The 229,359-nt window shown below is 60.6% G+C and carries 221 protein-coding genes, 4 tRNA genes and 5 pseudogenes (1 of these 230 running past the window's edge); 154 read left to right on the top strand and 76 right to left on the bottom strand.

Annotated elements, in window-relative coordinates; all coding sequences use genetic code 11:
- The 4 genes from ACTJJW_RS01750 to ACTJJW_RS01735 form a co-directional block, all read left to right on the top strand.
- Positions 1-557: the 3' portion of a DUF305 domain-containing protein gene (locus ACTJJW_RS01750; RefSeq protein WP_462642277.1), read on the top strand. Its footprint begins 28 nt before the window's first position; the window shows 557 of its 585 coding nt (coding positions 29-585); the start codon falls outside the window, past its left edge; the stop codon is at positions 555-557.
- Between the two features lie 81 nt (positions 558-638).
- Complete coding sequence (locus ACTJJW_RS01745) at positions 639-1,511, top strand: M23 family metallopeptidase (RefSeq protein ID WP_462642276.1); 873 nt, start codon at positions 639-641, stop codon at positions 1,509-1,511.
- A 60-nt stretch (positions 1,512-1,571) separates the two neighbouring features.
- Positions 1,572-2,414: a prolipoprotein diacylglyceryl transferase gene (gene lgt / locus ACTJJW_RS01740; RefSeq protein ID WP_462642275.1), complete on the top strand. Its 843-nt coding sequence runs from the start codon at positions 1,572-1,574 to the stop codon at positions 2,412-2,414.
- A gap of 83 nt (positions 2,415-2,497) precedes the next feature.
- On the top strand, positions 2,498-2,770 hold the full coding sequence (locus ACTJJW_RS01735) for a hypothetical protein (protein ID WP_462642274.1): 273 nt from the start codon (positions 2,498-2,500) through the stop codon (positions 2,768-2,770).
- A 101-nt stretch (positions 2,771-2,871) separates the two neighbouring features.
- Here the strand turns inward: ACTJJW_RS01735 and ACTJJW_RS01730 are convergent.
- The 3 genes from ACTJJW_RS01730 to ACTJJW_RS01720 all read right to left on the bottom strand — a co-directional run bounded on the left by ACTJJW_RS01730 (position 2,872) and on the right by ACTJJW_RS01720 (position 3,200).
- Positions 2,872-2,947: transfer RNA gene (locus tag ACTJJW_RS01730), tRNA-Phe, on the bottom strand.
- A 78-nt stretch (positions 2,948-3,025) separates the two neighbouring features.
- A tRNA-Asp gene (locus ACTJJW_RS01725) sits at positions 3,026-3,099 on the bottom strand.
- A 25-nt stretch (positions 3,100-3,124) separates the two neighbouring features.
- Positions 3,125-3,200: transfer RNA gene (locus tag ACTJJW_RS01720), tRNA-Glu, on the bottom strand.
- A 258-nt stretch (positions 3,201-3,458) separates the two neighbouring features.
- On the opposite strand from ACTJJW_RS01720, the gene ACTJJW_RS01715 reads away from it, so the two are divergent.
- Positions 3,459-4,796 carry a peptidoglycan DD-metalloendopeptidase family protein gene (locus ACTJJW_RS01715; RefSeq protein WP_462642273.1) on the top strand — a complete coding sequence of 446 codons (1,338 nt, stop codon included), beginning with the start codon at positions 3,459-3,461 and terminating at the stop codon, positions 4,794-4,796.
- A gap of 91 nt (positions 4,797-4,887) precedes the next feature.
- On the opposite strand, the gene ACTJJW_RS01710 is transcribed toward ACTJJW_RS01715, so the two are convergent.
- Positions 4,888-5,379, bottom strand: coding sequence for an inorganic diphosphatase (locus ACTJJW_RS01710; RefSeq protein ID WP_462642272.1), 492 nt, complete (start codon positions 5,377-5,379; stop codon positions 4,888-4,890).
- Between the two features lie 48 nt (positions 5,380-5,427).
- Between ACTJJW_RS01710 and tilS the strand changes: the two genes are divergently transcribed.
- From tilS to ACTJJW_RS01630, 16 genes are all read left to right on the top strand, one after another.
- The gene (gene tilS / locus ACTJJW_RS01705) at positions 5,428-6,483 is read left to right on the top strand and encodes a tRNA lysidine(34) synthetase TilS (protein WP_462642271.1); all 1,056 of its coding nucleotides are present in this window, start codon (positions 5,428-5,430) and stop codon (positions 6,481-6,483) included.
- Entirely contained in the window at positions 6,473-7,024 is a 552-nt protein-coding gene (gene hpt, locus ACTJJW_RS01700) for a hypoxanthine phosphoribosyltransferase (protein WP_462642269.1), read from the top strand. Before tilS ends, hpt begins: the two co-directional genes overlap by 11 nt.
- 10 nt (positions 7,025-7,034) lie before the next feature.
- Positions 7,035-8,468, top strand: a complete 1,434-nt coding sequence (locus tag ACTJJW_RS01695) for a serine hydrolase domain-containing protein (protein ID WP_462642267.1) — start codon at positions 7,035-7,037, stop codon at positions 8,466-8,468.
- A gap of 164 nt (positions 8,469-8,632) precedes the next feature.
- Positions 8,633-10,633: an ATP-dependent zinc metalloprotease FtsH gene (gene ftsH / locus ACTJJW_RS01690; RefSeq protein WP_462642266.1), complete on the top strand. Its 2,001-nt coding sequence runs from the start codon at positions 8,633-8,635 to the stop codon at positions 10,631-10,633.
- A gap of 7 nt (positions 10,634-10,640) precedes the next feature.
- On the top strand, positions 10,641-11,225 hold the full coding sequence (folE, locus tag ACTJJW_RS01685) for a GTP cyclohydrolase I FolE (protein ID WP_462642265.1): 585 nt from the start codon (positions 10,641-10,643) through the stop codon (positions 11,223-11,225).
- A 10-nt stretch (positions 11,226-11,235) separates the two neighbouring features.
- Complete coding sequence (gene folP / locus ACTJJW_RS01680) at positions 11,236-12,045, top strand: dihydropteroate synthase (protein ID WP_462642263.1); 810 nt, start codon at positions 11,236-11,238, stop codon at positions 12,043-12,045.
- Positions 12,042-12,461, top strand: a complete 420-nt coding sequence (folB, locus tag ACTJJW_RS01675; protein WP_462642262.1) for a dihydroneopterin aldolase — start codon at positions 12,042-12,044, stop codon at positions 12,459-12,461. Before folP ends, folB begins: the two co-directional genes overlap by 4 nt.
- On the top strand, positions 12,458-12,988 hold the full coding sequence (folK, locus tag ACTJJW_RS01670; RefSeq protein ID WP_462642260.1) for a 2-amino-4-hydroxy-6-hydroxymethyldihydropteridine diphosphokinase: 531 nt from the start codon (positions 12,458-12,460) through the stop codon (positions 12,986-12,988). The genes folB and folK overlap by 4 nt, the downstream gene beginning before the upstream one ends.
- Entirely contained in the window at positions 12,985-13,470 is a 486-nt protein-coding gene (locus ACTJJW_RS01665) for a DUF3180 domain-containing protein (protein WP_462642258.1), read from the top strand. Before folK ends, ACTJJW_RS01665 begins: the two co-directional genes overlap by 4 nt.
- Complete coding sequence (locus ACTJJW_RS01660) at positions 13,467-13,952, top strand: PH domain-containing protein (protein WP_462642257.1); 486 nt, start codon at positions 13,467-13,469, stop codon at positions 13,950-13,952. The genes ACTJJW_RS01665 and ACTJJW_RS01660 overlap by 4 nt, the downstream gene beginning before the upstream one ends.
- Positions 13,949-15,673, top strand: a complete 1,725-nt coding sequence (locus ACTJJW_RS01655; RefSeq protein ID WP_462642256.1) for a PH domain-containing protein — start codon at positions 13,949-13,951, stop codon at positions 15,671-15,673. Before ACTJJW_RS01660 ends, ACTJJW_RS01655 begins: the two co-directional genes overlap by 4 nt.
- The gene (locus tag ACTJJW_RS01650; protein ID WP_462642254.1) at positions 15,673-16,437 is read left to right on the top strand and encodes a DUF2520 domain-containing protein; all 765 of its coding nucleotides are present in this window, start codon (positions 15,673-15,675) and stop codon (positions 16,435-16,437) included. Before ACTJJW_RS01655 ends, ACTJJW_RS01650 begins: the two co-directional genes overlap by 1 nt.
- Positions 16,434-17,297 carry a pantoate--beta-alanine ligase gene (gene panC / locus ACTJJW_RS01645; RefSeq protein ID WP_462642253.1) on the top strand — a complete coding sequence of 288 codons (864 nt, stop codon included), beginning with the start codon at positions 16,434-16,436 and terminating at the stop codon, positions 17,295-17,297. Before ACTJJW_RS01650 ends, panC begins: the two co-directional genes overlap by 4 nt.
- Before the next feature lie 58 nt (positions 17,298-17,355).
- On the top strand, positions 17,356-18,855 hold the full coding sequence (gene lysS, locus ACTJJW_RS01640) for a lysine--tRNA ligase (RefSeq protein WP_462642252.1): 1,500 nt from the start codon (positions 17,356-17,358) through the stop codon (positions 18,853-18,855).
- A 5-nt stretch (positions 18,856-18,860) separates the two neighbouring features.
- Positions 18,861-19,001 (top strand): hypothetical protein, encoded by a 141-nt coding sequence (locus ACTJJW_RS01635; RefSeq protein ID WP_462642251.1) that lies wholly within the window; start codon positions 18,861-18,863, stop codon positions 18,999-19,001.
- Positions 19,002-19,099: 98 nt separating this feature from the next.
- Positions 19,100-19,288 (top strand): hypothetical protein, encoded by a 189-nt coding sequence (locus tag ACTJJW_RS01630; protein ID WP_462642250.1) that lies wholly within the window; start codon positions 19,100-19,102, stop codon positions 19,286-19,288.
- Here the strand turns inward: ACTJJW_RS01630 and ACTJJW_RS01625 are convergent.
- Complete coding sequence (locus ACTJJW_RS01625) at positions 19,285-20,307, bottom strand: LacI family DNA-binding transcriptional regulator (RefSeq protein ID WP_462642248.1); 1,023 nt, start codon at positions 20,305-20,307, stop codon at positions 19,285-19,287. The genes ACTJJW_RS01630 and ACTJJW_RS01625 overlap by 4 nt on opposite strands.
- Positions 20,308-20,542: 235 nt before the next feature.
- Between ACTJJW_RS01625 and ACTJJW_RS01620 the strand changes: the two genes are divergently transcribed.
- The 5 genes from ACTJJW_RS01620 to ACTJJW_RS01600 all read left to right on the top strand — a co-directional run bounded on the left by ACTJJW_RS01620 (position 20,543) and on the right by ACTJJW_RS01600 (position 28,042).
- On the top strand, positions 20,543-22,582 hold the full coding sequence (locus ACTJJW_RS01620) for a beta-galactosidase (protein ID WP_462642247.1): 2,040 nt from the start codon (positions 20,543-20,545) through the stop codon (positions 22,580-22,582).
- Positions 22,579-23,496 carry a carbohydrate ABC transporter permease gene (locus ACTJJW_RS01615; RefSeq protein ID WP_462642246.1) on the top strand — a complete coding sequence of 306 codons (918 nt, stop codon included), beginning with the start codon at positions 22,579-22,581 and terminating at the stop codon, positions 23,494-23,496. The genes ACTJJW_RS01620 and ACTJJW_RS01615 overlap by 4 nt, the downstream gene beginning before the upstream one ends.
- Positions 23,496-24,377: a carbohydrate ABC transporter permease gene (locus ACTJJW_RS01610; RefSeq protein WP_462642244.1), complete on the top strand. Its 882-nt coding sequence runs from the start codon at positions 23,496-23,498 to the stop codon at positions 24,375-24,377. The genes ACTJJW_RS01615 and ACTJJW_RS01610 overlap by 1 nt, the downstream gene beginning before the upstream one ends.
- A 73-nt stretch (positions 24,378-24,450) precedes the next feature.
- Positions 24,451-25,782, top strand: a complete 1,332-nt coding sequence (locus ACTJJW_RS01605; RefSeq protein ID WP_462642242.1) for an ABC transporter substrate-binding protein — start codon at positions 24,451-24,453, stop codon at positions 25,780-25,782.
- Entirely contained in the window at positions 25,766-28,042 is a 2,277-nt protein-coding gene (locus ACTJJW_RS01600) for an alpha-galactosidase (RefSeq protein WP_462642241.1), read from the top strand. The genes ACTJJW_RS01605 and ACTJJW_RS01600 overlap by 17 nt, the downstream gene beginning before the upstream one ends.
- A 334-nt stretch (positions 28,043-28,376) precedes the next feature.
- On the opposite strand, the gene ACTJJW_RS01595 is transcribed toward ACTJJW_RS01600, so the two are convergent.
- From ACTJJW_RS01595 to ACTJJW_RS01575, 5 genes and pseudogenes are all read right to left on the bottom strand, one after another.
- The gene (locus tag ACTJJW_RS01595) at positions 28,377-28,559 is read right to left on the bottom strand and encodes a hypothetical protein (protein ID WP_462642240.1); all 183 of its coding nucleotides are present in this window, start codon (positions 28,557-28,559) and stop codon (positions 28,377-28,379) included.
- A 28-nt stretch (positions 28,560-28,587) separates the two neighbouring features.
- Positions 28,588-29,253 (bottom strand): hypothetical protein, encoded by a 666-nt coding sequence (locus ACTJJW_RS01590; RefSeq protein ID WP_462642239.1) that lies wholly within the window; start codon positions 29,251-29,253, stop codon positions 28,588-28,590.
- 231 nt (positions 29,254-29,484) lie between these two features.
- Positions 29,485-30,452 (bottom strand): annotated as a pseudogene (locus tag ACTJJW_RS01585) (pirin family protein).
- Between the two features lie 46 nt (positions 30,453-30,498).
- Positions 30,499-30,783 carry a helix-turn-helix domain-containing protein gene (locus tag ACTJJW_RS01580; protein ID WP_462642238.1) on the bottom strand — a complete coding sequence of 95 codons (285 nt, stop codon included), beginning with the start codon at positions 30,781-30,783 and terminating at the stop codon, positions 30,499-30,501.
- Positions 30,783-31,118 (bottom strand): hypothetical protein, encoded by a 336-nt coding sequence (locus ACTJJW_RS01575; RefSeq protein WP_462642236.1) that lies wholly within the window; start codon positions 31,116-31,118, stop codon positions 30,783-30,785. The genes ACTJJW_RS01580 and ACTJJW_RS01575 overlap by 1 nt, the downstream gene beginning before the upstream one ends.
- Before the next feature lie 146 nt (positions 31,119-31,264).
- On the opposite strand from ACTJJW_RS01575, the gene ACTJJW_RS01570 reads away from it, so the two are divergent.
- The 6 genes from ACTJJW_RS01570 (at position 31,265) to ACTJJW_RS01545 (ending at position 37,939) form a co-directional block, all read left to right on the top strand.
- Complete coding sequence (locus tag ACTJJW_RS01570) at positions 31,265-32,344, top strand: hypothetical protein (RefSeq protein ID WP_462642235.1); 1,080 nt, start codon at positions 31,265-31,267, stop codon at positions 32,342-32,344.
- Positions 32,345-32,450: 106 nt separating this feature from the next.
- Positions 32,451-34,928, top strand: coding sequence for an ATP-dependent Clp protease ATP-binding subunit (locus ACTJJW_RS01565; RefSeq protein ID WP_462642234.1), 2,478 nt, complete (start codon positions 32,451-32,453; stop codon positions 34,926-34,928).
- Positions 34,929-35,085: 157 nt separating this feature from the next.
- Positions 35,086-35,589 carry an amino-acid N-acetyltransferase gene (locus ACTJJW_RS01560; RefSeq protein ID WP_462642232.1) on the top strand — a complete coding sequence of 168 codons (504 nt, stop codon included), beginning with the start codon at positions 35,086-35,088 and terminating at the stop codon, positions 35,587-35,589.
- 26 nt (positions 35,590-35,615) lie between these two features.
- Positions 35,616-36,230 carry a hypothetical protein gene (locus ACTJJW_RS01555; RefSeq protein WP_462642231.1) on the top strand — a complete coding sequence of 205 codons (615 nt, stop codon included), beginning with the start codon at positions 35,616-35,618 and terminating at the stop codon, positions 36,228-36,230.
- 12 nt (positions 36,231-36,242) lie between these two features.
- The gene (locus ACTJJW_RS01550) at positions 36,243-36,647 is read left to right on the top strand and encodes an SseB family protein (protein WP_462642230.1); all 405 of its coding nucleotides are present in this window, start codon (positions 36,243-36,245) and stop codon (positions 36,645-36,647) included.
- Positions 36,648-36,823: 176 nt separating this feature from the next.
- On the top strand, positions 36,824-37,939 hold the full coding sequence (locus tag ACTJJW_RS01545) for a DUF2510 domain-containing protein (RefSeq protein WP_462642228.1): 1,116 nt from the start codon (positions 36,824-36,826) through the stop codon (positions 37,937-37,939).
- 151 nt (positions 37,940-38,090) lie between these two features.
- Here the strand turns inward: ACTJJW_RS01545 and radA are convergent, their stop codons facing one another.
- The 4 genes from radA to ACTJJW_RS01525 all read right to left on the bottom strand — a co-directional run bounded on the left by radA (position 38,091) and on the right by ACTJJW_RS01525 (position 41,856).
- Entirely contained in the window at positions 38,091-39,446 is a 1,356-nt protein-coding gene (gene radA / locus ACTJJW_RS01540) for a DNA repair protein RadA (RefSeq protein WP_462642226.1), read from the bottom strand.
- A 79-nt stretch (positions 39,447-39,525) separates the two neighbouring features.
- Entirely contained in the window at positions 39,526-39,840 is a 315-nt protein-coding gene (locus tag ACTJJW_RS01535; RefSeq protein WP_462642225.1) for a metal-sensitive transcriptional regulator, read from the bottom strand.
- 2 nt (positions 39,841-39,842) lie between these two features.
- Positions 39,843-40,145 (bottom strand): rhodanese-like domain-containing protein, encoded by a 303-nt coding sequence (locus tag ACTJJW_RS01530; RefSeq protein WP_462642224.1) that lies wholly within the window; start codon positions 40,143-40,145, stop codon positions 39,843-39,845.
- Positions 40,146-40,200: 55 nt separating this feature from the next.
- Positions 40,201-41,856, bottom strand: coding sequence for an FAD-dependent oxidoreductase (locus ACTJJW_RS01525; protein WP_462642223.1), 1,656 nt, complete (start codon positions 41,854-41,856; stop codon positions 40,201-40,203).
- Between the two features lie 170 nt (positions 41,857-42,026).
- Between ACTJJW_RS01525 and ACTJJW_RS01520 the strand changes: the two genes are divergently transcribed.
- Together ACTJJW_RS01520 and ACTJJW_RS01515 are read left to right on the top strand one after the other, a co-directional pair.
- A complete protein-coding gene (locus ACTJJW_RS01520; protein WP_462642222.1) occupies positions 42,027-42,575 on the top strand; it encodes a hypothetical protein in 549 nt (182 codons plus the stop codon).
- Between the two features lie 36 nt (positions 42,576-42,611).
- Positions 42,612-42,701, top strand: a tRNA-Ser gene (locus ACTJJW_RS01515).
- A gap of 36 nt (positions 42,702-42,737) precedes the next feature.
- Here ACTJJW_RS01515 and ACTJJW_RS01510 read toward each other — a convergent pair.
- Positions 42,738-43,295 (bottom strand): DUF2127 domain-containing protein, encoded by a 558-nt coding sequence (locus ACTJJW_RS01510; protein WP_462642221.1) that lies wholly within the window; start codon positions 43,293-43,295, stop codon positions 42,738-42,740.
- A gap of 1 nt (position 43,296) precedes the next feature.
- Positions 43,297-43,971: a TetR/AcrR family transcriptional regulator gene (locus ACTJJW_RS01505; RefSeq protein WP_462642220.1), complete on the bottom strand. Its 675-nt coding sequence runs from the start codon at positions 43,969-43,971 to the stop codon at positions 43,297-43,299.
- 95 nt (positions 43,972-44,066) lie between these two features.
- Here ACTJJW_RS01505 and ACTJJW_RS01500 point away from each other — a divergent pair, with 95 nt between their 5' ends.
- From ACTJJW_RS01500 to ACTJJW_RS01490, 3 genes are read left to right on the top strand one after another with little or no spacing between them, the layout of a single operon-like run.
- On the top strand, positions 44,067-45,428 hold the full coding sequence (locus ACTJJW_RS01500) for a flavin monoamine oxidase family protein (RefSeq protein WP_462642218.1): 1,362 nt from the start codon (positions 44,067-44,069) through the stop codon (positions 45,426-45,428).
- A 2-nt stretch (positions 45,429-45,430) separates the two neighbouring features.
- Positions 45,431-46,504 carry an agmatine deiminase family protein gene (locus ACTJJW_RS01495; RefSeq protein ID WP_462642217.1) on the top strand — a complete coding sequence of 358 codons (1,074 nt, stop codon included), beginning with the start codon at positions 45,431-45,433 and terminating at the stop codon, positions 46,502-46,504.
- Positions 46,501-48,234: an amidase gene (locus ACTJJW_RS01490; RefSeq protein WP_462642216.1), complete on the top strand. Its 1,734-nt coding sequence runs from the start codon at positions 46,501-46,503 to the stop codon at positions 48,232-48,234. Before ACTJJW_RS01495 ends, ACTJJW_RS01490 begins: the two co-directional genes overlap by 4 nt.
- 130 nt (positions 48,235-48,364) lie before the next feature.
- Here ACTJJW_RS01490 and ACTJJW_RS01485 read toward each other — a convergent pair whose 3' ends face one another.
- On the bottom strand, positions 48,365-49,387 hold the full coding sequence (locus ACTJJW_RS01485) for a TerC family protein (RefSeq protein WP_462642215.1): 1,023 nt from the start codon (positions 49,385-49,387) through the stop codon (positions 48,365-48,367).
- A gap of 284 nt (positions 49,388-49,671) precedes the next feature.
- Here ACTJJW_RS01485 and ACTJJW_RS01480 point away from each other — a divergent pair, with 284 nt between their 5' ends.
- On the top strand, positions 49,672-50,172 hold the full coding sequence (locus ACTJJW_RS01480; RefSeq protein ID WP_462642214.1) for a MogA/MoaB family molybdenum cofactor biosynthesis protein: 501 nt from the start codon (positions 49,672-49,674) through the stop codon (positions 50,170-50,172).
- Positions 50,173-50,210: 38 nt separating this feature from the next.
- Here ACTJJW_RS01480 and moaC read toward each other — a convergent pair whose 3' ends face one another.
- Together moaC and ACTJJW_RS01470 are read right to left on the bottom strand one after the other, a co-directional pair.
- The gene (gene moaC / locus ACTJJW_RS01475; protein ID WP_462642213.1) at positions 50,211-50,690 is read right to left on the bottom strand and encodes a cyclic pyranopterin monophosphate synthase MoaC; all 480 of its coding nucleotides are present in this window, start codon (positions 50,688-50,690) and stop codon (positions 50,211-50,213) included.
- Complete coding sequence (locus ACTJJW_RS01470; protein WP_462642212.1) at positions 50,687-51,943, bottom strand: molybdopterin molybdotransferase MoeA; 1,257 nt, start codon at positions 51,941-51,943, stop codon at positions 50,687-50,689. Before ACTJJW_RS01470 ends, moaC begins: the two co-directional genes overlap by 4 nt.
- Before the next feature lie 95 nt (positions 51,944-52,038).
- On the opposite strand from ACTJJW_RS01470, the gene ACTJJW_RS01465 reads away from it, so the two are divergent.
- Genes ACTJJW_RS01465 through ACTJJW_RS01450 form a run of 4 tightly spaced genes read left to right on the top strand, consistent with a single transcriptional unit; the run spans position 52,039 to position 55,273 of the window.
- On the top strand, positions 52,039-52,452 hold the full coding sequence (locus tag ACTJJW_RS01465) for a TOBE domain-containing protein (protein WP_462642210.1): 414 nt from the start codon (positions 52,039-52,041) through the stop codon (positions 52,450-52,452).
- Positions 52,452-53,267 carry a molybdate ABC transporter substrate-binding protein gene (gene modA / locus ACTJJW_RS01460; RefSeq protein ID WP_462642209.1) on the top strand — a complete coding sequence of 272 codons (816 nt, stop codon included), beginning with the start codon at positions 52,452-52,454 and terminating at the stop codon, positions 53,265-53,267. Before ACTJJW_RS01465 ends, modA begins: the two co-directional genes overlap by 1 nt.
- Positions 53,264-54,106: an ABC transporter permease gene (locus ACTJJW_RS01455; RefSeq protein ID WP_462642208.1), complete on the top strand. Its 843-nt coding sequence runs from the start codon at positions 53,264-53,266 to the stop codon at positions 54,104-54,106. The genes modA and ACTJJW_RS01455 overlap by 4 nt, the downstream gene beginning before the upstream one ends.
- Before the next feature lie 3 nt (positions 54,107-54,109).
- The gene (locus ACTJJW_RS01450) at positions 54,110-55,273 is read left to right on the top strand and encodes an ABC transporter ATP-binding protein (protein WP_462642207.1); all 1,164 of its coding nucleotides are present in this window, start codon (positions 54,110-54,112) and stop codon (positions 55,271-55,273) included.
- 26 nt (positions 55,274-55,299) lie between these two features.
- Here ACTJJW_RS01450 and ACTJJW_RS01445 read toward each other — a convergent pair whose 3' ends face one another.
- The 6 genes from ACTJJW_RS01445 to ACTJJW_RS01420 form a co-directional block, all read right to left on the bottom strand.
- Positions 55,300-56,613 (bottom strand): MFS transporter, encoded by a 1,314-nt coding sequence (locus tag ACTJJW_RS01445; protein ID WP_462642206.1) that lies wholly within the window; start codon positions 56,611-56,613, stop codon positions 55,300-55,302.
- 30 nt (positions 56,614-56,643) lie between these two features.
- Complete coding sequence (gene narI / locus ACTJJW_RS01440) at positions 56,644-57,423, bottom strand: respiratory nitrate reductase subunit gamma (protein WP_462642205.1); 780 nt, start codon at positions 57,421-57,423, stop codon at positions 56,644-56,646.
- Positions 57,420-58,148: a nitrate reductase molybdenum cofactor assembly chaperone gene (narJ, locus tag ACTJJW_RS01435; RefSeq protein WP_462642203.1), complete on the bottom strand. Its 729-nt coding sequence runs from the start codon at positions 58,146-58,148 to the stop codon at positions 57,420-57,422. Before narJ ends, narI begins: the two co-directional genes overlap by 4 nt.
- Positions 58,145-59,812, bottom strand: a complete 1,668-nt coding sequence (narH, locus tag ACTJJW_RS01430; RefSeq protein WP_462642202.1) for a nitrate reductase subunit beta — start codon at positions 59,810-59,812, stop codon at positions 58,145-58,147. Before narH ends, narJ begins: the two co-directional genes overlap by 4 nt.
- Positions 59,812-63,564, bottom strand: coding sequence for a nitrate reductase subunit alpha (locus ACTJJW_RS01425; protein ID WP_462642200.1), 3,753 nt, complete (start codon positions 63,562-63,564; stop codon positions 59,812-59,814). Before ACTJJW_RS01425 ends, narH begins: the two co-directional genes overlap by 1 nt.
- A gap of 133 nt (positions 63,565-63,697) precedes the next feature.
- The gene (locus ACTJJW_RS01420; protein WP_462642198.1) at positions 63,698-64,318 is read right to left on the bottom strand and encodes a helix-turn-helix transcriptional regulator; all 621 of its coding nucleotides are present in this window, start codon (positions 64,316-64,318) and stop codon (positions 63,698-63,700) included.
- A gap of 128 nt (positions 64,319-64,446) precedes the next feature.
- On the opposite strand from ACTJJW_RS01420, the gene ACTJJW_RS01415 reads away from it, so the two are divergent.
- From ACTJJW_RS01415 to ACTJJW_RS01405, 3 genes are all read left to right on the top strand, one after another.
- Positions 64,447-64,575, top strand: a complete 129-nt coding sequence (locus ACTJJW_RS01415) for a hypothetical protein (protein WP_462642197.1) — start codon at positions 64,447-64,449, stop codon at positions 64,573-64,575.
- 157 nt (positions 64,576-64,732) lie between these two features.
- The gene (gene moaA / locus ACTJJW_RS01410; RefSeq protein WP_462642195.1) at positions 64,733-65,785 is read left to right on the top strand and encodes a GTP 3',8-cyclase MoaA; all 1,053 of its coding nucleotides are present in this window, start codon (positions 64,733-64,735) and stop codon (positions 65,783-65,785) included.
- Between the two features lies 1 nt (position 65,786).
- Positions 65,787-66,032: a MoaD/ThiS family protein gene (locus ACTJJW_RS01405; protein ID WP_462642194.1), complete on the top strand. Its 246-nt coding sequence runs from the start codon at positions 65,787-65,789 to the stop codon at positions 66,030-66,032.
- Positions 66,033-66,072: 40 nt separating this feature from the next.
- Here the strand turns inward: ACTJJW_RS01405 and ACTJJW_RS01400 are convergent, their stop codons facing one another.
- From ACTJJW_RS01400 to mobA, 4 genes are read right to left on the bottom strand one after another with little or no spacing between them, the layout of a single operon-like run.
- Positions 66,073-66,498 (bottom strand): molybdenum cofactor biosynthesis protein MoaE, encoded by a 426-nt coding sequence (locus ACTJJW_RS01400; RefSeq protein WP_462642193.1) that lies wholly within the window; start codon positions 66,496-66,498, stop codon positions 66,073-66,075.
- Positions 66,499-66,500: 2 nt separating this feature from the next.
- A complete protein-coding gene (locus tag ACTJJW_RS01395) occupies positions 66,501-67,649 on the bottom strand; it encodes a ThiF family adenylyltransferase (RefSeq protein WP_462642192.1) in 1,149 nt (382 codons plus the stop codon).
- Positions 67,646-67,969, bottom strand: a complete 324-nt coding sequence (locus tag ACTJJW_RS01390) for a DUF6457 domain-containing protein (protein WP_462642190.1) — start codon at positions 67,967-67,969, stop codon at positions 67,646-67,648. Before ACTJJW_RS01390 ends, ACTJJW_RS01395 begins: the two co-directional genes overlap by 4 nt.
- Positions 67,966-68,595: a molybdenum cofactor guanylyltransferase gene (mobA, locus tag ACTJJW_RS01385; protein ID WP_462642189.1), complete on the bottom strand. Its 630-nt coding sequence runs from the start codon at positions 68,593-68,595 to the stop codon at positions 67,966-67,968. Before mobA ends, ACTJJW_RS01390 begins: the two co-directional genes overlap by 4 nt.
- 325 nt (positions 68,596-68,920) lie before the next feature.
- Between mobA and fdhD the strand changes: the two genes are divergently transcribed.
- The gene (gene fdhD / locus ACTJJW_RS01380) at positions 68,921-69,772 is read left to right on the top strand and encodes a formate dehydrogenase accessory sulfurtransferase FdhD (protein ID WP_462642188.1); all 852 of its coding nucleotides are present in this window, start codon (positions 68,921-68,923) and stop codon (positions 69,770-69,772) included.
- 19 nt (positions 69,773-69,791) lie between these two features.
- On the opposite strand, the gene ACTJJW_RS01375 is transcribed toward fdhD, so the two are convergent.
- Complete coding sequence (locus tag ACTJJW_RS01375; protein ID WP_462642186.1) at positions 69,792-72,104, bottom strand: FdhF/YdeP family oxidoreductase; 2,313 nt, start codon at positions 72,102-72,104, stop codon at positions 69,792-69,794.
- A 155-nt stretch (positions 72,105-72,259) separates the two neighbouring features.
- On the opposite strand from ACTJJW_RS01375, the gene ACTJJW_RS01370 reads away from it, so the two are divergent.
- The 3 genes from ACTJJW_RS01370 (at position 72,260) to fdhA (ending at position 75,153) form a co-directional block, all read left to right on the top strand.
- Entirely contained in the window at positions 72,260-73,654 is a 1,395-nt protein-coding gene (locus ACTJJW_RS01370; RefSeq protein ID WP_462642184.1) for an OFA family MFS transporter, read from the top strand.
- 1 nt (position 73,655) lies between these two features.
- The gene (locus tag ACTJJW_RS01365) at positions 73,656-73,757 is read left to right on the top strand and encodes an MFS transporter small subunit (protein WP_462642183.1); all 102 of its coding nucleotides are present in this window, start codon (positions 73,656-73,658) and stop codon (positions 73,755-73,757) included.
- Positions 73,758-73,935: 178 nt separating this feature from the next.
- A complete protein-coding gene (gene fdhA / locus ACTJJW_RS01360) occupies positions 73,936-75,153 on the top strand; it encodes a formaldehyde dehydrogenase, glutathione-independent (protein WP_462642181.1) in 1,218 nt (405 codons plus the stop codon).
- Between the two features lie 19 nt (positions 75,154-75,172).
- Here fdhA and ACTJJW_RS01355 read toward each other — a convergent pair whose 3' ends face one another.
- Entirely contained in the window at positions 75,173-76,168 is a 996-nt protein-coding gene (locus ACTJJW_RS01355; RefSeq protein ID WP_462642179.1) for an aldo/keto reductase family protein, read from the bottom strand.
- Entirely contained in the window at positions 76,168-77,292 is a 1,125-nt protein-coding gene (locus tag ACTJJW_RS01350) for a LacI family DNA-binding transcriptional regulator (protein ID WP_462642177.1), read from the bottom strand. The genes ACTJJW_RS01355 and ACTJJW_RS01350 overlap by 1 nt, the downstream gene beginning before the upstream one ends.
- Positions 77,293-77,785: 493 nt before the next feature.
- Between ACTJJW_RS01350 and ACTJJW_RS01345 the strand changes: the two genes are divergently transcribed.
- Entirely contained in the window at positions 77,786-78,286 is a 501-nt protein-coding gene (locus tag ACTJJW_RS01345; RefSeq protein WP_462642176.1) for a DUF6328 family protein, read from the top strand.
- 40 nt (positions 78,287-78,326) lie between these two features.
- Here ACTJJW_RS01345 and ACTJJW_RS01340 read toward each other — a convergent pair whose 3' ends face one another.
- Complete coding sequence (locus tag ACTJJW_RS01340; protein WP_462642174.1) at positions 78,327-79,217, bottom strand: VOC family protein; 891 nt, start codon at positions 79,215-79,217, stop codon at positions 78,327-78,329.
- A gap of 142 nt (positions 79,218-79,359) precedes the next feature.
- Between ACTJJW_RS01340 and ACTJJW_RS01335 the strand changes: the two genes are divergently transcribed.
- Positions 79,360-80,358, top strand: coding sequence for a YihY/virulence factor BrkB family protein (locus ACTJJW_RS01335; protein WP_462642173.1), 999 nt, complete (start codon positions 79,360-79,362; stop codon positions 80,356-80,358).
- Here the strand turns inward: ACTJJW_RS01335 and ACTJJW_RS01330 are convergent.
- The 15 genes from ACTJJW_RS01330 to ACTJJW_RS01260 all read right to left on the bottom strand — a co-directional run bounded on the left by ACTJJW_RS01330 (position 80,355) and on the right by ACTJJW_RS01260 (position 99,371).
- Positions 80,355-82,631 carry a heavy metal translocating P-type ATPase gene (locus ACTJJW_RS01330; RefSeq protein WP_462642171.1) on the bottom strand — a complete coding sequence of 759 codons (2,277 nt, stop codon included), beginning with the start codon at positions 82,629-82,631 and terminating at the stop codon, positions 80,355-80,357. The genes ACTJJW_RS01335 and ACTJJW_RS01330 overlap by 4 nt on opposite strands.
- The gene (locus ACTJJW_RS01325; protein ID WP_462642170.1) at positions 82,631-82,855 is read right to left on the bottom strand and encodes a heavy-metal-associated domain-containing protein; all 225 of its coding nucleotides are present in this window, start codon (positions 82,853-82,855) and stop codon (positions 82,631-82,633) included. The genes ACTJJW_RS01330 and ACTJJW_RS01325 overlap by 1 nt, the downstream gene beginning before the upstream one ends.
- Positions 82,856-82,969: 114 nt before the next feature.
- Positions 82,970-83,251, bottom strand: coding sequence for a metal-sensitive transcriptional regulator (locus ACTJJW_RS01320; RefSeq protein WP_462642168.1), 282 nt, complete (start codon positions 83,249-83,251; stop codon positions 82,970-82,972).
- A gap of 102 nt (positions 83,252-83,353) precedes the next feature.
- On the bottom strand, positions 83,354-84,085 hold the full coding sequence (locus ACTJJW_RS01315; protein ID WP_462642167.1) for a hypothetical protein: 732 nt from the start codon (positions 84,083-84,085) through the stop codon (positions 83,354-83,356).
- A 272-nt stretch (positions 84,086-84,357) separates the two neighbouring features.
- Entirely contained in the window at positions 84,358-84,726 is a 369-nt protein-coding gene (locus ACTJJW_RS01310) for a nucleotidyl transferase AbiEii/AbiGii toxin family protein (protein ID WP_462642166.1), read from the bottom strand.
- On the bottom strand, positions 84,686-84,871 hold the full coding sequence (locus ACTJJW_RS01305; protein ID WP_462642484.1) for a hypothetical protein: 186 nt from the start codon (positions 84,869-84,871) through the stop codon (positions 84,686-84,688). Before ACTJJW_RS01305 ends, ACTJJW_RS01310 begins: the two co-directional genes overlap by 41 nt.
- A gap of 13 nt (positions 84,872-84,884) precedes the next feature.
- Complete coding sequence (locus tag ACTJJW_RS01300) at positions 84,885-85,106, bottom strand: hypothetical protein (protein WP_462642165.1); 222 nt, start codon at positions 85,104-85,106, stop codon at positions 84,885-84,887.
- Positions 85,096-85,962 carry a type IV toxin-antitoxin system AbiEi family antitoxin domain-containing protein gene (locus ACTJJW_RS01295; RefSeq protein ID WP_462642164.1) on the bottom strand — a complete coding sequence of 289 codons (867 nt, stop codon included), beginning with the start codon at positions 85,960-85,962 and terminating at the stop codon, positions 85,096-85,098. The genes ACTJJW_RS01300 and ACTJJW_RS01295 overlap by 11 nt, the downstream gene beginning before the upstream one ends.
- A gap of 178 nt (positions 85,963-86,140) precedes the next feature.
- Positions 86,141-88,294 (bottom strand): DEAD/DEAH box helicase, encoded by a 2,154-nt coding sequence (locus tag ACTJJW_RS01290; RefSeq protein ID WP_462642163.1) that lies wholly within the window; start codon positions 88,292-88,294, stop codon positions 86,141-86,143.
- 515 nt (positions 88,295-88,809) lie between these two features.
- Positions 88,810-89,577, bottom strand: a complete 768-nt coding sequence (locus ACTJJW_RS01285; RefSeq protein WP_462642162.1) for a hypothetical protein — start codon at positions 89,575-89,577, stop codon at positions 88,810-88,812.
- A gap of 183 nt (positions 89,578-89,760) precedes the next feature.
- Positions 89,761-92,673 carry a DUF3427 domain-containing protein gene (locus tag ACTJJW_RS01280; protein WP_462642161.1) on the bottom strand — a complete coding sequence of 971 codons (2,913 nt, stop codon included), beginning with the start codon at positions 92,671-92,673 and terminating at the stop codon, positions 89,761-89,763.
- The gene (locus ACTJJW_RS01275) at positions 92,673-93,071 is read right to left on the bottom strand and encodes a (deoxy)nucleoside triphosphate pyrophosphohydrolase (RefSeq protein ID WP_462642160.1); all 399 of its coding nucleotides are present in this window, start codon (positions 93,069-93,071) and stop codon (positions 92,673-92,675) included. Before ACTJJW_RS01275 ends, ACTJJW_RS01280 begins: the two co-directional genes overlap by 1 nt.
- Before the next feature lie 130 nt (positions 93,072-93,201).
- A complete protein-coding gene (locus ACTJJW_RS01270; protein WP_462642159.1) occupies positions 93,202-93,999 on the bottom strand; it encodes a DNA-formamidopyrimidine glycosylase family protein in 798 nt (265 codons plus the stop codon).
- On the bottom strand, positions 93,992-98,659 hold the full coding sequence (locus tag ACTJJW_RS01265; RefSeq protein ID WP_462642158.1) for an ATP-dependent helicase: 4,668 nt from the start codon (positions 98,657-98,659) through the stop codon (positions 93,992-93,994). Before ACTJJW_RS01265 ends, ACTJJW_RS01270 begins: the two co-directional genes overlap by 8 nt.
- Positions 98,660-98,747: 88 nt before the next feature.
- A complete protein-coding gene (locus tag ACTJJW_RS01260) occupies positions 98,748-99,371 on the bottom strand; it encodes an alpha/beta hydrolase (protein WP_462642157.1) in 624 nt (207 codons plus the stop codon).
- A gap of 110 nt (positions 99,372-99,481) precedes the next feature.
- Here ACTJJW_RS01260 and ACTJJW_RS01255 point away from each other — a divergent pair, with 110 nt between their 5' ends.
- The 3 genes from ACTJJW_RS01255 to ACTJJW_RS01245 all read left to right on the top strand — a co-directional run bounded on the left by ACTJJW_RS01255 (position 99,482) and on the right by ACTJJW_RS01245 (position 101,517).
- The gene (locus tag ACTJJW_RS01255; protein ID WP_462642156.1) at positions 99,482-100,153 is read left to right on the top strand and encodes a hypothetical protein; all 672 of its coding nucleotides are present in this window, start codon (positions 99,482-99,484) and stop codon (positions 100,151-100,153) included.
- A complete protein-coding gene (locus ACTJJW_RS01250; RefSeq protein ID WP_462642155.1) occupies positions 100,129-100,884 on the top strand; it encodes a hypothetical protein in 756 nt (251 codons plus the stop codon). Before ACTJJW_RS01255 ends, ACTJJW_RS01250 begins: the two co-directional genes overlap by 25 nt.
- Before the next feature lie 93 nt (positions 100,885-100,977).
- Entirely contained in the window at positions 100,978-101,517 is a 540-nt protein-coding gene (locus ACTJJW_RS01245) for an NUDIX hydrolase family protein (RefSeq protein ID WP_462642154.1), read from the top strand.
- A 442-nt stretch (positions 101,518-101,959) separates the two neighbouring features.
- On the opposite strand, the gene ACTJJW_RS01240 is transcribed toward ACTJJW_RS01245, so the two are convergent.
- From ACTJJW_RS01240 to ACTJJW_RS01220, 5 genes and pseudogenes are all read right to left on the bottom strand, one after another.
- A complete protein-coding gene (locus ACTJJW_RS01240; RefSeq protein ID WP_462642153.1) occupies positions 101,960-103,606 on the bottom strand; it encodes a DEAD/DEAH box helicase in 1,647 nt (548 codons plus the stop codon).
- Between the two features lie 270 nt (positions 103,607-103,876).
- Complete coding sequence (locus tag ACTJJW_RS01235; RefSeq protein WP_462642152.1) at positions 103,877-104,506, bottom strand: DUF1684 domain-containing protein; 630 nt, start codon at positions 104,504-104,506, stop codon at positions 103,877-103,879.
- 58 nt (positions 104,507-104,564) lie between these two features.
- A pseudogene (gene ligD, locus ACTJJW_RS01230) lies at positions 104,565-105,464 on the bottom strand (non-homologous end-joining DNA ligase); the annotation flags it as partial.
- A 139-nt stretch (positions 105,465-105,603) separates the two neighbouring features.
- Entirely contained in the window at positions 105,604-106,578 is a 975-nt protein-coding gene (locus ACTJJW_RS01225; protein ID WP_462642151.1) for a DNA topoisomerase IB, read from the bottom strand.
- Between the two features lie 62 nt (positions 106,579-106,640).
- Complete coding sequence (locus ACTJJW_RS01220) at positions 106,641-107,141, bottom strand: hypothetical protein (protein WP_462642150.1); 501 nt, start codon at positions 107,139-107,141, stop codon at positions 106,641-106,643.
- Positions 107,142-107,213: 72 nt separating this feature from the next.
- Here ACTJJW_RS01220 and ACTJJW_RS01215 point away from each other — a divergent pair, with 72 nt between their 5' ends.
- The gene (locus tag ACTJJW_RS01215; RefSeq protein ID WP_462642149.1) at positions 107,214-107,735 is read left to right on the top strand and encodes a hypothetical protein; all 522 of its coding nucleotides are present in this window, start codon (positions 107,214-107,216) and stop codon (positions 107,733-107,735) included.
- Positions 107,736-107,787: 52 nt separating this feature from the next.
- Positions 107,788-108,090: a DUF427 domain-containing protein gene (locus ACTJJW_RS01210; protein ID WP_462642148.1), complete on the top strand. Its 303-nt coding sequence runs from the start codon at positions 107,788-107,790 to the stop codon at positions 108,088-108,090.
- A 110-nt stretch (positions 108,091-108,200) separates the two neighbouring features.
- Here the strand turns inward: ACTJJW_RS01210 and ACTJJW_RS01205 are convergent, their stop codons facing one another.
- Genes ACTJJW_RS01205 through ACTJJW_RS01195 form a run of 3 tightly spaced genes read right to left on the bottom strand, consistent with a single transcriptional unit; the run spans position 108,201 to position 110,214 of the window.
- Complete coding sequence (locus tag ACTJJW_RS01205; protein ID WP_462642147.1) at positions 108,201-108,821, bottom strand: CGNR zinc finger domain-containing protein; 621 nt, start codon at positions 108,819-108,821, stop codon at positions 108,201-108,203.
- Positions 108,822-108,861: 40 nt separating this feature from the next.
- The gene (locus ACTJJW_RS01200) at positions 108,862-109,323 is read right to left on the bottom strand and encodes a SprT-like domain-containing protein (RefSeq protein ID WP_462642146.1); all 462 of its coding nucleotides are present in this window, start codon (positions 109,321-109,323) and stop codon (positions 108,862-108,864) included.
- A 24-nt stretch (positions 109,324-109,347) separates the two neighbouring features.
- A complete protein-coding gene (locus tag ACTJJW_RS01195) occupies positions 109,348-110,214 on the bottom strand; it encodes a spermidine synthase (RefSeq protein ID WP_462642145.1) in 867 nt (288 codons plus the stop codon).
- A gap of 91 nt (positions 110,215-110,305) precedes the next feature.
- Here ACTJJW_RS01195 and speB point away from each other — a divergent pair, with 91 nt between their 5' ends.
- From speB to ACTJJW_RS01175, 4 genes and pseudogenes are all read left to right on the top strand, one after another.
- A complete protein-coding gene (speB, locus tag ACTJJW_RS01190) occupies positions 110,306-111,319 on the top strand; it encodes an agmatinase (protein ID WP_462642144.1) in 1,014 nt (337 codons plus the stop codon).
- Between the two features lie 211 nt (positions 111,320-111,530).
- Positions 111,531-115,055 (top strand): DNA-directed RNA polymerase subunit beta, encoded by a 3,525-nt coding sequence (rpoB, locus tag ACTJJW_RS01185; RefSeq protein WP_462642143.1) that lies wholly within the window; start codon positions 111,531-111,533, stop codon positions 115,053-115,055.
- 44 nt (positions 115,056-115,099) lie between these two features.
- Positions 115,100-118,981, top strand: coding sequence for a DNA-directed RNA polymerase subunit beta' (locus tag ACTJJW_RS01180; RefSeq protein WP_462642142.1), 3,882 nt, complete (start codon positions 115,100-115,102; stop codon positions 118,979-118,981).
- 149 nt (positions 118,982-119,130) lie between these two features.
- Positions 119,131-119,331, top strand: a pseudogene (locus tag ACTJJW_RS01175) (IS30 family transposase); the annotation flags it as partial.
- Between the two features lie 554 nt (positions 119,332-119,885).
- Here ACTJJW_RS01175 and ACTJJW_RS01170 read toward each other — a convergent pair.
- The gene (locus ACTJJW_RS01170; RefSeq protein WP_462642141.1) at positions 119,886-120,929 is read right to left on the bottom strand and encodes a WxL protein peptidoglycan domain-containing protein; all 1,044 of its coding nucleotides are present in this window, start codon (positions 120,927-120,929) and stop codon (positions 119,886-119,888) included.
- Between the two features lie 195 nt (positions 120,930-121,124).
- On the bottom strand, positions 121,125-121,703 hold the full coding sequence (locus tag ACTJJW_RS01165; RefSeq protein ID WP_462642140.1) for a WxL domain-containing protein: 579 nt from the start codon (positions 121,701-121,703) through the stop codon (positions 121,125-121,127).
- A 338-nt stretch (positions 121,704-122,041) separates the two neighbouring features.
- Between ACTJJW_RS01165 and ACTJJW_RS01160 the strand changes: the two are divergent.
- From ACTJJW_RS01160 to ACTJJW_RS01145, 4 genes and pseudogenes are all read left to right on the top strand, one after another.
- Positions 122,042-122,611, top strand: a pseudogene (locus ACTJJW_RS01160) (hypothetical protein); the annotation flags it as partial.
- A 194-nt stretch (positions 122,612-122,805) separates the two neighbouring features.
- The gene (locus tag ACTJJW_RS01155; protein ID WP_462642139.1) at positions 122,806-124,473 is read left to right on the top strand and encodes a GspE/PulE family protein; all 1,668 of its coding nucleotides are present in this window, start codon (positions 122,806-122,808) and stop codon (positions 124,471-124,473) included.
- Positions 124,474-124,476: 3 nt separating this feature from the next.
- The gene (locus ACTJJW_RS01150) at positions 124,477-125,922 is read left to right on the top strand and encodes a type IV pilus twitching motility protein PilT (protein WP_462642138.1); all 1,446 of its coding nucleotides are present in this window, start codon (positions 124,477-124,479) and stop codon (positions 125,920-125,922) included.
- Positions 125,923-127,152 carry a type II secretion system F family protein gene (locus ACTJJW_RS01145; protein WP_462642137.1) on the top strand — a complete coding sequence of 410 codons (1,230 nt, stop codon included), beginning with the start codon at positions 125,923-125,925 and terminating at the stop codon, positions 127,150-127,152.
- Between the two features lie 41 nt (positions 127,153-127,193).
- On the opposite strand, the gene ACTJJW_RS01140 is transcribed toward ACTJJW_RS01145, so the two are convergent.
- A complete protein-coding gene (locus ACTJJW_RS01140; protein ID WP_462642136.1) occupies positions 127,194-128,393 on the bottom strand; it encodes an IS110 family RNA-guided transposase in 1,200 nt (399 codons plus the stop codon).
- A 373-nt stretch (positions 128,394-128,766) separates the two neighbouring features.
- On the opposite strand from ACTJJW_RS01140, the gene ACTJJW_RS01135 reads away from it, so the two are divergent.
- From ACTJJW_RS01135 to tuf, 13 genes are all read left to right on the top strand, one after another.
- A complete protein-coding gene (locus tag ACTJJW_RS01135) occupies positions 128,767-129,186 on the top strand; it encodes a type IV pilin protein (protein ID WP_462642135.1) in 420 nt (139 codons plus the stop codon).
- A 98-nt stretch (positions 129,187-129,284) separates the two neighbouring features.
- Positions 129,285-129,722: a type IV pilus modification PilV family protein gene (locus ACTJJW_RS01130; protein ID WP_462642134.1), complete on the top strand. Its 438-nt coding sequence runs from the start codon at positions 129,285-129,287 to the stop codon at positions 129,720-129,722.
- A complete protein-coding gene (locus tag ACTJJW_RS01125) occupies positions 129,719-130,285 on the top strand; it encodes a prepilin-type N-terminal cleavage/methylation domain-containing protein (protein ID WP_462642133.1) in 567 nt (188 codons plus the stop codon). Before ACTJJW_RS01130 ends, ACTJJW_RS01125 begins: the two co-directional genes overlap by 4 nt.
- Entirely contained in the window at positions 130,276-131,775 is a 1,500-nt protein-coding gene (locus ACTJJW_RS01120) for a hypothetical protein (RefSeq protein ID WP_462642132.1), read from the top strand. The genes ACTJJW_RS01125 and ACTJJW_RS01120 overlap by 10 nt, the downstream gene beginning before the upstream one ends.
- 2 nt (positions 131,776-131,777) lie before the next feature.
- Entirely contained in the window at positions 131,778-132,596 is an 819-nt protein-coding gene (locus ACTJJW_RS01115; protein ID WP_462642131.1) for a prepilin peptidase, read from the top strand.
- Between the two features lie 34 nt (positions 132,597-132,630).
- Entirely contained in the window at positions 132,631-133,680 is a 1,050-nt protein-coding gene (gene pilM, locus ACTJJW_RS01110; RefSeq protein WP_462642130.1) for a type IV pilus assembly protein PilM, read from the top strand.
- On the top strand, positions 133,677-134,342 hold the full coding sequence (locus ACTJJW_RS01105; RefSeq protein ID WP_462642129.1) for a hypothetical protein: 666 nt from the start codon (positions 133,677-133,679) through the stop codon (positions 134,340-134,342). Before pilM ends, ACTJJW_RS01105 begins: the two co-directional genes overlap by 4 nt.
- Positions 134,339-134,998, top strand: coding sequence for a hypothetical protein (locus ACTJJW_RS01100; RefSeq protein WP_462642128.1), 660 nt, complete (start codon positions 134,339-134,341; stop codon positions 134,996-134,998). Before ACTJJW_RS01105 ends, ACTJJW_RS01100 begins: the two co-directional genes overlap by 4 nt.
- A 204-nt stretch (positions 134,999-135,202) precedes the next feature.
- Positions 135,203-136,072, top strand: a complete 870-nt coding sequence (locus ACTJJW_RS01095; RefSeq protein ID WP_462642127.1) for a hypothetical protein — start codon at positions 135,203-135,205, stop codon at positions 136,070-136,072.
- A gap of 308 nt (positions 136,073-136,380) precedes the next feature.
- Complete coding sequence (gene rpsL / locus ACTJJW_RS01090; RefSeq protein WP_009773141.1) at positions 136,381-136,755, top strand: 30S ribosomal protein S12; 375 nt, start codon at positions 136,381-136,383, stop codon at positions 136,753-136,755.
- The gene (gene rpsG / locus ACTJJW_RS01085) at positions 136,755-137,225 is read left to right on the top strand and encodes a 30S ribosomal protein S7 (protein WP_010203848.1); all 471 of its coding nucleotides are present in this window, start codon (positions 136,755-136,757) and stop codon (positions 137,223-137,225) included. The genes rpsL and rpsG overlap by 1 nt, the downstream gene beginning before the upstream one ends.
- 88 nt (positions 137,226-137,313) lie before the next feature.
- Complete coding sequence (gene fusA, locus ACTJJW_RS01080; protein ID WP_462642126.1) at positions 137,314-139,428, top strand: elongation factor G; 2,115 nt, start codon at positions 137,314-137,316, stop codon at positions 139,426-139,428.
- A 109-nt stretch (positions 139,429-139,537) separates the two neighbouring features.
- Entirely contained in the window at positions 139,538-140,731 is a 1,194-nt protein-coding gene (gene tuf, locus ACTJJW_RS01075; protein ID WP_343922584.1) for an elongation factor Tu, read from the top strand.
- A 118-nt stretch (positions 140,732-140,849) separates the two neighbouring features.
- Here the strand turns inward: tuf and ACTJJW_RS01070 are convergent, their stop codons facing one another.
- Complete coding sequence (locus tag ACTJJW_RS01070; protein WP_462642125.1) at positions 140,850-141,647, bottom strand: IclR family transcriptional regulator; 798 nt, start codon at positions 141,645-141,647, stop codon at positions 140,850-140,852.
- A 49-nt stretch (positions 141,648-141,696) separates the two neighbouring features.
- Here ACTJJW_RS01070 and hutH point away from each other — a divergent pair, with 49 nt between their 5' ends.
- From hutH to ACTJJW_RS00940, 26 genes and pseudogenes are all read left to right on the top strand, one after another.
- Positions 141,697-143,241 carry a histidine ammonia-lyase gene (gene hutH, locus ACTJJW_RS01065; RefSeq protein WP_462642124.1) on the top strand — a complete coding sequence of 515 codons (1,545 nt, stop codon included), beginning with the start codon at positions 141,697-141,699 and terminating at the stop codon, positions 143,239-143,241.
- Between the two features lie 42 nt (positions 143,242-143,283).
- Positions 143,284-144,927, top strand: coding sequence for a urocanate hydratase (hutU, locus tag ACTJJW_RS01060; RefSeq protein WP_462642123.1), 1,644 nt, complete (start codon positions 143,284-143,286; stop codon positions 144,925-144,927).
- Entirely contained in the window at positions 144,920-145,777 is an 858-nt protein-coding gene (locus tag ACTJJW_RS01055; protein WP_462642122.1) for an arginase family protein, read from the top strand. The genes hutU and ACTJJW_RS01055 overlap by 8 nt, the downstream gene beginning before the upstream one ends.
- Positions 145,778-145,803: 26 nt before the next feature.
- Positions 145,804-147,018, top strand: coding sequence for an imidazolonepropionase (gene hutI, locus ACTJJW_RS01050; protein WP_462642474.1), 1,215 nt, complete (start codon positions 145,804-145,806; stop codon positions 147,016-147,018).
- A 464-nt stretch (positions 147,019-147,482) separates the two neighbouring features.
- Complete coding sequence (rpsJ, locus tag ACTJJW_RS01045; protein ID WP_009773132.1) at positions 147,483-147,791, top strand: 30S ribosomal protein S10; 309 nt, start codon at positions 147,483-147,485, stop codon at positions 147,789-147,791.
- Between the two features lie 40 nt (positions 147,792-147,831).
- Entirely contained in the window at positions 147,832-148,482 is a 651-nt protein-coding gene (rplC, locus tag ACTJJW_RS01040; protein ID WP_343922599.1) for a 50S ribosomal protein L3, read from the top strand.
- Between the two features lie 5 nt (positions 148,483-148,487).
- Entirely contained in the window at positions 148,488-149,147 is a 660-nt protein-coding gene (gene rplD, locus ACTJJW_RS01035; protein ID WP_462642121.1) for a 50S ribosomal protein L4, read from the top strand.
- Positions 149,144-149,443: a 50S ribosomal protein L23 gene (gene rplW / locus ACTJJW_RS01030; RefSeq protein WP_462642120.1), complete on the top strand. Its 300-nt coding sequence runs from the start codon at positions 149,144-149,146 to the stop codon at positions 149,441-149,443. The genes rplD and rplW overlap by 4 nt, the downstream gene beginning before the upstream one ends.
- A 17-nt stretch (positions 149,444-149,460) precedes the next feature.
- Positions 149,461-150,300: a 50S ribosomal protein L2 gene (gene rplB, locus ACTJJW_RS01025; RefSeq protein WP_462642119.1), complete on the top strand. Its 840-nt coding sequence runs from the start codon at positions 149,461-149,463 to the stop codon at positions 150,298-150,300.
- A gap of 15 nt (positions 150,301-150,315) precedes the next feature.
- Complete coding sequence (gene rpsS, locus ACTJJW_RS01020) at positions 150,316-150,597, top strand: 30S ribosomal protein S19 (protein WP_009773127.1); 282 nt, start codon at positions 150,316-150,318, stop codon at positions 150,595-150,597.
- Between the two features lie 24 nt (positions 150,598-150,621).
- A complete protein-coding gene (gene rplV / locus ACTJJW_RS01015) occupies positions 150,622-151,014 on the top strand; it encodes a 50S ribosomal protein L22 (RefSeq protein WP_343922606.1) in 393 nt (130 codons plus the stop codon).
- Entirely contained in the window at positions 151,014-151,838 is an 825-nt protein-coding gene (rpsC, locus tag ACTJJW_RS01010) for a 30S ribosomal protein S3 (protein ID WP_462642118.1), read from the top strand. Before rplV ends, rpsC begins: the two co-directional genes overlap by 1 nt.
- Positions 151,839-151,840: 2 nt before the next feature.
- The gene (gene rplP / locus ACTJJW_RS01005) at positions 151,841-152,260 is read left to right on the top strand and encodes a 50S ribosomal protein L16 (RefSeq protein WP_009773124.1); all 420 of its coding nucleotides are present in this window, start codon (positions 151,841-151,843) and stop codon (positions 152,258-152,260) included.
- Positions 152,260-152,592 (top strand): 50S ribosomal protein L29, encoded by a 333-nt coding sequence (gene rpmC / locus ACTJJW_RS01000; protein WP_462642117.1) that lies wholly within the window; start codon positions 152,260-152,262, stop codon positions 152,590-152,592. Before rplP ends, rpmC begins: the two co-directional genes overlap by 1 nt.
- Positions 152,593-152,594: 2 nt before the next feature.
- Complete coding sequence (rpsQ, locus tag ACTJJW_RS00995; protein WP_009773122.1) at positions 152,595-152,891, top strand: 30S ribosomal protein S17; 297 nt, start codon at positions 152,595-152,597, stop codon at positions 152,889-152,891.
- Complete coding sequence (gene rplN, locus ACTJJW_RS00990) at positions 152,891-153,262, top strand: 50S ribosomal protein L14 (protein ID WP_010203824.1); 372 nt, start codon at positions 152,891-152,893, stop codon at positions 153,260-153,262. Before rpsQ ends, rplN begins: the two co-directional genes overlap by 1 nt.
- A gap of 2 nt (positions 153,263-153,264) precedes the next feature.
- Positions 153,265-153,600, top strand: a pseudogene (gene rplX, locus ACTJJW_RS00985) (50S ribosomal protein L24); the annotation flags it as partial.
- Between the two features lie 95 nt (positions 153,601-153,695).
- Positions 153,696-154,286, top strand: a complete 591-nt coding sequence (gene rplE / locus ACTJJW_RS00980) for a 50S ribosomal protein L5 (protein ID WP_462642116.1) — start codon at positions 153,696-153,698, stop codon at positions 154,284-154,286.
- A 73-nt stretch (positions 154,287-154,359) separates the two neighbouring features.
- The gene (gene rpsH, locus ACTJJW_RS00975) at positions 154,360-154,758 is read left to right on the top strand and encodes a 30S ribosomal protein S8 (protein ID WP_462642115.1); all 399 of its coding nucleotides are present in this window, start codon (positions 154,360-154,362) and stop codon (positions 154,756-154,758) included.
- A 6-nt stretch (positions 154,759-154,764) separates the two neighbouring features.
- On the top strand, positions 154,765-155,301 hold the full coding sequence (gene rplF / locus ACTJJW_RS00970) for a 50S ribosomal protein L6 (protein ID WP_009773117.1): 537 nt from the start codon (positions 154,765-154,767) through the stop codon (positions 155,299-155,301).
- A 2-nt stretch (positions 155,302-155,303) separates the two neighbouring features.
- Positions 155,304-155,675: a 50S ribosomal protein L18 gene (gene rplR, locus ACTJJW_RS00965; protein ID WP_341952855.1), complete on the top strand. Its 372-nt coding sequence runs from the start codon at positions 155,304-155,306 to the stop codon at positions 155,673-155,675.
- A complete protein-coding gene (gene rpsE, locus ACTJJW_RS00960; protein ID WP_462642114.1) occupies positions 155,672-156,397 on the top strand; it encodes a 30S ribosomal protein S5 in 726 nt (241 codons plus the stop codon). The genes rplR and rpsE overlap by 4 nt, the downstream gene beginning before the upstream one ends.
- Entirely contained in the window at positions 156,397-156,582 is a 186-nt protein-coding gene (gene rpmD / locus ACTJJW_RS00955) for a 50S ribosomal protein L30 (RefSeq protein WP_009773114.1), read from the top strand. The genes rpsE and rpmD overlap by 1 nt, the downstream gene beginning before the upstream one ends.
- A complete protein-coding gene (rplO, locus tag ACTJJW_RS00950) occupies positions 156,582-157,265 on the top strand; it encodes a 50S ribosomal protein L15 (RefSeq protein WP_462642113.1) in 684 nt (227 codons plus the stop codon). The genes rpmD and rplO overlap by 1 nt, the downstream gene beginning before the upstream one ends.
- A gap of 125 nt (positions 157,266-157,390) precedes the next feature.
- Positions 157,391-158,713, top strand: a complete 1,323-nt coding sequence (gene secY / locus ACTJJW_RS00945; protein WP_462642112.1) for a preprotein translocase subunit SecY — start codon at positions 157,391-157,393, stop codon at positions 158,711-158,713.
- Positions 158,710-159,309: an adenylate kinase gene (locus tag ACTJJW_RS00940; protein WP_462642111.1), complete on the top strand. Its 600-nt coding sequence runs from the start codon at positions 158,710-158,712 to the stop codon at positions 159,307-159,309. Before secY ends, ACTJJW_RS00940 begins: the two co-directional genes overlap by 4 nt.
- Here ACTJJW_RS00940 and ACTJJW_RS00935 read toward each other — a convergent pair.
- The gene (locus ACTJJW_RS00935; RefSeq protein WP_462642110.1) at positions 159,306-161,192 is read right to left on the bottom strand and encodes a BglG family transcription antiterminator; all 1,887 of its coding nucleotides are present in this window, start codon (positions 161,190-161,192) and stop codon (positions 159,306-159,308) included. The two genes, ACTJJW_RS00940 and ACTJJW_RS00935, sit on opposite strands and share 4 nt — an antisense overlap.
- Positions 161,193-161,320: 128 nt before the next feature.
- On the opposite strand from ACTJJW_RS00935, the gene ACTJJW_RS00930 reads away from it, so the two are divergent.
- The 15 genes from ACTJJW_RS00930 (at position 161,321) to glmM (ending at position 171,942) form a co-directional block, all read left to right on the top strand.
- Positions 161,321-161,653: a PTS sugar transporter subunit IIB gene (locus ACTJJW_RS00930; protein WP_462642109.1), complete on the top strand. Its 333-nt coding sequence runs from the start codon at positions 161,321-161,323 to the stop codon at positions 161,651-161,653.
- The gene (locus ACTJJW_RS00925; protein ID WP_462642108.1) at positions 161,646-161,912 is read left to right on the top strand and encodes an HPr family phosphocarrier protein; all 267 of its coding nucleotides are present in this window, start codon (positions 161,646-161,648) and stop codon (positions 161,910-161,912) included. The genes ACTJJW_RS00930 and ACTJJW_RS00925 overlap by 8 nt, the downstream gene beginning before the upstream one ends.
- Positions 161,913-161,969: 57 nt before the next feature.
- Positions 161,970-163,484 carry a PTS mannitol transporter subunit IICB gene (locus tag ACTJJW_RS00920; RefSeq protein ID WP_462642107.1) on the top strand — a complete coding sequence of 505 codons (1,515 nt, stop codon included), beginning with the start codon at positions 161,970-161,972 and terminating at the stop codon, positions 163,482-163,484.
- A gap of 11 nt (positions 163,485-163,495) precedes the next feature.
- Entirely contained in the window at positions 163,496-163,933 is a 438-nt protein-coding gene (locus tag ACTJJW_RS00915; protein WP_462642106.1) for a PTS sugar transporter subunit IIA, read from the top strand.
- Complete coding sequence (locus ACTJJW_RS00910) at positions 163,930-165,063, top strand: mannitol-1-phosphate 5-dehydrogenase (protein ID WP_462642105.1); 1,134 nt, start codon at positions 163,930-163,932, stop codon at positions 165,061-165,063. The genes ACTJJW_RS00915 and ACTJJW_RS00910 overlap by 4 nt, the downstream gene beginning before the upstream one ends.
- A 144-nt stretch (positions 165,064-165,207) precedes the next feature.
- Positions 165,208-165,429: a translation initiation factor IF-1 gene (infA, locus tag ACTJJW_RS00905; protein ID WP_009773103.1), complete on the top strand. Its 222-nt coding sequence runs from the start codon at positions 165,208-165,210 to the stop codon at positions 165,427-165,429.
- Positions 165,430-165,505: 76 nt separating this feature from the next.
- A complete protein-coding gene (gene rpmJ, locus ACTJJW_RS00900) occupies positions 165,506-165,622 on the top strand; it encodes a 50S ribosomal protein L36 (RefSeq protein ID WP_009773102.1) in 117 nt (38 codons plus the stop codon).
- 196 nt (positions 165,623-165,818) lie between these two features.
- On the top strand, positions 165,819-166,193 hold the full coding sequence (rpsM, locus tag ACTJJW_RS00895) for a 30S ribosomal protein S13 (protein WP_141990764.1): 375 nt from the start codon (positions 165,819-165,821) through the stop codon (positions 166,191-166,193).
- A gap of 51 nt (positions 166,194-166,244) precedes the next feature.
- A complete protein-coding gene (gene rpsK / locus ACTJJW_RS00890) occupies positions 166,245-166,643 on the top strand; it encodes a 30S ribosomal protein S11 (RefSeq protein ID WP_009773100.1) in 399 nt (132 codons plus the stop codon).
- Between the two features lie 162 nt (positions 166,644-166,805).
- Positions 166,806-167,801 (top strand): DNA-directed RNA polymerase subunit alpha, encoded by a 996-nt coding sequence (locus tag ACTJJW_RS00885; RefSeq protein ID WP_219950252.1) that lies wholly within the window; start codon positions 166,806-166,808, stop codon positions 167,799-167,801.
- A gap of 38 nt (positions 167,802-167,839) precedes the next feature.
- Positions 167,840-168,382, top strand: a complete 543-nt coding sequence (gene rplQ / locus ACTJJW_RS00880; protein WP_462642104.1) for a 50S ribosomal protein L17 — start codon at positions 167,840-167,842, stop codon at positions 168,380-168,382.
- Between the two features lie 73 nt (positions 168,383-168,455).
- Positions 168,456-169,403, top strand: coding sequence for a tRNA pseudouridine synthase A (locus tag ACTJJW_RS00875; RefSeq protein WP_462642103.1), 948 nt, complete (start codon positions 168,456-168,458; stop codon positions 169,401-169,403).
- A gap of 174 nt (positions 169,404-169,577) precedes the next feature.
- Positions 169,578-170,024, top strand: a complete 447-nt coding sequence (rplM, locus tag ACTJJW_RS00870) for a 50S ribosomal protein L13 (protein WP_462642102.1) — start codon at positions 169,578-169,580, stop codon at positions 170,022-170,024.
- 41 nt (positions 170,025-170,065) lie between these two features.
- A complete protein-coding gene (gene rpsI / locus ACTJJW_RS00865) occupies positions 170,066-170,554 on the top strand; it encodes a 30S ribosomal protein S9 (RefSeq protein WP_462642101.1) in 489 nt (162 codons plus the stop codon).
- Between the two features lie 26 nt (positions 170,555-170,580).
- The gene (gene glmM / locus ACTJJW_RS00860) at positions 170,581-171,942 is read left to right on the top strand and encodes a phosphoglucosamine mutase (RefSeq protein ID WP_462642100.1); all 1,362 of its coding nucleotides are present in this window, start codon (positions 170,581-170,583) and stop codon (positions 171,940-171,942) included.
- 63 nt (positions 171,943-172,005) lie between these two features.
- On the opposite strand, the gene coaA is transcribed toward glmM, so the two are convergent.
- Positions 172,006-172,953, bottom strand: coding sequence for a type I pantothenate kinase (coaA, locus tag ACTJJW_RS00855; RefSeq protein WP_462642099.1), 948 nt, complete (start codon positions 172,951-172,953; stop codon positions 172,006-172,008).
- 55 nt (positions 172,954-173,008) lie between these two features.
- Here coaA and glmS point away from each other — a divergent pair, with 55 nt between their 5' ends.
- The 9 genes from glmS (at position 173,009) to ACTJJW_RS00810 (ending at position 180,531) form a co-directional block, all read left to right on the top strand.
- A complete protein-coding gene (gene glmS / locus ACTJJW_RS00850) occupies positions 173,009-174,859 on the top strand; it encodes a glutamine--fructose-6-phosphate transaminase (isomerizing) (protein ID WP_462642098.1) in 1,851 nt (616 codons plus the stop codon).
- 8 nt (positions 174,860-174,867) lie between these two features.
- The gene (locus ACTJJW_RS00845) at positions 174,868-175,242 is read left to right on the top strand and encodes a holo-ACP synthase (RefSeq protein ID WP_462642097.1); all 375 of its coding nucleotides are present in this window, start codon (positions 174,868-174,870) and stop codon (positions 175,240-175,242) included.
- Positions 175,235-176,362 (top strand): alanine racemase, encoded by a 1,128-nt coding sequence (alr, locus tag ACTJJW_RS00840; protein WP_462642096.1) that lies wholly within the window; start codon positions 175,235-175,237, stop codon positions 176,360-176,362. Before ACTJJW_RS00845 ends, alr begins: the two co-directional genes overlap by 8 nt.
- Complete coding sequence (gene tsaE, locus ACTJJW_RS00835) at positions 176,359-176,928, top strand: tRNA (adenosine(37)-N6)-threonylcarbamoyltransferase complex ATPase subunit type 1 TsaE (RefSeq protein ID WP_462642095.1); 570 nt, start codon at positions 176,359-176,361, stop codon at positions 176,926-176,928. The genes alr and tsaE overlap by 4 nt, the downstream gene beginning before the upstream one ends.
- Positions 176,912-177,532, top strand: coding sequence for a tRNA (adenosine(37)-N6)-threonylcarbamoyltransferase complex dimerization subunit type 1 TsaB (gene tsaB / locus ACTJJW_RS00830; protein ID WP_462642094.1), 621 nt, complete (start codon positions 176,912-176,914; stop codon positions 177,530-177,532). The genes tsaE and tsaB overlap by 17 nt, the downstream gene beginning before the upstream one ends.
- On the top strand, positions 177,529-178,020 hold the full coding sequence (rimI, locus tag ACTJJW_RS00825) for a ribosomal protein S18-alanine N-acetyltransferase (RefSeq protein WP_462642093.1): 492 nt from the start codon (positions 177,529-177,531) through the stop codon (positions 178,018-178,020). Before tsaB ends, rimI begins: the two co-directional genes overlap by 4 nt.
- Positions 178,021-178,148: 128 nt before the next feature.
- Positions 178,149-179,180, top strand: coding sequence for a tRNA (adenosine(37)-N6)-threonylcarbamoyltransferase complex transferase subunit TsaD (gene tsaD, locus ACTJJW_RS00820; RefSeq protein ID WP_462642473.1), 1,032 nt, complete (start codon positions 178,149-178,151; stop codon positions 179,178-179,180).
- A 100-nt stretch (positions 179,181-179,280) separates the two neighbouring features.
- Positions 179,281-179,565 carry a DUF4190 domain-containing protein gene (locus ACTJJW_RS00815; RefSeq protein ID WP_462642092.1) on the top strand — a complete coding sequence of 95 codons (285 nt, stop codon included), beginning with the start codon at positions 179,281-179,283 and terminating at the stop codon, positions 179,563-179,565.
- 90 nt (positions 179,566-179,655) lie between these two features.
- Positions 179,656-180,531 carry a DUF4190 domain-containing protein gene (locus ACTJJW_RS00810; protein WP_462642091.1) on the top strand — a complete coding sequence of 292 codons (876 nt, stop codon included), beginning with the start codon at positions 179,656-179,658 and terminating at the stop codon, positions 180,529-180,531.
- A gap of 14 nt (positions 180,532-180,545) precedes the next feature.
- Here the strand turns inward: ACTJJW_RS00810 and ACTJJW_RS00805 are convergent, their stop codons facing one another.
- Positions 180,546-181,733, bottom strand: a complete 1,188-nt coding sequence (locus tag ACTJJW_RS00805; protein WP_462642090.1) for a class I SAM-dependent methyltransferase — start codon at positions 181,731-181,733, stop codon at positions 180,546-180,548.
- Positions 181,734-181,856: 123 nt separating this feature from the next.
- Here ACTJJW_RS00805 and groES point away from each other — a divergent pair, with 123 nt between their 5' ends.
- The 5 genes from groES (at position 181,857) to ACTJJW_RS00780 (ending at position 187,402) form a co-directional block, all read left to right on the top strand.
- On the top strand, positions 181,857-182,153 hold the full coding sequence (groES, locus tag ACTJJW_RS00800; RefSeq protein WP_021809375.1) for a co-chaperone GroES: 297 nt from the start codon (positions 181,857-181,859) through the stop codon (positions 182,151-182,153).
- Positions 182,154-182,277: 124 nt separating this feature from the next.
- A complete protein-coding gene (gene rarD / locus ACTJJW_RS00795) occupies positions 182,278-183,222 on the top strand; it encodes an EamA family transporter RarD (protein ID WP_462642089.1) in 945 nt (314 codons plus the stop codon).
- Between the two features lie 57 nt (positions 183,223-183,279).
- Positions 183,280-184,566, top strand: coding sequence for an ABC transporter substrate-binding protein (locus ACTJJW_RS00790; RefSeq protein ID WP_462642088.1), 1,287 nt, complete (start codon positions 183,280-183,282; stop codon positions 184,564-184,566).
- Positions 184,567-184,696: 130 nt separating this feature from the next.
- Entirely contained in the window at positions 184,697-185,953 is a 1,257-nt protein-coding gene (locus tag ACTJJW_RS00785; RefSeq protein WP_462642087.1) for an ABC transporter substrate-binding protein, read from the top strand.
- Between the two features lie 171 nt (positions 185,954-186,124).
- A complete protein-coding gene (locus tag ACTJJW_RS00780) occupies positions 186,125-187,402 on the top strand; it encodes an ABC transporter substrate-binding protein (protein WP_462642086.1) in 1,278 nt (425 codons plus the stop codon).
- A gap of 338 nt (positions 187,403-187,740) precedes the next feature.
- Here ACTJJW_RS00780 and ACTJJW_RS00775 read toward each other — a convergent pair whose 3' ends face one another.
- From ACTJJW_RS00775 to ACTJJW_RS00760, 4 genes are read right to left on the bottom strand one after another with little or no spacing between them, the layout of a single operon-like run.
- Positions 187,741-188,478, bottom strand: a complete 738-nt coding sequence (locus ACTJJW_RS00775) for an ABC transporter ATP-binding protein (RefSeq protein ID WP_462642085.1) — start codon at positions 188,476-188,478, stop codon at positions 187,741-187,743.
- Entirely contained in the window at positions 188,475-189,449 is a 975-nt protein-coding gene (locus tag ACTJJW_RS00770; protein WP_462642084.1) for an ABC transporter ATP-binding protein, read from the bottom strand. The genes ACTJJW_RS00775 and ACTJJW_RS00770 overlap by 4 nt, the downstream gene beginning before the upstream one ends.
- Positions 189,439-190,419, bottom strand: coding sequence for a branched-chain amino acid ABC transporter permease (locus tag ACTJJW_RS00765; protein WP_462642083.1), 981 nt, complete (start codon positions 190,417-190,419; stop codon positions 189,439-189,441). The genes ACTJJW_RS00770 and ACTJJW_RS00765 overlap by 11 nt, the downstream gene beginning before the upstream one ends.
- A 9-nt stretch (positions 190,420-190,428) precedes the next feature.
- Positions 190,429-191,709: a branched-chain amino acid ABC transporter permease gene (locus tag ACTJJW_RS00760; RefSeq protein WP_462642082.1), complete on the bottom strand. Its 1,281-nt coding sequence runs from the start codon at positions 191,707-191,709 to the stop codon at positions 190,429-190,431.
- A gap of 279 nt (positions 191,710-191,988) precedes the next feature.
- Between ACTJJW_RS00760 and guaB the strand changes: the two genes are divergently transcribed.
- Entirely contained in the window at positions 191,989-193,491 is a 1,503-nt protein-coding gene (guaB, locus tag ACTJJW_RS00755; protein ID WP_462642081.1) for an IMP dehydrogenase, read from the top strand.
- Here guaB and ACTJJW_RS00750 read toward each other — a convergent pair.
- Genes ACTJJW_RS00750 through ACTJJW_RS00740 form a run of 3 tightly spaced genes read right to left on the bottom strand, consistent with a single transcriptional unit; the run spans position 193,488 to position 195,875 of the window.
- Entirely contained in the window at positions 193,488-194,294 is an 807-nt protein-coding gene (locus tag ACTJJW_RS00750) for an ABC transporter permease subunit (RefSeq protein ID WP_462642080.1), read from the bottom strand. The genes guaB and ACTJJW_RS00750 overlap by 4 nt on opposite strands.
- Positions 194,284-195,204, bottom strand: a complete 921-nt coding sequence (locus ACTJJW_RS00745) for an ABC transporter ATP-binding protein (protein ID WP_462642079.1) — start codon at positions 195,202-195,204, stop codon at positions 194,284-194,286. The genes ACTJJW_RS00750 and ACTJJW_RS00745 overlap by 11 nt, the downstream gene beginning before the upstream one ends.
- Positions 195,201-195,875: a TetR family transcriptional regulator gene (locus ACTJJW_RS00740; protein ID WP_462642078.1), complete on the bottom strand. Its 675-nt coding sequence runs from the start codon at positions 195,873-195,875 to the stop codon at positions 195,201-195,203. The genes ACTJJW_RS00745 and ACTJJW_RS00740 overlap by 4 nt, the downstream gene beginning before the upstream one ends.
- Before the next feature lie 124 nt (positions 195,876-195,999).
- Here ACTJJW_RS00740 and ACTJJW_RS00735 point away from each other — a divergent pair, with 124 nt between their 5' ends.
- The 5 genes from ACTJJW_RS00735 to guaA all read left to right on the top strand — a co-directional run bounded on the left by ACTJJW_RS00735 (position 196,000) and on the right by guaA (position 201,790).
- On the top strand, positions 196,000-197,121 hold the full coding sequence (locus ACTJJW_RS00735; protein ID WP_462642077.1) for a GuaB3 family IMP dehydrogenase-related protein: 1,122 nt from the start codon (positions 196,000-196,002) through the stop codon (positions 197,119-197,121).
- 72 nt (positions 197,122-197,193) lie between these two features.
- Complete coding sequence (locus ACTJJW_RS00730) at positions 197,194-198,921, top strand: glycerol-3-phosphate dehydrogenase/oxidase (RefSeq protein WP_462642076.1); 1,728 nt, start codon at positions 197,194-197,196, stop codon at positions 198,919-198,921.
- Complete coding sequence (locus tag ACTJJW_RS00725; RefSeq protein WP_462642075.1) at positions 198,918-199,712, top strand: SURF1 family protein; 795 nt, start codon at positions 198,918-198,920, stop codon at positions 199,710-199,712. Before ACTJJW_RS00730 ends, ACTJJW_RS00725 begins: the two co-directional genes overlap by 4 nt.
- A 9-nt stretch (positions 199,713-199,721) precedes the next feature.
- Positions 199,722-200,180, top strand: a complete 459-nt coding sequence (locus ACTJJW_RS00720; protein WP_462642074.1) for a DUF3817 domain-containing protein — start codon at positions 199,722-199,724, stop codon at positions 200,178-200,180.
- Positions 200,177-201,790, top strand: coding sequence for a glutamine-hydrolyzing GMP synthase (gene guaA / locus ACTJJW_RS00715; protein ID WP_462642073.1), 1,614 nt, complete (start codon positions 200,177-200,179; stop codon positions 201,788-201,790). The genes ACTJJW_RS00720 and guaA overlap by 4 nt, the downstream gene beginning before the upstream one ends.
- 78 nt (positions 201,791-201,868) lie before the next feature.
- On the opposite strand, the gene ACTJJW_RS00710 is transcribed toward guaA, so the two are convergent.
- The 3 genes from ACTJJW_RS00710 to ACTJJW_RS00700 form a co-directional block, all read right to left on the bottom strand.
- On the bottom strand, positions 201,869-202,678 hold the full coding sequence (locus ACTJJW_RS00710) for a Bax inhibitor-1/YccA family protein (RefSeq protein WP_462642072.1): 810 nt from the start codon (positions 202,676-202,678) through the stop codon (positions 201,869-201,871).
- A 78-nt stretch (positions 202,679-202,756) separates the two neighbouring features.
- Positions 202,757-203,266, bottom strand: coding sequence for a hypothetical protein (locus ACTJJW_RS00705; RefSeq protein ID WP_462642071.1), 510 nt, complete (start codon positions 203,264-203,266; stop codon positions 202,757-202,759).
- Positions 203,256-203,576, bottom strand: coding sequence for a DUF4190 domain-containing protein (locus ACTJJW_RS00700; RefSeq protein WP_462642070.1), 321 nt, complete (start codon positions 203,574-203,576; stop codon positions 203,256-203,258). Before ACTJJW_RS00700 ends, ACTJJW_RS00705 begins: the two co-directional genes overlap by 11 nt.
- A 45-nt stretch (positions 203,577-203,621) precedes the next feature.
- Here ACTJJW_RS00700 and ACTJJW_RS00695 point away from each other — a divergent pair, with 45 nt between their 5' ends.
- The 3 genes from ACTJJW_RS00695 to ACTJJW_RS00685 are packed head-to-tail and all read left to right on the top strand — an operon-like array spanning position 203,622 to position 208,503.
- The gene (locus ACTJJW_RS00695) at positions 203,622-204,623 is read left to right on the top strand and encodes a glycerophosphodiester phosphodiesterase family protein (RefSeq protein ID WP_462642069.1); all 1,002 of its coding nucleotides are present in this window, start codon (positions 203,622-203,624) and stop codon (positions 204,621-204,623) included.
- A 12-nt stretch (positions 204,624-204,635) separates the two neighbouring features.
- Positions 204,636-207,038: an ATP-dependent helicase gene (locus tag ACTJJW_RS00690; protein WP_462642068.1), complete on the top strand. Its 2,403-nt coding sequence runs from the start codon at positions 204,636-204,638 to the stop codon at positions 207,036-207,038.
- A gap of 28 nt (positions 207,039-207,066) precedes the next feature.
- Positions 207,067-208,503 (top strand): RNB domain-containing ribonuclease, encoded by a 1,437-nt coding sequence (locus ACTJJW_RS00685; protein WP_462642472.1) that lies wholly within the window; start codon positions 207,067-207,069, stop codon positions 208,501-208,503.
- Here the strand turns inward: ACTJJW_RS00685 and ACTJJW_RS00680 are convergent.
- The gene (locus ACTJJW_RS00680; protein ID WP_462642067.1) at positions 208,500-209,267 is read right to left on the bottom strand and encodes an oxygenase MpaB family protein; all 768 of its coding nucleotides are present in this window, start codon (positions 209,265-209,267) and stop codon (positions 208,500-208,502) included. The two genes, ACTJJW_RS00685 and ACTJJW_RS00680, sit on opposite strands and share 4 nt — an antisense overlap.
- A 189-nt stretch (positions 209,268-209,456) precedes the next feature.
- Here ACTJJW_RS00680 and sucC point away from each other — a divergent pair, with 189 nt between their 5' ends.
- From sucC to ACTJJW_RS00615, 13 genes are all read left to right on the top strand, one after another.
- Complete coding sequence (sucC, locus tag ACTJJW_RS00675) at positions 209,457-210,626, top strand: ADP-forming succinate--CoA ligase subunit beta (RefSeq protein ID WP_462642471.1); 1,170 nt, start codon at positions 209,457-209,459, stop codon at positions 210,624-210,626.
- Positions 210,627-210,636: 10 nt separating this feature from the next.
- Positions 210,637-211,539: a succinate--CoA ligase subunit alpha gene (gene sucD / locus ACTJJW_RS00670; RefSeq protein WP_462642066.1), complete on the top strand. Its 903-nt coding sequence runs from the start codon at positions 210,637-210,639 to the stop codon at positions 211,537-211,539.
- Positions 211,540-211,803: 264 nt separating this feature from the next.
- The gene (locus ACTJJW_RS00665; RefSeq protein ID WP_462642065.1) at positions 211,804-215,400 is read left to right on the top strand and encodes a S8 family serine peptidase; all 3,597 of its coding nucleotides are present in this window, start codon (positions 211,804-211,806) and stop codon (positions 215,398-215,400) included.
- A 121-nt stretch (positions 215,401-215,521) separates the two neighbouring features.
- Positions 215,522-215,698, top strand: coding sequence for a hypothetical protein (locus tag ACTJJW_RS00660; protein WP_462642064.1), 177 nt, complete (start codon positions 215,522-215,524; stop codon positions 215,696-215,698).
- Positions 215,698-216,696 carry a dihydroxyacetone kinase subunit DhaK gene (gene dhaK / locus ACTJJW_RS00655; protein ID WP_462642063.1) on the top strand — a complete coding sequence of 333 codons (999 nt, stop codon included), beginning with the start codon at positions 215,698-215,700 and terminating at the stop codon, positions 216,694-216,696. The genes ACTJJW_RS00660 and dhaK overlap by 1 nt, the downstream gene beginning before the upstream one ends.
- A gap of 5 nt (positions 216,697-216,701) precedes the next feature.
- The gene (dhaL, locus tag ACTJJW_RS00650) at positions 216,702-217,343 is read left to right on the top strand and encodes a dihydroxyacetone kinase subunit DhaL (RefSeq protein WP_462642062.1); all 642 of its coding nucleotides are present in this window, start codon (positions 216,702-216,704) and stop codon (positions 217,341-217,343) included.
- A 2-nt stretch (positions 217,344-217,345) separates the two neighbouring features.
- On the top strand, positions 217,346-218,128 hold the full coding sequence (gene dhaM / locus ACTJJW_RS00645; RefSeq protein ID WP_462642061.1) for a dihydroxyacetone kinase phosphoryl donor subunit DhaM: 783 nt from the start codon (positions 217,346-217,348) through the stop codon (positions 218,126-218,128).
- Positions 218,129-218,224: 96 nt separating this feature from the next.
- Positions 218,225-219,439 (top strand): cell division protein PerM, encoded by a 1,215-nt coding sequence (locus ACTJJW_RS00640; RefSeq protein ID WP_462642060.1) that lies wholly within the window; start codon positions 218,225-218,227, stop codon positions 219,437-219,439.
- Positions 219,440-219,448: 9 nt separating this feature from the next.
- Complete coding sequence (gene purN, locus ACTJJW_RS00635; RefSeq protein ID WP_462642059.1) at positions 219,449-220,033, top strand: phosphoribosylglycinamide formyltransferase; 585 nt, start codon at positions 219,449-219,451, stop codon at positions 220,031-220,033.
- A 5-nt stretch (positions 220,034-220,038) separates the two neighbouring features.
- Entirely contained in the window at positions 220,039-221,640 is a 1,602-nt protein-coding gene (gene purH, locus ACTJJW_RS00630) for a bifunctional phosphoribosylaminoimidazolecarboxamide formyltransferase/IMP cyclohydrolase (protein ID WP_462642058.1), read from the top strand.
- A 52-nt stretch (positions 221,641-221,692) separates the two neighbouring features.
- Positions 221,693-222,892, top strand: a complete 1,200-nt coding sequence (ddaH, locus tag ACTJJW_RS00625; protein WP_462642057.1) for a dimethylargininase — start codon at positions 221,693-221,695, stop codon at positions 222,890-222,892.
- A gap of 271 nt (positions 222,893-223,163) precedes the next feature.
- Positions 223,164-224,870: an ABC transporter ATP-binding protein gene (locus ACTJJW_RS00620; protein ID WP_462642469.1), complete on the top strand. Its 1,707-nt coding sequence runs from the start codon at positions 223,164-223,166 to the stop codon at positions 224,868-224,870.
- Positions 224,867-226,672 carry an ABC transporter ATP-binding protein gene (locus ACTJJW_RS00615; protein WP_462642056.1) on the top strand — a complete coding sequence of 602 codons (1,806 nt, stop codon included), beginning with the start codon at positions 224,867-224,869 and terminating at the stop codon, positions 226,670-226,672. Before ACTJJW_RS00620 ends, ACTJJW_RS00615 begins: the two co-directional genes overlap by 4 nt.
- A gap of 124 nt (positions 226,673-226,796) precedes the next feature.
- Here the strand turns inward: ACTJJW_RS00615 and glpK are convergent, their stop codons facing one another.
- Together glpK and ACTJJW_RS00605 are read right to left on the bottom strand one after the other, a co-directional pair.
- A complete protein-coding gene (glpK, locus tag ACTJJW_RS00610; RefSeq protein WP_462642055.1) occupies positions 226,797-228,311 on the bottom strand; it encodes a glycerol kinase GlpK in 1,515 nt (504 codons plus the stop codon).
- A gap of 68 nt (positions 228,312-228,379) precedes the next feature.
- Positions 228,380-229,138 carry an MIP/aquaporin family protein gene (locus ACTJJW_RS00605; RefSeq protein ID WP_462642054.1) on the bottom strand — a complete coding sequence of 253 codons (759 nt, stop codon included), beginning with the start codon at positions 229,136-229,138 and terminating at the stop codon, positions 228,380-228,382.
- Positions 229,139-229,359 lie beyond the last annotated feature (221 nt).

The following is a 229,359-nucleotide window of genomic DNA, read 5'->3' as shown; positions in this document are numbered from 1 at the left end:
TTGGTGCGCTCGCAACGACCTTGGCCCTTGCTGGATGCTCGGCGCCGGACGCGAATGTCGGAGACGGTTCTTCCCCGTCAGCGTCAAGCTCCTCCGAATCATCCAGCGCGAATAACGCCGACGTCACTTTTGCTATGGAGATGGTTGTCCATCACGAGCAGGCGGTCGAAATGGCCCAGATGGTGCTGGACAAGAATGACATCGACCCCCGCGTCACGGAGCTTGCACAGAATATTAAGGCAGCCCAAGGCCCCGAGATTGATACCTTGAACGGCTGGCTGGATAGCTGGGGAGTTGGCGGTTCGATGGGCGAAATGGACATGGGCGGCACAACGATGTCCGACCGGGATATGGCCGCTTTAGAAACTGCCTCTGGTGTAGAAGCCAGCACGCTATTCCTTGAGCAGATGACTGTGCACCACGAGGGGGCCATCGATATGGCCACAATCGAACTGCAGAACGGCCAGAATGCTGATGCCGTTGCCCTCGCACAGAAGATTATTGACGATCAGACTGCAGAGATCGCCCTCATGAAAGAGATCTTAGACACGCTGTAATACGGCCGCGGCGTCGTTGTGGCCGCGGCGGCCTGCATATCGCCGCCGCAGCCTCCCCGTCGCTGTTAATATGGCCGCCCTATGGCGCCCAGTTGGGAAAATATGAACCACCGCTACCCGGACGCCCCGGCAGCTCTCACCCGTCGCGAAACCCTCGCGCTTGAAAAGAAAGCACGACGCTCGCGGCGCCAGCAGCCTGAGGGCGGGTCAGTCTCTAAGAAATTGGCGCGACGCAACTCTGGACGACCCAATGTGACTAGCATTATTCGAAGTAGCGCCAAAGGGGGCACCGCGGTCGCGTTGGTGGCGCTGCTGATTGGCACCTACCTTTTGCCGGCGTATGCGACGCCAGAGAGCACAGTAGCCGAGGAAGTCCCCACCCAGTCCGCGCCGCTTCAATCCATGCGCGTCTCCGATATAGTCCCGGCGAGTACGGAGTCCTTTCCGAAACGTGATGGCGTCAGCGTGATTAAGACGGTCCCCGCGGGCGCACCATATTCACTCGCAGCTGACACCTTCACCAATGACCCGGACTCGCCGATCCAGTGGCCGTTCTTAGTTGGGGCCCCAATCAGCAGCTGGTATGGGTCCCGATCCTGCGACGGGTGTCCGGTCTTCCACAAGGGCATCGACATCACCCCGGGGCTGGGAACTCCGATTCAGTCCATTGCTGACGGCGTGGTCACCGAATTGGGCCCCAACGATGCGGACTACGGAACCAACGTCGTCATCACGCACCAGATCGATGGCCAGACGATCAGTAGCCGGTACGCGCACATGATCGAAGGCTCATCGCCCTTAGCCATCGGCGATGTCGTTGCCGTGGGTGATCTCGTTGGCCAAGTGGGGAATACGGGCGTCAGCACCGGCCCCCACGTGCATTTCGAAATCCTCCTTGACGGAGTTACTCCGACTGATCCGTACGTCTGGTTGAAAGCGAAAATCGGCTCGTGAACGGGGCACACCCAAGGGCAATACCCACACAACCCATCCACAGGAAGAGAAAACCAACTTATGTTGCCTCTAGCCATTCCCAGTCCTGATATCAGCTTCATTGACCTGGGACCGATACGGATCTACTTCTACGCGCTACTCATGCTTGCAGCTATTGCCGCAGCGACAGTTATCGCCGGGCGGCGAATGCGCTGGCTGGACATACCCAGTGGTGTTGCCTTAGACATCGCTACGTGGGCCGTACCGATCGGAATACTTGGCGGACGGCTCTACCACGTGTTCACCCACCCGGGCGACTACTTCTATGCGGGTGCTGATCTGTTCAGGGTGTTTTACGTGTGGGAAGGTGGATTGGCTATTTTTGGGTCGATCACGTTCGGCGCTCTCGGTGCATGGATCGGGGCACGGCGCTCCGGAGTATCGTTCGTTGCGTTTGCCGACGCGCTCGCTCCTGGTCTTCTTCTGGCTCAGGTAATCGGGCGCATCGGCAACTATTTCAACCAAGAGTTGTTTGGGACCCCGACTACTCTGCCGTGGGGACTTCAGATTGACGCGAACAATCCGGCCATCCCAGACGGTCTCCCTGTGGACACCCTTTTCCATCCGCTATTCCTCTATGAGATGTTGTGGAACCTTGTCGGGATAGCTGTGCTCCTCGGGGTAGAACGGGCCACCCGCCGTAGCGCCGGAGTCGCGATTGGAACCTATTTCATCTGGTATGGAATTGGCCGAGCTTGGTTCGAATCCTTCCGTCTAGACCCGACAGAATTCGAGCTGCTTGGAGTGAAGATCAACATCATCACGGCGATAGTGGCCGCAATAGTCGGGGCCTGCATTATTGCGTTCTCCCTGAGCCGTAAAAACAAAGTGCCCAGTACGATCCAGGACGAGATTCTTGAATAACCATCACACTCGCCAAGGACGATGCGGATGAGAGCGACCAACAACCAATCCGATCACTTTGCAGAGAAAGGTAAGGCAGCAGTATGAGTTCAAATAACAAGAAGGATCCCGCGGCGTACGACGCAGAGAAGAGCTGGTCTCAACATCGACGTTTGGTGCGAATCGGTCAAGCCGTCATGCTTGCCGGTGTTCTCGTAGCAGTGTCGCACTGGCTCGCTCACCTTGAGGCGTTCGGTCCGGGGCAGCCTCCAGGCTGGCTGGATCTGGCGGCGGGTTACCCGATGGGAGCCATTCTGCTCATCGTTGGTGCGATGCTCGCCGGTCGTGAGCGTCCCAAGTCAAAGCCCAAAACCTGAGAAACCGGAGCGTCCAGCGACGCTAGAGAAGTGGAGTTCTGGACGGTCGCCTTCATCGAACGGCGACCTTCCGGCGTTCCTCCGCACCCTGGGCAATTCTGTGGTGGCTCCGACGGGCGTCGATCCCGTGACCTCACGATTTTCAGTCGTGCGCTCTACCAACTGAGCTACAGAGCCGTAAGAGTTGTCTCTTACTCGCAAGGGTTTCCCCCTACTACAGAAAAAGCCCCTCCTTTCGAAGAGGCGTTCTGTTTGCGACCCTGACCGGACTTGAACCGGCGACCTCCGCCGTGACAGGGCGGCGCGCTAACCAACTGCGCTACAGGGCCTAGCTATTTAATTCTGTGTTTTGTCTGGTGACCCCAACGGGATTCGAACCCGTGCTGCCGCCGTGAAAGGGCGGTGTCCTAGGCCACTAAACGATGGGGCCGAGAAGTCACAGAACTTCTTAGCTACCGAGGGAAAAGCATACGGTGATTTTCGTGATTTACCAAACTGAGAAGCAGCCAACTTGGCATCGCGCAAAAACCATGTTTTCCAACAGCCCTAAATGTACTCGACTCTGGGGTGATCAGATACTACGTTCAGGGAAAGGTTGAGACTTTTGGGTCACCTGTTGCTAGTGTGGTCAATGTTATTGCTGTGACTAATGGCCATTAGTCAGCGCTCAACATGGTTTAGGGGAACAATGAACGTCACGCATGCGAGTCGGGGGACCGGAGCAAAGCTCACGCTGCGCTCACTAATTTTTCGAGTTGTCGGCTTCACTGCCGTGCTCAGCCTAGTTCTGGGGGGCACGCTCTATAGCGACACCAGCCAGGCTACAGCCGCCACGGACTACCCAACGTGGAGTGACGTCACTGAGGCCCGCAACGACGAGACCGCAACCAAAGCGGTAGTCGCCCGCATCAAGGCCGCTATCGTTCAGCTTGAGTCCCAAGCCGCCGCAACCCAGAAAGATGCCGAAGAAAAAGGCAATATCTGGCAAGAGGCCGACACCAAGTACCAGGCCAAGGCAGCCCAAACCGAAACTTTGCAAGAGCAGGCGGATGCCGCCAGCATCGAAGCCGACGAATCTGAGAAGCGAATCGGCGAGCTCGCAGCGCGGCTCGTGCGTGCCGGCGGTGGCGACGTAACCACCAACCTCCTCACCAACTCGCAAGACGCAGACGCCCTCCTCTACAACCTGGGTATGTCGTCGAAGATCTCACAGCAGACATCCGCACTCTTTGATCGTGCAGTTCAAGCCCGCAACACCGCCCAGTCGCTGAGCGATGCTGCCGAGGTTGCTCGCGCAGAACTTGAAGAGCTCAAGATCGCCGCAGAGAAGGCGTTTGCTGAGGCTCAGGCGGCCGCACAGGCAGCCGAAGTGGCAGTTGCCGAACAGCAAGAGCGCAAGATCGAATTCGATGCGCAGCTCGTCGCTCTCACCGCCGCACGCCAGACCACCGAAGCTGACTACTTGGCCGGTGTGAAGAAGCGCGAAGAAGCGCGCGCTGCTGCTGCCGCGAAGGCCGCAGCCGAAGCCAGGGCTGCTCAAATCGCCGCCGATAGGGCCGCAGCAGCGGCCGCCGCACAGAACCCGGGTAGCAGCACGCCCGCAGCGTCCAGCTCGTCTGGCTGGACTCGCCCCGCAGGCGGCTACATCTCCTCTGTTTACGGTTACAGCTCGCAATACGGCTCCCGCTTCCACAAGGGAGTCGACCTGGCTGCGAACTGTGGCACCAACATGTATGCCGCGACAAGCGGAACCGTTGTTTATGCTGCATACGGCTGGAACGGTGGCTACGGCAACTACATCATCCTCGAACACGCCAGCGGCCTGCGCACTGCTTACGGTCACATCGCCCCCGGCGGCATCCGAGTTTCTTACGGACAGAGTGTTGCCGTCGGCACCAACATTGCCAAGGTGGGCAACACCGGAAACTCCTCCGGATGCCACCTCCACTTCGAGGTGCGCCCCGGCGGGTGGAACACCACCGACCCGGTCCCGTTCATGGCGAACCGGGGCGTCCGCCTCGGTTAAGGCGTACTCGGGCGGCCGAACACGTCGCACTAACTCTTAAACGCCAATGGCGGATGCTCTAGAGCATCCGCCATTGTTCGTTGAGTCAGTTCTAGTGGCCTTCGACCTTGAGCTTCTCGAAGCCGGCGACAACGATCGCTTCAGCTTCTGCCGCGTCGCCCCAACCGTCGATCGTGACCCACTTGCCGGGCTCGAGATCCTTGTAGTGCTCGAAGAAGTGCTCGATCTCGCGGCGCGTGAACTCGGGAACATCATTCAGGTCCTGAATGTGTGACCAGCGAGGATCCTTCGCCTGAACGCAGATGACCTTCGAGTCGATGCCGCCGTCGTCGCTCATGTTGAGCACCGCAACCGGACGCACCGAAATGCCAACACCGGGGAAGGTGGGGGCGTCGAGCAAGATCAAAGCGTCTACGGGGTCACCGTCGAGGCCGAGAGTGTTCTCAAAGAAGCCGTAATCGGTGGGGTAGGCGAAGGTCGTAAAGAGGTAGCGGTCAAGAAAAACACGACCGGTTATGTGGTCAACTTCGTACTTGTTCCGGCTTCCGCGCGGAATCTCAACGACAACGTCGTATGCGGCCATCTAGCTGCTCCTAAGAAATTTGGGGGGTTGCTGCAATAACGTTACTGGATGCACTCCGAACGGCGCCCCCGTCTTACCCCAGCGATCGCTGATGTGCGTCGCGCCGTCCGCACTGCGCTTGGCGCACTTCCACCCGCCAGCGCTGTCGGGGCCACGACTGTCGGTGCCGCCAGTGACACAGAACCTCTCGTGCTTGTCGCCCTCAGCGGCGGCCCCGATTCTCTCGCGCTTGCGGCAGCGACAGCCTTCGAGGCATCCAAGGCTGGCGTGCGAGCCGGTGCCGTGATCGTCAATCACAACCTTCAAGGTGGGTCAGCGGATGTTGCTGCCGCCGCCGCCCAGCAGGCTCGCGAGCTAGGGCTCGACCCCGTCGACATCCGCTCGGTCCACGTTGGCGACGCTGGTGGCCCCGAGTCTGCCGCCCGTGACGCACGCTACGCGGCGCTCGCCGAAGCCGCTGCCGAGCATGGCGCCACGCGGGTGCTGCTTGGACACACGCTTGACGATCAGGCCGAATCGGTGCTGCTCGGCCTCGCCCGCGGCAGTGGTGCCGGCAGCCTCAAGGGCATGGCGGCCGACACCGGCGACTACCTGCGGCCGCTCTTGGCAGTGCCGCGAACCATGACCGTTCAGTTTTGCCAAGACTCCGAGATCGCGGCGTGGAATGACCCGCACAACCTAGACACCTCGTACACGCGAGTGCGGGTTCGGCAGACAATTTTGCCGTTGCTGGAAAGTGAACTCGGCCCCGGCATCCGCGAAGCATTGGCGCGAACCGCCGACCAGGCCCGCGAAGATGCCGAAGCGCTCGACCACTTTGCTGAAGAAATGGCTGAAGATTTGGCCGATATTTCGGAGGCTGGAATCTCGCTGCCGGTTGGGGCGCTCGCCGCAAACCCTGCCGCCTTACGCCAGCGTTTGATTCGTTTGGCGGTCTTGAGCGAGTTCCATGTGTCGCTCAGCCGCACCCACACGCTGGAGATCGCACGCCTCGTCACCGACTGGCGGGGACAGGGACCGATCCACGTTCCCGGCGTTAGGGTTGAACGTCGAGAGAATCTTCTCCACTTTTCGGCCCACAGTGAGGAACGCGATGCAGTTTAGTGACGTCGAAGATGACCTGAGCGAGGTCCTTCTGACCCAGGAAGAGATCCACGAGAAGATCGCCGTGATGGCGCGTCAGATCGAGATCGACTATGCGGGCGAGAAGGTGCTGCTCGTTGGTGTGCTGCGCGGTGCTGTCATGGTGATGGCCGACCTAGCACGCGAACTTGCTTTGCCGATCGAGATGGACTGGATGGCCGTCTCCTCGTACGGCGCCGGCACGCAGTCCTCGGGTGTCGTTCGTATCCTCAAAGACCTCGACAGCGACCTTCAGGGCCGCAAGGTGCTGATCGTTGAAGACATCATCGACTCGGGCCTCACGCTTTCGTGGTTGCTCGGCAACCTGCGCAGCCGTGGTGCTGAATCCGTGGAGATCTGCACCCTGCTGCGCAAGCCGGATGCCGCCAAAGTCGAGGTAGATGTTCGCTACGTCGGCTTTGACATCCCCAACGCGTTCGTGGTGGGCTACGGACTCGACTATGCCGAGAAGTACCGCAACCTGCGCGGCGTCGCAGTGCTCGCACCCCACGTCTACGCGTAGGGCCAGCTGAATGAGGGCGCAGGCAGCAATCGATCAGGCGACCGATGACATTATTGGTCTGTTTGAGAATCGGGTAACCGAGCAGAAGACCCCGGGGTCGTTCTTTGCGGTGTTCGGTGCGGATGGCATCGTGCTTGAGCGCGGTTTCGGCGAGACCGTGTTGGGCAACGCAACCGCTCCCGACCGCGACACAATCTTCCGCATCGCCTCGTGCACCAAGAGTTTCACCTGCACGATGCTGCTGATCCTGCGCGATCGTGGCCAGCTCAATCTCGATGCCCCCATCACCGACTTTGTGCCCGCGTTCCGGGCTCTCGCGCCCGAAGCTGCTCCGGTCACGCCGAGTGTGCGGATGCTCATGACGATGTCGGCCGGGTTCCCCACCGATAACCCGTGGGGTGACCGCATGGAAGAGATGACCCGCGCTGAGCTCGACGAGTTCGTCTCGACGGGCATCCGCTATTCGAGCACGCCAGGCACCCGCTTCGAGTACTCGAACCTCGGCTACGCCCTTCTCGGCGAAGTGATCGCAGAGAGCACCGGCCGCAGCTACGTCGACGCCATCGCGGCCGAGATTCTCGAACCGCTCGGGCTTACCTCCACCCGTTTCGATGAAGACCCGGATGCCGCAGTCGCCATCGGTTACCGGCTCGCGAATGGCGCGTGGCAGGCTCAGCCATTCACTGCGCCCGGAGTCTTCTCTGCAATGGGTGGCTTGTTTTCCACCGCGACTGACCTCGTGCGCTGGTCGCTGTGGCTCGCTGGTGCCCTCGACCCCGAGGACACCTCAGACGGACCGCTGTCTGCGGCCAGCCGTCGCGAGCTGCAGCAGATTCAGCGTGTTGTGCCGGAGGGCACGTCGAAGGTTGCCGAGTTCTCGGAGCCGACCGCGCACGGGTATGGTTACGGCCTGTTCGTCGATGAGGGCACCACTAGGATCGTGTCGCACTCGGGTGGCTACCCTGGCTTCAGCGCCCACATGCGCTGGCATGCCCCCACCGGTCTCGGCGTTGTGGCGTTCGAGAATGGTACTTTTGCGGCATCCTCGATCCCGGCGACTCAGGCATTGCAGGCAGCGCTGAACAGCTATGGCGAACTGACCACGCCCGCACCGGCTTGGCCGGAAACACTCGAAGCGCGCGACGTCTTCGACGGCCTCATCCGCAACTGGGATACTCCCAGAGCTGAAGCTGTCGCTGCAGTGAATCTGGCGCTCGATGTTCCCTATGAGGAACGCATCGTGGGCATCGCGAAAGCGATTGCCGAAGTGGGCCCGCTCACTGCTGCGCCACTCACCGAACTGCCTCGCGAACTCCGCGACACCCCCGCGGTCACCAACTGGACAATCGAGGGCGAACGCGGCCGAATCAAGTGCCACATCTTGATGAGCCCCGAGCTGCCACCGCGCGTGCAAACGTTCACAGTGACCACCGAAAATCGCTAAGGCTGGCAGGGCAGGCGCTCGCAGCATCTGCTGGTTTCGGCCACGCTCGATCGCGCAGCGCATTACGCCGAGGGAAAACACGCAGTCGTCTTGCAGCGCAGTAAAGGTAACCTTGCAGCACGTTTCTTCAGAGAGAGGTACTGGGTCACACGGCCCGGAACATCATGGATTTTAAGCGCATCTTTCGCGGCCCGGTTCCGTACATCATCATCGGCATCGCCGCAGTCTCTATTGCAGCGAGCTTGCTTCTGGGTGAGGGCTACAAAGAGGTCACTACGCAACAGGGCCTCAGCCTGCTCCAGGGCTCGACGGTGACGTCAGCCACGATCATCGACGGCGAGCAGCGCGTCGACCTCGAACTCTCGAAGGCGGCAGGCGACAGCGGTACCAAGGTGCAGTTCTACTACGTGGAGCCGCGTGGCACGGAGATTGTTTCGGCGGTCAATGGCGCAGACGTCAAGAAGTTCAATGATCAGGTTCCGCAAGAGAACTTCTTTATGTCGTTCTTGTCGATCATGTTGCCGTTCCTCATCATCGGCATCATCTTCTTCTTCATCTTCAGCCGCATGCAGGGTGGCGGCGGCAAGGTCATGCAGTTTGGCAAGTCGAAGGCCAAGCTGGTCAGCAAAGACACCCCGCAGACCACATTTGCGGATGTCGCCGGTGCCGACGAAGCCATCGAAGAGCTTGAAGAGATCAAAGACTTCCTGAAAGAGCCGGCCAAGTTCTTGGCTGTTGGCGCACGCATCCCCAAGGGCGTACTGCTGTACGGCCCTCCCGGAACCGGTAAAACACTGTTGGCGAAAGCCACCGCCGGTGAAGCTGGTGTGCCGTTCTACACAATCTCGGGTTCCGACTTCGTTGAAATGTTCGTCGGTGTCGGTGCGAGCCGTGTTCGCGACCTCTTCGAACAGGCCAAGCAAAATTCACCCGCCATTATCTTCATCGACGAGATCGATGCTGTCGGTCGTCACCGTGGTGCCGGTATCGGTGGCGGAAACGATGAGCGCGAGCAGACCCTCAACCAGCTCTTGGTTGAGATGGATGGCTTTGACGTGAAGACGAACGTCATACTGATTGCCGCAACTAACCGACCTGACGTTCTCGACCCCGCGCTTCTTCGCCCGGGTCGTTTTGACCGCCAGATTGGTGTGGATGCTCCCGACATGCAGGGTCGCAAGCAGATTCTTGAGGTGCACGGCAAGGGCAAGCCCATGGCCGACAGTGTTGACCTTGAGGTTCTTGCTCGCAAGACTCCTGGCTTCACCGGTGCAGATCTCGCGAACGTACTGAACGAAGCAGCACTCCTGACGGCGCGCTCCAATGCGCAACTCATCGACAACCGTGCTCTCGACGAGGCCGTTGACCGTGTGATGGCCGGCCCGCAGCGTCGTTCGCGACTCATGAACGACAAAGAGAAGCTCATCACCGCCTACCACGAGGGTGGTCACGCGGTAGCTGCAGCATCGATGCGCAACACCGACCCCGTCACCAAGATCACGATCCTTCCTCGCGGTCGCGCACTCGGCTACACGATGGTGATGCCGCTGGAAGACAAGTACTCCGTCACGCGCAACGAGTTGCTTGATCAACTCGCCTACGCGATGGGCGGTCGCGTTGCCGAAGAAATTGTGTTCCACGACCCGACCACCGGGGCATCCAACGACATCGAGAAGGCAACATCGATTGCTCGCCGCATGGTCACCGAATATGGCATGAGCGCCAGAATCGGTTCCGTGAAGCTGGGCACCGGATCGGCCGAACCGTTCATGGGCCGCGACATGGGTGCAACCCGCGAATACTCCGACGAGCTGGCCAAGATCATCGACGAAGAAGTTCGCGTACTGATCGACCAGGCGCACGACGAGGCCTGGCACGTGCTCAACGAGAACCGCACGGTGCTCGATAAGCTCGCTCGTGAACTGCTCGAAAAAGAGACTCTCGATCACAATGAGCTCGAGAAAATCTTCACGGGCATCGCCAAGCTGCCTGAGCGCCCACAGTGGCTCTCGAGCGACGCGCGCCCCGTCTCTCAGCTGCCTCCCGTGAAGGTGCCCAAGAAGCGCACCGAAGCGAGTGAAGCAGCAGAGAGCGACGACAGCACACCGTCACAGCCGGCACGTAAACCACGGCCACGCAAGTCGCCGGGCGTCGCGACGGCCTAGGCGCACAATGTCGATCGACGTCGCACGCATCGAAGCTGCGGTAGCCGAAATTCTGGATGCCGTAGGCGAAGACCCAACGCGGGCCGGTCTCACCGCCACCCCGCGGCGGGTCGCTGAGGCGTACTCCGAGTTCTTCGCAGGCAACCAGGTAGACGCCCTCGACCATCTGGCCGACAGCATCGAGTTCACCGCCAATTCCGACCAAACGGGCGAACTTGTGGTTCTGCGTGACATCGAGTTTCGGTCGATGTGCGAGCACCACCTGCTGCCGTTTCTCGGTGTAGCGCATGTGGCCTATGTGCCGGATGAGCGGATCATCGGCCTCGGCAATCTCGCCAGAGTAGTGGAGACGATTTCGGCGCGTGCTCAACTGCAGGAACGCCTCACCGAGGAGATCGCTGACGCGATCGACGAAGGTCTCTCGCCGCGCGGGGTGCTTGTCGTCATCGATGCTGTGCACGGCTGTGTCTCGGCTCGCGGATCACGCCAGACCTCGAGCTCAACAGTCACGCTCGCCTCTCGGGGTGTGCTGAACCAACCGGTCGAGCGCGCCGAAGTGATCGCGCTCATCGGTCGAGGCGGCAATGCGTAGAAGGCCACAGGTGCCTGTTCCTCGGGTGATGGGTATTCTCAATGTAACCCCCGATTCTTTTAGCGATGGTGGCCAGTTCGAGCACGTCGATCGGGCGATTGCGCACGGCCTCGAGCTTCGCAATCAGGGCGCAGATATTGTGGATGTTGGGGGAGAGTCGACCCGTCCCGGTGCCGAACGGGTGCCGCCAGCTCAGGAGCAGCACCGAGTCATCCCAGTGATCGAAGCGCTCACGGCTGAGGGTGTGACGGTGAGCATCGACACGATGAATGCCGAGACCGCACTGGCCGCGGCGAAGGCCGGTGCATCCATCATCAACGACGTCTCTGGCGGTCTTGCCGACCCGGAGATGTATCGTACTGTTGCCGCAACCGACCTGATGTACATTGCCATGCACTGGCGTGGGCACAGTACCGAGATGGCTGATCTGGCGCACTACGACGACGTCGTCACTGATGTGCGCACCGAGCTCAAAGATCGCCTCGCCGAGATGATGGTGTGGGGCGTCAACCCTGACCGTATCGTGCTCGATCCTGGCCTCGGCTTTGCCAAGACGGCCCGCCACAACTGGGCACTGCTTGCCAGGCTCGATGAGCTGTCATCGCTCGGCTACCCCCTCCTCATCGGTGCATCGCGCAAACGCTTTCTGGGCAAACTTCTCCCGGCGGATGCCCCAACCACCGACCGCGACCTTGCTACCGCAGTGATCAGCAATGTCGCAGCGCAGGCAAACTCTTGGGGTGTGCGGGTGCACGATGTACCGTCAACACAGGTCGCACTTTCCGTGTACACAGCGATGCAGAAGGGCAAGAAACGATGAACCCAGCACTGGACGAAATCACTCTCACCGGGTTGCGGGCCACCGCCTTCCATGGCGTCTTCGATCACGAGCGTCGCACCGGTCAGCTCTTTATCGTGGATGCGACGGTCTACCTCGACCTGTCTACCGCAGCACGAACCGATGAGTTGGGCAAGACCATCCACTATGGTGAGTTAGCTGAACAGATCGTCTCCGCCGTCGAAACCAATCCGGTTGATCTCATCGAAACCGTAGCCGAGCGCGTCGCGACAATTGTGCTCTCCCACGATGCAGCAGTGAGCACCAAGATCACCATCCACAAGCCGTCGGCGCCGATCACGGTGCCCTTCGATGATGTGTCGGTCACCATCACGCGTCACCGCGCAGCCTCCGCTCACACCGCTGGCTTTAGCGCAGATCCGCAACGCCTCTCGTGATCCGGCAGCAACGACTTCGAGTCGAGTTGCCGCTCGTGCTTGCCCTCGGCAGCAACCTGGGCGATCGCGAGTTGACCCTGCGCGATGCCGTGCATGCCATCTCCCGCCTCGAAGGCGTGACAGTGGATGCCGCATCCAGTCTCGTTCAAACACCAGCGCTAAAACTTTCCGGCGTTGACCACTCGGCACCCGCGTACCTCAATGCGGTCGTGTTAGCTCGCAGCGCGCTGGAGCCCCACGCCCTGCTTGAGCACCTACAGCGCATCGAGAAAGACCACGGTCGTGTGCGCGAAGAGCGTTGGGGTGACCGCACGCTCGACATCGACATTGTGACCTTTGCGCACTTGCTGGTGGATGACGAAATGCTGTCGATTCCGCACCCGCGGGCCGCAGAGCGTGCGTTTGTGCTTGTGCCGTGGCTGCAACTCGACCCTGGTGCCACCCTGCCCGGTCTCGGTCGCGCGGCTGACCTGCTCGCCGGCATCCAGAACGATGCAACCGAGTTTGAGGCGGAGCCACTGTGGTGAGCCGCACCTCTCCACTGCACCTAGTCATGCTGGCGGCTGTCGGCGCTGGCGTGGGATGGCTACTCGAAGTGCTGTTGACGGCATCGGGGCGCCCGATTGTGATTCCGTCGATTTCGCTCGCGATTTCACTGTTTGTCATCGCATTCGTTGTCGTCGTTCTTGCCGTGCCGATCTACCGTTCCTCACGAGGTTTGCGTCGCCAACGGGTCAACCCGTTTTATGCGCTGCGGGTGGTGGTTCTGGCTAAGGCCTCAAGCTTCTCGGGGGCGCTGCTCGGTGGCGGCGCTCTGGCGATCGCCGTTTACCTGCTGAGCCGTACTGTTTCGCAGGACACGGGGTCCATCACGGCAAGTTTTGTCGTTTCTGGCGGCGCGGTAGGGTTGCTGGTCGCGGGACTCGTTGCCGAACATTTGTGCACAATTCCGCCCGATGATGAAGACTCGTCGTCGCAGAATCCGATGGATCCCCAAGGAGCAGCGTGACCGAGCGACTGGACCTACCTGACACCGAGTGGCGCGGAGTTTCGCGCAAGTACATTGTGGTTGAGGTCGTTGGCCTCATCATCTTCGGTCTGGTTGTGGCCGCAGCAACCTCAATTCCTGCGTTCCTGACGGACGTTCAATGGTTCGCCGCGATCCCCATCTCACTGGGAATTATCTTCCTCATCAACATTCTGCTCACCCCACGACGGGTGCGCGCAATCGGCTACATGCTGCGTGCCGATGACCTCGTGTTTCGACGCGGGCTGATGTTCCGACGCGTGGTTGCTGTGCCCTATGGCCGTATGCAACTCGTTGACATCAACCGGGGACCCCTCGATCGTGCTGTGGGGCTCAGCGAGCTCAAATTTGTGACTGCTGCGGCATCCACTGGTGTAGTCATTCCTGGATTGCCCGAGCAGGACGCCGAGGAGTTGAGAGACACACTCGTTGCGCTGGCAGAGAGCCGTAGGGCAGGGCTGTGAGCGAGCTAAACGGCGACGAGTCGGTAGCGCCCGCCGCAGATATTGCCGGATTGCCGACCGAAGCGCGACGCCTAGCCGATGGCGAATGGCATCGGCTGCACCCGGCGACACCGCTGTTGCGCGGAGGAATTGCCCTTCTTGCGATTGCCGGGGTGATCATCGTGAACGCACGCGATTTCTTTATTGAGACGCTATTCGGAGGTGGTCAGGAGTACGAACCCTTAGCTCGTCTTGCTCGTTCTGGACTTTTGATTCCTGTGATTTTGATTGTGCTCGCAGTGTTGCTCTTGAGCATTGCCGGGTTCTATTTTTCTTGGCGGATGCACACCTTCCGCATCACCGATGAGCTTGTTGAGGTGCGCAGCGGCATTCTGTTCCGCACCAACCGTCGCGGTCGGCTCGACCGCATCCAGGGCATCAACATTTCGCGCCCGCTCTTCGCTCGACTGTTTGGTGCGGCCAGGCTCGAAGTGAATGTCGCAGGCCAAGATGCCAACGTTGAGCTGGCGTATCTCGGCTCACGTGGTGCCGACGATCTGCGTCGCGCGATCTTACAATTGGCGTCAGGAACGCGGGCAGCCGAAAACGCACAGGTGCGGACATCCGGGGAGCAGGGCGGACTCGTCGAGAGGCGAGTAGGCGAACTGTTCGCTCCCGAGCTGGACCCGAACGCGGCTCCACCGGAGTCGATTGTGCGCATCCGGATTCCGCGCCTGATCGGCTCGCTCGTTTTCAGCGGAGCGACTGTCATGGCGATTCTGGTTGCGACTGGCATCGCGGTGACCATCGCGGTGACCGGCCGATATTTTTGGCTGTTTGTGTTCCTGCCCGGTGTTCTCGGTTTTGCCGGCTATCTCGTCGCGAGGCTGACCCGCTCGCTGCGGTACTCGATTGCATCGACAGAGCACGGCATTCGGATCGGCTATGGCCTCCTGTCGACAACGAACGAGACGTTGCCCCCCGGACGCATCCACGCGGTTGAGGTCTCGCAGCCGTTGCTGTGGCGACCTGCTGGATGGTGGGAGATCAAGATTAACACGGCGTCACAAGCGTCAAGCTCCACCGAGTCAGCGGCAAAGACGACTTTGCTGCCAGTCGGTGACATCGACGATGTGCACCGAGTTCTGCAGCTCATTTTACCGAGCCTGGCCGATCAACAGTCACGCGAACTGCTTGAAGCTGGGCTCAGCGCGAACGCCGACGACGGCGCCTTCATCACCTCGCCCAAGCGGGCGAGTGTACTGCGCTGGTTCTCGTGGCGTCGCAACGGCTACGCCCTGATTTCGGATGCCGTAGCGCTGCGAAGGGGAGCAATCTGGCGTTCGCTCGTGCTGGTTCCTCAAGCGCGCATGCAGAGCGTCAGCATGAGTGAGGGTCCGCTGCTGCGTCGCATGGGGCTCGCGGAATTGCGTGTGCACACCGTCGCCGGCCCCATCTCCGCGACGATCGGTGCACTCGATCGCGACGATGTCATCGAGTTTTTCAACGAAGTTTCGCGCACCGCCGTACAGTCAGCCAGTGTCGACACAAGCCATCGCTGGCGCAGCGGGAGTGCGGAGCGCACTCCCGTCCCGGCCCCCGAGGCCGCTGAAGATGCGATCGCAGGGCCATCGACGCCCCCAACCTCCACCACGCTCCACGGAGAGTTCGCCGACGATAGCTCTGCCATCAGCGTGACGCGCGCAGCCCCCACCACGCCCACTTCCGAGGAACAGATCTAGTGGCACAGGCAGCAGGTCGACTCGGTATCGGCATCATTGGCGCGGGCAAAGTTGGCCCGATTCTGGGTGCTGCCCTCGCGGGCGCAGGGCATGCAGTCGTTGGGATCGCGGCTACGTCCGAGCGCAACCTGGAACGTGCCAGCGCAATCTTGCCTGACGTTCCCGTGCTCGATATTCCCACTCTGGTTGAGCGCAGTGAGCTAGTAATTCTGGCGATCCCGGAATCGGAAATCGAGTCATTCGCCAGTGGTCTTGCCACTGCCGGAGTGTGGCAGCCGGGGCAACTCGTGCTGCATACAGCACCGGGGCTGGGCTATGGCGCGCTTGCACCGGCCATGGCAGCCGGCGCGATTCCGCTGGCCGTACATCCGGCAATGGTGTTCACGGGAACGAGCCTTGATCTCACGCGTCTGCACGAAACATACTGCGCGGTGAGTGCACCAACGCCGGTGCTGCCGATCGCTCAAGCCCTCGTCGTTGAGATGGGTGCCGAGCCGATTGTGATTGCCGAAAGCGAGCGCGCAGCGTGGGCCGAAGCGGTCAGCACGGCAACCAGTTTTTCGGCGGCAATCGTTGGGCAGTCCCTCGGTTTACTCGAGAACGTTGGTGTAGAAAACCCCGCCCGAGTGCTCGGTCCGCTGCTGCGGTCGTCGGTCGAGAGTGCGCTCGCGGGCGCAACTGCGACTACGCTCGATCTGTCCTCGACGGACCTATCCTCGTTCGACCCCGATTCGAGGCCCCATTCACAGGAGGATCCCTCGTGAGCTCACACCCCCGCCCACAAGTCATCGAGACCGTCGCCGGTATGCGCGATGTTGTCGCCCATGAGCGTGGCGCCGGTCGCACGATCGCACTGACTCCAACGCTGGGCGCCTTGCACGCCGGACACGCGGCTCATGTGGAGCGGGCGGCAGAACTCGCCGATGTACGCATTGTGTCGATCTTTGTGAACCCGACCCAGTTCGGTGTGAGTGAAGATCTCGACAAGTATCCCCGCACTATGGACGAAGACCTCGCCATGCTCGGCGAGCTCGGTGTTCCCTACGTGTTTGCGCCGAGTGTTGAGGAGATGTACCCGAAGGGGGCGACCTCCACCACGATTTCCGCTGGACAGATCGGCAGCATGTTCGAGGGCAAGACGCGCGCCGGTCACTTCGACGGTGTGCTCACTGTTGTAGCGAAACTGCTCGCGATCATCACACCGCAGTTCGTGACTTTCGGCCAGAAGGATGCCCAGCAACTGTTCCTGGTTCGCCGCATGATCACCGACCTCAACATCCCGGTGCGTATGGAGATCATCGAAACAGTTCGCGACGACGACGGCCTCGCGCTCTCAAGCCGCAACCAGTTCTTGGATGCCAGCCAGCGAGAAGCAGCAACCATCCTGTCGACCGCGCTGAAGGCTGCATCCTCGGCCGCCGACAGTGGGCTCGATGCAGTGATTGCGGCAGCGCAGGGTGCACTCATGGGGGAGTCTCGGGCCGAGCTCGACTACTTCTCCGTTGTCGACACCGACTCGTTCATGCCGGTGCCCGATGGCTTCCGCGGACCGGCTACGGCGATCGTCGCTGCACGCGTGGGAGACACTCGCCTGATCGACAACTCTTCGCTCTACGTCGGCTAGTTTTTGGGCTGACTTCGCGGCGCGGCGCGGTAGCCGCAACCCGGCTACGATTGAGGGCGTGAATGACGCCGCAAACGCTCCAGACCCTACCGAAGCCGAAGTTTCTGAACAGAAAGCTGTTCGGCTAGAGAAGCGTCAGCGACTCATCGATTTGGGCGCCGAGGCATACCCGGTGGGCGTCGCAATCACCACAAGCATTCCTGCTGTGCGCGCCAAGTACCCGGCGCTTGAAGCGGATGCGACTACCGGAGACGTTGTTGGCCTTGCTGGCCGCATTGTGCACCTTCGCAACACCGGCAAGCTGTGCTTCGCATCGCTGCAAGCGGGCGATGGTGAGCGCATCCAGGTCATGGTCTCGCTCGGTGAGGTTGGCGAAGACGCCCTCGCACTGTGGAAAGAACTCGTTGACCTCGGTGACCACCTCTTTGTGAATGGCGAGATCATCTCGAGCCGTCGCGGTGAGCTGTCGGTCATGGTCAAGGAATGGAAGATTGCGGCCAAGGCTGTGCTTCCCCTGCCCAACCTTCACAAAGATTTGAGTGACGAACAGCGCGTTCGTAGCCGCTACCTCGACCTCATTGTTCGCGAACAGGCCCGCTTCACGGTGCGCGCCCGCGCCAAGGTCAACGCGAGCCTGCGCGCTACATTCGCCGGACACGACTACCTCGAAGTCGAAACACCGATGCTGCAGACCATGCACGGTGGGGCATCCGCTCGACCGTTTGTGACTCATTCGAACGCGTTCGACACTGAGCTTTACCTGCGCATCGCGCCTGAACTGTTCTTGAAGCGTGCCGTAGTCGGTGGCATTGAGCGGGTCTTTGAGATCAACCGCAACTTTCGCAACGAGGGTGCAGACTCCACTCACTCGCCCGAGTTCGCCATGGTCGAGGCATACCAGGCCTACGGTGACTACAACCAGATGGCTGATCTCACTCAAGAGCTCGTGCAGAACGCGGCGCTCGCGGTGGCCGATTCGACACTCGTTACCCTCACCGACGGCACCGAATACGACCTCGGCGGCGACTGGGCACGCATCTCAATGTATGACTCGCTGAACGAAGCAGCTGGGCTCAGCATCACCCCGCATACCCCGGCCGCCGAGTTGAAGAAGCTTGCGGATGCCGTTGACATCGAGATCACGCAGCCCACGCATGGAAAGTATGTCGAGGAACTATGGGAGCACTACGTCAAGCCCGGCCTTGACCGCCCCACCTTCGTCATGGACTTTCCCGTCGACACAAGCCCGCTCGTGCGCAACCACCGTTGCATCGACGGTGTTGTCGAGAAGTGGGATCTCTACATCCGTGGTTTCGAGTTGGCCACCGGCTATTCCGAACTCGTCGACCCGGTCATCCAGCGTGAACGCTTCGTTGAGCAAGCACTCTTGGCTAGCGAAGGCGACGTTGAAGCAATGCGCCTCGACGAAGACTTCATTCGCGCCCTTGAGCACGGCATGCCGCCAAGCGGTGGAATCGGTGTCGGAGTCGACCGCCTGCTGATGGCCATCACCGGGCTCGGCATCCGCGAAACGATCCTCTTCCCGCTGGTGAAGTAGCAGCCATGACCGAACCAGACACACCAGAGACGCCCACAAAGTCCACGATCACTCCCATGCGCATTGCGCTGTGGGTAATTGTTGCCGGAGTAGGAATCTTCATGGTGGTTACCGGCATTGTCGGTGTACTCGTGAAGGTGCAGTAGTGGACCGCAAATCGTCGCGTCTCATCATGACTGTGACTCTCGTGGGACTTGTCGTGCTCATCGCCATTGTCACCCTGCTTAACGGTTAGGCTGAACACGTGCCCCAAGATTATTGGTCGAACGCGATCTTCTCCGTCGTGCCCACGATTGCCGTCGGGCTCATTTTTTGGCTCGTGATGTGGTCCATTATGCGTTCAGACCGCACCGAACGAAACAGCTACGCCAAGATCGAAGCAGAAGAGCGCGCCAAAGCTGCCGCTCGCGTCGACACTACGACCCAGTCTTAGGCTGAACCGCGCAGCTTAATCTCGGTGGGCAAGATTCGCCCCGGAGTCTCTGGCGTCACGCCATTCACCAGCTCGAGCACCATCGATGCTGCCTCGCGACCCAACAGGTCGGCAGGCTGGCGCACTGTCGATAGTTGCGGCTGGCACCGAAGTGCCCAATCGCTGTCGTCAAAGCCGACAATTCCGACGTCACCCGGCACCGAGCGGCCACTCTCGCGCAACACATCCATGGCACCGGCAGCGACAGCATCGGATGCCGCAAACACTCCATCAATGTCGCCTGCGCGTTCGAGGAGGGTCTTCATTCCCTCAACACCACTAGTGCGGGAGTAAAGCGGAAAATCGACAACGAGACTTTCGTCGAAATCGTCACCCATGGCATCCCGAAAGCCGGCAAGTCGTTCGCTGCCGGAGTCTCGGTCGAGGGCTGCGGCGATCATGCCGACGCGCTTGCGGCCCGTTGCGAGGAGTTCGCGGGTAATGTCGCGGGCGGCGCCTCGGTTGTCGATGCCGACGTAGGGCATGTCTGGGGCGCTCTCCGGGTGGCCAACGAAAACGGCGGGGAGGCCGATGTGGGCGATGGCATCGGCGATGGGGTCGTGTTCGCGTGCGGAGACGATGACGGCGCCGTCGACGAAACCGCCGCGAAGATATTCGGCGATGCGAGTGCTGTCGCGGTCAGAGCCGATGATAAGGCACACGAGTTGGTAGTCAGCTTCGGAGAGGCGCTCGTTAGTGCCGAGCAGAATCGCACCGATATTGGGGTCTTCGAGAAACACGGAATGTGGCTCGTGCACGATGAGCGCGACGGCCTTGGAGCGCTGGGTCGCTAGGTTGCGAGCGGCCATGTTGCGCACATAGCCGACCTTGGCGATGGCCTTCTCGATCGCTTCGCGAGCGGAGTCGGAGACGTAGGGTTCGCCGTTGAGCATGCGCGATACGGTACCGCGGGAGACGTTCGCCTCCGCTGCGACATCAAAGATTGTTGCGCGGCGCGGTCGGGCCCGTGGTGTTGCCATGATCCAATGCTATCGCCCACAGCAGTGTGCGGCTTCCCCGCGTTCGCGGGGCTGTTCACGTTCACAGATACGCCTAAAGCTTGACACTTCAATTGATTCTCGCTTAGTCTGTGCACGCTCCCAGAAAATCATGCAGACTCTTTTGGGTCACGTTCTGTGCACGTTCACAGAGAAGCGTCAGCAGAATGAAGACTCGTTGCACTAGCAGTCGAGTTAGAGGCCAAAGGAGGCACGCGTGACCACACCCCGCGCAGAGCGCGTCGCGAGCTGGTCACCGGAGTCCCTTGTGCTCGGGTGTGACTACAACCCCGAGCAGTGGTCCGAAGACGTGTGGCGCCAGGACGTCGCCCTCATGAACGAGGCCGGGGTCTCCCTCGTCGCGATCAACATTTTCGGCTGGGCCGAGATTGAGCCGCGACAGGGACAGTATTCTTTCGACCGCCTCGACGAGATCATGGATCTGCTGCATTCTGCCGGCATCCGCGTCAATTTGGGCACCGGAACCTCATCACCGCCCGCATGGCTCACCACCGCGCACCCCGAGATTCTGCCGACCGCAGCTGATGGCACCCGCCGCTCGCAGGGCGGTCGTCAAGGCTGGTGCCCAAGCTCGCCCGAGTTCCGTGCCGCAGCCCTCGGCCTCGTCGCACAGGTCGCCGAGCGCTACAGCTCGCACCCAGCGCTCGCCATGTGGCACGTCTCCAACGAACTCGGATGCCACAATGCGCACTGCTACTGCGACACCTCGGCAGCCGCGTTCCGCGAATGGCTTCGCGCCCGCTACTCAACAATTGATGCGCTCAACGAAGCCTGGGGCACCGCGTTCTGGAGCCAGCGCTACAGCGACTGGAATGAGCTTCTGCCTCCGCGCGCAGTGCTCTCGTCGGCGAACCCCGCCCAGCGCATCGACTTCTCCCGGTTCAGCTCAGACGAGCTGCTCGACTACTACCGCGGCGAGGCAGCACTCCTCCGTTCGGTGAGCAGCATCCCGGTCACCACGAACTTCATGGTCACCGCTCATATCCGCAGCCAGAACTACTGGCAATGGGTGAGCGACATGGATGTCATCGCCAACGATCACTACCTTGATCACCGGGTGCCGCATCCGGTCAGCGAACTCTCCTTCGCCGCCGACCTGACGCGCGGTCTCGCTCGGGGTGAGCCTTGGGTTCTCATGGAACAGGCCAGCAGCGCAGTGAGCTGGCAGCCCCACAACCTCGCCAAACAGCCCGGCGAGATGTTGCGCAATACGTTGACCCACGTTGCCCGGGGTGCAGACACTGTCTGCTTCTTTCAGTGGCGTGCGTCACGACACGGTGCCGAAAAGTTTCACTCGGCGCTTCTTCCTCACGCCGGCACTGACACCTCCATTTGGCGTGAGACCCTCGACCTGGGTGCAAAACTCCACGCGCTCGAGTCTCTCGCGGGCACTCGGGTCGAGTCTTCAGTTGCTCTAGTATTCAGCTGGGAATCTTGGTGGGCAGCCGAGGGAGACTCGCAGCCATCAGAAGATGTGAAGTACCTCGAGCAAGTGCACGCCGCCTACGACGCGTTGCGCGCCAACGGAGTCACCGTTGATGTTGTTGCTCCCGGTGCCCCGCTTGACGACTACAAGCTCGTTGTGGTCCCGAGCCTCTACCTCGTCGATGACCACAGCGTCGAAGTCATCACTGATTTTGTCGAGGCCGGTGGCGTCGCTGTAGTCACGTTCTTCTCTGGCATCGTCGATGAGACGGACGGCATCCGGCTCGACCCCACCGGCGAAACGCCTCCCGGGGCATTCCACACCCTCTTGGGCGCTTGGACCGAACAGTTTTTCCCCGTCACGCCCCAGACCGAGCTCGTGCTCAACGACGGCGGACTCGCCACGACCTGGGCCGAACACGTGCGACCAACCACGGCGGATGTCGTAGCCGAGTTCGCGAGCGGCCCGGTGCCCGGTGGGCCGGCCATCACCCGCAACCGTTTCGGTTCGGGAGCTGCCTGGTATGTGGCTACCGCGCTCGACGAGCCAAGTTTTGCCGATCTGATGGGTCGCGCACTCGATGAGGCCGGCGTCGAACAGCGTGATCTTCCTGCGGGCGTTGAGGTGGTGACCCGGTCGAACGAAACCGACCGGTTCCGCTTCGTGATCAACCACAGCACTCGCGACCTTTCTTTCCCCGCCGACGGCACAGAATTGTTGACGGGTACTGCGGTCGCGGGTTCGCTGACTGTTCCTGCCGGGGGCGTTCGCGTCATCCACCTGACTGTCGAAAAAGGAGCTACGCGATGACGACCAGCATTGCTAAACCCACCTCACCCAGCACCCAGGTGAAGAAGCGACCGGTGACGAAGAACCGCGGTGCCGTGATCTTCTTTATTACCCCATTCGCCGTGCTGTTCAGCCTGTTCTACATCATCCCCATCATTGTGGCGATCTACCAGTCTCTGCTCACGGTCGAGCGTGAGGGCACCTTCGGTAAGTCGACGGAGGTGTTCGGCGGCTTTGTGCAGTACGCACGGGTGTTCCAGGACGATGCTTTCTGGGCATCGATTCTTCGTGTGGCCAGCTTTGGTGTCGTGCAGGTGCCGATCATGCTTGGTGTTGCACTGCTGTTAGCCCTGCTCTTGGATTCGCCGCTCGTCAAGGGCAAGCGTTTCTTCAGACTTGCATTCTTTGCGCCGTATGCGGTGCCCGGCGTTATCGCCGCGGTCATGTGGGGCTTCTTGTATTCGCCCAACCTGTCACCATTCACGGCGGTGACAAGCAAAATCGACTTCTTGGGTGCCGACCTGGTGCTGTGGTCGATCGCCAACGTCGTCACCTGGGTGTTCATCGGCTACAACATGATCATCATTTACTCGGCGCTGTTGGCCATTCCCAGCGAGCTTTATGAAGCGGCCCGCCTCGATGGCGCCTCTCAGGCGCGAATAGCGTGGTCGATCAAGATTCCGCTGGTGGCGCCCGCCATCATACTGACGTCGATCTTCTCGATCATCGGAACCCTGCAACTGCTTGCCGAACCACAAGTCTTCAAGAGCTTCACTTCAGCCGTTACCAGCACGTACACACCAAACCTGCTCATCTACTCGACAGCATCGGTGCCGAATGTGAACCTCGCTGCCGCATTCTCGGTCGTGCTCGCGCTGCTTACGTTCGCACTCTCGTTCACCGTGCTCAAGCTCACTCAACGAAAGGCTGACTGATGAGTACCTCAACGACTTCAGCGGCAAAGCGAGTTCGCGGACCGCGCGAAAGCCTGTTCTCGCGGGCTGGTGCCATGCTCGTCATGGCCATCTGTACCTTTTACTTTCTCGTGCCGATCTGGTGGCTTTTCGTTGCGGCAACGAAAGACCGCAGCGACTTCATTTCTTCGGCACCACTGTGGTTCGCTGATTTCAACCTCATAGAGAACATCGGCGCCCTCGCGAACTACCGTGACGGCCTCTTCTTCCAGTGGATGCTCAACAGCGTGCTTTACGCCGGTGCTGGTGCCGCGATCGCTACCCTCTTCGCGACAATGACGGGTTACGCACTCGCGAAGTATGCGTTCCGCGGTCGCGAGACAATCTTCAACGTCATTCTGGGTGGCGTGCTGGTTCCGGCCACTGCGCTCGCACTGCCCCTGTTCCTCGTCTTCAGCCAGGTCGGGGCCACCAACACCTTCTGGTCGGTCTTCCTGCCCAGCCTCGTCAGCCCCTTCGGCGTCTACCTCGCGCGCATTTATGCGACTTCGAGTGTTCCTGATGAGTTGGTTGAAGCTGCCCGCATCGATGGATCGGGAGAGGTCCGTACCTTCTTCACGGTTTCAACGCGACTGATGATGCCGGCCATGGTCACGATCTTCCTCTTTCAGTTCGTGACGATCTGGAACAACTTCTTCTTGCCGCTGATCATGCTCCGTGACGAAGAGCTCTTCCCGGTAACGCTTGGTCTCTACATCTGGAACAGCCAAGTCAGCCAGATCCCTGAAATTCGGGCGCTCGTGATTATTGGCGCACTGCTGTCGATTATCCCGCTCATCATCGCTTTCCTCGGTCTGCAGCGCTTCTGGCGCAGCGGATTAGGAACGGGTGCGATCAAATGATCGCCCCGTCTGGTCACTCGGCTCACACCGAGGGAATCCCCGCACCACAAACAATCATTTGGAAGGAACTCGCATGGCTAAATACTTAGCTCGAGCTGGAGGAGCACTGGTGCTCGTCTCCGCTCTCGCACTCTCCGCATGCTCATCCGTCGCAGGCACAGATGGTGGCACTGACGCCGCCGCATGTGCACCGGCAGATGGACCTGTAACTCTCAGCTTCACCACCTGGTTGCCCGGAATGGAAGACGCCGCAGCAATCTGGAACGCGAAGAACCCCGACATTCAGGTTGAGGTTCAGACCGGTCCGAACGGTAACGGGGGAACGTACAAGAACTTCTTCAACCAGATCGAAGCAGGCAACGCTCCCGATCTCGGCCAGATCGAGTACGACGCACTTCCCAACTTCCGCGTCCAAGACGGTGTGGTTAACATCGCCGACTGCGCTGGGGTCATGGATGCTCAGGACCAGTTCATTGACTGGACGTGGAGCCAGGTAACGTTCGGCGAAGACAACGCGGTCTACGCAATCCCGCAAGACACCGGCCCTGAAGCCTTGTTCTACCGCGCCGACCTGTTCGAAAAGGCTGGAATCGCTATCCCGACCACGTGGGACGAATACGCTGCGGCAGCGAAGAAGATCCGTGAAGAGGGTGGCTACATCACCAACTTCTCGCAGAGCGACATTAACGCCTTCGCCGGTCTCGTGTGGCAGGCAGATGGCCAGTGGTTCAAGAACGACGGAACCGCGTGGGATGTAACCCTCGACTCGCCTGAGTCGACCAAGGTTGCGGAATACTGGCAGGGATTGCTCGATGACGACCTCGTGGCAACCCTCCCGCCGTGGACCGATGAGTGGAATAACGGCTACAACACGGGCGAAGTCTGGAGCTGGGTCTCTGCGGTATGGGGGGCAAACACCATCACGAGTGGCGCACCAGACACCGCAGGCAACTGGGCTGTAGCTCCGATGCCGCAGTGGAACGCTGGCGACTCCGCTGCAGGCAACTGGGGCGGATCGAGCACCGCAGTACTCAAGGGAAGCAAGTACCCTTACGAGGCTGCACAGTTCGCACTCTGGCTGAACACTGATCCAGAAGCGCTGACGAGCATGAACAAGACAGCGAACATCTACCCGGCGACGAAGGCTGGCGGAGACCTGCCGGTATTCTCCGAGGGCCTTGACTTCTACGGTGGACAGAACATTTACGATGTGTTCGCTGCTGCTGGAGCCCAGGTTAACCCCGACTTCACTTGGGGACCAACGATGACGCAGACCTACACGGATGTTGCTGACGGATTCTCCGCCGCGATCTCCGGTTCAGGCACCCTCATGGATGCCCTGAAGACGGGTCAGCAGAAGACAATTGACGCCATGAAGGCTGCCGCGATTGCTGTCAACGAATAACACGAACGACATCGTTCACCTCCGTGCCGCGGGTACCAGCCTTGTGCTGGACACCCGCGGCACGGGCGTGCCGTCGATCACGCACTGGGGTGCAGACCTCGGAGAACTCTCACGACAACAACTGAGCGACTTTGTGCGCTCGCGCGAACGCGCCGTTGGACCGAGTTCAATCGACGAACCCTTACGGTTGGGAATTGTTCCCCTGCTCGCCGATGGCTGGACCGGCATCCCCGGGCTTGAGGGGCGCCACGATCGGCGCCACGATCGGCGCCACGATCGGCGCAGCGACAAGGGCGACGATCGCGGCGATGGGCGCGGCGGGCGAGGTGGGCGAGTGCGCCGACCGGCACTGCGCACCGAGAGCATCGAGCATCCGCAGCCCGACCGCGTCGTGATCACGCTGGTCGACGATTGCTCCGAGAACGAGTCGACTGTATTGCAAGAATCGGGCGCGTCTACCGGGGAATACGACTTAGCAGGCTCGCCGGATGCCGCGGCACTGCGACTCGTCATCGAGTTCGAACTCTCCCCGAGCGGTGTGCTTCGCAGCCGCTCACGCATCACCAACACCGCCACACAGCCGTTTGAGCTCACGACGCTCGCGACCACTCTTCCGCTTCCGCCCATCGCGCGCGAGCGACTCGACTTCAGCGGAATCTGGGCGGCCGAACGAGTCCCTCAACGTTCCGCAATCGACTACGGCACCTGGCTGCGCGAATCGCGCCATGGCCGCGGCGGTCACGACGACTCCTACCTCACGATTGCAGGAACACCTGACTTTGGCTTTCGCCACGGTGAGGTCTGGGCGATGCACCTCGGCAGCAGCGGCGACACTCGCATCTGGATCGATCGCACTGCGCTCGGCATCACAACACTTGGCGCAGCAGAGCTTTTTGCCCCCGGCGAGCTTCGACTCTCTACCGGCGAAAGCCACGAAACACCGTGGGCCTACGCGGCGTGGTCGGATGCCGGACTTGACGGCCTCAGCGACCGTTTCCATTCCTGGTTTCGTGGTCTGCCATCGCACCCCTCGACACCGCGTCCGTTGACTCTCAACACGTGGGAGGCCGTGTACTTCGACCACAACCTTGAGCAGTTGGCGGCGCTCGCCGGTGCCGCAGCCGACGTCGGAGTTGAGCGCTTTGTGCTCGACGACGGCTGGATGACCGGTCGTACCGATGACAAACGTGCCCTTGGCGACTGGACAGTCGATCCAGTGTCATGGCCGAACGGGCTTACGCCACTCATCGACCGAGTGACGTCGGCGGGAATGCAGTTCGGCCTATGGGTCGAGCCCGAGATGGTCTCCCTCGACTCTGAGCTTGCGCGCGAGCATCCGGAGTGGATCCTGCGTGACGACGATCGGCCGCTGCCGAAGTCGTGGCGCAACCAGTACGTTCTCGACCTCGATAACCCTGCCGCTCGTGAGCATGTGCGGGAGGCGATTGCCGCGCTGCTCGATGAATACGCGATCAGTTACCTCAAGTGGGACATGAACCGCGACCTGCTCGGTGGTTCGGTTCACCGCCACGTCGCCGCGACCTACTGGCTGATGGATGAGTTGCGCGAACGCTACCCGCACGTCGAAATCGAGTCGTGTGCCTCGGGTGGTGCCCGAGTGGATGCCGGAGTGCTTGAGCGCGTTCAGCGCGTCTGGCCCTCCGATACCAACGATGCGCACGACCGTTTCTCGATCATGCGCTGGACCAATCTGCTCGTGCCCTTCGAATACTTGGCCTCGCACGTGGGGTCATCGCCCGCACATACCTCGGGCCGGTCGCTCTCGCTGGGCTTCCGGCTTGCGACCGCCCTCATGGGGCACTCGGGGATCGAGTGGGATCTCACCACCACTACCGACGCCGAGCGGGATGCTTTGCGCACCTGGGCGGGCGTCTACCGTTCACTTCGCGGGCTCATCCACTCTGGCCGGATCGTGCGGAGTGAAATCGGCGCCGAACCCATCGTCACCGGGATTGTGTCCGCCGATGCTGACGACGCCCTGTTCTGGGTGACCAGCCTCAACACCCCGACCGATTCTGTACCGAACGCCCGGCGTCTGCCCGGGCTTGACCCGCACCGCACTTACCGCATCAGCCCGGTAGATGTGGGCGCGACTGCGGCAACCTACCCAGGAACTGCGCCAGCGTGGTGGCACGCTAGCGAGCTTGTGCTGTCGGGCGCCGTGCTCGAATCGGTTGGGATAACGTTGCCGATTCTGCACCCGGATGAGGCGCTCGTGTTGCGGGTTACCGCGGTCTAGCCGACGAGGAGGAACACACGGTCGGTGACTTCCCTGAGGATATGCGTGCTGATCCCATCGAAATTTGGCAAGAATCGTGACTCGAATCGCTGCACTCTTCGGTGAGGCCGGTAGCTTTTGGGATCCTTGCCACAAGTCGATAGCGCGCTTACATCAGCGTATTAGCCCGAGGATTTGAGCAGTAAGGCAATTCGATGACAAAGCTGAAGGGATCAACACCCAGCGCAGTGATGAGCTCAGAATCTTCGTTCTTTAGGGCGCTGTGACCAACAGAATAGCACCCAAAAATTCTCGCTTTTGCCAGTAGCGAAAGACCGAAAGGCGCAAAAGGGGTTCAGCGGCTTCTGCGAAGAACCCTGAGTCGCTTCCTCTGCTCCATGCGGGAAACTCTCGTCGCTTCCTCCACAATTGCACGAACGACTTGAGGGTCAGAAAGATCGTGCTCAACAAAATTCATGATCGGAGTATCGACGCGGGCACGCCCATATTCAATCTCACTTGCGCGAATAGTTGTCATGGCAAGAGTGTACGCGCAAATCTCGATATCAGCTCGAGGTTCCAGCGTTCTTCTTGGGGTAGGCCATCGCCATCCCCACTGCCAACAATTCAGCGATCATCTGTATCGTCTTTATATCCGTATCCGTGAAGGGGTTCGAGTCCACAGAATCTACTGTGAGCATCCCATGGGAAAACTTAGTAGAGCGAATTACTACGGCTACGTAAGAGTTATAGAGCGCGTCGGGCCTGCCCCCTTTCTCGGGAGGGGTCGTTTTGACGTTAGAAACGTCACGAGCAGGACCTCCGCCCAAGACCCATGCCACGTTCTTTTCCGTCGTAGTGCCGCCCGCAATAAAGGCTCCGGGCTTGTCGCCGGCCCCCGCAGATGAGACTGGCTGCAATGCTGTATTCGCAAGGTTGATTGCGAAGACGTTTACTCGTACCCGAGGGATATGGCGAAGTAAGAGGTAAGCCAAAACCTCAACTGCTTTATCGGCCACACGTTCTACGTGGCTCTGCCGGTCTCCGGGGGTCTTGCTTGGCATTTCCGCAAGCAGGGTAGCCAGCGGCAGCATGGCTTCTTTAACTGCGATCCGGAGATCATTTACAACGTCATCGGTAGTGGCGATGTCTGCGTTGTCTTGATGTGCCCTCCACAATTCGAACGCGATAACCGCGGGGACCAACAGCCACAGTGCAATGTACAGAGGCACTTCAATCCAAGATGGAAACCAAGATAGCCAAGAGACGCTATCGATGCGCGCCACTCCCTCAAAGCCAAAAGGCAATGCTGCAACTATTCCGACCGGAACCAGGTTGAGCGTTGCGCGACGGGCCCTCTTGCCATCGGAACCCTTAGCTTTAGTTACATTGCACAGCATAGGGGTATCGCACTATGTCGGTCCGAGCGCTCCTAGGTTGGGGCATGGAGACGCCCTGTCGCACTACTCGCGCGGCTTCAGCCGAACTGTCGGAAGTTCTGGTGCGGGCAGCGGATCCTTGCCGCAGTCGGTGACCGTGCCGAAGCATCCCTCGGCGTCACCGCCCTCGATCACGTCCCGCTGCCACTGCCCACGGAACTCAACGATCTCGTCGTGACTGCGCCCGATGAAGTTCCACCACATAATGATGGACTCGCCGAGCGGTTCACCACCGAGCAGCAGGAGCCGGGCATCCGTCGACGCAGTGATGACGAGTTTGGTGAGCCCGGGGGCCGTGTAGGCGAGGTGATCGATGGGGGTCACGACGTCCGCGATGGTGACATTTCCGGCATCCACTAGTACGCCGTGTTCGAAAGTTGGGTCAATCGAGAGTGTCAAAGTCGTGCCTGCGGCAACGTCGAGTTGGGCACCGAGCAGCGGCGAATAGACGCGGGCCGGTGATGTGACCCCGGCGAGCTCGCCGATGAACACGCTCACGGTTGCACCCTGAAACGCAAACGGCGTCGGGGCATACATCTCGAAGGTGGGTTCAAGGTGGGTTCGATGTTTCTGGCCGAATCTGGTAACGCCACCCAGAGCTGTGTGCCGTGTAACCGCGTGAGGGTAGTGGGCGATATCTCCGAGTGCGAGATGCCGCGACCCGCTGTCATGAGGTTGAGCTCGCCCGGCTGCACCGCCGCTAGGTTGCCAATGCTGTCGCGGTGCTCGATATCGCCTGTGAACAACCAACTCACCGTCTGAAGACCCGTGTGCGGATGCGGTGGCACGACCATGCGCGTCGTGTCTGGACCATAGTGATCGACGAAACACCAACCGCCGATCAGTGACCGCGAACGCTGCGGAAGCGTACGTCGAACGGTCATCGCCCTCGGTCCGCCGAGGGGCACATCGCGGGGTTCGAGCAACTGCACTCCTGAACCCGGATGCGTTTCGCACAGTACTTCAGCAGGGTCCTTCTCAGGGTTGCCCACGCTCGCTCCTCACGTCGGTGAGTGCTAGCGTGCCACAAAGCGTGCATCACGTTGTGCAGCGTTTCTCAGGGAGCAACGTTGAGCGTCCGTGCGCGCATTGGCTCTCTGCAGTAATGAGCAGTTCGCCGACCTCGCACTCCAGCGCCGCACACACAGCAAACAGCGTCGAGAATCGGATGGCGCGAGCCCGGTCGTTCTTCAGAATCGACAGGTTCACTACACTCACCCCCACAATTTCGCTCAACCCTGTGAGCGTCATCCCGCGTTGCTCAAGAAGTTCATCGACCCGACAGTGGATGCCGGTGAGCGCGTTCTCCTCCGCCGGCACCATCAGATGAGCCCTTCGAGTGCGAGCGTGGGCAAGATCTCGGCGAGCACCAGCAAGGCGATCGCGGCAACGAGGCCTACCGCTACTGGACCCTCGCGGGATTGCAATCCGCAGATACCCTCCCGCCAGCCGAAATCGTAGAACTCATTGACGACATCCGCACAATCTTTCCCTTGATCGACAACAAGTTGGCAGAAGTCGTTCCCGAACCGGAATTCGACAAGCTTGAGGGTATCGATGTGCGGCGGACGCCTCCGAGAGGGCCACAGTCCGGGCCAGAGGTCGTCGTGAGGCAGAATACGCGCAGTGAGGAAGGCCTGGTCCGCAGCCATCGACATCGCGAGCCGTGCGACCGAGATAGAGGGTCTCGCCTTCCGCTATGTGGCAGGGTGCCAAGAGTTTCGTATGCACACATCCAGCTCCGGACACAGCGTCACCCGCTCTGGGGCAGGCTAAACCGCCAGCCGAAACCTAAACTTCACTCATGAAGAATGTCCTGCGGCTGCCGGTGCTCCTCGCGGGCGCGGTGCTCCTCTCACTCGCACTGGGAGGCTGCTCGCTCATTGGCGATGCGGGACAGGTGTGGGGAATAGTCCAGTCGGATGCTGCCCAAAAGCGAGCGTTGACCGCCGCGGTTTCTGCCGTGAAGGGCATCGACGGGGTCGAGTCAGCATCGTCGTACTTTGTCGCTGACGGTCCGACCGGGGCTGAAGCGGAACTCCACATAATCGCAAGTTCCTCGATCGCCGAGGAGCAACTCCGCGAAATCGCCTCAACGGTAAAGGAGAGCTTTAGTAGCGCTGAGCTTGCGAACACAGTGCAGACGCTCACGCTGCGATTCGGTGACGATGACGGTGGTGGCGTGCTCACGCAGCGCTACCTCGAACTTTCTGACCATCAGTTCGTCACTGAAATTTTCCACTGGCGAGCAATCGAGGCGGCGATCGAAGCCGAGCTGTCGATGGTGCTGACGCCCGGATTCCGTAGCGGCACGTACGACCGCACATTCAGCGCGCCGGATGGGGTCGATGCTGTCAGCACGGCCGGGCACGTTATCGAAAACTTTGAGGCGCTCGCCGCCGTGCCCGACGCAACGCAGAATCCGACCACGTGGCAATTCGCGGGGATGCTCTGGTCGACGCAGCTGCCGCCCGCCACCCTCGTTGCGCTGCTCGATAGCATCCGGGAATCCACTCCACTCGTCGACTACTCACAGTTGACCGAAAACCCGGAGCCTGATTTTGAGTATCCCGAAGGGGTGACCCTGATGTGGAACGTACCCGTCCTTGAAGGTCCGACGACCGCGGAGATTTGGATCAGTCAACGGGAGTACCGCGAAGCGGATTGGGAGAATGCGCTCGATGCTGCGCGCAACGCCTCTGCAGTGCCCGACCTCAACTTTCGATTTATCGCCGGAGAGCGACAGTTTCAGCTGCACACCTCCACATGCGACGGCATGGTGAATGAGTCGAGTGATGATCAAAAATTGTTCGATGAAGTGCTCACGAGCGGGGCATCGCTGCTGCCCGGAGCAGGCCCTGGTTCGTGTGTTCCTGAGCGCTAACCATAGACAGTCACGCCTAGGGCGAACACCGGACTATTTCACGATTTCACTGGTTAGTCTCATTACATCGGTACCGAATTCGTAGCGGTATCAAAGGAGTGAAGAGATGTTTGAGAGATTTACCGACCGCGCCCGTCGGGTAGTCGTTTTGGCCCAAGAAGAGGCCAAGATGCTCAACCACAACTACATCGGCACGGAGCACATTTTGCTTGGCCTCATCCATGAGGGCGAGGGAGTCGCCGCGAAGGCACTCGAGTCGCTGGGTATTTCACTCGACTCTGTGCGCGAGCAAGTACAAGACATTATTGGCCAGGGTCAGCAGCAGCCGACCGGCCACATCCCGTTCACTCCCCGTGCCAAGAAGGTACTCGAGTTGAGCCTGCGCGAAGCGCTGCAGCTTGGCCATAACTACATCGGCACCGAGCACATCCTGTTGGGTCTCATCCGCGAGGGTGAAGGCGTTGCCGCCCAGGTTCTCGTCAAGCTCGGCGCAGACCTCAACAAGGTTCGCCAGCAGGTCATCCAGCTCCTCGGAAGTTTCCAAGGCAAAGAGGCGGTCGCCGTTGGCGGAAACGATGCAACGCCCGACAAGGGTTCGCAGGTTCTTGACCAGTTCGGCCGCAACCTCACCCAGGCGGCCCGCGACGGCAAGCTCGACCCCGTAATCGGCCGCGAAAAGGAGATGGAACGCGTCATGCAGATCCTCTCCCGCCGCAGCAAGAACAACCCTGTACTCATCGGTGAACCCGGCGTGGGTAAGACCGCTGTTGTTGAAGGACTCGCTATCGCCATCGTTACCGGTGACGTACCCGAGACCCTGAAAGACAAGCAGCTCTACTCGCTCGACCTTGGTTCGCTCATCGCCGGAAGCCGTTACCGCGGTGACTTCGAAGAGCGCCTCAAGAAGGTCACCAAAGAGATCCGCACCCGCGGCGACATCATCGTCTTCATCGACGAGATCCACACCCTCGTTGGTGCTGGTGCTGCTGAGGGCGCAATCGACGCCGCATCCATCCTCAAGCCGCTGCTTGCCCGTGGCGAGCTTCAGACGATCGGTGCGACGACCCTCGACGAGTACCGCAAGCACTTCGAGAAGGATGCCGCGCTCGAGCGTCGCTTCCAGTCGGTACAGGTTCACGAACCCAACCTGCCGCACACCATCAACATCCTGAAGGGACTCCGCGACCGCTACGAGTCCTTCCACAAGGTGTCCATCACTGACGGCGCGATTGTTGCCGCAGCGAACCTTGCCGACCGCTACGTGGCCGATCGGTTCCTGCCAGACAAGGCAATTGACCTTCTGGATGAAGCTGGCGCACGTTTGCGTCTGTCCATCCTCTCTGCACCCCCCGAGCTGCGTGAATTCGACGACAAGATCGCCGAAGTCCGTGGGCAAAAAGAGGGTGCCATCGAAGACCAAGACTTCGAAAAGGCCGCCAGCCTGCGCGACGAAGAAAAGAAGCTGCTCGGAGAGCGCCTGCGCCTCGAGAAGCAGTGGAAGTCTGGCGACGTTGGCGCGAGCGGAATCGTGGATGAAGGTCTGATTGCCGAAGTTCTGGCAGCAGCAACCGGCATCCCCGTCTTCAAGCTCACCGAAGAAGAGTCCAGCCGACTCATCTTCATGGAGAAGGCACTGCACATGCGCGTTATCGGTCAAGAGGAAGCCATCTCGGTTCTCTCCAAGACCATCCGTCGCACGCGTGCCGGTCTGAAAGACCCCGCCCGTCCCAGTGGTTCGTTCATCTTCGCCGGTCCAACCGGTGTTGGTAAGACCGAACTCGCTAAGGCGCTTGCCGAGTTCTTGTTCGACGACGAGTCAGCCATGATTTCGCTTGACATGAGCGAGTACGGCGAGAAGCACACCGTTTCTCGACTGTTTGGTGCCCCTCCCGGATTCGTAGGATTCGAAGAGGGTGGCCAGCTCACCGAGAAGGTGCGCCGCAAGCCCTTCAGCGTTGTGCTATTCGACGAGATCGAGAAGGCTCACCCCGACATCTTCAACTCGCTCCTGCAGATCCTCGAAGAGGGTCGCTTGACCGACGGCCAGGGTCGCGTAGTGGACTTCAAGAACACCGTCATCATCATGACCACCAACCTCGGCACCAAGGACATCACCGCAGGGCCTGTTGGCTTCCAGGTAGAAGGCGACTCGGCAACAAGCTACGACCGCATGCGCGGCAAGGTTGTTGAAGAACTCAAGAAGCACTTCAAGCCTGAGTTCCTTAACCGTGTTGACGAGACCATCGTGTTCCCGCAGCTCAGCAAGCCAGAACTGCTGCAGATCGTCGACCTCTTCATCAAGCGTCTCTCCGAGCGCATGATGGATCGCGACCTCACCGTCGAGCTCACTGTTCCCGCCAAGGAGCGTCTCATCGAGATCGGGTTCGACCCCACCCTCGGTGCACGACCGCTTCGCCGCGCAGTGCAGCACGAGGTAGAAGACGCTCTGAGCGAGAAGATTCTGCACGGTGAGCTCAACGCCGGCGACCACGTGCACGTTGACTTCGTCGACAACAAGTTCGTGTTCACCACCAGCCGCCAGCCAGGTCTGCCCGAAAAGGAACCTGCTGAGGTTGAGGCCTAAACCTCACACCGAACGAGAAGTGGGGGGGGGCCCCCCAAAAGTGTTTGGCCCGCCCACACACCGACCGACACGTGGCTGGGCCGCCCCTAATGGTGTGGGCCCAGCCACTTCGTCGTTAACGAGCAGAAGCGTGAGCCAGTCGCAGTACATTTACTCCGTGACCTCATTCAGCGTTCGCCCTGCCACGACAGCCGATGTGCGGGCAATTCAGTCTCTCGTTGAGCCGCTCGTCAACGAACGTATTTTGCTCGGTAAAGACCTCGTTGTCTTCTACGAAGCCGTGCAGGAGTTTCGGGTTGCGGTGACCCCTGACGGTCACGTCATCGGATGCGGCGCGCTGCACGTGATGTGGCAAGACCTAGCCGAAGTGCGAACGTTGGCTGTGGCATCCGAATGGCTAGGTGCTGGTGTCGGCCATGCACTGCTGGAACAGATTGAGCGCGATGCTCACACGCTCGGCCTTGAGCGACTCTTTTGTCTCACTTTTGAGACCGGGTTCTTCACTAGTCACGGCTTCGAGCCTGTGATCGAAGAACTTGTCGATCCCGCCGTATTCGCTCAGTTGTCGCTGTCTCCCGATGAGGGTGTTGCCGAATTCCTTGATCTTTCTCGTGTGAAACCCAACACCCTCGGCAACACGCGCATGCTGAAGCGTCTTTAGCGGCCTGAGACGTTTAGCCTTACCGTATGTCGACGTTTCGGAATCCGGTCGGCCCGCAGTCAAGCAGCGTCTACTGGCGCCGACGCTTGATTCTCGGGCTGGGGTTGCTTGCCGTGATCGCGATCGTCTTGTTGATCGTCTTCGGGCCAAAAGCTTCGTCTGACCCCGCCGCGACGGGGCCAGACGAGACGGCAGGAACAGAGTCGAGCACTCCGGCTGCCACAGACTCCACCGGCTCAACAATTTGTGACCCTGCCAAGCTCACGCTCGAAGCGAAAACGGATGCATCGAGCTATGGCGAAGGCGAAAAACCGCAGCTTTCTTTCTCGCTCAAGAGCACTATGACGGAACCGTGTGTGGTGGATGCAGGCAGCGACATCCAAGAGTTTGTGATTACTAGCGGTAGTGACGAAATTTGGAACTCGAAACACTGCCAGACTGCTGGTGAAGCTCGTTCCGTTGTCTTGCAGCCGGGCGTTCCCGTGCAGTCAAGTTCAATCGAATGGGACCGCACCCGTTCTGCTCCCGACACGTGTGAGTCGGATCGTCCCGTCGTGGGCGCCGGCGGCGCCAGCTACCACCTCGAAGTCTCCATTGGAGACATTGCCTCCGAAAGCACCAAGCAGTTCTTGTTGAACTAGCCAGGATTGGTCATGGATTCTTCATCCTCAGCGGCGCAGAGCGCCGAATTCAGCTCGCCCATGCTTGCGCAGGCGTTAGAGACCGGTGACCCCGTTGCGGTGGCCTTGGCACTGCGCAACGATCGAGTCATCGTGCCGATGCTCAGTGACGGTGATGACGGCGAAGCTCAGGTGCGTGTATTCCGTCGAGGGGATGCTGACAAGTACATGCTTTTGCTATTCTCCTCGGTAGATACCTACGTTGCGATGTTGCCCGAAGAGACAGACCACCGGGTCGTCGCGTACCAAGCAGATGATCTGCGGGGCTTCCTCGAGAGCAACCGTGGCGTTTTGGAGTCGGTCTGGTTCGACGTTGCTGGCCCGCACGCCATGCAGGCCTCACCCGATGACATTCTGGATGCTCTAACACTTTCGTGAGCACGGGCTCGCAAGTGTCACAACCGCGTTAACTTTCGGCATTTGGCGACCCTCAGGTAAACGTCCCAGTTCAGGGGACAAAGGGGCAGAAATGGTCGATTTTCGGCACTCTTTCGGGTTACATTCAGCTAAGCCCAAGCATCAATGTTGTAAAGAGGGCTTTCTATCCACGCTCTGTGACAGTTACTCTGTTCAACGTGGAAGACAACAGCTTCGGTGTGCCAGCAGGATGGTACCCAGACCCTTTGGGTTTGCCCCAGTTGCGCTGGTGGGATGCCCAAGCCTGGACTGAACACACCTCAGATGCTCGTGCCCCTATTGTCGTGCAGCCCGCGACCAAGCTAGCCTTCGCCGATGAAGACGAAGATGATAAGTACGAATTTCCGTCTCGCCGTGACCAGAGGGACCGCGAACGCAGGGACAGCAGTGACTACTTGGTCGCTGAAACTCGCAGCGAGCCTGAGCCCGACATTGCACCAGTTCACGATGAGTTGAGCGCACAGCCGTTGCTAGCGATGGCGCTGCGCGAGCTTGAGCCGCCGCTCGATGAAGCTAAAGATGCCGACGAGTCTCAGCTTCTTCCCAAGTCTGCAACTGCCCACACGAACTCGATGCCTGGTGCGTCGACGCTGAGCGCCTACGCGGAAGAAGAAGCACCGCAGCGCGAAGTCCGTCAATACCGCACCTACAACCCAGCCGTCTGGTTGATTGCAATTCTTCCTCTCGTACAGTTGCTTGCGAGCATGTTTTTGATTGCAGTCGCGGGCCTCGGCGGTAACTTGCCGCTGCTGCTTATGGTGTGGATCGCACCATATGTGGTTGTGCTTGGCCTCGCCGCGTACGACAACCTCCTGCTTCAGGTATGGGGTCACGAACGCCCCGCGAGCGCAGCCTGGGCCTTCCTGACCACACCGGTTTATCTGGCGATCCGCGGCATCCGCACGATGCGTGAGACTGGCAAGGGAATCGCCCCGATCGCTACGTGGGCGGGAACTATGGTTTCGCTTGTGGTCGGAATGCTTGTGCTTCCCGGCCTAGTTATCTCGCTGATTCCGCAGACCTTCAGCACCCAGATTGAGCAGTCGGTGCAGTCACAGGCAGCAACGTTGGGCGCAGGTATTGAGCTTGATTGCCCAACCACTCCACCGGTGCTGATCGGCGAAACGTTTACGTGTCGTGCAGTGAAGCCGTCTAATGGGCAGCGCGACTCGATCCTGGTGAGCTTGCAGCGCGAGAACGGCTGGATCAGCTGGCGTGTAGAAGACTGGGGCCTCTGGACCCTGTTCGGCTAACCGCTCGGTTTCCACACAGTTGTGCAACGCGGCTCGTCTTCGGATGAGCCGCCGTCGCTGTCTGTGCGGCGCCGGGGTTCTTCACGAAGTGGCCTGTGGTCTGGTTGGCGGGGTTCTGCTGCGCCCGAGCACCAGCTGAGGCGAATCGGGCTTAGAACTCGGGGATCTCGACGCGTTCATCGACAGCGCCAGCGAATGCGAGCTGCAGCGCTCCGCGAACGTGAGCCGCCTCGGAGTCGATTACTGTGCCGAAGCCGAGCCTAGCCGCTTCAGCAAGTCGCTGCTTTGCGGATGACGCGGGCCGAATCTCTCCGGCAAGACTGATCTCTCCCACGACGGCCATCGCTGGCGCAAAGGCTTTGTCTTTGTAGGCACTAGCAATGGCCAGCGCGATGGCGAGGTCTGCACCGGGCTCGGTGACGCGGATGCCGCCTACCGTCGAAACGTAAACGTCGAACCCGGAGAGGGGGATCCCCGCTCGCCGTTCAAGCACCGCGAGAAGCATGGCAACTCGTGACGCGTCGACGCCGTTGACGACTCGACGCGGCTGCGGAGCCTGCGACTTGACGATGAGCGCCTGCACCTCAACGGGAAGGGCACGTCTGCCTTCTAACGCGATGGTGACGCAGGTGCCGCTTACAGGGCGCCGGGCGTGGGAGAGGAACAGGCCGCTGGGGTCAGAGACTTCGGCGATCCCTTCGCCGGTCATCTCGAAACAACCTACTTCGTCGGTGGAGCCGAAACGGTTCTTGTGGGCGCGAACGAAGCGCAGCGCGGTCTGGCGGTCGCCTTCGAACTGGAGCACGACATCCACAAGGTGTTCGAGCAGTCGTGGGCCGGCGATGCTGCCGTCTTTCGTAACGTGGCCGACGAGCAGCACGGGAAGGTTCTGGTCTTTGCTGACGCGGATGAGAGTGGATGCGACTTCGCGCACTTGTGAGGGGCCGCCCGCGATGCCTTCGGTCGCGGCGGAGGCGACGGTCTGCACGGAGTCGACGATCACGAGTTGAGGTTTGACGTGGTCGATCTGACCGAGGATCGTGCCGAGATCGGTTTCGGCAGCCAAGTACAGCGACGGGTGCAGGGCATTGGTGCGTTCGGCGCGCAACCGCACTTGGCTCACGGATTCTTCAGCGGTGACGTAGAGCACGCGCTGACCGGATGCCGCAGCCCGCGAAGCAACTTCGAGTAGCAGTGTCGATTTGCCGACGCCGGGTTCGCCGCTCAACAGAATCGCGGCGCCGGGGACAACGCCTCCGCCGAGCACTCGGTCGAATTCGTTGATGCCGCTTGGCCAATGGGCGACAGATTCGGCGCCGATCTCGGTGATGGATCGTGCCGCGCTCGTTTCAGCCACGGCAACCGTGGCGACGCGTTTGGTGATACCGGTGGCTACGCCGGAGTCGACTACGGTGCCCCACTGCTGGCATTCACCGCAGCGGCCAACCCATTTGATGCTCGACCAGCCGCACTCGGTGCAGCGAAAATTACTTACAGCTCGGGCCATGCTTCAACACTAGGTGGGGCGACTGACACTGCGGGGCGAGCGCGCTGTCCTGTGAGCTCAGCGACCGACAAGAGTGTTGTTAGGCGAGGCTGAGGAAGAGTTTCTCAATGTCGTCTGCGGTCATCCCATCGTGGCTACCTTCGCCATCCGCGTCATCGACGGTGCACGACTGGAGGGCGTTCGCGATGATCATGTAGCCGGCACGGTCGAGCGCTTTGCTTACGGCGGCCAGTTGGGTGACGACATCTTTGCAGTTCGACTCCGGACCCATCGATTCAATGAGGGCGCGCAGTTGGCCTTCGGCGCGCTTGAGGCGGTTCATGACCTTGCGCATTGCTTCGGGGTCGTGCCCGGTGGGGGTGTCGACTTCGGCACTTTCCGTGTTGTCAGCCATGATTAGCTCTCCTTCTTCACGGGCAGACCGGAGTTGCGCCATGCCGAGGTGCCGCCGTCAACGTTCACGGCGTCAAAGCCTTGAGCGGTGAGCCATTCGACGGCCTGGGCACTGCGTCGGCCACTTTCACAGATCACGTAGACGGCGTCATCGCGGTCGAGTTCTTCGACACGGGTAACGAGTTCTCCCAACGGAATGCTTGTGGCGGCAGGCGCATGCCCCGAAACGTATTCGAAGGGTTCGCGCACGTCGATGATGACGGGGTTGGCGAGTTCGGAGAGGGTTTGGGTGGTGATGGTGTTCATCGTTCTATCCTTGAGTGTTGGGTGGTGTGGTTGGATCCGGAAGGGCTTCGGTAACCTAGGCTGTCGCCGCGGCCCAGGTGCGGTAGCCGCCGTCGAGGTTGACAGCGTCGTAGCCGTGCTGGCTAAGGATGCGCACGGCCGTGTGGCCGCGCTGTCCGACCTGGCAGTGCACGATCACGCGGCGGTCGCCGAGTTCACTGAGGCGACTGCGCAGGTCATCGAGAGGGATGTTGACGGCGTACGGGATGGCGCCGCGCCCGAATTCGGCGGCGGTGCGAACATCCACCAGCAGGCTCCCTGCGGCGAGTTCGGCGTCGATCTCGTGCCACTGAATCGAGGCGCTGAGGTTGTCGCGTAGGTTCTTGGCGACATAACCGAGGTGGTTGATGGGGTCTTTGGCTGACCCGTATTGCGGTGCGTAGGCGAGCTCGAGGTCGGCAAGGGCACTCGCGGTGAGGCCGGCGCTTGCGGCGGTGGCGAGAACATCCATCCGCTTATCGACACCATCGCGGCCGACAGCCTGGGCGCCGAGGATGAGGTCGGTGTTTGCATCGACGATGAGCTTGAGCGAGAGCGATTCGGCGCCGGGGTAGTAGCCAGCGTGCGAGACAGGGTGGGTGTGGATGACGCGAATATTGTGGCCATCTGCCCGCAGTGTGCGCTCGGTTGAGCCGAGGCTCGCCGCAGTGAGGTCGAAGACTCCAACGATGGAGGTGCCGAGTGCGGGCTTGGAGTGCACCTGGTCGCCCGCGATGGTGTCGGCGAGGTAGCGCCCATCACGGTTTGCGGGCCCGGCGAGAGCAACGAGTTCGTGCTCGCCACTGATCGCGTCGACCTTCTCAGCAACGTCGCCAACGGCATACACGTGGGGTGCACTGGTCTGGTAGTTAACAGTGGTGCGGATGCCGCCAGTAGTGCCCACAGCGAGGCCTGCGCGAACGGCGAGTGCGTTATCCGGTCGCACCCCAACCGCCGCAACGACGACGTCTGCCGCCGCGCTTGAGCCATCACTCAGCTGGACGGTGGTGTCATCGACCGCAACCGCCTCGGTGCCGAGGCGCAGGTCAACGCCGTTCTCGCGCAGGTGGGCCTCGATGGGGGTTACCATTTCGGCGTCGAAGGGGCTGAGCACGTGGGCTCCTTGCTGCACGAGGGTGACGTTGAGGCCTCGCTTGGCGAGGTTTTCGGCCATCTCGATGCCGATATAACCGGCACCCAAGACGACGACGTTCGCGGTCGTAGGGTCGAGGTCTCCGAGAGAGGCGTGAAGGGCGTCGACGTCTTCGATGTTGCGGAGCACGAGCATCCGGTCGCTGCCGGGGATCGCGGGAAGCGTGGCGCATGCACCCGTGGCAATCACGAGTTCGTCGTAGCTCTCGGTGTTTGTAGTGTTGTCGACGTGGTTGTGCACGGCGATGGTGCGCTCGCCGGGATTGATGGCGGTGACGTTGTGGTTGACGCGCACATCGAGGCCGAAGCGGCTGCCGAGGCTGGCCGGGGTTTGCAGTAGGAGGCTGTCACGTTCGGTGATGACACCGCCGAGGTAATAGGCGAGGCCACAGTTGGCAAAGGAGACGTGACCGCTGCGTTCGAAGATGATGATCTCGGCATGCTCGTCGCGGCGACGCATGCGGGTGGAGAAGGACATTCCGGCAGCGACTCCACCGATAACGAGGATGCGGCGGGCGCGGTCTGTGGTGCTGGCAGTCATTCCCCTACCATACCCCAGGGGGTATGTCGATGCCCAATTGTGGCGAGCTTGCCAAACGCACGCTGGGTTGGCGTCGAGCGCAACTAGGCTCCTCGTCTCGGCATTATCTGAGGAATGCGCGATTTTCACCAGGTTCGTGCCTACGATAAGAAAACGAACAAGGGAGCATCGTGGCCGCTGACAAGAACATTGACCCTCGATTCGATCCTGCTTTCCAGCGCGGGTACGCGGCGCGGCAGGGCGGCGAGCAAGCTGAGACTGTTCATGTCACACGCGCCGTCGATGCGCCTCGCGAGGTTGTCGCGGGAATTATCCCGCTCTCGCCCGATGGCGTTGGCGATGCCTTGGTACCCGAATCCCGGCCAGACATCACGGTGCCGAGAGTAGACATGCAGCCCGGCCTTTCACCACAATCGCACTATGTGGATGACGCGGGTGCGCTCGCCGAAATAACCTCGACTGGCCGCGGCAAAAGTCTCGCTCGCAACCCCTGGATCTATGTGCTCTGGGCCTTCGGCGGTGCTCTCGTGAGTGGCGGTGTAGCCGCTCAGTGGTGGGCCTTTTCGAAGATGTACTCACGGAATGGTCTTGACGTCGAGAGCTGGGAACTCATCACTGCGGTTCAGGCCACCGCGCCCATAGGTCTTACCGCTGGATCCTTCTGCGTCGTCGGGGCGTTGGTTGTTCACGCGCTCAACTGGATGCGCAAAAACCCGTGAACGCACCACACCTTTATCTGTACTAAACTCTTTCCCGGTACCGTGTCCGAGCGGCCGAAGGTGCAACTCTCGAAAAGTTGTGTGCGTGAAAGCGCACCGTGGGTTCAAATCCCACCGGTACCGCCACAGAAAACCCCCTACTTCCCAGTAAATACAAGGAAGTTAGGGGGTTTCCTTCTTCTCGCAAACAGTGTTTGCCCCCTTGCTCCGCATCCAAGCGATGGTTTCGAAAAGAGTCTCCTTGAGGCTTCGATGTTGATGCCATTCACGCCACGTGAGCGCGATGATCACAAAATCCAAGAGTGTTAGGAGAGCTACGCCAACGGACGGAGCTATCACTAGGTCGACGATCTGAACGACGGCCAAGAGGCCAAGCGCTCCGATTGCCCAAGGGTAGATTCGCGTGGCGCCCAGGATGAGGGAAATGACAATTGCGAGCTTGACGATGCCATGGATCAGTAGGTAGAGCCCAATGATGAACGTCCCTTGCGCTCCGAGCTGATGCGTTCCAGTAATAAGGAGATTTGCGATGAAGTCGTGAGGGTCCTCTAGGAGCTCGCCAGCTGTCAGGCCGTGCACGATCGAAGCCAATCCGCCCGACGACAGGAAGAGCAGCGGCACGCCGGCGATGAGTTCGACGAGCCCATCGATTCCCTTGAATGTCACGCCGACAAGAAACACGAGATCCAGCAGATGGTCTCGGCGGCGCCGGACAGTCACTTTAGCTGCCCCCTGCGGAGGGTTCAGCATCGGGCTCTGCCTCGGCGTGATCTACTAGGGCGCGCTCGCCGCCAACCTGCAACGACACTTTGAGGATGTCTTCGAGGGTTTCGCGCACGAGCGATTCCCGCACTTCTCTGCTGCGGTAATCGACCAGTTGATATGAGGCCGTGGCATCCACGAGGGCGAAAAGTACGAGAGCAGCTCGCTCAGGGCTCGCATCAGCAAATTGTCCGGCGTCTTGGCCGGCCCGGATGATGCGGGTGGCGAGTGCGTGCCAGGAGTCCATCGCGTCTCGGGTTGCCTCCGCGAGGCGTTCGTTTCTGCGCCCAACGCTCCAGGCGTCGCACCACACTTCGCCGACGTTGTCCCGACTTGGGTCGGCGAGCGCGTCGAGGAGTGCCCGAAACTGATCGACAGGCTCGTCGGGGGACTGTGCGTGAAGAGTAACGTCAGCGATTTCCTGTTCGGCGATGGCCAGGAACGTGTTCGCGACCAGGGCATCCATGTTGGGCTCGTAGTGGGCGATGAGCGGGGCGGTGACTCCGCAGTGCGCAGCAAGGCTGCGCAGCGAGATTGCGGCCAGACCTCGAGTAAGGGCAATGGTTTGTGCGGCGCCACGAACTTCGAGCGCTCGCTCGGCGGGGTTTCGTCGTCGTGTGGTGCCTGCTCCCATCCCGGAAGTGTACCAAAACTTGACTCTTATTGAGTAGGTGGTAAATAATGCAATCGTGCGCAATTGCCACTAAGCAACAGAGAGTTTTTGTCATCATGAAAAACATCCAGCGAGACGTCGTAATCGTCGGAGCCGGCGCTACCGGCCTCACCGCCGCCACAGCACTCCTTCGCGCGGGCAAGAGCGTAACCGTGCTCGAAGCGCGTGACCGAATCGGAGGGCGACTCTGGACGGATTCCATCGACGGCCAGATGTACGAGATCGGTGGCCAGTGGGTTTCCCCCGATCAAACCGCACTCATCGAGACCCTCGAAGAACTCGGCCTAGAAACGTACGCGCGCTACCGCGATGGTGAGAGCGTCTATGTTTCCCGGGACGGGCAGGCGCGTCGCTATACCGGCGACATATTTCCGGCCGGCGACGACACTGAAGCTGAAATCGCTCGGCTGATCTCGCTTCTTGATTCGCTCGTTGCTGAGATCGATCTCGAGGCGCCCTGGGCGCACCCTCGTGCCGCAGAATTCGACCGCATCACGTACCTGGCGTGGCTGGAGAGCCAGAGCAGCGATACCGAAGCGATCGACAACATCGCGTTGTACGTCGCCGATGCGATGCTGACCAAACCTGCCCACGCCTTCTCTCTGCTGCAAGCTCTTCTGATGGCGGCCAGTGCGGGAAGCTTCAGTAACCTCGTCGATGCTGACTTCATTCTCGACAAGCGGGTCGTGGGTGGACTGCAACAGGTTCCGCTTCTGCTCGCGAAGCAGCTGGGCGATGTTGTTGTTCAGCTCTCCCAGCCAGTGCGTGAGATCCGCTGGGATGCGACGGGAGCGACTGTCACTAGCGACGAGCTCTCGGTGAGCGCCCAGCACGTCATTGTTGCCGTGCCGCCGAACCTCTACGACCGAATCGACTACACCCCGGCGCTGCCCCGACTGCGTCAACAAATGCAGCAGCACTCGTCACTCGGCCTCGTGATCAAGGTGCACGCCACCTATGAGACGCCGTTCTGGCGTGACGCCGGGCTCTCCGGCACGGCCTTTAGTCCGTACCAACTGGTTCATGAGGCCTACGACAACACGAATCATGGTGAGGATCGGGGCACCCTCGTTGGGTTCGTCTCCGGTGAGAAGGCCGACGAGCTTCTTGCCCTCTCGCCTGAAGAGCGTAAGCGCCGCATCCTCGAGTCGTTCGCAGTGTTCTATGGCGGCGAGGCGCTCGAACCCGTCGTGTATTACGAGAGCGACTGGGCTTCAGAGGAGTGGACTCGCGGCGCTTACGCTGCCAGCTTCGACCTCGGCGGGCTCTCACGTTACGGCGCACTGCAGCTCGAGCCGGTTGGCCCGATCCAGTTCGGCTCTAGCGACCTCGCATCTGAGGGCTACCAGCACGTTGACGGGGCGATTCGCGTTGGACGACGGATGGCATCCACGATTATCAACGGCGAAGAGAGCTGAGCATGAACTGGAGAATGCCATCAGAAACTGCGGAACACGAACGCACGTGGATGGCGTTCCCTCGGGTCGGTGAGACGCTCGGCGGCGCTGAAAGCGATCGTGAACAGGGCTACTCCGCGTGGGCCGACGTCGCCAACGTGATTGCGCAGTTCGAGCCCGTCTCTATGGTTGTCGACCCCACCGAAACTGACCGAGCGCGTCGGATGCTCGACAGCAGTATCGATTTGCTCGAAGCACCGCTCGACGAGTTCTGGATGCGCGATGTCGGGCCAACTTTTGTCGTCGACCCGCAGAGGCCGGGGGTGCTCGGCGCGGTCGACTGGGTCTTCAACGGCTGGGGGGCACCCGAATGGGCCGAGTGGGAGAAGTCAGCTGAGATTGCGCGGTTTGTGGCCGATGCCGCAGGCGCCGAACTCGTGAGTTCGTTGCTCGTCGCCGAGGGCGGTGGGCTGCATGTGGATGGCGAAGGCACCGTCCTACTCACCGACACCGTGCAACTTGACCCGCGGCGAAACCCTCACGCTGACCGGCTTCGTGTTGAGCGAGAGATGGCGCGCACGATTGGCGCTACTCACGCCGTCTGGCTGCCGCGAGGGCTCAAGCGTGACTATGACGACTTCGGCACTAACGGGCACGTCGATATTGTCGCGACAATTCCTTCGCCTGGGCGGCTGCTGCTGCACGCCCAGCCGAACTCCGAGCATCCGGACCACCAGGTCATGGCTGAAATTCGGGAGAGCCTGACGGGCCAACGCGATGCTGCGGGCCGCGAATGGGAGATCGTTGAGCTGCCCGCTCCCACGGTTCTTCGCGATGACCACGGCTTCGTTGACTACAGCTACGTCAATCACCTCGTCGTCAATGGCGGCGTCATCGGTTGCGGCTTCGCTGACCCTGAAGCGGATGCTCGCGCCGCCGATATTCTTCGCGACGCGTATCCGGGACGCAGCGTTCAGATGGTCGACTCGCGCGAGATTTTCGCGCGGGGTGGCGGCATTCACTGCATCACGCAACAGCAACCGAAGACGGCCGGTATCGATGCTGGACCCCGTGCCAGAGAAGGAGCAAACGCATGAGCACATTCGATGTAGTCGAGGCGTCAATCGCCGAGCTTAAGGCGGCTCTCGAGAGTGGTGCGACCACGAGTCAAGAGCTGGTCACCGCGTACCTGGAGCGGATTGAGCGCTACGACCGCAACGGGCCGATGCTGAACTCGGTAGTCGTCCCTAACCCTGATGCCCTTGGGGAAGCGCACGAATCTGATCTGCGGCGCAGGCAAGGGGCTGTCTTGGGGCCACTCGACGGCATCCCGTATACCGCCAAAGACAGCTATCTCGTTCGCGGTCTAACCGCAGCGGCCGGAAGCCCCGCTTTTGCCGAGCTAGTGGCAATGCGGGACGCGGCAACAATCGGAGCGCTCCGCAACGCTGGTGCAATTTGCTTGGGCCTCACAAACATGCCGCCCATGGCTAACGGCGGTATGCAGCGCGGCGTATACGGGCGGGCCGAGAGCCCGTACAACCCCGAGTACCTCACGTCAGCGTTCGCTTCGGGCTCGTCGAACGGGTCAGGCACCGCAACCGCGTCGAGCTTTGCTGCCTTCGGTCTTGCTGAGGAAACCTGGTCGAGTGGTCGTGCTCCTGCTTCGAACAATGCCCTCTGCGCTTACACGCCATCCCGCGGAGTTATCTCGGTGCGCGGCAATTGGCCGCTCGTTCCGACGATGGATGTGGTGGTTCCGCACACTCGCACAATGGCTGATCTGCTGGCCGTGCTCGATGTGATCGTGTTCGACGATGAAGACACCCGCGGTGACTTTTGGCGCTCACAGCCGTGGGTAAACATCCCGCTGGCATCCGCCGGGCGCCCGGCGACCTATCTCTCGCTGCAGCGGGCTGACGCCAGCGCCGACGCCAGCGATGACTCACGCTCGTTGGCGGGTAAACGTTTCGGTGTTCCGCGCATGTACATCGGGCGCGACGAGGCGGCGGGTACCGGCACGGGCGGCATGGGCGGGCCGACGGGCACAGCGATCGACACGCGCGCGAGCATCCTGAGCCTGTTCGAGCACGCGCGCCACGATCTTGAACGGGCCGGTGCAACAGTTGTGGATGTCGACTTCCCTGTCGTCTCCAACTATGAAGCTGACCGAGCCGGCGCCCCCACCATTGCTACTCGCGGCATTGTTCGCCCCGAGTTTTTCGCACGCGAGATCGTCGACCTCTCGGCGTGGGCGTGGGAAGACTTTTTGAATGCCAATGGTGACCCCGAGCTCAACACCCTTGAGCACGTTGACGGAAGCACCATTTTTCCGAGTGAGCCGGACGCGCTCTTCGACCACTACGACGGCTTCGACGATGACATTGCGACGTATCCGGCTCAGGTGCGTGAGCACCCGTATGAAAGCTTTGAAGACATCCCGGAGCTGGCAGACGGAGTGCGCGCTCTTGAGGAGACTCGGCGCCTCGACTTCGAGCGGTGGATGCACGACAACGAACTCGATGCCGTCGTGTTTCCTGCGGTAGCTGATGTGGGGCGTGCAGATATGGATGTCAATCCGGAGTCGGCCGCGGGCGGGTGGCGAAACGGTGTCTGGGTCGCCAACGGCAACCTAGCGATTCGGCACCTCGGCATCCCGACGGTGACGGTGCCGATGGGGATCATGGACGACATCCGGATGCCCGTAGGCATTACCTTCGCTGGTGCGGCTTACTCCGACCTCGAGCTATTGAGCATTGGTGTGGCATACGAAGCTATTTCATGTCGCAGGGAAGCGCCGCCGCGCACTCCGCGAATTACGTCCTAGCGGAGGCATGGGGTAGACCACGGAGGATATCTTCGCGCAGGTGGAGGGTCTCAGCGTCTTGCCCTGCGTGCTGGTACAGCCGTCGTAGAGCCGTCGGCAGATCTGATCCGAGTTCAGTGCCCGTGGGGCCTTAACGGACACGAGTGCGGGAGCGAGATAGTCGGGGCTCGTCAATTTTGGCCAGTTCCTCATCGGTCGCCATCCGGAACCCGCCGGCCGCAGGGGTCGGAACGGGATGGCGAGGCTGACCGCGAGTAGCCCAGAGGCTTGCTCCGATTGATGTGGCGAGGATAAGGAAAATTACTGCCAGCGATACCGGTGTAGAAATATAGAACACTTCGAGTAGCAGCATCTTGATGCCCACCCACACGAGCAAGAGAGCCAAACCGATCTTTAGGTAGATGAAGCGATGCATGAGGTCGGCCAGAAGAAAGTACATTGCGCGCAGACCGAGAATCGCGAATGCGTTTGCAGTAAACACAAGAAACGGCTCATCCGTGACCGCAAAGATTGCTGGTATTGAGTCGACGGCGAAGACAATGTCGGTTACTTCGACCAGCACCAGAACAGCTAGGAGGGGGGTCGCGAGCAGCACTCCAGCCTTTCGCACGACAAGTTTCTGTCCGTAGAAAGCATCCGTCATCGGCACACGGCGACGGAACAGTCTCAGCACTGATGACTTTTCGGGATTGTAATGTTCGTTTCGTTTGCGAAGCATTTGGATGCCGGTGAACACCAAGAAGGCGCCGAACACGTAGAGCACCCAGCCGAAACTACTGAGCAGTACCGCACCGGCGGCGATGAAGAGGCCACGGAACACGAGCGCGCCAAGCACCCCCAGGAAGAGCACCCGGTGCTGAAATTGCGGGGGAACCGCGAACGCGGTGAAGATGATGGCCCAGACGAACACGTTGTCGATGGCTAGAGACTTTTCGATGATGAAGCCAGCAAAATATTGCTGACCGAATTCCGCACCAAACAGCCACCAGATGATGCCGCCGAAGCTCACGCCGGAGGCGACCCAGAAAACTGACCACGATGCAGCTTCGCGCGCTCCGATGACGTGTGCGGTTCGATGCGCGATCAGATCGATCACGAGCATCACGAGGATGACCCCGATAACGGCTAGCCATGCCCACAGTGGAACGTTCAACTTTGGTGCCTCCAGAATAGTGATACTTCTGGAGGTCTCGTCGAGCCCGAATCGGACCCTAGCTGCACCGGGTCGTGATGACACGACCGTATTGACGATGAGCTTCGCGGGGACTACTCCCCTCCTCCGAGTACTTAAACACATTCCCGGCGGCTGCACAACGGCTCGCACCGCAGATGGGGCGTACTCGCAGCTTACGCGGTACCGCTACAGTACTGCGTACGATCCTGCGGCAGCCGATCTATTTGCCGCTCCCGCCATTGGCCTGCCGTACGGTTGGGGTTATGGTTCACAATCGTGGCAAATCGGGTGATGCAGTCGCAGCGGCCGTGATCACTGTTTCCGATCGGAGTTCACGCGGTGAACGCGCCGACACCTCTGGGCCGCGCGCCGTTGAGCTGCTCAACGAGCACGGCTACACCGCCTCATTGACGGTGATTCCGGATGGTGCGGAATCAGTGACCGCCGCTATTCGTGCCGCGCTCGCCGCCGGCGCACGCGTGGTGATCACTAGCGGCGGAACCGGGATCGGGCCGCGGGATCTCACGCCGGAAGGCACGAGACCGGTACTCACTCGTGAACTCCCCGGAATCGCAGAAGCACTTCGCCGTGAAGGGGCCCGCAATACCAAACTGGCGGTGCTGAGCCGCGGATTGGCTGGAATCGCCGACAACTCCCTCGTCGTTAACCTGCCGGGTTCAGTGACGGCGGTTGGCGAGGGGCTCGCGGTGTTGCTGCCATTGATTCCCCATATTCTGAACCAGCTCGATGGTGGAGATCACTAACGACCACTAGAGATCACCGTGCCGTGATCGCCAGTGCGTTACTCGGGGCGGCGCCAGTCGCCAGAGCGGCCACCAGATTTCGCGAGCAGGCGCACGTTCTCAATCTGCACAGTTTTGTCCATGCCCTTCACCATGTCGACGATCGCAAGAGCCGCCACTGACACGGCCGTCATCGCTTCCATCTCCACACCGGTTCGGTCTGCAGTGCGCACGGTTGCGGTTACGGCAACCCCGTCATCCGTCACCTCAAGGTCGACGCTTGCCCCATGCACTCCGATGATGTGGGCGAGTGGCAATAGTTCGGCGGTGCGCTTTGCCGCCTGAATCCCGGCGATTCGCGCAACCGCCAGCACGTCACCCTTTGGAGCATTGCCCGAACGAAGTGCGTCGATGATGACGGCTGAGCAACGCACAAAACCGGCCGCGGTCGCCTCTCGCACTGTCGGTGTCTTGGCAGTAACATCCACCATTCGGGCTTGGCCGGCAGAATTAAGGTGGGTGAAGGGCTGATCGCTCATGACACCAGTGTGACAGTCAGCACGTCACCTTCGAGCACATCGGTGATCTCTTCTGGCACGAACGCTAATGCGTTCGCGTTTGCCAGACTCGCAACGAGGTATGAACCAGCACCACCAGCACTTGCGGGGCGCACGGATGCTGCACCGTCGCCATCAGACTCAACGATGACGGGCATGTATTGGGCGCGACCTAGAGGGCTGCGCCATCCCGCCGTGGTGGTGGCGGTCAGTGTTGGTCGAGAAACCTGCGATTTCCCCGCCATTGTGAGCAGTGCTGGGCGAACGAAGGCCTCGAATGACACAAATACACTCACCGGGTTGCCGGGCAAAGCAAAAATTACGGGGCCGCTCCCGCCAGCGACGGGGAAGCGGCCGAAGCCCTGTGGCTTGCCCGGCTGCATTCGCACCGGTCCGAACCAGACATTGAGCGGTGCGAGCACGGCCTTCACGACGTCATACGCGCCGACACTCACCCCGCCCGAGGTGACAAATGCATCCACTTCGTGAGCATGTTTCTCAAGGATCTCGCGCAGAGCGTTGTCGTCGTCGGGAACAGAACCAAGCTGAAGGGGGACACCACCACACTCGGTAATCATCGCTGCCAGCAGCAGCGAGTTCGAGTCGTGAATTTGGCCACGTTCCAGAGGCTCACCGGGCGCACGCAGTTCGGTGCCGGTCGAGAGCACGCCTACGCGCGGCGCCGGATGAACCGACAGTGTGCTGGATCCGGCTGCTGCCGCAGCAGCCAGATCACGGGCGCCGAGAACGCGACCCGCAGTCAGCACCGCATCCCCCGCGCGCACGTCAGTGCCCGTTCTGCGAATGTGAGCAGCGGGGTTCGGGGCGCGAAAAATGAGCACCGTTTCGATGCCTTCATCGGTGTCTTCAATCGGCACGATGCAGTCTGCGTCTTCCGGTACCGCGGCCCCAGTCATGATCCGGGCCGCCTCACCGGGCCGCAGCCGAGGGTTCTCTGGCGAGCCCGCGGGAAGATCGGCCACAACGCTGAGCGTCACCGGTGTCTCCGCAGTTGCGGATACGGCATCCGCCCGGTGGAGCGCATAACCGTCCATAGCGGAATTGTCGAAACCGGGAACATTTACCGCGGCGTGCACGTCTTCTGCGAGGGTGAGCTGCAACGCCTGCGCAATCGGAATAGTGACGATGGGCAGTGAGGTGACGCTAGCCAGAACACTGCTGAGGTGCTGCTCAATACTTATCGGCGGGGGAATTGCTGATGCGTCGTGGGCCATGCTCTCACCCTAGCGAAAGGCCATTCTGATTCGCGCTCGAATAGTCGGGGAAAAATCCCGCTATCATCCGTATTTGCGGTGATAAACTCCCAATCATGGCGCAATATCGGATTAGTGAGGCTGCTGGGCTTCTTGGGGTCAGTGACGACACCGTGCGACGCTGGATCGCTTCCGACGGACTGCCGATCTCTCTAGACGACGCCGGTCGGCAAGTTATGGACGGCGCAGATCTGGCCCACCGTGCTCAAGAGCGAGCTCGGCAGTCGAAGCAAGTGCATGGCGCTCCCGAAATTGCCAGTAGCGCTCGCAACCGCATGGTGGGGTTAGTCACCGGCATCCTCAGCGACACTGTCATGTCGCAGGTCGAACTTCAGTGCGGCCCTCACCGGATTGTTTCGCTCATGTCCACCGAAGCTGTGCGCGACTTGGGCCTCGAAATCGGGTCACTCGCCGTCGCCGTTGTTAAGGCAACCATGGTTGTCGTCGAGTCACCGAAAGACAACGCCTAGTGAAATACCGCGCTCGGCAACGTCGAAGCACGCTCCGCGCGGCAACCACCGTCGCGGCTCTGTCTCTCGCGGCCACTCTGGCGCTCGCGGGCTGCACACCGGTGCAATCTGCACCATCGTCCGGAGTCTCGACTGGCGCACTTCAGGGTGAGCTCACCATCTTTGCTGCCGCTTCTCTCTCTGCCTCGTTTACGGAGCTGGCTGACGCTTTCAGCGCCGAAAACCCTGGCGTGACGGTTGCCCCAATTTCCTTCGATGGATCATCGACTCTCGCAACCCAGATCAGTGAAGGCGCACCGGCAGATGTCTTCGCTTCAGCGGACGACGCCACCATGCAGAAGGTCAGCGACGAGATAGATGGATCGCCAACGCTGTTCGCGAGCAACATGTTGCAGATTGCTGTGCAACCGGGCAACCCGCTCGGCATCACCACGCTGACAGATCTCACGAAGCCAGGCGTGCAGCTTGCACTCTGTGCGCCAGCAGTGCCGTGTGGTGCGGCATCCCACACACTCCTCGACAGTGAGAGCATTGTGCTGACGCCGGTGACCGAAGAACAGAACGTGAAAGCCGTTCTCACTAAGGTGCAGCTGGGTGAAGTGGATGCCGGACTCGTCTACGTCACCGATGTTCTGGATGCTGCGGGTGCGGTAGATGGCGTGACCATTGCGGGCGCAGGCCCGGCGCGCAACACCTACCCGATAGCAACCCTGAGGGCATCGACACAGCTGGCTATTGGCGAGGCGTTCGTGAGCTTTGTGCTTTCTGAGCGAGGCCAGAGCATTCTCGCCACCTACGGGTTCTCGAGACCATGAGTGTGGCCAAGAGCAGCTCCGTGACCACGCGCGCCTCCGTGGCCGGCGGCACCGGAATCCCCCGGCTGCTCTACCTGCCAGCCGCCATTGGTTTCGCGCTGCTGATCCTGCCGATTATCGGACTATTTTTGCGCGCCGACTGGCCGAGGGTTCCCGCCGCGATCGTTTCTGAGGAGGCGTTGTCTGCGCTCCGCCTTTCGCTGCAGACAGCACTCTCCGCAACAGTGCTGTGCATCATCGTCGGGGTGCCACTCGCGCTCGTGATCGCCAGATCCGGCAGTCGACTGTCCGGTCTCCTCAGGGCACTCACGACGCTTCCCTTGGTGATGCCACCACTTGTCGGGGGCATCGCCCTGCTCTACCTGCTTGGGCGAAACGGACTGGTCGGCAGCGTGCTCGAACTCGCGTTCGGCATCCGGATTCCGTTCACTACGGCCGCGGTCGTGATCGCACAGGCCTTCGTTGCGCTGCCATTCTTAGTCATCTCGGTCGAAGGAGCGCTTCGCACAGCAGGGACTCGTTTTGAGTCGGTCGCGGCAACGCTCGGTGCTGGCAGATGGACTGTGTTTCGTCGGGTCACGCTTCCGCTCATCATGCCGGGCGTCATTGCGGGAACCGTGCTCTGCTTCGCCCGCGCGCTCGGCGAATTTGGAGCCACAGCGTTGTTCGCCGGCAATGCTGCGGGCATCACCCGCACCATGCCGCTCGCGATCTACACCGCATTCAACGGTGCCGGTGTGAGCCAAGATTCAGCTATCGCGTTGTCGCTGCTACTTGTGGTGGTCGGCATCATCATCCTTCTTTTGCTGCGCAGTTGGCGCACCGAACCCGAGCTCTGACCCATGACTCTGGATGCTGAACTCCTGCTGGGCCGGGGCCCATTCACTCTCGAGGCGAGGGTCACGGTCGCGGCCGGGGAGACACTCGCACTGCTCGGACCGAACGGGTCTGGTAAATCGACCATGCTCGCCGCGATCGCTGGTCTGCTGGTGCTCGACGGCGGCACCATTACTGTGGGCGGCAGGGTTCTCACTCAGGTGCCGGACTCGCCAAGCGGTCGAGTGCACGTGGTTCCTGCCCACCGTCGACGGATTGGGCTCCTTGGCCAGGATCCTCTGCTGTTTCCGCACCTCAACGCACTCGAGAACGTCGCCTTTGGGCTGCGAGCACACGGCATGCAGGTCGCAGAAGCCCGGGTCCGTGCCGCAGGATGGATTGATGCGGTCGGTCTGAGTTCGTTTGCCGACCGCAGACCCGCTGAACTTTCCGGAGGGCAGCAGCAGCGCATCGCCATTGCCCGAGTGCTGGCCACCGAACCCGACGTTCTGCTGTTCGATGAGCCGATGGCGGCACTCGATGTGCAGAACGCCTCTCTCGTGCGCACCCTGTTGCGTGAGTGCCTCGCCGATCGGGTCACCGCAGTTGGCAAACGAAACAATGCCACGCCACCGGCCACGATTGTGGTCACCCACGATGTGGTTGATGCGATGGTGTTGGCCGACCGCGTCGCCATTCTGGAGCGTGGGCGAATCGTCGATGTTGGTGACGTGGGGCGGGTACTTGGCCAACCGGCGAACCTGTTCGCTGCGACTCTTGTCGGTCTCAATTTGGTTGAGGGAATTGTAGAAACGCCTGAACTGGTGCGGATGCCCGATGGCCGCAGTTTTGTCTCCGATGGCGAACTTCCCGCGGTGGGTTCTGAGGTTTCTGTCGCGTTCCCGCCGTCTGCTGTCACCGTGCGTGGGGCGCGGCAAGAATCTGCAGCCCGCGGGCCTGTGGCGTCCGCGCCTCTGGCGCCAAACTCATGGCACGCAACAGTAGGAATCCTCGAGCCCGGAGCGAGGGGAATCCGCGTAACCCTGCGCGGTGACACTGTTGTCGCCGAGGCGCCCCCGGCCGAGTTGCTGGCAAAAAACATCTCCCCTGGTGACGTGGTCACGGCATCCATTGATCCAGCATTTGTCACCGTGTATCCACGCCGACTCGGCACACGGAGAAGGCTCTGATGCCGTCATGGTCGAAGACTCGTGACCTAGCTGGGCTTTTCCGCGTTCGGCCGCGCGTAATACCACCAGGCCAAAGCGGTGCAGAATGCAGACCAGACCGCGGAAATCACGAAGAACCAGAACGGCGCCATGGCCGACAACGCGATACCAACCAGGAAGGGGCCGAATGCGCCGATAGATGCGGTCCAACCGATCGCTCCTCCAGCCTGCCGGGGTGGGAAAATCATCGGCATCTGTTTGAACGTTCCTGCGTTGGCGAAGCCTGAGAAGAAGAAGATCAGCAGCATTCCGGTGAAGAACCCACTGAACTCTGATGCTGAAATAGGGCTGAGGAAGAACAGCGTCACCACCGCGCCGAGGGTCATTCCGACTCCACCAAGGAACGTGAAAATCGCGCCGCCCCAACGGTCACACAGTGGGCCGACCGCCGCGCGCACCAGCGCGCCGAGCATGGGACCTATCCACGCCCAGGCAAGCGGGTTCGGGGCATCGGGAAACGATCCGTAGATGTTCAGGATGATTAGGCCTGTTTGCGCAGCCAGCCCGCTGAATAGGCCAAAGGACATCAGGTAGATCGCTGTCATGATCCAGGTGTGCTTGTCTCGGAAGATGTCTAGTTGCTGGCGAAAGTTCGCCTTCACCGGCACCCGGCGCAGTACCAGGATGGCCAGAACAACCGCCAAAATAACCCACGGTACGAGAACCATGCCGCCGTTGTGCAGCCAGACCAACTTGCCCTCGGAGTCGCTTTGGGGGGTGAGTACCGCAGTGCCGAATAGTCCGAATCCGACAACCCAGGGCAGTAGCAGTTGCATGACGCCGATTCCGACGTTGCCGATGCCAGCCTGGACGCCTAACGCAGTACCAGCTAGCCGTTTCGGGAAGAAATAACTTGTGGATGCCATGAGCCCAGAAAAGCTACCTCCGCCGACGCCAGCGGCGAGCGCCAGGGAGATCAGTACCCAATAGGGGGTCGAGGTATCGTGCGCCGCGATTGTCCAACCGAAGAGCGGGAGCACGAGGAGTGCACCACTGAAGGCGACGAGTGTTCGCGTGCCCATAATTGGTGGAAGAAACATGAATACAAGGCGAAGCGAACCTCCCGCAAGCCCTGGTACTGCGACGAGCCAATACAGTTGCTCCTTCGTGAGCTCGTAGCCGATGTCGTTCAGCCGTGGTGCGATCGCACTAACGAGATACCACGTCGCGAACGCAAGAACCATCGTGTAGGTCGTTACCCACAGGGTGCGCCAGGCGAGCTTCTTGTCCCAGGTGGATTCGTCTTCGGGGTTCCAGTTCGAAAGGTCCGGTTTGAGGGCAGATCCTGCGGCTGAAGTCATCGTGAGCCTTTCCTGCAAGAAGTGATGGAGCTAGCGGTCAGAGCGGTTTATTGATTTGCGGCCCGAGCTCTTCGTGACAGGACGCGTGCTGGGTTCCCAGCCACGTCGAGTGGCGCGGGCTCCGCGATGCTCGTCGCGCGAACGGTAGACGACGTAGGGCCGGAACAAATACCCAATCGGTACTGACAGCATGTGCACGAGGCGGGTATACGGCCAGATCAGGAATAGCCCGGTGGAGACCAGCACGTGAAGCTGAAAAGCGAGCGGAACGCCCACCATGAGCGAGGCATCTGGCCGCAACAGGATGAGGCTGCGAATCCATGGCGAGATTGTTCCGCGGTAGTCGTAGCCCGCTCCCAACACCTGGAACTGGATGACTGCGACTGTCCCCAGCAACAACGAACCAGCCAGGAAAACGTACATGACGACATCCATGACTGTGGTGACTCTCGCGACCCGCTTGACTGTCGTGCGGCGGACGAGGAGGATCACGATTCCGGCGATCGTAATGAGCGCAACAGCGGTGCCAATCCAGGTCGCTCCGAGATGGTAGACCTGCTCGCTTATGCCGACAAACTCCATCCACTCTTTGGGGATGAGAAGCCCGACGACGTGACCCGCGAAGACTCCAAGGATGCCGTAGTGAAACATTGGCGAACCCCAGCGCAGAATTCTTGTCTCGTATATTTGGCTTGACCTCGAGGTCCAACCAAATTTGTCATACCGGTAGCGCAGGATGTGCCCGACGATGAAGCTTGCTCCCGCAATATAGGGAAACGCGACCCAGAGCAGTACATCTATGGGAGTCATGCCCTTACTCCTTCACTGCTGGTGCCGGAGGGACTGTAGGGCTCAAGCGCGCCAAGGAATGTGGTGACCCCAACCATTTCAGTTGGGGGGCCCTCGTTGACGAGTCGCAAATAGCGTTCACGGGTTTCGTCATCGATGGCAGGGAATGAGCGACACACTGCCGCAACCACATGCGCGTAGGGACTGTCGAATGACTCCAGTGCGGTGCGGAGAACTTCGATTCCTTCACGGTAGGAAGCGAGAAGCTGGCCCGCGATGGGCGAGTCGCTTCGGGCCGAGAACTCCAGAACCATGGGGAGGTAGTCAGGAAGTTCACCGTCTTCGACCTCCCACCCGGCCGCCCGATACGCCTCGATGAAGCCCACGAGGGCCATCCCACGTCGACGCGTATCGCCGGTCGAATAGTAAGTGAGATAGGGACAGCACTTGCGTTTCTGATCGAAGATCGACGTGAAGTGCGCCTCTAATTGCTGCTGATTCATCACGGATACCTTCGTCAGAAACGCGTCGAACTCCTCAGCGATTTCGTCAGGCAGAGATGAGATGGTCGAAGCTATCAACCCAAAATGAGCCCGGCGGTCTGGCTGGGGATAATCGAGAAGGATGGATGCCGCCATGTGAATGGTTCTGCGTTGTTCGTCGCTAAGCGCAGAAGTCGCCAAATTGGCTAGTGGCTTCTTGCGTCGGCGACGGGGGATGGTTAGCCCGTTGGTCAGGGGGCTCATGCTTGGCTCCCGGACTCGGCTGCGGGCGGGAACATTCCGTTGGAGACTCCACTGCCGTTCCAGTTCAGGAGATTCAGGCGGCCGGTCGTCGACGGCTCACTCGGGTCGGTGAGGTTCTTGAGAGCGTTGAAGCTTTCCACCGTTGCGTCGATCGGCGTGCCAGGGATACGTGCCGTAGCGGTGAGATCTGCCGTCGAGCTCGGTCCGCCCATCCCGGGGCCACCATCGGTGTCTAGAGAGCACGCGAAGTCATCCAGGTCTCGTGCAGACTCGACGTGCGCTTTCGGAATAACATACCGGTCCTCATATTTGGCGATTGCCAGAAGCCGATACATCGCTTCCATCTCCTCACCGGTCATACCAACAGCGTGGGCGATGTTCTCGTTCGCTTCCTTGCCGAGGTTGATGTCGCGCATGTACGAGCGCATAGCGGCGAGCTTTTTGAGCGAGTACTCCACCGGAACCGTGTCGCCGGCGGTGAAAAGCCCTGCAAGGTACTCAATCGGGATGCGCAGCTTGTCGATTGCTGCAAACAGGTTACGAACATCCTCGCCGTCGTTTCCGCTGTTGGAGACGACGTCGACAACGGGAGACAGCGGCGGGATGTACCAGACCATTGGCATGGTGCGGTACTCCGGGTGCAGCGGCAGTGCCACCTTGTACTCGCTGATGAGCTTGTAGATAGGGCTGTTCTGGGCGGCCTCAATCCAGTCATCCGCGATGCCGTCATTCTTCGCCTGAGCGATGATCGCCGGATCGAACGGGTCAAGCATGACGGAACGCTGCGCATCCAAAAGCTCGTGCTCATCTTCGATGGATGCGGCCTCAAGAACGCGGTCTGCGTCATACAACATGAGACCGAGATAGCGAAGCCTTCCCACGCAGGTTTCAGAGCAGATGGTGGGCTTGCCCTGCTCGATGAGCGGGTAGCACAGCGTGCACTTTTCCGCTTTGTTCGTCTTGTGGTTGAAGTAGACCTTCTTGTAGGGGCATGCCGGAACACACATCCGCCAACCACGGCAGTCGTCTTGGTCGACGAGCACGATGCCGTCTTCTTCGCGCTTGTACATCGCGCCGGAGGGGCACGCAGAAACACAGGATGGGTTCAGGCAATGCTCGCAGATACGCGGCAGGTAGAACATGAAGGTCTTCTCGAACTCCATAGTTACGTGCTCGCTCATGTGGGCAAGGATCGGGTCATCCTGCGCGGTTTCTTGCGAGCCACCGAGGTTGTCATCCCAGTTTCCCGACCACTTGATGTCCATGTCCTTGCCAGTGAGGAGAGACTTCGGGCGTGCGACCGGGCCGTTCTTCGTCTGGGGCGCGTGCGTGAGCATGTCGTAGTCGTAGGTCCACGGCTCGTAGTAGTCGTCGATCGTGGGCATGTTGTTGTTGGAGAAGATGCCCAGGAGTTTCGTGAGGCGCCCGCCAGCCTTGAGCTTCAGGCGACCTCGCTTGTTGCGAACCCAGCCGCCCTTCCACTTCTCTTGGTCTTCATACTGGCGCGGGTAACCGATACCCGGCCGCGTCTCGACATTGTTGAACCAGACGTACTCCATACCGTCGCGGTTCGTCCATACCTGCTTGCACGTTACCGAGCAGGTGTGGCATCCGATGCACTTGTCGAGGTTCATCACCATCGACATTTGGGCCATGACACGCATCAGTACTCCACATCTTGGCTACGGCGACGGATCACAGTAACCTCATCGCGCTGGTTCCCGGTTGGGCCGAGATAGTTGAAGGCGAATGACAACTGGGCGTAGCCGCCGATCAGGTGGGTTGGTTTCAGCAGTATTCGGGTGAGCGAGTTGTTCGTGCCGCCCCGTTGGCCAGAAGTTTCGGCCACCGGGACATTGATGGTGCGATCCTTCGCGTGGTACATGTACACGGTGCCTTCCGGCATCCGATGCGAAACCACGGCCCGGGCGACGACAACCCCGTTGCGGTTGTACGACTCAATCCACTCGTTGTCGCGAACCCCGATCTTGTCGGCGTCTTGCGGCGACATCCAAATGGTGGGCCCGCCTCGCGAGAGGGTGAGCATCATGAGGTTGTCCTGGTATTCGGAGTGAATTGACCACTTCGAGTGCGGGGTGAGGTACCGCACCGCGACTTCCGCCCGGCCCTTCGACCCTGGCGCGCCAGTTGGCGAGGTCGATCCGATGATCGAGTCATTAAAGAGGCGATGCATGTCTAGCGGCGGGCGGAACACCGGCAGTGCTTCACCGAGCTCCAACATCCAGTCATGGTCGAGATAGAAGTGCTGTCGCCCGGTGAGCGTGTGCCACGGCTTGAGGTGTTCAACGTTGATCACGAACGCGCTGTACCGTCGACCGCCGTGTTCGCTGCCCGACCATTCCGGGGAGGTGAGAACGGGCACTGGGCTGCCGGCAACATCCTTGAAGGTGAACCGTGTTCCCTCTTTTTCGCTAGCCAGGTGTGCAAGCTTCTGGCCCGTGTGCTTCTCCAGTTGGCGGAAGCCTTGAGTGCCCAGCCGGCCGTTTGTTGTACCCGAGAAGGTGAGCACCATTTCGGCTGCCTTCACATCGGTGTCGAGTTTCGGTCGACCCTTCGTTGGCCCACTTTCGACGAGACCGTTGCGGTTTCCGAGATCTTCGACTTCGATGTCAGGGTTGAACTTCACACCCTTCGTGACCATGCCCAGTTTTGCGGTGAGTGGGCCAAGCGCAGCCATCCGTGCGCCGAAGGCGGGGTAGTCGCGTTCCACAACGGCGAGCTTGGGCATCGTGACGCCGGGGATCAGCTTCGGATTGTCGACCACCACGCCGTGCGGGGTGGACATCGCATCAGGGGTGTCATGCAGCAGCGGAGAGGCGACGAGGTCTTTGCGAACGCCCAAGTGCTCTACCGAGAGTTCAGAAATCTTCTTCGCGAGCAGGTGGAAGATATCGAAGTCGGTTTTCGTCTGCCACGGCGGGGTGATTGCCGGATTGAAAGTGTGGATGAACGGATGCATGTCTGTCGTCGACAGGTCGTGCTTTTCGTACCAGGTGGCTGGGGGAAGCACCACGTCGCTGAACAGCGTCGTCGACGTGTTGCGGAAGTCACTCGTGACCATCAGGTCGAGTTTTCCTATGGGCGCTTCGTCATGCCAGTCAATGGATTTCGGCCGGCGCTCAGGCTCTGACTCGTCACCACGAATAGCGGAGTCTGTGCCGAGCAGGTGCTTGAGAAAGTATTCGTTGCCCTTGCCAGAAGAGCCGATGATGTTGGCTCGCCAGACGTTGAGAACGCGCGGAAAGTTCTCGGGCGCATCCGGATCTTCGCAGGCGTAGCGCATGTCACCGCTCGTGAGCTCGTCGACAACGTATTGTGCTGGTTCGACTCCGGCCTTCTCTGCCTCGTCGACGATGTCGAGGGGGTTTCGGTTGAACGTGGGGTAGCTGGGCATCCACCCGCGTTTCGCCGATTCGACGAGACAATCTGCGGTGGTCTGGCCGGCGAAAAGACCCGTTGCTTGAGCGCTGGAGAGAGTGTCAGCGGGCAGCCCGTCGTAACGCCACTGATCGGTAGCGAGGTACCAGAAGGCGGTGCCAATCATCTGCCGAGGAGGACGCACCCAGTCGAGACCGAACGCGTACTGAGCCCATCCGGTGAGCGGACGAACCTTCTCTTGGCCAACGTAGTGGGCCCATCCGCCACCATTTTTGCCCTGGCAGCCGGTCATCGTGGTCAACGCGAGGAAGGCGCGGTAGATGGTGTCGGAGTGGAACCAGTGGTTGGTTCCGGCACCCATGAGGATCATCGAGCGACCGTCGGAATCCTCTGCGTTCTGAGCAAATTCGCGGCCGATCCGCTCGGCGGCCTGCGCAGGAACAGAAGTGATCTCCTCTTGCCACGCGGGGGTTCCTGGCGCGGATGCGTCGTCATAGCCAGTCGGCCATTCGCCGGGAAGCCCTTCCCGTTCGACACCGTACTGGGCGAGCAAAAGGTCGAAGACGGTGGTTACTGTGCGACCCGCGACGGTGCGTATGGGAACACCGCGGCGCATGGTGCCAGCGGTGCCTGCGTGTTCCTCGCCATCGGTGGGAGCAAGATCGAATCGAGGAAGGTCGATGAGGACCGACGACTTGTCATAGCCGGGGGCGTCGGCGATAGAAAGTAGCGGATCCACGTCGCCGAGGTCGAGGTTCCAGAGCCCTTCATCTTTCTCAGAGAATCGGTGACCGATCGAACCGTTCGGCACAACCGGTGTGGCTTTCTGGTCGAGGAGTACCGGTTTGAACGCTGCATTCGGAACTTCGGCGGCCTTGCCGGGAAGGGCATCAGCCATGAGGAACTTGCCGGGTATCCAGGAGTCGCCCGACTTGGTCAGCTCGATGAGGTAGCTGGAGTCGCTGAACTTCTTCATGTAGTCGACGAACATGGGCGTCTTACGGTCGACGAGGAACTCGGTGAGGATCACGTGTCCCATGGCGATTGCGAGCGCACCGTCGGTGCCGGGGTGTGGCGCGAGCCACTCGTCGGCGAACTTGGTGTTGTCGGCGTAGTCAGGGGAGACCACAATGACTTTCTGCCCCCGGTAGCGGGCCTCGACCATGAAGTGTGCGTCCGGAGTGCGGGTCACGGGAACGTTGGAGCCCCACATCATGAGGTACGAGGAGTTCCACCAGTCAGCGGATTCTGGCACGTCGGTCTGGTCGCCGAAGACTTGGGGCGAAGCGACCGGCAGATCGGCGTACCAGTCGTAGAACGAGAGCATCGTTCCACCGAGCATGGTGACGAAACGGGAACCGACGCCGTGGGAAACGATCGACATGGCTGGAATCGGTGAGAAACCGGCGATGCGGTCGGGCCCGTAGGTCTTGATGGTGTGCACGTGTGCTGCGGCGACGATCTCGGATGCTTCATCCCAGCTTGCTCGAACAAGCCCACCCTTACCGCGCGCCTGCTTATACGCTCTCGCGGTCTTGGGGTTGCCGGTTACCTCGGCCCAGGCCAGCACCGGGTCGCCGGTCTTTGCCTTCGCCGCACGGAATGCTTCAAGGAGAACACCACGCACGTACGGGTACTTGATGCGTGTCGGGGAGTAGGTGTACCAGCTAAAGGATGCGCCTCGCGGGCAACCTCGTGGTTCGTACTCTGGCGAATCCGGGCCGACCAGAGGGTAGTCGGTCTGCTGGGTTTCCCACGTGATGATGCCGTCTTTGACGTACACCTTCCACGAGCACGATCCGGTGCAGTTCACTCCATGCGTTGAGCGGACTTCTTTGTCATGGGTCCAGCGATCACGGTAGAAGGAGTCGGCATCCCTGCCGCCCTTGAGGAACACTGATCGAAGATCTTCGGAGACCTCTCCCGGGCGTAGGAATTTTCCTAACTTCAGCAGCGAGTCGGAGAGTACGCCATCCGTTCCGGCATTGGATGGTGTGGCGTCTTTGCGAGTATTCACGGCAGTTCCTGATCGTGCTGGGGAGTTCATGCTGGGGAACATCGCGGTGGTGGATGTGCCTTGAACTGAAGACTGTCGGCATCTGCCAACCATGGCAAGGTCAATTCACCGTGAAAAATGCGGGGCGCGAAACCTAGTGCTCAGCCACCGGTGGGTTTTCCATGTCGACGGTGCAGGTGCGGGGTCCGGAGAACGGATGCAGTTCGCGCACACGAAGCGGCCCATCCGCATCGTCGAGCGCGTTGGTCAGGAGGGCAAAGTGCACCTCGCACACCTGAGGGTTGTTTCTCGCGAGTTCGGAGAATGGACAATTATGCATTGTCATGTGCAGGCAGTCACCCGCGATCTCAGCAGTGAATCCACACTGCTCCATGTGGTCATCGAGGGAATCGAGTTGACGCGCTGCGGGTGTGCGCTCGGCAGTAATGTCTTCGACAGGAAGAATTTTTCGGATCAACGCTGTCCGCTGTTCGGCGGCACGGAGGCGAGATTGCCGGGCAGGGCTGTCGGGGCCCTGCGTTGTGCGGTAGAGAAGCTTTGGCCGGCCCTTGGTTGACGTTGGCACGGGTTCGGATTCGACGAAGCCGGCCTCGATGAGGCGGTGCAGGTGTTCTCGCGCCGTATTATGGTGCAGTCCAGTCGCCTCAACCAGTTCGGTGACCGTCTGGGCACCGTGTTGGAGGAGCTCGTGGAGCAGGTTGATCCTGCTCAGCGACGCGAGCGTGCGATAGTCCGAGGGTCGTCGGGCAGCCATGGCTCTATTCAACGTCATTCTGTTGCGGATTACTATGGCGCTAAAACTCAGGGATAAAATCAGCCCTGTGCAACTCCTCCCGACTGTCACCACACACGAATTCACTGGACAAGAAGGCACCCGTTCGCGTGCGCAAGGCTGGCGGCGACACGAACGTTGAGCTTGCTCTCGTCGAAGCGTTAGATGACTTGCGGCGCACGCACAAACGGCTCATGCAAGACACCTACTATGCCGGTGATTCGGTTCGGCTAATTTGAGCGTCCGTACCATCCGTACCATCCGTCGCCATGTATGAACGTAGGAGTGCACTGTGCCTCGAGCACAACATCGGCTTCGCCACACTTAACCGCGAGATTACTGAGGGAACCAGAGACTACGTCCCGTTCACCGTTGGTGGCGAGCTAGTCTGAAGCTATGAGTTCCTCCACAGTCGCGCATCCAATTGTGGACACGCGTGGGCGGGGGCTCCACGACATCCGCTTCTCCGTCACCGACCGCTGCAACTTCCGCTGCGTTTATTGCATGCCCAAAGAAATCTTCGGGCGCGACTACGCCTTCATGCCGCGCGAAGAACTGCTGAGTTTTGAAGAAATCACCCGACTCGCCAGAATCGCCGCCACCCACGGAGTGGAAAAAATCCGGCTGACCGGCGGCGAACCACTCCTGCGCAAAGGACTCCCTGACCTCATCGCCATGCTCGCCGAACTGAAAACACCCGCCGGGCAACCGCTCGACCTCGCGGTCACCACGAACGGTTCAGCACTCGCACACCTCGCACAGAGCCTGAAAGACGCTGGCCTGAAACGGGTAACGGTGTCGCTCGATTCCCTAGACGACGCGACCTTCCAAGCAATGAATGACGTCAACTTTCCTGTGAAGAAAATTCTGCACGGCCTCGACGTCGCGCACGAAGTGGGGCTCGGCCCCATCAAAGTGAACATGGTCGTCAAAAAGGGCCAAAACGATCAAGACATCGTTTCGATGGCTCGTCACTTCAAAGACACACCCTTCATCCTGCGCTTCATCGAATACATGGATGTCGGCACCACCAACGGGTGGCAACTTGGTGAAGTCGTGCCATCGGCAGAAGTCATCGCCCGCATCAACGCCGAACTACCCCTAGAAGAAATCGAACCCAACTACACCGGCGAGACCTCGCAACGTTGGCGGTATCGAGACGGCGGCGGAGAAATCGGCGTAATCTCCAGCGTCACCCAATCTTTCTGCCACACCTGCTCCCGGGCGCGAATCTCCGTCGATGGCAAGCTCTACACGTGCCTGTTCGCGAGCTCTGGACACGACCTTCGTGCCCTGATGCGCGAAGGATGCTCAGACGACGAACTATCTGTTGCCATGGCACAAATCTGGCGGGAACGCACCGACCGCTACTCAGAGTTGCGCTCCCTCAACACAAAGCGACCCACTAAGGGCGCCAAGAAGATCGAGATGTCCTACATTGGCGGCTGACATGACCCTCCACATACGCTACTTTGCGGCCGCAGCCGACGCCGCTGGGCGCGACGAAGAGCACATCGACATCGAGAATGGCGCCACCTTGGGCGCGTTAAAAGTCATGCTCGTGCAGCGGTACGGCGACCTAATGCAGCGCGTCGTAGAGTCAGGCTCGTTCCTCATCGACGGTGTAGTACGCCGCGACCCTACGCAGACGGTTGGTTCACGCGTCGACGTGCTGCCACCATTCGCCGGCGGCTAGAACGAAGCCTGGGCCTGGGCCTGGGCCTAGACCTAGACCGCTACAGTCCGACCCACTCTGTTGCCCCGCCGGCAAGTTTCTGGCGTTTCCAAATAGGCACCGTCAACTTAATGCGTTCGACCAGCAGTTCGCACGCGTCGAAAGCCTCGCGGCGGTGAGCAGCAGAGACCGCGGCAGACAGAGCAACGTCCCCGATCTCCAGCTGACCAACCCGGTGTGCCGCCGCGATTGCTAGCCCGGTTTCGGCCGCCACCTCGGCACAACATTGCGCAAAAAGGTTCTGTGCCTCAGGGTGCGCCTGGTATTCGAGCGACCACACCTCCTGACCGCCATCGTGGTTGCGTACAACACCAGAAAAAACCACAACCGCACCCGAAGCGGGGGACTCCACAGCGCGCCGAATCGCCGACTCATCGATCACGGCATCCGTAATTATCGCGAGACTCACCAGCCCATTAGCGTTCATGCTCAGTACCTTGCCAGCGCAGGATCAATGACCTGTGCATAATCGTCGATGCCGCCAACCAGATGGCGGAGGTTGGTGAACCCGGCACCCTGAAGTAGGCGCAAGGCGCGCTCGCTGCGCATGCCGTGGTGGCAGTACAACACAACCGGAACGTCTGTGCGGATGTCGCTGAGCTGGCTTTCCAGCCCGCCTAAGGGAATCAGCTCAGATGAGTCAATCGTGACAATGGCGCGCTCAAACGGCTCCCGCACATCAATCACCTGAAGGGGAGTTCCAGCGTGGAGAAGCGTCGCGAGTTCGCGGGAATCAATGGTGTCGCTGGGGGCGTTCGAAGAGTTCGGGGCAACGGACACGTTCTGGTCTGTCTGCACTCCGCAGAATGCCTCATAATCGACCAGCTCGATGATCGGATCCACTTCACCGCTTGCTGCGTACTCGAGCTCACGGAATCGGCCAGACAGCGCGTCGTAGGTTGTCACCCTCCCGAGGAGAGGCTCGCCAATACCCGTGAGCAGTTTCACCGTCTCCGAGCACATGATGGCGCCGATCGTGGCGCACACCGTCGGCAAAACCCCACCCTCGGCACAGGACAGTACGGTGCCCGGCGCAGGGGGAACAGGAAACAGGTCGCGATAGGTGGGGCCGTGACCTGCCCACGCCACACCGGCCTGGCCGCCATAACCTAGGATCGCTCCCCAGACCAACGGGATTCCGGTGATGGCTGCCGCATCATTGACCAGATAGCGAGTGGCGAAGTTGTCGCTCCCGTCAAGCACTAGTTCGTAGCCACTGAACAATTCGAGGGCATTGGTCGAGTCCAGCCACACACTATGACGGACTATCTCAATCTCAGGGTCGATTCGTGCGACCGTGTCGGCAACAGAATCAAGTTTGCTGCGTCCGATATCTGCAACGCCATGTGCGAGCTGGCGGTGCAAGTTTGACAGTTCCACCACATCCGTGTCGATCACACCTATCGTGCCAACTCCCATCGCGGCCAAGGCTGGAATTGTGGCGCTCCCGAGCCCGCCGGCGCCGACCACGAGCACTCTCGAGTTTGCGAGTCGACGTTGTGCGGCCTCACCGAAATGGGGATTGGCAAGCTGACGCGAATAGCGAATCAGACGTTCTTGGCTGAGCGACGCAGTCACTGTTCTACCGTGCCCAGCTGTGCCGTAGAGGGCTGGTTCGGGTCGCTCTCGGCCGCAAGGGCAGCTCTCGAGGTTGCCTCCGCACTTTGGATTGCCGAGGACGGGTCGGTTCCGGCCGCCGCGGCCAAACCTGCAGCGTAGCCGACAAGGAACGTCGTGACAGGAGCCGCTGGTCTGAGCACCGTGTGCGCTGCGACGCCGGCCAAGTCCAGAATTCCGTCGATATCCATCGCGGCGCGAAACTCATCGCTGTCGAGGCCCAAGTCCCCGCTGAGGCGCACTGCCCAGTCGCTGAGGCGTTGGTGTTCTTCTGAGTTCATTCTGCTGCTTCTTTCGTTTCTGTAGCCGGGTCGGTTGCGCCAAGGCGAGCCGCATCCTCCCACGTATCAACATCATCGGTCGCTCCGAGCAATGCCGCAACCGGTATCAGAGTAAGCGGCTCGATCAGCTCTCTCATCGAAAGCCCGCTCAGGCCGGCGTCAGCAAACCGCGAGATCGCGCCGACTAGTGCGCGGCTGCGGTACAGGCAGGCGAGAGGCTGTCGGTGGCCAAACACATCGACGGAAATCGCGCCATCCACGTCTGCTGGTGCAGAGGCGAGTGCAGCAGCAAGCACCGGTACTTGAGCGGCGATCCCCGGCATGTCACATGCGAGGACCAGGATTGCGTCGCTCTCGCTCGTGCCGTTGGTCGAGAGGTGGCGAACGCCTGCGGCAAGCGCAGCCGCTGGGCCAGAGAATGGAGGATCCTCCCGCGTGATGAGCACCGTAGTGCTGAGAAGACCAGGGTCGATGGGGCCTACGGCGATGCACGTGCGTGACACGCTCAACGCTGCAGATACGGCATGCTCAAGAAGGCTGTGACCATCCACCTGGAGCGATGCCTTGGCAACGGACCCCAATCGGGAGGAGCGACCTCCGGCGAGCACCGCTGCATCGATCAGCATGCAGCCACTCTAAGTGACGGGGCAATAGGCGTCACAATCCGGCCAGCTGGAAGGCACCTCGACCTGAGAACTCCCCTGCATGCGAAGCGCTATCACGACATCACGACCAGCCCACGGGCACTTCAGATGAGTGTCGTCGGCTTCTGTCCTCATCGCCGTGTCCGAAGCCCCCACCGGACGGCCGCGAGATCGACATCGCCCTGACCACGCACGGATCGCTATTCTGAACTGTAGAGTGCGAAAACCCGGGAGCTGCGCGCATCCGGGAAAAAGAAGATCGAGATGTCCTAACATCGGTGGTTGAGCCCATGAGGAGGCAGACAGAGTGAGCAGAATCACGGCACGACGCAAGATCACCCGAGTGAGCGTTGGTGCGCCCGCGATCTCCCGCGAGGACGTGCTCGCGGTGGAGGAACCGCTGGAGATGCGCGTCAACGGGCGTTCGCTTGCGGTGACGATGCGCACCCCTGGCGACGACTTTGACCTTGCCGCCGGGTTTCTCGTGTCCGAGGGAATCATCACGTCGGGCGAGCACTTCTTCGCGGCGCGCTACTGTGCCGGCGCTACCGTCGAGGGGCTGAACACCTACAACGTGCTCGATGTCACTCTCGCGCCGGGCGTGGCGCCGCCCGATCCCAGCCTGGAGCGGTCGTTCCTGACGACCAGTTCCTGCGGTCTGTGCGGCAAGGCGAGCATCGACGCGGTGCGCACAAAATCGGCCTTCTCCGTCACGGAGGACACCGTGCGGATCGACGCCGAGCTGCTGACGACCTTCCCAGAGAGGCTGCGCGAAGCGCAGGAGGTGTTCGACAAGACCGGCGGCTTGCACGCAGCCGCGCTGTTCGACGGCGCGACCGGGGAAATGCTGGTGTTGCGCGAGGACGTGGGGCGGCACAACGCGGTCGACAAGGTCATCGGCTGGGCGGTCAAGGAGAACCGCCTACCGCTGTCGGGGACCGTGCTCATGGTGTCCAGTCGGGCGAGCTTCGAGCTGGCCCAGAAGGCCATGATGGCAGGCATCCCGGTTCTGGCCGCCGTGTCGGCGCCCTCCTCGCTCGCCGCGGAATTTGCCACGGAGGTCGGCATGACGCTCGTGGGCTTCCTGCGCGGAAACTCGATGGTGCTCTACGCCGGGCAGGAACGCATCACGCAGGGCGAGCCAGCCCGCGCCCGCTGAGCGGCCCAGCCAGCCCGCGCTAGCTCATCTGCGGCGTGTCCTCCGTGCCCGGTACGAACCGCACCGCCATCGCCTTGTAACCCGGCGTGTTCGACTCGCGGGCGACCAACTCGCGGTGCATCAGGGCGTTCGCCTCGGGGAAATAGGCCGCCGCGCAGCCCCGCGGGGTCGGGTAGAAGACTAGGTGGAACTTGTCCGCACGACGCTCCTCGCCCTGGAACGTGCTGATCACGTCGACGAGGGCGCGGTCGGCGAAGCCCATGTCGGCGGCGTCGTCCTTATTGATCAGGATGACGCGACGGCCGCCCGAGATGCCGCGGTAGCGGTCGTCCAGGCCGTAGAACGTGGTGTTGTACTGGTCGTGGCTGCGCATCGTCTGCAGGATCAGGTGACCCGGCGGCGGCGTGAGGTACTCCAGCGGGCTGACCGTGAACCGGGCCAGGCCGATGTCGGTGGCGAAGCTGCGGGTGTCGCGTGGCGGGTTGGGCAGCACGAAACCGTTCTTCGTCTTCAGGCGTGTGTTGAAGTTCGCGAAGCCCGGCAGCACGCGGGCGATGTGGTCGCGGACGACGTCGTAGTCATCCGCCATCGCCTTCCAGTCCACCGGGTGGTCCTCGCCGAGGGTGGCGCTGGCCATCCGGGCGATGATCACCGGTTCGGCGAGCAGGTGATCCGACACCGGCTTCAGCCGGCCCTGGGTGGTGCGTACCACCGACATGGAGTCCTCCACGGAGAGCACCTGGCGGCCGCCTGGATGCTTGTCGTCGGTGTCCGTGCGGCCCAGCGTCGGCAGGATCAGCGAGGTGAGCCCGTGCATCACATGGGAACGGTTCGGCTTGGTCGACACGTGCACGGTCAGGCCCACCCGCTGCAGCGCGGCACCGAGGGCCACGGTGTCGGATGCAGCGAGCGCAAAGTTTCCGCCCATCGACACGAACACGTCGACGTCGTCGTTCTCGAACGCCTCGACCGTGTCGACCGAGTCGAGGCCGTGCGCGCGGGGGGCGACGATCCCGAACTCCTTGTCTAGGGCATCCAGCATCCACTCGTGCGGTTTCTCCCAGACGCCCATCGTGCGGTCGCCCTGCACGTTCGAGTGGCCGCGCACCGGGCAGGCGCCAGCGCCAGGTTTGCCGAAGTTGCCTTGCAGCAGGAGCAGGTTGATGATCTCCTTGAGCGTGTTCACGGAGTGAGGCTGCTGGGTGAGGCCGAGCGCCCAGCAGATGATCGTCGCTTTCGAGTCGACCATCATCCGGGCGACCGTGGCGATCTCCAGCCGGGACAGGCCGGTCGCCGCCTCGGTCTCGCCCCAGTCGATGGTCTTGCGGGCGGCCCGGTAGGCGTCGATGCCGTCGGTGTTGGCGGCGACAAACTCGTGGTCGACGACGGAGCCGGGGACCCGTTCCTCCTCCTCGAGCAGCAGGTGGCCGAGGGCCTGGAACAGTGCCAGGTCTGCCCCGACCTTGATCTGCAGGAACTCGTCGGCCAGATTCGTGCCGCCGCCGACGAGGCCTTTCGGCGTCTGAGGGTCCTTGAAGTTGAACAGCCCGGCCTCGGGGAGCGGGTTCACGGCGACGATCTTGCCGCCGTTGTCCTTGCATTCGGCCAGGGCCGACAGCATCCGCGGGTGGTTCGTGCCGGGGTTCTGCCCAATGACGAAGATGAGTTCGGCCTGGTGGATGTCCTCGAGGGAGACCGTGCCCTTGCCAATGCCGATCGTGGGGTTCAGGGCGGAGCCGGATGATTCGTGGCACATGTTCGAGCAGTCCGGCAGGTTGTTGGTGCCGATCGAGCGGGCGAAGAGCTGGTACATGAACGCCGACTCATTGGCCGTGCGGCCGGAGGTGTAGAAGACGGTGCGCTCCGGGGTCGTGGCGCGGATCTTCTCCCCGATGAGTTCGAAGGCGTCGTTCCAGGAGATCTGCGAGTAGTGCGTGTCGCCGGGACGGATGACCACCGGATGCGTGATCCGGCCCTGGTTGCCCAGCCAGTACTCGGTCTTCTCGGACAGTTCGGCGATGGAATGCTCGGCCCAGAAATCCGGGGTCACGGTGCGCAGCGTGCTCTCCTCGGCGACGGCCTTGGCGCCGTTCTCGCAGAACTCCGCGGCCTTGCGGTGGCCCTGCGACTCTGGCCAGGCACAGCCGGGGCAGTCCGTTCCGTCGCGCTGGTTCAATCGCAGCAACGAGCGGGCGGTGCGGGTCACGCCCGCCTGTGCGATCCCACGATCCAGCGCCACGACCACGGCCTCCAGCCCGGCCGCGGACTTCTTGGGCTTCTTGACGACCAGGTTGTTCTCGTTGATGTCCTCGACCGGTGCTCCACGTTTCATACCCCCATCCTGCCCGCAATCGATGGGAATTTGGAAACAATCCGGATCAGACGTACAAAATTTCGCGGGGTAAACGGCTAGTCTGTGATGCACGGCAGAATTGCCGACAGCAGCGCGGCTGCGTTACAGGCTCACATGTGACGAGGGGATCATCCATGAGTTGGCTCGATCGAGAACACACCATCGCACCTCCCGGGTTTAATCGTTGGCTCATTCCGCCGGCCGCGTTGGCGGTGCATTTGAGTATCGGCCAGGCCTACGCGTCGAGCGTGTACAAAACGGCACTGGTCACGCATTTCGATGTGAGCCTCACCCAGATCGGCGTGATCTTCTCGATCGCCATCGTCATGCTCGGGCTGTCGGCCGCGGTCATGGGAACGTGGGTGGACCGGAGCGGCCCGCGCAAGGCCATGTTCGTCTCCGCGCTGTTCTGGTCGAGCGGCTTTTTGATCGGTTCGCTCGGTATCTTCTCCAGCCAGCTGTGGCTGGTCTACCTGGGCTATGGCTTCATCGGTGGCATCGGCTTGGGGATCGGCTACATCTCCCCGGTGTCGACACTGATCAAGTGGTTCCCGGACCGCCCGGGCCTGGCAACCGGCATGGCCATCATGGGGTTCGGCGGCGGCGCACTGATCGCCAGCCCCGTCTCGACGGGACTGCTCAGCTTCTACGATCCCAATTCGGGTGTGACCGGCTGGGTGGCCAGCGGTGACGCGGTCGGCAAGTTGTTCCTCACGCTTGGGCTCGTCTACCTCGCGTTCATGATGTTCGGCGCGTTCACGATTCGGGTGCCCGCCGACGGCTGGAAGCCAGCCGGTTTCGACCTGGCGACAGTCAAGGTGAAGGCTCTGGTCACCAGCAACCACGTCTCGGCGGCCAGCGCGATCAAGACCCGCCAGTTCTGGCTCGTCTGGATTGTGCTCTTCTGCAACGTCACGGCGGGCATCGGCATCCTCGAGCAGGCCGCACCCATGATCCAAGACTTCTTCCGTCAGCCCGACGGCCAGTCCATGGTCACGGCCGCCGTGGCCGGCGGATTTGTCGGTCTACTGTCGATCGCCAACATGGGTGGCCGGTTCGTGTGGTCGTCCTTGTCGGATGTCACTGGGCGCAAGAACATTTACATGATCTACCTCGGCGTGGGCATGGCCCTGTACCTGCTGCTGGCGCTGGTCGGATCCAGCACGACGGTGGTATACGTGACGCTCGCGTTCATCATCATTTCCTTCTACGGCGGCGGTTTCGCCACGGTACCGGCGTACCTGCGCGATCTCTTCGGCACGTTCCAGGTGGGGGCCATCCACGGTAGGCTGCTGACCGCCTGGGCAGCGGCGGGGATCGCCGGCCCGCTGATCGTGAACGGCTTCCTGGACGCCCAGGGCGCCCCGGGAGAACTGACAGCAGCGGCCTACCAGCCTGCACTGCTGACCATGGTGGGGCTGCTGGTCGTTGGGTTCATAGCCAACCTCCTGGTGCGGCCTGTGCATACCACGTTCCACGAACCACCCACGTCCCGGTCGGAAGACCTCAAGATCACAGCGGAGGTTTGACATGAAGAAGGCACAACTCGCGGTCGTCTGGGCGCTCGTCGGCATCCCGCTGCTCTACGGCGTGATCCAGACCATGGCCAAGGCCGCGGCACTCTTCAACTGAGGTGTTGAAGCAGCTCAGTCTTCGCTGACCGATGTGTGGAAGCGGGCGGCGGCGCGGGCCCGGAACGAAGGGTTGCGCATCCGGCCGACCTGTAGTGGAATCGAAGGGCACCAACTAGGTAATTCCATGCGGGCCTGGGCGATCCTCGGTCGGCTGAACGCACCAGGAAGGTACTTTCATGACCGGAAACAGAGCTGTTGCCTACAAGGGCCCGGGAGTCGTCGAGGTCATCGACATCGACTACCCCACCTTCGAATTGAAAGACGGGCCGGGAGTTAATCCGGCCAACGTCGGCCGCAAGGTGCCGCACGGGGTGATCCTGAAGACCGTGACCACGAACATCTGCGGATCGGACCAGCACATGGTCCGTGGGCGCACCACCGCCCCGGCAGATCTGGTGCTCGGCCACGAGATCACCGGCGAGGTGGTCGAGAAGGGGCCGGATGTCGAGTTCATCAAGGTCGGCGACATCGTGTCCGTCCCGTTCAACATCTCCTGCGGTCGGTGCCGGAACTGCAAGGAACGCAAGACCGGCATCTGTCTCAACGTGAACCCCGACCGTCCCGGCAGCGCCTACGGCTACGTCGACATGGGCGGCTGGGTGGGAGGCCAGGCCGAGTACGTACTCGTGCCATACGCCGACTGGAATCTGCTGAAGTTCCCCGACCGGGACCAGGCCTTGGAGAAGATCATGGATCTGACCATGCTCTCCGACATCTTCCCGACCGGCTTCCACGGAGCGGTCAGCGCCGGAGTGGGCGTCGGCTCCACCGTCTACGTGGCCGGTGCCGGCCCCGTCGGCTTGGCCGCGGCGGTATCCGCGCAGCTGCTCGGCGCCGCCGTCGTCATCGTCGGCGACCTCAACGAGGAGCGCCTGGCGCAAGCCCGCAGCTTCGGCTGTGAAACGGTGAACCTGACCAAGGGCGAGCCGCAGGACCAGATCGAGCAGATCCTCGGCGTCCCGGAGGTCGATGCCGGAGTCGATGCGGTCGGGTTCGAGGCCAGAGGACACGGCAAGGATGCGTCCCACGAGGCCCCGGCGACCGTGCTCAACTCGCTGATGACCGTCACGGCGGCTGGCGGTGCGCTGGGCATCCCGGGGCTCTACGTCACGGGCGATCCTGGTGCGGAGGATGCGGCAGCGCAGACCGGCAACCTGTCGCTCCGGCTCGGGCTCGGCTGGGCCAAGTCCCTCTCCTTCGCGACCGGACAGTGCCCGGTGATGAAGTACAACCGTCAGCTGATGATGGCGATCCTGCACGACAAGGTGCAGATCGCCAAGGCAGTGAACGCCAAGGCCATCACGCTGGAGGATGCCCCACGCGGCTACGCCGAGTTCGACGCCGGAGCAGCGACGAAGTATGTGCTCAACCCCAACGAGTATGTCAAGGCGTAGGTCCCCGGCGTCGCGCGGCCTAGACGCGTTCCTTGAAGGATTCGACCTTGGTGGGGTCCCGTTCGGCGACCGGGCCGAGCAGTTCATCGATGCGGGCCATTAGCGCTTCGTCCAGTTTCACGCCTGCAGCTTTGGCGTTGTCTTCCAGTTGTTCGGGCCGTGAGGCGCCGACGATTGCGGCGGATACATTGTTGTTCTGCAGAACCCAGGCGACGGCGAGTCCGGCGATGGAGAGTCCTGCTTCATTGGCGAGTGGTTTGAGCTGCTGCACCCTGGTGAGGATGCCCTCGGTGAGGTAGCGATTCTCCTTGAGAGTGCCATTGTCTCCGGCGAACCGGGAGTCCTTCGGTGCAGCCTGGCCGGGAAGGTATTTTCCGGTCAACACGCCTTGGGCGAGTGGGGACCAGCAGATCTGGCCGATTCCGAGTTCCCTGCTGGTGGGCACGATTTCTTCCTCGATGACCCGCCACAACATGGAGTACTGGGGCTGGTTGGATATCAGCTGGATGCCCAGGTCTTTGGCGAGGGCTGCGCCTGCCCGGATTTCCTCCACGGTCCACTCGGAGACGCCGATGTAGTGGGCCTTACCGGCGCGGACGATGTCGGCGAAGGCCTGCATGGTTTCCTCCAGGGGCGTGTCGTAGTCGTAGCGGTGCGCTTGGTAAAGATCGACGTAGTCGGTGCGGAGGCGCCGGAGCGAGCCGTTGATCGATTCCATGAGGTGCTTGCGGGACAGGCCGCGGTCGTTCTTGCCTTGGCCGGTGGGAAAGTAGACCTTGGTGAAAATCTCGGTGCTCTCGCGTCTGGTCCCGCGCAGTACCTCGCCCAAGGTGGTTTCCGCGCGCGTGCCAGCGTAGGCGTCGGCGGTGTCGAAGGTGGTTATGCCCAGGTCCAGTGCCTTGCGGACGCAGGCGGTGGCCGCGTCCTGGTCGATCTGCTCACCGTGTGTGATCCAGTTTCCGTATGCCAGTGCGCTGATGTACATGCCGGACGAGCCCAGTTTGCGGTATTCCATTAGTCATCTTCCTTGTCGGGGTGTGTAATTGCCGCGAGTGCAGCAGGGTTGGTGTGCGGCGGGGCCGAGCTGCGCCGTAGTACCAGATGCGTGGCGATCATCCGGGCTGATCCGGCAGTCCCGACCCATGAGCGGGTGTGCAGTGCGTCGAGCAGCAGTTCGGCTGCCGCCTGCCCCTGCCCCCGGACGTTCTGGTCGATGGTGCTCAGGCCCATGACCCCGGAAAGATCGTGGTTGTCGAACCCCACGAAGGAGACATCCCCGGGAACGTCCATACCCGCCGAGCGGACCACGTCGAGGGCTCCGAAAGCCATCTCATCCGAGGCGACAAAGACTGCCGTCGGAGGGGCTGGGGCCGACAGCAGCCGGGTCATGGCTGCTGCCCCTCCGGACACCGAATTCACACCGAACTGCTGCAGCTCGTCCTCGATAGCGATGCCCGCTGCCAGCAAAGATTGTCGGTAGCCGGAAACCCGCGATGGTGGCGCCAAGCTCCCGGTAGTGACTTCGGCGTCGTCGTTGATGCCGATCAGCCCGATCCGGCGATGGCCCAGATTGACAAGGTGCCGGACTGCGGTCCGAGCGGCGGCCCGGTCATCGACATACACGCTGCCGAATTCCTTCGAACGTGAGCCAAGCAGGACCACCGGGACCTCTAGGTCCTGGAGCATTCGGGTCTCTTTCTGGGTCAGGCGAAGAGACAGGAGCAGCACGGCATCGGCACGGCCGCGCAGCCGCTGTTCGGCAAAAAAGCGGCGGCGGCCTTCCTCATCGCCCAGTTCGTACAGCAACACGTCCCGGCCCGCGGCCCGGAGCGTCGCACCCGCGCCGGCGATAACCTGCCCGAAAAACCACTTCGTGGCATCCGGAACGATCACCGCCACGGTACCGGTGACACCCGACGCGAGACGGGAGGCATTGGGGGAAGCGACATAGTCGACCTCTGCGGCAATGTCCTTGATCCGCTGCCGGGTAACCATCGACACTCCCGGCAGGTCACGCAACGCCCGGGACACTGTCGACGTGGCGACCCCCGCCCGGTCGGCGACCTCTTCGATCCTCACACTCACGGGAACCCACCCTAAGACCAACCACACATCAACGCAAGCGCTTGCGTAAATCAAGGCCGAGGACTGTGTCCTGCTGCTGCCAGCAGGAACCGGTTCGCCTCATGGACCACGCTGGCAAGTGCCACATAAGAGTCATGCTTTTCGCGCCGGGTATTCGAGCGCCGTCGTGCAAGCTAGTGATCTTCTGATGCCACGCTGCACGATGAGCTCATTCATGTTTGCCGGAACTATCTGCTAGCTGACACCGAACTTGTCCTTGCACCACCCGCATGCTTCGGCATCCGGAACCGCCGACATCCATCGCCACAAACCATTGATCTCTAAGCTGGAAGTCAGAAAACATGACCGCCCCCCCCCCGGTGTCGCTGGCCCGCAATCTCGAAGTCGATCGTCAACACTTCGCGGCGCGATTTTTTTGAAAGTCAGCCAAGCCTTCGGCGGGGTAGTAGTTCGTGTTGTGTACGACAACGTGGGGAAACGTGGCGGCTAATGCAACGAACATAAACCGAAACCGCAACAACGATGAGAATCTGTTTACGATATGGAGATGAGCACAAATGAGTCCGCAAAGGCTCCCCGAAGCGACGGGAGAGATGAGACCGCAACAGAACGCAGCGACCGCAACTGGACTGAGATTCTGCAAGAACTGCGCGTGATCCAGACCGGCACGCAGATCCTCACCGGATTCTTGCTTACCCTCGCATTTCAAACCCGATTCACCGAACTCGACCAGTATCAGGTCACGCTCTACCTGGCCCTCGTAAGCGTCGCAGTGCTCGCCACAGCCCTCGCGCTCTCACCCGTGAGCCTGCACCGAGCACTCTTCGGGCGTAAGGCAAAACCGCAACTTGTCACGGCATCCGACCGTCTGCTCAAGATCACGCTCGTGGTGGTGTCGCTGACAATCGCTGGCACCGCAATGCTCATCTTTGATGTTGTCGCTGGCCGCCCCGCCGGCCTCATTGCCGGTGTGCTCGCTGCGGCCCTTGCGATCGCGCTGTGGCTGGTGTTTCCCGCACATGCGCGAAAATATCTATCGCATCGATAGCGCCAGCAGGAACATTCGAAGTGGGCACGCAAACACCTGGCTATGGCTCGTCGACTTCGAGCTTCCCCTTCTCGAGCAGACGCCGGGCTGCTTCTGGCGACGCGATGAGCTTGGACAAGTTCGCCGGTGTGATCTCCCAACTCACTCCGAACTTGTCGGTGCACCAGCCGTAGCGCTCAACATCCGGAACCGCTGATAGCGCAGCCCAGTAGTGGTCAATCTCTGCCTGATCGTCACAGGAAACGATGAACGAAACCGCATTGGTGAAGCCGGCTCGGTGTTTGACAGTCGCATCCATGACGACAAACCATTGTTCGCCAAGATGGAAATCGGCGAACATCACCGAATCGGCCGCAGCCGCTCCGGTGTGCTTGTCGAATCGCACATCCGACCCCAGACCGGAACCCTCGAACACCGACGTGTAGAACTCCGCAGCCTCATGAGCGCGGTTCTGCACATGGCTGCTAAAGATCAATGAGGGAACAACCTTTGGACGTAGCTCGTCAATCGGATCAGTGAGAAGGAGCTGCCAGCTCAGCCCAAACTTGTCTCGCAGCCAGCCGTATCGCGGGCTGAAGTCATATGAGTCGATAGGCCTCACTGCGGTGCCGCCAGCGATGAGGGCATTCCACAGTGCATCAAGGTGCTCCGTGGCGTTCGGGTCTATCGAAGGATCGAAGTTCACCATGAACGAGATCGCCGGGGTGAATCCATACCGCTCGCCTGTGTTCTGGGCAACCAGACGCTGCCCAGCCAGGTCAAACTCGATAGAAAGAACCGTGGGGGAGAGCTCGCTGTGTTTGTGGGCCACGTCCTCCGAGGGAACGTAGCGTGTGTCGTACACGGTGCTTTCGACAAATGCGGCGGTGTAAAAGCTCACTGCTTCTTCGGCATTCCCGTTGAACCACAGACAGGGTGTGATCGTAGTCATGGTGTTCCTCCTCAGAACCCATGTCGTCGCAGCACGCGGCGGCTAATGCCCTGAGCCTAAACCTATCCAGGGGGATCCTCTAGGGGCGTGGCGTTCTAGGCTCACTCGCCCGCACGCCTCCCGTGTCGCTTAAACTGACCGGATGGAATCATCTGAGGCGACGAGCAACCTCATCGAACCGCGACGTGAATGGCGTTACGCCATTCGGCGGGCGTGGCACGGCTTTATGCTCCACCGTGGTATCGATTCTGCAGCGACTCTCGCATTCTTTGCCGCCCTCACGATCCTGCCGGCTGCGCTGACCGTGGTGTCGGCATTCGCACTTGCCCAGGGCAAGGAACAAGCCGCCGACACCGTGCTCGATCTCGCCGAAGAGATCTTGCTGCCTGGCACTGTCGATCTGCTCGAACAACCGCTGACACAACTGTTCTCCATCGACAGCCCCGGACTGGCTCTTGCGATCGGAATCGCCCTCAGCATTTGGTCGATGTCGAGCTACGCCACCGCCTTCGGCCGCGCAACAAACAGTGTGTACGAAGTGCAAGAGGGTCGTCGTCTGGTGAAGTTCCGCGGACTCATGCTCATTCTTTCCGCCTTCCTCCTCATCGCCTTCGCCGCCGTCGTGACCCTCCTGCTCGCCACCAACAACGTGGCAACCGCGATCGGCGAAGCACTCGGCATTGGCGAACCCTGGATCACGATCTGGTCATACGGGCGCTGGCCTGTGCTGGCCGCCATCCTCACCATGATCATCACCGTGCTCTACTACTACACGCCCAACGTTCGCCACGAACGGATGCGGTGGGTCGGCACTGGAGCTGTGTTCGCAATTGTCACGTGGGGCTTTGCCACCGCAGCTTTCGGTTTCTATGTGTCAACCATCGCGAACTACGACCGCGTGTATGGCTGGCTCGGAGGAGCACTGGCCCTCCTCATCTGGCTCTACATCAGCAACCTGGCACTCGTCGCCGGTGTTGAAGTGGATGCCGAATTTACTCGTCTGCGCCAGTTGTTGGCCGGGGTCTCCGCCGAAAACACCGTGCAACTGCCCCTGCGGGACACCGCCCGCAGCCTGATGCTGGCAAGGCGTCAGGCTGCAGACGAAGCTGACGCGGTCGCTATTCGCGAGCGCGAGGGCTAAGAACGTTGTGCGCTGCCCTTGAACCGGCGAAGCCGCAGGCTATTCATCACGACGAACACCGAGGAGAAGGCCATAGCCGCACCTGCGATGAGCGGGTTCAGTAGACCCAGCATTGCGATCGGCAGCGCCGCCACGTTGTAGGCGAAGGCCCAGAACAGGTTGCCGCGAATGATGCCGAGGGTGCGCTTGGCGAGCCGAACCGCGTCAGCCACGACAAGCAGGTCACCGCTGACGACGGTGATGTCGCTGGCGGCGATTGCGGCATCCGTTCCGCCGCCCATAGCGATACCGAGGTCGGCTGCGGCGAGAGCAGCGGAATCGTTCACGCCATCGCCGACCATGGCAACAACGCGCCCGTCGGCCTGCAGCTGGCGGATAACATCGAGCTTTCCCTGCGGTGTGATGCCAGCGTGCACGTCGGTGATTCCGACGACGGAAGCGACGGATGCCGCGGCTCCCGCATTGTCGCCAGTGAGGAGCACGGGGCGCAGGCCGAGCCGGACGAACTCAGCTATCGCATCCGCGCTGCTTGCCTTGACGGTATCCCCGACGACCAGAACGCCTCGCGCCTGACCGTCCCACGCGATAACCATCGCGGTGGATCCGGCAGCTTCAGCTTTCTCGACTAGGGCGAGTGCGGCATCCGACACCGTCTGGTTCTGTTCGGTGGTGAGCCAGGAGGCGCGGCCGACAAGCACGACGGTGCCGTCGATGGTCGCCTGAACCCCGCTGCCAGCGTGGGCGGCAAAGTCACTAGCGGTGGGCAGTTCGATGGCTCGCTGTGCTGCTGCGGCAACAACCGCGCGGCCGACCGGATGCTCCGAGCCAGCCTCGACGGCAGCCGCCCACGCCAGCACGAGCTCTTCGCTCTCGCCCTCAAGCACGTCGATGGCGCTCAAGCGCATTTCGCCGGTGGTGACGGTTCCGGTCTTGTCGAGCACGATCGTGTCGACAGCGCGGGTTTGCTCGAGAACTTGGGGTCCGCTAATGAGGATGCCGAGTTGCGATCCACGGCCGGTGCCGACGAGTAGGGCGGTGGGCGTGGCGAGTCCGAGAGCACAGGGGCACGCGATGACGAGCGTGGTGACGGCGGCAGTGAAGGCTAGTTCGATGGGCCCGCCGGCGATCATCCACCCGACGAAGGCAATCACGGCGAGCACGAGCACGACGGGTACAAAGATTGCCGAAACACGGTCGGCGAGACGCTGGATGTCGGCTTTGCCAGTTTGTGCATCTTCGACGAGGCGACCGAGGCGTGCCAGTTCGGTGTCGCTGCCGATGCGCGTGATCTCGACGAGTAGGCGGCCACCCACGTTGAGGGTTGCGCCGGTGACGCGGCTGTCTGGGCCAACTTCGACCGGCACTGATTCGCCGGTGAGCATACTCTCATCGACGGCCGAGCTGCCGTCAATGACGAGGCCGTCGCTGGCGATTTTCTCGCCGGGACGCACAACAACGCGATCGCCGACGACGAGCGCCGAAACAGCAACGCGTTGTTCGGAGCTGCCGCGCAGCACGGTCGCATCCTTGGCGCCCAGTTCGAGCAGGGCACGCAGGGCAGCACCAGACTCGCGGCTTGCCCGCGCCTCGATGTACTTGCCGAGCAAGATGAATACGGTCACCGCTGCGGCGACCTCAAGGTAAATCTCACCTGAGCCAGCGCTCGGGGTTCCGAAGAACGTCATCGTCATGGTGAGGCCGGGCATACCGGCTTCACCGAAGAAGAGGGCGTAGAGCGACCAGCCGAACGCCGCCAGCACACCCAAACTAATGAGGGTGTCCATCGTTGCGGCACCGTGGCGGGCGTTGGTCGCGGCGGCACGGTGGAACGGCCACGCACCCCAGACGGCAACCGGTGCCGCGAGGGTGAGGGTCAACCACTGCCAGTTCGTGAACTGCAGCGCAGGGATCATCGACATCAGCACGACGGGAACGGTCAACGCGGTCGAGATCAGTAGTCGGCGGAGCAGCAGTTGTGCCCGATCGTCGCCGGTAGCGGGTACGTCAGAGTCTGGCGACTCGGTGATCGGGGTCGGGATGACAGCGCTATACCCCGCGGCCTTCACCGCTTCCAGGAACTGCTCAGTGTCAGCACCCTCGGGTGCCCGAACACGAGCTTTCTCTGTGGCGTAGTTCACCGTAGCTTCGACGCCGGGGAGCTTGTTGAGCTTGCGCTCGATGCGGTTCGCGCACGACGAGCAGGTCATCCCGGTGATGTCGAGTTCGACATCCGTGAGGTTGACGTTGCCCGATGCAAGGGGCTCGGCTGTCATTAGAGGCTCTTTACGAGCGTGTAGCCGGCCTCCTCGATTGCGGCGCCAACAGTCGCTTCGTCGAGGGGTGCCTCGGATGTGACTGAAACGGTGGAGGGAAGACCCGACGCTAGCGCGACAGAGACCTCGGTGACGCCATCCACTTCAGTAAGTTCTTCGGTGACGCTGCTTACGCAGTGGCTGCAGGTCATGCCTTCGACCAGGTAATCGGCGGTGTGAGTCATTGGTTCTCCTTCGATTGCCGCAGGCGCTAGGCGCGGGCGGAGTGTTGAGCGGGGTGGGAGTTAGGAACGATGTGCTGGTTAGGAACGATGTGCAATTTAGGAACGATGTTCCTGCTACGAACGAACGAGACGCGCGATGGCGGCACTCGCTTCGCGAATCTTTTCGTCGGCGACAGGGCCGCCTTCACGGCTGGCTTCGGCAACACAATGGTTGAGGTGGTCGTCGAGCAGGGCAAGAGCAACAGTTTCGAGCGCTTTCGTTGCTGCAGACACCTGAGTGAGCACATCGATGCAGTAGGTATCTTCTTCAACCATGCGGTGGATGCCGCGAACCTGACCTTCAGCGCGACGCAACCGCTTGAGCAGCTGCTCCTTGTTGTCGTCGTAGCCGACCATGATTCTCCTTCAGCGTGGATACCCCCAAGGGGTATCTCTATTACACGCCTGAACGAGCCGTAAGTCAACTGCGCTAGTGAGCACTGCGCGCCGGGTGGGTGTCTACTGTCTAGTTCGGAGACCTGACCAAGCTTTGATTGCTTTGTGACCGAGTTCAGTCAACGACGACCAGAGATGCTTTTTCGGCTGCTCTTCGTTGAGTGGTTTGCCGTTGAGCAGGGTGCCCGGGGACGAGGCATTGATGGTCATTACGTGGTTGGCGAATCGGTTGGCGGCATTCGCTGAAGTGCTGGCGGATGACGACAGTGCGTTTCGCGAAGTCTCTAAGCGGTTGGTGGCTGATGTTGCGACGGCGTTGGCTTTAGCGACGATAGCGTCGCGGTGTGCGGCAAGGGCCTTGGCTGCGTTCATGACGACCGCAAGGACGGCGAGGACAGCGGTGATGGTGAGGGGGACAACTACTTCTTCGAGGCTACTGGGAAATGGCAGCTCGATTCGTCCGGCGAAGATGCGCTCGATGATGCCGGTGGTGCCGCCGCTGGAAATAAAGGCACTGTAGGCGTCAGAGAGCAGCCCTGAGAGGGCTCCGAGAACTGTAGCGATGGCACCAACGATGAGGGCGAACATGAAATCGCGGGCGCGCGTTACCGTGTGGCGTGACCCTAGGGCGAAGAGTTGAAATGCCGCAAACATTCCAATCGCTCCGACTACGGTCGCGATCCCTAATCCCAGTTGGCCGACGATCACTGCGGCGGCGATGGCGAGGGGTATCGCGAGCACTGAGAGGAGTGCTCCGAGGGCGAAGCTGTAGGGCTTCGTGGAGAAATCTGACACGGTGGCGACCTCCGATCGCACGGCAACGGCATCGTTGCTTTAGGTACCAGACTAGCTTTTTGCTGGGCTCTCAGCAGGAGTTTTTGAGAGCGCACTTCGACGAGGCCGCCGAGATGATCGGTCAGTAGGGCCGCACGCTGCACGAGATGCGTCAGCTGCGGTGACACTCGACGTGTTTTCCTACTCGTTCAACAACGACCTCGGCGTCGTGTTGGCTGCACTAGACACGCAGATTACGATCCGCAAGCCAACGACAGGTTGCAAAGATGAGCTCACTTTGACTTGATCCAGCTCCCAGCGGCCGGATTCCACCAGCCGCTCTTAACAGATCCGTCCAATATCGGGTTCAGCATGGCTTGGACGCGTTCCTCGGCGACCGACGCGTTGGGAAAGTTCTCCAAGCGCCCGAGAGGTCGAGCGAGCACCAGATATCGACTCGACCAGTCCGGAGGGATGACGAATGCCGCTATTTGGTCGAGTTCGCGACGTTTGGATTCAGTCGCGACTGCAATCCACAGGCGTCGAGCATCGAGCGATTCCGTCAATGAAATAATAAGGAGATCAATCAAGTCCTTGACGCGCGACGAGGGAGATTTGCTCTCACCGTATCTCGAGTGGGTTGCGCATAGTTTGTCCGCCACTTGGTCCACCAAGCGGGTACAGCACGTAGTCGAAAGTGCGCAGACGGGCAAGCGGCAACCGATTGGCCGGACTCAACGTTTCGAGCTCTCCTGTGGGCTTGTAGCCGGCTGCAACGTCTATTGACAGGGTGCTCTGCTTCGTCACGCCAACGTAGACGTCAAAGGTCAGGCGACAGCCGAGCGAGCATGCCGGTGCCGCCCTTGAGCACGAACTTGGGTGGCTGAACGGAAAACACTCTGCACAGGAATCGGTCAAATGTCGCTTGTCGGATCAGATCGCCGACTCCGACCGACTTGGCTCTCACGTCGCGCTGTGCGGCACTTTTGATTGCTGCCTGAACGGCGCGTGCGTTGGAATACGGAGCGTCTTCAGTCTGCATTGGGTTCCTGGCTCTGCGTCGCGAGACTCTGTAGCGAGTTGACATCTTTCACGAGCGCTTGCACGGATCGCATGTCGTCGTCGGATGTGACGCTCTGCGGCCCTTCGATCGCCTTCGCGAGTGCTTCGGATAGCGCTGTTGCGTCGGCGGGAGACATCGCTGAGCGCCACGCTGGGTTTGAAACCACCCGCTTGATTTGGGTCGCAACATCGACGTGGCCCAGCTCTAGAAGCTTCCTCAGTAGCGCGAGTCCGTCTTCTTTTAGGAACCCATTTCGTGAGGCAAGGGGGCTGAGGAGGGCGGCAAGAAGATCCAGCTGAATGGTGCCGGAACGGAGCGCGTCACCCACGAGATCCCCGACAAGGCTCAGGTCTTCTTTGTCCTGCACCAGGTCCGCGATCGTTCGCTCAACTCCAGTCGTCGGAATTCCGGCTACCAGAGTGATTTCGTCGGTAGTGAGGAGCCTTCGCTTGAAGCGGATGTCGGGGCGCTGCGACTGCCGACGGGCAGGCGAAGTGAAAACATATGGGGTGGGTAGGAGGTCTCCAATTCCGTGCAGGGCCGCCGCTGTATTTCCGCTCACCACTATCCCCGCTGCTCCGTCCCGGATGCGGTCCTCTGCCACTCGATCTGGATCGAGGCTGAGCCAGGCAGCTCGAATACCGTCGAATTCGTGCGGGGAACTCCCGGCATCTCTGTAGACGCCATGTGCGAGGCGCTCGAGATGTCCGCTCTCCGCGAGCCGCGCGATCTGTACTCGACTTACTTGTATCGAGCGTGCCTGCGGCGTTGTGACCATTCCCCACTGGCTTGACGAGATCTTAGCCAGTGCTCGTAGAGCTTCTGACGCGTTCATGCTTGAATAGTAACGCCTAGATGGATACTTTTCAAGTACAGATTGATACTTTTTGCGTCCGAATGGACAGAACCTGATCGTGCGCTGCCGTCCGTGGGGCACGCTGCCTGATGATGGTGCCTGGATGGTCATCATGTAGTTGTCGAGTTGATTGGTCGCACGACGCGCGACGTCAGAGCTACCCGCGCAGGGCGAGCGCGAACGGAAGCACCGCTCCCGCTCCCGCTTCGCGGAGTGCTTTTGCGGCGATCGTGAGGGTCCACCGGGAGTCGACAAGGTCGTCGACGAGCAGGATGGGCCCCTGGGGTAGCTCTGTGCCACCGGCCCATTCGAACTGTTGCCACACACTCACTAGCCGGTAGGCACTGTTTCCGCCGGGTTCACCGTGTGGGCCGTCGCCGGTGTGCGAAAGCTGACCGAGGTAGGGCAGCTTGCCGGCGCTGGCGAGGGCTTCGGCGACGGATGCCACGAGTTGTGGTCGGCTGCGTGACGGCATCGAGACCACGGCGACGGGGCGCTCATCCCAGCCCCAGTCGGCGAGTACGCGCACGCAGGCGGCGATGAGGGCGGGGCTTGCGGGTGCGTCGGGGGTGCCGGGGGCGAAGAGGGTGCGCAGGGTTCCGCCCCAGCCGAGGTCGGTGAGGCGGGCGAGGGCGCGGCCTTCGCTGGAGCGCTGGTCGGGGTTGATGCGTCCGCGCACGGGCACGCCGAGTTTGTCGGCTCCGGTGGGCCATTGGGCGCGGGGTTCGATCGGTACACCGACTTTGTCGAGGGTGGCGGTGGCGCGGCTGGTGGCATCCGTGCTGATGTCGGTGGGGTACCAGAGGCCGGCGCAGTTGTCGCAGCGGCCGCAGGGGGTGGCGGTGTCGTCGTCGAGGGCGCGTTGCAGAAATTCCATGCGGCAGCCTTCGGTGCCGGCGGGCAGTTGTTCGTAGTCGAGCATGTTCTGTTGTTCGGCGCGGCGGGCGGCGGTGACTCCGGCGTAGCGTTCGGCGTCGTAGCTCCAGGGTTGGCCGGTGGCGGTCCAGCCGCCTTGAACGCGGGCGACGGCACCGTCGACATCCAACACTTTGAGGAGTAGTTCGAGGGGGCTGCGGCGCAGGTTCACGCGCGCTTCGAGCGCGGGGGTGGATACCGGGCCAGCGCCGGAGTCGGCTGCGGCGGTGAGCTCGGAGATGACGAGTTCGGCGTTGGTCTGGTCGGGCATGGATGAGGTGGCGAAGTATTCCCAGATGTCGCGGTCTTCGGGCCCGGGCATCAGCAGCACATCGGCGTTGTCGGTGGCACGTCCGGCGCGGCCGACCTGTTGGTAGTAGGCGACGGGGGAGGAGGGCGCACCGAGGTGGATGACGAAGCCGAGGTCGGGTTTGTCGAAGCCCATACCGAGGGCGCTGGTGGCGACGAGCGCTTTGACGGTGTTGTTCTTGAGCGCCTGCTCGGACTCTTCGCGTTCTTGCGGGTCGGTTTTGCCGGTGTAGGCGCGCACATCCATGCCGCTATCGCGCAGCAGCCGCGCGGTGTCTTCGGCGGCCGAAACGGTGAGCGTGTAGATGATGCCGCTGCCGGGCAGTTCGGCGAGGTGGCTCAGTAGCCAGCCGAGGCGGGCTCGGGCATCCGGCAATTTCAGTACGCCCAGGCGTAGGGATGCTCGCGCGAGGGGCCCGCGAATAGTGACGACTTCGGTGCCTGCCGTGGTGGGGTTTTCGGTGCCGCCGGCTGTGCCGCCTTCGAGTTGGGCGGCGATATCGGCGACGACGCGGGAGTTGGCGGTGGCCGTCGTAGCGAGCACGGGCACGCCGGCGGGCATGGTGGCGATGAGTTCGCGCAGGCGGCGGTAGTCGGGGCGAAAGTCGTGGCCCCAGTCGCTGATGCAGTGCGCTTCGTCGACGACGAGCATCCCGATGCGGTTGATCAGTGCTGGTAGTTGGTTGTCGCGAAAGCTCGGGTTGTTGAGGCGTTCGGGCGAGACGAGCAACACATCGACTTCATCGTTGGCGAGCTGCTGCTGAACTTCGGCCCATTCGTGCGGGTTGGTGGAGTTGATGGCGACGGCTCGAACTCCGGCTCGGGATGCCGCAGCGATCTGGTCGCGCATCAACGCAAGTAGTGGCGAAACGAGCACCGTCGGGCCTGCACCTCGGCGGCGCATGAGTAGCGTCGAAACGAAGTAGACGGCGGACTTGCCCCACCCGGTGCGCTGCACAACAAGTGCGCGGCGACGCCCATCGACGAGCGTCTCGATCGCCTCAAACTGCCCCTCATGAAAATCGGCAGTGTCATTGCCGACGAGCGTGCGGAGGATGGTGAGGGCGTCGGTGCGGGTATCTGTCACGTGGCTAGTGTGGCAGGGGGTGCTGACTTTCTGGTGCGCGCTGAGAGCTGCCGTGCCGCGCAGAATTTTGGTTATGGCGGTGACCGAGCCGACCGCTGCTATCTATGCGCGAATCTCGATCACGGTTCCAAAGAGTGACTAGGTTGCCGGCCGAATTGGGCAATGCAGGGTGCTCTTCGGCGAGCCCAAGGCCTCACTGAGTCCGCAGCAATCAACCAACGCACCTTCGCTCCAGACTCGTGTCGTGCTGTCTCTGCGGTAAGCCAGTGTGTTACCGAAACCGTTACGGATAAAGAGGACAAATCGCACGTTTTTCCTGAGACGGACCGCGCAGATGCTCACAGCCCAAAAAAGATGTCGGCTGGACGCCGAGACGCCGCGCGCGCGGCTTCACACTTGGCGCAGCTCGTGCCAAGGACGATTTCGCATCGATGGGCGCCTCTCGTTCACGCCGCTTAGTGACCTGATGGCTCCGCGAACGCTGGGTTCCTTCGTCGCTTGAAGTGCCGTCGCGTCTATCGCATTCGTCGGAACTTTTCGACACTTCTTTCCAGGTCTGTCTTCGCCCGCCGATTAGCGCTCTCAAGGCTTGAGTACTCCGTCAACCGACTGAGGCGCTCTGCCAAGTCTGCGCGCCTAGCCCGAACCTCTTCGAGCATCTGCACTCCCGCTTCGCGCCTCTGTCGCAATTCGGCAAGAGCCGTAGCACGTTCATCGAGCTGCGATCTGATAAGTGCTGTCCTCTTCGGATCGAGGTCACCGGGCATATTCAGCAACTCGGCCCATTTCGTCTCTAGCGCCAGTTCGGCTTCGATAGCCTGATCAGTTTGCTCGACAAACTTGATGCCCTTTTCTTCTAGTGCCCCTACTCTGGCTGTAGCCTTTTTGCCCACCTTGCTGAGCAGCCACGTTAGCGGAGTCATCACAACCGAAGTCCCGATCTCGACCACAGGGTTAATCGCGATTATGTAGATGTGAACAATCGGATAGCCAATTACAGCGACCATGATCACGCTGAGTAGAGCCAGTGCTTCGCTCACATCGGCGAGGTCAAAACTTAAGTAAACAATAGACCAAAGCGCTTTGACCTCAAGATAGATAAGTGCCAACCCACCGCCGGTCACGAACACTCCTTGAGCGGCCATCACCCACTTGTGCTTAAACGTCCACATTGACGCGATAAGGCGAGCTTCAAAAATATACGCGACAGCAATCACCGGGACGATCGTCACAAACGGCACCCAAAATTGGCTTACAAGTCGCAAGGATTCTTCATCAGTCACAACGAGCAGACTACTGGCACCCTCACTATGGGCGAGAACTTAAACGGCTAAACGCTATTCGGGCTAACGGTGACTTCGCCCCCACTGCACCGCCACGTGCCAACCATGGCGCGCGTTAGCGTCAAACATTGCGTGCAAACCGGTACTTCGGCTGCAACAAACGACTTGCTTCTAGAGGAGCAGTTAATTCGTCAAGTTCGTGTGGAAGTAGTCAAAGAGGCCAGCGGGGATCGGCTTTTCAAAACGTAGGTGCACTCGAACGACAGAGAGGTCCTTGCCCGAGCCGTTCGGCATCGTGGTCTGCTCAGCTTTCTGAGCGGTCGCCTGCCCGAGGTAATAGTGGCCGGGGCCGTCAGCATCGCTCTTCTTTGAGAACACATGGATGTCGACAGCGTTGTCCAGAATGTGGCGCACCTCAGTAGTGTCCAGCGTTGTTCTACTGCGCGTGTACCAAAGCATCGTGTGAGAGTCGAGGAGCTCGTCTTCATAGGCAGTGCTCTCTGACACATCATCCGACTTGTGAAGCGTGACAAAAATCGGGCAGGTGCTCGTGTCCGAATCTACTTTGTAGCCGTAGATGGTCGAGTACATATTTTTGCGCCAATTAAGGAGTCGGCTGGCGTCCTTACGCGAGTACTGACTGCCGGGAGTGAATGGCTCAACTCCTGGGTAGCGAGTGTCCGTAACTCTCAAGCCGGTATCGATGAGGTCATCAAGATGTGCTCGAAACGCGGGTGATCTTGTGTACGCGTCTGCAAAAGTCGGACTCAACGTGACGGCTCCGCGCCCGTCTTCGGTCGCTGGACCGGGGCTCTTGAATATGGCGACTTCAGACGCAGTATTGAACTCGAGAGTGAGGCTTCGAAGCGCGGCCTTCACCACGGCGTTGTGAGCTGGTAACCCCGCTGCCGCGAGCACAACCGAGGCAGACGTGTCATCGAGGACGCCGTCGGACAATAGCTGTCGGAGAAGCAGTAGTTCGTGGGGCCGTTTGGCCGTAAGAAGCTCCTTGGACACTACGGTGAGCGCTCTCGATTCCGCGCCGGAAAGTGGATTCTCGGAGATCTTGACCTTCGCGAGAAGTTCAGGATAATTGCCCACTTTGGTGGCGAGCACTACGGGATCTACGGACTCGAATGTCAAAAAGTCGGTGAGCAGCGGGATGTGGCCCACTCGGTTGCGGACGGTTTCGATGGCGCCCTTGAGGTTCTGCAGACTGTCGAGCTTCACGGAAGCGAGAGACCGAAGCACGCGCTCTTGAGAAATCTGATCGAAGCGCACGCTAGACAGTCCTGCAAGCACGCCAACTTCCTCGGCGGCAATGAGGTTCTTGCGAATCGATTCTTTGTTGAGCGAATCGTCGCCGAAGAGCGCGATCGGAATCAAGAAGTTGTTCTTGTAGTTTCCGATGAAGTCGATCACAACGAGGTACTCCTTGCCAGCGACCTTTCGAAGGCCGCGGCCGAGCTGCTGAACGAACACGATGCTCGATTGGGTGTGACGCAGCATGATGATTTGGTTCACGCTGGGGATGTCGACACCCTCGTTGAAGATGTCAACGGTGAGCACATAATCGAGTTCACCAGCTTCCAGCTTCTCGGCCACTGCTTCGCGCGCCTCGATCGAATCTTGGCCAGTCAGCGCGACAGTGCGGAGCTGCTTTCCCCTAAGCAAGCGCTTGTTGAGCTCGGCGGAGAGCGAATGTGCCTCTTCCTTACGACTGCAGAAGATGAGCCCGCGTGGAGCTGTGCCCGACTGGCCATAGGTCTCAATCGACTTCAGGATGTGGTCGATACGCTCGGGGGTTACGAGCCGTGATAGCGGGCTCGCCTCGTCTGTCGTGAGCCCATCGTTGAATGTGATGTCGGCCACACCGTAGTAATGAAATGGCGCCAGCATGTCGAGTTCGAGCGCGGTGTTGAGTCTGATCTCGTAGGGCACGTTGTAGTCGAACAGTTCAAAGATGTTCTCGCCGTCAGTTCGCTCAGGCGTGGCCGTCATCCCCAGAAGGAACTTGGGGCGGAAGTGGTCGAACACTTTCGTGAAGCTCTTCGCCCCAGCGCGATGCACCTCATCTATCAAGATGTAGTCGAAGCTCTCAGGGTCAAGTTTGTCGAGCACGTGCTGTTGCGAAAGTGTTTGAACGGTGGCGAATACGTAGCGCTTGTCGTCGTCACGGCTGCTTCCCGTGATTTTTCCAAACTCATCAGCACTGGCGCCGAGAACTTTCTGAAACTCGATGATTGCGCGGTCAAGGATTTGTTCGCGGTGGGCTAAGAATAGGAGACGCTGAGGATCGACAGCGCGCACATCCAACGCAGAAAGGATCGTCTTTCCGGTGCCTGTAGCCGAGATGATGAGCGCCCGGTCTTTGTGAGCGGCGCGCACGGTTGCAATGGCGCTCAGCGCATCGACCTGCATGACATTGGGCGTGATGGAGCCGACCGGGTGCGGTTCGTCGTCGGTAGTGGTCTTGCGCCGGCCGCTCCGTAGGCGACTGGCAGGAGGGTGGTAACTGGCGGCGTAGTCATCAATCCACTCTTGAGTGAGCGGTGTCGAGTTGAAGAGCTCATCGTCGAGAAGGTTGGTGAACTGCTCAGCAAGGTCACTATCGCGGGTGGCGGAGACGCGGAGGTTCCATTCGTGGTTCTTCGCAAGAGCGGTTTCCGTCAGGTTCGAACTCCCGAGGACCGCGGTAACTCCGCTGGGCTGTTGAAAAACGTAGCCTTTGGGATGGAACGCAGTCTCGTTGTGAATTCGGACGTCAATACCCAACGCTGTCAGGTTGAGTAGCTCGGAGAAAGCGTGCGGCGAATTGAAGCCGAGATAGTCAGAAGTAATGATCCGTCCTACACCCTGGAAGTCGATGAACTCTTGCTTGAGTAGGGCGATCGCGCGCGGCGAAACGAAGGCGACGGAGAACGTAAACGAGGTAGCTTGCCGGAGTTCGGTGCGTAGCGCTCGCAGCATCGAGTCTGTCTCGGTGTTGAGGACCAAGTGCGGGTGCAGCCGCCGAGGGGCTGGGACGGTCTTATCGACGTAGCCGAAGCGGACATCCTGCCCAAACGGCTCGAGTTCGTGAAGGTCGATCGCCATTAGGCGCTCGCCGCCTTCTCAATCAGTTCGACGGCGGGGATATCGGCAGGCGCCCACTCGAGTGAACCGAGCTCGGCGGGCGGAAGCCAGACGACTTCCGCGTGCTCGGTCAGCATTGGCGTGCCGGAGATCAGCTCACAGTAGAACGTGGTCAGCGCGACGATTCCGAAGTCGTATTCGTGAGACGTGGTGGTGATCAGCTCGCCGACGGCCACCTCGCACTCCAGTTCTTCGGTTACCTCCCGCGCGAGCGCAGTGCGGGGAGTCTCGCCGGCTTCGATCTTGCCGCCCGGAAACTCCCACACGCCGGGCAGCGCTCCGCGGGGACCGCGCTGGGCGCACAGGACGAGACCTTCGCGCACGATGACCGCACCGACAACGTTGATCTGTTTCTTCACGGATGATCTCTCTCGGGGACTTCTCGACGGGCAAGCGTTCGGCGCTTGTTGCGGGGCAGAACTGCTCGCTTCAGCCTATGGGTGAGCCTGCGCTCTGCGGCGTGCGACACTGCCCACTACCGCGGGAGCATCACTTCTGGCAGCTCGGGCACCACCACATGTAGCGCGTAGCCGTGGGGCCGGTGCCGAGCTGATCCGACTCGATGCGGGTACCACAACGCAAACACGCTTCCCCACGCCGACCGTGCACCCAGTAGCGGGGCTTGCCGCGCGGCAGGCCCGTGAGATTGCGGATGGGGCGATCCTTGTTCACCATGATCGCCTTGTAGGCGAGCGCGACCAGACGCTTTGGGTCTGAGATCTCGCCGATGGGGGTGTGGGGGCGAAAGCCGCGCAGAAAGCTCAACTCGTTTGCATACACATTGCCGAGACCCGCCAGATTCTGCTGGTCGAGCATAGCGAGTGCGACGGGGCGCGCAGGGTCCGAAAGTAGGTTCGTCAACGCGAGGTCGGCATCCCAATCAGGCCCCAAAAGGTCCGGCCCGAGGTGCCCCACAATGCTGTCTTCGGATGCCGTGGGCAGCACCTCAAGCAGGCCAAGTTCGAAACCTACTGCGGTCTTCGATGCCGTGCTCAGCACCCCGCGTGCCAGGTAGGAGGGCTTGCGCCACCTCTCACCGGCACCGTAAATCTGCCAGACACCCTCCATTTTGAGGTGGCTGTGGATGGTGAGGTTGGTGCCGGTACCGGGATCGTCAACCCGAACCAGCAGGTGCTTGCCACGCGGTACGACACTCGTGACGGTCTGACCGGAGAGGTCGAGGGTCGCAAACGCGGGCACCCGAAAGTCGGTGCGGGTAAGAACCTGCCCGTCGAGGGCTGCCCGCAGTTTCGCGGCCGCCTTATAGACGGAATCACCCTCAGGCACGGAGCCTCAACCCCTGCGGTGTTGGCACGAATCCGGCCTCCACGAGCGCTTTGCCTACGGGGGTACCGACGGCGAAGTCGCCATTCACTTTCTCAATGCGCAGCTTGGGGAGGGTGCCGCGCAGGGTGCTCGTGAGCGAACGGGTTGCCGAATCCACGACGGCAGGCTCGGTATCGAAGGCGAGGAGAGACTTGCCGCCGCGCTCCAAGTAGAGAGCGAGGTGGCCATCGACGAGCACCACAATGGCGCCAGCCTTGCGACCGGGGCGGTGCTTCTTGGGGGCATCCGTCGCCGCAGCGTCGCTCGCCTGCGCCCCGACATCCTCGGCGCCAATCCCCGGCCACCCGAGCGCAGCGCCGTAAGGGTTCGCCGGGTCGGTCGCGGCAAGAGTGATCGCGTGAAGCTCGGGGGCGGCATCCGGATCCCGGGTGAAACCGCGAAGGCGGTCAACGGTCGCGCCAGTCGCGAACTGGGCAGCCCCCAACCCGTCGATGAAGTAGCCGCGACGGGCGCGACCGGTCTCTTCGAAACCACTTAGCACCCGGTACGTCAGAGCAAAACCACCACGGATGCCCTCGCTCACGACAGCGCCGCGAGTGACAACCGCGTGCCGTTCGAGCATGAGTTCGGCCGTCGACTTGGCGCGCACAGTCGTATCGCCCTCGGCAGTCTCCAGGAGCGCCCAGCGGCCGGAAGCACTTGGCGGTCCGGCTTGAGCGACAGTCGAGACGCGTCCGCGGTAGGCGCGAGCGCGGGCTGGTCGCGGAGCGCGGGTTGCTCGCACGGTACCGCCGAGGTGCGAGCGAAGCGGTGAAAAGCTGTCGTTGGTGATGAGCGAACGCCACACCAAATCCCACAGTTCCTTGAGTAGACCCTTGTCGTCGGTGCTGCCGACCTGGTTCGAGAGCTGCCGGAAGAAGAACGCGCCGCCACCAGCAAGGGCTTCGAGGATGCTCTGCTGCAGGTCGCTCAGCCCATCGCGATCAGGCTCGGGCAGAGTCAACGCGGCAGTGGCGGCCGGGTGCAAACTGATCCAGCCATCACTGCCCGCCAGCGCGCCTTGCCCGGCCCACACCACTTCGCCCGACGTCGTCAGTTCGTCGAGCCACGCGGGCGAATAGTCGCGAATGCGGGCGCTCAGAATGAAGTCTTCCCACGCGGATGCCGGGGCTGAGTACCCAGCAAGTTGGTCGATGACTTGCGCGAGGCCGTCGATTTCGCGCAGTGAGTCACCGGCAGCAGTCACGTGTTGCCACGCGGGCAGGAATCGGCCAAGGGTCGCGTGCGAGACGGGCTCGACTTCTTGGCGGAGCGCCGCGAGCGATCGGCTGCGGAGACGTCGCAACACATCCACGGAGCACCACTCAGTGCCGCTCGCGCCGGGGCGAAACTCGCCATCCACGACACGACGATCAGCCGCGAGGCGACGCAGAGTGTCCTGCACGACGGCCGTACCGAGGCCGAAGCGCGCTGCGGCATCCGCAAGTGTGAAAGGTCCGTGGGTGCGGGCGTAGCGACTGACGAGGTCACCGACAGGATCGTCGACCGGTTCGATAAAAGCGGCGGGCACACCGATGGGCAGCGGCACCCCGAGGGCATCGCGCAGGCGGGCGGCATCCTCGATGACGGCCCAGCGACGTTCGCCCGCGATAGTCACTTCGAGAACCCGGTTGGCTTTGGCTAACCCGGTGAGATCGGTCGCGAGTGCCGCCCCGGTCACCAAAGACCGCGCCTCGATCTCAGCAACAGTCTGCGGACCAAGCACGCGCAACAGATCAACGAGCCCTTCCGCATCTCGAGCATGACGTTCAGGAACAAGTCGCTGCAGTTCGTTCTCGGTCTGCTCCAAAACACCGGGGTCGAGCAGTTCGCGCAGCTCAGCGCGCCCCAGCAGCTCGGCGAGCAGCGCCGGGTCGAGCGACAGCGCAGCAGCGCGACGCTCGGCCAGCGGCGAATCACCCTCGTATACGAAAGCGGCCATATAGCCGAACAGGAGACTGCGAGCGAACGGCGACGGTACCTCAGTCTCGGTTTCCATCACCCGAATGCCGCGGCTCGCGATCCGCTTCGTCAGCGCCGTCAGTGCTGGCAAGTCATACACGTCTTGCAGTACTTCGCGCACGGTCTCGAGCACGATCGGAAAGCTCGGATATTTGCGGGCGACGTCCAGCAGTTGGGAGGCACGTTGGCGTTGTTGCCACAACGGCGAACGCTTGCCGGGATCGCGCCGAGGAAGCAACAGCGCTCGGGCGGCGCACTCCCTAAAGCGCGCGGCAAACAGCGCCGAGCCGCCGACTTCTTCGGTCACGATCTGCTCGAGCTCGTCAGCGTCGAACACAAAGAGATCAGCACCGGGCGGTGCGGCATCGGTGTCGGGGATGCGCACGACGATGCCGTCGTCACCCGCCATGGCTGCGCCATCCACTCCCAACTGTTCGCGGATGCGGGTGGTGATCGCCAAAGCCCAGGGCGCGTGCACGGGCATGCCGTACGGGGAATGTAGCACAACGCGCCAGTCGCCGAGCTCATCGCGGAACCGCTCAACGACGAGCGTCGTGTCACTTGGCACGTGCCCGGTCGCCGCCTTTTGCTCGGTGACGAGAGCGAGTAGGTTGCCGACTGCATGCTCGTCGAGCCCGATCGATTGGGCTCGCGCGGTCGCCACCGCGACGGATGCTGTAGCAATTTCCTTGGTGAAGGCACCAATCGCTTCCCCCAGCTCTGCCGGGCGGCCCAGGCCATCGCCCTTCCAGAAGGGTACGCGCCCGGGTTGGCCGAAGGCGGGGGAGACCAGTACTTGATCGTGGGTGATGTCTTCGATGCGCCAGCTGGTGGTGCCGAGTGCGAAGATGTCGCCGACGCGGGATTCGTACACCATCTCTTCGTCGAGTTCGCCGACGCGACGGCCGGGGGCTCCCGCTTCGCCTCCGATCATGAAGACGCCGAAGAGTCCGCGGTCGGGGATGGTGCCGCCTGAAGTAACCGCAAGGCGTTGAGCCCCGGGCCGACCGCTGAGGGTGCCGGCGACGCGATCCCACACCACGCGGGGTCGCAGTTCAGAGAATTCGTCGCTCGTGTAGAGCCCGCTCAGCAGGTCGAGGGTGGCGTCGAACGCGCTGCGTGGAAGGCTGGAGAAAGGCGCGCTGCGACGCACAGTATCGAACCAGTCCTCGATGTCGATCTCGTCGAGAGCAACGGCGGCCACGGTCTGTTGGGCCAGAACATCGAGCGGGTTGGTTGGCACAGCGAGTGCCTCAATCTGCCCGCTGCGCATCCGCTCAACAGCAACAGAGGTGTGGATGAGGTCGGTGCGGTGCTTCGGAAACAGCATCCCTTTAGAGATTTCCCCGACCTGGTGTCCGGCTCGCCCAATGCGCTGAAGCCCACTCGCGACCGACGGCGGAGATTCGACCTGAATGACCAGGTCGACGGCGCCCATGTCGATGCCCAGTTCGAGCGAGCTGGTGGCGACAACACAGCGCAGCACGCCAGTCTTCAGGTCGTCTTCGATGATCGCGCGCTGGTCTTTGCTGACCGAACCGTGGTGGGCGCGGGCTAGCAGTGGTGCGGCGCCCATCGTGGATCCGCCCTGCGCCATCATCTGGGCTGGTGGCTTCCACAGCTGTTGCGGGGCGGCGTACGCCGTGGCATCCGCGCTCGCTTGGCTGCGGGCCACGGCGTCGGCACCGTCAATGCTGCCGTCGCTCATCCGCTCGTCATAAATCTCATTGAGGCGTGCCGTCAATCGCTCGGCAAGGCGCCGCGAATTGGCGAACACGATGGTCGAACGGTGTTCGAGAATCGCGTCGACGATGCGCTCTTCGACGTGCGGCCACAGCGAAGCGGCAGATTCGGGAGTTGCCTCAGCGTCGTCACCCGCGCCTCCACTTGCCTGCCCCCGAGCCGCGGCAACAGTCCCCGGGATCGTCATGTCCGGAACCGGCACAACAACGCTCAGCTCGAACGTCTTCGCCGAGGGCGGGTGCACGATCGTCACGGGCGAGCGCCCGCCCAAGAAGCGTGCAACCTCTTCGATGGGGCGCACGGTGGCCGAGAGTCCGATGCGCTGCACGGGTTTCGGGAGCAGAGCATCCAACCGCTCCAACGACAGCGCAAGGTGAGCACCACGCTTGGTGGCGGCAACCGCGTGCACTTCGTCAATGATGACGGTGTCAACGTTCTTGAGCGTCTCGCGGGCGGCCGAAGTGAGCATCAGATACAGCGACTCTGGCGTCGTGATCAGGATGTCGGGAGGGGTGCGAGCGAGCAACCGGCGGTCTTGCGCTGTGGTGTCTCCCGAGCGCACGCCGACCGTAATGTCGGTCTGCCCCAACCCCAAACGCCGAGCGGTCTGGGCGACACCCACGAGCGGCGCGCGAAGGTTGCGCTCGACGTCGACACCGAGAGCCTTGAGCGGGGAGATGTAGAGCACGCGCGTGCGGTGTTTCGGATTCTCGGGAATCGGCAGCGACGCCAGCTGATCGATCGCCCACAAGAACGCGGCAAGGGTCTTGCCCGAGCCTGTCGGCGCGACAACGAGCGTGTGTGCCCCTGATGACACGGCATCCCATGCACCCAGTTGGGCCGGGGTGGCAGCATCGAACGCACCCTCAAACCACTCTCGGGTGGCGGGCGAGAACTTGCCGAGCACATCGCTCATTGTTCTATCTTCGTCGCAACCGCTGACAGCGCACTACGCGTGCGCGAAAGTGGTGCTCGACGCCCACCCCAGCCACGCAAAGCCAGGGTTAGGCGTGCGTGCCCAAGAAGCTCACAAAGTCATTCAGCTCGTCGGTCGCGATCGAATGCGCGAGCCCCTCATAGATGTGCGACTCGGCGCGAGTGTGATCGACAAGCCATGCCTCGGTGCGCTCAATATTGACCGCCGGAATCACAGCATCGTCAGTGCCACGACCCCAAAATACGGGCGGGCGGATGCTCGTGAGCGCCGCATCTCCCGGGTGCTCGGCACTCACCACAAACCCGGAGAGTGCCACAGCGCACGTGAAGCGCTCCGGCGCGAGCCGCAGAAGCTGAAGCGCCATGGCGGCACCCTGGGAGAAACCGAGGAGGCTTACGCTCGTGAACTGCTGGTTGTCGAGCCAGGCGAGCACTGCTCTGGCCGCGTCATCCACTAGTTCGACATTGTGCCGACCGTCGCCACTGAGGTTGATCGGAAACCACGAAAAGCCGCCATTCTCCGGGATCGGCGCACGAAGAGACGCGATCACGGGTTCAAGTGGCAGCCCGGGACCCATTGCAAACAGATCACCCTCATGCGAGCCGTAACCGTGTAACAACACGAGCAGCGGACGCCCGGCCCTCTCGCGTTCGGGGGCTGACCAGAGCACTGCTGACGAATCGATCTGCATGCCTCGAATCCTACGGGGCACGACTGACGGCTGAAACTCGTCATGGTCTTCCCCCGCCGTGTATGTCATAATTATTCCGACTCAGGAAGTGAAATGACATGCATAGCGTAATGACACAGGAGGCGGCTTCGGTCTTAGGCGTATCCCAGCGTCAGGTCACTGAGCTGTTGCGCGCCGGTAAACTTGATGGCGAACAGCTGCGGGATGGCACCTGGTTGGTTTCGCGTCGTTCGATCAGTGTGCGAAAGATGTTCAGTGCGCGTGCAGGGCGCTCGTGGTCCTCCGCTTCATCGTGGGCACTTCTCGGCGAACTCTCGGGGCGTTCTGCCGAAGGGATGTCGCAGAGCACGCGCGATCGCATCAAGCGCCGCATTCGTATGAGCTCCGCTGAGGAGATAGCGCGCAATGTTGCGTCTCGAACAAACGCCCATCGTTTTCGGGCGGACTCGCTCGCAAAGACCGCACGCGACCTCATTCTCACCGGCTCGAGTGCTGCAGAGTTGATTGACGACAACCTCACTCGAGACCTCCGCACCGTCGAGGGGTATCTTCGCGACGTGAGCCTTGAAGCGTTCGTGCGGCAACAACTGCTCACTGCAGATGTCGAGGGGGATGTTGTCATTTACGACAATTTTGACGTGAAGCATCTCGACGGGAAACACGCATCACGTGCGGTTATTGCCGCAGACCTTGCCAGAAGCATGAATACTCGGGAGCGTTCTGCTGCACTGATTGCGCTTGAAGAGATGAGGCAGCATTGGCTGGCGCGACACACACGGTGAACATTGGCGACGACTGCCTGCTCCCGCCGTGGAGCACGGTCTTCGAAATCGCCTCAGTGATTGAGATCGATGAGTGGGTTCTTGTGGGCGGGCTCATGGTGCAATTGCACGCTCGCCGCGCTTTCATCGCTCCGCCTCGAACGACCAAAGATGTCGACCTCGTTGCCGACGTGGTGGCGAATCGCTCGAGCCTCTCGACGATCGCCGGATCGCTGGGAAGCCGTGGGTTCATTGCCACTGTTCCTCATGCCCGCAACGCTCCGCTCTACCGCTACTCCCGAGGCGAGGAACAAGTGGACGTGATGATCGCCGACCACTTGCCTTCTGGTATTCGGCCCCGCTTGCAGCAACGGCCAGCGTTCTCGGTTGTGGGCGGCACGCAGGCTCTCAACCGACGAGATACCTTCGTCGTGACTTCGAGCAGCGGCACCATCTCTATTGGCGTTCCAGATGTGCTGGGCGCGCTAGTGGGCAAGGGGGCAGCCTTCTCGGTTGATCCGCGGGAGCCTCAAAGGCATCTTGAAGACGCTGCTGTGCTTCTTGCAAGCATCGACTCCGTAGGAGAGCTCGACCTGACCCTCAGCAAGAACGACCGCAAGCGGCTAAAACGCGTTGCATCTGAGCTAGACGACCGATTTCATCCGGGATGGTCGACGCTCGATTCGACAGAGCAGGCTGCAGGGCAACGCAATCTCACCCTATTAGCGTTGGCCGCCAAGCTAGATGGCTGAACGCACACGATTCCGTGAAGACACACGGGTTACGGGGGCGAAAGTCGCTGTGCCTTGTGCACGCGAAACCCGCACCATGGGTGACAATGGAGCATGAGCTCCGTCGGCACACCAGACCCCAACTCCTCGTGGCTATCAGAGGAAGAACTTGCGGAAACCCGCAGACGTCTGCCGCTTCTCTATGTTGAGGCTGTTCCGGTGCGCGTGGATGGGCTGGGTCGCGTCACCGAGGTCGGCACACTCGTGCGCGGCAATGATGGCGAGATCACACGCACCCTCGTCTCCGGTCGGGTGATGTTTGGCGAGTCGTTGCGCGATGCCCTGTTCCGTCATCTGGAAAAGGATCTGGGCCCAATGGCCTTCCCCCTGCTTCCGGCGAACCCGACACCGTTCACGGTTGCCGAATACTTTCCGTGGCCCAGCGACAGCCAGTACACGGATGTTCGCCAGCACGCAGTATCGATGGCCTACGTTGTCCCGGTGACGGGCACGTGTGAACCGCGGCAGGATGCGCTCGAGCTCACGTGGCTGAGCCCCGCTGAGTCGGCATCCGAAGCAGTCACTGCTGACATGGAGGGCGGCCGCGGTGCACTACTGCGTGCGGCGCTCGCCTCGGTCGGCGTTCTGCCCTAGCTGCTCGCTGGCTTCCGGCGCTTGCTAGCTCCCGCCGCTCACCGCAGCGGGAGAGGTAACACTCGGCTCATTGAGTGCGGGCTCGCTGCGGGCTTGAGCTCTGTGATGATTACGGAAATTCAGGAAAAACGGCCGGGTGGTGGTGCTGCCGAGCGCAGATGACCGGAAAGTCTGGTGTGTAGCGGAGGGTATTCAACCGGGGAACGGCAATCTCCTGAATTTCCGTGACGTCGCAGTTGCGCGAGCGCGAGTGCGAACGCGAACGCGAGCCACGCGAACGCGAGCCACGCGAGCGCCGTAACCAACACTCCATAAACGCCGAAGGGCGACGAACTCCTGCCCAGCACTGCTGGGAGAAATTCGCCGCCCTCAGACGGTCAAGATTGTTTTGCGCGAGCTCTCAGGCGCTAACGCGCCAACGAGAGCTCTGACGAGCTACGGCTTAGCGTCCGCTGCTTGAGGCGCGACGGTTAGGTCGAACTACCTGTCCAACACGAACAGGTCCGCCACCGGCCTGAGCGCGGCCTTTGCCACCGCGCGGGCGCGAAGGGGCATCGGAGTGCTGCTGCTTGGGCTGGTGAGTTGAACGCTGTTCGCCGGCACCGGCACCAGCAACGACTGCGCCGCGGCCCGAACCTTGGCGATCATTGCGCTGCTGGCCACCGCGAGCTGCGTTACCGCCGCGCGACTGTCCGTCACGAGACTGCCCGTCACGACCCTGCCCGTCACGAGCCTGGCCATCACGTGACTGTCCGCCACGAGCGCCGCCACGGCCACCCTCGCGGGCACCGTCACGGCCGCCGCCATCGCCATCACGACGAACACGCTTGCGTTGGGCATTTGCACCCTGCGAGCGTCCGCCCTGTGACTGGCCACGAACGGGAGCTGCTGCGCGAGGAGCGGGGGTCACGTATTCGGCGACCTCTCCGACAAGCGCGGTTACGGCATCCGACTTCGCATTCACGTGCTGTGGGGTCACCGTGATGGCGGCCTTGCGCAACAGTGTTGCAGTGTCTTTGCGCTGGGTCGGAAGAACGATCGTCACGACGTCGCCCTCTTCACCGGCACGAGCGGTACGGCCACTGCGGTGCAGGTATGCCTTGTGTTCTGCTGGCGGGTCAACGTGGATGACCAGCTCAATGTTGTCTACGTGCACGCCGCGCGCTGCGACATCCGTAGCGACAAGAACTTTCACGTCACCGGCGGAGAATGCCGCGAGGTTGCGGTCACGAGCCACCTGCGAGAGGTTTCCGTGGAGGTCAACGGCGGGGATGCCGGCGTCGACGAGCTGGCGGGCCAGCTTCTTGGCGTGGTGCTTGGTGCGCATGAAGAGCAGACGGCGGCCGGTGCCCGAGGCGAGCTTTTCGATGAGTACGCGCTTCGACTCGACACTGTCGACCTCGAACACGTGGTGGGTCATGGCGGAGACGTGTGAGGTCGCTTCGTCAACCGAGTGCAGAACCTCGTTGTGCAGGAAGCGGCGAACCAGCTTGTCTACACCGTTGTCGAGGGTTGCGCTGAACAGCAGGCGCTGTCCGTTGCTGGGAGTCTTGTCGAGCAGGCGGGTCACTACGGGCAAGAAGCCGAGGTCAGCCATGTGGTCGGCCTCGTCAAGCACGGTGATTTCGACGGCGTCGAGGCTGACGAAGCCCTGCTTGATGAGGTCTTCGAGACGGCCAGGGCAGGCCACAACAATGTCAACGCCGGCCTTGAGGGCAGCGACCTGACGGTTCTGGCTCACACCACCGAAAATTGTGGTGGTGTTGAGGCCGTAGGCAGCCGCAAGCGGCTCGATGACGGCTGAGATCTGGGTGGCGAGCTCACGAGTCGGTGCAAGCACGAGACCAAGCGGGCGACCCGAGCGGCGCTTGCCACCCGAGAGCTTGCCGCCAAGGCGCGCAACCATTGGCAGCGAGAAGGCGAGAGTCTTGCCCGAGCCGGTCTTACCGCGGCCGAGTACGTCGCGACCGTTAAGGGTGTCAGGAAGGGTGTCGAGTTGGATGGGGAATGGCGTGGTTTTGCCGTCGGCTGCGAGTGCAGCAACGAGCGGGGCGGGTACGCCGAGCGAACTAAAAGTTTGTTCAGTCAAAGTAGTGGTGCCTTTCAGGCATAAGTAACAGATGGGCGTTACACCGGAGGCGCACAGGCGATGCCTATGCTGATCTACACCGACCCAATCAGGTGTTTCGCACGGGTGCGGTACACAGGTCAGATCTCGAACTTTCGTTCGGCGCGGATAACTCCAGTTCGCCGGAGAAAGTTATCTACGAGCCGCACGTTTCTGATTGACGTGGACGAGAAGAGGGAAGCGTTCTACGACGCAGGGAAACATAATTGTTTCGCAAGTGAAGCCAGCCTATCAGGCAGAGGCCCCATAGCGCTCGCCTACCGGCACTTGCACAGCCAGAGTGTTTCCCGCCTGCGCCAGAGGGCACGCCCAAGCGGGGTCGTAGGCGCATGACGGGTTGTAGGCAAAGTTGAAGTCGAGCACGAGCGACTCTGGCGCGCTGCCTGCTCCAAGGTCGGCCCCCTTCACGGTGTCGATGAGGTAGCGGCCACCACCGTAAGTTCCGCCAGGAACCCGCGAGAGAGCATCCTTCACGGGAATGAAGATCCCGCCACCATACGACGCCAGTCGCCACACATCGAGAGTGCCGACCTGGTCGATCGTGACCGTGCCCAGCAGGTCAAATGGCACCACGCCATCCGTTCCCGTCTCCACATTCATGCGGCGCCCTTCGCCAGGAAGACCTGCACCCGGAATAATGGATGCCTCGAACCGCCATTGGGGGTCGTACTCCTTGAACGGCAGTCCGCTGAAATCGCGCAGGTCCTCAGGCAACAACGGGCTGGCTGGATGCGTGGCAAACATCCCATCTCGCCCCGCACGCCAGTCGGCGTGGGCGCTCGCGGCATCCGGGTTCGAACGAACAGCCGAGTAGAGAGCGAAGTTACGTCGGCGCCAGTCGGCGACCTCAAGAGCGGTCATAGGCTCAGGCTAGCTGCTCGGCCCGACAGCTAACTCAGGCTCGGTGCGGGGCCGCGAGTGGGGAAGGCTCGTTGTCAGCTAACGCATGCAGGGGATCTTTGCGCCGCTTCATCCGGGCCAGCACCTGCGTGTAGTCCAACTGTTCAAGATCGGGCGACGCGAGTTCGCGCCACGTTCGTGGTGTCGCCACAAACGGGCGAGAACGGCCCCGCAACGAATAGGGGGTCACCGTGGTTTTCGACGAGCTGTTCTGGCTCCAGTCAATAAGGACCTTTCCCTGACGAAGCGACTTCTTCATGTCGCTGACGATGAGCTGCGGATGGTCGGCCTCAAGCACCAGGGCCAACTCATGAGCCAACTCAGAGACTTGTGTGGAGTTTGAGCGACCATCAAGCGCCGCATAGAGGTGCATGCCTGTGCTGCCGCTGGTCACCGGCATCGGGTCGAGACCCATGTCTTTCAGAATCGTGCGAGCGTAACGCGCAACTTCGGCGCACTCGGCCAGCCCCACACCCTCGCCGGGATCAAGATCGAGCACCAGACGATCCGGATTTTTGGGTTGCCCGTTCTTTCCGAACTTCCACTGCGGAACATGAATCTCTAGCGCCGCGACCTGCCCGAGCCAGGTCAGCGTTGCGAGATCGTTCACGAGCGGGTACTCGTTGGAGTGATCCTTGTGCTTGATAGTGCGCCGCGCGATCCACTCCGGGGCAAAGTTTTCGAGGTTCTTCTGAAAGAACACCTTGCCGGGCTTGCTTGCGGTGCCCACCCCATCGACCCAGCGCTTGCGCGTGGCTGGACGGTCTCTCGCATGGGGGATAAGCACGTCGGCGATTGCGGCGTAATACTCAAGAACATTGGCCTTTGTCGTGCCGGTCTCGGGATACAGCACCTTGTCGAGATTCGTGAGCGTGAGTTGGTGGCCGTCAATCGTGATGGCCTGCTTCGTCTGAGCCATCCCATCAGCATGCGCCGAAAATCGGGACCAAACAAGAACTAACCGGCGGCCCCTCGAAATGCTCGGCTAGGTGTCAGAGTGCTGTTGCTTGCTTGCTTGCTTGCTTGCTTGCTTGCTTGCTTGCGACCGCGACCTCGACCTAGGAGTCGGGTGCCAAGAGCAGCCTCAACTCGGTCTCGGCCGAAGCCAACCGGCGAGCATCGATCGTTGCCCCGGCGGTGTACACATCGACGATCCGCGGGTCAACGTAGCTTTTCTTGGCGATCGCCGGGGTGTTGCCCAGCACTTCGGCTGCGGCTTCCATCGCGGTTGTAATTGCTCGCGCGCGCTCCCGCTGAGTGCGCGCCGGGCCACTCGCCGCGAGGCTACTGGCGGCAGCCACCGTGCCCCGCAGTGTGCGAAAGTCTTTCGCGGTGAACTCACCGCCGGTGCGTTCCCGCACATAGTCATTGATGTCGGATGCACTCAGCGAGCGCCGCTGCCTACCCTCGCTCCACGACAGCAGCGGAGTCTGCGGGCCGGCGCGCAGCCTGCCGCGAACAAACGTCGCAAGGTCGGCATCCACAATCTCGCTTTCCCAGAGTTGACCACTCTTCGCCGGAAAGCACAGGGTCACGCACTCTCCCCGCACTTGCGCGTGGCTACAGAGCAGCGTCGATAATCCTCGGCTGCCGTTTTCGTCGGCGTAGCGTTCACTACCGATGCGCAGTGACCCGGTGTCGAGCATCCGAAAGGCGGCGGCGAGGCTACGTTCGCGAGCATCATCACTGCTGCGGAGGGTGCGAGTGACGATCGCGCGCGCCGACGGCAGCGTCGCAGCAAGCGCGAGAGCCCGATCAAACTTTTCGCGATCTTGCCGTTCACGCCAGGCAGGATGGTAGATGTACTGCCGTCGACCGGCATCATCGAGCCCCGTGGCCTGAATGTGTCCATTCTCGTAGGGAGCAATCCACACATCGCTCCACGCTGGTGGGATACCGAGAGACATGAATCGGTCGCGCTGCTCGCGGTCGGCAATTGTAGTGCCGCTCGGATCCCTAAAGCTAAAGCCTCGGCCGGAACGCACTCGGTGATATCCACGACCTGAGGGATCACTGCGACGCAATCGGGGCACCGTGACTTCCTTCCACGCTGGCTGATTCAATTCACGCTCGTGGCACAACCGCGCCGCGAGCCTTACAGACTGAGGTTAGTTCTCGTTGATGCGGAAGTGCGCCACGTTGGCGCAAGTCGTTTCAGTGAGGCGGCCCGCCACTGCCAGAACGCCCAATACATCGGCCAGAGCAGGGGAGTGAATATCCCGGCGCTAAATGTGAGCTGATCGCGGTACAACGTTGTGTCACCCGGTGCTGCGCTGACTGCCATCGAGTGCTCCCAGGTCGTGATCGTTGCGAGTGCTCCGCTCACCCCCTCGCCCGTGTCGTGCATAACGCGGGTTCCCGGTTCGCTCTCATCGAATGACACTCGGATGATCTGATGCCCGAGCCTGAACCTGCCGAACGCTGACACACGCACCGGATGCTCACCCGCTTCCCACAATTGCGGAAAGCCACCGACTTCGAGCGACGTGAATCGTGTGAACGGCCGCGACACTTGTTGAAAGACCGCAGGGCTGCGAATCGCGCGCCACGCATCATCCGGTTCGCAGTCCAATATGAGCTTCAATAGAACGCGCATGCCCCCAGTGTGCGCCTGTCACATTCAGTAATCCAGAGCAGGAATCAAGACAGTTGGCTTTAGCCTCGTGTAATGAACGATCCCCGCAACCAACCCCAATACCAAGTGCGATTCGGGTTCGGCCGCCAGCGTGCGCTCGAACTGAGCCTCGGTGCTGACGTTGTTGTGTGGGCGGATGCTCTCGCCGACGGGTCAACGCCCGTGCCCGAGCTGCCCGGAGCATTCTCCATTCTCGCCGCCGGAACCGGGGCCGCCACGGCCGTCGCCGACTGGGTAATCGCCCAACAGGAACTCAAGGGTGACAGGTTCACCGTCGCCGTTATTGCGGCGGGCGACCCGGACGGCGGATTCACGGTCGATGACCTCCTCGCGGCAGGCGCGATCATCGATGCGCTCGCGGATGCCGGGGTCGACTACATTTCACCAGAGTCGGCATCCGCTGTCGCCGCTTTCACTGGCTTGAAGCCCGCTCACGACCACTTGTTGTCGGCGTGTGTTGCCGGTCAGCAGCACGCGAACACTGCGGGCCGCGCCTCGCTGGAGGCCGCGATTGTCAGCAACGCCGCAGCCAGTTGTGAGGTCGTTCGGGAATGACGCTTGCTCCTTGGGCGTTGGAACGAACAACACTCACCCAATGGAGGACACTATGAAGGCAGTAATCGGCGACACCGTAATCGCAGCAGCACCCCAAGAAGATCTCATCAAGATCGAGGGCAACTGGTACTTCCCCCCGGCGAGCGTGAACCACGAACTGCTTGAGAAGAGCCCCACCCCGTACCACTGCCCGTGGAAGGGTGACTGCCAGTACTTCGTCGTTAGTGCTAACGGCCAGAAATTCCAGGACCGCGCATTCAGCTACCCGAACCCACTTCCGGGTGCTGCAGAGCGTGTTGGCAAGGACTTCGCCAACTACGTGACCTTCTGGAAAGAGGTTCAGTTCGTCGACTAATCGACGGCTGATTGTGCACCGCTAGCGTCTGCGTGACTAGAAGCTGCGTGACTAGAAGCTGCGTGACGCCGAGCGGGCACCTTTCACTGTGCACATTTTCTCGTGCGCAGCTAGCGCGCCGCATTTCGGGCACGGTGGCTGCGCACTTTTGCGCGGTTGCCGCAGCGCTGCATCGAGCACCAACGACGGTTGTTTGAGCGGGATTCGTCGTAGAAGACGAGAGTGCAGTCATCGGCGGCGCACTCACGAATCCGTTCATGCTGCTCAACGCCGAACAGGAACACGGCCTCGCGGGCCATCGTTGAGAGCGCTTGGCTGGTGCGAACGGTGGTGCGGCCCGCTTTCATGCCGCCTCCCGCTAGGCGGGGCGGGACATCCGGCGTTGCTGCAAAAAGGTTTATTACGTCGACCTGTTTGGGGTCGGGTGTCTCGTTCACACTTAGTGCGGATGCGATGGAGGCGATCGCTTCTCGCAAGCCTCGGGCGTCGGTCAGGTCGCGCTCGCTTACGGTGCCATCGGATGCGTCGAATCGCCCGTCGAGCCAGCTGGCTAGATCGCTGGGGGTGTGCAATTTCTCCCACAGAGGGTTGTTGCCCATTGCGCCGGTATAGGCGAAGTCGAGGGCGCGCGCGCCAGAGTCAAACCACCACTGGCGTGAGCTGCGTGAGGTGAACCATTGGCCGGTTGAGCCAGAACTGCTGGTAACAGTAGGAGTGTCGGGATGTTGCACCTAACCATTATCGCCGGTTACAGCGCTGCCGTGACCCGTTTTACGGGCGCGACGCTGCTCGGCGCACCCACTCAATGCGGTGAGCGGTGTCGAAGCGGCGCGAGCAGAGCCCACACGCGAGAGTTCGTGTCGGTTTGCGGTAGCGGTAGTGCTGGTGACCTGCCGCACACGTGCCCACCCAGGGGGCGAATTCGTCGGCGATTGCGCCGCCGTGTAGTCGCTTGCCCTCGTACCCGAGTTCGCGAGCGACTTTCTTCCACTCGGCTCCGTGCCCCGCGCCAGGACCGGCCATTGCGTGCGCGACTTCGTGAAGCAGTACCTGATGGATCTCGTCATCCTCATAGCGTGCAGCCAGATACTTCGAGACGGAGATGCGTTTGTGCGTGTAATTGCACAAGCCTGCCCGGGTTTTGGCGTTGTCGAACGCAAACTCCCAGCCGTTGTTTACGTGCAAACGGATCAGGGCATCAGCCCACACGCGCACTCGGGAAAGTTCAGCCACCTATCGAGGTTAATCGATAACGAGTTACTCGCGCCCCGGTTTCACGTGAAAAATACTTTTCGCCGGAGGGGGTGATTTGACCGCAGTTGCGTCGGTTACGACAGGAGAACTGCCAATAAAGTCGAGCAACTCGACCCCCGCAACCACTCTTGACGGGTGCGGTCCGCCGGCCAAGAGGCGGGGCATCCAATGAAGGGGAAGTGGTGCGGGTGAGCCCACCAGCACAATGTTGCCGAATCGCCGACCTTTAAGAATCTGTGTCTCAGCAAGTGCAGCCACATGGCCAACCGTGTGTTTGAGGGTTGCCGCCTGGCTTCGAGCAAATGCGAGCCCGGGTCCGTCGGCGACGTTCACCACAATCACGCCTTCCGGCGCAAGCAGAGTCATTGCTTCTGTGTAGAACTCGAGACTCGTTACGTGGGCTGGGGTGCGAGCTCCACTAAAGATGTCGACGACGAGCAGGTCGACGGCGCCGCGCAAGCCCGGCGGGAACTTTGCGAGCACTTCACGCGCATCGCCGTGGCGAACGCGAATGGATGCCTGCTTCGACCACGGAAGTTCCTTGCGAACAAAGTCAACGAGATCCGATTCCAGCTCGACAACCTGTTGGCGCGAGCCTGGGCGTGTGGCCTCAACGTAGCGGGGAAGCGTGAGTGCGCCACCGCCGAGGTGAACGGCGGTGATGGGTGCGCCCGATTCCGTGAGTTGGTCGATCACGTGCCCCATGCGCTGCACGTACTCAAAGAACAGCTCGCTGGGGTCATCCATGTTCACGTGGGATTGCGGTGTGCCATCGACAGTGAGCGTGTATGCGCCGTCCATCCACCTATCGGGTGCGATCTCGGCAGGGAGGCCGCTGAGTTTCAAAGTGATTGTTGGATGCTCGGCCATGTCAATGACCTTGCCACAGTCCGGTGCACCCGGAGTCGCACGCCGGTGTGGCACGCCCGTAGGTGCGAGTGATGAGGGGATACGGTGAAGCATGGTCGATGTGAACCGTGAGCTTCCCCCTCACCTGCGGGCGCAGTTGAATGCGCAGTCCTATGTTGGGCCGGCCACTTTCGGTATGCGGCCGATGCTGAGCGAGCCAGAACAGCTCGACTCATGGAAGCCCGATGTTGCCGTCGTGGGTGCACCGTGGGATGACAGCACCACTAACCGGCCTGGAGCGCGTTTCGGACCTCGGGCTTTGCGGGCCAGCGCCTACGACCCCGGCACCTATCACCTCGATCTCGGCGTCGAGATCTTCGACCACCTCGATGTCATTGACTACGGGGATGCCGTAACGAGTCACGGAATGTGGGAGCTGTCGAAGGTGGCCATTCACGAGCGCGTCTCGCAGGTCGCCAGTCGCGGAATCATTCCGTTCATCATTGGTGGCGACCACTCCATTACGTGGCCGGCGGCTACCGCGGTCGCTGAGCACCACGGTTTCGGCAATGTGGTGATGATCCACTTTGATGCCCATGCCGACACGGCAAACATTCTCGAGGGCAATCTGGCTAGCCATGGCACGCCCATGCGGCGGCTCATTGAGTCTGGGGCGATTCCCGGGCCCAACTTCTTGCAGGTTGGACTGCGCGGTTACTGGCCGGGCGAAGAAGACCAGCAGTGGATGCGGGACAACGGCCTCAAGCACTTCATGATGCAAGAGTTTTGGGAGCGCGGAGTGAAGGCTGTGATCCCTGATGTCATTGCCGCGGCGAAGGCTCGAGCATCCAAGGTCTACATCTCGATCGACATCGATGTGCTCGACCCCGGCTTCGCCCCAGCAACCGGAACGCCAGAGCCCGGCGGCTTCGCACCCATTGATTTGCTGCGCATAGTGCGCCAAATTGTGCTCGAAACGGATGTCGTTGGTTTCGACATCATGGAGGTCGCTCCGGCGTATGACCACGCCGATATCACGGTGAATAATGCCCACCGGTTGATCTGGGAAGCGTTCGGTGCGCTGGCCGCAAAGAAGCGTGCTGCAGGACTCACAGCAAACCCCTAGCCGAAATCACGAATTTGGTCAAGAATCAGCTGGACACGGCGCGGCAATCGGGCTTATAGTAGATCCTTGCGCTCCCAGACAATTTAAGCAGTCATATTGCGGACAGCTGGGTGCCCCGAGTATAGCGGCGGGGTGTTTCTGGTGAGCATTTCATTACCGACCGTCAATTATCTTGACAGACGAACCCGACGGGGTTCACGGAGGTTGTTCCTTGGCTGCTGCGCGCGATGCGTCCACCAATAAGTCCCCGAAAAACGGCCGCTCAGCTTCGCGGCTTTCTTTCGCAAAAATCACTGACACGCTAACGGTTCCCGATCTGCTCGCATTGCAGACCGAGAGCTTTGACTGGCTCGTCGGAAACGACATCTGGAAGCAGCGTGTAACTGACGGCGTTGCTGCCGGTCGCACTGATCTGCCGACACGCAGTGGTCTCGACGAAATCTTTGAAGAGATTTCGCCGATCGAAGACCTCGGCGAGACGATGCAGTTGTCGTTCACCGAACCTGAGCTCGAAGAGCCCAAGTACTCGATTGACGAGTGCAAGGAGCGCGGCAAGACATTTGCTGCACCTCTCTATGTGAACGCCGAGTTCATGAACCACCTCACCGGTGAGATCAAGACTCAGACCGTGTTCATGGGTGACTTCCCGCTCATGACCGCCCGCGGTACCTTCATCATCAACGGAACCGAGCGCGTCGTTGTATCGCAGCTGGTGCGTTCGCCCGGTGTGTACTTTGACCGCCAGCCCGAAAAGCTCAGCGACAAAGACATTTACTCGGCTCGCATCATCCCGAGCCGTGGCGCTTGGCTTGAGTTCGAGATCGACAAGCGCGACCAGGTCGGCGTCCGTATCGACCGCAAGCGCAAGCAGTCGGTCACCGTCTTCCTCAAGGCCCTCGGCCTGTCGAGCGAAGAGATCCTCGAGGAGTTCAAGGGCTTCCCGTCGATCGAAGCAACCTTGGAGAAAGACAACATCCTCACCAAGGAAGAGGCGCTCAAGGACATCTACCGCAAGCTGCGTCCAGGCGAGCAGGTTGCTGCCGAAGCCGCACGCGCGCTTCTCGACAACTTCTACTTCAACTCCAAGCGCTACGACCTCGCAAAGGTTGGTCGCTACAAGATCAACCGCAAGCTCGGTCTCGACACTGACATTAAAGAGTCGGTGCTCACCGTTGAAGACATCATCGCGACCATCAAGTACATGGTTTCGCTTCACGACAACTCGGCTCCCAACGTTGCGGTAAGCGACAGCGGAGTGGCCAGCATCAAGGGTGTCCGCGACGGCAAGAAGGTGGATGTTCGTCTCGACGTTGACGACATCGACCACTTCGGCAACCGTCGTATCCGCGCCGTGGGTGAGCTCATCCAGAACCAGGTTCGTACCGGCCTCAGCCGTATGGAGCGTGTTGTTCGCGAGCGCATGACCACGCAGGACATCGAAGCGATCACCCCGCAGACCCTGATCAACGTGCGCCCCGTCGTCGCCGCGATCAAGGAGTTCTTCGGTACTTCGCAGCTCTCGCAGTTCATGGATCAGAACAACCCGCTCGCGGGACTGACCCACAAGCGTCGCCTTTCGGCGCTGGGCCCAGGTGGTTTGAGCCGTGAGCGCGCAGGCGTTGAGGTTCGAGACGTTCACCCCTCTCACTACGGCCGTATGTGCCCGATTGAGACTCCTGAAGGCCCCAACATTGGTCTGATTGGTTCGCTCGCATCGTTCGCCCGGATTAACGCATTCGGTTTCATCGAGACCCCGTACCGTCGCCTCATTAAGGGTACCGTTTCGACCACGATCGATTACTTGACTGCAAGCGAAGAAGATGACTTCATCGTTGCGCAGGCAAACGCACCGCTCACCAAGGACATGAAGTTCGCTGAGCCCCGCGTTCTTGCGCGTAAGAAGGGTGGCGAGGTTGACCTCGTTCCCGTAGAAGACATCGCCTACATGGATGTTTCGCCGCGCCAGATGGTGTCGGTAGCTACCTCGCTCATTCCGTTCCTCGAGCACGACGATGCAAACCGCGCACTTATGGGTGCCAACATGCAGCGTCAGGCTGTCCCGCTGCTGCGCAGCGAGAGCCCGCTTGTGGGAACCGGTATGGAAGGCTTCGCCGCAATTGACGCCGGTGACGTTGTCACCACGCTCAAGGCTGGTGTTGTTTCCGAGGTTTCGGCCGACGTCGTTGTTGTTCAGCTGGATGAGGGAGGAACGCAGGAATACTTCCTGCGCAAGTTCGACCGCTCCAACCAGGGCACGAGCTACAACCACCGCGTCATCGTCAGCGCCGGAGAACGCGTCGAAGAGGGTCAGGTTATTGCTGATGGCCCCGCGACCGAGAACGGCGAGCTCGCACTCGGAAAGAACCTCCTCGTGGCATTCATGCCGTGGGAGGGTCACAACTTCGAGGACGCGATCATCCTGAGCCAGAACCTGGTGAAGGACGACGTACTGTCGTCAATCCACATCGAAGAATATGAAGTGGATGCTCGCGACACCAAGCTCGGTAAAGAAGAGATCACGCGCGACCTGCCGAACGTTAGCCCAGAAATCTTGGCTGACCTCGACGAGCGTGGAATCATCCGCATCGGTGCAGAGGTTCGTCCAGGCGACATCCTCGTTGGCAAGGTAACGCCTAAGGGCGAGACCGAGCTTTCGGCTGAAGAACGCCTGCTGCGCGCCATCTTCAACGAGAAGAGCCGCGAAGTTCGCGACACCTCGCTGAAGGTTCCCCACGGTGAAGCCGGAACGATCATTGCTGTCAAGGAGTTCTCCGCAGACAACGATGACGAGCTCGGCTCTGGCGTTAACCAGCGTGTTGTTGTGTACATCGCCCAGAAGCGCAAGATCACCGAAGGTGACAAGCTCGCTGGTCGTCACGGCAACAAGGGTGTTATCTCGAAGATTCTGCCTGTCGAAGACATGCCGTTCCTCGCAGATGGAACCCCGGTTGACATCATCCTGAACCCGCTGGGTATCCCCGGTCGAATGAACTTCGGTCAGGTACTCGAAACGCACCTCGGTTGGGTTGCGAAGCAGGGTTGGGAAGTTGAAGGAAAGCCGGAGTGGGCACGTTCGCTGCCCGAGCAGGCCTTCAGCGCCGAGCCAGGCACCAAGGTTGCTACCCCGGTATTCGACGGTGCGTACGAAGAGGAGATCGCGGGTCTGCTTGACTCCACGACCCCCACTCGTGACGGCGTTCGACTCATCGACTCCTCGGGCAAGACCCCGCTGTTCGATGGTCGTTCGGGAGAGCCGTTCCCGGCTCCCGTTTCGGTCGGTTACATGTATATCCTCAAGCTGCACCACCTCGTTGACGACAAGATCCACGCTCGTTCGACGGGTCCATACTCGATGATCACCCAGCAGCCGTTGGGTGGTAAGGCGCAGTTCGGTGGACAGCGCTTCGGTGAGATGGAAGTGTGGGCACTTGAGGCATACGGTGCCGCATACGCACTGCAGGAGCTTCTGACGATCAAGTCGGATGACATCCTCGGCCGCGTCAAGGTATACGAAGCCATTGTTAAGGGCGAGAACATCCAGGAGCCCGGTATCCCCGAGAGCTTCAAGGTGCTCATCAAGGAAATGCAGTCGCTGTGCCTCAATGTCGAAGTTCTTTCGGCCGACGGTTCAACGGTCAACCTCCGCGACACGGACGACGAAGCCTTCCGTGCGGCAGAAGAGTTGGGCATCAACATTTCAGCGCGGTTCGAGTCCTCGTCTGTTGACGAGATTTAACCCGACCGAATACGACTGCACAACTTTCGAAGAGAGAAGATAAATTGCTCGACGTTCACGCGTTTGATGAAATCAAAATCGGTCTCGCTACCGCCGACGACATTCGTCGCTGGTCGCACGGTGAGGTTAAGAAGCCAGAGACCATTAACTACCGCACACTCAAGCCGGAGAAGGATGGTCTGTTCGGTGAACAGATCTTCGGACCTTCCCGTGACTGGGAGTGCTCCTGTGGCAAGTACAAGCGTGTCCGCTTTAAGGGCATCGTTTGTGAGCGCTGTGGTGTTGAAGTAACCAAGTCGGCTGTGCGCCGTGAGCGCATGGGCCACATTGAGCTCGCCGCTCCGGTTACCCACATCTGGTACTTCAAGGGTGTTCCCAGCCGTCTCGGTTATCTGCTTGACATGGCGCCGAAGGACCTCGAAAAGGTCATCTACTTCGCTGCATACATGATCATTTCGGTTGACGAAGAGGGCCGTCACGCTGACATGCCTGCGCTTGAGAACGAGATCCGTCTCGAAATCAAGACGCTTGAAGGCCAGCGCGATTCCCGTATCGCCGACCGCTTGACCAAGTTCGAGGAAGACCTCGCCGCTCTGGAAGAAGAGGGCGCCAAGGCCGACCAGAAGCGTCGCGTCAAGGATGCAGCTGAAAAAGAGATGAGCCAGCTGCGCAAGTCCATCGACGAGCAGATCTCACAGCTCGAGCGCGTCTGGGACGACTTCCGCAGCCTCAAGATTGGTGACCTCAAGCCTGAGGATTCCGTCTTCCAAGAGCTGCAGGATCGTTTCGGAAGCTACTTCGAGGCATTCATGGGTGCTGAAGCAATCAAGAAGCGCCTTCAGGCATTCGACCTCGCACTTGAGAGTGTTGAACTGCACGATCAGATCGCCAACGGCAAGGGTCAGAAGAAGATCCGCGCAATCAAGCGACTGCGCGTAGTCAATTCCTTCCTGCAGACCGGCAACTCGCCGGCAGCGATGGTGCTCGACGTTGTTCCGGTTATTCCTCCGGAGCTGCGCCCGATGGTTCAGTTGGATGGTGGCCGCTTTGCGACCTCCGACCTCAACGACCTCTACCGTCGTGTGATCAACCGCAACAACCGTCTGCGTCGTCTCCTTGACCTTGGTGCTCCCGAGATCATCGTCAACAACGAGAAGCGCATGCTTCAGGAGGCCGTTGATGCACTGTTCGACAACGGTCGTCGTGGTCGCCCCGTTACCGGTACCGGCAACCGTGCTCTCAAGTCCTTGAGTGACATGCTCAAGGGTAAGCAGGGTCGTTTCCGCCAGAACCTACTCGGAAAGCGCGTTGACTACTCCGGTCGTTCAGTGATCATCGTTGGCCCGCAGCTCAAGCTGCACCAGTGTGGTCTGCCTAAGCAGATGGCTCTTGAACTCTTCAAGCCGTTTGTTATCAAGCGCCTGATCGACTTGAGCCACGCACAGAACATCAAGAGTGCCAAGCGCATGGTTGAGCGTGCACGTCCGCAGGTATGGGATGTGCTCGAGGAGATCATTCGTGAGCGCCCTGTGCTGCTGAACCGTGCACCTACCCTGCACCGTTTGGGCATCCAGGCATTCGAACCTCAGCTCGTTGAGGGTAAGGCTATTCAGCTTCACCCTCTCGTCTGTGCTGCGTTCAACGCTGACTTCGATGGTGACCAGATGGCTGTTCACCTTCCGTTGTCGGTCGAAGCACAGGCTGAAGCTCGCATCCTGATGCTCGCAAGCAACAACATCCTCAAGCCGTCTGACGGCCGCCCAGTGACACTTCCTACACAGGACATGATCATCGGTCTGCACCACTTGACGACGCTGAAGGAAGATGTTGCTGGCGAAGGCCGTGCGTTCTCGTCGGTTGCTGAAGCGATCCTCGCGTTCGATCAGCACTCGCTCGACCTCAACGCCAAGGTGCGTCTGCGTCTCGACAACGTGTACCTCTCTGAAGAAGATGCCCCTGAGGGCTTCGTTCAGGGACAGTCCAAGCTCATGGAGACGACCCTCGGTCGTGCCCTCTTCAACGAGGCTCTCCCCGCGGACTACCCGTACATCGAGTCGCTTGCTGACAAGGGCCAGATTTCGGCAATCGTCAACGACCTTGCTGAACGCTACGAGAAGGTGCAGGTTGCTGCAGCCCTCGACGCGATCAAGGATGCTGGTTTCCACTGGGCTACCCGTTCAGGTGTAACCGTTGCGCTGTCTGACATCGTGACGCCGCCGAACAAGCCGGAAATCATCGGACGCTACGAGAAGTTGGCTTCTAAGGTTCAGGGCCAGTTCGAGAAGGGGCTTACGACCGACGCCGAGCGTCGCCAAGAGCTCATCGAGATCTGGAACAAGGCAACCGCAGAAGTTGCCACTGCCATGCAGTCGAACTTCCGCACAGACAACAACATCAACCGCATGGTGTCGTCTGGTGCTCGTGGTAACTGGATGCAGGTTCGTCAGATCGCCGGTATGCGTGGTCTGGTATCGAACCCGAAGGGTGAGATCATTCCTCGCCCGATCGTCCACTCCTACAAGGAAGGCCTGACCGTAGCCGAGTACTTCATCTCGACTCACGGTGCTCGTAAGGGCTTGGCTGACACCGCACTGCGTACCGCAGACTCTGGTTACCTCACGCGTCGACTTGTTGACGTATCGCAGGATGTCATCATTCGTGAAAACGACTGTGGCACCGGCAAGGGACTCGACATGCCCATCGCAGCGCAGGACGCTGATGGCAAGTGGATTCTTGACGACAACGTCGAGAACTCGGTCTACGCACGCAGCCTCGCTGCAGACGCCACCAACGACAAGGGCACTGTTGTTGCCTCGGCTGGTGCCGACGTCGGAGACGTTCTGCTCGAGAAGCTGGTTGCTGCCGGAGTTCACAGCATCAAGGTTCGTTCGGTGCTGACGTGTGAGTCCGCTGTTGGTGTGTGCGCAGTCTGCTACGGCCGCTCACTCGCTACCGGGCTTCTCGTTGACATCGGTGAGGCGGTCGGAATTATCGCCGCACAGTCGATCGGTGAGCCCGGTACCCAGCTGACCATGCGTACCTTCCACACTGGTGGTGTTGCTTCGGCAGACGACATTACGCAGGGTCTTCCCCGCGTTACGGAACTCTTCGAAGCTCGTACCCCTAAGGGTGCAAGCCCCATTGCAGAAGCCGCTGGTCGCGTCACGATCGAAGACACCGACCGCAGTCGCAAGCTGATCCTCACGCCAGACAATGGCGACGAGCCCATCGCTTACCCGATCCTGCGTCGTGCGACCCTCCTGATTGAGGATGGCGAGCACGTAGAACTCGGCAAGCAGCTTCACGTGGGAAACGTTGACCCGAAGGAAGTTCTTCGAGTCCGTGGTGTCCGTGCCGTGCAGCAGCACCTCGTCGATGGTGTTCAGGGCGTTTATCGCTCGCAGGGTGTACCGATTCACGATAAGCACATTGAGGTCATCGTTCGGCAGATGCTCCGCAAGGTGACTGTTGTTGACCACGGTGACACCGGGCTGCTTCCTGGTGAGCTCGTTGATCGTTCCAAGTACAACGACCTCAACCGGTCGGTACTCACCGAGGGCAAGGCAACGGCATCCGCGCGTCAGGAGATCTTGGGAATCACCAAGGCTTCGCTGGCAACCGAGTCGTGGCTGTCGGCCGCGTCGTTCCAGGAGACCACCCGCGTTCTTACGCAGGCGGCAATGGAGGGCAAGTCCGATCCGCTTATGGGGCTCAAGGAGAACGTCATCATCGGTAAGCTCATCCCGGCTGGTACGGGATTGCCGCGCTACCGCGATGTATCGGTCGAGGCAACGGAAGAGGCGAAAGCCGAACGTTATCCCAACCGCATCTTCGCTGATGATGCAAGCCTCAGTGAGAGCGACTTGAGCTTTGTCGACTTCGACAGCTTCAGCTCAAACGACTCAACACCGGGAACCTACAACTAAGTAGTCTCGGCGTCACCTTCGGGTGATACCACCGAAGGGCCCCTCGTCATCGCGACGAGGGGCCCTTCGTCAATCTTGATTCGCGCGTAATCGTCGCTATCGGCCACTGACGGCGCTCATCGACTTTCCCGGCCAGCCCGAGATGCACCGTGCGCACACAGGTAGGTAACGCCATGTCGCCCCTGCCGCCGCATCTGCGCAAATCACTGACCTGGGATCAGGGAGCGGAGATGGCCGAGTATCGGCAGTTTCAGGATGAAACAAGCATCCCGGTCTACTTCTGCGACCCGCATTCGCCCTGGCAGCGAGGCTCAAACGAGAACGCCGACGGGTTAACCCGCCAGTATTTCCAGCTTGTTGAATGGGGGTAGGAATCGTGGGTCTGCAGCCTATGATTCTCAGATCGTGGCTGGTCTCGCTCGAGTATTTCCTGTCGACCATCTTCTGGTCTGGCTTTCTTAGGGCGTGCGGGCCGGCCACGATCTCCTGGCGGCGTGGCTTGAGAGAGGCTTGGACATGTTCTGGAAGCTGGTTTGCCCTCCGCCAATTCCATCGAATGAACTGAGCTGGAGGGCATGTGATGTCGTCGACGATTATTGGTATTGACCCGCACAAGGAGAGCTGGACAGCCGTCGCTGTCGATCCCCGCGGGCAGAAACTCGCGGCGCTGCGGGCGCCAGTCACCCCAAGGGAACCAACTTGGACCTCCACAGTCCAGAACGACTGGCGGAAGTCGCTGCAAAGATCAACGCGCGGCCGCGCGAATCATGCAGCTGGGAACCAGCCCAGCGGCACTTCGATAGGCTCAAAGAAATAGCCCACATTTGATCGAGTGTTGCGACGTTCGCTAGAAAACGCCCTCCCGGCAGAATGGCCTGGAGGAGGGAGAAGTAGGCCCTCCGCGCTATGCGTCGTGGCGGTGTCGGGCACGGCCGCTGGGTAACACAGCGTTTGTGGGCGCTCCGCCGCTCGGCCCAGCGCGGGCAACTTGAGTGATCGCGCGTCGGGCGCGGCGAACAAAGCGGGCAGCACGCCAGGCTCCATAGATGACAACCGCGAGCAGGAGTAGACCGATCCCGAGGAGCAGCCAGGGGGCATAGATAACGCTGGTCTGCGCGTGGTCGGTGCCTGCCTCGGAGGTGATCGTTGCCTTTGCGGTGCCGGCCTGGATGGGGGGCGCCTGGGCTAGGCGGGCTTGCAGGTCGAGACTTTCCCCGGGGAGGATGCTCTCGGGTGGGTCGAAGTTAAGTTCGGTGTTTGCTCCTACCCAGCCGCTGAGATCAACTGTGCCGGTCGGATGCAGGATGGTGTTCCCGGTATTGCGCAGTGGCAGGGTGAATGTGACGCTGTCCGCTGTTTGCTTCCAGCTCAGGTCTCCAAGCTCCAATGACTTGAGCGCTGTGCCTGCGACGTTGAGGTAGATCCGTACCCCTTGGCGCTGGATGACGTCCACGCGCACAGCGGTGTCACCGCCGACTATGGAGGTTTCGCCCTCCACCGGTGGGCTTTGGATGATCAAACCGCCGGCGTAGTCGCCCGGTGGGGTATTGGCGGGCACACTGAGTCGGAAGGGAACCTTCAAGTCCGAGTTCGCGGGCACCGTGATCTGAGCGGTGTCCAACTTCACCCAGGCCCCAACGCCTGCCCGAGGATCTGTTTGGGAGGCGAAGGAGAAGGTTCCCTGGGGGCTGCTTTGGCCGTCTACCGGATAGGTGAGCAGAGTCACCGGGGTATCGGTTTGGTTGCTGACGATTGCTGTGGCATCGGTGGCTGCGCCCGGGTAGAGAGAAAGGTGGAAGAACTCTGACTCGTTCGACGGCCGGATTCCCAGGGTTCCGTTTTCGACCGCCGCTGCGGGTCCGGCGGTGGCGAGCAAAGCAAGAGCCAGCACGCCTACCGTCACGGCAATACGTAGAGATCGGTGCGGCCGGGCGCGAGGAATGGTCACAGAGAATCCTTGAGAAGTTCACCGGGTGGTCCCGGATGGGTCGAGGTGTCAAAAAATGAGGTGTCAAGCTGAGAGTGCCGTGTCGTCTGGCCAGAAATCAGGGTGCCAGCCGGGCTTCCAATGACGTTGGAGGTGCAGCCCGCCGGTCGGCGCCTCTGGTGGGCACGGCCGGCGGGCTGCTCAACACGTTCGCTGTTAGCCGATGGTGTACGTGACGGTGGTCACGTACGGGTTCAACGTGGTCGTGCCGACGGCGCCGGAGTAGTTGGACCGGAAGGCATTGGCGGGGATGGCGAGGCTGAACGAGGGGGTCAGCGTGTAGGTCCCCTTGTTCGGGCCCGCTGCCGCCACCAGTGCCTGGGATGTTGTGAGCATCGTCAGGGCAGGTGCGGTGATTCCAGTAGCGGGGTCAGCGCCCGTGCCCGGGGTGATCGTGCCCGGGGTGATTTTCAGATTGCCGACCGGAATGGTTCGGGCGACTGTTTCGGCGGTTCCTGCCGCGCTCGTGGGGACCGTGGCACTGACGGACAGGGTCCAAGCCGCGCCGGTACCGCGGGCGTCTTTGATGCTCCACTGTGCGGAGGAACCCGTAGCGGCCTGCGTGTTGGATCCGTCAAGCGTCACGCCGCTCAGCGTGACACCAGCCGTGGTGGAAGTCAGAGCGCCACCGGAGATGGTGGAATCGACCACGTCCGCCATGGCTGGTGTGAGTCCGACTGTGAGTAGGAGAGCGGAGGCAGCGACAACGCCAGCAACCTTGGAAATTTTACGCACGGTAATGCTCCTTATTATTTGTTTGAATTGCTTGTTGGTGACTTATGAGACTGAAACGACAGGCACCTGGTGCAGATCGAATCGCCGAATCCGGAGACGGAGGGTGATGCATAACCGACCGACGAAGTCGGGGCGGCGTTTGTGCCTTTTTCGACTGACGTTGAGAACCGCCATGCCAACGACCGCAAGAGTTCAAGCTAACAGTGCAGTGTGGGGCGTGGGGAGCCCCAGAACGGGGCGCCTACCCCCACCCCGCTTTTCCCCGGCGAAGGACGCTGTCCGATGTGAGCCGGACAAACAACGGGCGGAATAAGTCAGACGTCCACCGACAAAGTTACCGCGAGGACCCTCTCTTTGAGGATGGCGAGCACGTAGAACTCGGCAAGCAGCTTCACGTGGGAAACGTTGACCCGAAGGAAGTTCTTCGAGTCCGTGGTGTCCGTGCCGTGCAGCAGCACCTCGTCGATGGTGTTCAGGGCGTTTATCGCTCGCAGGGTGTGCCGATTCACGATAAGCACATTGAGGTCATCGTTCGGCAGATGCTCCGCAAGGTGACTGTTGTTGACCACGGTGACACCGGGCTGCTTCCTGGTGAGCTCGTTGATCGTTCCAAGTACAACGACCTCAACCGCTCGGTACTTACCGAGGGCAAGGCAACGGAAGAGGCGAAAGCCGAACGTTACCCCAACCGCATCTTCGCTGATGATGCAAGCCTCAGTGAGAGCGACTTGAGCTTTGACGATTTCGACAGCTTTACTTCGGGCGACTTCAAGCCCCGCACGCGGATCAGATCGACAAGCTCGATCAGCGCTGAACCACAACAGCTATGGCCCTTCACCCCGGTGGGGGGCCATACCCGTTTCTGCTTGTCTATCTGGCTTCCCCTCCTTGCTAGCCACCAGAACTAGGGTAAATTCGAAGCCTCAGGGCCATATCTAGCACTTCTTGGGAATCACGGTGTGTCGCGAGCCCATACCCCTGATACTGGGTATGGCAATGGGGGCAAAGCTAAGGTAACTTTGCAGATTCAGGGAGTAGTTTCCAGGATCCGAACCTGCTATTGCCTGAGATGTACCGGGGGCACTACTAGCAGGGGGCGGCATTGTCATCTCTAACCGAGATTCTCATCATCCGCGGAGCCATGCCCATTACGGCGATGGACAGCATTGTCGACGGCTGGAGGGGCGACGAAGAGTCGGTCAGGCAGCTAGTCGAGAACGGAACGATTTCCGCTACCGATTACGCTTCGGCCAAGGCCGCGCAGCAGGGCCTCCCCTTCATCGAGTTGACCGAATATCCGGTGGACCGTGTCTCCGTCTCGATGGTGCCCGCCGCCATGTGCCGCCGTCACGAGGTGCTCCCGATCGCATCCATCGGCAACACCCTCACGCTCGCGGTCGTCGACCCCGGCAACGTGTTCGCCGTCGACGATGTGCGCGCCGCGGTGCGCATGCAGGTGACCCTGGTGGTGGCCGAACGCAACGACCTGCTGGCCGCCATCGACCGTTACCACCGCGCGGATGGGGAGCTGAGCTCCCTGACATCCGTCCTGGAGGAGGAGAGCAGCGGCCAGGAGCTGACGCTCGCCGAAACCGAGCCCGGCATCGACGACGCCCCCATCGTGCGGTTCGTGAACTTGCTGATCAGCCAGGGCATCCAGGACAAGGCATCAGATATCCACATCGAGCCCGGCCAGTACGACATGGGCGTCCGCTACCGCATCGACGGTGTCCTGCACGAGATGCAGCGCGCGCCGAAAGCCATCCAGAATGGTGTCATCTCCCGGCTGAAGATCATGAGCGACATTGACATTGCCGAGCGCCGCAAGCCACAGGATGGCCGCCTTTCGGTGACTCACGGAGGCCGCCAGATCGACCTCCGTGTCGCCACTCTTCCCACCGTGTGGGGCGAGAAGGTCGTCATGCGTATCCTCGACAACTCGAACACGACGCTCAGCCTCACCGACCTGAATATGCTGGACAACAACCTGGCCATCTACCGCCGGTCGTTCACCAAGCCGAACGGCATGATTCTGGTGACCGGCCCGACTGGTTCTGGCAAGTCGACGACCCTGTACACGACCCTCCACGCGGTCGCGAAACCCGAGGTCAACGTCATCACCGTCGAGGACCCGGTGGAGTACCGGATGGCCGGAATCAACCAGGTGCAGGTGAACCCGAAGGCCGGCCTCACCTTCGCCAGCGCACTGCGCTCGATCCTGCGTTCCGACCCGGACGTCGTGCTGATCGGTGAGATCCGCGACCAGGAGACGGCGCAGATCGCCATCGAAGCGTCGCTCACCGGGCACCTCGTGCTCTCCACGCTGCACACCAACAACGCGCCGGCCGCGATCACGCGCCTGATCGAGATGAACATCGAACCATTCCTGGTCGGGTCCGCCCTCGACAGCGTCGTCGCCCAGCGCCTCGCGCGCCGGCTCTGCGACCGCTGCAAGCTGCCGTACGAGAGCACGGTCGAGGGCCTCGCCGCGCTCGGCTTCTTCATCGACCCGTCCCAACCCGCCCCGACCCTGTACCAGCCGGTCGGATGCACCCACTGTTCCAAAACCGGTTTCCGCGGCCGAATCGCCCTACACGAAGTGATGGCGGTCACCGAGGAGATCGAACGCTTGGCCGTCGGCCGGGCATCCAGTGCAGAGATCACGAAAGTCGCCGTCGCGCAGGGTATGGCCACCCTGCGTCAGGACGGCTGGACCAAGGCACTGCTTGGCCATACCGCCGTCGAAGAAATCCTGAGAGTTGTGGTGTAACCCATGAACAAGCCGGTCTATGAAATTTCCGTCGACGACGTCGACACCCACGCCGCCCCGCCCGCATACCTGCCGTCTAGCGTCTCCAGCCTGCCTGCCCCGCAGCCGCCCGAGAACGAGCCGTATGCAGCTTCGGCCGCCGAGGCGCCAGTCGCCCCGCCCGCAGCCCACACGCCGTCTGTCGCCCCGCCAGCCGCCAGCACGCCACTGATGGCGCCGCCGCCGGCCCCGGGGACCATGGTGCAATCCCCGGCAGCCCAGCCACCAATCGTGACCGAGACATCCGCGTTCGCATCCCACCGCGACGACGCCCTGAACGCGGACCCAGATTTGGACGCCGCCCTGCAGAAGGTGTTGATGACTGGCGGTTCCGACCTCCACGTCAGCGTAAACGCGCCGCCCATGATCCGCGTTGACGGCACCCTCGCCCCGATCGCCGGCGATCCCGTGTGGGACGCCGACCGGGTCAGCAGGGCGCTGTACAGCATCCTGACTCAGGCGCAGCGGGAGAAGTTCGACACGGAGCTGGAGTTCGACTTCGCCTACACGCTGTCGGCCAATGCCCGTTTTCGCGCCAACTTCTATCAGCAGCGCAACAACATCGGTGCGGCCTTCCGGCTCATCCCGACCGAGATCAAGAACTTGCATGACCTCGGCGTTCCGGAAACGATCGCCAACTTCGCCAAGCTGGCCCGCGGCCTGGTGCTGGTCACCGGCCCGACCGGCTCCGGCAAGTCGACCACTCTGGCCGGCGTCATCGACCTGGTCAACCGCACCCGCGCGGACCACATCATGACGGTGGAAGACCCGATCGAGTTCTTGCACTCCAACCACAAGTCGCTGGTCAACCAGCGCGAGGTGGGCCACGACACGCACAGCTTCGCCGCCGCGCTCAAGCACGTGCTGCGTCAGGACCCCGATGTCATCCTGGTCGGCGAGCTCCGCGACCTGGAGACCATCTCGGTCGCCCTCACCGCCGCGGAGACCGGGCACCTCGTGTTCGCAACGCTGCACACGCAGTCGGCGCCGCAGACCATCGACCGCATCATCGACGTGTACCCGCCGCACCAGCAGGGCCAGGTGCGGGCGCAGCTCGCCGCGACCCTGCAGGGCGTGGTCTGCCAGACGCTGGTCAAGCGCGCCAACGGCAAGGGCCGCGTCGTCGCCACGGAAGTTCTGGTCGGCACGCACGCGGTCGCCAACCTCATCCGCGAGGGCAAGACGTACCAGGTGCCGTCCGCGATGCAGGCCGGCCGCGACCTCGGCATGCACACCATGGACCAGCACCTCGCCGACCTGGTGAACTCGGGTGACGTCACGTTTGAGGCCGCCGCGGAGAAGGCGCAGGACCTGGACGTCTTCAAGCGTCTGGTCACCAGATCGGATACCCCGGCTTCCTTCGATGGCGGAATGAACTTCGGCGACAAGTTCTCGGGCGGACAGCACTAAGTGTCCGCAATCAAGGAGTTTGATTACAGCGCGAGAAACGCAACCGGCAAGGTCGTCAAGGGGCGCGTCGAGGCGGCCAGCGAGGCTGCGGCCATCAACAAGTTGCGCATACTCGGCGTCGCGCCGATCTCCGTCAACGAGGCTGGAACCGGGACAGGCCTCAAGAAAGAAATCCGTATCCCGGGGTTTGAAAAACAGGTAGGACTAAAAGACCTCGCCATCATGGCAAGGCAAATGGCGACCATGACCTCCGCTGGGCTGTCTCTCATCCGGACGCTGCAAATTCTGTCCGAGCAGACTGAGAACAAGATCTTGGCGAAGACGCTCGACACCGTCCGCGGCGAAGTCGAATCGGGGCTCTCGCTGTCTGCGGCCATGGCCCGCCAGACCAAAGTCTTCCCCCCGTTGATGACCAATCTGGTTCGAGCGGGCGAGACCGGTGGTTTTCTGGAAGGAACTCTCGTCTCGATCGCCGAGAATTTCGAGAACGACGTCAAGCTGCGGGCCACCATCAAATCAGCTCTGACCTACCCGACGGCCGTGCTGATCATGGCATTCGTCGCCGTCATCGGCATGCTGATCTTCATCGTCCCTGTATTCGAGACGATGTTCGCAGACTTGGGTGGGGCGCTGCCACTTCCTACCCAGGTCTTGGTCGTGATGTCGAAGAACATGGTCTGGGCTGGCCCGCTCCTGCTGATACTGACCGTCGGGTTCAATATTTGGTGGCGGGCAAACAAGAACGAGGAGAAAGTCCTCAAGGTCGTAGACCCGTGGAAGCTGAAGGTGCCGGTCTTCGGAGACCTTTTCACTAAGGTTGCAATCGCCCGGTTCACCCGTAACTTCTCAACAATGATGGCTGCCGGGGTTCCCATCCTCCAGTCCTTGAGTATTGTGGGCGAGACCTCCGGCAACTACGTCATCGAGCAGGCGCTCAAGAAAGTTGCTGACTCCGTGCGTTCCGGTAAGTCGGTTGCAGGCCCGCTAGCACTCGAACCCGTCTTCCCCGCGATGGTGACGCAGATGATCTCGGTGGGAGAAGATTCTGGGTCCCTGGAGGTCATGCTCGCCAAGATCGCCGACTTCTACGACCAGGAAGTCGAATCGACGGCCGAGCAGCTGACCGCCCTCATCGAACCGCTCATGATCGGCTTCATCGGACTCGTCATCGGCGGCATGATCGTCGCCTTGTACATGCCGATCTTCAGCATCTTCGAGCAGATCAAGTAGGCGGATGCCCCCAGCTTGGGGGGGTGCCCCTATGTGGTTTGTCAAGCGGCGAGTTGGTGCTGGGCTTGGTAGAGGGTGCCGTCGCGGAGCATTGCGTAGAGGACGTCGCAGCGTCGCCGTGCGAGAGCGATGAGGGCTTGGTTGTGGCGTTTGCCTTGGGCTATTTTCCGGTCGTAGTAGGTGCGCGAGATCGGATCCCGGAGAGCGGCGAAGGCGGAGAGGAACAGTGCCCGTTTGAGGATCTTGTTGCCTCGTCGAGATGGGTGCTCACCGCGGATTGAGGATCCTGACCGGCGGGTGACGGGGGCAAGGCCGGCGTAAGAGGCGAGGTGGCCGGCGGATTCGAAGTGCTTGCCGGCGACCTCGGTGAGGAGCCGTGCTGCGGTCCTGACGCCGACTCCGGGCATGCTCGTCAGGACTGGCTGAAGAGGGTGAGTCTCCACCAGTTTCTCGACTACGGCAGCGATCTCAGCCCGCTGCCGACGGAGAGCTGCGAGTTGCTCGGCCAAGCGCGGCAGCACGGTTGCTGCGGCGGTGGTGCCAATCACGACTACGGTCTGCTCACTCAATGCCTGGGTGATCTCCTCCGCCAGGCGCCGTCCCATCCGGGGTGCCAGCTTCAGTAGTCGGGTCGCTATCCGAGTCGTACCGGCGGTTTTCATCGCGGCCGGTGACGGGTAGTGCTCGAGCAAGTCCAGCATGGCCGGGTGGTCCAAGTGCGGGCCGACTACCCGCTCCAATGCTGGGTGGATCTGAGTCAGCAGGCCGCGGATGCGATTACTGGTCGCGGTCATCTGACCGAGGATGTCGTCGTCGAAGCCGCAGAGCATCGATAGCTCTGCGACCGATTCGTCGGCCAGCTCGATCGAGCGCAGCGCGTGTGGCAGGGTCCGTGCGGCTTGCGCGATGATCGCTGCATCGCGGGCGTCGGTCTTCGCCTCACCAGCATGCAGGTCGGCGATGCGCCGCATTGCCAAGCCCGGCAGATAGCCCACGAGCACGCCCTCAGCTTGGGCGACGGCGATCGGCAACGCGCCGATGGTGGCGGGCTGGTCGACGACCACCAGCACGGTGCCAAGCTGTTTCAACTTCTGCAGCACCGACCGCATCTTCGCTTCGTCGTTCGGCAGAGCTTTGTCGAATACGACCTTGCCTGCCCTGTTCAGGGCGACGGCATGGTGTTCGCCTTTTCCGACATCAACACCGACGAACACTTCGACGCTTTCGTAGTTCTCGATCATTTCTACTCCGTCCACTAGATAGAAGTGGCCTGGTCCAACGGCGTCAAGTCTCGGCATCCACGTTACGGACGGCCTCGGAATCACTTCCTAGCCGAGCCCCTATTAGCGATCACCCGACACCAATCAGGTCCGGTGACAACACCCCCCGGATCATGGGTGACTGGGGGCTAAAATCATGCCGGACCTGACAGGCCAACACCCTCACAGTTCACACCGTTTGGGCCTACAAAGAAAGTAACGGGGGCGTGTCGAAGCGGATTGCCCCCCTTGGGGGATATGGAGCCTAGTCCAAGTCGGCCATACTATCCGTAGGGGGTCAATTCACATGGGGGCCACCTGTCCGTAATCACTCGAACGACAGGAAAAGATCACAATGATCACAACAATCAACCGAGCTATCGCCAAGAAGCGCGAAGAGGGAGAACAGGGCTTCACCCTGATCGAACTCCTCGTCGTCATCCTCATCATCGGTGTCCTCGCCGCTATCGCGATTCCGGCGTTCCTCAACCAGCGCGAACGTTCTTGGGAGGCTCAGGTGGAGACAGACCTTAAGAATGCTGCGATCGCCGCAGAGACCTATGCGGTCGGAGCCGACAGCTACGTCGGGTTGACGCCTACCACTCTGAAAGCCGAGGGCTTCAATCCGACGCCAGAGGTCACACTTACCGTTCCCACAGCAACGGCAACCGAATTTACGCTGTCCGCTAGCCGAACCGGTCTCACCGGTTCGTGGACCTACAACAGCACGACTGGAGTTATCACACCACCAGCAGCACCAGCACCAGCACCATAACAGCGAATACGCGCGTTGTGCGGGCCGTCGCTTTGGCGGCGGCCCGCATTCGTTTCGAGTCGGTATCTCCGACAAAGCCATCAACCGGGGGCGGTGACGTGAAGAACACAGTTCAGCAGGGCGCCCCTCGCCGTGCCGCAGAAGACGGTGTCAGCCTGATCGAGATCGTCGTCGCGATGCTCATCTTTGGGCTTCTCGCCGTCGCCTTTTTGCCCATGCTGATTATGGCCATCAAGTCCTCCGGCGAAAACGCCACCATCGCCACCGCGAGCCAGCTCGCCGGCCAGCAGGTTGAATTCGTCCGCGCAGCTCCGCAGGACTGCGCTAGCATCCAGGCATTCAACGCTGCTACGGCGTCTACGACCGATGCACGCGGAAACGTCTACCAGCCAGAAACCATCGTCGGAGCCTGCCCCGCCACCTTTCCCGCAGTAATTCCCGTCGAAGTCAAAGTGTGGGATGACGCAATCGGCAACCCGGACGGGCCGCTCGCGACAGCAACCACCCTTGTCCTAGTCACGGCGGCCACGCCATGAAATCCGAACGCGGTATCTCACTGATCGAGCTCATCGTGTACTCGATGCTGCTCGCCATCGTCCTTGCGCTTGTGGGCGGTCTCTTGATCAACTCCTTGGTCACCGATAGAAAGATCCGCGGCTCCACCCAGGCAAGCAGCTCTGGTCAGTTGGCCGGCGAATCGCTCAGCCACGGTGTACGCGACGCGTATGCTGTGCGCGCCTCGGCAGCCTCTGGGGAGCCCCAGACCCTCATGGCACTGATTGTCACGGACGCATTGGCCAGCCCGGTGCAGTCCCATTGCGCGGCCTGGTACTACGGTGGCGGTGAGATCCGCACAACCAGATCGAATTCGCTCATCCCAATGCCAGCCACAGCGGCGGACGTCGCCAGTTGGACGGTACTAGCGGCTGGCGTGGAACCCGTCGGAGGCGCCCCGGTTTTCCAGGTGGACGAAACCAACAGGTCTGTTGATTTCACGATGCAGCTCTCGACCGGCACGGGCCTGAAAGTACTGATAGAAACGACTGCGGTAAGCCGGCAACCGGCTCTACCGCCAACAGGGAGCGTGACATGTTTCTGATCAACCGGAAGAGCTTCGGTTCGTCTGCCAAGACCATCCGCGGCGAGAGCGGCAGCGCCATGGTGTCCGTCATCGGAGTCATGTCCGTTCTGGCGATCATCTCCGTCACGGTGCTGTCGTCGACCATGAGTGCCCTCGGAACGACAAGTTCTACGCGGGCGTCGATGCAGGCGCGAGCAGCCGCAGAGGCCGGCATCGATGTCGCTACAGTCGGACTGCAAACGACCGGGAACTGCGCCAATGTGGCAGGTCTCTATGGTTCTACCGTGGAACCGAAATTCGAAGCAATCGTCGCGCATGACGAAGGGTCCGGCTGGGTTGACGGATGCCCAACAATCGACTCCACTCTGGTGCGAGTCACCTCCACCGGCACAGCGGCAAGCCTCGGTGTCGCTGGCGCGACGGCCGGAGACGAAGTCACCCTGGAGGCGATATTCGACTACAACGAGATCATCACTCATGTGCCCATCGCGGGTTCCGCGGTGTATGCGCACACCGTCAAAGGCCTTCTGAAAAAGTTCGAACTCGTTTCCGCATCCAACAGTGCGGCAACTTCTGTGACGATCAAGAACGGCGACGTCGTCTGCAGCAACGGCGCATCGATCGGCGGCGACCTGATCTTGGGCAACGGGAACGCTGACCTCAACAATTGCGACGTATCCGGCTCCATTCATGTCAACGGCGACGTGAAGGTGTACAAGAGCGACGTATCCGGCTCCGTCCGCGCCACCGGGAACGTGACAATAGACCAGAGCAATATCGGTGGCGAAGTGCAGGCGGGGGGCACCGTCCTGATCACTGGCGGCAGCACGGTCCAAGGAGCTCCGGCGTCAGGTTCCGCCGGATCGGGCTCCTCTGTGGGGCCACCGAGCATCCCCGAATGGACCGACGTTCCGAGTGACCCGAGTTACTGGACAGCAGCGGGCTACCAAGTGGTGGACTGGACCGGACCGTGCACGATCGACGACAGCACGGCCGAGTGGGCAAATCTCACCAATTACACAGTGCCGACCGTCATCAGCTTCCTCAACAAATGCCCGACATCCGAGGTCGTTACCAAGAACAACGTGGGGGCAGCGGTGGAGTTGAAGACTGACCTCGTCTTCCTCGCCGAACAATTCACATTGAACAAGTTGCGATTCACCTCCACAGCGGAGCGTAAAATCCACTTCATCGTTCCGGATGAAGTCGCCGATGGCACCCCGACATGCGCGCCGCCCAGCGGAATGACCGGGAATATCACGCTGACCAACGAAACAGGCTTCGGCACAACGATCGCCGCAATGATCTACACGCCATGCAAGGTCTACAGCGACAGGGATGGTTTCCGAGGCCAAATGTACGGTGGCGAGGTTGAATTCCGCCAACAGGCATCCCTGACCTTTGTTCCAGTAGGCGTGCCGGGTGCTGACCTGACGGACGGGCTGGCGACGCCAGTAGTGACAGGCGCCGAGCTGGGAGACCGGCGCAGTTTCCGCGAGATTCCGTAGTGGTGGCTGGCGTTCTAGCCGGGGCATCCGGCGGGTTCGGGCTGTTGATTGGCTCGTTCCTCAACGTGCTCATCTGGCGACTGCCACGGGGAGAATCGCTCAGCCACCCGGGAAGCGCCTGCCCGAAATGTGGTCACGCCATCCGGTGGTGGGACAACATCCCCGTCGTGTCGTGGTTGGTGCTTCGTGGCAAGTGCCGGGACTGCGCCGAGCCGATCTCCTGGCGGTACCCGGTGGTCGAGCTGGCAACCGGGGTATTCTTTGCCGGAGTTGCGTGGTGGGGGTTAGTGGGGGGCCCTCCGACAAGCTCAGGGACCGTTATGGTGCTCGCGGCTTTCCTTTATCTGGCTGCAATCTCGGTCGCGCTGACCATGATCGACCTGGACACCCACAAGCTGCCGAACAAGATCGTGCTGCCCACCTACGCGGTCGGAATCGCCCTGCTCGGTGCGGCGAGCATCCTCGCCGCAGACTATGAGGCGCTCATTCGTGGCGGCATCGGACTTGCCACCATGTTCGTGGCGTACCTGCTGATGGCGCTCGCCTACCCGGGCGGCATGGGGTTTGGCGACGTCAAGCTCGCCGGTGTCCTCGGGCTGTTTCTCGGCTGGCTCGGCTGGGGCAACCTGCTGGTCGGCTCCTTCGGCGCTTTCCTGCTCGGCGGGGTCTTCTCGATCGCACTTCTCGCCCTGCGCAAGGTCAATCGCAAGAGCGGAATACCGTTCGGGCCGTGGATGCTCGCGGGCGCCTGGATGGGTATTTTTTTTGGGGGCACCATTTGGGCCGGTTATCTGGCATTATTTGGTCTGGGGAATAGTTAGCTAATCAATAGTTCGCGGGGAATGGGGAACAGTCGTGGCTAGAGGGATAGTCGGCGTCGATATCGGCAGTGAGTCGATCCGCGCCGTCGAGGTGGCGGATGCCGGGGGCAGCCATCCGACAATCGTGCGGTACCACGAGGTGGCGCTGCCGGAAGGCGCGGCCAAGAGCGGTGATGTGCTCGAAGTGCATTCGGTTGCCTCGGCGCTAAAGCGACTCTGGGTCGACGGCGGATTCAAAAGCAAAGACGTCGTGCTCGGCATGGGCAACCAGCGGGTGCTCGCCCGCGACCTCACGGTGCCGAAGATGACAATGAAGCAGATCCGCGAGTCGCTCCCGTTCCAGGTACAGGACATGTTGCCGGTGCCAGTCGCCGAGGCGATTCTCGACTTCTATCCGGTAGCCGAAGAGACCAGCGAGAACGGCCCGGTCATCCGCGGACTCCTGGTCGCCGCCGTCAAGGAAGCGGTCATGGCGAACGTGACCGCCGCCCAACTGGCCGGACTCAAACCGGTCGCCGTCGACCTGATCCCATTCGCGCTCAGCAGGGTGCACCTGCGCGGCCCGAGCGCGGACGGCACCGTCGCCCTCATCGACGTTGGCTCAACCACCATCAACGTCGTCATCGCCACCGACGGTGTGCCCCAATTCGTGCGCATCATCCCGGCAGGCAGCGACGAAATCTCCAGCGCCCTGATCGCCAAGCTGGGCATGACACCGGCAATCGCCGAGCAGGCCAAACGCACCATCGGAGTCGTCACCGCCGGCGTATCCCCGGAACACAGGCCAGTCGTCGAGGTAATCTACGAGGTCACCGGTCATCTCCTCAACGGGCTGCGCAACACCCTGAATTACTTCGTGAACGCCCACCAGCACGACTCGATCGACCGCATCATCCTCTCCGGGGGTGGATCACGGATGCCGGGATTTGAGGCCGCGCTGACCGAGCTCACCCGCGTACCGGTTTTCACGGATACCGGTTTCAGCGACCTCAAGCTGGCACGCACGATGGATTCCGCCGACGTCGCCGCGCGCGCCGACATGACCGTCGCCCTCGGGCTGGCTCTGGGGAGCAAGGCACGATGAACCTCAAGCGCGAAACCGCCGGCATCGTGGTCGGAGCGCAACCGCGAGTCGACCTGCTGCCACCAGAAATCAAGGCACGCAAGGAAGGCCGTAGACGGCAGCGTTCGCTCGCCACCCTGGTCATCGTCGTCGCCGTGATCTGTGCGGGAAGCGTGGCCTTCGTCACAACGCTCGCCGCCCAAAGCCAGTCGTTGCTTGCCGAGGAGCAGGCCCGCACCCAGCAGCTACTCAAGGACCAGCTGCAATATGTCGAAGCGCGAACCGCAGCAAACCTGCTCGCTGCGGCGGAGAACGCCCGCCTCGTCGGGTCGGCGACCGAGATTTTCTGGCGAGAGTATCTTGCTGAGGTGCAAGGCACGCTGCCTCGAGGGGTGTCCATCACGAGGTTCGGGGTTGACTCCATATCCGCGCTTGAATCCGCTCCGGTACTGAGTGCGCCACTCCAGGAAGCGCGGGTGGCGACGCTGTCGCTGACCGCGACGAGCCCGGGTCTGCCCCAAATCGATCGGTGGCTGGTCAACCTGCGATCCCTTCGCGGACACGCCGACTCGACCGTCAGCTCAATCACCCTCACCGAAGACGTCTATACCGCCACCGTCACCCTGAACATCGATACGGACGCCTTCGAGCGACGGTTCTTCGAAGCCGAGGACAAATCATGACGTCAAGCAGACTGTGGACGCTCGGGTCGATCGTGCTGATCGTCGCGCTTGTGGCCGGCGCCTGGCTGTTCGGCATCTCCCCGATGCTCACCGCCGCCAGCACCGCGAACGACGACCGGGTCGCGGTGCAGGCCAAGAATGTCGGGCTCGAGGCGACGCTTATCGAGCTCCGGAAACAGTTCGAGGACCTCGAGACGCTGGAAGAGCATCTCGCCGCGCTGCAGGTAGCCATCCCGGACGCGGCAGCACTGCCCGACCTGATCAGGCAATTGCACGCCCGTGCCGCGGACCACGGTGTTGTCATCACGTCGATGACGACCGTCGACCCCCAGCCCTATGTGCCTGCTGCCGAAGTGGCGAGCGACCCGCAACTGGCAGCCGCAGCCGACAGCGTCAATAGCGACAATTTCCTCGCAATCGAAATCGGTCTATCCGTCGACGGCAAGTACGGGGACGTCATGGACTTTATCGCCGACGTGCAGGCGGGCGACCGCCTCTACCTCGTCCACGACCTCAGCCTCGTTGAGGGAAGCATGCAGGCGGATGCCGCCGTGACGCTGACCACGACTGGGCAGGTCTTCGTGCTCCTCGACCCGAGTCAGGTGCCGCCACCACCGGCGGAACCGGTGCCGACGGCACCGGTCGACGCGGGGTAAACGCCGGCGAAACGTGAGGGACCGCGTAGTGCCTCACGTCAAGATGCTCGCGAAAGTGGATGCTGAGCCGGCTCCGTAAGCAGGTCCGGCGAATACTGCTGCCGAAGAACGCCGCGACTCGACTGTCGTGGCGTTCTTCTCATTTTTGGTCTGTGTCTCAGTAGACTAAACTCATCAGTTCACTGGCACGAGGAGGCATCAGTTATGACCGATCCATCTGTAGAGCGTGGTTCTTCCGATCAGAATCACGACAACATCGAGGATGCCGTAGTCGTTGACGAGACGACCAGCGGTGACGGCACTACTGCCGCAGCCGCTCCGCTCGTAGAGCCCGAGATCGAATCATCGACCTCAGCCTCGACCTCGACCTCGGCGTCGGAATCCGCGACCGACCCCGAGTACGACGACGCAACGGTGGAGGCTGAAGCCGAGCCGCTCTCGGAGCCCACAGTCGTCTATGAGCCTGAGGTCGTTGCTGAGTCGGAGACCACTGCCTCTGACACGACAAGCACGTCGGCATCCGGGGAGTCACGCGTGGTTTACGTCACGGCCCCCACACCACCCAAGGTCGCAGGCAATCGTGGATTTGGTGTGTTCATCGCGCTCGCGTCCACCCTCGTCTTTGCGATTATTTTTGCGATCGCGGTAGTGATCATCAACGCCCTGCAGTCTGGCCGGGTTGGTTTCGACTTTGTGCAGCAGCCCACGTTCTACGTGCCTATCGCTTTCTTTGCTTTGGGCGCGCTCATCATTGCGCTTATTGTGAACCGCGCGGGATGGGCAGCGCACGTTATCGGCAGCATCGTTGTTGGGTTGATCGTCTACTTCGGAACTATCGGCGTGCTGTTGCTCACCAATGGCATTGTCCAGAACACTCCAGAGCAGGCTCAGGTGCTGTTCGCGTTGGCGCTTATTGATCCTCGGGTCATTGCTGGGGGACTCGTCGCACGTGAAGTCTCGCTGTGGACTGGCGCGCTAGTAGCCAAGCGCGGCCGCAAGGTGACCGAACGCAACCGCGAATCCCGTGCTCAGTGGGAAGCCGAGCTCGCCGAGAAACGTGCAGCTCAGCACTAGTCACACTTGCACATGCAGCGAGCAAGTTTTGCTTGCTGCATGTGGGCTGTGACCATTTGACCCCGGCCGGTCCGGGGGCTATTCTTTCTGAGGTGTGCGCTTTGTCGTGCGCTTGAACCGTGCCCTTCGGCCCAAACCGCTATTGCGGGGTTCTCGCGCTAGTCACTCCACACCACAGGGTTCAACCTTTCGGTTGGCCCCCACGGCATATCCACAAACCATCCGAACAATTCTGGTGGGGCGCGGGTCTAGATGAATGCTAACCATCACGACGCTGTCACCGTGCAGCAAAAACAAGGAGTTATTGAGTGCCCACCATTCAGCAGTTGGTGCGTAAGGGACGCACGCCGAAGGTCGTCAAGACCAAGGCCCCCGCCCTTAAGTCCAACCCGCAGCAGCGCGGCGTTTGCACGCGTGTTTATACGACCACCCCGAAGAAGCCGAACTCGGCGCTTCGCAAGGTTGCTCGTGTCAAGCTTTCCAACGGTACCGAGGTCACCGCGTACATTCCCGGTGAAGGTCACAACCTTCAAGAGCACTCGATGGTGCTCATCCGTGGCGGTCGTGTAAAGGACCTTCCTGGTGTCCGCTACAAGATCGTTCGTGGAGCGCTCGACACCCAGGCCGTTAAGAACCGTAAGCAGGCTCGCAGCCGCTATGGCGCGAAGAAGGATAAGAAGTAATGCCTCGTAAAGGACCAGCACCAAAGCGTCCCGTAGTCGCAGATCCGGTTTACGGCGCACCCATTGTCAGCCAGCTCGTCAACAAGATTCTTCTTGATGGCAAGAAGGGTCTTGCAGAGCGCATCGTTTACGGCGCACTCGCAGGCGTAACCGAGAAGACCGGCCAAGATGCCGTCGTCACGCTCAAGAAGGCACTCGACAACGTGCGCCCGACCCTTGAGGTCAAGTCGCGTCGTGTCGGTGGCTCGACCTACCAGGTTCCTGTTGAGGTCAAGTCGCACCGTGCAAACACTCTTGCTTTGCGTTGGCTCACGAGCTACGCAAAGGGCCGTCGTGAAAAGACGATGACTGAGCGTCTCACCAATGAAATTTTGGACGCATCGAATGGACTTGGCGCCGCTGTAAAGCGTCGTGAAGACACCCACAAGATGGCCGAGTCCAACAAGGCATTCGCTCACTACCGCTGGTAGTAGCTACTCGTTGTGAGGCGAGTCAGGAATTCTCTGACTCGCCTCATTTCTGAGTTTCGTTCTTCACCAACAAACTTCGGAGGAACCTGTGGCACAGGAAGTGCTCACGGACCTAAAAAAGGTTCGCAACATTGGCATCATGGCTCACATCGATGCTGGCAAGACCACCACGACTGAGCGCATCCTGTACTACACGGGTGTAAACCATAAGATCGGTGAAACTCACGACGGCGCGTCGACCACAGACTGGATGGAGCAGGAGCAAGAGCGTGGCATCACGATCACGTCTGCTGCTGTGACCTGTTTCTGGGACAAGAACCAGATCAACATCATTGATACCCCCGGCCACGTTGACTTCACGGTTGAGGTGGAGCGCTCGCTCCGCGTACTCGATGGTGCAGTTGCCGTGTTCGACGGTAAAGAGGGTGTGGAGCCGCAGTCCGAGACTGTATGGCGCCAGGCCGACAAGTACAACGTTCCTCGCATCTGCTTCGTCAACAAGATGGACAAGATGGGTGCAGATTTCTACTACACCGTCGACACCATCGTTAGCCGCTTGGGCGCACGCCCGCTGGTTATTCAGCTCCCCATCGGATTCGAGTCCGGTTTTGAGGGCGTTGTCGACCTCGTCGAAATGCGCGCATTGACGTGGCGTGGAGACTCCAAGGGTGACGTCGAGATGGGCTCAAAGTACGCCATCGAAGAGATCCCAGAAGACCTCAAGGAGAAGGCTGCGGAATACCGCACTGCTCTGCTCGAAGTCGTTGCTGAGACTGACGATGCCATCATGGAGCGTTACTTCGCCGGCGAAGAGATCACCGTTCCCGAGATCAAAGCTGCGATTCGTAAGCTCACCGTGAACAGCGAGATCTACCCTGTGCTCTGTGGTTCAGCGTTCAAGAACCGTGGCGTTCAGCCGATGCTTGACGCTGTTGTTGACTACCTCCCGTCGCCTGTCGACGTGCCTCCGCTGGAAGCACACTCGCCTCGCGACGAAGAGAAGATCATCATCCGCAAGCCCGAGTCGACGGAACCGTTCGCGGCTCTCGCCTTCAAGGTTGCAGTTCACCCCTTCTTCGGTCGCCTCACCTACATTCGCGTGTACTCGGGACGACTCGATTCCGGTGGGGCTGTAGCTAACTCGACCAAGGGCAAGAAGGAGCGCATCGGGAAGATCTTCCAGATGGCCGCCAACAAGGAAATGCCTGTCGACAGCGTTACCGCCGGACACATCTACGCCGTAATCGGCCTCAAGGACACCACGACTGGTGACACGCTGTGTGACCTGAACGACCAAGTCGTTCTCGAGTCGATGACGTTCCCTGAGCCCGTGATCGAGGTAGCGATCGAGCCCAAGACTAAGGCCGACCAAGAAAAGCTTGGTCTCGCCATCCAGAAGCTCGCCGAAGAAGACCCCACGTTCCGTACCGAACAGAACCAGGAAACTGGCCAGACGGTTATCAAGGGAATGGGTGAACTTCACCTCGACATCCTCGTAGACCGCATGAAGCGCGAATTCAACGTTGAAGCCAACGTTGGTAAGCCGCAGGTTGCGTACCGCGAAACGATTCGTCGCACTGTGGCCAAGCACGACTACACCCACAAGAAGCAGACGGGTGGATCGGGACAGTTCGCTAAGATTCAGATCTCGCTTGAGCCGATGGAAGTTGTCGGCGACACGATTTACGAATTCGTGAACAAGGTCACCGGTGGACGTATTCCTCGCGAATACATCGGCTCGATTGACCAGGGTTTCCAGGCTTCGATGGGTGTTGGAGTACTGGCAGGATTCCCCATGGTCGGCGTTAGGGGAATCATTCTCGATGGTGCCTCTCACGATGTTGACTCGTCAGAAATGGCGTTCAAGATCGCGGGAACAATGGCATTCAAAGAGGCAGCGCGTATGGCCGACCCAGCTCTCCTCGAGCCGCTCATGGCGGTCGAGGTTCGTACTCCCGAGGAGTACATGGGAGATGTCATCGGTGACCTCAACAGTCGCCGCGGACAGATCCAGTCCATGGAGGACGCGACCGGCGTAAAGGTCATTCGCGCCCACGTACCGCTGTCGGAAATGTTCGGTTACGTCGGTGACTTGAGGTCGAAGACCTCGGGTCGCGCGGTGTACTCGATGACGTTCGACAGCTACTCTGAGGTTCCCCGTGCGGTAGCTGACGAGATTATTCAAAAGAACAAGGGCGAGTAATCGCCGCACTACCAGCGCGCAACTAACATAGATAAACACCAACTTGCGAAACATTCGGCAGTGAAAAGTCGTCGGGTGCAGAGCAACCGAGTCCTGAGGAGGACCCACAGTGGCTAAGGCCAAGTTCGAGCGGACCAAGCCGCACGTAAACATCGGAACCATCGGTCACGTTGACCACGGAAAGACCACGCTCACCGCAGCCATCTCGAAGGTACTTGCAGACAAGTTCCCTTCGGCGACTAACGTGCAGCGTGACTTCTCGTCGATTGACTCGGCTCCGGAAGAGCGTCAGCGCGGCATCACCATCAACATCTCGCACGTTGAGTACGAGACCCCCAAGCGCCACTACGCACACGTAGACGCTCCGGGCCACGCTGACTACATCAAGAACATGATCACCGGTGCAGCTCAGATGGACGGTGCAATCCTCGTGGTTGCAGCGACCGACGGACCGATGGCTCAGACTCGCGAGCACGTTCTGCTCGCGAAGCAGGTTGGTGTTCCTTACCTGCTCGTAGCACTCAACAAGTCCGACATGGTTGACGACGAAGAGATCCTTGAGCTCGTTGAGCTCGAAGTTCGCGAACTCCTCTCAAGCCAGGGCTTCGATGGCGACAACGTTCCTGTTGTCCAGGTATCGGGCCTCAAGGCTCTCGAGGGCGACGAGAAGTGGGTTCAGTCAATTCTGGACCTCATGGATGCTGTCGACGAGAGCGTTCCTGACCCCATCCGCGACAAGGACAAGCCGTTCTTGATGCCGGTTGAAGACGTCTTCACGATCACTGGTCGTGGAACCGTTGTTACGGGCCGCGCTGAGCGTGGAACTCTCAAGATCAACTCCGACATCGAGATCGTTGGAATCCGTCCGACCCAGAAGACCACGGTCACTGGTATCGAGATGTTCCACAAGCAGCTCGACGAGGCATGGGCAGGCGAGAACTGTGGTCTGCTCCTTCGTGGAACGAAGCGTGAAGATGTAGAGCGTGGACAGGTTGTTGTTAAGCCTGGTTCCGTTACTCCTCACACGAACTTCGAGGGAACCGCATACATCCTGTCAAAGGATGAGGGTGGGCGTCACAACCCGTTCTACGCGAACTACCGTCCGCAGTTCTACTTCCGTACCACCGACGTCACCGGCGTCATCACGTTGCCTGAGGGCACCGAGATGGTTATGCCTGGCGACACCACCGACATGACCGTTGAGCTCATTCAGCCCATCGCCATGGAAGAGGGCCTCGGCTTCGCTATCCGTGAGGGTGGCCGCACTGTAGGTGCCGGTAAGGTAACCAAGGTTCTGGCGTAACTCCAGCACTAATTACGAAAGAGGGTCGAGCCGAAAGGCTCGGCCCTCTTTCGTTTAAGCAGCGCATGCGCAGCTGAGAAATACTGCAGGCGCAGGCGCAGGCGCGGGCGTTGCCGTGCTAACCGGAGCGTCCCGTGAGGCGGGCGGTGAGTGCGCGCGCGGCTGCCACGGTCGCGGCACCGAGCTCATCCCAGTGCTCGCCAACGGCATCCGTTCTGAAGGTGAGCCCGATCGAGGCCGAGGGGTATCCGTTTCGGTCGAAGGATGCGGCGCCAACGGATGCGTAGTCTGCGGTGACGTCACCGATCTCGATAGCCCATCCACGTTCCCGTGTGGTGTTGAGCAACTGGCTGAGCTCGTTGAGGGTCTGCGGGCCGGCGGATTGGCGACGAGTGAGTGAACTGCGCGAGGGATAGAGAGCGCGCACTTGGGGTGCAGTCAGTTGAGCGAGCATCGCCCGCCCGGTCGCGGTGAGGTGCGCGGGTAGGCGAACGCCGACGGACGACACCGTCGTCGGTGCGCGCGAGCCTTGTACGCGTGCTGCATAACTGACCTCGGCACCGGTCAGGACGGCCAGATGTGCCACCACCGGAATCGGGGCTTCGCGCGCAAGGCTCTGCATGAGAGAGGTGGCCAGTCGCGAGAGTCGTTCGCTGTGCAACGCTGAGGTTCCGATCTCGGAGACGAGCGCGCTCAGCCCGTAGGTGCGGTCTTCGGGATAGTGCACCACAAAGCCTTCGTCGATCATGATGGCAAGAAGTTGATAGACGGATGAGCGGGGCAATTCGAGTTCGCGGGCGAGGCTCGAGGCCCGCACCGGCCCAGGTCGGGAGGCGAGGTGTCGCAGCACTGCCATGGTGTTGCGGGCGGCGGGAATCTCGAGCACAGTGCCCCTGTCTGGTATTTCAGACACCATATCCCGAATACCCCTCGCAGAGGAAGGCCAATGGGCGTTCACTGGGATCATGAATCTCGCCCCAGATACGGCCGTCACCATCGGCGTAGGTCCTTTGAGCATCCACGATGTTGTTGCAGTGGCGCGGCACAATGCACCCGTCGAGCTCGATCCTGCCGCTTACGACGCGATCGCCGCCTCCCGAGCAGTGATCGAAGCGCTCGCTGATGATGTGCGGCCACACTACGGGGTGTCGACAGGCTTTGGAGCCCTCGCGACGAAGCACATTGCCCCCGAACAACGAGTTCAGCTTCAGCGGTCGCTTGTACGGAGCCATGCCGCTAGCTCTGGCGCAGAAGTCGATGCCGAGGTTGTTCGTGCGACCATGCTCCTCCGCCTCTCAACCATGGCGACCGGGCGCACCGGAGTTCGGCCCATCGTGGCCGAGACCTATGCTGCGCTGCTCAACGCGGGCATCACGCCGATCGTCGGCGAGTACGGCAGCCTCGGATGCTCAGGCGACCTCGCGCCCCTTGCGCACTGTGCGCTTGCGGTCATGGGTGAAGGCGACGTGCGGGTTACCGGCGAACTGTTGCCAGCATCCGCAGCGCTGAGGGCAGCAGGCATCGAGCCCGTGGTGTTGCACGAAAAGGAGGGCCTTGCGCTGATCAATGGCACCGATGGGATGCTCGGGATGCTCGCGCTCGCGATCACCGATCTTCGGGCTCTCCTCACGACTGCCGACCTGGCCGCAGCGCTCAGTGTCGAGGGTCTTGCCGGCACCGATCGCGTGTTCGCAGAGGATCTGCAGCAGCTTCGACCACACCCCGGCCAGGCTCACTCTGCGGCAAACATGCGAGCGGTTCTTCGCGGATCTGGCGCGATTGCGGCACACGCAAGCAACGGCTTCACCAGAGTGCAGGATGCGTATTCGCTGCGCTGTGCACCTCAAGTGCACGGTGCCGCCCGCGACACTGTCGAGCACACGACCATGGTCGCCAAGCGCGAACTGGCGAGTGCCATCGACAACCCGGTTGTCACTCTCGACGGGCGCCTCGAGTCCAACGGAAACTTCCATGGTGCGCCGGTCGGCTACGCTCTCGACTTCCTCGCGATCGTGAGCGCCGACGTCGCCAGCATGAGCGAACGCCGAACCGACCGCTTTCTCGACAGCAACCGAAACGGTGGGCTCAATGCTTTCCTCGCCGACGACCCCGGTGTCGACTCTGGGCACATGATCGCGCAGTACACGCAGGCCGGGATTGTTAGTGAACTGAAGCGGCTGGCGGCTCCAGCATCCGTTGATTCGATTCCGACGAGCGCGATGCAAGAAGATCACGTATCGATGGGCTGGAGCGCCGGGCTCAAACTGCGTCGCAGCATCGATGGACTCTCGCGTGTGCTTGCAATCGAGTTGCTCACGGCGGCTCGGGGTATTGAGATGCGAGGAGAGACACCGTCGCCGGTTTCTGCTGCCGTCATTGATTCGATTCGTGAAAGGGTTCCCGGTGCGGGACCCGACCGCTACTTGGCGCCAGACATTGCCGCGAGCGTCGAACTTGTTCAGTCGGGTGCGCTGCTGGCCGCAGCCCGATCCGTCACCGACCTTCGCTAGCCAGCGAACGTCACTAGCCCTCGATCTTCACTAGGAGCACTCATGATCACCGCACACCGTGGAAGCACCCTCAACACTCTGGGCTGGCAGCAGGAGGGCGCACTGCGCATGCTGCAAAACAACCTCGATCCCGAGGTTGCCGAGCACCCAGAAGATCTCGTTGTTTATGGAGGCACGGGCAAGGCCGCTCGCGACTGGCCGAGCTATCACGCCATCGTTCGTTCGCTGACAACGCTCAAGAGTGATGAGACCTTGCTTGTTCAGTCGGGCAAGCCAGTCGGCGTAATGCAGACCCACGAGTGGGCCCCGCGAGTGTTGCTGGCCAACTCCAACCTCGTGGGTGACTGGGCAAACTGGGATGAGTTCCGCCGACTTGAGCAGCTCGGTCTCACCATGTATGGCCAGATGACGGCCGGATCATGGATCTACATCGGCACTCAGGGCATCCTGCAGGGCACCTATGAAACGTTCTCTGCGGTCGCGGCGAAACGCTTCGGCGGAACTCTGGCGGGCACCATTACTCTCACGGCTGGCCTCGGAGGCATGGGTGGCGCACAGCCGCTCGCCGTAACCATGAACGACGGTGTTGCGATCTGTATCGATGTGGATCAGAGTCGCATCACTCGCCGTATCGATCACGGCTATCTCGATGTCGAAGCGAAGTCGCTCGCCCACGCGGTTGAACTGGCGGTTGCTGCACGGGATGCCAAGAAACCGCTCTCGATCGGCGTGCTCGCGAACGCTGCAGCAGCGATCCCGGAGTTGCTGGCGATGGGTGCGCCCATCGATATCGTCACGGACCAGACAAGCGCGCACGATCCGCTGGCCTACTTGCCGCTCGGCGTCGATTTTGACGATTGGGAGAGCGCTCGACGCGATCCCGGCTTTGCGCAGCGCTCGCGGGAGTCGATGGCCGTCCACGTTGAGGGCATGGTCGGGTTCCAGCAGCAGGGCGCTGAGGTCTTCGACTATGGCAATAACCTCCGCACCGAGGCGCTCGCGGCGGGCTACGCGAAGGCATTCGCGTTTCCGGGGTTCGTGCCGGCATACATCCGCCCACTGTTTGCTGAGGGCAAGGGGCCGTTCCGCTGGGCTGCGCTGAGCGGCGAGGCCAGCGACATCCATAAGACTGACAAAGCTATTCTCAACCTCTTTCCCGAAAACGAGTCGCTGGCACGCTGGATCAAACTTGCTGGTGAGCGTGTGCACTTCCAGGGTCTTCCTGCTCGCATTTGCTGGCTAGGCTATGGCGAGCGCGACAAGGCGGGGCTCCTCTTCAACGAGATGGTCTCTTCTGGCGAGTTGGCCGCGCCGCTGGCAATCGGCCGCGACCACCTCGATAGTGGTTCGGTGGCGTCGCCCTATCGCGAGACTGAGGCCATGAAAGACGGCTCGGATGCGATTGCCGACTGGCCGCTGCTCAATGCACTCGTCAACACGTCGTCGGGTGCGACGTGGGTGTCGATCCATCACGGTGGTGGCGTCGGTATTGGTCGGTCGATCCACGCTGGGCAGGTCACGGTTGCTGATGGAACAGACCTTGCAGCACACAAGCTTGAGCGGGTTCTCACCAACGATCCTGGCATGGGGGTAATTCGTCACGTGGATGCTGGCTACGATGAGGCCATTGCGGTTGCCGACAACCTTGGCGTGCGCATCCCGATGACGGAAGGTGACAATGCTTAACTCTGATCCACTCTGGCCGCGTGCGGGGGACTGGCCATCGCCGGTTGATGGGGAGTGGGCGGATGTCGCGCTCATTGGAATGCCGACGTCGCGCACGTCTCTCTCGCCGACGCAGGCGCACACAACTCCCGCAGCGGTGCGCGAAGTGTTGCGTCGCTATGCCGCGCTGACCGAACTTCGGATCGTAGACGCGGGCAATGTGCGTGAACCCGACCTAAATGAGCAGGGGGCGATCGAGACAGTCGCTGCGCTGCGCGCTGAGCTGGTGATTGCGCTGGGCGGCGACAATGCGACGACAGTGCCGACGGCGTTGGGGCGTTGGGGTGCTGCGGTCGACACGGCGGGGCTGATCACGCTCGATGCGCACTATGACTTGCGCGATGGCACCACCAATGGTTCTCCGGTTCGGCGTCTCTTAGAAGCAGGTCTCGATGGGCGTCGCGTGGTGCAGATCGGGATCGAGCCGTTGGCTAACTCGTTGGCCTATGCCGAACGTGCTCACGACGCGGGCATCACGGTGATTACGCGTGATGAGCTGCGGGTGCGGTCGATGGACGACGTAATGGCACAGGCGCTCGAAATTGCCGGTGCAGGCGGTGGCCCGATCCATGTCGACTTTGATGTGGATGTCTGCGATCGCTCTGTAGCTCCGGCGTGCCCGGCATCGATTCCTGGCGGAATTTCGGCTATCGAACTGCGCACTGCCGCTCGACTCGCTGGTGCACACTCTTCGGTGTCGTCGATCGACCTGGTCGAAGTGGATGCCGCATCCGACTCGGCAGACGAACGTACCGTTCGCTTGGTCGCGCTCTGTGTTCTCGAGGCGATCTCGGGGGTTGCGCTGCGATGACCGGCGCCGCGACCGCCAGCCCTGCGATGACTAGCGCGGCACCGATCAACGCAGCTGCAACCAGCCCTACAGGTAGCAGCACGGTGGTCGACAACATTGGTGTCCTCCTCACGCATGACCCTGAGCGGCCAGAGCTCAATGATGCCGCGATCGTCTTCGAGAACGGGCGTGTCGCTTGGTGGGGTGCTTCCGCTGATGCGCCGAGTGCGGATTCCCGTGTAGACGCCAACCGGGGATGCGTGTTGCCGGGCTTTGTCGACAGCCACAGCCATCTGCTGTTTGCTGGCGATCGTTCTGACGAGTTTGAGGCGCGCATGGCGGGGCGCCGTTATGAGGCGGGCGGGATTCGTCGCACTGTTGCGCTGTCGCGTGAAGCAAGCGACGAGGAACTGCTGGCAAATGCCGCGGCGCTGGTTGCGGAAATGCGTAGGCAGGGCACCACGACGGTAGAGATCAAGAGCGGTTACGGGTTGAGCGTCCATGACGAGGCGCGGATGCTGCGCCTCGCATCCACTCTGACGACGGAGACCACGTTCTTGGGCGCCCACGTTGTGCCCGCAGAGTTTGCTGATGACCGGGCAGCGTATGTGAGTCTTGTCATGGGGGAGATGCTCGATGCGTGCGCACCTCACTCTCGCTGGATTGATGTGTTCTGTGACAACGGCGCGTTCACCGAGGAGGAGACGCGCGCGATCATCGGTGCCGGTCTTGCTCGCGGCTTAGGCGCCCGCCTGCACGGCGCGCAATTGGGCGAATCAGGGGCGGTTCAACTCGCAGCCGAACTGGGGGCGGCAAGTGTCGATCACTGCACGTACCTCAGTGATGCGGATGTGGATGCGCTGGCCGGCAGCAGCACTGTCGCTGGCGTGCTTCCCGGGGTGGAGTTCTCTACGAAACACCCCTTTGTGGATGCACGGCGGCTCCTCGACGCGGGTGTGACTGTTGCACTCGCCAGCGATTGCAATCCGGGCTCTAGCTTCACCTCATCCATCCCGTTCTGTATCGCTCTTGCAGTGCGTGAAATGGGAATGACAACCCTGGAGGCGGTGACAGCGGCGACGCTGGGAGGGGCCCGTTCGTTGCGCCTCGACGACGTAGGTCATCTGCAGGTGGGTGCCCGAGCAAATGCCCAGATTCTGGATGCTCCGAATTACCGCCATTTGGCCTATCGGCCCGGTGTTCCGTTGGTGGCGAGCGTGTTTATGGATGGCGTACGAGACGTCGTGAAGCACCCTCACTAAACAGTGCCAAAATTCCGACACGCCCGGGTTGCAGCAAATGCCCGGATGTGACAGACTCTTCTAGTTCAACATTTCGCCGCCTCGTGTGTGCGAATCACTCCCAGGCAGTGCATAGTTCCACAAGGTGTGTCTCGCGCAGAGCGTGTGTCACACAAGGTGAAGTAGCTAGGCCGCGGGGAGCAGAACCAAGCTTAACCAACTCCCCACAGCTTCTCGAAAGAGAACAGCGTCGTGAAAAAGACGATTTGCGGGGAAGGTTTGTGTCGGCTCGCCTGCACACTCTCCTCGCGTCTACGCGGGTTGGTATCACAAGCAGTGACAGCAAGAACTTGACAGATAAATAGTGGTGCGAAAGCAGAAGTGCTGAGCGTCTCCGGGTGGCAGCATTCGGTAGCGAGCAGCCCAGGTGCACGCAGTGCAGCCAAACGCAGTGCAACCAAAGTACTAAGGGAAGAGAGCCAGTCATGGCGGGACAGAAGATCCGCATTCGACTTAAGTCGTACGACCACGAGGTCATCGACTCGTCGGCACGCAAAATCGTTGACACGGTAACCCGCGCGGGTGCCACGGTAGTAGGCCCAGTGCCGCTGCCCACTGAAAAGAACGTGATTGCGGTTATCCGCTCTCCCCACAAGTACAAGGACAGCCGCGAGCACTTCGAGAAGCGCACCCACAAGCGGCTCATCGACATCATCGACCCGACGCCCAAGGCTGTGGATTCGCTTATGCGTCTCGACCTGCCGGCCGACGTCAACATCGAGATCAAGCTTTAGCTCGCGCAGTTATTGAGCGACAGAGCCGATAAGGAAAATAATGTCTATAACTAAGACGACTAAGGGTCTGCTGGGCAAGAAGCTCGGCATGACTCAGGTTTGGGACGAGAACAACAAACTCGTTCCCGTGACCGTTGTCGAAATCACCCCGAATGTGGTTACGCAGCTGCGTACCCCTGAGGTTGATGGATACAGCGCAGTCCAGATCGCATACGGCCAGATTGACCCTCGTAAGGTCAACAAGCCCCTCACCGGTCACTTCGACAAGGCAGGCGTAACGCCTCGCCGTCACATCACCGAGATTCGCACCCCCGACGCCGCGGAGTACACCGTCGGCCAGGAGCTTGCAGTCGACATCTTCACCCCCGGCTCGAAGGTCGACGTTGTCGGCACGAGCAAGGGTAAGGGTTTCGCCGGTGTTATGAAGCGACACAACTTCAAGGGTGTTTCTGCGAGCCACGGTTCGCACCGAAACCACCGCAAGCCTGGTTCCATTGGTGCCTCGTCGACCCCCAGCCGTGTCTTCAAGGGCATGCGCATGGCCGGTCGTATGGGTGGTGACCGCGTAACGGTCATGAACCTCGCCGTCCACGCGATCGACCTTGAGAAGGGACTCGTGCTCATCAAGGGCGCCGTTCCCGGAGCTCGCGGTCGTATCGTCTTCGTCCGCAACGCAGTGAAGGGGGCGTAGTACACATGGCTACCTCCATCGACGTCATCGACGCCAAGGGCAAGAAGGTCGACTCTGTCGAACTGCCTGCTGAGATCTTCGACGTGCAGACCAACGTTCCCCTTATCCACCAGGTTGTTGTCGCTCAGCGTGCAGCAGCACGTCAGGGTACGCACAACACCCTGCGTCGCGGTGAAGTTTCGGGTTCAGGTCGCAAGCCGTTCAAGCAGAAGGGAACCGGTCGCGCTCGTCAGGGCTCGATCCGTGCTCCTCAGATGAAGGGTGGTGGTATCGTTCACGGTCCACACCCGCGTGACTACTCACAGCGCACCCCCAAGAAGATGATTGCTGCAGCACTTCGCGGCGCATTGTCCGACCGGGCTCGCGGTGAGCGCATTCACGTAATCGACGCTCTGTCTGTAGACAACAAGCCTTCGACGAAGGCTGTTTCAGCGCTGCTTGCGAGCATCGCGCCGAGCAAGAACGTGCTCGTTGTGCTTCAGCGCGACGACGCGAACAGCCTCAAGAGCATTCGTAACCTCGACACGGTTCACGTTCTGTCATACGACCAACTCAACGCCTACGACGTCGTCGTTAGCGACGACATCGTGTTCAGCAAGGGCGCCTACGACGCGTTCGTTGCGTTCAACACCAAGTCTTCGAACAAGGAAGAGGTCAGCGCATGACCGTCACGTACAAGGACCCACGCGACATCATCGTCGCTCCCGTGGTTTCCGAGAAGAGCTACAACCTGATCGATCAGGGTAAGTACACCTTCGAGGTAGACCCCCGTGCGAACAAGACGGAGATCAAGCTCGCTATTGAGAAGATCTTCAAGGTCAAGGTCGACTCGGTCAACACGTTGAACCGCACGGGCAAGACCCGTCGTACCCGTTTCGGTATGGGCAAGCGCAAGGACACCAAGCGCGCCATCGTCACGCTCAAGTCCGGTTCCATCGACATCTTCACAGCTGTCGGCTAGGGACCAAGGAGAAACTAATGGCTATTCGCAAGTACAAGCCCACGACGCCTGGTCGCCGTGGTTCCTCGGTTGCAGACTTTGCTGAGATCACCCGTTCGACCCCAGAGAAGTCGCTTCTGCGCCCTCTGCCGAAGACTGGTGGCCGCAACAACGCAGGTCGCATCACGAGCCGTCACGTTGGTGGTGGCCACAAGCGCCAGTACCGCGTCATCGACTTCAAGCGCAACGACAAAGACGGCGTAAACGCCCGCGTTGCCGAGATCGAGTACGACCCCAACCGCACCGCACGTATCGCACTGCTCCACTTTGTTGATGGCAGCAAGCGCTACATCATTGCGCCAAACAAGCTCAAGCAGGGCGACATCATCGAGTCGGGTGCTGGTGCTGACATCAAGCCAGGCAACAACCTGCCGATGAAGAACATCCCCGTGGGTACAGTCATTCACATGATCGAACTTCGCCCCGGTGCTGGCGCCAAGATGGCCCGCTCCGCTGGCGCATCTGTTCGACTCGTTGCAAAAGAGGGCCCTTACGCGCAGCTGCGTTTGCCTTCCGGTGAAATCCGTAACGTTGACGTTCGTTGCCGCGCAACGATCGGCGAGGTCGGCAATGCCGAGCAGTCGAACATCAACTGGGGTAAGGCCGGCCGTATGCGCTGGAAGGGTGTCCGCCCAACAGTGCGTGGTGTCGCCATGAACCCCGTCGACCACCCCCACGGTGGTGGTGAGGGTAAGACGTCCGGTGGACGTCACCCCGTTTCCCCTTGGGGCCAGGCAGAGGGGCGCACTCGTAAGCGCAAACTGCCCAGTGACAAGCTCATCGTTCGCCGCCGCAATGTCGGCAAGAAGCGCAAGTAGTAGGAGAGTCAGAAGATGCCACGCAGTCTGAAGAAGGGCCCCTTCGTCGACGACCACCTCCTACAAAAGGTTGTCAAGGCGAACGAAGCCAAGAGCAAGAACGTAATCAAGACCTGGTCGCGCCGCTCAATGATCGTTCCAGCAATGCTGGGCCACACGATCGCGGTGCACGATGGTCGCAAGCACATTCCGGTGTTCATCACCGAAACCATGGTTGGGCACAAGCTCGGCGAGTTTTCGCCCACCCGTACCTTCCGTGGACACGTGAAGGACGACAAGAAGGGTCGCCGCCGCTAGCGCGGTGGTGGAGGAGGTAGAGAAATGGTGGAGTCGATCGCACGCGTGCGTCACATCCGCGTGACCCCCATGAAGGCTCGTCGCGTTGTCAACATGATCCGCGGCAAGCAAGCTCAAGAAGCATTGGCAATTTTGAAGTTCGCACCTCAGGGCGCGAGCGAGCCGGTGTACAAGCTGGTTGCGTCTGCAATCGCCAACGCGCGAGTCAAGGCAGATGCTGCAAATAGCTTCTTGGACGAGCAGGATTTGATCATCTCGAAGGCGTTTGTCGATGATGGAGCCACGTTGAAGCGTTTCCAGCCGCGTGCCCAGGGCCGTGCGTTCCAGATTCTGAAGCGCACCAGCCACATCACGATTGTTCTGGCCACGCCAGACCACGTCGTTGAAGCCAAGGCCGACAAGGCAGGGAAGAAGTAATGGGACAGAAGGTAAACCCCTACGGTTTCCGTCTAGGAATCACCACCGACCATGTGTCGCGTTGGTTCTCTGACAGCACCAAGGTGGGTCAGCGTTACAGCGACTACGTTGCGGAAGATGTAAAAATCCGCAACCTGCTCAAGTCGAACCTCGACCGCGCAGGTGTTGCTCGCATTGAAATCGAGCGCACCCGTGACCGCGTTCGCGTAGACATTCACACCGCCCGTCCGGGCATTGTGATCGGTCGTCGCGGCGCCGAGGCAGAGCGTATTCGTGGAGAGCTCGAAAAGCTTTCCGGTAAGCAGATCCAGCTCAACATCCTCGAGGTCAAGAACCCTGAGGCTGAAGCTCAGCTCGTTGCACAGGGAATCGCAGAACAGCTCGCTGCTCGTGTTGCGTTCCGTCGGGCAATGCGTAAGGGCCTCCAGGGTGCTCAGCGCGCCGGAGCCAAGGGTGTTCGCATCCAGGTATCGGGTCGTTTGGGTGGCGCAGAAATGAGCCGCTCCGAGTACTACCGTGAAGGTCGCGTACCGCTGCACACGCTCCGCGCAAACATCGATTACGGCTTCTACGAGGCCAAGACCACTTTCGGTCGCATCGGTGTCAAGGTGTGGGTCTACAAGGGCGACATCACCAACAAGGAGCTCGCTCGCGAGCAGGCTAACCAGAAGTCGTCGCGCCCAGAGCGTCGCGATGGTGGCGACCGTGGCCGTCGTACCGGCGGCCCTTCGTCCGCACCGAAGGCTGAAGCACCCAAGGCAGAAGCACCGAAGGCAGAAGCTCCTAAGGCAGACGCAACGGTTGCAGCAGGAGTTGAGGCATAACAATGTTGATTCCGCGTAAGGTCAAGTACCGCAAGCAGCACCACCCCTCCCGTAGCGGCCACGCTACCGGTGGAACCACGGTGTCGTTTGGCGAGTACGGTATTCAGGCTTTGACGCCGGCATACGTAACGAACCGCCAGATTGAGGCGGCTCGTATTGCTATGACGCGTCACATCAAGCGTGGTGGAAAGGTGTGGATTAACATCTACCCCGACCGCCCGCTCACCAAAAAGCCCGCTGAAACCCGCATGGGTTCCGGTAAGGGTTCGCCCGAGTGGTGGGTCGCCAACGTCAAGCCAGGTCGCGTGCTCTTTGAGCTCAGCGGAGTGGACGAGACGACGGCACGCGAAGCACTCACTCGTGCAATTCACAAGCTGCCCCTCAAGGCACGCATCATCAAGCGCGAGGAGGGCGACGCATAATGGCGATCGGATCCAAGGAGCTAGCCCCAGTCGAGCTAGACACTTTTGAAGACGAACGACTGATTGACGAGCTGAAGAAGGCGAAGGAAGAGCTCTTCAACCTTCGTTTTCAGGCCGCAACCGGTCAACTGGAAAGCCACGGACGTATTCGCGCTGTTAAGCGCGACATCGCTCGCATCTACACGGTTATCCGTGAGCGCGAGCTGGGCATCCGTGCAACTCCTGCTGCTATCGAGGCTCCGGCAAAAGAGACCAAGAAGCGCAGCACCAAGAAGGCAGATGCAGCGGATGAAACCGCAGCGGACGCCGCTGACGAGACGAAGGAGGCGTAGTCATGGCCAAGGTTGAAGACAAGAAGACCGCGGAGACCGCCGAGGTCGCTCGTGGGTACCGCAAGACCCGTCGCGGGTTAGTGACTAGCGACAAGATGGATAAGACCATCGTTGTCATAGTCGAAGACCGCGTGAAGCACCCGTTGTACGGCAAGGTTATTCGCCGTAACTCCAAGGTGAAGGTTCACGACGAGGCCAACACGGCCGGTGTCGGTGACTCCGTTCTAATCAGCGAGACCCGTCCGCTCAGCGCCACGAAGCGCTGGCGTCTGGTCGAGATCCTCGAAAAGGCTAAGTAATGCTTCAGCAGGAATCCCGAGTAAAGGTTGCCGATAACACCGGCGCCAAGGAGCTCCTCACGATTCGCGTTCTCGGTGGCTCAGGCCGTCGTTACGCAGGTCTCGGCGATGTCATTGTGGCAACCGTAAAAGACGCGATTCCTGGCGGAAACGTCAAGAAGGGTGAGGTCGTCAAGGCCGTCATCGTTCGCGTCATCAAGCAGACTCGTCGTTCCGACGGTTCATACATCAAGTTTGATGAGAACGCAGCCGTAATCCTTAAGTCCGATGGTGGAGACCCTCGTGGTACTCGCATCTTCGGACCGGTCGGCCGTGAGCTTCGCGACAAGAAGTTCATGAAGATCATCTCTCTCGCACCGGAGGTGCTGTAGTTATGGCAAAGATTCGCAAGGGTGACCTCGTACAGGTCATCAGCGGCCCGACCGAAGAGCGCGGCGGAAGCCGTGGCAAGCAGGGTCGTGTTATCAGGGTTATCGCTGGAAAAGACCGCGTCGTCGTGGAGGGTGTCAATTTCGTCACCAAGCACGTCAAGGTCGGTCAGACTCAGCGTGGAACGAAGACCGGTGGCATCGAGACGATGGAGGCACCGATTCACGTGTCCAACATTGCTCTCGTTGATCCCGAGACCAAGCTCCCGGCACGTGTTGGCTTCACCGTCGGCACCGATGACCGCGGAAAGACCACGCGCGAGCGCTTCTTTAAGAAGTCGCGCCGCGTAGAGACCAAGAAGTCGAAGGCAGCTACGGCTGAGCCCAAGGCCTCGACGAAGGATGCCGAAAAGGCAACCGAGAAGGACGCAGACTAATGACGACGACTGCACCTGCAGCTGGCAAAATCCAGCCGCGCCTGAAGCAGAAGTACCGCACCGAACTTGCGGCGCAGCTCAAGAAGGATCTTGGACTCACCAACGTGCACCAGGTTCCGGGGATCGTCAAGGTCGTCGTTAACACTGGTGTCGGTGAAGCGGCTCGCGACGGAAAGATCATCGATGGGGCCGTCAAGGACCTCACCGCGATCACCGGCCAGAAGCCCTACGTAACGAGCGCTCGCAAGTCGATTGCTCAGTTCAAGCTCCGTGAAGGACAGCCCATTGGCGCACACGTCACCCTCCGTGGTGACCGCGCTTGGGAGTTCCTTGACCGCCTGATCTCGCTCGCACTTCCGCGTATTCGTGACTTCCGCGGCCTTTCGGACAAGCAGTTCGATGGCAACGGCAACTACACGTTCGGCCTCACGGAGCAGTCAATGTTCCACGAGATCGATCAGGACAAGATTGACCGTGTTCGTGGTTTCGACATCACAATCGTCACCACTGCAAAGAACAACGAAGAGGGCCGTGCGCTGTTGAAGGCACTCGGGTTCCCGTTCCGTTCAGCAGAGAACGCATCTAACTAACCAAGTATCACCAATCGACCAGGTCGGCCTTCGTGTAACGGATGCCGAAACCAGACGAGACAGGAAACACATAATGACAATGACAGATCCGGTCGCTGACATGCTGACCAGACTGCGCAACGCCAATTCGGCGCACCACGACAGCGTTTCAATGCCTAACAGCAAGCTGAAGTCGCGCCTGGCTGAAATGCTCAAGGCAGAGGGATACATCCTCAGCTGGAGCACCGAGGACGCTCGCGTGGGCCAGACCCTCACGATCGAACTCAAGTACAGCCCCACTCGCGAGCGTTCCATCAAGGGAATCAAGCGCGTTTCGAAGCCTGGCCTTCGTGTATACGCTCGCTCGACCGAAATCCCCAAGGTTCTTGGCGGACTCGGCGTGGCCGTTTTGTCCACCTCCTCAGGTCTGTTGACCGACAAAGAGGCGACTAAGAAGGGCGTAGGTGGGGAAGTCCTCGCTTACGTGTGGTAACTCACAATGTCACGAATCGGAAGACTTCCTATTGATGTCCCCGCTGGTGTCACGATCACCATCGATGGACAAAACGTCGCAGTGAAGGGCCCGAAGGGCGAGCTTGCGCTCACCGTCAAGGCTCCAATCGCCGTAGCGCTCGAAGAGGGCCAGGTTCTCGTAACGCGCCCCAACGACGAGCGTGAATCGCGTTCGCTCCACGGCCTCACTCGTACGCTGATCTCTAACCAGATCGTTGGTGTCACCGACGGTTACACCAAGGGCCTTGAGGTCGTTGGTACTGGTTACCGTGTTACGGCAAAGGGCAGCTCAGTTGAGTTTGCTCTCGGGTACTCACACTCGATCACCGTTGACCCGCCCGCAGGCATTAGCTTCGCGGTCGAGGGCAACAACAAACTAGTTGTCAGCGGCATCGACAAGCAGGCGGTTGGCGAAGTAGCAGCCAACATTCGTAAATTGCGCAAGCCAGAGCCTTATAAGGGCAAGGGTGTGCGCTACGCCGGCGAAGTTGTTCGTCGCAAGGCCGGAAAGAGTGGTAAGTAGACATGGCTCTCGGAACCAGAGGTAAGAGCAAGTCGGCCGCTAAGGGCCGCAGGCACGCACGTCTCCGCAAGAAGGTCGTGGGCACCGAGGTGCGCCCCCGTCTCGTGGTTACGCGTTCAGCGCGTCACGTATTCGTTCAGGTTGTCGATGACTCCAAGGGTGTCACCGTAGCCTCAGCTTCGACCATGGAGTCGAGCATGCGTACGTTCGATGGCGACAAGACCGCTAAGGCACGCAAGATCGGCGAAATGGTCGCCGAGCGCGCCAAGGACGCCGGTGTTGAGGCCGTCGTATTTGATCGTGGTGGAAGCCGTTACGCAGGCCGCGTCGCAGCTATCGCCGACGGAGCGCGAGAGGGTGGATTGAACCTGTGAGCGATAACGTGGAAAACAAGACAACTAACAAGGAGCAGCCCGTGGCCGCTGAGGCGACTAGCGCCATCTCCGTACCTGAGGTCGTCGTAGACGCCCCAGCAACTGACGTAACGAGCGAGCCCCGCGAGGCTCGTCGTGGCGGCCGTGAGCGTGGCCCTGACCGTGGTGGCCGTGGCGGAAACAACAGCCGCGACAACGACAAGAACCAGTTCTTGGAGCGTGTCGTGACCATCAACCGTGTATCGAAGGTCGTCAAGGGTGGTCGTCGCTTTAGCTTCACCGCTCTCGTCGTCGTCGGTGACGGTAACGGCATGGTTGGTGTCGGTTACGGCAAGGCTCGTGAGGTTCCCCTCGCGATCTCGAAGGGCGTTGAAGAAGCGAAGAAGAACTTCTTCCGCGTTCCTCGCGTTGACGCATCGATTCCTCACTCGGTCCAGGGTGAGGCTGCTGCGGGCGTTGTTCTGCTGCGTCCCGCATCCGCTGGTACCGGTGTTATCGCTGGTGGTCCCGTCCGCGCCGTACTCGAGTGCGCCGGAATTCACGACGTTCTCAGCAAGTCGCTCGGTTCTTCGAACACGATCAACATCGTTCACGCAACAGTCGCAGCACTCAAGCAGCTCGAAGAGCCTCGCTCGGTTGCCGCTCGTCGTGGGCTCGATGCAGAACACGTTATCCCGGCACGCTTGCTGCGCGCCGAGGCTGAAGCTAAGGCAGGTGTCTGATGGCTGGTCGCCTGAAGGTAACCCAAATCAAGTCCAAAATTAGTGAGAAGCAGAACCAACGCGACACGCTGCGCAGCCTTGGGCTCAAGCGCATCGGCTCCGTTGTTGTGCGCGAGGACAACTCGCAGAACCGTGGTTACGTCAACACGGTCGCTCACCTTGTCAAAGTCGAGGAGATTGACTAATGGCTGACGAGAAAGAAACTCCAAAGAAGGCAGCAGCCCCTAAGGCTGCTGCTGCGAAGAAGGATGCTCCTACGAAGGCACCCGCTGCGAAGAAGGATGCTCCTACGAAGGCACCCGCTGCGAAGAAGGATGCTCCCGCTAAGGCGACAACGGCTAAGGCTGCGGCTGACAAGCCTGCTACCAAGGCTCCTGCCGCAAAGTCCTCGACCGCCAAGAAGGCGTCGAGCGACGATGTTGCAAGTCGCCCGCAGGTTCTGAAGATGCATCACCTCCGTCCCGCCGCCGGCGCAAAGAAAGACAGAATGCGCGTCGGTCGTGGTGAAGGATCCAAGGGTAAGACCGCGGGTCGTGGAACCAAGGGAACAAAGGCGCGTTACAACATGCGTCTCGGCTTCGAAGCTGGAAACATCAACTTCGTCATGCGTGCACCGAAGCTGCGCGGATTTAAGAATCCGTTCCGCGTTGAGTACCAGGTTGTAAACCTCGAAAAGCTCGCGGAACTTTACCCTAAGGGTGGCGATGTAACCATCGCTGATCTCGTGTCGAAGGGCGCCGTTCGCAAGAACGAAAAGGTCAAGGTTCTTGGTCAGGGCGATATTGCGGTTAAGCTGAATGTTGCAGTTGATAAGGTCTCCGGCTCCGCTGAGCAGAAGATCGTTGCGGCCGGCGGTTCGGTTCAGTAACTATCACTGCGCGAGACGTTAGTGTCGCGCTGGTCACACCTGTGGTCAAGCAGACAGGATGGGTGGGGAATCCCGCATAAGGGGTTCCCCATTCGCCCGCAGTACATAGATAAATCGGAGGCCTTGTGTTCACAGCTATCGCGCGGATTATCCGCACGCCTGACCTTCGCAGGAAGATCGGGTTCACACTAGGCATCATTGCGCTGTTTAGACTTGGCTCCTTCATCCCGGCGCCGTTCGTCGACTTTGGCAACGTTCAGCTGTGTCTTGCCGCTAACTCGTCAAGTGGCGGGCTGTATGACCTCATCAACCTCTTTAGTGGTGGGGCGCTCCTTCAACTTTCCGTATTTGCCCTCGGAATCATGCCGTACATCACGGCGTCGATCATCGTGCAACTACTTCGTGTGGTAATCCCGCACTTCGAAACTCTTCACAAAGAGGGCCAGTCTGGCCAGTCGACGCTGACTCAGTACACGCGTTACCTCACGATCGCTTTGGCGATCCTTCAGTCGACAACGCTGATCACGGTTGCCCGAAGCGGCGCACTGTTCCAGTCCGCTGGAGTTGCTGAATGTAGCCAGCTCATCACCAACGATGCGTGGTACGCGATCCTTCTCATGGTCATCACGATGACCGCGGGAACCGGCCTCATCATGTGGATGGGCGAATTGGTCACTGAGCGCGGAATTGGCAACGGAATGTCATTGCTGATCTTCACCTCGATCGCCGCAACCTTCCCGAGCGCACTCTGGGGCATCTACGTCAGCAGTGGCCCCGAGACCTTTGTTCTCGTATTACTCATGGGTATCCTGATCATGGGCGCCGTCGTATTCGTTGAACAGTCACAGCGACGCATTCCTGTTCAGTACGCCAAGCGGATGGTCGGCCGACGCACGTACGGTGGCAACAACACGTACATTCCGATCAAGGTCAACATGGCCGGCGTGATCCCCGTGATCTTTGCCTCGTCATTGTTGTACCTGCCCGCTTTGCTCGCAAACTTCAATCAGCCACAAGCTGGTGAGACCTCGGCAGCGTGGGTCGTCTGGATTCAGAACAACCTGGTTTCCGGCGATAGCCCGATCTACATGATCGGATACTTCCTGCTGATCGTTGGGTTCACGTACTTCTACGTCGCGATCACCTTCAACCCCGAAGAAGTTGCCGACAACATGAAGAAGTACGGCGGCTTCATCCCTGGTATTCGCGCTGGTCGACCGACCGCGGAGTATCTCGACTACGTCCTGACTCGCGTCACCTTGCCTGGCTCGCTTTACCTGGGCCTTGTGGCAATGATTCCGTTGATCGCGTTCGTAGCTATCGGGGCCAACCAGAATTTCCCATTCGGCGGAGCAAGCATTCTGATTATCGTTGGTGTCGGTCTTGAGACCGTCAAGCAGATCGATTCGCAGTTGCAGCAGCGCCACTACGAAGGTTTGTTGCGTTGACACGACTCTTACTGATTGGCCCACCTGGTGCAGGCAAGGGCACTCAAGCAGCGCGCCTCGCAGAGATCTACGCTATCCCTGCGATCTCGACCGGTGACATCTTTCGCAGCAACGTCAAAAATGGCACCGAGCTGGGCACCAAGGCGAAGGCATTCATGGATGCCGGCGACAACGTTCCTGATTCGCTGACGAATGAGCTCATCCGCGACCGTCTTGAGGATGCCGACGCGCACGATGGTTTCTTGCTCGACGGTTACCCGCGCACGACCGACCAGGTCCGTGAGCTCGACGCGTTTTTGGCGAGCCACGGTGCTGCCCTCGATGCTGTTGTTGAGCTTGAGGCAGACCCCGAGGTTGTTGTTGCTCGACTGCGCAAGCGTGCACTCGAGCAGGGCCGCAGTGATGACACCGAAGCGGTTGTCCGTCACCGTCTCGAGGTCTACAGCGAGCAGACTGCGCCGCTCATCAACGTTTACGCCACTCGCGACGTGCTTGTCACTATCGATGCGCTTGGCGAGGTTGACGCTGTCACCGCACGGATTACCGAGGCTCTTGTTGAGCGCGGCATCGTTGCGACTGACGCGCCCTCTCGCTAATTTTCGATCCCGCGCACTAGTTCGTCGATAAAGGTCGGGAAGTCGACCGCTTTTCGTACGAGCTGTTGTACGTAGTCGCGATCGGAGAATACTGTCACGAACTGGTCAAATACAGTTTGGAACGTTGTTCGTCCTGCCGCGCTAAATGCAATGAGCGCGATCACGTTCACGCGATTCTCGCCCCACTGCATTGGTGTTTCGTTGATAACGATGCTTATCGCCGTGCGGTGGGCGTTCATCGTCATCGCGTGCGGTACTGCCAGGGTGTCCGTGAACGCGGTCGACGACATCCGTTCTCGTTCGATTGCACCGGTGATGTAGCTGTGGTCGATAACGCCGGCTTCGATCATGCGTTGTCCGAGGGCGGCGATCATTGCTTCTTCGCCCGGCGCGGTGAAGTTTCGAAGGAACAGTGCCGGGTCGAAGAACCGCAGTAGTTCATCGGTGAGCGCACGGCGGCGGCGTTGCCTGCGCACCCGGCCGATAGTGTTCCGGATGCTGTCGACGTCTGTTTCGGTGAGGAACGGCTGAATGAGCACTACGTTGTCGGCGAACGAGCGCAGATCGATAGTCGTGAGCACCAGGTCGGTCGAGAGCTCCGTGAGATCTACATCGGTGCGTGTGATCACGATGCGGAGTTGTAGCTCTTCGCCCAATACGGCTTCGATGCGCTCACGGAGGATGACGTGCAGGTCGTGGTAATTAGGGCAGACGAGCGCGGCGGTAAGCCGGACTTCTCGTTTGGCTTGACGCTCTAGGTGAGAGCCCACGTGGAGAGCAATGTACGAGATCTCGTCATCGTGGATGGTGATTCCCTCGCTGCGTTGTACCTCAGCGGCGATAAAGACGGCCAATTCGTAGATCATTGGATAGGTCGTCTTGATAGACCGTGTCATCGGATTGCGCGAATAGGAAAGATCTTGCGCGCGCGCAATCAGATTGCGAACGTGCAAGGACAACCGCATGATGAAGTCGTCGTCGTCAAGATCAACGAGGTACTCCTCGCCCACATGGTGCACTGTGCGCCGTACCCGAGTGATCAGTTCCTCGAGATCCACGTCGGGGGCCGTATCGGTATTGATGGCCCGAGTGATAACTCGAGTAGTGAGAAGAATTTCGATCTCGGTGAGCTCATCACGTGCGAGGTTCACAGAAAAGTGCGCCGAGATAAGTGCGGCGAGCTCGTTGGAAAACTCCGGCGCGGAGTCGGAGAGCATTGGACTGGTCGGCGAGGTTCGGTCTGCGGCGATCGCGACGTGCAACAAGACATGATTGATGCCGTATTCATTCACAAAGTAGCCGTGTGAATCGAGCAGCTCGAGCAGCGAGGTCTTGAAGGCGCGCAGGTCTGATGTCTCAAATTCGCGTTGGACGCTCGCTAGCTCCAGGAACCCCTGGGTGTCTTCGTGGCGGAACATCTTGCTCAAGAGGCGCCGCAGGTTTGGTTCGGTGCCCGACAGAATTACCAGTGCACCGCGTCTGGTGAGGGTGAGCCCCTCTTCGGTAACCGAAGTTTTGATCCTGCGCAGGTCTGCTTCGATCGTTGACTCACTGACGAAGAAACTCTCTGCGAGGGCATGGATATCGATACCTTCCGGGGCATCCCCGAGTCGACGAACGAGATGGTACTGGCGGTCGCGCGGGCGCTCGGTGTCTCGATTCGATGCGGTCTTGAGAAACTCTGCGTAGTTCTCTCGGTGAAGCCGGTAGCCGGTTGTCGACGATTCGATGACTTCGAGGGGGAGCGCGGATGACTTTACCGCGGTGACGTAGCTGCGCACGCTGCGAGTTGTGACACCGAGCTTGTCGGCGAGTTCGGAAGCAGTCGCCCACCCCTCGGCTTGGGCGAGGTGTTCGATTAATCGCGCATGGTTATTGAGCATAAGGTAACCATTCTCTCGCACGATTGTTTCCGCGGGTGCGGAATATTCTCTATTGGAAGTGGCAGGCACGCTCACGCCACGATAGAGATTAGAAAAAGTTCGAGTGATGTTCGCGAGGAGGCGACAGCATGTCATCGGTGCTGGTTGTGTGCGGTGCAGGTGCTTCAAGCACCTTTTTGGCGCACGCTCTTCGCGCTCAAGCGGCCGTCCGCGGTGTCCAGCACACTTTCATCCCGGCAAGCGTTGCGGCATTGAGTATTCCGCTGACATCAGTGGATGTCGTGTTGGTGAGCGCACATGTGGCTGACTTCTTTGAGCAGGCGAAAAACGCGGCCGAATTGATCGGGGCAACTGCTGTGCAGCTTCCCAAAGTGAGTTTCACTGCGGCCGGCGCTGACATTGCGCTCGACCTTCTTGCTTCTCTCCCTCACGTAACAATAGAAAGCGGCAATCATGGCTGAGCACACACTTCAAGTGGCGTCATCGCACGGGCTCCACGCTCGTCCGGCTTCGCTATTCACGCAAGCGGCCGCAGCATCCGGGCTCGACGTCACTATTTCTAAAGGCGACAAGTCGGTCAACGCTGCCAGCATCCTGAGCGTCATTTCGCTCGGGGTGAACCACGGTGACGAAGTCACGATCTCAGCGGAGGGCGAAGGCGCCGACGCAGTTATCGCTGAGCTCACCGAAATTCTCAGTACCGATCACGACGAAAACTAGTCGTGTTCGGTCCCTTCCCTAGCAGTATCCCAACATCACAGATATCGGAGTAAAACCATGACAACGTCGTCTACAACCGCCAAGAGTGGCGGAGCGCGAGTAGGTGTGCAGAAATTCGGCACCTTCGTCAGCGGAATGGTGATGCCCAACATCGCGGCATTCATCGCGTGGGGTTTCATTACCGCACTGTTCATTCAAACCGGATGGCTGCCGTTGCTCGGCATCGACCCGATTTGGGTTCAGCAACTCGGTGGCTGGAGTGCAGATCCTGAAGTAACTAACACGGGTCTTGTTGGCCCGATGATCATCTACCTGCTCCCACTCTTGATCGCGAACACCGGTGGCCGCATGGTCTACGGACTCCGCGGTGGGGTTATCGGAACGATCGCGACGATGGGTGTCATCATCGGTGCGGGTATCCCCATGTTCTTGGGTGCCATGATCGTTGGACCCGGTGCTGCATGGGTAATGAAGAAGATTGATCGCCTCTGGGCTGGCAAGATTCGTGCCGGCTTCGAGATGCTCGTCGACAACTTCTCCGGTGGAATCGTGGGTATGTTGCTTGCGATCGCATCGTTCTTCTTGATCGCGCCGATCGTTACCGCGATCAGCAATGGTCTCGAAGCGGTCATCGCGTTCCTCGTAGAAAACGGACTGCTGCCGCTGGCAAGCCTGTTCGTTGAGCCCGGTAAGATCCTCTTCCTCAACAACGCGATCAACCACGGTGTCTTCACGCCGCTGGGAACTGCGGAGTCGCTGGAAAAGGGACAGTCGATCCTCTTCCTTATCGAAGCAAACCCTGGCCCTGGCCTCGGCATCCTGCTCGCCTTCTTGGTATTCGGTGTTGGCCTGCTGCGCGCAAGCGCTCCCGGCGCGATCCTGATCCACTTCGTCGGTGGTATTCACGAGATCTACTTCCCCTACGTATTGGCTAAGCCGCTTCTGGTTGTTGCCGCTATCGCTGGTGGAGCTACCGGTGTTCTCACGAACGTCATCTTCCAGTCTGGTCTGCGCGCCCCGGCATCACCTGGATCGATCATTGCGGTAATCGCACAGACTCCGCCAGGAAGCATCGTCGGCGTACTGCTGTCGGTCGTCTTCTCGGCTGCAGTGTCGTTCGCGGTTGCTGCTGTCATCATCCGCGCTGGTCGCAAGCGTGACCTCGAAGCAATGGCCAACGGTGAGGACGCTCTCGCGGCTGCTGTTGCTAAGAACGCGGCGAACAAGGGCCGCGATAGCTCGGTTGGCGATCTGCTCAACACGGGTGCCGCCGCTGGTGCAACGACCGCAACGAAAATCCAAAACGTTGTGTTCGCTTGCGACGCAGGTATGGGTTCGAGCGCAATGGGAGCTACGGTTCTGCGCAATAAGCTCGCGAAAGCTGGCGTCGAAGGCATCAACGTCACGAACAAGGCGATTGCCAACCTAGATGGTACGGAAGACCTCATCATCACTCAGGACCAGCTGACCGAGCGCGCTAAGCACAAGGTTCCCGGCGCAATCCATGTTGCAGTTGATAACTTCATGAACAGTCCGAAATACGATGAAGTCGTAGACATGGTTAGCAAGTAACAGGAGACATCATGAGCAAGGTACTCGAGCTAGACCAGATCACAGCGGCTGGCACTGCTCGCACGAAAGAGGAAGCAATCGCTGAGGCGGCGGAAATCCTCATTGCTGCTGGCGCTGTAGAGCCCGAGTACCTTGGCTTCATGAAGGCTCGTGAAGAGTTGACTTCAACCTTCATGGGTAACTTCCTGGCCATTCCGCACGGCACGAACGAGGGCAAGGACACGATCTTGTCGTCTGCGCTCTCGTTCGTGCGGTACGCGGATCCCATTGACTGGGACGGCAACGAGGTTCGCTTCGTTGTCGGAATCGCAGGCAAAGATGGTGGTCACATGGACACTCTTGCTGCGGTAGCCACAATCTTCAGCGACAACGATGAAGTTCAGAAGCTGATCGACGCGTCGAGCGAAGAAGAACTTCTCTCCTTGCTTGCCGAATTGAACAACGCATGAAAGCCGTACATTTCGGCGCTGGCAATATTGGCCGGGGCTTTGTCGGACTGATCCTGCACAAGGCTGGGTACGAGATTGTGTTCGCGGATGTCGCGGCAGAACTCATCGATAGCCTCGCCGCCGCTGACAGCTACCAGGTGCACGAAGTTGGGGCTGAGCCTCACACGTGGACCGTTGACAATTTCCGCGCGCTCAATAGCGCAAGCAATGAAGCTGGCGTGATCGAAGAGATCGCCACCGCCGACATGGTCACGACCGCTGTCGGCCCCAACATCCTCAAGTTTGTGGCGCCGTTGATTGCGAAGGCCATCAAGGGGCGCGCTGATGACCTGCCGCCGCTGCAGGTGTTGGCGTGCGAGAACGCGCTCTATGCGACAAACAATTTGCGAGCCGAGATCGCCGTAGCGGTTGACGCCGAGACCTTGGCGGCGAAGGCAATCTTTGCCAACACGGCTGTCGACCGCATCGTGCCTGCGCAAGACCCCGCTGCGGGTCTCGACGTCACGGTTGAAGACTTCTTTGAGTGGGCCATCGAGAGTGGTCCGTTCGGTGATAACGTTCCCGAGATTGCGGATGTGTACTTCGTCGCCGACCTCGAGCCCTACATTGAGCGCAAGCTCTTCACGGTGAACACCGGTCACGCGACACTCGCATACCACGGCCACCTTCAGGGGGCGAAGACTCTGTCTGACGCGATGGCAATCACGGAGGTCGCGGCCGAAGTTGATGCTGTTCTCGCAGAGACCAGCGCGATGCTTATTTCTAAGCACGGCTTCGATGCCGTTGATCACGCGTCGTACGTCAGCACGTGCATCCGTCGCTTCAGTAACCCCCACCTGCCGGACACTCCTGAGCGCGTGGGCCGCAGCCCGTTGCGCAAGCTATCGCGCAACGAACGCTTCATTAGCCCAGCGGTAGAGCTGGCGTCATCGGGCGCGCGGCCCAGTGCGCTGTTGCGCGCGGTGGGCGCTGCGCTTCAGTTCGATGTGGCCGAAGACCCCGAGAGCGTACGGATGCTCGAACTGCGATCCTCGCTATCAGCCGAAGATTTCGTGACCCAGGTAATGGGCCTGCGGGTTGGCGACGCCCTGTATGCAGATGCTGTCGAAACAGTGAAGGCGCAATCTTAGCCCCAGCTTGGCGAAACGCCCGGGATTAGCGTAGGCTTGATCCTTGGTGTTTCTGGCCGATTTTTTCGTGCCTTGGTTTTCTCGAAAGCCACTCACCACAATCCACGCAGACCAGCGAACTCCACTTATAGCGACGAAGAGGCTATGGCCAAAAAAGACGGTGTCATTGAGATTGAAGGAGCAGTAGTTGAAGCTCTGCCCAACGCGATGTTTCGTGTTGAGTTGAGTAACGGCCACGTAGTGCTCGCTCATATCTCCGGCAAAATGCGACAGAACTACATTCGAATCCTTCCGGAAGATCGTGTGGTTGTGGAGCTGAGCCCGTATGACCTGACTCGCGGCCGGATCACCTACCGCTACAAGTAGAACGCGCTGGAAAGTAACGTCCACTCTTCCTTTGCGGGACTAGTGGAACGAAGACAGCGATTCACAAGGAAAAACAATGAAGGTTAATCCCAGCGTTAAGCCCATGTGCGACCACTGCCGCGTTATTCGCCGCAACGGACGCGTCATGGTTATCTGCAAGTCGAACCCGCGCCACAAGCAACGCCAGGGCTAAGGTTTCGCGAGCAGATCGCACAGCTGCATGGGGTGGGGCGAGCAATCGCCACACACCACAGCACACATAACTGAATACACAGAACTAGCAACACCAGATCCACACCTTGCGCAAGCGAGGGGTGGGGACACCACCGGTTGGAGGCCGGTGCACAGGTGTTGTTACAGACCTCCACTCACTAACAGGAGAAGCCACTATGGCACGTCTAGCCGGCGTCGACATCCCACGCGACAAGCGTGTAGAGGTTGCACTGACTTACATTTACGGTGTTGGCCGCACGAGGGCACTCAAAACCCTCGCCGACACACAAATCAGCGGAGAAATTCGCGTTCACGATCTCACCGATGACCAGCTCATCGTACTTCGTGACTACATCGAAGGAAACTTCCAAGTAGAAGGTGACCTCCGCCGTGAGGTTGCAGCAGACATTCGCCGCAAGGTTGAAATCGGCAGCTACCAGGGTATCCGTCACCGCAAGGGACTGCCCGTTCACGGACAGCGCACGAAGACCAACGCTCGTACCCGCAAGGGCCCGAAGCGCACCGTAGCCGGCAAGAAGAAGGCCCGATAGACCCTGGGTTCACTCCCAGCGTCGTCGCCATCAAAGTTTTAGGAGAAAACAATGGCAGCACCAAAATCGGCCGCTCGTAAGCCGCGTCGTAAAGAAAAGAAGAATGTTGCAGTGGGCCAAGCCCACATAAAGTCAACGTTCAACAACACCATCGTCACCATCACCGACCCCACCGGCGCAGTACTTGCCTGGTCGTCGTCGGGCGTTGTCGGCTTCAAGGGTTCGCGCAAGTCGACCCCTTACGCCGCACAGATGTCTGCTGAGTCGGCTGCACGTCAGGCTCAGGAGCACGGTGTCAAGAAGGTAGACGTTTTCGTCAAGGGACCGGGTTCGGGTCGCGAAACTGCGATTCGTTCACTGCAGGCCGCTGGCCTCGAAGTGGGATCGATCAACGACGTAACACCGCAGACGCACAACGGTTGCCGTCCGCCGAAGCGTCGCCGCGTTTAGTTTTACGCCGTACTAACAGCAACTTGTTAGTGCTGGCGTCGTAGCGAGGGCCGATTGCGGCCCTCGCTCACAGTTCCAGCGCACAACTCAATACAACGTCGGGCCAGCCACCCGTCACCCACAAGTGTCATATAGCGGACACTTCGCCGAAAGGAATCACCAGTGCTCATTGCACAGCGTCCCACCCTTGCTGAGGAGAACATCTCCGAATTCCGTTCACGGTTCGTCATCGAGCCGCTTGAGCCCGGTTTCGGTTACACCCTCGGAAACTCAATCCGTCGTACCCTTCTTTCGTCGATCCCCGGAGCAGCTGTTACCAGCATCCGTATCGACGGCGTTCTCCACGAGTTCAGCACCGTCGCCGGTGTAAAAGAAGATGTCACCGAGGTCATCCTCAACATCAAGAACCTCGTTGTTTCGAGCGAGCACGACGAGCCAATCACTGCTTACCTGCGCAAGCAGGGTGCTGGTGAGGTCACCGCCGCTGACATCTCCGCACCTGCCGGTGTAGAGATTCACAACCCTGAGCTCGTCATCGCAACGCTCAACGACAAGGCCAAGTTTGAACTTGAGCTGACGATCGAGCGTGGCCGCGGTTACGTCACCGCAACCCAGAACCGTAGCGAATTCAGTGAAGCCGGCCAAATTCCGGTTGACTCGATTTACTCGCCCGTGCTCAAGGTCACCTACCGTGTCGAGGCAACTCGTGCCGGTGAGCGTACCGACTTTGACCGCCTGGTTGTGGATGTTGAAACCAAGTCTGCAATCACGCCTCGTGATGCCATCGCCTCAGCCGGTCGCACGCTGACCGAACTGTTCGGACTCGCTCGCGAGCTCAACACGGCAGCTGAGGGTATTGAGATTGGTCCTGCACCGGTTGACGCCGTGCTCTCGACCGAACTCAGCATGCCGATCGAAGACCTTGATCTTTCGGTGCGCAGCTACAACTGCCTCAAGCGCGAAGGCATCAACACCGTCAGTGAACTGGTGGCTCTGTCGGAGACCCAGCTCATGAACATCCGCAACTTCGGTCAGAAGTCGGTTGATGAAGTACGCGACAAGCTCGTCGAAATGGGGCTTTCGTTGAAAGACAGCGTTCCTGGATTCGACAGCGCGCACTTCTATGGCGGATACGCCGACGACGAGACCAACGCTTGAGCCACTGGCTCGAACCTTTGACACTGGAGAACTAGAAAATGCCTACACCTACTAAGGGCCCGCGTCTCGGCGGTGGACCGGCGCACGAGCGCCACATGCTCGCCAACTTGGCCGCAGCCCTGTTTACTCACAAGAGCATCAAGACGACGGAAATGCGGGCCAAGCGCCTTCGTCCCGTCGCTGAGCGCCTGATCACGTTTGCCAAGAAGGGTGACTTGCACAACCGTCGCCGCGCACTCGGGATCATCGGCGACAAGACGGTCATCCACGAGTTGTTCACGGTTATTGCACCGCAGGTCGAGAACCGTGATGGCGGCTACACCCGCATCACGAAGCTTGGCTTCCGCAAGGGTGACAACGCGTCGATGGTTCAGATGGAGCTCGTTCTTGAGCCCGTTACCCCTAAGAAGAAGTCGCCGAAGGCTGCCGCTAAGGCAGAGCCGAAGGCTGCTGCAGAAGAGCCCGCAGCCCAGGAAGCTCCCGCCGCAGAGGAAACTGCTGCGAGCGAAGTTGCAACCGAAGACGTAGCCGCTGAGGCTCCTGCTGAGGACGCTGCTGCTGAGACTGCAGAAGAGAAGTAATTTTCTTCGTGTGAGATCACCCCGGTTCCGCTTCGTGCGGGCCGGGGTTTTCTTGGTGAAATAGGATTGAATTATGGATCAGACGGCACCCGCCAACCCGGCGAATCAGCCGGGTGTTGAGCCCGATGGTGGCGAGACCCCTGATCCTCATATGACCCGTCTGCGACTCGATATTTCCTATGACGGCACCGAGTTCTTCGGGTGGGGAAAGCAGCCGGTGCTCCGCACCGTTCAGGGCACGATTGAAGACGCGCTTAGCGTGATCTTCCGTCGCTTCGGCGTCATCCCAACACTCGTTGTTGCCGGCCGAACGGATGCCGGTGTACACGCTAGCGGCCAGGTGGCCCACTTAGATCTCACTGAGGCCCAGTTGCACAGCCTCGACCGCCCCCGCCGGGGGAACCTTCGTGGCAAGCGGTATGACGGTCCTGCGTCTCTGGCTCGACGGATCAATGGCCTCGTGGGGCTCGAGGCCGACATCCACGTGTCGAAGTCCGAGATTGCAGCTGACGGTTTTGATGCCCGCTTTTCGCCGCTCTGGCGCCGGTATGAGTACCGGATTGCCGACAACGAGTCTCCTCGCGATCCTCGGTATCGAAAACACACGGTCTGGTATCCCGCAACGCTCGATATTGATGCGATGAACGTAGCGGCAAAAGAGCTTCTCGGACTCCACGACTGGGCCGCATACTGCAAGCCGCGTGAGGGTGCATCGACGGTGAGATGGCTCGAACGTTTTAGCTGGAGACGCAATGAAGAGGGCATCATCGTTGCGGAAGTTCGTGCGGATGCTTTCTGTCACAGCATGGTGCGGTCGCTCGTGGGCGCTGGCGTATTCGTGGGCCAGGGCAAGCTGGAGATCTCCCGCCCTGGCGAAATTCGGGATGAGCGCTCGAAGGGGAGTGAGTACAAAGTCATGCCGGCCAAGGGCCTCACACTCGTCGAGGTGGGCTACCCGGCAGATGATGGGCTCGCGGCACGGGCAGAACTCACGCGCTCCCATCGCGCTCCGATGGACTAGCGAGCGCGGAACGTTTGCTGCGTGGCCGAAGTTCGGCTATTGTTGATCCTTGGTGTCTGCACTATAGGGTGCGGCATCCGATCATGAGCCCTCCAACCGGAATTGTTTCTTCAGAAACAACCATCGGAGCGGGATTCACGAACACCTCACTCGATCAATGAAAGCAGCACTATTGTGACGCGCACATATTCGCCCAAGCCCGACGACGTCAAGCGGGAATGGGTCATCATCGACGCAGCCGACATCGTTCTCGGCCGTCTCGCCAGCCACGCAGCAATTCTGCTCCGTGGAAAGCACAAGGCCACCTTTGCTCCTCACATGGACATGGGTGACTTCGTCATCATCATCAACGCTGAGAAGGTCGCCCTCACCGGCTCCAAGCTCGCGCAGAAGAAGGCCTACCGCCACTCCGGTTACCCGGGCGGGCTCACGGCCACCACGTACTCCGAGATGCTGGAGAAGCACCCCACGCGCGCCGTTGAAAAGGCAGTCCGTGGAATGCTCCCCAAGAACTCACTCGGTCGCGCTCAACTCTCCAAGCTGAAGGTATACGCAGGCACTGAGCACCCTCACGCTGCTCAGCAGCCAACTCCGTACACCCTCACCCAGGTCGCTCAGTAGCGCCCGCGCTTTACGTAGCCAAGACTTAAGGACTTATTACTGTGGCCAAGATCGAAGATTCAATCACCGAGGGTGCTCCCGAGTCGTACACGACTGAATCGGTAGCAACCGAGACGCCCGAAGCGCCTCGCCCCGTACTCACCGTTCCCGGCGCAGCCGTTGGACGACGCAAGCAGGCAATCGCCCGCGTTCGCCTCGTTCCCGGTACGGGCACCATCACGGTCAACGGCCGTGAGCTCGCCGAGTACTTCCCCAACAAGCTTCACCAGCAGCTCATCAACGACCCGTTCAAGGTTCTTGACCTGCTCGGTGGCTACGACGTAGTCGCGCGCATCACCGGCGGTGGCCCTTCGGGTCAGGCTGGCGCGCTGCGTTTGGGCATCTCTCGCTCGCTCAACTTGATCGACGAAGAGAACAACCGCGCGATCCTCAAGAAGCATGGCTTCCTTTCCCGTGACGCTCGCGTCAAGGAGCGTAAGAAGGCTGGACTCAAGAAGGCGCGTAAGGCTCCGCAGTTCTCGAAGCGCTAACCCGCTTCACGCGCTAGCGGCAACGTATGGCACGTCTTTTTGGTACAGATGGCGTTCGCGGACTCGCGAACAGTGATCTTACTGTCGAGCTTGCACTCGGCCTGGCTCAGTCGGCAGCAGTCGTACTGGGCCAGGGTCGAGTGGCTGATGGTCGGCGCGCTTCAGGCCGTCGACCCATTGCCGTAGTCGCACGCGACCCGCGGGTATCCGGTGAGTTCATCTCAGCCGCGGTATCCGCGGGGCTCGCGAGCTCTGGTGTCGATGTTTTCGACGCTGGAGTGATCCCTACTCCCGCAGCGGCCTTCTTGGTCGCCGATTTCAAAGCTGACCTCGGAGTCATGATCTCCGCGTCGCACAACCCCGCCCCCGACAACGGAATCAAGTTTTTCGGTCAGGGCGGCACCAAACTTCCCGATGAGGTCGAAGACCGCATCGAGGCAGCACTCGCGGCCCCTAGCCTCGCTCCTACGGGCGTTGAGGTGGGCCGCATCCATCGGTTCGCCGACGCTGAAGACCGCTACGTCGTGCACCTCTTGTCGACGTTGCCGAACCAACTTGGCGGCATCCATGTGGTGCTTGACTGCGCTCACGGCGCCGCATCCGGAGTTTCGCCACAGGTATTTACGGATGCCGGCGCCAAAGTCACCGTGATCGGTGCTGACCCCGATGGCATCAACATCAACGACGGCGTTGGATCAACCCATCTCGACAATCTCGCTGCCGCTGTGCTCTCGCACGGCGCCGACATCGGTATTGCTCACGACGGTGATGCCGATCGTTGTCTCGCGGTCGACAAAGACGGCAAGGTCGTTGATGGCGATCAGATCATGGCGATTCTGGCCGTATCGATGGCCGAGCGTGGAGTGCTTCACAACCGCACGCTGGTTGCGACCATCATGAGTAACCTCGGACTTCGCCGAGCAATGGCCGAGCACAACATCGAGATGCTTGAAACTAAGGTCGGCGACCGCTACGTGCTTGAAGCACTCGGCGAACACGGGCTTTCGCTTGGTGGCGAACAGTCTGGTCACGTGATCATGACCAAGTTTGCGACCACCGGTGACGGCATCCTCACGGGGTTGCATCTTGTTGCCGAGATGGAGCGAACGGGCAAGACTCTTGCCGAGTTGGCTTCGGTGATGACGGTGTATCCGCAAGTGCTCGAAAACGTGCGTGGTGTTGACCACCACTCGCTCGGCTCCGACACCGTGATCGCCGATGCGGTTGCTGCTGTCGAGGCAGAACTGGGTGACACCGGTCGAGTCTTGCTTCGCGCATCAGGCACTGAGCCGATGGTTCGCGTGATGGTTGAAGCAGAGCACCAAGAAGTTGCACAGCAGATGGCAGAACGTCTGGCTGTAGTCGTGCGTGCCCAACTCGGCAACTAGTCGATTCTGAGCTGCGCGAGACAATCGCGTACTCGTCGAGGCCGCGCCGTGGCCTCACGTGCTCTAGGTTTTGCGCAGCAATACTTTCGACACCGCGTGATTGGCGTCTTTGCGCAAAATCAGTGATGCTCGAGGCCGTGTCGGCAACACGTTCTGGATGAGGTTCGGCTCATTGGTGAGCTTCCACACCTGTTGGGCGCGTGCCCGGGCTGCACTCTCGCTGAGGTCAGCGAAGCGGTGAAAGTATGAGCGCGGATTGCTGAACGCCCCGCGTTGGAGGCGAAGGAAGCGCTCCTCGTACCAGTGCGCGATGTCGCTTGTGCGGGCATCCACATAGATGGTGAAGTCGAAGAGATCGCTGACCGCGAGCTTTTTGCCAGGGGTCGGCGGCTGTAAGACGTTGAGTCCTTCGACGATGAGTACGTCGGGTTTGCGCACGGTTATACCGGCATCGGGAATGATGTCGTACGCCAAGTGTGAGTAGAACGGGGCGCGTACTTCTGGAGCGCCAGACTTGATTTTGCTGACGAAGCGCAGCAATGCGCGACGGTCGTAACTTTCGGGAAAGCCTTTTCGTTCGAGGATGCCACGGCGCTCTAGTTCGGCGTTGGGGTGCAAGAACCCGTCGGTGGTGACGAGTTCGACGCGCGGGGTGCCTTCCCAGCGGGAAAGAAGTTCGCGAAGCAGTCGGGCGATTGTGGACTTTCCGACGGCGACAGATCCGGCAACACCGATCACGAACGGCGTTCGTGTGGTGGATGCTCCCAAGAACTGGGTGGTCGCGGCATGAAGCCTCTGAGCGTTCTCAGCATAGAGATTGAGTAGTCGGCTCAGCGGAAGGTAGACCTCTGAGACCTCGGTGATGTCGAGTTCGTCGCCGAGCCCGCGCAACTCAATGAGTTCCGTTTGAGTGAGCGGAACCTCCATTTTTGGCGCGAGTTCGCTCCAATCGCTCCGATCGATTTCAAGAAAGGGAGAGATTTGACCGTGTGCGGAGCCGTTTTCATGCATCGGGTTCATCCTATCGGCGCACAGTTACCCAGCTTAGGGAACTAAACTCGGTTCTATGTGTGGAATTGTGGGTTACGTCGGTAACAACAAAAGCCTTGAGGTTCTCCTCGGCGGTCTTAAGCGTCTCGAATACCGGGGTTACGACTCCGCTGGTGTCGCCATTATTGACGAAGCCGGAAAGCTGGGAACGCGCAAGCGTGCCGGCAAGCTTCAGATGCTTCTGGATGACCTTGCCGAAGCACCTCTCGGTAACGGTGCCACGGGCATCGGTCACACCCGTTGGGCGACGCACGGTGGCCCAACCGATGTGAACGCGCACCCGCACTTGAGCCGCGACTCCAAGCTTGCTCTCATTCACAACGGCATCATTGAGAACTTCTCTGAGTTGAAGAATGAGCTGCTCGCTGAGGGCGAAACGTTCGCCAGTGAGACTGACACCGAGGTGGCAGCGCTCCTGGTCGGTCGCGAGTACGAAAAAACTGGCGACCTCACTCAGGCGCTGCGTGGCGTTGTTGCTCGCCTCGAAGGGGCATTCACTCTTCTTGCTGTGCACGAAGACCAGCCGGGCGTTGTTGTCGGCGCTCGCCGTAACTCACCTCTGGTGATCGGCTTGGGCGATGGCGAAAACTTCCTGGGTTCAGACGTCGCCGCATTCGTTGAATTTACGCGTCGTGCTGTTGCTATTGGCCAGGATCAGATCGTTACGATCCGTCCTGACTCTGTAGTTGTCACCGACTTCGATGGCAATGCCGTTGAAGTCGAGGAGTTTGACATCGCCTGGGACGCATCTGCGTCTGACAAGGGCGGTTGGTCAAGCTTCATGGCTAAGGAAATCAGCGAAGAGCCGGATGCCGTAGCTAACACTATTTTGGGCCGCGTTCAGGATGGCCTCGTCAAGCTCTCAGAGTTCGAGCCGCTCGGCGATGACGTTATTGCGAACGTCGACCGCATCGTTGTTATCGCGTGTGGAACTGCGGCGTACGCGGGAATGCTCGGCAAGTACGCCATCGAGGCGTGGGCTCGCGTTCCTGTTGACGTTGAGTTGGCGCACGAGTTCCGCTACCGCAACCCGATTCTCACTGAGCGCACGCTCGTGATCTCGATCAGCCAGTCCGGCGAGACCATGGACACACTCATGGCCGTCAAGTTCGCTAGCGAGTCCGGTGCGAAGGTTGTTTCGGTGTGCAACACGCACGGCGCAACGATTCCCCGCGAGTCAGACGCTGTTGTCTACACACACGCGGGGCCCGAGGTTGCTGTGGCATCCACGAAGGCTTTTGTTGCTCAGGTGACGGCACTCTACTTGATTGGTCTTCACATTGCAGGCGTGCGTGGCACGCTCAGCGATGAGGCGATTCGCGAGAACGTTGCCGAGTTGCAGGCCGTTCCTGACAAGATCTCTGAGGTTCTTGTGACCTCGCAGTCGATCAAGCAGCTGGCGCACTGGATGACAGATACCCAGTCGGTGCTCTTCCTCGGCCGCCACGTCGGTTATCCCATCGCTCTTGAGGGCGCACTCAAGCTCAAGGAGCTCGCTTACATCCACGCTGAGGGCTTCGCCGCTGGCGAGTTGAAGCACGGCCCCATCGCGCTCATCGAGCCCGGCCAGGTTGTTTTCGTTGTTGTTCCGAGCCCGCGCGACCCCAATTCGTTGCACAAGAAGGTTGTCTCCAATATTCAGGAGATTCGTGCCCGTGGCGCTCGCGTTATTGCGATCGCTGAGAAGGGTGACGCCGCTGTGCTGCCGTTTGCGGATGAGGTTATCCCGATTCCGTTGGCTGGTTCGTTCTTCGAGCCGCTTCTTGCGGTCATCCCGCTGCACATTTTCGGTATGGAACTTTCGGCAGCGAAGGGACTCGACGTCGACCAGCCTCGCAACCTCGCGAAGTCTGTCACCGTCGAATAGGTCTCACCGTGATTGTGGGGATCGGTGTGGATGTCGTCGACATCGCCCGCTTCGAACGTGCGTTGCAGCGCACGCCGACCCTCACATCGCGCCTGTTCTCTGAGAGCGAACAGCTGAAGGATGGCGTGGCCAGGCCGCTGCGCTCACTCGCTGGACGGTTCGCCGCTAAAGAGGCGCTGATTAAGGCTTTGGGAGACTCAAACGGTGTCACCTGGCACGACATGCGGGTCGTTTCTGACGCGATCGGCAACCCCTCGTTTGAACTGCTCAATTCCACGAAAACCATTGCTGAACGCCGGGGGATTACCTCGGTGCACCTCTCGATGAGCCATGATGCAGGCATCGCGATTGCCTATGTTGTTGCGGAGGCCCACCATGACTGAGCTTCGCCTCGCAACGATCAGCACGGGTGCAATCAGCCACAACGTTGACACCCTGCGAGCCGTTGTCGCGCCCGCACAGGTGATGGCGGTCGTGAAAGCGAACGGCTACGGACACGGCGCCGTCGAAAGCGCGCGGGCAGCGCTTGCTGGTGGCGCGGACTGGCTCGGAGTCGCCGACCTCACCGAAGCATTTGCGCTGCGAAACGCAGGCATCGACGCTCCACTCTTGGCGTGGCTGCACCAGCCAGGGGCAGCATTCAGCGAAGCGGTGCGTGCGAAAGTAGACCTCGGCATCAGCAGCATCGCGCAGCTCACGGAAGTTGCCGCGGCATCCGGAACCGCGTGTGTGCACCTCAAAGTCGACACAGGGTTGCACCGCAACGGGGCGGCGCTCGGAGACTGGCAACAGTTCTTCGAAACTGCAGTTGCGCACGAACTTGCCGGCCGTATCCGGGTGCGAGGCATCTGGAGCCACCTCGCTAATGCTGGCGATGATAACGATGCCAAGCAGGTCGAACAGTTCGCAACCGCTATTGCCATGGCAGAGTCGGTTGGGCTGCGGCCAGAATTCCGCCACTTGGCCGCCTCAGAGGGAGCGATCAAGCACCCTGACGCCCGATTCAACCTGGTGCGACTCGGAATCAGTACTTATGGCCTGGCTCCTGCCGACGATGTGGATGCTGCGGCTCTCGGGCTGGTGCCGGCAATGACCTTGAGCGCCCCCGTCGTGTCAGTCAAGCGTGCTTCCGCCGGTGAGGGCGTTTCGTACGGGTTCGACTTCCACTGCGAGACCGATACAACCTTGGCTCTCGTGCCTTTGGGGTACGGCGATGGCGTTCCGCGTCAGGCCTCTAACCGCGGCCCTGTCTCGATCAACGGGGTGACCGGTCGCGTTGCTGGTCGGGTTGCGATGGATCAGATTGTGGTCGACATGGGCGACGTGCCCGTGGCAATCGGAGACCGCGCAGTGTTGTTCGGCGCCTCGTCCACCCCGTCGAACGCCTCAGCCGCGCCGACCTCGGTGCCGAGTGCCGACGACTGGGCCACAGCGGCAGGCACCATTAACTACGAAATTGTGACGCGCATCGGACAGCGCGTAGTGCGCAGGTACGAACCGTGACCACGCTGGTGATCGGTTCCCTCGAGCGGATGGCTGAACTCGGGGCGGTGATCGCTAGGCAGCTCGGCGCCGGCGACCTCGTTCTGCTCAATGGCGAACTTGGTGCAGGAAAAACCACTCTCACTCGAGCAATTGGCGAGACTCTCGGCATCCGGGGCACCGTAACGAGCCCCACTTTTGTGCTCGCGCGCACGCATCCGAGGTTTGCGGAATCGACGCCGGAATCGACGCCGGCAGCGGCATCTGCGCCCCGCCTGGCGCCCCTCGTGCACGTTGATGCCTATCGCTTGGGCAGCGCTGTTGAGCTCGACGATCTCGACATCGACTTCGAGGCATCCATTGTTGTGGTCGAATGGGGCGCAGGTCTACTCGACGGAGTCAGCGAATCCTGGTTGAACGTCGACATTGTGCGCCCCACGGGTGCAGTGGGCGAGACCGGCACCGACGATGCGAACTCGGCTGCCGATGATTTCGCCGAAGAAACAGTGGAGCCGCGTACCGTCACGGTGACAGGCTGTGGCCCCAAGTGGGCAGACATGGGGTGGCTCGATGTTCTTAGCGATTGATACGTCGGCAGGAACAAGTGTCGCCATCGTTGACGCGCAGGGGGTTGTGCACGCCCAGTGCGACTCTGCAGACACGCGTAAGCACGCCGAAGTTGTTGGCGACTTCATCTACAGCTGTCTCGCCGAAGCAGGAATCGCTGTAACCGACCTGACTGGTGTTGTTGCCGGAATGGGCCCAGGGCCCTTCACGGGGCTGCGCGTCGGAATCGTTGCAGCGCGCACTTTCGCCTTCGGTGCTGGCCTGCCGCTGTATCCGGTCGTCACCCACGACGCCATTGCACTCGGCAAAACCGGGCCTACACTGATCGCCACTGATGCGCGACGCAAAGAGTTCTACTGGTCGGCCTACACGGGCTCGGATGATGCGGGGCTACCCATCCGCGACGCTGGCCCCGCACTGGCTCCCGCCGCTGAACTTGCCGCCCACGTGCCGAACTTCGACCACTACACACTGCGGGAAGCCGCAACAGTGCACGCCGCCAACTTGGCAACATTGGCGCGCCTCATGAAAGCCAACGGACGCGAATTCGCTGGCGAAGAAGCCCTCTATCTGCGCTCGCCAGACATCAGCCTCTCCGCAGGACCGAAACGAGTAACCGCATGAGCTGGCAACTGCGCCGCGCCACCCCAGACGACCTCGACGCCATTATGGTGATCGAGTCGAGCGAGTTCGCCAATGACGCCTGGTCGAGCGACATGATGGGTGCCGAGATCATCGACAACCACAGTTACTACTTGGTCGCCCACCCGGTGGGGGAACCCACGCAGGTGAAGGCCTATGCAGGATTGCGTGCGCCGTTACGTTCGGGGCAGGCTGACATCCAAACCATTGCTGTTGCACCGGATGCTCGACGCCACGGCATTGGGCGTGCGCTGATGCACGCGCTCATGGTTGAGGCTCGCGATCGCGGGGCCGGCGAACTCTTCTTGGAAGTGCGCGATGACAATCCGACCGCGCAACGCCTCTATGACTCGCTCGGTTTTGAGCGCATCGCAGTGCGGCCGAACTATTACCAGCCCGATGGTGTGGACGCGATTGTGATGCGCCTCACCATTCCTGAACCGAAACTCTCTCCGGCGGTGGGTGCATGAGCCAGCTCGCGGGCGTGACCCAGGCGGGCTCGGCGCATCAAGCAGGAGGGGCGCATCAGGCGGCACCGTCGAACCGGGAGGCACCGTCGAACCGCAGCCTGCCGAAGAACACGGTTGAGCCCCTCGTGTTGGGAATCGAAACCAGCTGTGACGAGACAGGGATCGGCATTGTTCGCGGCAACCGACTGCTCGCCAACGTCATCTCGTCGTCGATGGACGAGCACGCCCGCTATGGCGGAGTGGTTCCTGAGGTTGCGGCTCGCGCGCACCTTGAGGAGATGCAGCCGGCGCTCGAGCAGGCGCTCGCCGAAGCGGACGTAGAGCTCCACGAAATCGATGCGATTGCGGTCACGAGTGGCCCAGGACTTGCCGGTGCGCTCATGGTGGGCGTTGCTGCCGCGAAGGCGCTCGCCGTAGCGACCGACAAGCCGCTCTATGCCGTCAATCATCTCGTCGGGCACGTCGGCGCCGATGTGTTGCGCGACGACGGGACCGAGATCGATCTTCCGACAATCGCGCTGCTTGTGTCTGGGGGCCACACCTCGTTGCTGCACGTGCGCGATCTGGTTTCCGATGTCGAACTGCTCGGCGAAACGATTGATGATGCTGCGGGTGAAGCGTTCGACAAGGTCGCTCGGCTTCTCGGATTGCCCTACCCCGGTGGGCCGCAGATTGACCGTGTCGCTGCAGGGGGCGACCCCCAGGCCATCCGATTCCCTCGAGGGCTTAGCAAGGCCAAAGACATGGAACGACACCGCTACGACTTCTCGTTCTCTGGGCTCAAGACGGCCGTTGCGCGGTGGGTTGAACGCGAGCAAGACGCCGGAGCAGACTTTTCGATTGCGGATGTCGCGGCCAGCTTCCGTGAGGCAGTCGTCGACATCCTGCTGACCAAGGCTGTTGCGGCGTGTGTTGATCGAGGTGTGCCTCGCCTACTGCTCGGTGGTGGAGTCGTGGCAAATGCTCGCGTGCGAGAGCTCGCGCAGGAGCGGTGCGATGCTGCGGGCATCCAGTTGAGGATCCCACCGTTGTCGTTGTGCACTGATAACGGTGCGATGATCGCCGCACTGGGCGCCCAACTGGTGATGGCAGGTAAACAACCGTCGACGCTCAATTTCAGTGCCGACTCCACGCTTCCCGTCACCCAAATACAGGCATAAAAACGGGCTAGGCTCTAATCGTGACGCATTGACAGCGTTCTCTCAGGCTGAGAATATAGTCGCGCCGCTTTCGGTTTCATTTATTAAGGAGCATCCCGCCATGTCAGAACCCACGCCTTACGCCTCGACGCCGACAGGCGCGCCGGTTGCCAAGTGGAACGTACTCTCGATCGTCTCCCTCGTGACATCGATCCTGTGGCTTAGCCTCGTCGGTATCATCACCGGCCACATTGCACTGAGCCAGATCAAGAAGACCGGCGAACAGGGCAACGTGCTCGCCATCATCGGTCTTGTGCTCGGTTACCTCGGTTTGCTGGGGGCCATCATCGTCGGTGCCATCGTCATTGGTTCCTTGGCACTTGGTGGAGCTGTCACCTCGTACTAAAGTCTTCGCTCTCAGGAGGGGCCCGCACAGCTGTACGGGCCTACTGGCGTTAAGGGGCAACTCTTGAGTTGCGCTTGCTAAAGTATGCGAATGGCTACCAACAACTCAGACGGCTCAACCCCGTCGATCCCCACTCCCGCTACACCTTCGGTATCAAGCGCGCCCAAGGCAAAGCCAAAGGCGACGCCGTCAGCCAAGAAGCCTGCGGCTAAGAAGCCGACTGCCGCACAGTCCGCAGTTAAGTCGACACCTGCCGTGAAGGCGACCGCTGCAAAAACCACCGCCGCGAAGACCACCCCAGCGAAAGCCACTCCCGCGAAGACCACCCCAGCGAACTCGGCAGTGCCAAAGGTCGCGCCAAAGAGCGCCGCAGAACACGCGAATACGGCAGAGACCGTTGCATTTACGAAGCCCTTCGCCGCAGCCTCAACCGCAGCTTCAACAAGCGCAGCAGACGCAAGCAAGTCAAGCGCGAGTAAGTCGAGCGCGAGAACAGCACCCGCCGTTACTGGCGCCACCAGCGCACCGTCGGCTCCGGCAGCGGCACCAGTTCCTCCCGTTGCGCCCACGGCAACTCCGGCGGCATCGAACGATCCATACTCTGTACCCAGCGGCACCCCGATTCCGGGATATGAGGGTGCGTCGACGCCAGGTCAGGCACCGTTCACTCCGGTTCCTGCCGGTCCATTGCAGGGGCTGTCCATCGCATCGATGGTCACCGGAATTTCGGGCATCCTGTTGTCGTTCGTTGTGTTCGGTTTCTTGCCCGGTGTGGCAGCGGTCGTTATGGGACACATGGCGCAGAAGAAGCAGCCGCAGGCGCGCCCCTTCTGGCTCACGGGCCTCATCACCGGCTACATCAGCGTCGCGATTGGCCTCGTCACCGGACTCTTCGTCGTTGGTGCGGTTCTGCTCTTTATGGCAGGCTTTAACGAGGTAGGCCCCGGCTTCCGCGGTGGGTTCTAACTAGTCCCTACGCGCTACGGGGTGTGTGTCACGCGTTGCGCAAGCAGCGCCCGGCGTTTACCCGCAACGCGCGTGAGAATCAATGTTGCACTGTTCTCGCCTTTGAGCGAGAGCGATCTTCGAAAAATCGCGGGGTCAATATCGACCCCGCGCTTTTTGATTTCTAGGGTTCCGATCTTGCGCGCAGCGAGCTCTTTCTTCAGCGAGCGCTTGTCGAGGGGAAAGTCGGCCACTATTTCGAAGCACGTAGCGAAGGGCGAGGCAGCAGGGGCATCCGCGCTGAAGTAGGCGATCGACGTGTCGAGCATCCGGCCAGTTAACTGGCGGGCAAGGTCTCCAATGAGGCGCGCCCGGATGACGGCGCCGTCAGGCTCGAACAGGTACTGTCCAAGTTCCCCGGCCGCTTCGTCCGCGCTGTCGGCGGCTGCCGTCATTTCGGCGGTGCCGTGTTCGCCGATTACGAGGGCTGCGCGCCGGATGCCGGGGCGGGCAACAGCGCCAAACCAGAGTCCGAGTTCGACGACTTCGCGCCCGACCGAGATCCACTGGGCTTCCGCGTTGTCGGGGATCAGATCGCGGTCGATGCCGGGGCCGAGCTTGATCCCGGTGGGGTAGCGTTGGGCCAGTCCGAAGGCGAAGTCGAGTGATGGCGTCCAGTCGGCAGGGTTAGTGAGGCGAACGCGGGCGTCGCGCCGTGCTGGGTCGAGGTAGATGCCATCGATGCCGGTGAGGTCTGCGGATTCTGCGTCCCCGTGTACGACTTGCGCGTTGCTCCACGGCGCTAGGTTGTAGCTCGCGATTGCTGCGGTGGTCTCGTCTCGCTCTACCGCGGTGACGTTGAGGTCGAGGCCCGCGATGGCGAGCGCATCAGCACCGATTCCACAGCCGAGATCGGCAACCCATCTCACCCCAGCGGCGCTAAAGCGTCCAGCGTGCAGAGAAGCAACCGAGAGCCGGGTTGCTTGTTCGAGGCCGGCCTCGGTGAAGAGCATCCGTTCCGCAAACGGGCCAAACTTGCTTGCGGCTTTTGCACGCAATTTTGACTGGCTGAGCACTGCTGCGACGAGTCCAGCGCTGTGGCCGGCCTTGCGGAGCGCAGCGACGGTTCGCACGATTTCGTCGCTCGATTGCCAGACCGGAAGTGAGTCAAGCAGGCGAAGGCCCTCGGACGAAAGCAGCTCCCGCAATTCGCTCTGATTCATTCTCTAACCGTATCCGCATCCGTATTGGCACTCACGTTGATCGAGTGCCAACCAAGCCGTATAGTTGATCTGGCACTCCTACAGGGAGTGTGCCAACCCAAGAACTTGAGAAAGAGGTCCCACGTGTCGGTGTCCATTAAGCCGCTCGAAGATCGCATTGTTATCAAGCAGGTAGATGCAGAACAGACCACCGCGTCTGGGCTCGTCATTCCTGACACTGCGAAAGAGAAGCCCCAAGAGGGCGAAGTAGTCGCCGTAGGTCCCGGTCGCATCGATGACAACGGAAACCGCGTGCCGCTCGACATCGCTGTAGGCGACAAGGTCATCTACTCCAAGTACGGCGGAACCGAAGTGAAGTACGGCGGAGACGACCTGCTCGTACTGTCGGCTCGCGACGTTCTCGCTGTGGTCGTTCGCTAAGGCGATTAGCTAGATCCTCGCCGAACTTCACTGTTCGGCAATACACAAGCCCAGGGCTCCGGCCTTGGGCTTGTGTATTGTCTGGATGTCATAGGAGCCCCCAGCGCAGCCCTAAGCTTTAGAGGTGACCACGACTTCTCACGCGACTGATCGCGTATCGCCGAGCGGCCTCGGTTTCGCAGTATCCGCCTACGTCTTGTGGGGCGCGATGCCTATCGTGTTCTTCTCTCTCAAGGAGTCAGGCGCGATTGAAATTGTGGCCTGGCGCATTGTGTTGTCGCTCGTTTTTTGTGCGGCTCTTCTGCTGGTCACCCGCGGCTACGTACGAGTGTTGGTCATCATTCGTGACCGCAAAACTTTCTGGAGCCTCGGTCTTGCCGGAGTGCTCGTTGTCATCAACTGGCTGATCTACGTGTACGCCAGCCTCAACGGACACATTGTGGAAGCGTCATTGGGTTACTTCACCAACCCGATCGTCACGGTGTTGCTCGGCGTGATAATTCTGCGCGAACGGTTGCGTCCGCTGCAGTGGGTTGCCCTCGGGATAAGTGCTCTTGCTGTGCTCGTTATTGCCATTGGTTATGGCAGTTTTCCGTGGATCGCACTGGGGCTGGCCTTCAGCTTCGGTCTTTACGGTCTCGTTAAGAAGAGCGTCGGGCCGAAAGCGGATGCGCTGGGCGGCTTGGCCGTAGAGACAGCATTTTTGACGCCCATTGCGATTATTGTTCTGCTCGTGTTGAGCGCAAATGACTCCCTCACGGTGGGCACGGTGGGCACCGGCCACACGGTGTTGACGTTGTTCTTAGGTGCGATCACGGCGATTCCGCTGATCCTGTTTGCCGCAGCAGCCCGCCGTCTGCCGCTCACCTACATGGGACTTGCGCAGTACTTGGCGCCCATCTTGCAGTTGGTCGTTGGTGTCTTCATCTTTCATGAGGCGATGCCGCCAGAGCGCTGGTTGGGTTTTGCAATTGTGTGGGTGGCGCTGGCAATCCTCACCTTTGATCTGTTCCGTCACTCTTCTCGCACTCGGCTAGGTTCGCCGTCCGAAGCTCCGGGTGCACCGTAGTATTCCTGTGAAGGTGCGTGATCGCCCGAAGATCGCGGCTCCGAGAGAGGCAAGTCAATGACGAGGTTTCGCGCGACTCGATGCCTGATCGTTGTGGCATCAGTTTCTGTAGCTCTTGCGGCGTGCAGTTCGCCTGCCCCGACGGCGGCACCGCGTTTCGCTCCCGCAGCGTCGCCGACTCCGACTCCGGTCGTGACTCCCTCTGGTGACGGTGTGCTGCGAGTGGGCACTATCTTTCCGACGAGCGGAGCGTTCTCGTTTCTTGCTGCAGCCCAAGCTGCCGGTGTGGCGGCAGCGGTTAAGGAGATCAATGCAGCCGGTGGCGTTAACGGCGAACCGGTCGCAGTGGTGAGTGTTGACTCCGGCGAAGCAAAGACCACCAAGCTGGAGACGTCGTTTAAGGTGTTGGTGTCGAAGAAGGTGGATGTGGTGATTGGGCCGTCGTCGTCGGCTCTCGCTCAGCGCGCTATCCCATTGGCAATTGATGCCAAGATTCCAATCATCTCTCCTGCGGCAACGTTCTCGACACTCACTGATGTCTTCGATGACGGATACTTCTTCCGCACGATTCCGGCCTACGACCAGCAAGGGCACGCCCTAGCGGAGGCACTTGCGGGTGGGGACACCACACAGCGCCTTGCTTACGTTTATGTTGCTGACGATGAGGGCACCGCCCTTCACGATACTTTTGTCACGGCGCTCGCAGAGCACGACAGCGAACTTGTCGCAGACGAGGTTTTTTCCAGCGTGACCACCAACTTTGATTCAATCATTGCCAGCCTTAAGAAGGCGCGACCCGATGTTGTGGTAATTGGATCGACCTATGACTCGGTCAAGGCGACAAAGGCTGCGATTGGCAAGATCGCTGCCGCAGGCTACAAGGGTTCCAAGTTGTGGCTCACCTCACTCAACACTGGCGACTATTCGCAGTCGTTTAAGAACGGCACCCTGAAGGGCGTGCGGGGAGTGATTGACGGCGCGCAGCCTTCGAAGGCTTTCATCGCGACTCTCAAGGCGAGCAATCCGAAACTGACCAGCTATCGCTATGCGATGGAGGCGTATGACGCCACGATGCTGGCGGCTCTCGCCGCGATCGTCGCTCAAGACGATGAGGGGGAGGCGATTGCGGGTTCGCTCTACGACGTCTCCAAAGGTGGCGTGAAATGCCTGAGCTTCGCTGAGTGCCGTGAAGTGCTGAAAACCGGCAACGACATCGACTACGACGGCATCTCCGGAACGGTGAACTTCACGCCAGGCGGAGATATCGAGCCCGGATACTGGGGTTACTACACCTACGACGGCGAAAACAAGTTCGTGTTTAAGAGCGGATCTGTCGTCGGCTAAAACGAGTGCCGCCCGGATTGGGGGCACGATATCGGCGACAATTTGGGTTCCCTGAGTTCGTCTTTTGTGGTTTGCCCACTACCGTAACAATGCCGCTTTTTGTTTTCGGCGGCAGATAGGAGCGACTGTGATGACATCCATACCCGTTGGATCACGCGTGTCGCTGCGGACCCGTCGTGGGTTCACAGCAGTTGCTGGCGTTCTTGCCGCTGTACTTGTGCTGAGCGGATGCACAGCCGAAGAGGTTCCGAAAGAGGCCATCGCGCCCAAAGATTTGACCCTCACCATTGGCGCTCTCGTGCCGGAGTCAGGTTCACTCGAAAAGTTTGGCCCAGCCGTTTCCGCAGCCATTGCCTTGGCGGCACAAGACGTCAACGATGCAAACGCGAAGCTCACGGTAAACGTCGAAACCCGGGATTCCGGAGACTCCACGGGTACGACGGCAGAGGATGCCGTGACCGAGCTGCTCGCTGCCCGAGCCACCGTGATTATTGGCGGGCTTTCGAACGGTGTCTCGAAGAAAGTAGTCGACAAGATCACCGGTGCCGGTGTTGTTGAGATTTCGCCGGCAAACGATTCGCCCGACTTCTCTAACTATGACGACAGCATGCTCTACTGGCGCACCTCGCCTTCCTGCGCACTCGAAGGTTCTGCTCTTGGGGCCGAGATGGCCGACCGCGTTGACGGTTCAATCGCGATCCTGTCAGAGGACGTACTCTGTGGACCGCTCCTGCCGCGAGCGGTCGGGGAAACCTTCCAGCGTGGTGGTGGCGAAGTCATCGTCGAAGAGACTATTGACGAAAAGGCCACCGGCCTTGACGATCAAATCGCTGAGGCGATTGCCGCGAAGCCGGATGCCGTAGCAATTCTCGGTACGACGCAGGCAGAGAAGATCGCCAAGGCCTTCATTGCCGCTGGCTACTCGGGCGATCAGCTCTTCTTTAGCGGTCTGTCACTGGGCGACCGTGGTTCAGGATTTGCTACGGGGAGCCTGACCGATTCGATCGTGACGCATCCGGGGCTAGAAATGTCTACGATTTCTGAGTTCACCGATCGGCTCGTGGAGATCAATCCGAGTTTGAAGGACTTCAGCTACGCAGCAGAGAGCTATGACGCCGTGATCTTGGCGAGCCTTGCAGCGTTGGCATCGCAGAAGACCACGGGCGAAGGGATCTCGAGCAAGATGCAAGAAGTCTCTGGTGGTTCTGGCGAAGGTAAAGTCGTGACGACTTTTGCGGATGCCGCGAAGATCATCCTTGATGGTGGCATCGTAGATTACGACGGTGTTTCGGGCCCGATAACCCTCAGTGACAATGGCGATCCTCAGGACGCCAGTATTGGGATCTACCAGTACGGTAGCGACAACGTGTACACCCGGATTAACTGAGTAACATCTGCGTTTCTGAAGAGTCTACGAATGGTAACGATTCTGAAGAGTGTTACAAGGCTGTAGTACAGACGTATTGTGCGGACGTCCCGAGTGGGCATAGCTTGACAGTGTGGTGACAACGCAGTGCCACTTTTGATTCCTGAACACATTCGAAACGCAAGGAGCAACATGAGCGTATTCGCGAAGGCTACGGCCTCCCCATCACGGTCCAAGCGGACCCTGATGAACAGTCTCGCAATTGTCGGTGCAAGTGCACTGGTATTGGCTGGCTGTGCAACAGGCGGAGAGGAAACACCTTCCGGCGGCGGCGGCGGCGATCTTTCGCTGAAGCTGGGAACGGCACTCCCCGTAACCGGTAACCTCGCGTTCCTCGGCCCGCCCGAGATCGCAGGAACCGAGTACGCAGCTGCTCAGGTTAACGAAGCCAATGCAGGCATCGAGATCGAACTGATCCAGGGTGACTCCGGCGACACCGACAACAAGGCATACGAGACTGAAATCCCCCGTCTGCTCAATGAAGATGTTTCCGCCATTCTTGGTGCAGCATCCTCAGGTGTTTCGCTTCAGTTCATTGACCAGGTTGTTGGCGCTGGAGTAATCCAGTTCTCGCCGGCAAACACTTCGGCCGCATTCACGGACTACGACGACAAGGGCCTGTACTTCCGTACCGCTCCTTCCGACGTGCTCCAGGGTGAGGTTCTCGGTAACCTGATCGCTGCTGATGGTAATGAGACTCTCGGCATGATCGTTCTCAACGACTCCTATGGAACCGGCCTCGCCAAGTTCACGCAGGAAGCATTCGAAGCAGCCGGTGGTGAAGTTGTTTCACAGCCCACGTACAACACCGGTGACACCACGTTCGACGCACAGATTTCAGAAGTTCTTGCTTCTGACCCTGACGCGATCGCACTGATCACCTTCGAAGAGGTTTCGACCATGCTCCCGAGCATTGTCAGCGGTTTCCCCGCCGATAAGCTCTACTTCGTAGATGGTAACCTCGCCAACTTCAGTGACGAGCTGGCTCCTGGAACCCTCACGGGCGCAAAGGGAACCCTGCCCGGCCTGAGCGTTGACACGATTGCTGACTTCACGTCGGCAGTCAACGACTACTGGGTTGAATCAGGGCAGCCTGAGCTCACCGAATTCAGCTACGCAGCTGAGTCGTTCGACTCGGTCATCTTGCTTGCTCTCGCATCGCTCGCAGCCGGTTCAACCGACTCCGCAGCAATCGCAGAGAAGCTGCAGGAAGTATCGGGTGGTTCGGGCAACGGCGAGAAGTGCAACACCTTCGCCGACTGTGCAGACATCATCAACGGTGGTGGCGTAGCTGACTACGACGGCATCTCTGGTCCGATTTCTTTCGACGAACTCGGTGACCCCACCGAGGCGCAGATCGGTGTCTACCAGTACGGTGACGACAACACCTACAGCGCGTACAACGGCTAATAACCGCTAAGACTCGCTAAGAGAAAGGCCCCAACCCACTAGGGTTGGGGCCTTTTTCGTGCACTCAGGGGGCTGTGGTGGATGCTGAAGCGGTTTCACGGAGCAATCGCTGTTGGTAATAAACCTGAAACCGCGTCAGGTGCCCGCGTAAGCGCCTGACTTCTGCGCGGATGATCGTCTCGACGTCTCGTACCGTAAACGGCGCTCAGGGCGGCTTGCAGCGCCTTGAGGGTGCGGATGTTCGGCCGAGGCAGCGTCTGACCTGCCCGTTAACGCACAATTGCTCCGCCCGGACGAATCCGGGCGGAGCAATTGTGGCGGTGCTGAGTGCTACTGGTTTAGGTGCCGAGCGTACCGAGATACAGCCCGATGACCTTGGGATCGTTCAGGAGTTCGCGCCCTGTTCCCTCGTAGGCATCCTTGCCCTGATCGAGAACGTAGCCGCGGTCACAGATTTGCAGGCAGCGTCGTGCGTTCTGCTCAACCATGATCGTCGTGACACCGGCCTTGTTGATCTCCGAAACGCGAATGAACGCTTCGTCTTGCTTCACAGGAGACAAGCCAGCGGATGGTTCGTCGAGCAGCAGAACCTTGGGGTCCATCATGAGCGCCCGCGACATAGCCACCATTTGGCGTTCACCGCCCGATAGCGAACCGGCACGCTGCTTGAGCCGCGATTTGAGTTCGCCGAAGATGCCAACAACAAATTCGAGCCGTTCGTCATAGATCTTGGGGTTCTGGTACAGCCCCATCTGAAGGTTCTCAGCGATCGTCAGACTCGGAAACACGTTGTTGTTTTGTGGCACAAAGCCAACACCGCGTGCCACGAGCTTGTTGGCTTTCAGCCCCGTGATCTCATCGCCATTCAACGTGATCGAGCCGCCGCGCACCTGCACTTGACCAAAGATGGCCTTGAGTAGTGTCGATTTGCCTGCACCGTTAGGGCCGATGATGCCGATGAGTTCGCCCGGATTCGCGACCAGGTTGCAGTCGTTCAGGATGTCCACCCCGGGAAGGTACCCCGCGGTGAGGCCCTTGACGTGGACTACTGCATTCTCGGTTGGGATTGCGTTCACTTGCGGGGCCCCTTGCGCTTAGCGATCTTGGAGTCGAGTTCTTTTACCTCTGCTGCCATATCGATCGCGGCTGTGTTGAGCTCGCCCTCGATACGACCCGTGACGATACCCAGGTCCACGTCTTGATGCGAACCGAGATACGCGTCGATCACTGCTTGATTCTTCATGACCTGGTCTGGCGGGCCTTCGGCCACTACCGCACCCTCGGCCATCACAATCACCCAGTCGGCGATGTGGCGAACCATGTGCATGTCGTGCTCGACGAAGAGCACCGTCATTCCCTCTTCCTTCAGGTCGAGGATGTGGTCGAGCAGCGACTCTGTGAGCGCCGGGTTGACGCCTGCCATCGGCTCGTCGAGCATGACGAGCGTTGGTTCGCTCATGAGTGCTCGGGCCATTTCGAGCAACTTGCGCTGTCCGCCGGAAAGGCTGGCAGCGAAGTCTGACGACTTGGTGTCGAGCTTGAACTTCTTGAGTAAAATCTCGGCGCGTGCCTCAATTTCGGCTTCTTGCTTGCGCCAGAGGCTCGGGATCATGCCGCGGAAGATGTTCTCCCCGATCTGATTCTGCGCACCGAGTTTCATATTCTCAAGAACGGTCAACAGCCCGAGAGCCTTTGTCAGTTGGAACGTGCGCACCTGGCCGAGTCTGGCCACTTTGTGTGCGCCCATCCCGGCGAGGGCGTGTCCGTTGAACGTCCACTTGCCTTCGTCCGGTTTGTCGAATCCGGTCATCAGGTTAAACAGCGTCGTCTTTCCGGCACCGTTCGGACCAATCAGCGCGGTGATCGCGTTGCGAGGGATCTCAATGTGGTCAACGTTGACCGCGGTGAGACCACCGAACGAGCGACGAATTCCGTCAGCAATGATGATCGGATCGACCTTGGCAACTCCGGGAACGATATCGCCCTTGTGGAGCCCCGTCGTCTTTTCTCGTTGCACCGGTGCAGCCGGTGTGTCTTTATTTGACAAAGGTCAGCTCCTTCTTATTGCCGAGGATGCCCTGCGGTCGATAGATCACAAGCAACATCAGCGCCACACCTACAAGGATGAAACGCACCGTTTGCGACTGTGTCGTGGTCATGAACGGCAAGAGGCCGATGTTGACCATGGCGGGAAGCAGGTTGCTCAGCAGGACTTGAACGCCCCAGAAGATCACCGAACCGATAATCGGTCCGAAGATCGTCGCTGCTCCACCGAGCAGCAGTGCGGTATACACGAAGAACGTCAGCGACGTCACATACACACCGGGGTTCACGGATGCGGGGAGGGCGTACACGATGCCACCGAGGGCTCCGAACACACCACCGAGCATTAGCGACTGCAGCTTGTAGGAGAACACGTTCTTGCCGAGGGCGCGCACGGCATCCTCGTCTTCACGGATTCCCTTGATGACACGGCCCCACGGGCTGCGCATGACTGACCACAGGATGAGTGCCGCGATTGTGAGAATCACGATGCCGAAGATGCGAACCCACCAACCGTTCTGGTTGTACTCCCATGGGCCGAAGCCGTAGGTGCCATCGGGGATCGGGTTGAACGCACGGAAGCTGTCGTGGTAGCCGCTCAGTCCATCGGCAGACCCGGTGTACTTGTCGAACGTTGTCGTCAGGAATAACAGGCGCACAACCTCGGCGGCCGCGATCGTCACGATTGCCAAGTAGTCACCGCGCAGTCGCAGAGTAGGAATGCCAAGGATGAGCGCGAACACGAGCGAGCCACCGACACCGACGAGCATGCCGCCCCACCACGGGAAACCGAAGGTGAGGATTGAGATCGCGTAGCCATAGGCACCGATCGCCATGAACGCGGCGATACCCATGTTGAGCAAACCGGTGAAACCGAAGTGCAGCGCAAGACCGAGCGCCGCGAGGGCATATCCGATCGTTGCGGGTGCGATCAGCGATGACGCGGTATTGGAGAGAATTTGAAGAATATCCATGAGCGGCCCCTAACCTATTCTCTCAGAGCGACCGAGGATGCCCTGCGGTCTGAACAACAAGACGATGATGAGCACGCCGAGCGCACCTACATACTTCAGGTCAGAGGGAATGAAGAGACTAGACGTCTCAACGAGGACTCCGACGATGATTGAACCAACGAGAGCGCCGAATGCGGTTCCCAGACCACCCAGGGTGACTGCGGCGAACACGAGTAGCAGGATCTGCATACCCATGTCCCAGCGAATGCCCGGTCGGAAGTAGGCCCACAGCACGCCGGCGAGGCCGGCCATTGCTGCGGCGAGAATCCAGACAACCCGAACTACTTGGTCGACATCGATTCCCGATGCGGCGGCGAGCGACGGGTTGTCAGAGACGGCACGAGTCGCCTTACCAATCTTCGTTCGCACGAGCCACCACGCGAAGATCAGGATCACGACGGTGCTGATGATCATGCTGATCATGTTGGTCTGACTGAGCGACACCGAACCAAAGAGTGGGATATCGGGGGAGTCAGAGCCGGGCAGTTGTTCCGTTCCGCCACCGCGGAAGTACTGGAATGTGTATCGAAGTGCCAGCGAAAGACCGATCGAGACAATCATGAGCTGGACGATGCCCACGCCCTTCTTGCGCAAGGGTTTCCACAGGCCGGCGTCGAGCGCCCAACCAAAGCCCGCGCTCAGTAGCACCGCTATCGGTATCGCAAACCAAACCGGTTGGCCAAGATCGACCGAGACAATTAGTGCCATCACCGCGCCAAAGGTCACCATTTCAGCGTGAGCGAAGTTGGACAGCCCGGTGGTTCCGTAGACGAGCGAGATGCCGATAGCGGCAAGTCCGAGCATGAGCCCAAAGTTGAGGCCGTTGACGAGGCGTTCGACGAGTTGGTCAACGAAGCTGACGACATTGCGCTCACCACGACCGATAAAGAAGTTCATCACTGTCGAGCCGCTGGGCCCAATCAGTGCTTCTTTGACGTTGGGGGTGTCGTCATCGCCGACTTCGTCGATTACTGCGATGCCCTCAGGCAGCGTATCTTCGTCGAGTGTGACGCTGAATTCGTCACCGTCGGGCACACCGACTTTCCATTGGCCGTCGGCATCCGTGACAACTTCAACGTCGTAGCCGCCACCAGAGACGGTGAGAAGTACACCTTCCAACGGCACGCTTTCGAGCTTGACGTTACCGATGATGCTGTTGTCGTATTCGTCGACGTTAACCTCGTCAGCCATGGCGGGCATGGACATGAGAGAGAAAGCGGCGGAGAGAGCAACGATGAGCGCTACAAGCACTCCACGTCTATTTCTCCGTCGCGTGCGGCGATATTCCGCTGTGTTCACAGGACCTCCAGAAAGGGACCCAGCAGGAATCAAGAATCCCGCGGGTTCTGATGTGTCGACGGCATTGACGACACTGGCCGATTGCGTCCGACATACAAGTGCTTGTCGGGTACAAAGCGGTGAAGCCATTATGCGGGGGAATGTTCAGGCAGGAAACCCGTTAATATTGATTGGCCGCAGATTTAACACAAGATCGCCGGTTTCACGCTCCTGGTGCGAGGAAGATTTAACATGGAACAGCCTGACCCTTTCGGTTTCGTCGGACTTACTTATGACGACGTGATGCTTTTGCCCGGTCATACTGATGTGATTCCGAGCGATGCTGACACGAGTTCACGTCTAACCCGCAGAATCCGGCTCTCTTCGCCCCTCATTTCGTCGGCGATGGACACGGTCACAGAGGCGAGAATGGCTATCGCAATGGCTCGAAATGGTGGTCTCGGCATACTGCACCGCAACCTCTCGATCGACGATCAGGCCGCTTTCGTCGACAAGGTAAAGCGCAGTGAGTCGGGCATGATTACCAATCCGGTAACAACTACGCAACAAGCGACTTTGGCCGAGGTCGATGCGCTGTGTGGCCAGTTCCGGATTTCCGGTGTTCCTGTCATCGAAGAAGACGGAACGCTCGTCGGAATCGTCACTAACCGTGACATGAGGTTCATTGAGCCAGAAGACATGGAGTCGACGCTGGTGCGCGACGTCATGACCGCTATGCCCCTCATCACTGCCTCCGTCGGCATCGAGCGCGAGGGTGCAATTGCTCTGCTCAACCAACACAAGATCGAGAAGCTGCCTCTCGTGGACGACAACGGCAAGCTCATCGGTCTCATCACCGTTAAAGACTTTGAGAAAACCGACCAGTACCCGAATGCCACTAAAGATGACGAAGGGCGACTGCGTGTAGGCGCGGCCATCGGATTCTTCGGTGATGCGTGGGAGCGCGCAGAGCGACTGCGCGACGCAGGTGTCGACGTGATCGTGGTTGACACAGCCAACGGCGAGTCCGCTGGAGTGATCGACATCGTTCTACGGCTCAAGGCAGACTCCTCGTTTGACGCGATCGACATCATCGGCGGCAACGTCGCTACCCGCACAGGTGCACAAGCGCTCATCGACGCTGGTGTGGATGCCGTCAAGGTCGGAGTTGGACCAGGATCGATCTGCACGACCCGCGTTGTTGCTGGTGTCGGAGTTCCCCAGGTGACTGCCGTGTACGAGGCGTCGCTTGCCGCCCGCGCAGCGGGGATTCCGGTCATCGCCGACGGTGGCCTTCAGTATTCTGGTGACATTGCCAAGGCGCTCGTCGCCGGTGCAGAGACCGTCATGCTTGGCTCGCTGCTTGCGGGAACAGACGAAAGCCCCGGCGACCTCATCTTCCTCAACGGCAAGCAGTTCAAGAGCTACCGCGGAATGGGTTCTCTCGGCGCTATGCAAACCCGAGGCAAGAAGACCTCATACTCCCGCGACCGCTACTTCCAGGCGGATGTTCCTTCGGACGAGCAACTGATCCCCGAAGGGATCGAAGGCCAGGTTCCCTATCGCGGCCCGGTCTCCACGGTGATGTACCAGCTGCTCGGCGGTCTACGGCAGTCGATGTTCTACACGGGTGCTCGCACTATCGAGGAGCTGCACCAGAAGGGCAAGTTCGTGCGGATCACCGCCGCCGGGCTGAAAGAATCGCACCCTCACGACATCCAGATGGTCGTTGAGGCACCCAACTACCGCCGCTAAGCGGAGATGTCTCTGCGGTTGAAGACGATTCCGCCGATGACAAGCACTAGTGCGGAGATACCGTAGACGAGGCCGAGTGCACCCCAGTCGGCTCCGTCACGCAGCGGCGAGTTTCCGAAAGCCCATTCGTAGGGCGAAAGCACGTGGAGCCATTCAACGTCGGCGCTCTGGTTGCCAAGCGAGTTGAACACGTAGCCCAGTACCGAGACACCGGCGGCGGCGATTGTTGCGAACGAACGTCGACCCGTGATGGCGCCCACTGCCAGGCCAAGGCTTGCCGAGAGGATCCCGAGCCCTAGCAGCGCCAGAACCCCAGCGACAATGTTCGATGGCTCGATGTCGATACCGGAGGAGTCGTTGAGCGCGAGAATCAGCAGCGCCGCGATGGCGGCAAGCCACAGCAGTCGCAACACTACGGAGAGGCTGCGTTCAACCATCACTTGTACTCGCGACACCCCGTGGGCAAGTGTCAGCTCAAGCGAACCGGCCTCTTCGTGTCCGGCAATTGCAGCCGAGCTCCAGACTGTGGCCGCAATCGTCATGAGAACAAACCCGATAAGACCAAGAACGGTGGCTTGAACGTAGCCGGCGCCACTCGAGAGGTCCTCGAAGCCGAGTGTGTTGGAGAACCCTTCAGGGAGTGAGTCGATCATCGATTGGAAGCCAGCATCCTCCCCGGCGAAGGACGAATACAGCGGGACATACATGAAGATCGCGCCGGCAAAGCCTGCAGTCCAACCAAGGAGTCCACGCCAGGACTCGGCAAGGCTGCGGCGGGTTAGGGGCAGAAAACTAGTTGTCATTGTGCGCCCCCGAAGAGTAGAGGTTGATTACCGACGACTCAAGATCCTGTTCCTCAACCCGGAGGTCGACGACGTGGAACGGTGCGATCGCCTTGACGAGTGAGTCGATGTGTCCCTTGATGGTGCCGGTGATGTGAACGATGTCTCCGTCCGTAACCGTGAGATCGTCCAGTTGCGGCAGCGTTTCGAGAGTGGTGCGGATGTTGTCGGCCGAGACATCCGTGAAGTCAACGATGACGCGGCGCACAGCACTCGCTCGCAGGGTCGCGACGTCGCCAACTTTCACGATCTTTCCGTTGCGTAGGACTGCGACTTGATCCGCTGCGGTCTGAATTTCACTGAGCACGTGCGAACTGAGGAACACGGTTTGCCCTTTGTGCTGGGCCTCGCGAACCATTGTCAGAAACTCTTGTTGCACGAGCGGGTCGAGTCCGCTTGTTGGCTCGTCGAGTACGAGCAGTGGCGGTTCATGCATGAACGATTGCACAAGGCCCAGCTTTTGCTTGTTGCCCTTGGAGAGTTTGCGCACGTGCCGCGTGAGGTCGAGCCCGAGGCGTTCGGCTAGTTCATCGATACGGCCCTCGGGCACGGGGCCACTGATGTCTGCGTAGTGCCGGAGTAGCGCGCGACTGGTTACTCGCCCCTCAAGCAGGAGTTCGCCGGGAAGGAAGCCGATTCGACGACGGAGTGATGCGCCGCCGGCTCGGGGAGATTCTCCCAGCACGGTGGCGGTGCCGGAGGTGGGCCGGATGATGTCGAGCAGCAGTCGCATGGCTGTTGTTTTGCCGGCACCATTGGGGCCGATCATGCCGAACACGCTGCCAGTCTCGACGGCGAGATCCATGCCGTCGAGCGCAGTGTGGCGGCCATAGCGTTTCGTGAGCGCTCTAGTTTCTATTGCGTAGGTCATGACGTGGGGCCGGAGCCCCGTCCCTTCTTGGAGTGATCCTTGCGTGCGTTGTGGGAGGATTCACGACTGGCGTCGAGCATGCTGCTGTCGAGGTAGAGGCCCTCGGTATAGATCTCAAGCGCGGCGTTGCCCATACGGCTCAAGCTTTCGAGGCTGAATCGACCGCTGCCGAGGGTGCGGGCGATGTGGCCTTGCAGAATGAGGGTGCCGAGACTGTGGGTGACGAGCAGTAGCGCTCGCGCGTGCGCGTCGGTGCTCGGCCGTATCTGCTGGCTAGTGACTCCAGCCTCGAGAATTCCAGTCGTCATGGTGACCATGCGATCGAAGAGTTCGGCGCCGGCGTTAGGATCGTCGGTGAACAGTCGGCTCAGGTAGTTGAGCCACGGTTGGTAGGCATCGATGTCTGAGTACCACTCGTTGAGGGTCGCAGCGATGTCGCTCTCGCCCATCCCCGCTTTGAGACGGGTGACTTCGGTGATGATGAAGTCGTCGCACGCAGTCTTGAGCTCGCGCATGCTCCCGAAATGGTGGATGACGAGGCCGGCGCTTACTGCGGCTTCAGCGGCCACGGCACGTGCGCTCGTCGCGGCGAATCCTTTCTGCCCGATGAGCAGGATCGCGGCGTCGCGGATTCGGGCCTTTGTGGTGGAATCATCCGATATTGAACGCATGTTTAATAAATTAAACGTTTGTTTAATCACTGTCAATGACGTGGGCCTATGGCCGACGGCGCGAAAGTCGGTCGGTTGCGCACTGCACGGGCATAGCCAATCGCCAGCCGGGTAGGCTGGAGCAGTGAATGATTTCGAAATTGGCCGGGCCAAGCGCGCTCGCCGCGTCTATTCCTTTGATGACATTGCGATCGTGCCTTCGCGCCGCACGCGAGACCCGCGCGACGTGTCGGTGAGTTGGACGATTGACGCGTATACCTTCGACATCCCCGTCATCGCCGCTCCCATGGACTCCGTGGTTTCACCAGCGACCGCGATCGCGATGGGCAAGCTCGGCGGACTTGGCGTGCTCGACCTCGAAGGTCTCTGGACTCGCTACGAGAACCCCGAGCCCGTGCTCGAAGAAATTTGTCGGCTCCCCGCCGATCAGGCGACCGCGCGCATGCAGCAGTTGTACTCCGAGCCGATCAAACCCGAGCTTGTGACTCAACGGCTTGCCGAGATCCGCGAAGCCGGAGTGCCCGTCGCAGGCGCGCTCAGCCCGCAGCGCACGAAAGAACTCCACCAGACCGTGCTTGATGCTGGGGTCGACCTCTTCGTCATCCGTGGCACCACAGTCAGCGCTGAGCACGTTTCCAAGGCCAGCGAACCCCTCAACCTTAAAGAGTTCATCTACGAGCTCGACGTACCCGTAATCGTCGGAGGCGCCGCAACTTACACAGCAGCGCTGCACCTCATGCGCACCGGGGCCGCAGGCGTGCTCGTTGGCTTTGGCGGAGGAGCCTCAAGCACCACACGCAGCGCTCTCGGCATTCATGCCCCGATGGCAACCGCCGTTGCTGATGTTGCTGGCGCTCGCCGCGACTATATGGACGAATCTGGTGGACGCTACGTTCACGTGATCGCCGATGGCGGCCTCGGCACGAGTGGTGACATTGTGAAAGCAATCTCCGTTGGCGCAGATGCCGTAATGCTCGGTAGCGCTCTTGCTCGTGCAACCGAAGCTCCCGGCGGAGGCTGGCACTGGGGCCAAGAAGCGCACCACTCTGAGCTTCCCCGTGGCAACCGTGTCGAGGTTGGGCAACTTGCTCCGCTCGCCGAGATTCTCAACGGACCCTCGTCGCACGCGAACGGCCAGTCGAATCTCATCGGTGCGCTGCGTCGCTCGATGGCGACAACTGGTTACTCCGACCTGAAAGAGTTCCAACGGGTCGACGTAGTCGTCGCTCCCTACAACACGCTGTAACTGACTGGCAGAGCGGCTCTCAGGAAGAGCAGTTCGCAGGTAGAGATCAGCCGCACACTGGAGGATTTGTCCATGGCTAAGCCCCAATCGATACCCCAGACAGCAGCGCTGAGCGCCGAACAGCGTGCCGGCGCAATCGCGGCCCTGCGTGACACCGAACTCGACATCCTCGTAATCGGTGGCGGTATCGTCGGCACGGGCAGTGCGTTGGACGCTGCAACGCGCGGCCTCAACGTCGGAATGGTTGAGGCGCGTGACTGGGCCTCGGGCACGTCGAGCCGGTCATCCAAATTGGTGCACGGTGGCATTCGCTACTTGGAGCAACTCAATTTTCGCCTAGTGCGCGAAGCTCTCAAGGAACGTGGACTGCTCTTGCAGCGCATTGCCCCGCATCTGGTGCGGCCCGTTCAATTTCTATACCCAGTGACGAAACCGATTTTTGAACGGCTATATATCGGTGCGGGAATGTTGTTGTATGACCTTCTCAGCTATTCGGGTGGGCGACCCCCCGGGGTGCCGCATCACCGTCATTTGACCCGCGGACAGATGTTGCGCGCCGCACCGAGTTTGCGCGCTGACGCCTTCCGGGGTGGCCTCACCTATTACGATGCGCAGGTCGATGATGCGCGCTACGTATCGACTCTTGCGCGCACCGCGAGCTTCTATGGCGCCCACGTGGCGAACCGGGTTCGGGTCGAGGACTTCGTGAAGGTTGGAGAGCGCGTCGTCGGGGTGATGGCTCACGATCTCGAGACCGGTGAAAAATTTGAGATTCGGGCCAAGCAGGTCGTGAATGCGACTGGAGTATGGACCGACGATACTCAGGCCATGGTTGGCGAACGCGGACAATTCAGGGTGCGGGCGTCGAAGGGTGTTCACCTGGTTGTGCCTCGCGATCGCTTCCAGTCGAAGCTTGGGCTGCTGTTGCGCACCGAGAAGAGTGTGCTGTTCGTGATCCCGTGGGGCCGACACTGGCTTATTGGCACGACAGATACCGACTGGGAACTCGACAAGGCTCACCCCGCTGCCACCGCAGCAGACATCGACTATTTGCTCGAACGTGTCAACAAAGTACTCGCTGTGCCGCTCACGCGCGACGACGTTGAGGGCGTATTCGCGGGGCTACGTCCGTTGCTCGCGGGGGAGTCTGACCTCACCTCCAAGCTCAGTCGCGAACACATCGTCGCTCACAGCGTGCCCGGTTTGGTTGTCGTTGCCGGCGGCAAGTGGACGACCTACCGCATCATGGCGAAGGACGCGGTAGACGCCGCAGTGGACGCTCTCGACGGTAAGATCTCGCCGAGCATCACCGAAGATGTCGCACTGCTCGGTGCTGAGGGATACCGTGTCGCGTGGAACAAGCGCGCGACACTCGCGCGCACCTTTGGCTTGCACCGGTCCCGGGTCGAACACCTGCTGAATCGCTACGGTGTGCTCGCTTCTGAAGTGCTCGGACTCGTTCGCAGCAATCCACAACTCGCTGAGGCTCTGCCAGGCGCGGATGACTACATTGCGGCCGAAGTCGTCTATGCGGCTAGCCACGAGGGCGCCCTTCACTTGGATGATGTCTTGGCCCGCCGCACTCGTATATCGATTGAGGCATGGGATCGTGGCGTCTCAGCCGCGCCTGTCGCGGCAGAGCTAATGGCCGGGGTTTTGGGGTGGGATGAGGCACGCACTGCCACCGAAGTCGAGCGCTATCTTCAGCGGGTTGAAGCCGAGATCGCTAGCCAGAAGCAGCCCGATGATGAGTCGGCTGACAGGGTTCGCCTCGAAGCACCAGATATCGTTAACGAGTGAGTACGACGGTTTCTTCGCCAGCGGCGCCGGCAATACCGGCAACAATGTGGCAGATCGCACGACGACCACGCTGGATCGGCGCCCTCATCCTGGCACTCGCTATCGCGTCGAGCTTCGCTGCCCTCGGTCAGTGGCAATTGAGTCGCAGCCTTGAAGGCGGCGAGATCACCGAGCAACAGAGTGAAACAGTTGTCGCGCTCGACTCGGTTGCGACCGCACAGGAGCCTCTCGCCTCGGTAACCACCGGACAGTCGGTGAGCTTCAGCGCGGAACTCGTTCCCGGCGACTATGTCGTGCTCGCCGAACGCCGCAACACCGCTGGGATGGGCTACTGGGTTGTCGGCCATGGCCTGGAGCCCAGCGGGGCAAGCATCGCTATTGCACTCGGGTGGGCGTCGTCGGCAGATGTTGCGGCATCCGCCGTTGCTCAGCTTGAAGCCTCACCACCGACCTCGACCATCACCGGTCGCCTGCTGCCAACCGAGTCGGCGCAAGTGTCCGATTTCGAATCGGGAGTCCGCAGCGCCCTCGCGGTCTCGGAGCTCGTGAACCTGTGGCAAGAAGTTCCTGCAGGAACCTATGGGGGTTACGTCGTGAACTTCGACCCGCCAGCGGGCCTCGAAGCAATCGATTCGCCACCGCCAATTACGGAAGTTTCGCTCAATCTGCTCAACGTGTTTTACGCAGTGGAGTGGGTCGTCTTTGCTGGCTTCGCGGTCTTCCTCTGGTATCGCCTTGTGCGGGATGTGTGGGAAGAGGAGCGCGAAGGTGTGGAACCTTTGCGGCCGTAGACTAGAGCCATGGCTCTCGGTCCCCGGATTTCTGATTTCCCGCGCATTCGTCGCACTCTCTCGTTCTACAAGGTGTCATCGATCATCACCGGCAGCTTCCTGCTCGTGCTCGTGCTCATGATGTTTTTCCGTTATGGGCTCGGCGGCGACATTGAGCTGAACGGCCCGGCCGGTTTCCTCACGTTGACGCCGAAAGAGCTGGTGCAGGGCATCAACGTCTCGACTATCATCCTGATGGTGCACGGCTGGCTCTACGTCTTTTACGTCGCAGCCGACTTCGTGCTCTGGCGCTTGACGCGCTTCTCATTCTTGCGGTTCTTGTACATCGCTCTCGGTGGTGTCATCCCGTTGCTGTCGTTCTTCTTGGAGCGCCAGGTTCCTCGTTTCGTTGAAGCGAAACTTGCCCGTATTGAATCCGCTGCAGCCGTGAAAGCGGCGGGCGCCGACTCCGCAAAGGCTTCCGCATGACCGATTCCACGGCCACGGCCACGGCCACGGCCGCTTCCGCAGACACGAACGCTCGTCCCGTTCTCGTTGTCGACTTTGGCGCTCAGTATGCACAGCTCATCGCGCGTCGCGTGCGTGAGGCAAACGTGTACAGCGAGATTGTTCCTCACACCATTACCGCTGAGGAGATCGCCGCGAAGAATCCCGCGGGCATCGTTCTGAGTGGTGGCCCGTCGAGTGTCTACGAGCCCGGTTCGCCTGACCTCGACCCCGGCATCCTTCAGTTGGGCATCCCGGTTTTCGGCATTTGCTACGGCTTTCAGGTAATGGCCAGTCAGCTCGGGGGCACCGTCTCCAAGACGGGGCTGCGCGAGTATGGCGCGACCGACATGACCGTGCAGGGTGATGGTGGTTCGCTGTTGGGCAAGCAACCGATCAACCAGACGGTGTGGATGAGTCACGGCGATGCTGTTACCGAAGCCCCTGAGGGCTTTGTTGTTCTGGCGAGCAGTGAGGCCACTCCGGTCGCTGCGTTTGCCAGCACTGAACGTGGGCTTTACGGAGTGCAGTGGCACCCCGAGGTGAAGCACTCCGAGTTCGGTCAGAGTGTGCTCGAGAACTTCTTGCACGATGCTGCAGGAATTCCGGCCGACTGGAACAGCGGCAACGTTATTACTGAACAGGTTGCCCGCATCCGCGAGCAGGTTGGTTCGGCCCGCGTTATCTGTGGTCTTTCGGGTGGAGTCGACTCGGCCGTGGCTGCCGCAATTGTGCACGAGGCCGTTGGCGATCAGCTCGTCTGCATCTTCGTTGACCACGGTCTGCTTCGTCAGGATGAGCGCCGTCAGGTTGAAGAAGATTACGTGGCTTCGACAGGTGTTCGTCTTGTCACCGTCGATGCTGTTGACCAGTTCATGGATGCTCTCGCCGGAGTCACTGACCCCGAAACGAAGCGCAAGATCATCGGCCGCGAGTTCATTCGCAGCTTCGAGAACGCCGCTGAGGCGCTCGTGCTCGAGACTCAGGGCAGTGAAGACACGGTGAAGTTCCTCGTGCAGGGCACCCTGTACCCGGATGTTGTCGAAAGTGGCGGAGGAACCGGCACCGCCAACATCAAGAGTCACCACAACGTTGGCGGGCTCCCCGAAGACTTGCAGTTCGACCTCGTCGAGCCACTGCGCACCCTGTTCAAGGATGAAGTACGTGCGATTGGCCGCGAGCTGGGATTGCCCGAAGTTATTGTCGGCCGCCAGCCGTTCCCTGGGCCCGGCCTCGGCATCCGGATCATCGGTGAGGTCACGTTCGATCGTCTCGAACTGCTGCGCAAGGCGGATGCAATTGCTCGCGCCGAACTCACCGCAGCCGGTCTCGATGACACGATCTGGCAGTGCCCCGTAGTGCTCCTCGCCGACGTGCGTTCGGTGGGAGTGCAGGGCGATGGCCGCACCTACGGTCACCCGATCGTTTTGCGCCCTGTGTCATCCGAGGATGCGATGACCGCCGACTGGACGCGCCTGCCGTATGACGTGCTCGCGAAGATCTCGAACCGCATCACCAATGAGGTGGACGGCGTGAACCGCGTTGTGCTCGACGTCACGTCGAAGCCACCGGGAACTATTGAGTGGGAATAGCTCGTTAAAGCGAAAGCTCCCGCCACTCGGCTACTGCCGGAGTGGCGGGAGCTTTCTGCGTTTATAGGACTGGGCTAGTTAGTCGCGGATGATTGCGAACATGCGCAGCAGTTCGAGGTACAGCCAGATGACGGTGACCATGATACCGAAGGCACCCTTCCACCCAAATACGCGAGGTGCGCCGTTAGCGGCACCCTTCTGGATGAAGTCGAAGTCGAGCACGAGCGAGTACGCCGCCATGATGACGACGAGAACACCGAGAACAACTCCGAAGGGGATGCCGAGGAACGGAATCTCGGCGCTGCGGAGCCCGAAGGCGTCGTCGGTCGCGCCAGTGAGTATCATGACGAAGTTCACGAGCGAGAACACGACGTAGCCGACCATCGCGATCATGAAGACCTTGGTGGCTTTCTTGGAGGCGCGAATCTTGCCGCTTGCGAAGAGCGCGAGAGTGACCCCGACGACGACGATTGTCGCGATGACCGCCTGCGCAACGACGCCGCCATAGGCGTTCTCGAAGAAGCGCGAGATGCCACCAACAAAGACACCTTCAACGGCGGAGTACGCCAAAACGAGAGCACCAGAGGGCTGCTTCTTGAAGATGTTGACGAGGGCGAGCACGAAACCGATGATTCCGGCGCCGATCCACAGGAACGGCATTGACGGGGCGATCACCCAGCTAATTGCTGCGCCGATGAGCAGAAGCGCGAAAGCGCCGACGGTCTTGGCGATGGTGTCTTCAACCGTCATGACGTCGCCCGATGCGGGAGTCGACTCACGGCTGTACATGTCGTTGAGTTGCTGGTTCGAGACCTGGTTCGCTACGGCGATTCCGCCGCGCGAGCTAAACGCAGCATCGCGGGAGAAAGCGGGGTTATTGAGTGCCATGATTCCTCTGTTTGGTGTGGCGCCACACGTTAATGACGCACGTCAAAACTACCGGAGTTCGCTGAGAATTGCCGGATTTTAGCGTCGGGATGCTGCGCTGTGAGCGATCGCCCGTGCAAGCCAAGCGGCCGCCACCAGTACGACCGCTGAGATAGCGAGCGCTTCGGGCATCGAGGAGTATTCCTGAAAGAACCGCGGGAGGATGATTCCGTTGGTGATCGGCAACGCGAGCGCGAGATAAGAAATGGGCGGTCGGTGTCGCACGATAAGCCAGGCGAGCAGTGGAATGCTCAGCGTCCACATCGACATCGGGCCGGTGAGCATGATCCAGATCTGGCTAATGGTGGGCAGCACTACGATCATCCGTCGCCAACCTCGGGCGGGCATGATCGACCACCCAACAGCCGTCGATGTGGTGCCGATGAGCAAAATGATCAGCGTGTAGTTATTGGCGCCTTGAAGGTGCATCGCCCCGGCGATGATCAAGACAAGGCCAGCAAAGTAGCGGTCGTTGTAGTGACCCCACTTCAGCGGGAGATGTCGCGCCGGCTCCCAACGGCGGGCGAGCGCCGTTGTACTAGCGGCCATTGGTGAGGAGAGAATACAGCACAATGCTCCAGACCACGAGCCATACGTAGCCAAGAACTGTCGCGATTCGAGCCATGAGCAGCCCGCGTTCGCCGGTTTCTTTGATTTGTTGTATCGCCACGTGACCGAAGATCAGCGCGGGAGCCCCAGTGATCGCAGCCAACGCGAGGGCGATGATCGCCATCGGGTTCGTACGAGGGGCCGCCAGCGGGGCCGGGCGCGTCGCATCCGCCGAGGTGGGTTCACCGCAATAGACGCAGAATTTCCACTCCGGCTGCACTGGGGCCGCGCACGACGCGCATTCGGGCATACCCAAATATTAGTCGCAGCCGAACTTCGGCATATTCTTGACTCGATGAGCACCACCACCAGCCCGCTTGTGATCGGGCATCGCGGAGCCAGCGGCTACCGCCCAGAGCACACCAACGCTGCCTACGATCTCGCGTTCGCTCTCGGGGCGGATGCCGTAGAACCCGACATTGTCGCGACCCGTGACGGCGTGCTTGTGCTGCGCCACGAGAACGAAATCTCGGGCACGACCAACGTCGCCGATCATCCCGAATTTGCGGATCGTCGTACCTCCAAGACAATCGACGGCACCGTGATGACGGGGTGGTTCACCGAAGACTTCACGTGGGCTGAACTGGCCACGCTGCGCGCCCGCGAACGACTGCCAGAAGTGCGCAAAGACAACACCGCGTTCAACGACAGCGAACCGATTCTGCGGCTCAGCGATCTGCTCGAGATCGTGGACCAGCATCCCGAGGCACAGCGACGCACCCTCCAAGTCGTGGCTGAGATCAAGCATGCGAGCTACTTCGAGTCGATCGGCTTGCCGCTCGACGAGCTCTTCGCCAGAGAGGTGAGCGGCTGGGCGACAGCCGACAACCTCATCATCGAATCGTTTGAACAGAGTGTCTTGCACCGCATCCGGAATCGTGGCATCCCCGGCAAGTTGGTGTTCTTGCTCGAAAGTAACGGAGCACCCTCGGATCTGGTTGCGCGATTCGGCGCCCAGGCGCGCAACTATGCAGAGCATCTGAGCGAGGAAGGGCTTGCCCAGCTTGCGCACGAAGTCGACGGAATCAGTGTCGACAAGAAGATGCTCATGGTCAAAGACTTACCGGGCAATCTCACCGGCACCAACGATCTGGTGTCCAGAGCGCACGCTGCAGGGTTGTTGGTGTTCTGTTGGACGTTGCGGGCCGAGAATCGTTTCTTGCCTAAGAACCTGCGCTCGAGCAAACAGCCCGAGCAGTTCGGCGATTGGCTTGGCGAGTTTCGCACGCTCATGGATTCCGGTCTCGATGGAGTATTTGCCGACCAACCCGACCTCGCCGTCACCGCGCGCGGGTAGAGTCGAGAGGCCATGACGACAGTTTTTGACCCCTCTGACCCTGGCCGTTCTGCCGACGGCGATTCCGTTCGCGACCCCCTGCTCGACGGGCTCAACCCTCGTCAACGCGAGGCCGTGGAATACCGTGGCCCATCGCTGCTGATTGTGGCCGGTGCAGGATCGGGCAAGACGAGCGTTCTCACTCGTCGAATCGCGGGGCTGCTGCGCTCGAGGGAGGCCTGGCCGAGCCAGATTCTCGCCATCACGTTCACCAATAAGGCCGCAGCCGAAATGCGCGAACGGGTTGGCGCCATTGTGGGCAACACCGCCGAGGGAATGTGGATCTCCACGTTCCATTCCGCGTGCGTGCGCATTCTTCGTCGCGAAGCAGAAGCGTTCGGCTTCTCCAAAAACTTCACCATCTATGACTCCGCCGACAGCAAAGCGCTGCTCAAGCGAATTCTTAAAGAGCTCGACGCCGACATGTACGGGTTGACCGTCAGCAAGGCAGCAAACCGCATTTCACAGCTCAAGAACGAGCTAACCGACGTAGACGGTTTTGCTCGGGATGCCAATCTCAGCGACCCAGCGGAGAAGAAGTTCCTTGAAGTTTTCCGTCGCTACACGCGCGGACTCAGCGACGCCAACGCCTTCGACTTTGATGACCTCATCGGCCAAACGGTGTACCTGTTCCGCGCCTTCCCGCAGATCGCGGCCACCTACCAGCGCCGCTTCAAGCACATCCTTGTCGATGAGTACCAGGACACTAACCACGCTCAGTACTCGCTGATCCGTGAACTGACGAGGCCGCCGGCTCCCGAGCAGTTCGAATCGTCGCAGGGCATGCTCGTGCAGGGCAGCAGCACCGAAGCAGAGGCCGCGTCGCTGACCGTTGTTGGTGACAGCGACCAGTCCATTTATGCGTTCCGCGGAGCCGACATCCGCAACATCGTTGAATTCGAGCGAGACTTTCCCCGCTCGACAGTGATTCTTCTCGAACAGAATTACCGCTCGACGCAGACGATTTTGGATGCCGCCAACGCGGTGATTTCGAACAACTTTGATCGCAAAGACAAGAAGCTGTTCACGACGATCGGTGTTGGCGACAAGATCGTCGGCTTCACCGGGTACTCGGGGCACGACGAAGCGCAGTTTATTGCGGATGAGGTTCAGAAGCTTCATGACGAGGGCGTCGCGTATAAAGACGTTGCCGTCTTCTATCGCACCAACTCGCAGACCCGTGCCCTTGAAGAGATTTTCATTCGCGCGGCTCTCCCGTATCGGGTGCTTGGCGGAACAAAGTTCTACGAGCGCGCAGAGATCAAAGATGCCTTTGGCTACCTGATTGCGGTCGCCAACCCGGCGGATCCTCTGGCTTTGCGTCGCATCATGAACACCCCTAAGCGCGGCATCGGCCCGGCAACTGAGTCGGCGCTGCAGGCGTGGGCGGATGACCGTGGAGTGACCTTGCGCGACGCGATGCGCAACGCAGCCGAGCTTGGCCTCGGCCCCAAGGTCACCAAGGCGATCGTTGATCTTGCCCGCTTGCTTGATGAAGTGATGGCGAAGGTGGAGACCGCGAAGCCCGCTGACATTCTGAGCGAATTGTTGGAGCGCTCGGGTTACGTGCGCACGCTGCGGGCGTCACTCGATCCGCAAGATGAGGCTCGTGCCGAAAACGTTGATGAACTCGTTGCCGTCACGAAGGAGTTCGGCAAGAACAATCCAGACGGCACCCTGCTCGACTTCCTCACTGAGGTATCTCTCGTAGCTGCGGCCGATGATTTGGATGACTCGAGCGGCACCGTTTCACTCATGACGCTGCACACGGCTAAGGGCCTCGAATACGATTCGGTGTTCGTGACCGGTGTTGAAGAAGATCTGCTTCCGCACCGCATGTCGGCGAATGAGCCTGGTGGGCCGGCCGAAGAGCGTCGACTTTTCTATGTGGGAATCACGCGTGCTCGCAAACGACTGTTCCTTTCCCTGGCGATGACTCGTGCCCAGTTTGGCGAGGTCAATGTGGCAATGCCGAGCCGTTTTTTGCAAGAAATTCCGGCAGATCTTATTGAGTGGAAGCAGTCTCCGGGCATGTCCAACTCGCGTGGCGGCCCACAGTCTCGTTCGCTCAATGCACGCCGTGGCAGTGGTGGCGGTGGCTCGTGGGCCGGTTCGCTGCGCGAGGCAGCGTCGGGCGGTTTGCCTCCCGCTCCACCGCGCGCGAAGACCGAATGGGCCAATGCGATCACGGCAACGGTTCGCGACAATGGTGATCTCACGCTGGCGGCGGGCGACCGCATCCGTCACACTGACTTTGGTGATGGCACTGTGAATCAGGTGAGCGGTAACGGCCCCAAGAGCATCGCCGACGTTCAATTCGATACCGCCGGACGGAAGCGTCTGCTGATCAAGATTGCTCCCATTGAGAAACTTTGATTCTGAAAGCCATGACCAGTCGGGCATTATCGCGCACGGAGAAGTGCGGCTTGTAGTTCCGCGCGTTCGTCCGCTCGACACCGATGATGAGCTCGCCGCAGCGCTCGTGCAGGTGCGTGTAGACCTCAAGCTGCCCACCAAGTTCAGTGCTGAGGTTGAGGAAGCGGCTGACGCTGCAGTTGCTGCCTATGAGCCACCCGAGCTTGATCTCACCGACATCCCGTTCGCGACGATCGACCCTGAGGGGGCAACCGACCTCGACCAGGCTCTCTATCTGGAGCGCACCGGCGCGACGCTGCGCGTGATGTACGCAATTGCCGAAGTTCCCGCATTTGTGTGGCCCGGTTTAGCCGTCGATGCGGAGGCTCGCAAACGTGGGCAGACGCTGTATGCGCCCGGTGGTCGAGTTCCGCTGCACCCCACTGTGATCAGCGAAGATGCCGCATCATTGCTCGCCGGTGCCACCCGACCAGCCTTCGTGTGGACCTTTGACTTGGATGCCACGGGTGCGGTCACCGCGACGACTCTCGTGCGTGCCCAAGTGCGCAACCGTCGCCAGTATGACTACGTCGAAGTGCAGGATTTGCTCGATAACGAGCTGGCAGACGAGTCGCTGTCGTTGCTGCCCGAATTTGGCCGTTTGCGTGCCGAGTTGGAGCGCCAACGAGGGGGCGCAAGCCTCAATCGTCCCGACGAAGAAGTGGTGCTCGTCGACGGCACCTACGTGCTCGAGCGTCGCAGCCCACTGCCGGTTGAGCAGTACAACGCGCACGTGTCACTCATGACGGGCATGGAGGCCGCGCGCATCATGCTCGAAGGCAATGTGGGCATCCTGCGTACGATGCCGGCGCCCGATCCTGAGACGCTGGGTGACTTCCGGCGCCAGGTTGCGAGTCTTGGATGCCCGTGGCCCGAGAACCAGAACTATGGCGAGTATTTGCGTGCCCTCGACCACAGTGACCCTCGCGCTCTCGCCGCGATTCACGCCGCCACGTCACTGTTTAGGGGAGCCGCGTACACCGTGTTCGACGGCGAGCACCCTGAAGACACCATTCAGGCTGCCGTTGCTGCACCCTACGCTCACGCCACCGCTCCACTGCGCCGCCTCGTTGATCGTTTTGTGCTCGTAGCGTGCGAGGCGATCATCTCGGGGCGTGGTGTGCCGAAGTGGGTGCGCGAGGCCCTGCCAGAGCTGCCCAAGATTATGGCGCGCACGAGCTCCTTTGCCTCGCAACTGGATCGCTCCTCGGTCAATGCGATTGAGGCAGCACTCTTGAGCGCGCGAGTGGGCGACGAGTTTGACGCAACAGTGGTTTCTGAGCGCGCTGATGGTGGCGTCATCCAGATTGCTGAGCCCGTAATCACCGCCAGAATCACTGGCAAAGTTTCGGCGGGAGACACTGTGCGCGCCCGCCTTGTGGCGGCCGAAATCGCTACCGGAACGGTCGAGTTCGTTCTCGCCTAGTGGCCGTGGTGCCTGCGGAAAGACGCGAGATACCGGCGTTGCGCCGCAAACCGCACCCACCGTGGCAGCCGAGGGTAGATCGCGCGGGTGACCCGCATGATCCGGTCGAAACGTTTCTGGTTGTGGCGGAGCCCGTAGGCGGCGCGAAGTTCTTCGCTGAGCAATCCTGCAGTCAGCACACGTACGAGCGGCATTGCTGGCCGTAACCACCAGGGCCCGCCGGTCGGATGCAGCAGCTGCTGGGCAACTCGTTGGCTCGCGTTTGTGACGCTCAACCCGGCCACGCTTTCGTTCCAGTACTGGCCAAACGCCGCCCGATCTGCGGGCCATAGCGCGCGGGGAACGCCCAGCGCCGTCGCAATCACCGCGTAGTCGGCAAGCAGGGCTTCGGCGTCCACGTCTCGCAGTGGGCCGAAAACGAGCTCCCGCACGCGCATCGCAGTGTCATAGAGAGTCGCCGCGACCCATAACTGCAGTTGCGGGTCGCGTGCGTTGTAGCGATCTGAGCGCACCGGTTGATGTGCTGCGCCCACGCGCCGGGCGACCTCCGCAGCCTCGACCGGAGTGCCGTACACCGTGACGTACAGGTAGGTGAGGGTGCCGTGGAGGCGATCCAAGGGGCGTCGCGCAAAGTCACTGTGCTCAGACACGGCATGCCCAACAGCAGGGTGCGCGATCTGCAACAGAATGGCTGCGCCGCCGCCAGCCAACAGAGCAACGTCGGCAGAGACATCCGCGATTCTGAGAGGGCTGGTGTCAGTCACTTGGCCAGTTTAGGAGCCGCCAAGCACAAGATTCGCCGATCTTTCGCCCTCTGCAGCCCTCTATCGGAAAACACCCAACGTCAGGCACGGTAAGCTTTTCCATTGGCGTGCGTCTCTAGGGGCCGACCAATTTGGTACCGTTTCGCCGCCTTCCCCACTCACCATTACGCGCGGATTGGAATGAGCAGCGTGGATCTATTTGAGTACCAGGCCAGGGACGTATTTGAGTCCTATGGCGTTCCAGTACTTGCCGGCCTGATTGCCGACACACCAGAAGAAGCCAAAGCGGCAGCCGAGAAAATCGGTGGAACCGTTGTTGTAAAGGCTCAAGTCAAGTCCGGCGGTCGCGGCAAAGCAGGTGGTGTCAAGGTTGTTCACAACGCCGACGACGCCTACGCCGCTGCTGAGCAGATCCTCGGCCTCGACATCAACGGCCACACGGTCAAGCGAGTAATGATTGCTGCCGGTGCCCGCATCGCGCAAGAGTTCTACTTCTCCGTGCTGCTCGACCGAGCCAACCGCTCCTACCTTTCGCTGTGCAGCGTTGAGGGTGGAGTCGAGATCGAGGTGCTTGCTGTTGAGCGCCCCGAAGCTCTCGCCAAGATCGAGATCAACCCGATGACGGGTATCGACCTCGCCAAGGCAACCGAGATCGCCAAGGCTGCCAAGTTCCCGGTAGAGCTCGTCGACAAGGTTGCTCCCGTCTTCGTGAAGCTCTATGAGGTTTATAAGGGCGAAGACGCAACACTCGTTGAGGTCAACCCACTCGTACTCACCGAAGACGGCCAGATTCTGGCTCTCGATGGCAAGGTTTCACTCGACGAGAACGCTGACTTCCGGCACCCCAAGCACGCGTCCCTTGAAGACGCAGCCGCGGCTGATCCGCTTGAGGCGAAGGCGAAGGCAAACGGCCTCAACTATGTCAAGCTCGACGGAGAAGTTGGTGTCATCGGAAACGGTGCTGGCCTCGTCATGTCGACGCTGGATGTTGTTGCTTACGCTGGTGAAGATCACGGCAACGTGAAGCCAGCCAACTTCCTCGACATCGGTGGCGGAGCATCCGCAGAGGTTATGGCTGCCGGTCTCGATGTCATTCTCAATGACCCACAGGTCAAGAGCGTGTTCGTGAACGTCTTCGGTGGAATCACCGCGTGTGACGCTGTCGCTAAGGGAATTGTGGGTGCGCTCGCAGAACTCGGCAGTGCAGCCAACAAGCCACTCGTTGTTCGTCTCGACGGCAACAAGGTCGAGGAGGGTCGCGCGATTCTTGCTGAAGCGAACCACCCCCTCGTGACGCTAGCCGCATCTATGGACGAGGGCGCCGCCAAGGCCGCCGAACTCGCCAACGCCGCGAAGTAAGGAACCGAGCATGTCAATTTTCCTCAACAAGGATTCCAAAGTCATCGTTCAGGGCATCACCGGCGGTGAGGGCACCAAGCACACCGCCCTCATGCTCGCTGCTGGTACCCAGGTCGTTGGCGGCGTCAACGCACGCAAAGCCGGCACCACTGTTATGCATCGAGACAACAACGGCGGCGATGTTGAGTTGCCCGTGTTTGCTTCTGTTGCTGAAGCAATGGAGAAGACGGGGGCGGATGTTTCGATCGCTTTCGTTCCACCAGCGTTCACCAAGGATGCCGTTGTCGAAGCTATCGACGCTGAGATCCCGCTGCTCGTCATCATCACCGAGGGCGTACCTGTCGGCGACTCCGCCGAGTTCTGGGCTTATGCGCAGGACAAGGGCAACAAGACCCGCATCATTGGGCCGAACTGCCCCGGAATCATCACCCCCGGTGAAGCACTCGTTGGCATCACGCCCGCGAACATCACCGGCAAGGGCCCCATCGGTCTCGTCTCCAAGTCGGGAACGCTCACCTACCAGATGATGTACGAACTGCGTGACCTCGGATTCTCGACCGCAATCGGCATCGGTGGTGACCCCATCATCGGCACGACGCACATCGACGCACTTGAAGCGTTCGAGGCTGACCCTGAGACCAAGGCAATCGTTATGATCGGTGAAATTGGTGGAGATGCTGAAGAGCGTGCCGCTGACTACATCAAGGCTCACGTAACGAAGCCTGTTGTTGGCTACGTTGCTGGTTTCACGGCTCCCGAGGGTAAGACCATGGGTCACGCCGGTGCGATCGTTTCTGGCTCTGCCGGTACCGCTCAGGCCAAGAAGGAAGCCCTTGAAGCTGCCGGTGTGAAGGTCGGCAAGACGCCGTCTGAAGCCGCCAAGCTCATGCGCGAAATTCTCGAAACGCTATAACTAGCAAACACTGCTAGTTGGCGTAGTTCGCTAAACACAAGCGCCGCCCGTCTTAAAGACGGGCGGCGCTTGTGTCAGTTAAGGGCTGTCCCCCAAAAAGCGGACAATGTGTCACGTTTTGATAACGAGACGTTTGGAGCACCCCCTGTAGGGGGGTAGAACGCACATATAGTGGCACTTGGTGAGTGCCCGACCGCCAGCAAGCAGTACGCAAGCAAGCAAGTTCAGATCAGTAATCCCATTCAACGAAGAATAGGAACATTCGTGAGCATTCGAAGAGTTATCTCGGTTGTGGCGGCGACAACGCTCGTTGCAACCTCTCTGGTTACCGGCGCCGCACTCGGCGCCACAGCTGCACCAGCATCCATTGGTGGCGGCGGCCAAACTGAATTCACCCCTGGGCGTTACATCGTCACCATGGTGGATCAGGCTGCAGCAACTTACGACGGTGGAGTTCGCGGCTTTGACGCGACGACACCACCCGACGGCGAGCAACTCAACCCTCGCCGACAAGTAGTGCAGAACTACACCGAATATTTGGAAGAGAAGCAAGAGGATGCCGCGGCATCCGTCGGTGCTGACATCGAGTACTCCTACACACTCGCCACCAACGGTTTCGCCGCAGATCTCACTGCAGAGCAGGCAGTAAAGCTCTCGGCAAATAAGCTGGTTGCGTCGATCGTTCCCGACGAGTTGAAGAAGATCACGGCAGCCCAGCGCTCGACCGAGTTCCTCGGACTTGAAGGTGCAGACGGAGTGTGGGCAGCTATCGGCGGCGCAGAAACCGCGGGCGAAGGCATCGTTGTCGGCGTGCTCGACACCGGCTTCGCCCCCGAAAACCCCGCCTTCGCAGGCAACGCTCTCGGCACCTCGCCCGGTGGGGCTCCCTACCGCGATGGTGACTCGATTGTGTTCCAGAAGGCTGACGGACAAACCTTTACTGGAGCGTGCATCGAGGGCGAGCAGTTCGCCGCCGACGATTGCACCACCAAAGTCATTAGCGCCCGATACTTCGTTGCCGGCTTCGGCGCAGGCAACCTCGGCGACGCGAGTGTCGGCGAGTACGTCTCCCCGCGAGACGGCGACGGGCACGGTTCGCACACCGCGAGCACCGCAGCCGGAAACCTCGAAGTTGATGCAACTGTTGGCGGAAACCCACTCGGATACTTCTCCGGCGTAGCCCCCGCAGCCAAAATCGCCGCCTACAAGGTCTGCTGGAGCGGCCCCGACCCGGTCAGCTCGGGCGACGACGGTTGTGCATCCACTGACCTCCTGGCCGCGATCGACCAGGCTGTTGCTGATGGCGTTGACGTGATCAACTACTCGATCGGTGGTGGAGCTGCCAGCAGCACCGTCTCGCCGACCGACCAGGCATTCTTGGGTGCCGCCGCCGCTGGTATTTTCGTTGCTGCTTCGGCGGGTAACTCTGGCCCGGGCGCAAGCACCCTCGACAATGCAGCACCGTGGATTACCACCGTTGCCGCGAGCACCATTCCGAACTACGAAGCCACCGTCACTCTCGGCGACGGTCAAGCATTCGCAGGAGCATCCATCACGGTCGACCTTGACCCTGCTGCTGAACCGCTCACCGGTGCGCTCGTGAACGCTGCGGATGTCGCGCTCGCCGGTGCAGAAAGTGCCAACCTGTGCTTGGCAGACACTCTCGATCCGACTCTCGTTGAGGGCAAGATCGTGGTCTGTGAGCGTGGCGCGATCGCCCGCGTCGACAAGTCGGCTGAGGTCGCTCGTGCCGGAGGTATCGGCTCGATCTTGGTGAATGTAACGCCGAGCTCGACTGACCTCGACACTCACGTGATCCCCACCGTGCACTTGGATGCCCGCTACCACGACCAGGTGCTCGCGTATGCGGCAACTGCGGGTGCAACGGCAACCTTCACTCCGGGTAACGAGACGGACTACCAGCCGCCGACACCACAGGTTGCCGGCTTCTCGTCGCGCGGCCCGGTTGACGCTGATGGCAGTGACATCGTTAAGCCAGACATCTCAGCACCCGGCGTGGGTATCCTCGCCGCCAGTGCCAACGCTGACGGCGCAGAACCGACCTTCAAACTGCTGTCGGGCACCTCGATGTCATCACCTCACGTTGCCGGTCTCGCCGCGCTGTACCTCGGCGAACGCCCCAACGCGACACCGGCCGAAATCAAGTCGGCGTTCATGACCACCGCCTACGACACGGTTGATGGTGACGGAAACCCCGTGACCGATCCGTTCACTCAGGGTGCTGGCCACATTGATCCGACCAAGTTCTTTGAACCTGGCCTGCTCTACCTGAACGGCATCGGCGATTGGCTGTCCTACATTGAGGGTGCTGGCTACGACGTGCTCGACCCCTCAGTCGAAGCAATCGATCCCAGCAACCTCAACCTGGCATCCATTGGTATCGGTTCGTTGACGGCCCCAGAAACGATCACTCGCACGGTTACCTCCACCCAGGCGGGCACCTTCGAAGCATCGATCTCGATTCCCGGAATCAACGCGACAGTATCGCCATCAACGCTGACGTTTGGCGCTGCGGGCGAGACTCAGAGCTTTGAGGTGACCTTCAGCCGAACGGATGCTCCGCTCGACCAGTTCACCACCGGAACGCTCGTCTGGACCAGCAGCAACACCGTCGCACACAGCCCCATCGCGGTGCGACCTGTCACAATCGTCGCCCCGGATTCGGCGAGCGGCACCGGAACTTATGGTGCAGTTGACGTGACGGTAACTCCGGGTGGAACGGGTGACATCCCGCTCGCATCGACCGGGCTCAGCGCGGGAATCTTCCACGAAGATCCCACGGGAACTGAAACGGAGCACTCCGGTTCGGGCGTCAGCGGTGATGAGTTCACCTATGACGTGACCGTGCCGGAGGGCACAACGTATGCGCGATTCGATCTCGACTCGATTGATGACACTGCTGACCTGGACCTGATCGTGTACCTGCTCAACGACGCAGGAACGCCGATCGCGGGGTGGCAGTCAGCCTCGGGTGCTGCCGATGAGCGAGTGAACCTCGCTGATCCAACGCCCGGTGACTACTTCGTTATCGCCTCGGTGTACGCGGCTAACCCCGCAACAGCGTTCGACCTCCGCACTTACGCGGTCGTACCGGGTGGTGAGCCCATCGGGCTGAACCCCGCAGTGCTGCCGGGAGTGCAGGGTGAACCAGTGACCTACACCGCATCGTGGGAGGGTCTTGCACCCTTCACGAGTTACCTTGGCCTCATCAGCTATGGCAACACCGGTGCGTTCACAGCGCTTGAGGTAGTCACTCAAGAGGATGTTTTGCCGGGAACTCCGGTAAACACTGTGCTGCCGTCAATCTCCGGCACGCCCATCGTTGGCAAGAAGCTCACCGCCACCCCCGGTGAGTGGGATGTTAACGGACTCAAGTTCAGCTACCAGTGGCAGGCCGATGGCGCCGATATTCCGGGCGCCGACAAGAAGAAGTACACGGTCACGGAGGCTGATGAAGGCAAGGCGATCACGGTTGTGATCACCGCGAGCAAGCGCAACCTGCCTGACGGAACCGCCACTTCAGAAGCGGTGATGGTGAAGTACAGCTCGAGCGTGAGCTTGTCGGTCAGCAAGCACGTCGCATTCTCATGGAACACCGTCAGTGCGACGATCCGTGTCGCCACGAGTGCGGATGACGCTGCTACCGGAGCCGTAGAGGTGACGGTCGATGGCAAGAAGGTCGACACTGTCACTCTGGAAGAAGCAGACAACGGAAAGGTGACGGTGATGCTGCCGAAACTCGACCGCGGTATGCATCGGGTTGGCACGGAGTTCACTCCCGCCGGCGACAACGTGACTGGCTCAACCAGTCGCACCGATTGGGTGTTGATCGTCTTCTAGGCGGTAGGCACCGAAGCACTACAGCAACGGCTGGTCGTCCCCACAGGCGGCTGGCCGTTGCTGGTTCTTCCCGGAGGACCGGCGCGCTGCAGCGGATCGTCGCTGCTGCGCTTAGTTGTCGGTGGGTCGGCTCGGCGCCGGCATTCTCGGCCGGGTCGCATGGGAGCAGATTTGGGTTTACCTTGGTGCTGAGCTCCTCGCCGGTGTGCTTGCTGCACTCGCGTTCGGCTTCATCTCGAAGACCAGCACTGACACAACCACCCTCACCGAGGCACTCACGGAAGAGAAGGCTAAGTAATGAAGAAACTGATCAACACCCCAGAGTCGGTACTTGCCGACGCGCTCGCCGGAATCGACGCCGCGCACCCCGATCTCAAAGTCGACCACGTCAACCGCGTGATCTACCGCGCAGAACCCACCCGTGCCGGCAAAGTCGCTCTGATCTCCGGTGGTGGTTCGGGTCACGAACCGCTCCACGGCGGCTTCGTTGGCCTCGGGATGCTCGATGCCGCCTGTGCTGGCGAAGTGTTCACCTCGCCAACCCCCGACCAGATGCAGGAAGCCACCAAGGTTGCTGACTCTGGCGCAGGAGTTCTGCACATCGTCAAGAACTACACCGGCGACGTCATGAACTTCGAGATGGCCGCCGAAATGGCTGAGGCCGAAAGCGGCGTCAAGGTCGCCTCGGTCGTCGTCAACGATGACGTTGCCGTGCAGGACTCGCTATTCACGGCAGGACGTCGAGGGGTAGGGCTCACCGTATTACTCGAGAAGATCGTCGGCGCAGCAGCAGAAGAGGGGCACGGCCTCGCCGCGGTCACTGCACTGGCACACCGCATCAATGACTCTGGCCGCTCCATGGGGATGGCTCTGACGAGCTGCACCGTTCCCGCGGCAGGAAAGCCCACCTTTGATCTGCCGGACGACATGATGGAAATCGGCGTCGGCATCCACGGAGAACCCGGTCGTCACCGCGAGAAGCTTGCGGATGCCGCATCCATCGCCAAGCAACTGGTTGACCCGATCCTGTCCGACATGGACTTCACAGGATCACCAGCCATTGTGATGGTCAACGGTATGGGTGGCACACCGCAGATTGAGCTGTACATCATGTACAACGAGGTCGCGAAGCTGCTTGAAGCCGCCGGAGTGAAGGTTGTGCGCAACCTGGTTGGCAACTACATCACGAGCCTCGATATGGCCGGATGCTCGGTCACAATTCTCAAGGCTGATGAAGAAATGTTGAAACTATGGGATGCCCCGGTGAACACCGCCGGGCTCCGCTGGGGAGTCTAAGAATAATGTCTACAAGCACCATCTCTCTCGACCAACTGATCGCCTGGCTTTCGCGGTTCCGCGATCTCGTGACCGAGAAAAAAAGTTATTTGACTGAACTTGATTCGGCCATCGGTGACGCCGACCACGGTTCGAACATGACCCGAGGTATGGGTGCGGTTGTTGAGAAGATCGGTGCGGCACCCTCGGCTGCCGTCGACGAACTCTTGAAGTCAGTGGGCATGACCCTCGTGACGTCCGTCGGCGGCGCAAGCGGACCCCTCTACGGCACCCTCTTCTTGAGGATGGGGGTCAGTGCCGGCACCGTCACTGAACTCGACGGTGCCGCCTTTGGTGCTGCGCTGCGAGCCGGTCTCGATGGTGTTGTTGCTCGCGGCAAGGCTGAAGCCGGTGACAAAACAATGTTCGACGCGATTGCTCCTGCGCTGGATGCCTGGGACGCTGCCGTCGCTGGCGGCAGTGACATTGCTGCTGCGGCATCCGCGGCTCTCGCTGCTGCCGAGGAGGGCCGTCTTGCGACCGAGCCTCTCGTCGCTCGCAAGGGTCGCGCGAGCTATCTCGGTGAACGCAGCGCTGGGCATATCGATCCCGGCGCAACGTCGAGCACACTGTTGTTCCAGGCGCTCGCCGACACTGTTGCGAGCTGAGCATGATCGGGATTGTTGTGGTGAGCCATAGCCCCGCCTTGGCGCGAGCGGCAGTGGATCTCTCGCTGGAGATGGTGGGGGAGACCCCGCCGTCGATTGCGATTGCTGCCGGCGCTGGCGACGGTGTCATCGGAACTGACGCTGTGAAGGTTGCCGAAGCGATCGACGAGGTCGCTAGCGGAGACGGCGTACTTGTTTTCATGGATCTCGGCTCAGCGGTGCTGAGCGGAACAATGGCCACCGAGTTCATGACCACGAGTGAGGAGGTCAGGCTCACGGATGCTCCCTTTGTCGAGGGGCTGATCGCCGCGGTCGTGCTGGCTAATGCTGGCGCGTCGCTGGACGAGGTTGATCGCGAGGCTCGAGCGGCGATGGGCGCGAAGCAGAATCAGTTAGCTGGACACGGGGGAGCGCCTGCAGCCGAACCTGTCGCCGTGGTCCCTGGCGATAGCTCCGCCACTCGCAGGCCGACAAGCCCGAACGCCGAGACCGCAGCGACGTCCGAGATCAGTGCAGAGGCACCTCTCATCAATCCAGACGGTTTGCACTCGCGACCCGCAGCCGCAATCGTTCAGGCACTCGCCAAGGTTGATGCGAAGGTCACAATCACTGATCTCACTTCGGGCAAGGGGCCGGTGGTAGCGAACAGTCTGATCGGCATCATGTCGCTCGGCGCGCCCAAGGATCACCGTGTGAAGTACTCGGCGACCGGAGCCGCCGCTCAAGAGGCCATTGACCTGCTCGTCGCGATGACTGCGGAGGGCTTCGGCGAACTCGCGAGCTAGTTGCCTGCGGGCGCAGCAATTGTTCCCTGTCAGATCGCTCTTTTGCGGTAGGCCGCCGCCGTGGCGGCTGAGAGTGGGGGTACGCTCACGTTCGACATGAATCGCCAGCTCACCCTCCTCTTTGCCGCCTTCGAGGCTCTCTTGGTGGTCGCCATCGGTATTGCGATACCGCTGGTTCCGCTCACGCTCTTGTGGGGAGTCCACTACGGTCTTGCGATCGATTGGACAGTGTTCTGGCGTGCGGCTGTCGACATCTGGTTGGTCGGCCATGGCGTCGACATGACGGTGGTGCTGGATCCGACTGTCTCGAAGTCGCTGGGTCTGGCTGCGGCGAGCACGCCGGTGACGATCACGATGGCGCTGCTCGGTTTTTCACTGCTCACGGTTCTGTTGGGTGTTCGGGCCGGCCGCCGGGTCGCGGAGACGTCGCACGCGCTGCTCGGTACATTTGCTTCGCTCGTCACGTTTGGTCTTGCATCGCTGGTGGTCGCGCTTTCGGCGCAGCATCCGGTCGCGAATCCCTCGCTATGGCAGGGCACGCTGTTGCCGACGGTGGTGTTCGCGGTTGGGCTCCTTATCGGAAGCCAAGTCGTAAACACGAAGAGTCGCGCTGTTGGCCCGGTTCGCCGTTGGGTTCTCGGATGGCCGGCCCACGTGCGTACAATCCTTGCGACGTCGCTGCGGGGCGGTGCAATCGCGGCTGCCGGCTTGCTGATGATCGCGTCAATTGCCACGATGCTAGCGATCATCACTTCCTATGCCGAGATCATCAGTCTGTATGAAGCGCTGCACACCGAGGTGCTTGGCGGCGTTGCGGTAACCCTCGGGCAGCTCGCGCTGTTGCCCAACATTATTCTCTGGGCCACCTCATGGCTGGTGGGGCCGGGCTTTGCCATTGGCGCTGGTTCGACGGTGTCACCGCTGGCTACATCGTTGGGACCGATTCCCGCGATCCCGGTGCTCGGCGCTCTACCTACTGGCGACTTTGCGTTCGGTTATGTTGGGCTTCTTGCCCCGGTGGTTGTTGGATTCTTGGTGGCGGCGGTACTTGGCCCGCGCATTGCGGGCGAATTACGTCGTCGCGAGCTGGCGATCGTGGCTCTGGGTATCGGCGTGACAGCGGCAACCATCATCGGGTTGCTTGTGTGGGCTTCGGCAGGTTCTGCTGGGCCGGGTCGCCTCAGTGATGTTGGTCCCCAGCCGTGGATAGTCACGGCGTGGGCCTTCGTTGAGTTCTCTGTCGCCGCTGGTCTCGGCTTGTTGACTTCTGCACGCCCAGAGAGGGCAGATGACGGGTTCACGCAGCGCTAGGCTGGGTGTGTGCTCACACTCGTTGTCTTGATCTCAGGGGGCGGGTCTAACCTCGCTGCCCTGCTCGAAGCGGCCGAAAGCGCCGATTTTCCGGCGCGTGTCCTCGCGGTAGGGGCCGACCGTGCCGCCGACGGTTTCGATCATGCCGAGCATTACGGCATCCCGACCTTCTCGGTGCCCATGTCCAGCTTCGCTAGTCGCGAGGAGTGGGGCGACGAACTGCTTGAGCAGATCCAGCTCTGGAATGCCGACCTCGTGGTGCTGAGCGGTTTCATGAAATTGCTGCCGCCGCGGGTTGTTGACGCGCTCTCTCCCAACATCATCAACACGCATCCGGCGTACCTTCCTGAATTCCCGGGTGCACATGCGGTTCGGGATGCTCTTATCGCGGGGGCAACTGAAACGGGTGCCAGCGTTATCAAGGTCGACAACGGTGTCGATAGTGGTCCGATCATCGTGCAGGAGCGCGTCGCGATCGAGCCCGGAGATACCGAAGAACACTTGCACGCACGCATTAAGCCGGTCGAGCGCCGGCTGCTTGTGCAAACGATCGAAGACATCGCAACCAACCGCATCAACCTAAAGGAACTCTGAATCTCATGAGCGGCCCAAGCCATAACCCTGCAGACTTTCGCGAACGCGACATTGTTCCTATCCGCCGCGCCCTCATTTCGGTGAGTGACAAGTCGGGGCTTCTCGAACTTGCTGGCGCGCTCGCGGCAGCCGGTGTCGAGTTGGTATCGACCGGCTCGACCGCCAAGACCATTGCTGCTGCCGGACACGAGGTCACTGAGGTGTCGAGTGTCACAGGCTTTCCCGAGTCGCTCGACGGTCGCGTCAAGACCTTGCACCCTGCAGTGCATGCGGGAATCCTCGCCGACCTTCGTCTGGAATCGCACGAAGCTCAGCTCGACGAGCTCGGCATCAAGGCGTTCGACCTCGTCGTCGTGAACCTCTACCCCTTCGTGGAGACGGTTGCATCGGGCGCAGCACCTGCCGACATCGTTGAGCAGATCGACATCGGTGGCCCCGCCATGGTGCGCGCTTCAGCCAAGAACCACGCCAACGTTGCGATCGTTACGAGCCCTGACAGCTACGACGAAATCATTTCCGCGGCTGGCGGAGACGGAACGAGCTTTGCGCAGCGTTATGCGCTCGCCTCCCGAGCTTTTGCTCACACCGCCGCCTATGACACCGCGGTATCGCAGTGGTTCCTGACCGGCGCACTGCTGGGAGATTCGGATGCCGCGGCATCCGTCCCCGCATTCCCCACCCACATTGACATCGCAGCCGATCAGCTTGCGGTGCTTCGTTACGGCGAGAACTCGCACCAGCAAGCCGGGCTCTACGGAGTGGCCGGTTCGAGCGGGATCGCTCAGGCTACCCAGCTCGGTGGCAAAGAGATGTCGTACAACAACTATGTGGATGCCGACGCCGCCCTGCGTGCCGCCTACGACCATGAGACTCCCGCTGTTGCGGTCATCAAGCACGCTAACCCGTGCGGAATCGCCACTGCAGCCACCATCGCAGAAGCTCACGTTCTGGCACACGCCTGCGACCCGATCTCGGCGTATGGCGGAGTGATTGCGGCCAACGGAATCATCACCAAGGCTGCTGCTGAGTCGATTTCACCGATCTTCACTGAGGTTGTTGTTGCTCCCGGCTTTGAGCCAGAAGCGCTTGAAGTTCTGCAGGCCAAGAAGAACCTGCGTCTGCTGCAATTGCCCGAGGGCTACGCTCGCGAGGGCAGTGAACTTCGCCAGATCTCGGGCGGCATGCTCGTGCAGCAACTCGATGACCATTTCGCACCGGTTTCTACCTGGACGCTTGCGGCGGGAGATGCCGCAGATGCTGACACTCTCGCGGACCTTGAGTTTGCGTGGCGGGCAGTGCGCGCCGTCAAGTCGAACGCTATTTTGCTGGCCGATGGCGGAGCATCCGTCGGTGTCGGCATGGGGCAGGTCAACCGTGTTGACTCGTGCCAGTTGGCGATTTCGCGTGCCGGTGACCGCGCTCAGGGCTCGGTTGCGGCCAGCGACGCATTCTTTCCCTTCGCCGATGGTCTGCAGTTGCTGCTTGATGCGGGTGTTCGTGCGGTTGTTCAGCCGGGCGGCTCCATTCGCGATGAAGAAGTGATTGCTGCCGCTATCGAGGCGGGCGTCACGATGTACTTCACGGGCGAGCGCCACTTCTTCCACTAAACGCGACCGACGTAAGGCAAACGCATATATTTCGACCGATACGTTAGGAAACATGATTAGTGTGGGTCGGCGCATAGCCGCAGCGTTTATTTCTGGAATTGCCGTCGCAGGCACCGTATATCTAGCAACAGGATTGGCGTTCTTTACAGCGAACGGTGCAGCAGCCGAGAATCTGCCAGCGATCGCTGAGTACTTCTTGCCGATGGCGGCAGTGCTCTTCGTGCTCTATTCGCTTGTCTCTGCGTTAGAGATCCACCGTTACTGGTTCACGGCAGCCGTTGTTGGTCTTGTGCTTGGTATTGTCTCGGCAGTGGTCGGCACAGCGCTCGGAATCATTGCGACTGGCGCCGAGCTGAATGCTGAGGCGTTCACCTTCATCCTCGCCACACTCCTGGGCACCAACCTGATTTTTGTTGTCGTAACCGTCATTGCTGCGATCACTGTTGGTCGCCGCGTCTGGAACGCGCTCACTGAGGGTGCAGTTCAGCCGACTCGTCTGATTGCTCTGGTTCGTGCACCGTCGTCGCGTTTGGGCGAGGGCGAACTCACCCACCTCGACCGTGTTGCTGTGGATGCTGACCTCGCTGACGCTCAGTGGGATGGCTACGTCGAAGCGCTGCGCGCCAATGGCTTCGAGACCATCGAGGTTGCTGCAGCCGACGAGCTTGCTGATTCCGTCTTTATCGAAGACACCGTAGTGATTTTCGGTGACGTTGCCGTGCTCACGAGCCCCGGTGCTGAGAGCCGTCAGGCCGAGGTTGAGGCTGTGCGCGCAAGCGTTTCTGCGCTGACGCTCGAAGTGCACGAGATCACTCAGCCCGGCACTCTCGACGGCGGTGACGTGCTCAAGGTTGGTTCTACCGTGTACGTCGGTCGTGGTGGGCGCACGAACGCCGAAGGCATCCGCCAGCTTCGTGCCATCGTTTCTCCTCTGGGCTACTCAGTAATTGCCGTTCCGGTCGAGAAGGTGCTGCACCTTAAGAGTGGGGTTACCGCTCTGCCTGACGGCACGGTCATTGGCTATGCCGATCTCGTTGACAACGTTGACCTTTACGACCGCTTCTTGGCTGTTCCTGAGGCCGAGGGTGCTGCTGTTGTTGTGCTGTCGGATGATGCTGTGCTCATGTCATCGTCAGCGCCCAAGACTGTGGCACTCATCGAAGATCTCGGGTACCGCGTAGTCACGGTCGACGTGTCAGAGTTTGAGAAGATGGAAGGCTGTGTTACGTGCCTTTCGGTGCGCATCCGCTGAATTGAGTTAATTTCATAAAATCGTGCCTTAACGATTGTGTATACGCTGCGGCAGGCATATCCTAAAAAGCTGTCTGCTCAGCGTCGCCCCGACGATTGCAGCAGCTTACGGTCGCGACTGAAGTGACCCGCAGTAACTGCGATCACCCTTGGCGGTGATCCCTTCTCGTCAAGGAACCACGGTGCCACAACAGTCTGTCCAGCCTGAGCGCGCTAAAGCGGTCGGCACTTTTGCGGCGATCCGCCGACTTTACCCTTACGCAAAACCGGCGATGCCGCACATCTATTTGGGCATGGCTGCCGCGCTCGCCGCGGGCATTGTCGCGTTGCTCATTCCGCAGGTTCTGCGTTCGCTGGTCGACGGCCCGCTGCAATCGGGTGACTCCTCGCAGATCTGGCCTGCCTTCTTCATCGTTCTGGGGCTCGGCGTTATTGAAGCGATCATGATCGCGTTGCGTCGATTCTTCGTGCTCACGCCGGGAACGCATGTTGAGGCGCGAATGCGAAACACCCTTTACATGACGCTGCAACACCTGCCCGTGAGCTTCCATGACCGGTGGCCAAGCGGTCAACTGCTGTCGCGGGCCGTCAGCGACCTCAATCTGATTCGTCGCTGGCTGTCGTTCGGCCTAGTGCTGCTCGTCGTTAACGTGCTCACGATCGTCGTCGGCCTCGCCTTCCTCGTCAACATCTCTTGGGTGCTTGGCGTCATCTTTATCGTCACCTCGATTCCCCTGTGGATCTACGGTTATGTTTTTGAAAAGAAGTACTCGATCGTGGCTCGCCGCAGTCAGGACCAAACTGGCGACCTCGCAACCGCTGTTGAGGAGTCGGTGCACGGCATCCGTGTACTGAAAGCGTTTGGACGGGGAACCCACGCCCTGACCGGTTTCTCGGCCCAGGCAGAAAGCCTGCGCGGTACCGAGATCGAGAAAGCACGCGCCATCGCTGGCATCTGGCTATGGCTGCTTCTCGTACCCGACGTGATGTTTGCGCTTGGACTGCTTGGCGGCGTCTGGCTTGTCGTTCAGGGCAACATCTCTGCCGGTGATCTAGTTGCGTTCTTCGCCACAGCAACTGTCTTGCGCTTCCCGGTGGAGTCCATCGGCTTCTTGCTCTCGATGACCTTCGACGCCCGCACGGCTGCCGACCGATTTTTTGAAGTGATGGACTCTGACAACGCCATCACCGACCCCGAAGATCCAGAAACGATTACGGATAGCAAGGGTCACCTCGAGTTCACCAATGTGCACTTCCGCTACCCCGATTCACCCGCGAACGTTCCCGACCTCATCAACGGCGTCAACCTGAGCATTGAACCGGGGGAGACCATGGCGCTCGTTGGGTTGACCGGTTCGGGCAAGTCGACGATTACGGCGCTCACGACCCGCCTCTATGACGTCACCGAGGGCTCGATCACTATTGACGGTGTCGACGTTCGCAACCTCACGCTGCTCGAACTGCGGCGTCATCTGGCGATGGCATTCGAGGATGCCACCCTGTTCTCCTCGAGCGTGCGCGAAAACGTACTCATGGGGCGCCCGGACTCGACTGAAGAAGAACTGCGCGAAGCGCTCAGCATCGCCCAGGCCGACTTTGTATACGACCTACCGGCCGGGCTCGACACCCTCGTTGGGGAGGAAGGGCTCAGCCTCTCGGGTGGCCAGCGTCAGCGCCTCGCGCTCGCACGCGCGGTCGCTGCGAAACCCGCAGTGCTCGTGCTCGACGACCCGCTCTCTGCCCTCGACGTCGACACTGAAGCACTCGTCGAAGCCGCATTGCGCAGAGTTCTGAGCTCCACAACCGGCCTCATCGTGGCGCACCGCCCATCGACGGTGATGCTCGCTGATCGGGTAGCTCTGCTCGAAGACGGCAAGGTCACCGCGGTGGGAAGGCACTCCGACCTGCTGGCGACCAGCAGCCACTATCGCTACGTCATATCCAGTCTCGAAGAGGAAGAACAGGAGGTCAGCTCATGAGCGTAATGGGAACCTCCGGCGAAGAGCGCAACGACTACACGAAAGACGAAAGTCGCCAGATTCGGCAGCGCTCGCTGCACCTGCTCGGATCGCTGATCTCGCCGCTTCGCGCCCGCGTGATTCTCACGATGGCTGTCGTCGTCGTGAGCACTGCGGCGCAGGTCGCAGGCCCGGCGTTGATCGCCTACGGCATCGACCGAGCGCTTCCTGCGCTCATCAATGGCAACAGTCTGCCACTCGTGCTTACGGTCGCCGCCTACCTGATTACCGGCATCGCCGGGGCAACGATGATCGCCTGGTACACAGTGCTGAGCGCGCGAGTGAGCCAAGCTATTCTCTTCGACCTGCGTAAGCGAGTCTTCTTGCACACGCAGCGCTTGAGTCTCGAGTTCCACGAGAGCTACACCTCTGGCCGCATCATCGCGCGTCAAACGAGCGACCTCGATGCGATCCGCGAACTGCTCGACTCTGGCATCAACCAGCTCGTGCAGGGCGCGCTATACATGGTGTTCATCGCCATTGCGATGTTCTCTCTCGACTGGGTGAGCGGCGTCGTGCTGTTCTTCGCACTCATCCCGCTGGCCTTCCTCACCCGCTGGTTCCAGTTGCGTTCGCAATTGCACTTCCGCGAAACTCGCACAACTTCAGCCAAGTTGATCGTGCACTTCGTTGAGACAATGACGGGCATCCGTGCGGTGAAGGCATTCCGCAAAGAGGAGCGCAACCGCGAACACTTTGGCGGGTTGGTCGAGAACTATCGGGATGCCAATGCCCGCGTCATCCGCCTGTTCGGAGTCTTTGACCCTGGTCTCGTCCTCATCGGAAACGTTGCATTGGCAATGATTCTGCTGATCGGTGGGTTGCGTGTTTCTACGGGTGATCTGGCAATTGGCGCCCTGCTCGGTGCGCTGCTGTATGCGCGCCAGTTCTTCGCCCCTGCGCAAGAGATGGCGATGTTCTACAACTCGTACCAATCGGCTGCTGCTGCACTGGAGAAGATTTCGGGTGTGCTTGAGGAGCAACCAAGCGTTGCCGACCCCACGACCCCGATTGACCTGCGTAAGGCCAGGGGAACTGTGAAGTTCGACGGCGTTGAGTTTGCTTACAACTCCGACAAGGTGATTCTGCCGAAGTTCGATCTCGAACTACCAGCCGGGCAAACCGTTGCCATGGTGGGCACGACGGGTGCCGGAAAGTCGACGCTCGCCAAGCTCATTTCACGGTTCTACGACCCGAGCCAGGGCACTGTTTCTCTCGACGGGGTGGATCTGCGCAAACTGCACCCCAAGGATCTGCGCCGAGCGATCGTCATGGTTACTCAGGAGGCGTACCTCTTCTCGGGAAACGTCGCAGACAACATCGCACTGGGCAAGCCGGATGCGACCCGCGAGGAGATCATCAAGGCCGCGAAAGCTGTTGGAGCACACGAGTTCATCGAGGCTCTGCCGAACGGCTACGAGACCGACGTGAACAAGCGTGGTGGGCGGGTGAGCGCCGGGCAGCGACAACTGTTGTCGTTCGCGCGTGCGTTCATTGCTGATCCGGTGGTGCTGATTCTGGATGAGGCGACCGCGTCGCTCGACATTCCGAGCGAGCGACTCGTGCAGGCTGGCCTTCAAACGCTGCTCTCCGATCGCACCGCCATCATCATCGCGCACCGACTCTCGACTGTCGCGATTGCTGACCGTGTGCTCGTCATGGAGCACGGTCAGATCGTCGAAGACGGAACGCCGCAAGATCTCATCTCCGGCACAGGCCGCTTCGCGAAGTTGCACGCGGCCTGGCGCGATTCGCTGGTGTAAGTAACTTCCTTGTGCGCCGCAATACGCAGTGACGGTGGCGTAATCACGAGGTCGCTAGCACAAGCAAGAGCCCGGCTGGCCGCGTATTCGCGCATCCAGCCGGGCTCTTATTCGCTAAAGTAGGCTATTCGACGTCTTCGTCTACCCAGTCGAAGGTCTTGGTTACAGCCTTCTTCCAGCTGCGCAGTAAACGCTCACGCTCTTCTTCGCCCATCTTGGGCTCCCAACGGCTGTCTTCCTGCCAGTTCTTGCGCAGATCCTCAAGTCCGTCCCAGAACCCTACGGCCAGGCCCGCTGCGTAAGCGGCACCGAGTGCAGTTGTTTCGGCAACGACCGGGCGCACGACGGGTACGCCGAGAATGTCTGCCTGGAACTGCATGAGCAGGTTGTTGGCGATCATTCCGCCATCGACCTTGAGCTCGGTGAGGGGAACACCAGAGTCCGCGTTGACCGCGTCGATTACCTCGCGCGTTTGGAACGCAGTGGCCTCAAGCGCGGCGCGTGCGATGTGGCCTTTGTTGACAAAACGAGTAAGTCCAACCAGCGCACCACGAGCATCAGAGCGCCAGTATGGGGCGAACAGTCCTGAGAATGCAGGAACGAAGTAGGCACCACCATTGTCGTCAACTGTCTTTGCGAGAGTCTCGACTTCGGCCGCTTCCTTGATGATCCCAAGGTTGTCGCGCAACCACTGAATCAATGAGCCAGTTACAGCGATCGAGCCTTCCAGCGCGTAGTGTGCAGGCGCGTCGCCGAGCTTGTATCCGAGGGTCGTGAGCAGCCCGTTCTTGGAGTGCACAATCTCGGTGTCGGTGTTGAAGATCAAGAAGTTGCCGGTGCCGTAGGTGTTCTTGGCTTCGCCAGAATCGAAGGCAGCCTGGCCGAAGGTCGCCGCCTGCTGGTCGCCGAGAATTCCCGAGATAGGAACCTCGCGAAGCAGGCTATTCGACTCGGCGGTTCCATACACTTCAGATGAGCTCTTGATCGCGGGGAGCATCGATGCGGGAACACCGAAAACGTCGAGGATGTCCTGACGCCATTCGAGAGTCTCAAGATCCATGAACATGGTGCGACTGGCGTTCGTGACGTCAGTTGCGTGCACTCCGCCGTTGGTTCCTCCGGTGAGGTTCCACAGCACCCATGTGTCGGTGGTGCCGAACATCAGGTCTCCGGCGTCTGCCTTCTCGCGAGCACCCTCAACGTTCTCAAGGATCCAAGCTATTTTTGTGCCGGAAAAGTAGGTTGCTAATGGCAAGCCAACAACACTCTTGAACCGTTCGACTCCGCCGTCTTTGGCGATTCTGTCGACAATCGATTGAGTGCGCGTGTCTTGCCACACGATCGCGTTGTAGATCGGTTTGCCGGTGTTGCGGTCCCAGACGACGGCGGTTTCGCGCTGGTTAGTGATTCCGATGGCCGCAATATCGTGGCGTGTGAGGTTGGCGGTGGAGAGCGCTTTTCCAATTACTTCGCGCGTGTTCGTCCAGATCTCTTGTGGGTCGTGCTCGACCCAACCCGCCTTGGGGAAGATCTGTTCGTGTTCAAGCTGCCCCATCGAGATGACAGAACCTGCTTTATCGAAAATGATCGCGCGGGAACTTGTCGTTCCCTGATCGATGGCCAAGATGTAATTACTCATGTGACTATCTCCTTGTTCAATTTGTCGGCGGCGCAGGCTCGGTTAGTCCAACCTACGGTCTGTTTCTGTTAGGTGAGTATGGGCATGAGGGGTATCGACAGCGCCCCGGCGAGCACACCACCGATGATCGGCCCCACTACGGGGACCCAGGAGTAACTCCAGTCGCTTGGCCCTTTGCCTTTGATGGGAAGAATCGCGTGGGCAATTCGGGGACCGAGGTCTCGAGCTGGGTTGATGGCGTAGCCGGTGGGGCCGCCGAGCGAAGCACCGATTGCGATAACGAGTAGAGCCACGGGCAGTGCGCCGAGGGCAGCGAGTCCGCCGCCTGGATCTTGGCGTCCGAATCCGATCACGACGAATACAAGAACGAATGTGCCGACAATTTCGGTAACGAGGTTCCATCCGTAGCTGCGAATTGCCGGTCCAGTCGAGAAAACGGCGAGTTTACTTGCGGCATTAGGCTCTTGATCGAAGTGCTGTTTATACGACAGCCACGTAACGACAGCACCGAGGAAGGCGCCAATCATCTGGGCGGAGATGTAGGTAAGCACCGATCCGATCGTGACAGCAACGCCGAGGCTAAACTCGGTTGCTCCGCTAGCGACGAGACCGAGCGTTACCGCAGGGTTGATGTGTGCGCCAGAGTTGTACGCGACGATTACACCGGCGAAGACCGCGAGGCCCCAACCGAAGTTCACCATGAGGAACCCGCCGTTGAAACCTTTGTTCTTAATCAGAGCGACGTTGGCAACGACACCGGTTCCCAGCAGAACGAGCATGGCGGTGCCCACTACTTCTGAGAGAAATACTGCTCCTAGATTGTCCACATTGACCTTCCTTTGTTCTGATCGAGCGCGTCTGCACGGAATTCTGCTTTTCGATCGTGCAGCCGACAGTTGACAAACTATCCTCAGCTGGGCCTTTTCAATAGGGGTTTTTGGTGCACGTTGGTGCACTCTTTGGCAAGTGTTCAGCCTCGGAACGTCGGGTTGTCACTTTCGTGGCCGAATCATTCGCGCGCGCTTGATCGAGTGGTGCAGGTCGCTCG

This window comes from Rhodoglobus galactosidasius (assembly GCF_054957775.1).
Note: the sequence above shows the minus strand (reverse complement) of the source record. Positions and strands in the feature narration are given on the sequence as shown.

What these genes read in the sequence shown, in the direction of transcription:
- ACTJJW_RS01745 (WP_462642276.1), top strand. Translation starts at nt 639, where the DNA reads ATGGCGCCCAGTTGGGAAAATATGAACCACCGCTACCCGGACGCCCCG.
- lgt (WP_462642275.1), top strand. Translation starts at nt 1,572, where the DNA reads ATGTTGCCTCTAGCCATTCCCAGTCCTGATATCAGCTTCATTGACCTG.
- ACTJJW_RS01735 (WP_462642274.1), top strand. Translation starts at nt 2,498, where the DNA reads ATGAGTTCAAATAACAAGAAGGATCCCGCGGCGTACGACGCAGAGAAG.
- ACTJJW_RS01715 (WP_462642273.1), top strand. Translation starts at nt 3,459, where the DNA reads ATGAACGTCACGCATGCGAGTCGGGGGACCGGAGCAAAGCTCACGCTG.
- ACTJJW_RS01710 (WP_462642272.1), bottom strand. Translation starts at nt 5,379, where the DNA reads ATGGCCGCATACGACGTTGTCGTTGAGATTCCGCGCGGAAGCCGGAAC.
- tilS (WP_462642271.1), top strand. Translation starts at nt 5,428, where the DNA reads ATGCACTCCGAACGGCGCCCCCGTCTTACCCCAGCGATCGCTGATGTG.
- hpt (WP_462642269.1), top strand. Translation starts at nt 6,473, where the DNA reads ATGCAGTTTAGTGACGTCGAAGATGACCTGAGCGAGGTCCTTCTGACC.
- ACTJJW_RS01695 (WP_462642267.1), top strand. Translation starts at nt 7,035, where the DNA reads ATGAGGGCGCAGGCAGCAATCGATCAGGCGACCGATGACATTATTGGT.
- ftsH (WP_462642266.1), top strand. Translation starts at nt 8,633, where the DNA reads ATGGATTTTAAGCGCATCTTTCGCGGCCCGGTTCCGTACATCATCATC.
- folE (WP_462642265.1), top strand. Translation starts at nt 10,641, where the DNA reads ATGTCGATCGACGTCGCACGCATCGAAGCTGCGGTAGCCGAAATTCTG.
- folB (WP_462642262.1), top strand. Translation starts at nt 12,042, where the DNA reads ATGAACCCAGCACTGGACGAAATCACTCTCACCGGGTTGCGGGCCACC.
- ACTJJW_RS01635 (WP_462642251.1), top strand. Translation starts at nt 18,861, where the DNA reads ATGACCGAACCAGACACACCAGAGACGCCCACAAAGTCCACGATCACT.
- ACTJJW_RS01625 (WP_462642248.1), bottom strand. Translation starts at nt 20,307, where the DNA reads ATGGCAACACCACGGGCCCGACCGCGCCGCGCAACAATCTTTGATGTC.
- ACTJJW_RS01615 (WP_462642246.1), top strand. Translation starts at nt 22,579, where the DNA reads ATGACGACCAGCATTGCTAAACCCACCTCACCCAGCACCCAGGTGAAG.
- ACTJJW_RS01610 (WP_462642244.1), top strand. Translation starts at nt 23,496, where the DNA reads ATGAGTACCTCAACGACTTCAGCGGCAAAGCGAGTTCGCGGACCGCGC.
- ACTJJW_RS01605 (WP_462642242.1), top strand. Translation starts at nt 24,451, where the DNA reads ATGGCTAAATACTTAGCTCGAGCTGGAGGAGCACTGGTGCTCGTCTCC.
- ACTJJW_RS01595 (WP_462642240.1), bottom strand. Translation starts at nt 28,559, where the DNA reads ATGACAACTATTCGCGCAAGTGAGATTGAATATGGGCGTGCCCGCGTC.
- ACTJJW_RS01580 (WP_462642238.1), bottom strand. Translation starts at nt 30,783, where the DNA reads ATGGTGCCGGCGGAGGAGAACGCGCTCACCGGCATCCACTGTCGGGTC.
- ACTJJW_RS01575 (WP_462642236.1), bottom strand. Translation starts at nt 31,118, where the DNA reads ATGTCGATGGCTGCGGACCAGGCCTTCCTCACTGCGCGTATTCTGCCT.
- ACTJJW_RS01570 (WP_462642235.1), top strand. Translation starts at nt 31,265, where the DNA reads ATGAAGAATGTCCTGCGGCTGCCGGTGCTCCTCGCGGGCGCGGTGCTC.
- ACTJJW_RS01565 (WP_462642234.1), top strand. Translation starts at nt 32,451, where the DNA reads ATGTTTGAGAGATTTACCGACCGCGCCCGTCGGGTAGTCGTTTTGGCC.
- ACTJJW_RS01555 (WP_462642231.1), top strand. Translation starts at nt 35,616, where the DNA reads ATGTCGACGTTTCGGAATCCGGTCGGCCCGCAGTCAAGCAGCGTCTAC.
- ACTJJW_RS01550 (WP_462642230.1), top strand. Translation starts at nt 36,243, where the DNA reads ATGGATTCTTCATCCTCAGCGGCGCAGAGCGCCGAATTCAGCTCGCCC.
- radA (WP_462642226.1), bottom strand. Translation starts at nt 39,446, where the DNA reads ATGGCCCGAGCTGTAAGTAATTTTCGCTGCACCGAGTGCGGCTGGTCG.
- ACTJJW_RS01535 (WP_462642225.1), bottom strand. Translation starts at nt 39,840, where the DNA reads ATGGCTGACAACACGGAAAGTGCCGAAGTCGACACCCCCACCGGGCAC.
- ACTJJW_RS01530 (WP_462642224.1), bottom strand. Translation starts at nt 40,145, where the DNA reads ATGAACACCATCACCACCCAAACCCTCTCCGAACTCGCCAACCCCGTC.
- ACTJJW_RS01525 (WP_462642223.1), bottom strand. Translation starts at nt 41,856, where the DNA reads ATGACTGCCAGCACCACAGACCGCGCCCGCCGCATCCTCGTTATCGGT.
- ACTJJW_RS01505 (WP_462642220.1), bottom strand. Translation starts at nt 43,971, where the DNA reads ATGGGAGCAGGCACCACACGACGACGAAACCCCGCCGAGCGAGCGCTC.
- ACTJJW_RS01500 (WP_462642218.1), top strand. Translation starts at nt 44,067, where the DNA reads ATGAAAAACATCCAGCGAGACGTCGTAATCGTCGGAGCCGGCGCTACC.
- ACTJJW_RS01495 (WP_462642217.1), top strand. Translation starts at nt 45,431, where the DNA reads ATGAACTGGAGAATGCCATCAGAAACTGCGGAACACGAACGCACGTGG.
- ACTJJW_RS01490 (WP_462642216.1), top strand. Translation starts at nt 46,501, where the DNA reads ATGAGCACATTCGATGTAGTCGAGGCGTCAATCGCCGAGCTTAAGGCG.
- ACTJJW_RS01480 (WP_462642214.1), top strand. Translation starts at nt 49,672, where the DNA reads ATGGTTCACAATCGTGGCAAATCGGGTGATGCAGTCGCAGCGGCCGTG.
- moaC (WP_462642213.1), bottom strand. Translation starts at nt 50,690, where the DNA reads ATGAGCGATCAGCCCTTCACCCACCTTAATTCTGCCGGCCAAGCCCGA.
- ACTJJW_RS01470 (WP_462642212.1), bottom strand. Translation starts at nt 51,943, where the DNA reads ATGGCCCACGACGCATCAGCAATTCCCCCGCCGATAAGTATTGAGCAG.
- ACTJJW_RS01465 (WP_462642210.1), top strand. Translation starts at nt 52,039, where the DNA reads ATGGCGCAATATCGGATTAGTGAGGCTGCTGGGCTTCTTGGGGTCAGT.
- ACTJJW_RS01455 (WP_462642208.1), top strand. Translation starts at nt 53,264, where the DNA reads ATGAGTGTGGCCAAGAGCAGCTCCGTGACCACGCGCGCCTCCGTGGCC.
- ACTJJW_RS01450 (WP_462642207.1), top strand. Translation starts at nt 54,110, where the DNA reads ATGACTCTGGATGCTGAACTCCTGCTGGGCCGGGGCCCATTCACTCTC.
- ACTJJW_RS01445 (WP_462642206.1), bottom strand. Translation starts at nt 56,613, where the DNA reads ATGACTTCAGCCGCAGGATCTGCCCTCAAACCGGACCTTTCGAACTGG.
- narI (WP_462642205.1), bottom strand. Translation starts at nt 57,423, where the DNA reads ATGACTCCCATAGATGTACTGCTCTGGGTCGCGTTTCCCTATATTGCG.
- narJ (WP_462642203.1), bottom strand. Translation starts at nt 58,148, where the DNA reads ATGAGCCCCCTGACCAACGGGCTAACCATCCCCCGTCGCCGACGCAAG.
- narH (WP_462642202.1), bottom strand. Translation starts at nt 59,812, where the DNA reads ATGCGTGTCATGGCCCAAATGTCGATGGTGATGAACCTCGACAAGTGC.
- ACTJJW_RS01420 (WP_462642198.1), bottom strand. Translation starts at nt 64,318, where the DNA reads ATGGCTGCCCGACGACCCTCGGACTATCGCACGCTCGCGTCGCTGAGC.
- moaA (WP_462642195.1), top strand. Translation starts at nt 64,733, where the DNA reads ATGAGTTCCTCCACAGTCGCGCATCCAATTGTGGACACGCGTGGGCGG.
- ACTJJW_RS01405 (WP_462642194.1), top strand. Translation starts at nt 65,787, where the DNA reads ATGACCCTCCACATACGCTACTTTGCGGCCGCAGCCGACGCCGCTGGG.
- ACTJJW_RS01400 (WP_462642193.1), bottom strand. Translation starts at nt 66,498, where the DNA reads ATGAACGCTAATGGGCTGGTGAGTCTCGCGATAATTACGGATGCCGTG.
- ACTJJW_RS01390 (WP_462642190.1), bottom strand. Translation starts at nt 67,969, where the DNA reads ATGAACTCAGAAGAACACCAACGCCTCAGCGACTGGGCAGTGCGCCTC.
- mobA (WP_462642189.1), bottom strand. Translation starts at nt 68,595, where the DNA reads ATGCTGATCGATGCAGCGGTGCTCGCCGGAGGTCGCTCCTCCCGATTG.
- ACTJJW_RS01375 (WP_462642186.1), bottom strand. Translation starts at nt 72,104, where the DNA reads ATGAAACGTGGAGCACCGGTCGAGGACATCAACGAGAACAACCTGGTC.
- ACTJJW_RS01370 (WP_462642184.1), top strand. Translation starts at nt 72,260, where the DNA reads ATGAGTTGGCTCGATCGAGAACACACCATCGCACCTCCCGGGTTTAAT.
- ACTJJW_RS01365 (WP_462642183.1), top strand. Translation starts at nt 73,656, where the DNA reads ATGAAGAAGGCACAACTCGCGGTCGTCTGGGCGCTCGTCGGCATCCCG.
- fdhA (WP_462642181.1), top strand. Translation starts at nt 73,936, where the DNA reads ATGACCGGAAACAGAGCTGTTGCCTACAAGGGCCCGGGAGTCGTCGAG.
- ACTJJW_RS01355 (WP_462642179.1), bottom strand. Translation starts at nt 76,168, where the DNA reads ATGGAATACCGCAAACTGGGCTCGTCCGGCATGTACATCAGCGCACTG.
- ACTJJW_RS01345 (WP_462642176.1), top strand. Translation starts at nt 77,786, where the DNA reads ATGAGCACAAATGAGTCCGCAAAGGCTCCCCGAAGCGACGGGAGAGAT.
- ACTJJW_RS01340 (WP_462642174.1), bottom strand. Translation starts at nt 79,217, where the DNA reads ATGACTACGATCACACCCTGTCTGTGGTTCAACGGGAATGCCGAAGAA.
- ACTJJW_RS01335 (WP_462642173.1), top strand. Translation starts at nt 79,360, where the DNA reads ATGGAATCATCTGAGGCGACGAGCAACCTCATCGAACCGCGACGTGAA.
- ACTJJW_RS01330 (WP_462642171.1), bottom strand. Translation starts at nt 82,631, where the DNA reads ATGACAGCCGAGCCCCTTGCATCGGGCAACGTCAACCTCACGGATGTC.
- ACTJJW_RS01325 (WP_462642170.1), bottom strand. Translation starts at nt 82,855, where the DNA reads ATGACTCACACCGCCGATTACCTGGTCGAAGGCATGACCTGCAGCCAC.
- ACTJJW_RS01320 (WP_462642168.1), bottom strand. Translation starts at nt 83,251, where the DNA reads ATGGTCGGCTACGACGACAACAAGGAGCAGCTGCTCAAGCGGTTGCGT.
- ACTJJW_RS01300 (WP_462642165.1), bottom strand. Translation starts at nt 85,106, where the DNA reads ATGCAGACTGAAGACGCTCCGTATTCCAACGCACGCGCCGTTCAGGCA.
- ACTJJW_RS01295 (WP_462642164.1), bottom strand. Translation starts at nt 85,962, where the DNA reads ATGAACGCGTCAGAAGCTCTACGAGCACTGGCTAAGATCTCGTCAAGC.
- ACTJJW_RS01280 (WP_462642161.1), bottom strand. Translation starts at nt 92,673, where the DNA reads ATGGCGATCGACCTTCACGAACTCGAGCCGTTTGGGCAGGATGTCCGC.
- ACTJJW_RS01265 (WP_462642158.1), bottom strand. Translation starts at nt 98,659, where the DNA reads ATGAGCGATGTGCTCGGCAAGTTCTCGCCCGCCACCCGAGAGTGGTTT.
- ACTJJW_RS01260 (WP_462642157.1), bottom strand. Translation starts at nt 99,371, where the DNA reads ATGCAGATCGATTCGTCAGCAGTGCTCTGGTCAGCCCCCGAACGCGAG.
- ACTJJW_RS01255 (WP_462642156.1), top strand. Translation starts at nt 99,482, where the DNA reads ATGACACAGGAGGCGGCTTCGGTCTTAGGCGTATCCCAGCGTCAGGTC.
- ACTJJW_RS01245 (WP_462642154.1), top strand. Translation starts at nt 100,978, where the DNA reads ATGAGCTCCGTCGGCACACCAGACCCCAACTCCTCGTGGCTATCAGAG.
- ACTJJW_RS01235 (WP_462642152.1), bottom strand. Translation starts at nt 104,506, where the DNA reads ATGACCGCTCTTGAGGTCGCCGACTGGCGCCGACGTAACTTCGCTCTC.
- ACTJJW_RS01220 (WP_462642150.1), bottom strand. Translation starts at nt 107,141, where the DNA reads ATGCGCGTTCTATTGAAGCTCATATTGGACTGCGAACCGGATGATGCG.
- ACTJJW_RS01215 (WP_462642149.1), top strand. Translation starts at nt 107,214, where the DNA reads ATGAACGATCCCCGCAACCAACCCCAATACCAAGTGCGATTCGGGTTC.
- ACTJJW_RS01210 (WP_462642148.1), top strand. Translation starts at nt 107,788, where the DNA reads ATGAAGGCAGTAATCGGCGACACCGTAATCGCAGCAGCACCCCAAGAA.
- ACTJJW_RS01195 (WP_462642145.1), bottom strand. Translation starts at nt 110,214, where the DNA reads ATGGCCGAGCATCCAACAATCACTTTGAAACTCAGCGGCCTCCCTGCC.
- speB (WP_462642144.1), top strand. Translation starts at nt 110,306, where the DNA reads ATGGTCGATGTGAACCGTGAGCTTCCCCCTCACCTGCGGGCGCAGTTG.
- ACTJJW_RS01150 (WP_462642138.1), top strand. Translation starts at nt 124,477, where the DNA reads ATGAACAAGCCGGTCTATGAAATTTCCGTCGACGACGTCGACACCCAC.
- ACTJJW_RS01140 (WP_462642136.1), bottom strand. Translation starts at nt 128,393, where the DNA reads ATGATCGAGAACTACGAAAGCGTCGAAGTGTTCGTCGGTGTTGATGTC.
- ACTJJW_RS01135 (WP_462642135.1), top strand. Translation starts at nt 128,767, where the DNA reads ATGATCACAACAATCAACCGAGCTATCGCCAAGAAGCGCGAAGAGGGA.
- ACTJJW_RS01125 (WP_462642133.1), top strand. Translation starts at nt 129,719, where the DNA reads ATGAAATCCGAACGCGGTATCTCACTGATCGAGCTCATCGTGTACTCG.
- ACTJJW_RS01120 (WP_462642132.1), top strand. Translation starts at nt 130,276, where the DNA reads ATGTTTCTGATCAACCGGAAGAGCTTCGGTTCGTCTGCCAAGACCATC.
- ACTJJW_RS01105 (WP_462642129.1), top strand. Translation starts at nt 133,677, where the DNA reads ATGAACCTCAAGCGCGAAACCGCCGGCATCGTGGTCGGAGCGCAACCG.
- ACTJJW_RS01100 (WP_462642128.1), top strand. Translation starts at nt 134,339, where the DNA reads ATGACGTCAAGCAGACTGTGGACGCTCGGGTCGATCGTGCTGATCGTC.
- ACTJJW_RS01095 (WP_462642127.1), top strand. Translation starts at nt 135,203, where the DNA reads ATGACCGATCCATCTGTAGAGCGTGGTTCTTCCGATCAGAATCACGAC.
- rpsG (WP_010203848.1), top strand. Translation starts at nt 136,755, where the DNA reads ATGCCTCGTAAAGGACCAGCACCAAAGCGTCCCGTAGTCGCAGATCCG.
- ACTJJW_RS01070 (WP_462642125.1), bottom strand. Translation starts at nt 141,647, where the DNA reads ATGGTGTCTGAAATACCAGACAGGGGCACTGTGCTCGAGATTCCCGCC.
- hutH (WP_462642124.1), top strand. Translation starts at nt 141,697, where the DNA reads ATGAATCTCGCCCCAGATACGGCCGTCACCATCGGCGTAGGTCCTTTG.
- hutU (WP_462642123.1), top strand. Translation starts at nt 143,284, where the DNA reads ATGATCACCGCACACCGTGGAAGCACCCTCAACACTCTGGGCTGGCAG.
- ACTJJW_RS01055 (WP_462642122.1), top strand. Translation starts at nt 144,920, where the DNA reads ATGCTTAACTCTGATCCACTCTGGCCGCGTGCGGGGGACTGGCCATCG.
- hutI (WP_462642474.1), top strand. Translation starts at nt 145,804, where the DNA reads ATGACTAGCGCGGCACCGATCAACGCAGCTGCAACCAGCCCTACAGGT.
- rpsJ (WP_009773132.1), top strand. Translation starts at nt 147,483, where the DNA reads ATGGCGGGACAGAAGATCCGCATTCGACTTAAGTCGTACGACCACGAG.
- rplC (WP_343922599.1), top strand. Translation starts at nt 147,832, where the DNA reads ATGTCTATAACTAAGACGACTAAGGGTCTGCTGGGCAAGAAGCTCGGC.
- rplD (WP_462642121.1), top strand. Translation starts at nt 148,488, where the DNA reads ATGGCTACCTCCATCGACGTCATCGACGCCAAGGGCAAGAAGGTCGAC.
- rplW (WP_462642120.1), top strand. Translation starts at nt 149,144, where the DNA reads ATGACCGTCACGTACAAGGACCCACGCGACATCATCGTCGCTCCCGTG.
- rplB (WP_462642119.1), top strand. Translation starts at nt 149,461, where the DNA reads ATGGCTATTCGCAAGTACAAGCCCACGACGCCTGGTCGCCGTGGTTCC.
- rpsS (WP_009773127.1), top strand. Translation starts at nt 150,316, where the DNA reads ATGCCACGCAGTCTGAAGAAGGGCCCCTTCGTCGACGACCACCTCCTA.
- rplV (WP_343922606.1), top strand. Translation starts at nt 150,622, where the DNA reads ATGGTGGAGTCGATCGCACGCGTGCGTCACATCCGCGTGACCCCCATG.
- rpsC (WP_462642118.1), top strand. Translation starts at nt 151,014, where the DNA reads ATGGGACAGAAGGTAAACCCCTACGGTTTCCGTCTAGGAATCACCACC.
- rplP (WP_009773124.1), top strand. Translation starts at nt 151,841, where the DNA reads ATGTTGATTCCGCGTAAGGTCAAGTACCGCAAGCAGCACCACCCCTCC.
- rpmC (WP_462642117.1), top strand. Translation starts at nt 152,260, where the DNA reads ATGGCGATCGGATCCAAGGAGCTAGCCCCAGTCGAGCTAGACACTTTT.
- rpsQ (WP_009773122.1), top strand. Translation starts at nt 152,595, where the DNA reads ATGGCCAAGGTTGAAGACAAGAAGACCGCGGAGACCGCCGAGGTCGCT.
- rplN (WP_010203824.1), top strand. Translation starts at nt 152,891, where the DNA reads ATGCTTCAGCAGGAATCCCGAGTAAAGGTTGCCGATAACACCGGCGCC.
- rplE (WP_462642116.1), top strand. Translation starts at nt 153,696, where the DNA reads ATGACGACGACTGCACCTGCAGCTGGCAAAATCCAGCCGCGCCTGAAG.
- rpsH (WP_462642115.1), top strand. Translation starts at nt 154,360, where the DNA reads ATGACAATGACAGATCCGGTCGCTGACATGCTGACCAGACTGCGCAAC.
- rplF (WP_009773117.1), top strand. Translation starts at nt 154,765, where the DNA reads ATGTCACGAATCGGAAGACTTCCTATTGATGTCCCCGCTGGTGTCACG.
- rplR (WP_341952855.1), top strand. Translation starts at nt 155,304, where the DNA reads ATGGCTCTCGGAACCAGAGGTAAGAGCAAGTCGGCCGCTAAGGGCCGC.
- rpmD (WP_009773114.1), top strand. Translation starts at nt 156,397, where the DNA reads ATGGCTGGTCGCCTGAAGGTAACCCAAATCAAGTCCAAAATTAGTGAG.
- rplO (WP_462642113.1), top strand. Translation starts at nt 156,582, where the DNA reads ATGGCTGACGAGAAAGAAACTCCAAAGAAGGCAGCAGCCCCTAAGGCT.
- ACTJJW_RS00935 (WP_462642110.1), bottom strand. Translation starts at nt 161,192, where the DNA reads ATGCTCAATAACCATGCGCGATTAATCGAACACCTCGCCCAAGCCGAG.
- ACTJJW_RS00930 (WP_462642109.1), top strand. Translation starts at nt 161,321, where the DNA reads ATGTCATCGGTGCTGGTTGTGTGCGGTGCAGGTGCTTCAAGCACCTTT.
- ACTJJW_RS00925 (WP_462642108.1), top strand. Translation starts at nt 161,646, where the DNA reads ATGGCTGAGCACACACTTCAAGTGGCGTCATCGCACGGGCTCCACGCT.
- ACTJJW_RS00920 (WP_462642107.1), top strand. Translation starts at nt 161,970, where the DNA reads ATGACAACGTCGTCTACAACCGCCAAGAGTGGCGGAGCGCGAGTAGGT.
- ACTJJW_RS00915 (WP_462642106.1), top strand. Translation starts at nt 163,496, where the DNA reads ATGAGCAAGGTACTCGAGCTAGACCAGATCACAGCGGCTGGCACTGCT.
- ACTJJW_RS00910 (WP_462642105.1), top strand. Translation starts at nt 163,930, where the DNA reads ATGAAAGCCGTACATTTCGGCGCTGGCAATATTGGCCGGGGCTTTGTC.
- infA (WP_009773103.1), top strand. Translation starts at nt 165,208, where the DNA reads ATGGCCAAAAAAGACGGTGTCATTGAGATTGAAGGAGCAGTAGTTGAA.
- rpmJ (WP_009773102.1), top strand. Translation starts at nt 165,506, where the DNA reads ATGAAGGTTAATCCCAGCGTTAAGCCCATGTGCGACCACTGCCGCGTT.
- rpsM (WP_141990764.1), top strand. Translation starts at nt 165,819, where the DNA reads ATGGCACGTCTAGCCGGCGTCGACATCCCACGCGACAAGCGTGTAGAG.
- rpsK (WP_009773100.1), top strand. Translation starts at nt 166,245, where the DNA reads ATGGCAGCACCAAAATCGGCCGCTCGTAAGCCGCGTCGTAAAGAAAAG.
- rplQ (WP_462642104.1), top strand. Translation starts at nt 167,840, where the DNA reads ATGCCTACACCTACTAAGGGCCCGCGTCTCGGCGGTGGACCGGCGCAC.
- ACTJJW_RS00875 (WP_462642103.1), top strand. Translation starts at nt 168,456, where the DNA reads ATGGATCAGACGGCACCCGCCAACCCGGCGAATCAGCCGGGTGTTGAG.
- glmM (WP_462642100.1), top strand. Translation starts at nt 170,581, where the DNA reads ATGGCACGTCTTTTTGGTACAGATGGCGTTCGCGGACTCGCGAACAGT.
- coaA (WP_462642099.1), bottom strand. Translation starts at nt 172,953, where the DNA reads ATGCATGAAAACGGCTCCGCACACGGTCAAATCTCTCCCTTTCTTGAA.
- glmS (WP_462642098.1), top strand. Translation starts at nt 173,009, where the DNA reads ATGTGTGGAATTGTGGGTTACGTCGGTAACAACAAAAGCCTTGAGGTT.
- alr (WP_462642096.1), top strand. Translation starts at nt 175,235, where the DNA reads ATGACTGAGCTTCGCCTCGCAACGATCAGCACGGGTGCAATCAGCCAC.
- tsaB (WP_462642094.1), top strand. Translation starts at nt 176,912, where the DNA reads ATGTTCTTAGCGATTGATACGTCGGCAGGAACAAGTGTCGCCATCGTT.
- rimI (WP_462642093.1), top strand. Translation starts at nt 177,529, where the DNA reads ATGAGCTGGCAACTGCGCCGCGCCACCCCAGACGACCTCGACGCCATT.
- ACTJJW_RS00815 (WP_462642092.1), top strand. Translation starts at nt 179,281, where the DNA reads ATGTCAGAACCCACGCCTTACGCCTCGACGCCGACAGGCGCGCCGGTT.
- ACTJJW_RS00810 (WP_462642091.1), top strand. Translation starts at nt 179,656, where the DNA reads ATGGCTACCAACAACTCAGACGGCTCAACCCCGTCGATCCCCACTCCC.
- ACTJJW_RS00805 (WP_462642090.1), bottom strand. Translation starts at nt 181,733, where the DNA reads ATGAATCAGAGCGAATTGCGGGAGCTGCTTTCGTCCGAGGGCCTTCGC.
- ACTJJW_RS00790 (WP_462642088.1), top strand. Translation starts at nt 183,280, where the DNA reads ATGACGAGGTTTCGCGCGACTCGATGCCTGATCGTTGTGGCATCAGTT.
- ACTJJW_RS00785 (WP_462642087.1), top strand. Translation starts at nt 184,697, where the DNA reads ATGACATCCATACCCGTTGGATCACGCGTGTCGCTGCGGACCCGTCGT.
- ACTJJW_RS00780 (WP_462642086.1), top strand. Translation starts at nt 186,125, where the DNA reads ATGAGCGTATTCGCGAAGGCTACGGCCTCCCCATCACGGTCCAAGCGG.
- ACTJJW_RS00765 (WP_462642083.1), bottom strand. Translation starts at nt 190,419, where the DNA reads ATGGATATTCTTCAAATTCTCTCCAATACCGCGTCATCGCTGATCGCA.
- guaB (WP_462642081.1), top strand. Translation starts at nt 191,989, where the DNA reads ATGGAACAGCCTGACCCTTTCGGTTTCGTCGGACTTACTTATGACGAC.
- ACTJJW_RS00750 (WP_462642080.1), bottom strand. Translation starts at nt 194,294, where the DNA reads ATGACAACTAGTTTTCTGCCCCTAACCCGCCGCAGCCTTGCCGAGTCC.
- ACTJJW_RS00745 (WP_462642079.1), bottom strand. Translation starts at nt 195,204, where the DNA reads ATGACCTACGCAATAGAAACTAGAGCGCTCACGAAACGCTATGGCCGC.
- ACTJJW_RS00740 (WP_462642078.1), bottom strand. Translation starts at nt 195,875, where the DNA reads ATGCGTTCAATATCGGATGATTCCACCACAAAGGCCCGAATCCGCGAC.
- ACTJJW_RS00730 (WP_462642076.1), top strand. Translation starts at nt 197,194, where the DNA reads ATGGCTAAGCCCCAATCGATACCCCAGACAGCAGCGCTGAGCGCCGAA.
- ACTJJW_RS00720 (WP_462642074.1), top strand. Translation starts at nt 199,722, where the DNA reads ATGGCTCTCGGTCCCCGGATTTCTGATTTCCCGCGCATTCGTCGCACT.
- guaA (WP_462642073.1), top strand. Translation starts at nt 200,177, where the DNA reads ATGACCGATTCCACGGCCACGGCCACGGCCACGGCCGCTTCCGCAGAC.
- ACTJJW_RS00710 (WP_462642072.1), bottom strand. Translation starts at nt 202,678, where the DNA reads ATGGCACTCAATAACCCCGCTTTCTCCCGCGATGCTGCGTTTAGCTCG.
- ACTJJW_RS00705 (WP_462642071.1), bottom strand. Translation starts at nt 203,266, where the DNA reads ATGGCCGCTAGTACAACGGCGCTCGCCCGCCGTTGGGAGCCGGCGCGA.
- ACTJJW_RS00700 (WP_462642070.1), bottom strand. Translation starts at nt 203,576, where the DNA reads ATGCCCGAATGCGCGTCGTGCGCGGCCCCAGTGCAGCCGGAGTGGAAA.
- ACTJJW_RS00695 (WP_462642069.1), top strand. Translation starts at nt 203,622, where the DNA reads ATGAGCACCACCACCAGCCCGCTTGTGATCGGGCATCGCGGAGCCAGC.
- ACTJJW_RS00690 (WP_462642068.1), top strand. Translation starts at nt 204,636, where the DNA reads ATGACGACAGTTTTTGACCCCTCTGACCCTGGCCGTTCTGCCGACGGC.
- sucD (WP_462642066.1), top strand. Translation starts at nt 210,637, where the DNA reads ATGTCAATTTTCCTCAACAAGGATTCCAAAGTCATCGTTCAGGGCATC.
- dhaK (WP_462642063.1), top strand. Translation starts at nt 215,698, where the DNA reads ATGAAGAAACTGATCAACACCCCAGAGTCGGTACTTGCCGACGCGCTC.
- dhaL (WP_462642062.1), top strand. Translation starts at nt 216,702, where the DNA reads ATGTCTACAAGCACCATCTCTCTCGACCAACTGATCGCCTGGCTTTCG.
- dhaM (WP_462642061.1), top strand. Translation starts at nt 217,346, where the DNA reads ATGATCGGGATTGTTGTGGTGAGCCATAGCCCCGCCTTGGCGCGAGCG.
- ACTJJW_RS00640 (WP_462642060.1), top strand. Translation starts at nt 218,225, where the DNA reads ATGAATCGCCAGCTCACCCTCCTCTTTGCCGCCTTCGAGGCTCTCTTG.
- purH (WP_462642058.1), top strand. Translation starts at nt 220,039, where the DNA reads ATGAGCGGCCCAAGCCATAACCCTGCAGACTTTCGCGAACGCGACATT.
- ddaH (WP_462642057.1), top strand. Translation starts at nt 221,693, where the DNA reads ATGATTAGTGTGGGTCGGCGCATAGCCGCAGCGTTTATTTCTGGAATT.
- ACTJJW_RS00620 (WP_462642469.1), top strand. Translation starts at nt 223,164, where the DNA reads ATGCCGCACATCTATTTGGGCATGGCTGCCGCGCTCGCCGCGGGCATT.
- ACTJJW_RS00615 (WP_462642056.1), top strand. Translation starts at nt 224,867, where the DNA reads ATGAGCGTAATGGGAACCTCCGGCGAAGAGCGCAACGACTACACGAAA.
- glpK (WP_462642055.1), bottom strand. Translation starts at nt 228,311, where the DNA reads ATGAGTAATTACATCTTGGCCATCGATCAGGGAACGACAAGTTCCCGC.